Here is a 230686-nt window from a genome sequence, read left to right as displayed (position 1 = left end):
TTCTTAAACCTTTGCTGCATACTTTGAGAATTTACTGTTGTTTGAACAATAATTTTAAACTGATATGGTTTTCCTTCACCACCAGCAATTAAGGAAAAATTAATATTTTTAAAATATTTACTAAATTGACTATTATTTTGAATTTCTTTACTAATAAAATCTTTTGCTAATTCTGCTTCTTTAATAATATTGTAACTAGGATCACTTGGATATTGAGTAATTGTACCAATTCCAACAAAATCAGTTCGTTGATCAAAACCAGAACCAAAATTTGAACCAATTACACCATAAGTAATACCTGAAGCAAGAACAATAACAGCAGAGCCTGAAAGAATTCATTTTGTTAATTTATGAAAATAATTTCAGTTAATTATTTTAAGTTTTGAAAAAACATTTTTAAAATTAATAACTAATATTTTTTTGTCTTTTGCTTTAACTATTTGAATTTTTAACGGTTTTAATGCATTAATTAATTCTTGTTTCAGTTTATTAATTTCTTGTGAAAGATTTAATTTTAAATCTTTTACTTTTGACTTATAAACTGATCTTGATTTACTATGTTCTTTTTTTAATTGCTGTTTATCAACTTTAAATTTTTTAATTAATTCTTTAACTTTATTTTTATAACTAATTTGAATCTGACATTTTTCTGAAATTAATTGTTTTTTTATTTTTTTATCACTACTTTTAATATTATTGGTATCTATTGAATTATTTAAAACTATAGTGCTTTTTCTACTAATATTATTAGTTCCTAAAAGTTGAGATTTATTTTCTAACCAGTTATTCCGTAATAATGTTCATAACATTAATCTTAATAAGATAATTCCAAAAATAATTACACCAAAAGTAGCAATAGAAGTCATAATAATAAAACCTTTGATAGCACGAGTTCCAAATCAGAAAATAGTTAAATTAACAATTAAAATAATAGCGCTACAATCTAATGAAGAAGATAATGTTTTCTTATTTGCTGATTTAAAAGCACTAATCAAAGTTTTACCTTGCATATATTCATTTTTAAAACGTTCCAACAAATTAATAATCGTATCTAATAATAGTGCAAAACCAATAATTAAAGCAATTACGCTTTCAGGAGCAATTATGCCATTAATGAAAACAGAACTAACAATAGTAAATAATAAAAATAATGATATTATAATTAGAACAATAACTCCTAACATACGATAATAAAACAGAACAATAGTCATAAGAACAAAGGTAACTAATATAATAATAACAACTGCAATTTTTAAAGATGTTGCACCTAGCGTTGGACTAACATTAGCATAAGATAACATAGTAAAATTATTTTTTGACAATCCTGATATTAAAACACTTTTCATTTGTTCAACTGTTTCAAGATTAAAAGTATCTGAATTAATTGAAATACTATTGTTAGTTACTTTAACTTCACCAACTCAATATGGAATATAACGATAATCAATAACATCTTCATGTAAAATATCTGAAACATCTGGTAAACGTAATAAATCTTTAATATAAGGCAATCATGCATTCATAGGTGAACCAACAATAGGAGAAGCAAAAGGATCAAAGCGATTAGCAGGATCATATGTATTTTTTTCATCATTAGTATCAACAGAAAGACTATGAACTGAACCTAAATTATCAGAATAAATTCAATTAATACCAAATTGACCATTTTGATTAGGATTTAATAGTCGTGCTAAAGTAGGGTCTTGTGCTTTAGCTCTAGCTAAAATATCAGTACCTTTACCAAGACCTGGTGTATTATTATCTAATAATGATGTTAATGATGCTTTAATCTTACCATCAGTATCATTTTTAAGATTATCAATTATAAAAGCAAGGGAGCGAATACCCTCCATACTACTTCGAATATAATCTAATAACTGACCAATATCTGAATAAATATAAAATGTATTTTCTTTGGCAGAAGTAATTTCTTTTAAACCTGAATCATTTTTAACATCAAAAACAAGTTCTGGGCGATGAGTAACAGAATTATTAACAGCTTTAATAGCAGAAAAAACATCACTAGTTAATAATCTTTTATCTCTTTTTGTTCAAGTAGTAGCTTTGTCATCTTTCTTTTCGGTTGCTAATAAGTCATTACCATCTTTATCAACAATATAAGAATAACCACGTCGTGATACACTGTGAACAAAAGTAGAAATATCAACTCCCGCATCTTTACTCAACGCTAAATTATACTTATGATTATTGCTAGTAATGCTTTCAATATAAACGTTACTAGTACCTAAAGGGTCAACTCTGTCTTTTAATAAATTAATAACATCTTTTTGTTTACCTTTACCCTCATATTGAACTTGTGTTTGATAACCACCAGCAAACTCAATACTTAATTTACTATTATTTTCAACATATTTAGCACTAAACACTACTGAAATTATTATTGCAGAAACAATAATTATTAAACTAAAAATCCTTAAAAAAAATCCAAGATTTTTAGTTTTTCTTGTCCTAGAAGAAGTGTTCATATTTCTTCACTCCTAAATCATTTTATTTGTATAAACATAGATTGTATATTATTTAAGCACTATATAAGAATACCAACATTCGTTATAAATAACAATTGTTTTACAGTAATATCAAAAATAATTATTTTCTAAATAAAATTATATTATTATTAATATACTCTTTACCAATAATTGTTATTTTACGACCCTTAGTTGTCTTAGTAATTAAACCACAATGAATAAGTCAAGATTCATAATGAATTTCAAGATTTTTTCTTTCTTCATTCAAAAGTTGACAAATAGTTTCAATACTCAAACTTTTATCTAAATTTACATTATTAAAAAATGTTAAATATGCCAATTGTAAACTATTTAAACCTAAAGGATAAATTTGCAAAAAAAATAAAATTTGCAAAATATTAGTTTCATTTAAATCTACATTCATAACAACACAATAATTATACAATTGTTTAATGATGTTAATAATGAGTCGCGGAATATTACGACAATGATTAGCAATAATATTTATTATATTATTTTCTAATTTTCAATTTAAACTTAAAGAAACTTGTGAAATAATACTTTTAATATCCTGATAATTATAATCAGATAATTGTAAAATATTAGGAATACGACTTATCAACGCTTTAGTTAAGATTCCTACTTTATTAGTAGCACCAATAAATGCTGAATTATACTTGTAAATGCAAGTAAATAAAATTGCAAAAAATTCTCATATAAAAATTTCATAATGCTAAATTTAGTTTAGAAAAAAGTAAGGAGTTTTTATATGAGTTATAAACATCTTGGCATAGATGAAAGGATTTATATTGAGAATCAATTGAAATTTAAATTTAAAATTAGTGAAATAGCTAAAAATCTTAATCGAAGTATTAGTACTATTATTCGAGAAATTAATAGAAATAAAGATAATAATCATTATTTTTCATTAATTGCACAAAATAAAGCTGAAAATCGAAAACAATCACATATTAGTTTTCATAAGTTTAAAAATAAGAATTTAGTAAAATATGTACAACAAAAATTACTATTAGGTTGATCACCTGAACAAATTTATGGCAGAATTAAAAATTTTCATAAAGAGTGAGTTATTAGTTTTAAAACAATTTATACTTGAATTTATTTTGGAATGCTTGATAAAGTTACTAGTAAAAATTTAAGAAGAAAAGGTAAAAAACGAAAATCTAAAGAAAATCGTGGCAAGTTTAATGGTAAATCAATTAAAGAACGAGATATAAATGTTAATGATCGTATAACACTTGGTCATTGAGAAGGAGATACTATAGTATCATCACGAGGTAAAAGCAAATCATGTTTAATAACTTTAGTTGAAAGAGTATCACGATTTACTTTAGCAATATTAGTTAAAAACAGAACTACTAAAGTTATTAATAAAAATGTCAGTTATTATTTATCAATTCTTCCTAAAAACATTGTTAAAACTATTACTTTTGATCGTGGCAAAGAATTTTCAAATTGACAACAACTTGAAAAAAATTTAGATGTAAAAATTTATTTTGCCAATCCATATTCACCTTGACAAAGAGGTACTAATGAAAATACTAATGGTTTAATTAGAGAAAAATTTCCTAAAAAATTTATTTTTTCAAAAACTAATAAAAATGAAGTTCATAAATTTATATTGTCTTTAAATCAAAGACCGAGAAAAATATTAAATTATCTTTCACCAATCGAATATTTGGATAGAAAAATAATTTAGTTGCACTTACCTTTACAATTTAGCAATACCTAAAATATTCATCCATGACTTATTCCTCCTTTTCTATTCTTACTATTAATTAGATGAAAAAGAAAAATAAACCTTTTTATTTTTTAAAATTATGTTCAATTGAAAGCACATCATCATCATTTTCAATTGTTTCTAACAATATATCAATTAATTTAATTTGTTGTTGATCAGTAATGGTAATCAATTCATGGGGAATATTAACAATTTCATTAGTAATAAAATCATTAATATTATTTTTTTCTAATAAATTAGTTACAGCATTTAACTGTTTAGGATTAACTTCAATATCAATGATATCTTCATTTTTTTCAATATTAAAAATTTCAAAATCAATTATTAACTCCAAAATTTCTTCAACTGATAATAAACTTGAAAATTGAATTACCCCCGTTGTTTGAAATAAATATTGAACAGAATTAGTAGCAGCTAAATGACCACCCAATTTATTAAAATAACTTCGAATATTACTTGCAGTTCGATTTTTATTATCAGTTAAACAATGAATAATTATGACAATATTACTTGGTCCATATCCTTCATAAGTGACTGCTTCATAATTAGTTGTTTCATTTTTATTACTAGCTTTATTAATAGCACGATTAATATTATCCTTTGGCATATTTATACGTAGTGCTTTTTCTAACATTAATTTCAATCGCGGATTATTTTCAACATTTGCACCACCTAATTTAACAGCAACATAAATTTCTCTTGATAATTTTTGAAAAATTTTACCACGTTTGTTATCTTGGGCATCTTTAAGATGTTTAATATTTGCATATTGTGAATGTCCAGCCATATTCTCATTCCTTTATTTTTTTCTTGTTCATTTCGGAGCTTGCGGTACAGGTATTCTTTTGTGTGCACTATTCTGATGCATAAATTCAATTTTATTAATTACTGATGATGGTATTAATGATTTATTTCCTAGTAAATATTGATCTAATTGTTCATACTTAAATTGCATTTCCATTTCATCAGTTTGTCCATCTCATAAACCAGCAGTTGGCTTACGAATAATGATCTCTTCACTAACTTTTAATATCTTTGCTGCAGCAAAAACATCTTTTTTTAACAAATGAATAATTGGTAATAAATCAACACCACCATCACCATATTTAGTAAAATAACCAATGTGTCATTCATCACTATTATCTGTTCCTACAACTAAATAATTATGATTTTGTGCATATGCATAAAGAGTATTCATTCTTAATCTAGCTTTTAAATTGCCTAAAATTAATTTTGATTTTTCTATATTAATTTCAGTTTCTAATGTTTTTTTAAAACTTAAAAAAACATTATTTAAATTAACTACTTTGGCATTTAATTTATGAATATTAACTAAATTATTTGCATATTCTAAATCAATATCTGGTGAAAAACAAGGCATAATTAATGCTAAATGATCATTAGGAAAAGCTTTTTTAATCAATAATGCTACTACTGCTGAGTCAACACCACCACTTAAACCAACAATTAAACCTTTGGCATTTGCTTTTTTTACTTCACTTTGTAAAAATTTAATAATTTCATCTAAATATTGTTCTAAATTCATAATTATTCACTCTCTTTTATTTCTTCAGACATTTCAAAAATATTGTTATAATGTCCAGCAATTTTATTATGGGTTTTATCTAAAGTTTCAATGGCTTTATTAGTTGTATCAAAACCAGCCTTAACTTTTTCTCATCTATCAACCCAACGATCAAAATCATCTTTGAATAAACGTAATTTTTTTGCCATTTTTTCTAAATTTTTATTAAAATCAATGTCTTTACGATTTTTATCAACTGTAAATAAAACAGCAGATAAAGTAGTAGGAGAGGTAATTCAAACACGTTTCTTAAAAGCATATTCAACAATATCATCAGAAAATTGTGCGTAAATAAAAGCAAATATTTCTTCAGAAGGAATAAACATTACTGCGCTAGAAATCTTATTTTTAATATTAATATATTTTCCAACTTCATCAATTCGTTTACGAATATCATTACGAAAATCTTTTAAATAATTTTCTTTAATTTTAATATCTTCACTTACTAAATACCTTTGATAGTTATCAATTGAAAACTTTGAATCAATAGCAATTCCTTCTTTTTCAGAATCTGTTTTTACATAGGCATCAACAACTTTGCCATCAATTGTTTTATATTGTCGTTCTCATAATTTTTGATTTGAACCCAACATATTAGTCAAAATTTTTTCTAAAACAAATTCACCAACATTACCACGTTTTTTAGTATTAATAAAAACTTCTTGTAAACTTTGAATATTATCATTAATTTTTCCTAAAAAAGTTGATGATTCTTGTAACTTTGCTAAATCTTTAATAACATCTACTACTTGTCTTTGAATGACATCAGCATTGCGTTTATAATCATCTTCTTTTTTATCTAAATTTTTTTGAAAATTATCAATATTACTCATTAAATTAATTAATTTTTCGGTTTTATCACGATCCGAACCATTTCATGATGTTTTAAAATCATTTAATTGTTCTTTTAAAGTTTCTACTTGCATTTTCAAAAAGTCTTGTGCAATTGGGTCACTAGTAACATTCTGACTTTTTTTAATTTGCATATAAATTATTAAGCCACCAATACTACTAATAATTAAAATAACTACCAATAAACTAATTACTATTTCCATTTCCTATTTTCCTTTGCCCTTTTTTTTATTCTTCTTCTCAAATCATATCATAATTAAAAATCTTAACATGATCACCTTTTTTTATTCCTTGCTTTCTTAATTCATCATAAATTCCTAAATCTTGTAATTTAATTTTAAATAATAAAATATTATGATAATTATTTAAAGGATTTTTTTGATATATTACTTCAACGGTTTTACCAGAAATAGTTCATTGATTATTTGCAAATTTAGTAATAATAACTTGTGGAACTTCTTCTTTATTAGTATATTCATAAAGAATATGTTCTTCATTATTTTCATTATTATTAACTTGATGCAGTTGTTCTTTTTCAACAGCTTTAGCAATATCTTTAATTAATATATCCAAACTAATATGTTTCATAGCAGAAATTGCAATTATTGGTAATTTAATTTGTTCTTTTAATTTCTCTAAATTAGTTTGTGCATCTGGTAAATCAATTTTATTTGCAACAATTAAATGCGGTTTTTTTGTCAAATCTTTATTATAACTTTCTAATTCACTCATAATTAATTGATAATTTAAAAAATGATCTTGAGTCTTATCACTAATATCAATCATATGTACTAAAACTTGACAACGTTCAATATGACGCAAAAACTGTAAACCTAGTCCTTTTCCTAAACTAGCTCCTGCTATTAATCCAGGCAAATCCGCCATAACAAAATTATTATTTTTATCAACTCTAACAACACCTAAATGTGGATTAAGAGTAGTAAAAGGATAATCAGCAACTGTTGGAGTTGAAGCAGAAATAGCTCTTAATAATGTTGATTTACCGGCGTTAGGCAACCCAACTAATCCGGCATTGGCCAATAATTTCAACTCACAAATTATTTCAAAATGTTGTCCAGGCATTCCTTTTTCACATATTTTAGGTACTCGATTTATTGCCGAAGCAAAACGAGCATTTCCTCGTCCACCAAGACCACCGGCAGCAATTATTATTTCTTGTTTATCTTTAATAATATCACCAAGAATATTTTGAGTTTTGTTATCTCTAATAATAGTACCTAATGGAACTTTTACATAAGTATTGGTTCCTTTACGTCCATGCATATTTTTGTGTGCACCATTTTTACCATCTTCAGCAGTTATCTCTTTATTTTTACGTAAGTCTAATAGAGTATTCATACCTGAATCACCAATAAAGATAATATTACCGCCTCTTCCTCCATCTCCACCAGATGGACCACCTTTGGCTACATAAAGTTCACGACGAAAAGCAACAACACCATCACCGCCTTTGCCGGCAGTAACTTTTAATTTTGTTACATCTATAAAACGCATTTCTTACTCCTTTTTTTTATATTAAAAATAACTCTTATTATATAGTGTTAACATTTTTGTGTAAAATACTATTTTATTTTTCATATAATTTTAGTATACAGATATTATTGTTAAAAAAATAATAATTTACTATATCTAGTTAATATTTTTTGTAAACTATTTTTGCTTTATGAAAATGCTGAATTATACTTGTAAGTGCAAGTAAATAAAATTGCAAAAAATTCTCATATAAAAATTTCATAATTCTAAATTTAGTTTAGAAAAAAGTAAGGAGTTTTTATATGAGTTATAAACATCTTGGCATAGATGAAAGGATTTATATTGATAATCAATTGAAATTTAAATTTAAAATTAGTGAAATAGCTAAAAATCTTAATCGAAGTATTAGTACTATTATTCGAGAAATTAATAGAAATAAAGATAATAATCATTATTTTTCATTAATTGCACAAAATAAAGCTGAAAATCGAAAACAATCACATATTAGTTTTCATAAGTTTAAAAATAAGAATTTAGTAAAATATGTACAACAAAAATTACTATTAGGTTGATCACCTGAACAAATTTATGGCAGAATTAAAAATTTTCATAAAGAGTGAGTTATTAGTTTTAAAACAATTTATACTTGAATTTATTTTGGAATGCTTGATAAAGTTACTAGTAAAAATTTAAGAAGAAAAGGTAAAAAACGAAAATCTCAAGAGAATCGTGGCAAGTTTAATGGTAAATCAATTAAAGAACGAGATATAAATGTTAATGATCGTATAACACTTGGTCATTGAGAAGGAGATACTATAGTATCATCACGAGGTAAAAGCAAATCATGTTTAATAACTTTAGTTGAAAGAGTATCACGATTTACTTTAGCAATATTAGTTAAAAACAGAACTACTAAAGTTATTAATAAAAATGTCAGTTATTATTTATCAATTATTCCTAAAAACATTGTTAAAACTATTACTTTTGATCGTGGCAAAGAATTTTCAAATTGACAACAACTTGAAAAAAATTTAGATGTAAAAATTTATTTTGCCAATCCATATTCACCTTGACAAAGAGGTACTAATGAAAATACTAATGGTTTAATTAGAGAAAAATTTCCTAAAAAATTTATTTTTTCAAAAACTAATAAAAATGAAGTTCATAAATTTATATTGTCTTTAAATCAAAGACCGAGAAAAATATTAAATTATCTTTCACCAATCGAATATTTGGATAGAAAAATAATTTAGTTGCACTTACCTTTACAATTTAGCATTTATAAGAAAAAATAAATGAAAATTTAATTAAAAATATTTTAATAAATCTCAATTATTAAAAATAAATATTTATATTTAAAAAGGGGTGCTTTAAAAATGATAAATGATAAAGATAAAAATATAGTAAAAAAATCTGATGTTGATAGTTGATGAGGTATTACCACTAGCAATAAATGTGATAAAAAAATTGAGAAATTAAATAAAAAATTACAAGAAACATGTAATAAATTAGACGAAATAAGCAATCTTTATACAAAATCAGTAAAAGAAAACAAAAATTTTGAATATAAAGTTAAAGAACTAAAAGAAGAATTAAAAAAAATCAAGATAATAATACAAAATTAGAAACAAACTTAAAAGAAGCAACAGAAAGTATTGAACATTTACAAGAAATAATCCAAGATTACATGGATAATAAAGAAAAACTAGAAGAAGAACTAAAAGAAATTCAAGATAATAATATAAAACTGGAAACAAAATTAAAAGAAGTAGAAAATGATAAAGAAAAACTAGAAACAGAACTTAAAGATTATAAAAATAATAATGAAAATTTAGAAGAAGAATTAAGAAAATCTAGATATACTATAGCAAAACAAGCAGCAGAATTAAGAGAATCTAAAGGTATTAAAGAAAAATTAGAACAACAATTAAAAGAAGCAGAAAAAAATATTAGATATTTACAAAAAATAATACAAGAAAATACAGAAAGTAAAACACAATTAGAAAAAGAATTAAAAGATTATATAAATAAAAACCAAAAATTAGAAAAAGAACTAAAACAATCTCAATATGATAAAGAAAAATTAGAAAAACAATTAAAACATTCAAAAGAAAACATTGAAGAACTAAAAAAAATAATACAAGATTGTAAAAACACTGTAGAAAAACTAGAAAAAGAATTAAAAAATACTAAGGATATTAATAAAAAAATTAGAGACTTTGTACTTGAATGTGTACCTTTAAATTAAAAAAACACTTAAATATATAACCTTTTCTTATATATTTATTGATACAAATTAATTACATATTCAAATTTTATTATAAAAAATGAACAATATATATTTAACATTAAAATATCATATTGTTCATTTTTTATAATAAAGTTAGCTATATAAATATTTTTTTAAAATAATCTATTGTTAGGAAAAAATATTAAAGCAATAAATTCTATTTTTATTATATTAATAATATAAAATATTCTTACTTATAATATCAACTATCTGCTTAGCAACTTCCACTTTTGAACCAATTAAATTATAATTATTATTTTTAAAATAAAAATTAATTTCTGTTTCATTTTTACCCATAACACTAATATTATTAATACAAATACCATCACAATTTTTAATTTTCATTTTTTCGATACCAAGATTTTTATCATTAAATTCTTGAGCAGCAAAACCAATTAAAACTTGTTTTGTTTTCTGCTTACCTAAAAATGCCAATACATCAATATTAGCAATCAGTGATAAAGATAAATTTTCGTTTTTATTTTTAATTATTTTATTAGGAATATATTTACTTACTTTATAATCATTTAAAGCAGCAGCACATATTACAATATCAGCATTATCAAAGTTTTCTTTCATTGCTAAGAACATTTTTTCATTAGTATTTGCTTCAATAATAGTTAGGTTTTTTTGCGATTTAATTTCAAAATCACAATCACCTGCAACTAATACTACTTTAGCGTTAGTTTTAAGAAAAGCATCTACTAATGCTTTACCCATTTTTCCTGAAGAATTATTAGTAATATAACGAATTGGATCAATATAAGTTCTAGTACGACCAATATTAATTAAAATTTTTTTATTAGATAAATCAATACTTTTTTTAAAAAAATCTTTAATTATTGTTAATGCATTATCTGGACTTTTAACCCGTCCATCACCAATCATCTTACAGGCTAACATTCCTGAATCTGGAGGAATAATAGTAATATTTTCAAAATTAGATAATTCTAATAAATTTTTTTGAAAACTTTGATTGTGATACATATTATGATTCATTGCTGGAAATAATATCTTTTCTGCTTTGGAAGCTAAAAATACTGATAATGCTAAACTATCAGCAATTGCTAAATTTGCTTTACTAATAAAACTCATAGTAGCAGGATAAACAACAATTAAATTTGTTTTAATTGCTAAATTAGTGTGAGTAATTAAATCTCCTTTAACATATGATTCTTGTTCAAACATTTCAGAATAATAAGAAAATGTTTTATCTTCTAGAAAATGTAAAGAACTTTTAGTACAAATAATATCAACCAAAAATTCTTTTTTTAATTGCTTTAATAAAATTAAAGCTTTGTTTGCTGCAATACTACCAGTAATTATTAAAGTAATATGTTTCATTATTTTCTCCTATCATATCATTAAACATAAAATAAACAAACAAAACCTATCTTCAAAATATGATAGCATTGAAAATAGGTTTTTATTATTAAAAATTTATTTTTACTTTTTATCAAGTATAACTGAAACTCGTGTTTTATTTTTTTTAAAAATAGTATACTTAACAATTCCTGATTTTAAAGCAAATAAGGTATCATCATCACCACGTCCTACATTTTCACCAGGGTGAATTTTAGTTCCACGTTGACGATAAATAATTGTTCCCTCTTTTAAACTTTGTCCATCACCAATTTTAGCACCTAAACGTTTAGAATGTGAATCACGACCATTACGAGTTGAACCCACTCCTTTTTTTGAAGCAAATAATTGTAAATTTAATTTATAAAACATAATTACACCTCCTTTATGTTAATATATTTTGGATATTGTTCTTTAATAGTTTTTAATTGTCAAAGCATTGTTTTTAAAATGATTTGACTATTATTAGTGAAACTAGCAACTTTAAGTTTAACTAATCCAGCAGTATTATTAATTACTTGAACTTGATAATAATCAAGTTCATGAAGTGCATTTAATGTACCAATAACAATGGCTGAAATCCCTGCACAAACAATATCATTTCCAATTTTTGAAAAATTAGCATGACCAGTAATTATAACTTCTACAATGTTACTATTTTGGTAATTATAAGTAACTTTAACCATAATTTGATATTACCTTAAATTATTTTTTATTATTTTCATCATCTTCTTTAACAACTTTAACAGTCATATTTTTATGATCAAAAATAGTTTTTAAATTACCTTCACTAACAACAGTTTTAGTGTTATCTGGTTCTGTAATATTATCCTTAACAACTGATTTAGTTTTAACAACTTTTTCTTTTGTAAGTTCTTTTTTTACTTTACTAACTACTGATTTTGGCTCTTTAATAATAGGAGTTACTACTTCAGAAATTACTTCTTTTTTTGCTTCATCTTTAATTACTGGTTTTGATTGTTCTGCCTTCTTATCAACAAGACTTTTACCAGCAAGTAAAATATCAGTAATTAATACCTTTGTATATGGCTGACGGTGTCCAGACATTGTTTTTGAATTTTTCTTAGGTTTATATTTAAACACTCGAATCTTTTTTGATTTATCTTGTTTAATAATCTCACCATGAACTTCAGCACCTTTTAGGAAAGGTTTACCGAATTGTTGATCAATCATCAATATTTTGTCAAAAATAATTTTATCTTTAGCTTTGCCAACAAGTTTTTCAACAAAAATTTCTTGACCATAGGAAACATTAATTTGTTTTCCTCCTGTTTGAATAACTACAAACATTTTTCTTATTACCTCCAGTTTAGACTCGCCTTATAGGTGGAATAAATCACTTGTTAACCTAAAGTAGAGCGGTTGAAACTGCATAAACAGTCTTAAATATTATAAAGTATTTTTTATTAAAAGCAATACAAAATTTAGAATATGTCATTATTTAGTGATAATTTCCTATTAGTTATCGAGCAAAAATTTCCCAAAAGTAAAGTTAAATATACTTGGTGATAAATATGGAAAGAAGCATGACTATGAAAGAAAAATATAAGTTTAATATTATAAATGACATTATTATTAATAAATTATCTAAACATCAAGCTAAGAATAAACTTAACCTAACTATTAGAAGAATTAACCAATTAATTCAAATTTTCAATAGAGAAGGTAAAGTTGGTTTTATTCATAAATCCCGAAATAAAATTTCTAATAAAACAACAAATTTTGAAATCAAAATTAAGATTATGAATTTATATAAAACCAAATATTATAATTTTAATTTTCAACATTTCCATGAGAAATTAAACAATGAAGAAAAAATTAAAATTTCATATAGTACACTTTATACTATATTAATTAAAGAAAAAATTACTTCACCAAAAAGACATAAAAATAAGAAAAATAACTTGCATCCTACAAGAAACCGAAGAACAAATTTTGGTGAATTAATTCAAATGGATGTAAGTAATCATCATTGATTTGGTAAGGATAAATCAAAAGCTTTTTTACATGCTGCAATTGATGATGCTACAGGCAATATTGTCGGACTATGATTTGATCATCAAGAAACATTAGATGGTTATTATAATGTTTTTTATCAAATTTTAACTAAATATGGCATACCAAAAACATTTTATACTGATAACAGAACAGTTTTTGGATATAAAAAACAAATCGATGCTGGCAAAATAAACACGGAAAATGATACTTATACTCAATTCCAAAAGTCTTGTAATGATTTAGGTGTTGAAATTATTAGAACTTCCATTCCACAAGCTAAGGGTAGAATCGAACGCTTATTTGGAACACTTCAAAGTCGCTTAATTAGTGAACTTAGACTTAATAAAATTAAAAATTTAGAAGAAGCTAATCAATTTCTTAAAATATATATAAGTATTTTTAATAAGCAATTTGCCTTACCTATTGATAATAATAAATCTGCTATGATTAAAGCTCCAAACCAAGAAGAAATAAATATTTATCTTTCAAGATTTTCTAAAAGAAAAACGGATAGTGGTTCAACTATAACATATTATGGTAAAAAGTATTTTCCTTATAAAAATAGCAAAGTTCAATACATACAACCTAGAACTGATGTAATTGTACTTAAATCGTTTATTAATGAGTTATATCTTAGTTATAATCATCAAATATATGAATTAAAAGAAATAGCACCAAAACCAATTATCAAAGAAGAGTTGATAAAAACTAAAAAGGTTTATATACCAAATAAAAACCATCCTTGAAGATATGGATACTAATAATACCAAATTAAAATTAGATAAAATTCTTTTTATAAAAGATTATTTTTGTGAATAATTAACTATATAAAATTTTAAATCGTTTGTCGAGCAGCAAATTTGATGCCTTAAAATTGATTTTAAAGATATAAAAAAATAAAATTATACACCACCAATAGCACAAGCACCAGAAGCCATTGTTGTAATACCACCAACAACATTACCAATTATGGGAATAGTATTTAAAGCACCATTAACAATAGTTAATGTGTTTTCACAATTTAAATTTGATTTATTTTCTAGATTTAGAAGTCTGTTGTCAAGTTCATTAACTTGTTTTTTTAAAGTTTCAAAATCTGCTTTGATTCCTTGAATATTTTTGTTTAATTCATCTAACTTTAATTCATGTTCAATTAAAGTTGAAATATAACTTCAATCTCTTATATAACCTTTTATTATTTCTTTTTCTTGTCTTTTTCAATTATATAATGCTTGAGGATTAAATGTTTTAGAATTATTGATTGCTTGTGGTAAAGTAGAATTTCATTCATTTATATGTGCAAATCATTGTTTAACTTTTGAATCATTTGCTATAATATTTGAAATTTCATTAAATTTATCTTGTTTTACATAGGTAAAAGTTGGTTTTGTCAAACCATAAGAATAGGGACTAAAAGTACCAACAATTATTTTTTTTCAAAATAGCCAATAAAGTGTGAGTAATTAGATTTATCCAATAAATAAACTTCTGATAATTTAAAATTATGATATTTTTTCTTTATGGCACTTTTAATTTCGTTATCAACGTTATGATTAATTTTTCCTAAATTAATTTTTATATCTTTATTTCAATCTGGAAAATCATTTTCTAAATTATCAAGACGATTATTTGGATAATATTTCTCATCTTCTGTTATTATTCTTACTGATTCAAAATCAAATCAATTAAATGGTTTTTCATAAAGTACAATTTCTATACGTTCTTTTCTAGAACTATCTGTATATACTTTTTCAATTTTTGAAAAATTATCTCAAATTGTTTTACCTACTTGTTGTATTTCTTTTCATGTTCATGGAAAAATTGCAGTAATTGAAATATCATTAGAATTATATCGTTGCATCATATCCTCTTTAAATTTTTCGCCAAGTTCTCATGCAGGATTATCTTTTCAATAATGATAATCAGCTATTATTCCTTCAAAAGTTTTTGGTGTAAATGAACAAGTTACTTTACCTCAACTACCCCTTATTTCGTTTTTACCATTTAATGTTCTTTTTAATCGATTTCTGTGTTTTTCATGACGATGTTTATTCATATTTATTTTGCTATTTGTTGTTGGGTTTTTAATGCTAAATTGTAAAGGTAAGTGCAACTAAATTATTTTTCTATCCAAATATTCGATTGGTGAAAGATAATTTAATATTTTTCTCGGTCTTTGATTTAAAGACAATATAAATTTATGAACTTCATTTTTATTAGTTTTTGAAAAAATAAATTTTTTAGGAAATTTTTCTCTAATTAAACCATTAGTATTTTCATTAGTATCTCTTTGTCAAGGTGAATATGGATTGGCAAAATAAATTTTTACATCTAAATTTTTTTCAAGTTGTTGTCAATTTGAAAATTCTTTGCCACGATCAAAAGTAATAGTTTTAACAATGTTTTTAGGAAGAATTGATAAATAATAACTGACATTTTTATTAATAACTTTAGTAGTTCTGTTTTTAACTAATATTGCTAAAGTAAATCGTGATACTCTTTCAACTAAAGTTATTAAACATGATTTGCTTTTACCTCGTGATGATACTATAGTATCTCCTTCTCAATGACCAAGTGTTATACGATCATTAACATTTATATCTCGTTCTTTAATTGATTTACCATTAAACTTGCCACGATTTTCTTTAGATTTTCGTTTTTTACCTTTTCTTCTTAAATTTTTACTAGTAACTTTATCAAGCATTCCAAAATAAATTCAAGTATAAATTGTTTTAAAACTAATAACTCACTCTTTATGAAAGTTTTTAATTCTGCCATAAATTTGTTCAGGTGATCAACCTAATAGTAATTTTTGTTGTACATATTTTACTAAATTCTTATTTTTAAACTTATGAAAACTAATATGTGATTGTTTTCGATTTTCAGCTTTATTTTGTGCAGTTAATGAAAAATAATGATTATTATCTTTATTTCTATTCATTTCTCGAATAATAGTACTAATACTTCGATTAAGATTTTTAGCTATTTCACTAATTTTAAATTTAAATTTCAATTGATTCTCAATATAAATCCTTTCATCTATGCCAAGATGTTTATAACTCATATAAAAACTCCTTACTTTTTTCTAAACTAAATTTAGCATTATGAAATTTTTATATGAGAATTTTTTGCAATTTTATTTACTTACACTTACAAGTATAATTCAGCAATTAAATGCTTCAGTATGTTCATCATTAATAGTTGATAAAAAACTATTTGCTGGAACAATTACAAATGTATGAGAATTAGATATTGAATAATTTTTATACAGTAAATAAAAAACATATATTTAAAAAGGTGTGTAACATATATTACGCGCCTTTTTTTCGTTTTATTTTTTTAGATTTATATCACTTATTATAACTTAATATATGATTTTTTTTTGTTTTTTTCTTAATACTAATAATAAAATAATACTCGTTAAAAAAATACCAATAACAGCACCAGCGATTGAAATAATAAAACTTATTAAAATTTGTTGAGGAGTTAAAAAGTATCCTGACAAATAAAATAATGATAAAACAAAAGCAAATGGAATACTATATGTAAATTGATCTAATTGATGTAATTTTAACTTATATGTAATAAAGGTTATAATAAAAGTAAATATGATTAAACTTAAACTAGAAAGTACCATTATTCAAAAAGGTAATTTAAAAGTAAAAGTAAAATCAGTACTAGTAGTAAAAAAAAGAATAATTCCTGGAATTAATACTTGTATTATTAAATAGCCAACACTTATCAAAAACTTAGTTCTTGGAAATGTATTTTCACTATTATTTTCAAAATTAACTTCTTGGTTTTTATTTTCCATACTTATCCTCTTCTATAATATAATTCTTTACAATTTTAACATGCTTTTATCAATAGCTGAATTATACTTGTAAGTGCAAGTAAATAAAATTGCAAAAAATTCTCATATAAAAATTTCATAATGCTAAATTTAGTTTAGAAAAAAGTCAGGAGTTTTTATATGAATTATAAACATCTTGGCATAGATGAAAGGATTTATATTGAGAATCAATTGAAATTTAAATTTAAAATTAGTGAAATAGCTAAAAATCTTAATCGAAGTATTAGTACTATTATTCGAGAAATTAATAGAAATAAAGATAATAATCATTATTTTTCATTAATTGCACAAAATAAAGCTGAAAATCGAAAACAATCACATATTAGTTTTCATAAGTTTAAAAATAAGAATTTAGTAAAATATGTACAACAAAAATTACTATTAGGTTGATCACCTGAAAAAATTTATGGCAGAATTAAAAATTTTCATAAAGAGTGAGTTATTAGTTTTAAAACAATTTATACTTGAATTTATTTTGGAATGCTTGATAAAGTTACTAGTAAAAATTTAAGAAGAAAAGGTAAAAACGAAAATCTAAAGAAAATCGTGGCAAGTTTAATGGTAAATCAATTAAAGAACGAGATATAAATGTTAATGATCGTATAACACTTGGTCATTGAGAAGAAGATACTATAGTATCATCACGAGGTAAAAGCAAATCATGTTTAATAACTTTAGTTGAAAGAGTATCACGATTTACTTTAGCGATATTAGTTAAAAACAGAACTACTAAAGTTATTAATAAAAATGTCAGTTATTATTTATCAATTCTTCCTAAAAACATTGTTAAAACTATTACTTTTGATCGTGGCAAAGAATTTTCAAATTGACAACAACTTGAAAAAAATTTAGATGTAAAAATTTATTTTGCCAATCCATATTCACCTTGACAAAGAGGTACTAATGAAAATACTAATGGTTTAATTAGAGAAAAATTTCCTAAAAAATTTATTTTTTCAAAAACTAATAAAAATGAAGTTCATAAATTTATATTGTCTTTAAATCAAAGACCGAGAAAAATATTAAATTATCTTTCACCAATCGAATATTTGGATAGAAAAATAATTTAGTTGCACTTACCTTTACAATTGAGCATTATAAATATTTAAATATTGTCTTGAATAACTATCAACTTTATCATTTACTATTCTTTGTAATAAATAAATAGTATGATCTTCATATTGATATGTTTTTAATGGTTGATTTGAAATAGGTGTTACCTTTTCTTCTTGTGGAACAAGATTATCATCAACACGCTGATATATTCATTTATCTTCACTAACATTAGCAGTAATAACAGCTTCTGATTTAATTTGACTAAAAGCAATCATTTGTAAATTACTATTTTTTTCATCATTAATAAAATATTGATGAATTAATGAAGAATTAACTTCTTTTTCATTAATAACTTGAATGTCTGGCATAGAACTATTAATAGTAAGTTTTTCTTGTCTTAAAACAGTACTACCATCACTATCGTTTCATTTAACATTATATATAGTGGTCTTATTTTTACTATAATCTTGGTTTAAAATAGCATAGTCAAAAGTTTTATTACTATTAGTTTTAACATTTTTTTTCATTTCTCTGTTTTCATTATTAATAGAAATTTCTAATCCTGATTTTTTAAAAGGAGGATGCACATAAAAAACAAATATTTCATTACTAAAACTATCCTTAGTATTTGCAAATGGTCCAATTGGAAATATTTTAGCACGCGTTTCAAAATTAGATTTTTGAAAATTAGTACTTGGTTGTAAATTATATGGAACTTCCATTAAAGTATTAATGTCACTTGCTTCATATATTGTTGCAAAAAGTCCTGCATCAATACTTTCTTTAATTGTTTGATGATATTGTAAAATTAAATTATTACTTTTTTCATTAAAAGTATGACCAAAAGCACCCGCAGTAAGAAAACCTTGTGCATTTTTAAAATAACTACTATTATCATTAATAATACTTTTTAATTGACTATAACCTTGATCATTAATAATATCATTGGTTTCAATATTACTATGTGTTCAATCATTATTAATAATTTGATCATAACTATCAAAATTAACATTTAATGGTGTACTTTTAACATTATTATATAAATATTGTGAATCATTATTTCAAGATTTAATACTATTAACTAAGTTACGATTTGATGACTTAACAGTAATATGAAAGCCGCTAACTTTACTATTACTAGTTTGATGATTTTTATTATTAAAACTAATACTTAATACTGAGGTTACTAATAAACTGCTAGCACTAAGTAATAAAATTAATTTTTGTTTAAATTGTTTCATAATATTTCCTTATAAATTTAATATTTAAAATTTATTAAATTACTATTATTTATTTTTATCTAGCAATTATGTAATTAGTATATCAATTCTTTTAAAAATATGATATATATTATTTACACGAGAAATATATATTTAAGATCTAAAATACCTACAAGATCTATCACAAATATTAATATTATATTAAGTTTCTTTAATTGAAAATACTTATCCCTAATTCAATTAAATATAAAATTAGCAGTTACTACTTGAAACTGCTAATTTTATTTGTTAGTATATTAATATGATTAGCAATCAAGTAATTATAGTGCTAAAAAGAGGAGTGACATTATGCAATTAAATGAAATCCCTAACTATAGTAATGATCCTAAAATTCTTGATAAATTTGCTCGTAATCTAATTGTACAAGCTAAAACAGGAAAAATGGATCCTATTATTGGACGTGATGAAGATATTCGTAAAGTAGAAGAAATACTCTCACGAAAAACTAAAAACAACCCCGTCTTAATCGGTTTACCTGGTATTGGTAAGACTGCTATTATTGAAGGTTTAGCCCAACGTATTGTTCGTGGTGATGTTCCTAGTAACTTAAAAGATAAAATTATTTATGAACTAGATATGGGAGCACTAATTGCTGGCGCTAAATTCCAAGGTGAGTTTGAAGAACGATTAAAAGCGGTTATTAACCAAATTAAAAATTCTAATGGAAAAATTATTTTATTTATTGATGAACTACATTTAATTGTTGGTGCTGGTAGAACACAAGGTTCAATGGATGCTTCTAATTTACTAAAACCAATGTTAGCACGTGGTGAACTACGTTGTATTGGTGCCACAACACTTGACGAATATCGTCAATACATTGAAAAAGATGCAGCCCTTGAACGAAGATTTCGTAAGATGATTATTAAAGAACCAACAACAGAAGATACAACTGCTATCTTACGTGGTTTAAAAGAACGTTTTGAAGCTTATCATGGTGTAAAAATTCATGATAGTGCATTAAGAGAAGCTGTGTATCTATCTAATAAATATATTAATGATCGTTACTTACCTGATAAAGCAATTGACTTAATTGATGAAGCTTGTGCTAGTATTAAAACTGAAATTGCTTCTGTTCCTAGTGATTTAGATGATATAAGAAGAAAAGTCTTACAATTAAAAATTGAACAAGCAGCCTTAAGCAAAGAAAAAGATGAAAACTCGCAAACAAGACTAATTGAAGTCGATAAACAATTAAAAACTAAAAAAAATACTTTACAACAATTAGAAGATAAATGAATCAAAGAAAAGTCAGCATTAGACCATATTACTAGTTTAAAAAATAAATTAGAAAATGCTAAATCAGAATTAGAATTGTATCAATTATCAGGTAATTTTACAAAAGCTGGTGAACTACAATATAGTATTATTCCCAACTTAGAAAAAGAACTTAAAGATAGTGAAAATATAAAAAAAGATAATCCTTTACTACGCGAAGATGTTACTAGTGAAGATATTGCAAAAGTTGTTGCAAAATGAACTGGCATTCCTGTTACTCGTTTATTAGCAACTGAAAAAGAAAAATTATTAAAATTACCCTTAACTTTAAATACGAGAATTAAAGGTCAAAGTAATGCCCTACAGTTGGTAAGCGATGCTTTAATTAGAGCTCGTGCTGGCATTAAAGATCCCAATCGCCCAATTGGTTCATTTATTTTCTTGGGTCCAACCGGTGTTGGAAAAACTGAAGTTGCTAGAACCTTAGCTGATATTTTATTTGATAGCGAAAAAAATATGGTTCGTATTGATATGTCAGAATTTATGGAAAAACACGCAGTTAGCAAATTACTAGGTTCACCTCCTGGCTATGTTGGTTATGAAAACGGTGGACAATTAACCGAAAAAGTAAGAAGAAATCCTTATAGTATCATTCTTTTTGATGAAATCGAAAAAGCCCATCCTGAAGTATTAAATATTTTATTACAAATTCTTGATGAAGGTAGAATTACAGACAGTCATGGTCTCTTAATTGACTTTAAAAACACAATAATTATTATGACTTCAAATCTTGGTTCACAAGAACTATTAAGTGGTAAAGATAACAGCAAAGAGCAAGCATTAAATATCTTAAAAAAATCATTTCGACCAGAATTTATTAATCGAATTGATGAAATTGTTATCTTCAATCCATTAAGTAAAAAAGTAATAACAGAAATTATTATTAAAGAATTAGATACTTTATTATTGCGATTAAGACAAGAAAAAAATTTACAATTATCTTATGAATCAGAAGTAGTTAATAAAATACTAAAAGATGCTTATGATGAAGAATATGGCGCACGACCGATTAAACGCTATATTCAACACTATATTGAAACTATTATCGCACAAGCTATTATTAAAGAAGAACTAATACCCCACAAACGAATGGTAATTACTATCAATAAAGACAATATGTTTATTCTCAGTAAAAAAATAAAATTCAATTAAGTCTTGATATTATTACACTCTCAGTTATAATTATATAAGTATTGGCATTCAATGTTAATGAATGCTAAAAAAGGTGGTGAACAATGTTAAGTAACAGACAATCACAAATTTTAAAAATCATTGTTGAAAAATATATTAAAACAGGATTACCAATTGGTAGCAAAACTATTTTAGAAAATAATAACAATATTAATTTTTCTAGTGCTACTATTCGTAATGAATGTGTTGAATTAGAAACATTAGGATTATTAGAAAAAGCACATAGCTCTAGTGGTCGTATTCCTTCAACAAAAGGTTATCGCTATTATGTTGATAATTTAATGAATATGGGTGAACATCAAGAACTAGAAATCTTGAAGAAAAAAATAGCAGAAGTATTTAATAACCGTAACTTAGTAATTACCGAAGTATTAAATAAAACTAGTAGTATTTTAAGTGAAATGACTAATTTGATTAGTATTGTTACTGGTCCTAATATTAATGAAGATACTTTAAAAAAAATTGAATTAATACCGATTAGTAATGATAATGCTTTAACAATTTGTATTACTAGTAATGGTCATGTTCAAAACAAAATGTTTAATATTCAAGAAACATCATTAACCGATTTATCAATTGCCATTGATATTTTTAACACCAGATTAATTGGTACTAAAATTAGTGAAATTAGTGAGAAAGTAAATTTATTAAAACCAATCCTTGAACAACAAGTACAAAAATCAGAATATATTATTCAAGGATTTGTTAACACTTTAATTAATTTCTCACGACCACTATCAACAACACACGGTGTTCAATATATGTTAGAAAATCCTGAATTTAATGATATTAATAAGGTTAAAACAATTATTAAATTCATTGAATCACAATCACCATGAATGTATTTTGATGAATTAAATAATAATCAACTACAAATTAAAATTGGTGAAGAACTGGGTAATGAAAATAACGATATGGCAATGATTACTACTACTTTTAAAGTTCATGATGGTGAACAAGGACAAATTGCAATTGTTGGACCTAAACGTTTAGAATATGAAAAACTAACTGAAATTCTAAATTGGATTAATCAAACATTGATTAAAAACTTTAAATAGAAATGAGATGATAAAATGACAAAAGCTAAAAAAGATAACATTGATAAAGTATCAGCAACAGAAACTAAAGATACAACTATTTCAACTCCTGTTACTGAAACACCAGTAAGTGTCGAAGAAGAAAAAATATCATTAAATAAAGAAATCGAATTAGAAACAAAAATTAAAGAATTAACAACAGAACTTAATAAAATTAATTCACAACAAAAGCAATTAATGCTAGCTACTAGATTAAATACCATTAAAGAATTAGAAATTCAAAATAAAGAACACATTAAATATGCTAACCAAAAAATTATTAAAGATTTAGTTCATACTTTATTAAATTTCCAACGAGCACTAAACTTTAAAACTGATAATGCAGCTGTTCAAAATTTCCTAGTTGGTTTTAAATTTATCTACGAAGAATTAATTAAAGCACTTGGTAAAGAAGGTTTAAAAGAAATTACTGCTAAAGTTGGAGATCAATTTAATTCTCACCAACATGAGGCAGTAGAAATTATTAATGATAATACAAACAATGCTTATCAAAATGTAAAAAATAATACTATTGTTGAAGTTATAGCTAATGGTTATGAATTGCATAATCGTGTCATTAGCACTACTAAAGTTAAAGTTTTTCAAACTAAAGAAGAAAAAACAGAAACAAAGAAAAATTAAGGAGTGAAAATATTATGTCTACAAATAAAACAACAAATAAAGAAATCATTTTAGGAATCGATCTAGGAACAACTAATTCATGTGTTGCCGTAATGGAAGGTGATAAGCCAAAAGTTATTGAAAATGCCGAAGGCGGAAGAACAACACCATCAGTTGTTGCTTACAAAGATGGTCAAATTATGGTTGGTGAAGTTGCTAAACGTCAAGCTATTACTGATCCAGATAATACTGTTAGTTCAATTAAAAGAATTATGGGAACTAAAGAAACAGTTAAAGCCGCTACTAAAACACGTAAACCAGAAGAAGTATCTGCAGAAATTTTACGCACTATTAAAACTTTTGCTGAATCAAAATTAGGTAAAAAAATATCAAAAGCAGTTATTACTGTTCCTGCTTACTTTAACAATGAACAACGTGAAGCTACTAAAAATGCAGGAATTATTGCAGGATTAAAAGTAGAAAGAATTATTAACGAACCAACTGCTGCTGCCATCGCTTATGGTTTAGACAAACAAGATAAAGATCACAAAATTTTAGTATTTGACTTAGGTGGTGGAACATTTGACGTTTCAGTTCTAGAATTAGCAGGTGGAACATTTGAAGTATTATCAACTAGTGGTGATAACAAACTTGGTGGTGACGACTTTGATGCCTTAATTGTTCAACATTTAGTTAGTGAATTCAAAAAAAGTAATGGTGTTGACTTATCAAAAGATAAAATGGCAATGCAACGTTTAAAAGATGCTGCTGAAAAAGCAAAAAAAGACTTATCAGGAGTAGTACAAGCTGATATTTCATTACCATTTATTTCAATGAATGCCTCAGGTCCATTACATTTAAATGAAAAATTAACACGTGCCAAATTTAATGAACTAACAAAATCACTAGTTGAAAGAACTATTGCTCCTGTTCGTGATGCCTTAAAAGAAGCTAAATTAAGCAAAAATGAAATTGATGAAGTTATTTTAGTTGGTGGTTCAACAAGAATCCCAGCTGTGCAAGAAGTTATTAAAAACGAAATTGGTAAAGAACCACATCGTGGTGTTAACCCTGATGAAGTAGTAGCTTTAGGTGCTGCTATTCAAGGAGGAGTATTATCGGGTGATGTTACTGACGTTTTACTATTAGATGTAACTCCTTTATCATTAGGTATTGAAACTTTAGGAGGAGTAATGACGCCATTAATCTCTCGTAATACTACTGTTCCTACTAAAAAGTCACAAGTTTTTTCAACTGCTGAAGATAATCAACCCGCTGTTGATATTAGTGTTTTACAAGGAGAACGTCCACTAGCCAAAGATAATCATTCACTGGGTCGTTTCCAATTAAGTGGTATCGAACCAGCACCAAGAGGTGTTCCACAAATTGAAGTTACTTTTGATATCGATGTTAATGGTATTGTATCTGTTAGTGCTAAAGATCTAAAAACTAATAAAGAACAAAAAATTACTATTAGCAATAGTGGTACTTTAAGTAAAGACGAAATTGAAAAAATGGTACAAGATGCTGAAAAGAATCGTGAAAACGATGAAAAACATAAAGAAGAAATTGAATTATCTAATCAAGCACAAGCCTATATTTATGATATTGATAAAATGACTGCTGAAGTTACTAAATCAGCAAAAGAAGGCGAAGCAGAAAATCCACAAATTGCTGAAATGAAAAAACTACGTGATGACTTACAAAAATCACTAGATGAAAAAAAATATGATGATTTAAAAGAAAAACTAGAACAATTAAAACAAGCATTTGCTGCTGCACAACAATTTATGAACCAACAAAAACAAGAACCAACAGATCATATTAAAAAAGATGATAATAAAAGTGATGATGTTATTGATGTTGACGCAACAACTAAATAAAATAATTAGAGGTGGACAAAATGGCAAGTAAAAAACGTGATTATTATGAAATTCTAGGAGTTTCACGTAATGCTACTTCAGATGAAATTAAGAAAGCGTTTCGTACGCTTGCAAAAAAATATCATCCCGATTCACCAAGTGGTGGTGATGAAGCTCGATTTAAAGAAATAAGCGAAGCTTATCAAGTTTTATCTGATACTAATGAAAGAGCAAAATATGATCAATTTGGTCATGATATGCCCGGAGTTGATAGTTCTTCTGGTTTCGGTGGCTTTGGTGGTTTCGGTGACTTTAGTTCGGCATTTGGTGACTTATTTGGTGGTAATAGAAGACAACAACAACGCTATAATGGTAAAACACCAGGTGATAATATCCTAACAAAAGTTGAAATTAGTTATCGTGATGTATTCTTTGGCAAAAAAATGACCATTAGTATTAACATTGATGTTGCTTGTAAGGATTGTAAAGAAACTGGTGCTAGAACTCCTAATGATATTAGTACATGTGATAAATGTAAAGGTAAAGGAGTTCTTGAATATGTTCAACAATCACCATTAGGTATGTTTAGACATCAAGGTGTTTGCAACCAATGTCAAGGACTTGGTAAAATTATTCGTCAAAAATGTTTAAAATGCAAAGGACATCGCTATTATATTGAAAATCAAAAATTAGAATTTGATATTCCTCGCAGTATTTTTGATGGTCAACAAATTAGAATTAAAGGTAAAGGTAAAATTGGTCATAATGGTGGTACTCAAGGCGATTTATTTGTTGGTATTAATATTAAGCGACACGCTTTCTTAGATCGTCAAGGTAGTGATATGTATATTAAATTACCAGTATCTTACTTAGATATTATTTTGGGAAATATTATTATGATTCCTACCTTTGAAGGAATCATTAAACATAAATTACCATTAGGACTACAATACGGTGACAAAATTACTTTAAAAAATCAGGGATTCTATTACCCTAATAGTAGTAAACGTGGTGACTTACATGTTATTCTTGATATACAAATGCCTAATAAAGTTACTAAAACAGAGCAAGAAAAATTATGAAATATTAATAACGAAACTAAATTTGATCCAAATGAAGATTTTGTTAATAGTGCAATAAAAAGAATTTAATAAATTAATATATAAAAAATAAGAACATATGTTCTTATTTTTTATATATTAATTTTTTCACTTTATTAATTGGAACTTTTTTACCGATATAACACATTACAAAACTAGTTTCATTGCTGAATTATACTTGTAAGTGCAAGTAAATGCTAAATTGTAAAGGTAAGTGCAACTAAATTATTTTTCTATCCAAATATTCGATTGGTGAAAGATAATTTAATATTTTTCTCGGTCTTTGATTTAAAGACAATATAAATTTATGAACTTCATTTTTATTAGTTTTTGAAAAAATAAATTTTTTAGGAAATTTTTCTATAATTAAACCATTAGTATTTTCATTAGTACCTCTTTGTCAAGGTGAATATGGATTGGCAAAATAAATTTTTACATCTAAATTTTTTTCAAGTTGTTGTCAATTTGAAAATTCTTTGCCACGATCAAAAGTACTAGTTTTAACAATGTTTTTAGGAAGAATTGATAAATAATAACTGACATTTTTATTAATAACTTTAGTAGTTCTGTTTTTAACTAATATTGCTAAAGTAAATCGTGATACTCTTTCAACTAAAGTTATTAAACATGATTTGCTTTTACCTCGTGATGATACTATAGTATCTCCTTCCCAATGACCAAGTGTTATACGATCATTAACATTTATATCTCGTTCTTTAATTGATTTACCATTAAACTTGCCACGATTCTCTTGAGATTTTCGTTTTTTACATTTTCTTCTTAAATTTTTACTAGTAACTTTATCAAGCATTCCAAAATAAATTCAAGTATAAATTGTTTTAAAACTAATAACTCACTCTTTATGAAAATTTTTAATTCTGCCATAAATTTGTTCAGGTGATCAACCTAATAGTAATTTTTGTTGTACATATTTTACTAAATTCTTATTTTTAAACTTATGAAAACTAATATGTGATTGTTTTCGATTTTCAGCTTTATTTTGTGCAATTAATGAAAAATAATGATTATTATCTTTATTTCTATTAATTTCTCGAATAATAGTACTAATACTTCGATTAAGATTTTTAGCTATTTCACTAATTTTAAATTTAAATTTCAATTGATTCTCAATATAAATCCTTTCATTTATGCCAAGATGTTTATAACTCATATAAAAACTCCTTACTTTTTTCTAAACTAAATTTAGCATTATGAAATTTTTATATGAGAATTTTTTGCAATTTTATTTACTTGCACTTACAAGTATAATTCAGCATTAATATATTACTAATTTTTCTTGCCTTGTATATTAATACTTAAAGTGTTAAAATTAAGATGGATAGAAAATATTTCCAAGTTTTGGATTAATATTATCATTCCTAAAATTTATAGAAACTATTATTAATCCAAAATATCCTTTTAATTTATCACGTATATATAAAGAAGGTGTTTAAAATGAAAAATTTAATTACTGCCCTAAGTGTTTTAACACTTGGTACAACTGTAGGAAATTTAAGTAGTAACTTAAAGACTAATCAAAAAACAGAAGCTGTTAATACTATTTTAAACCAAGATATAAAAAAAGTAAGTAATGTTGATTTATCTAATATTACTGCTGAAAATAACGTTTGAAAATATTTAACAAAAAATAACGTAGCAACATATGCAGGCGGCGAAAAATATTATCAATATTATTTTGCTTACCATGTTATTGGATTAAATCATGATACATTACATAAAAATTAAATAATGCGATTGGTTCGGGAATAGGAGCAGTCTCTGCTGTCCTAGGTGTTGCCTTACCAGCATTAGCTCCAATAATTGGTGCAGTTGCAGCAATATTAATTGCACAATGATACATATGACAAATTTCTGACTATGATAATGGTAATGGAGTTGTTATTGATATGGTTGGTTTAACACCAACATGAATCGTTAATGTTTCATCACAATAAAAAAATAATAATACTTAAATTTATTAAAAACAGACCTATTTCATAGGTCTGTTTTTAATAAATTTATTTTTAATATAACATAAAGTTTAAACGACATAATTAACATTTTTCACTGATTTATCGCTTTCAATAATTTTTTTAGCATCTGCTAATTTAATGGCTACCATTTTCGTAATTCCTTGATTTTGCATAGTTGTCCCATATAATACATCACAATTTTCCATTGTGCCTGGACGATGCGTAACAATAATAAATTGTGTATATTGTGAAAAACTACGAACATATCTAGCAAAACGCTCTAAATTTGCTGGATCCAATGGTGCTTCAACCTCATCTAATATTGTCAATGGCAACGGCTTGACTTTTAAAATAGCAAATAATACTGCTAATGCAACTAATGATTTTTCACCACCTGATAATAAGTTTAAATTACTAATTCTTTTACCAGGAGGATTAGCAAGCACTTCCACACCTGTATTTAAAATATCATCAGGTGATGTATATCGTAAACTACAAGTTCCTCCACCAAATAAAGTTTGAAATGTTTCGGGCAATACCATATTAATAGCTTTGATTGTTTCATCAAATTGCGTTACCATAACATTATCCATTTCATCAATGGCTGTTAACAACGATTGTGATGCTAATTTTAATTCATCATGTTTAGTTTTTAAACGTAAATAACGTTCATTTTCATTTTCAAATTCTTCAATAGCATTAATATTTACAAATCCTAAATCTTCAATTTCACTACGTAATTGTTGTACCAAATTACGTGCTTGTTGTTCATCTGCTAATGGTTCACTATAATGTTCTCTAGCGTATTCATAAGTTAAATTATAAGTTTCAACTAAACGTCTTAAATGTTGTTCTACTTTTGACTCCATTTTTACTTGTTCAAGCTTTTGATTATTTAATTTATCACTAGTCATAAAATGTTCTTGATTTAAACTATATAATTCATTTTCTAAATTTTGCATTTGTTCTAATAATTGATGTTTCTGTTTACGAATTAATTGTAGTTGACTTTTTATTGTTGCTTGATCATATTTAGAATTTTCATATTGAATAAAAATATCATTTAATTGGTTTGTAGTATCAATATCTAATTTTTTACCAGTTAATGTTTGATATTGAGTAGTTAATAATTGTGATTGATTAGTGATTTCACTAATTTCACTAATCAGTTTATTTATTGTTAAAGTAATTGTCAACTTTTGACCTTGATAATTATTTAATTCGCTTTCAATACTTGTTCTTTGGACATTTATATTAACTAATTGTTGTTCTAATGATTTAATTTCTTCTTTTAATTCAGAAACTATTAACTTTTCTTTAAAAACATTAATACTATTTTGATGTTGATAACCTCCAACAATAGCACCACCAGCTTTAATTAATTGACCATCTAAAGTTACACATTGGTATTTAGCAGCAATTAATTGTGAAATAACTCTTGCGCTTTCTAAGTCTTCACAAATAATAGTACGACCTAAAAGAAAATTAATAATCGGCTGAATTCTATTATCAACTGCTGTAACTAAATGATGAGCAAAACTTAAATAACCTGATTTACTATTAACAATAATTTCATCTTCTTTAGTAGCTGTTCGAACTTGAATTGAATTTAAAGGTAAAAAAGTGGCAATTCCCGCTTTATTTTGTTTTAAAAATTCAACAGCCTTGGTTGCATCTTTGTTAGTCGCCGTAACAATGTTTTTTAAAGTATTGCCCAATACTTTAACAATCGCTTCACTATAAAGATCGGGCACCGAAATTAAATCACTCACTACTCCAATGATGCCATATAGTTTATCTTTATTATTTAAAATTGTTTGAACACCCAAATATTTTTGATTTTGTCGTTGTTGATAATTAATTACCGATTCTAATTGTGCTTTTTTTTCACCTAAACCACGATGAATATTATTTTGTCCTAAAATTAAATCTTGATGTTGAACATTTAGTTCTTCAAATAAATTATTAATTTTATCAAAATTTTCTTGTTCTTTTTTTTGTAAAAAAGTTTTTTGTTCAATAATAGTAAGCAAAGTTTCAATTTCATTTTTTAATTTTTCAACTTCTGTTTGATCTTTTATTTCACTTTGTTTTGTTTTCATTAACGATTTTTGTTGTTCTAAAACTTGCAATAAACTATTAACATTAGATAAATTCATTTCTAAACTATTAATGTTTTTATCTAAATCATAACTTTTATTTTTTAAAAATTTTAATTGTTGTTCATTCTTACTAATATTTAAATTAAGTTGTTGTTGTAAAATTTCATTATCATTTATACTGAATGTTGTAAGTTTTAATTGATTATGATATGTCTCCAAATCTTTAACAATAATAGTAATTTCATATTTTTTTAAATTATCACGTAATTCAACATAAGTTTTAGCTTTCTGTGCTTGTTTTGCTAATGGTTCAATTTTTCTACTTATTTCACTAATAATATCATTAACTCGAACTAAATTTTCATTAGTACGCTCTAATTTACGTAATGACTCTTCTTTCCTCTTTTTGTATTTTGAAACACCCGCAGCCTCTTCAAATAAAGTTCTTCTTTCTTCTGGCTTAGAATCAGCAAATCGTGAAACATTACCTTGACTAATAATTGCAAGTGAACCTTTAGCTAAACCTGTACCCATAATAATTTCTTGTACATCTTTTAAACGAACACGAGCTTTATTAATGTAATATTCATTTTCTGAACTATTACGAAAAGTTTTTCTAGTAATTTGTACTTCATTAAAATCAACTTTAAATATTTTATTAGTATTATCAAAAACTAAAGTAACTTGAGCACTATTTAATGGCTGTTTTCCTTTAGCACCATTAAAAATTATATCTTCACTATTTTCACCACGTAATGATTTAACTGATTGTTCACCTAAAACTCAACGAATAGCATCATTAATATTAGACTTCCCAGAACCATTAGGGCCAACAATACCTATAATATTAGTATCAAATTCTATTGTTAAAGGTTCTGCAAATGACTTAAAACCATATGCTTCGATTCTTTTTAAGAATGCCATCTTACCTCACCTATTTTAAAATATATATTTATATTTTACCATGAATCAGCTTAATATTTATTGTTAAGATTTAGCAGAAATATTACTTTATTTGCATTATTATTTGTTCTTTAATTGTTTTATAATAAAATTTATTAATTCACAAATAAAATAATGTAGTACTAATAATAGTACTAATAATAGTACTAATAATTAACATTATAACTAAGATACTATTAATTCATAATGGAATTCCAATAATGGAATAATTAAAGTTGAGAATATTATAAGGATAAATAAAATTTTTAACATCATTTGCTTGTAAAATACCGGCTCTAATATAAATATAAGTTAGATAAATAATTGGATAAATAACTACTAATATAAATTGTTTTTTAATATTGATATTAAATTTATTTTTTCTAAACGTTAAAATTAAAAAAATAATCATCAATATTAGTGATACTAAATGATCTAAAAAGGAACAAAATAAAGATAAATTATTCAATTTTCAAAATCAATTAAGTTCTAAATCTAACTTTGAAACACTATCAATAAATATCCCCGCTCAAAAAATAAGGGCAGTAATAGTTATGTATATTGTTAAATTAATTTGACTATAAATATTAGTGAATCTATTTGTCTGCTCTTTTTGATGATAAATTAAAGAAAATAAAAATCAAATATTAACAATAAATATTGTTTGAGAAGACCAAAATGATAACATTACATCAAAGTTTTGCAATACTATAGAATTATAAAAATTATCTTTATTAGTATTACTAACATATCAAAATTCAGTAAATACAGAAAAGATGATAGTCAATATTGATAAAATAAAAATTAATATACAACTTAATAATTTATATAAAAATCTTCAATCTTTAAATTTTTGCTTATATAATAAAAACACAAATTATTCCTCTTCGAAAAACAAAATCATATTTAACAAGTATATAGGGACTACGTCCCTCGCCACTACGTGGCTCACCCAAATTATAGTCCCAGTAGGTTCACTGGTACTATAACTATTTTTATTTATCTTTATTTTTAGGTTTATCTTTTTTCTTTAAAATATTATCTAATTTATCTAAACCAGCAGACTTAATATCAGTATAAGTCATATCAATACTACTTGCTTCTTTAAGGTATTTTCTAGGTGACAATTCACTTTTAAGTTCATGCACATAATGTAAAGTACGTGAATTATACCTTTTTAACCAGTGTCTAGGAAAAAATAAAGTCATAGCCATTGCTTCACCACTATAACTTGGAGGCATAATGCCTTTTTTAATCATTTTCTTTGTTCTACGTCGTGAAAACACTACTTTATTATAATCATCAATATTAGTATATAAATTAAGATTAAATATAACAACAAAGCCCAAAAAACGCATTCTTTTAACTTGCACAACATACTCTACTTTTTCTATTGCTTGTACTGGTATTCTATTAGGATGTTGTTCAATCAAATACATAGTACCATTAAACATATGACCTATTAACTTACAAAATTGTCCTAAACTTTCTTGTTGATTTTTAAACTGTACTCCTAAATCATTAGAATTTATCTTTAATGCTAATTCATCTAAAATTATTAAATCTTCTTCTTCAAAAGCATAATTACTTGCTAACTGATTAAAATTAAAAACATCATTATAATTAACCAAATAAGAATAACCATTTTTTAAATAGAAATATCATGTTTTGCTTTATTAATATCTTGCATATTATCAGCATAAGTCAAAGTAACAAAACTTAAAACCTTTGAATTATAAAAATTATGATACGCTTTATGTATTAATTTTGTTTTAGTCCGAATTGCATTATTACGTAATTTTTTATCATTAATCCCTAAATTTTTAATACCAACTTCATTACGTTTATTATTTAAAATAGCACTCATAGGCAAAACTATATTTTTAACATAAGCACCATAATAAACTTTTTTAATGCTGAATTATACTTGTAAGTGCAAGTAAATAAAATTGCAAAAAAATTCTCATATAAAAGTTTCATAATTCTAAATTTAATTTAGAAAAAAAGTAAGGATTTTTTATATGAGTTATAAACATCTTGGCATAGATGAGAGAATTTATATTGAGAATCAATTGAAATTTAAATTTAAAATTAGTGAAATAGCTAAAAATCTTAATCGAAGTATTAGTACTATTATTCGAGAAATTAATAGAAATAAAGATAATAATCATTATTTTTCATTAATTGCACAAAATAAAGCTGAAAATCGAAAACAATCACATATTAGTTTTCATAAGTTTAAAAATAAGAATTTAGTAAAATATGTACAACAAAAATTACTATTAGGTTGATCACCTGAACAAATTTATGGCAGAATTAAAAATTTTCATAAAGAGTGAGTTATTAGTTTTAAAACAATTTATACTTGAATTTATTTTGGAATGCTTGATAAAGTTACTAGTAAAAATTTAAGAAGAAAAGGTAAAAAACGAAAATCTAAAGAAAATCGTGGCAAGTTTAATGGTAAATCAATTAAAGAACGAGATATAAATGTTAATGATCGTATAACACTTGGTCATTGGGAAGGAGATACTATAGTATCATCACGAGGTAAAAGCAAATCATGTTTAATAACTTTAGTTGAAAGAGTATCACGATTTACTTTAGCAATATTAGTTAAAAACAGAACTACTAAAGTTATTAATAAAAATGTCAGTTATTATTTATCAATTCTTCCTAAAAACATTGTTAAAACTATTACTTTTGATCGTGGCAAAGAATTTTCAAATTGACAACAACTTGAAAAAAATTTAGATGTAAAAATTTATTTTGCCAATCCATATTCACCTTGACAAAGAGGTACTAATGAAAATACTAATGGTTTAATTAGAGAAAAATTTCCTAAAAAATTTATTTTTTCAAAAACTAATAAAAATGAAGTTCATAAATTTATATTGTCTTTAAATCAAAGACCGAGAAAAATATTAAATTATCTTTCACCAATCGAATATTTGGATAGAAAAATAATTTAGTTGCACTTACCTTTACAATTTAGCATTAATTTTTTTAATATTTTTGAACCAAATCCTTGATTTAAATAATTTATATCTAAAAATAAAGCTTCTAATTTTTGTTCTAAAATAATCGAAAATCCAATAACTTGGTTATAATCATTTTTATATCATAATTGAACATTTAAATTATTTAAATTTTCTTTTAGTGTTTTATTAAATAACAAAAAATGTTCATGTTTTAAAAACACATGTGTTTTTAAAACATTTTTTTCCAAATTTTATGAACCAAATTAAAATCTTTATTTTCTTTTACTATTATATATTTAAGATTTTCCACAAATTTTTCTTCCTTTATGTACTGTTTTTAAATTTTATCACATAAAGTGTTGCCTTTTCAACTAAAATGGCATTGGTTAGATAAGTGGAATGGCAACCCTTTTTAGGACTATTTTTTGGTAGACATTTGTTTTTGATAATTAATTGGAGTTAAGTAGTTTAGAGTGCTATGAATTCTTATGTTGTTATATAAATTGATATAATCAAATAATTGTAGTTTTAATTGGATAAATGATGTAAAAATTTGTTATTAATAAATTCGGTTTTGAAAGTTTTAAAATTTGCCTTAGCAACAGCATTGTCATAAGGACAGCCTTTTTTGCTTAAAGAGCGGGTAATGTTGAATGCTAGTAAAAGTTTATTAATAGTTTTATTATTAAACTCATTACCGCGATCAGTATGAAATATTTGGATATCTTTTAAACAGCGATTTGATTGCTTAAATGCTTTATGTACCAATGATGCATCTTTTTAGTACCTACACTATATCTCCAATAATTTCACGGTTAAATAGGAAAGGGTCGCCCCTAAGTTGCAAAAAACAATGTTTTAATTTAGTAAGGAGACTTTTTTTATGACAAGATATAGTAAGGAACTAAAATTAAAACTTAGATAAAAAAATATTTTTTGTTAAAATATAATTGATTTAATTTGATTTAATTTGATTTATGAAAGAGGTAATGATTATGAAACAATATTTAGATTTATGTCAATATGTTTTAGAAAAAGGATATAAAAAAGCTGATAGAACAGGCACTGGTACTGTTTCTACTTTTGGTTATCAAATGCGTTTTGATTTACAAAAAGGTTTTCCCATATTAACTACAAAAAAAGTTCATTTTGCTTCTATTGTTCATGAGTTATTATGATTTATTGCTGGTGATACTAATATTGAATATTTAGTTAAAAATAATGTTAGAATTTGAAATGAGTGACCTTATAAGAAATTTATGGAAAGTAAAAAATATCAAAATGAAACTTTAGAAGAATTTGTTGAAAAAATTAAAACTGATCATCAATTTGCTCTTGAATTTGGTGATTTAGGACCTGTTTATGGTAGACAATGACGTAATTTTAATGGTGTTGATCAATTGCAGGAGTTAATAGAAAATTTAAAAAACAATCCTTTTTCACGAAGACACATTTTATCAGCATGAAATCCTGCAGAAATTAAGAATATGGCACTACCACCATGTCATACTTTAATTCAATTTTACGTTTCTGATGATAAAAAATTATCTTGTCAATTATATCAACGTAGTGCAGATATTTTTTTAGGAGTTCCTTTTAATATTGCTTCTTATGCATTATTAACAATAATGTTAGCACAAATATGTGGCTATCAGTTAGGAGAATTTATTCATACTTTAGGTGATGCTCATATTTATAGTAATCATTTTTCACAAATTAATGAACAATTAAGTAGAAAACCAAAATCATTGCCAATTTTAGTTATTAATAAAAATATTACTAATTTATTTAATTTTAAATTTGAAGATTTTAAATTAGAACAATATGATCCATATCCGTTGATTAGAGGTCAGGTTGCAGTATAATGGTAATTTTAGTTTGAGCAATGACCAAAGAAAAGGTAATTGGTTTTAATAATAAATTGCCCTGAAAAATTAAAGAAGAAATGCAATATTTTCAGAGCATTACTTTAAATAAAAATGTATTAATGGGTTCAAAAACTTTTGAAAGTATTGGCAAACAACTAAAAAATCGTTACAATATAGTTGTTACTAATCATCAAGAACGTTATCAACAATTTCTAAATGATAATAATATTACTTTCACAAATGATATTATTTCATATTTAAAACAATATCAAGGTAATAAAAAAAGAGATATTTGTATTATTGGTGGTGCTGAAATTTATAAGCAGGCATGAGATTATGCTGATTATTTATATGTTTCAGTCATTAAAAATTTATATAATGGTGATCTTTTATTTCCTGTTAGTAATTTTTCTGATTTTAAATTAATCAAAACAACAGAATTTGCAGAATTTGTAGCGAATGTGTATCAAAGAAAGGAAAAATAATAATAATGAACATTTGAAAAGCAATTTTAACTTGACCTTATTTATTACAAACTTATAGTAAATCAGGTTCAATGACAAGAAAGGTATTAAAAGACCCAAGTTTAGTTTCTGAAGCAAAACGATATATTTGATTGAAAAAACGTGTGCGTTATATTAAATGATTATATAATATTAAATTAACCGTTCATAACATTGAAAATTGACCAAAAAGAAAAGGTTGTGTAATGGTTGCCAATCATCAATCAAATTTTGATCCATTATTAGTATTATCGGTAAATGATTATAGTTTATATGCACCTTTAGGTTTTATTGCAAAAGAAGAATTAAAAAAAAGCCATTTGGCACGAAGATTTATTTTTTTAATTGATGTTTTATTTATTGATCGTAATAATCCACGCACAGCCATTACGACTTTTCAAGAAGCAAAGGAATTAATTAGAATTCCGCGTACAATGATGATTTTTCCAGAAGGAACAAGAAGTCATCAACAAGAAATGCAAGAATTTAAAACAGGTGCTTTTAATATGGCATATCAATCTTATGTACCAATTATTCCTGTTACTATTATTAATTCTTATCAAATTTTTGATCGAAAATATAAAGGCAAAAAAGATATTAATCTTATTTTTCATAAGGCAATTGAACCAAGTGAATTTATTAAATTATCTACTGATGTATTATCAAAGCAAGTATTTAATATTATTAAAAAAGGAATTGATGATTTTAGCAATAATAAAATTTAAGTAGTAATAATAAAATGTTGTTAGTTAACAACCTTTTATTATGTTTAAGAGTCAATAATTAATTTCTGATGTGATTTTTGTTTTTTATAATTACGTAAATTTTTTACTGATGTAATTATTAGTGAAGAAGATGTATATCAAATTATTACGATAATTAATCATAGTAGGATATTAATAAATTGTTCTTTATTTAAGCCAAGACCATTTTGTAATAATAATAATAATACACTTAAGTAAGCACAAATAACACCAATTGATCCACCTAGTGTGAAAGCAATTGCTGGTTTAATTTCATAGTTTTTATCTTTAATAAAACGTGTACCAGCAACTAGCATTAAAAAAGCTGCAGATCCCATCATAATTGGAAAAGCACATTCAGCGTTAAGACCTAATAAATAAGTAGTTGCCATTGCTGGAGCATAAATACCAATGCCTAATGCCATGAAAGCACCAAGGATAAAGAATATACTAATACCAACCAAATATTTTCATCAAATATCAAGACTATTATTATTACCCGCTGTTGGCATAATTCCAATTTGTTTTTGACCTAAAAGCATGATAATTGAAACAATAAATAATAGAACGCCAATAAATAGTTGTGATCAACTAAGTTTAATTTTATTTGCGATAATGGCGCCTAAATAGGCACCTAATGTTGCAGAAGAAATTAATGAAACTAGTGTTGGTCATGCTACTTGAATTAAAGCAATAAAAATAATTGCTTCTAAACAAGTAGGAATACTATGACCAACATTCATAATTCCTAAAATTTTTTTATCATTACGTACCTGTTTTGTTAATTTTAATAAAATAATACTTACTGCAAATGAACCAATACCAATTGTGTCACAAAAATCAGCAATAAAACCAATTATTCCTAGTTTTCAAAATCGTTGTTTAAAATTATCTTCAAAATTATGGATATGTTCTTTATCAAATTGTGAATAACTATTTTTTATAAGATATCATGTAAAAATTGCTACTATTATTAACAAAATAGTAATAAAAATAATAGCAACAATTGAGGGTTTTCAAATATTTGTTAAAAATAAAGTAAGTAATAATACAAATAAAGAAATAGGAATTATTAATAAATTATAGTATATTGTTTTTTTATTCATAGTTTTGTTCCTTTTTCTTTTAATTTTATTTTTGTGTTATTTAGAATTTTATCATGAAAAAATACAAAAAAATATTATTATTTTTTAATTTTTATATTTCTATTTTTTACTAAAATTATATTTTTAATGATTGGAAATAGTTTAAAATTATTTATTATTTTTTAACACTTTATTTATTAAAAAAATATAATAAAATTAACTTTAATTAAGTATCACAATTCAATTAAGTATCACAATTCACCGCAAGATAATTCATTAATTATTTTTTTTGTGTTATGATTATTTTGTTAGTAAAAAAATATATAAAATTAATAATGCTGTCGAGGATTTTTATATATGGAAGAAAATTTTTATATTAAAAAAGTTTATTATGGTGCTTATGTTAAAAATATAGTTTTGCCTATGAGTGCTATTTTAAATAATAAACGTAATGAAGTTGGTATTAAAAATTTAGGGATTAATGATAAAAAATTACGTAATAATGCAATTCGGACTAAAACAAAATTAATACATAAAGCGTATCATAATTTTTATAATTCAAAGGTTTTAAGTTTTGTTACTTTGACTTATGCTGATAATATGCAAGATATTAATAAAGCAAAACATGATATTTCTATTTAAAAAATGGTTATTCTTATTTGGTTAATTATAATGATGTTTTTAATTTTAATCAGTTAGCAAGTAATTATGCTTTTGAAGAAGAAGATTTAATAATTTTAGATGAATTAGCATTAAAGATAAATTCTAATGATTTAGGAGTACAGTTTAAAAATCAACAAGAAAGTTTAGGACAATTTTGTAAGTTAATAGGTCATATGTTTAATGGTACTATGTATTTGATTGAACAACATCCTAATAGAATACCAGTACAAGCAATAGAAAAAGTAGAGTATGTTGTGCAAGTTAAAAGAATGCGTTTTTTGGGCTTTGTTGTTATATTTAATCTTAATTTATATACTAATATTGATGATTATAATAAAGTAGTGTTTTCACGACGTAGAACAAAGAAAATGATTAAAAAAGGCATTATGCCTCCAAGTTATAGTGGTGAAGCAATGGCTATGACTTTATTTTTTCCTAGACACTGGTTAAAAAGGTATAATTCACGTACTTTACATTATGTGCATGAACTTAAAAGTGAATTGTCACCTAGAAAATACCTTAAAGAAGCAAGTAGTATTGATATGACTTATACTGATATTAAGTCTGCTGGTTTAGATAAATTAGATAATATTTTAAAGAAAAAAGATAAACCTAAAAATAAAGATAAATAAAAATAGTTATAGTCCCGGTGAACCTACTGGGACTATAATTTGGGTGAGCCACGTAGTGGCGAGGGACGTATTCCCTATATACTTGATTATTTAATTATTTAAAAAAATTAATAAATTAAATAATTAAAGTTAATCTAAACTTAGGGGGTTTATATGAAAAAATATTTATCTATATTAACAGCACTAACTTTGACTACTGGAACAAGTCTAGTAACTAGTTCAATGGTTAACTCAAATGTAATTAAAACAAATCAATTATCTGAGATAAAAGAATCAGTTTCTTGAACTACTAAAATTGCTCATGTTGCTGGTTTTAATTTTAAAGATAGTCAAACTAGTAGTATATCTAAAACAGTAAGCAATATTGATACTAGTATTAGGAGTTATAAATTACTTTTAAAAGATAGTAAAGTAGGATATTGTTGATCTGATGGTAGTAATGCAGGATGACAAGATCAAGTTGTATATAGTCAGAAAGAGTTTAAAATTAATTTTGGTGAACAAAATAAAAAATTTAAACTATCAAGTGGTATTTTTGTAAATAAAAATAAAACTGCAGCAATAGGTTATACTGACTTATATTTATATATTAGTTATAATCATGAAGGATTAACTTATAAATTTGAACAAATTAATCAAGCTTTTCAATCAGCATTGTTTGGGTGAGCTAAAACGGGTGCAGAATATAATTTTGAATTTGATATTATACCTAGTTAATTGTTAATATTAAAAATTATTAATAATAAAAGTGATAATAATATTATCACTTTTTAAATTATTTTCTTAAAGAAAATTTTATTTATTGCATTTATTTGGTAAAAGATGATTTTGTAAATCTGTAGAATTTATTTGTTCTTTTCAAGAATTTGATTCATTAATTATTTTTTGTATTTCTAAATGTCCATTTCTAGTAGATCATATTAAAGCACTATCACCATTAGCATCTAAATGACTAATATCTACACCATTTTTTATTAAAGTGTTAACTACATCTAGGTGTCCTTCTTTGGCAGCTCATATTAAAGCACTATTTTTGTTTTTATCTACATTATTAATGTTAGCACCATATGCTAGTAAAATTTTAACTATTTCCAAATAACCTTTTCTGGCGGCTATTATTAAAGCAGAGTCACCAAGGTTGTTTACATGATTATTAATGTCATTATCTTTTGTTATTAAAACTTTAACTGTTTCTGTGTGTCCGTTTTCAGTAGCTCATATTAGAGCAGTATCACCAAATATATTTGTATCATTAATATAAGCACCATTTTTTAATAAAGTTTTAATTGTATTTACATGCCCATTTTGTGCTGCTGATATTAGAGCAGTATTACTAATTCAATTTTTGTGATTAATAATCTTACTATTTGTTGCTAATAAAGTGTTAACTACTTCTGTGTGTCCATTTTTAGCATCCATTCTTAAAGCATCATCACCAAAATCATTTATATGGTTAATATTAGCGTTATTTTTTAATAAAGTTTGAAAAATTTTTAAATTACCATGTTCAGCAGCTATTGTTAATGAACTATTACGATGTTCATCTACATAATTAACATCAGCGTTATTTTTTAATAAAGTTTGGGTCAATTCCAAATCATCATGTTTAGCGGCTTTAATTAATTTTTCATTTTTATTAATATTTATAGTTGTATTTAATTTAGATATTTCTTTTAAATTAGACATTTTTTTCTCCTATCAAATTAAAAAACCTATTTATTTTAAAACTAAAATAAATAGGTTAAAAACTTATATTAAGTTTGAAAAAATTATAGCATAAGATTTATTTCTATAGTAAATATAGATAATTGCTATTTAAAATTGCAAACTTTAAGATTAATTAGCTGTTATAATCATTTTTTAAATACTTTAATATATCCCATTTTTATTAATTGACTTAGCACACAATAAGTCATGATTATTCCTAAAACAATTGGAATATAGACTGGCGGTGGTCCTACCATATTCATTTGATGACCAATGTAAGTATAAGGTAAACTTAATCCAATGGTACAAATAACAATTGCCATTATATTTACTGGTCAAGTACCACGACTTTGAATAAAAGGAATTTTTTCAGTTCTAAACATTTGTACTATTAATGTTTGCGTTAATAAACCTTCAATAAATCATCCTGAGTTGAACATATTAATATTTTCTGCAGAAGTATTAGCAAAGACATCAAATCCAAATCCTAAAATTGCAAAAGTAGAGATATCAAAAATGCTACTTATAGGTCCATTAATAAAAGCAAATGGTAACATTCCTTTTGGATTTCAGCGTTGTGGTTTTAATAAAAATGATGGATCAACACGATCAAAGGCAATAGTAAATTGTGAAATATCGTATAATAAATTTTGAAATAATAATTGTACTGGTGACATTGGTGCAAAAGCAAATCATGCTGATGCTACTAGCACACTAAAGACATTACCAAAGTTAGAAGCAATCGTAATTTTAATATATTTTAAAATATTTCCAAAAATGCGACGACCTTCAATAATCCCTTTTTCTAAAACTAATAATGATTTTTCTAATAAAATGATATCTGATGCTTCTTTTGCAATATCAGTAGCATTATCAACAGAAATTCCAACATCAGCATTTCTTAATACTAAAGCATCATTAATACCATCACCCATGAAACCAACAACGTGATCATTACTTTTTAAAGTTTGAATAATCTTTGCTTTTTGTAATGGGTTTAGTTTAACAAAAATATTATTATTTTCAACAATTCTTTTTAATTCATATTCAGTTAGGCCAGTTAATTGTTCACCAGAAATTAATCCTTTAATTTCTAGATTAACACGATTACAAATTGCTCTTGTTACTAATTCATTATCACCAGTTAATATTTTAAGATCAACACCATGTGTTTTTAGCAATTTGATCATTTTTGTTGCTGTAGGTTTTGGTGTATCAAGAAAAGTTACAAAACCAAGAAAAATTAAATTTTTTTCGTTTGTTTCATTATATTTATTATTAGTAAGATTTGTATCTTCATATGAGACACCTAAGACACGTAATCCTTGTTCATTTAATTTTGTTATTTTTTTATTAATCATTTTCATTAAATCAGAATTTAATGGTATTACTTTATCTTGATAAACTATACGATTACATGTATTAATAACTTCTTCAATTGCACCTTTACAAATTAATTTTTTATTATTTAATTTATCTTCTAAAACAACTGTTAATTTACGACGATTAAAATCAAAAGGAATTTCATCAATTTTTTGATAATAATTACTTATATTTTTTAATTTATTTTTTTCTCCAAATTCAAGTATTGAATTATCCATTGGATTTTTTATTCCTGTTTGAAAATAACTATTTAAATAAATAAACTTAATTAAATCATTATTTGTTTTATTGTCCAATGTTATATGGTTGACTACTTCAATATTATCATTAGTTAAAGTTCCTGTTTTATCAGTACATAAAATATCAATTGTACCTAAATTTTGAATAGCAGCTAGTTGTTTAACAACTACTTTTTGTTTACTCATTTTACTAGCACCTCGTGCTAGATTAGAGGTAACAATCATTGGTAGCATTTCAGGAGTCAAACCAACAGCAACCGAAATTGAAAAAATAAATGCTGCAGGTCAATCATTTTTTAAAAGGCCATTGATAATTAACACAATGGGTACCATTACTAGCATAAAGCAAATTAACATTAAAGTAACGCGTTTAATTCCTTTAGAAAAACTGCTTAATGGACGTTGTTTATTTATTGTATCAGCAATAGTAGCTAAGTAAGTGTTAGTAGCTGTTGCTATAACAATAGCAATTGCACTTCCAGAAACAACACTTGTTCCCATAAAACAAATATTTTGTAAATCAAATAAGTTTTGATATGCAGGATCGTTAATAGCGTGTTTTTCAGTAGGTAGTGATTCTCCTGTTAATGATGATTGATTAATAAATAAATCGTTACTTAATAAAATTTTTAAATCAGCAGGAATTAAATCACCAGCTGATAAATAAATTAAATCACTGGGTAACAATTCATTAACATTTATTTCTTGTGCTTGTTTAATTATTTTAATTGAGTTTTCTTTAGTAATTTGATTAATATTTATATTACGAATAACAGTAGTTGTATTTTTGACCAAAATTGTTAAATGTTTAGTAATAAAAAAAGCTCGTATTGATTGAATGTAAATTAAGGTTCCACTTAATAAAATCATAGTTCCAACAATAATAGCGGCAACCAATGAATAAATTGAAGTATCATTTGTTGTAAAATATGAGAATAAATTATAGATAGTAATAATTGCTAAAATTATATTGAATGGTCCAAAATATGCTTTTAAAAATTCTAAAATTCAATTAAATTTTGTATTTTTTAAAGTATTAATACCATATTTTTTTCTTCTTATTTCAATTTGGTCTGTTTTAAGACCAAAATTATGTAAATCTAAATTTTTTAGTAATTGTTTTTGGTTAAATTGTGCAATTTGTTTAATATAATCACCATTTGTGTAAACTAATGGTTTTTTAAAACTAAATTGTAATTTAAAATAAATTTTGTTTAAAAAAATCTTCATAATTTCTTTACCTCCTTATTTTTCTTATTTTAAGACTTTTAAATAAGGATTTAGAAATTTATTAACACGGTAAAAAAATATTTTTTTAGTAAAAATACTAGGAGAATATTTGACTGAATCTTTATTTAAAAGTAAACTTTTAAAATTACTAATTTTTAAATTAGTATTGTTTTTATTATTATAAATGGAATCGCTGTCAGTCATGATATCACTCTCCTTTATCCTTTGACATTTTAACATGTTTCTCTTTAAAAAGATAACTTTTTTTAATTTATATAATTTTAGGAAAAAGATGATTACTATAAAATATTCAAATTTATTTTATGTTATTATTAATTAATGTTACGTGTTACTTTAATAATTAAAATAATAGGAGGTAAACATGAATACATTTGTAATAGTTGCTATTATTATAATAGCTATTGCTATTATTAGTTTTATGTTATTATTTAAAATTATAAAATGACTTGCTATTTGTATTATTGTTGGTGGTATCATTTTGGCTGCATTATTTTTTGGTTTTGGTATATGACCATTAGATAATATTCATTTTACTAATTTTATTAATATTAATAAAAATTAAAATAATAAATAATAATTAGTTTAGATTTTAACTATTGACTATAATATATTTTTGAATAAGAGGTAAAAAATGGAACGAATTAAGCAAGCACAATTTTTAACTAGTGCTATTAAAGAAGAACAATGGCCGCAGGATGAAATTCCTGAATTTTGTTTTGTTGGTCGCAGTAATGTTGGTAAATCAACATTTTTAAATACAATTTGTAATAATGGTAAGTTAGCTAGAGTTTCACAAACACCTGGTAAAACACAAATGCTAAATTTTTTTACAATTAATAATAATATTTGTCGCTTTGTTGATGTTCCTGGCTATGGTTTTGCTAAAGTATCAAATGAAAAAAAAATCCAATTTGCGACAATGATGGATGAATATTTTCAGTCACGAAAAAATTTAAAAGCAGTTTTTTTATTATTAGATTTAAGAAATGCACCCAGTAAAGATGATATTGATATGTTGGAATATTTACAACATTATCATTTAAAAATTCATTTAATTGCTACTAAAGTTGATAAAGTGAAAAATAGTCAATTAGTAAAAAATAAAAAATTAATATTATCAACTTTAAAACTTAGTACTAATACTCCTATTATTTTATTTTCTAGTATTAGTAAACAAGGAATTGATTTAGTAATTAGTAAATTAACAGATGATGTTAATACTGATGAAGTTGAAGTAGAAACTTAATAGTATAATATTTGTTGCTATAAAAAAGATAAAAGTTGTTTAATATGTATATATTCTTATCTATTTTTTATTTATATTGATTATAAACCAGTATATATATAAATTGTATATGATAGTTTGCAATTATTAAAAATATCAATATTCAGTATAGAAAAGAATATAATAATAATTAAACTTAATATAAGTTTTTAACTCATTATTTTGATAAAAATAAATGAGTTTTTATTTGAAAGGAAGATTAAAAGAAATGCCTATAAAAAATGAAATTTTACAAAATCTTGAAGCAAAATCAGAAGAAAATGTAGAACAAAAACCTACAAAATGAAAAAAATTTAAAACAAAACATCGAACAACCGCAAAAATTATAAAAGTGACTAAAGGTGCTGCTGTTGGTGCTTTGTATATTAATCCTATTGCTCAAATAAGCGCTTTAGTTACTGCTACTGTTGCGGGTGGTGTTAGTGTTGTTAGTGACCGTTCTGAAGAACAATTAAAAACTGATATAATAACTGCTGCTGCTAGTGCTTGTGCTGTTGGTGGGATTGCCAATGCTGTAATATTACCTGTTTGTATTCCTGTTGGTGCTATTACTTTTGGCATAGATGCAGCAAAAAAATTTGATGAAAAACAAAGAAGACAAATTGAAGTTGACAATGATAAGTTTGCAGATAAAAAAACCGCTATAAATAATATAGATTCACAAATTGAAGTAAAAATAGAATCAAAGAAAATGGCCAGTTTATAATTAATTTTTAGATTTAAGATAGTCTATGTTATAATATAAGTATATTACTTTTTAAGGTAATAAATCCCCAATCATGTTATTGGGGATTTAATGTTTTTAATATTTTTTAACATTAAAATGTGTATAATTTATTTTTGTATATATTGTGTGTTAAAAAATAATAAAAAAGATTAAAATATTAAAATTTGAGGAGATGAAGTTAATATGAATAATACAAGTGATATAAATGATAATTTTGTTATTAGTAGAGCAGTACTGTCAGATGTTTCATGTACCTCTTGTGCTAGTGTCATCGAAAGACATTTTACCAAAGAAGATGGTATTACTGTTAGTATCAATTTTGCTACTAAAAAAGCACAATTTAGTTATGATCCTAAGTTTTGAAATGAAAAAAAAATTAAAAAAGCAATGCATCATTTAGGATATGAAATTTGTAAGTTTGAAACTGAGATTAAAGATATAAAAACGAGTCACCAAGTTGATATGAAAGATATTACAGATGATCATAGTAGTCATAGTCATAGTAGTGAACAACATCAATCTCATATGTCAGAACAACATCATAATCATCAACATAATGTTAAATTACGTGATTTAATTGAACTTATTATTGGTTGAATATTGTTACTACCATTATTATTAATTATGATACCTAATACTTCATTTTTTGATAGTTTACGTAATCCTTATGTCCAACTTGCACTAGCACTTCCAATTCAATTTTATTTTGGTCGTAAATTTTATATTGGTATTTATCGAGAATTAATTAAACAAAAATGACCCGGTATGCATACTTTAGTAGCACTAGGAACAACAACGGCATTTATTTTTTCTATTTATTTAATGATAATTAATAAAACCGAACACTTATATTTTGAAGTTAGTGCTTCAATTATTATGATTGTTTTACTTGGTGATTTAATTAGTGCTGTTGCACAGAAAAGATCTACTAGTGGCTTAGAAAGTTTAATGTCATTAAAGCCAAAATCAATATTAAAATATGATTATAATACCAAAACAGAAACTTTTATTAATATTGAAGATGTACAATTAAATGATATTTTAATTATTCGAAAAGGTGAAAATATTCCTACTGATGGTCAATTAATTAGTGAAGAAGCATTTATTAATGAATCAATGTTAACTGGTGAATCGCAAGTTATTACGAAACAAGTTAACCAAAATTTAATTGGTGGAACTAATAATGTTGGTGATAGTTTTAGAATGAAAGCAACTAAAATTGGTAAAGACACAGTATTAGCAAGTATTATTAAGGCAGTTGAAGATGCACAATCTCAGAAACCAAAATTACAAAAATTGGCTGATAAAATTTCTGGGTGATTTACACCAACTGTTATTTTAATTGCCATTTTAGTTTTTCTTATTCGTTATTTTGCAGTAGGTAATGGTGTGCAAGAATCATTAGAAATTGCAATTGCAACTTTAATAATTGCTTGTCCTTGTGCATTAGGGATTGCAACACCATTAGCAGTTGCTGTTGGAATTAATAAAGCAGCAAAAACAGGAATTATTTATAATAAGGCTAGTGCTTTTGAAAAAATTACTAAGATTGATACCATTTGTTTTGATAAAACAGGAACATTAACTACTGGTAATTTGGTTATTACTAAAATTTATGGTCAAGAAAAACATGTTAATAAGGCAATTGCTATGGAAAAACATTCAACACATCCTTTGGCTTTAGCTTTTTCTTTATATGCTAATACTAATAATGTTGGACAATCATTGACAATTACCGAAGTTAAAGAACAAATTGGTTTTGGTATTAAAGCAAAATATCAAACTGAAGAATTACAAATTTCATCACTTGAAAATTTACAAAAAGCAAAAATGCCATTTAGTCCATTTCTAAAAACATTTGATTTTGAAACAGTTACTCCTAGCCAGAAAGTATTGGCATTGGCAATTAATAAAGTTGTTACTAATATTTTTATTTTAGAAGATGAATTACAAACAAATGCATTATTAACAATTGAAAAAGTTAAAAAACAGGGAATTGAGGTTATTTTAATTAGTGGTGATAATGAATCACAAACACTTGCTATTGCTAATCGCGTTGGGATAGAAACATACTTTGCTAATGTTACACCACAAGGTAAATCACAAATTGTTGCTGATTTACAAGCAAAAGGGAAAAAAGTAGCGTTTGTTGGTGATGGTATTAATGATGTTATTGCCTTAGAACAATCTGATTTAGCAATTGCAATGGGCTCTGGTAGTGATATTGCTAAAAAAATTGGTGATATTACTATTCTTGATAATGATATTAGTATTATTTATAAGGCTATTGTTTTAACTAAAAAAACTAAAAATAATATTTGAATGAATTTTATTTGAGCATTTAGTTATAATATTATCATTATTCCATTAGCTGCTGCCGGATTTATTATTCCACCGTTGGCTGCAATTGCGATGGCTCTTTCTGATATAACTGTTGTTGGAAATTCATTAATTTTTAAATGAAGAAAATATAAATATTAGATAATATATAAATTAATAATAAATAAAAAAGTACTTTATTTTTTTGAAAGGGGAAATTTAAATGGCTAGACAAAATGAAGAAAAAAGAGCAGATCTTGATCAAAAGATATCTATTTTACAGGAAATGATACGTATTATAGAAGAAAAAAATAATGTTGAACCAAACCCTGATGAAAAGTTGATTAGAATTAATCAACTGATAATTGATGATTATAAGAATAAACTTTCTCTATTAGTAAAAGAAAGAGAAAATAATGATTGAGAAACAATTAATTTAGAAGATATTGATAAACCATCCACAAGTCAAAATAAATGAAGTTTATCAAAAATATAAAAAAAGTTACCTTTCTCTATAACCCTACTAGGTAAGTATTTTGATTATACTTTATCATTGTTGATTTGTATAGAAATTTTAGTGTTTTTTTAAAATTTCAATATTTTTTTATATGCTGAATTATACTTGGACTTACAAGTATAATTAAGCTATTATTATAATATATTTTAATTATTAGTGTGTTAATAAACTATAAGAGTATATTTTTAAAAATATTAAGTTTTTATTTTTTAAAAACATAATTATTAATAATATATCCAACTCCATGTTCATCATTATTTGGAGCAATAGTTTTACCATATGGTTTTAAAGCAATATTAGCATTTTCCATTACTATTGGATGACCAGATACTTCAAACATTGGTAAATCATTAAATCCATCACCAATCGTTAATGCATCTTTAGTGTCAATATTTAAATGATTACATAATCATTGTAGTGCTGAACCTTTATTAATGTTTTTATTACCAATTGAAAAAACATTTGTATGATATTGAACAATTGTTAAATCCGGAAAGTTAGTTTCAAAATTATTAATGAATTTTGTAATTTCATTAGCCTTTCAATATTTTTCTAAAATAACCATTACTTTTGAAATTGGCATTTTAATATCAGTACTATTAGTTAACTTAATAATTTTAATTTGCAGATTTTCAACTCATGTACTTCAACTATTAGCCGCATGGTTAACATACAAAGTATCAATACTATTAAAATGTAAAATCATTTGTTTATTATATTTGGTTAATCATTCATAAAGTTTAATTGTTGTTTCTGAATTTAATTGTTGTAAATAAATTCATTTTTGTTTAGTATATGATCAAATTTCAGCGCCATCATTACCAATAATATAACCATCATATTTTTCAGCATTAATCATTTTACCAACACGAATAGCATTTTCACCATATCTACCTGTATTAATCACAACTTTAATATTATTTTTTTGAGCTTTTAAACAAGCATTAAGATTAATTTCACTTAAGGCACTGCCACTATCAAATAAAGTACCATCTACATCAGTAAAAATTATTTTTACCATCAATCATTTCCTGCTTTCTTTTTTCTATTATTTTATTAATATTATAAAGATAAAATAATAAAATACTATATATTTCCATAGAATAAAATTTCTTAAATTAAAATAAAATATTATGTTTAAAATATAATATTTTATTTTAATTTTTATATAAGCTAAATTGTAAAGGTAAGTGCAACTAAATTATTTTTCTATCCAAATATTCGATTGGTGAAAGATAATTTAATATTTTTCTCGGTCTTTGATTTAAAGACAATATAAATTTATGAACTTCATTTTTATTAGTTTTTGAAAAAATAAATTTTTTAGGAAATTTTTCTCTAATTAAAACATTAGTATTTTCATTAGTACCTCTTTGTCAAGGTGAATATGGATTGGCAAAATAAATTTTTACATCTAAATTTTTTTCAAGTTGTTGTCAATTTGAAAATTATTTGCCACGATCAAAATTAATAGTTTTAACAATGTTTTTAGGAAGAATTGATAAATAATAACTGACATTTTTATTAATAACTTTAGTAGTTCTGTTTTTAACTAATATTGCTAAAGTAAATCGTGATACTCTTTCAATTAAAGTTATTAAACATGATTTGCTTTTACCTAGTGATGATACTATAGTATCTCCTTCTCAATGACCAAGTGTTATACGATCATTAACATTTATATCTCGTTCTTTAATTGATTTACCATTAAACTTGCCACGATTTTCTTGAGATTTTCGTTTTTTACCTTTTCTTCTTAAATTTTTACTAGTAACTTTATCAAGCATTCTAAAATAAATTCAAGTATAAATTGTTTTAAAACTAATAACTCACTCTTTATGAAAATTTTTAATTCTGCCATAAATTTGTTCAGGTGATCAACCTAATAGTAATTTTTGTTGTACATATTTTACTAAATTCTTATTTTTAAACTTATGAAAACTAATATGTGATTGTTTTCGATTTTCAGCTTTATTTTGTGCAATTAATGAAAAATAATGATTATTATCTTTATTTCTATTAATTTCTCGAATAATAGTACTAATACTTCGATTAAGATTTTTAGCTATTTCACTAATTTTAAATTTAACTTTCAATTGATTCTCAATATAAATCCTTTCATCTATGCCAAGATGTTTATAACTCATATAAAAACTCCTTACTTTTTTCTAAACTAAATTTAGCATTATGAAATTTTTATATGAGAATTTTTTGCAATTTTATTTACTTGCACTTACAAGTATAATTCAGCATAATAAAAATTTCAAAAAAGAAAAAAACCTTTAATGAAAAACATAAAGGTTAATAAAATAATGTATGGTGCGGAACAAGGGACTTGAACCCTCATGCCTTTCGGCGCCAGAGCCTAAATCTGGTGCGTCTGCCAGTTTCGCCAATTCCGCATTTTGGTGTCCCGTATAGGCCTCGAACCTACAATCCTCAGATTAAGAGTCTGATGCTCTGCCAATTGAGCTAACGAGACATCTAGGGGAATAAAAAACAAGTAATTATAATACTTGCAGTCTAAATATTAATTAATGGTGACTCGTACGGGGATCGAACCCGTAATGTAGGAATGAAAATCCTATGTGTTTACCAATTCACCAACGAGCCGTAGAAAACAAGAGTTTAGAATAATGGCGCCCAGTATAGGATTTGAACCTATGACACTTCGATTAACAGTCGAATGCTCTGCCGCTGAGCTAACCGGGCATTTACTAAACCTTAATTATTATATTGAAGAAAAGTATAATTTGCAATAACTAATAAAGTTTTTTTGATTTTTTTCTTGATTACGGCAATGTATATGCTTTATTAATCATTTTTTTAAATTGCTGAATTATACTTGTAAGTGCAAGTAAATAAAATTGCAAAAAATTCTCATATAAAAATTTCATAATGCTAAATTTAGTTTAGAAAAAAGTAAGGAGTTTTTATATGAGTTATAAACATCTTGGCATAGATGAAAGGATTTATATTGAGAATCAATTGAAATTTAAATTTAAAATTAGTGAAATAGCTAAAAATCTTAATCGAAGTATTAGTACTATTATTCGAGAAATTAATAGAAATAAAGATAATAATCATTATTTTTCATTAATTGCACAAAATAAAGCTGAAAATCGAAAACAATCACATATTAGTTTTCATAAGTTTAAAAATAAGAATTTAGTAAAATATGTACAACAAAAATTACTATTAGGTTGATCACCTGAACAAATTTATGGCAGAATTAAAAATTTTCATAAAGAGTGAGTTATTAGTTTTAAAACAATTTATACTTGAATTTATTTTGGAATGCTTGATAAAGTTACTAGTAAAAATTTAAGAAGAAAAGGTAAAAAACGAAAATCTAAAGAAAATCGTGGCAAGTTTAATGGTAAATCAATTAAAGAACTAGATATAAATGTTAATGATCGTATAACACTTGGTCATTGAGAAGGAGATACTATAGTATCATCAAGAGGCAAAAGCAAATCATGTTTAATAACTTTAGTTGAAAGAGTATCACGATTTACTTTAGCAATATTAGTTAAAAACAGAACTACTAAAGTTATTAATAAAAATGTCAGTTATTATTTATCAATTCTTCCTAAAAACATTGTTAAAACTATTAATTTTGATCGTGGCAAATAATTTTCAAATTGACAACAACTTGAAAAAAATTTAGATGTAAAAATTTATTTTGCCAATCCATATTCACCTTGACAAAGAGGTACTAATGAAAATACTAATGTTTTAATTAGAGAAAAATTTCCTAAAAAATTTATTTTTTCAAAAACTAATAAAAATGAAGTTCATAAATTTATATTGTCTTTAAATCAAAGACCGAGAAAAATATTAAATTATCTTTCACCAATCGAATATTTGGATAGAAAAATAATTTAGTTGCACTTACCTTTACAATTTAGCAATTAAATATAATAATAACTTAAGTATTATTTGTAATAATGAATACTATTAATGGTAAAAGTAATTAGAAAGAAGTAAACATAGAAATCATGTAGAATTACATTATTAATATAAAGGGGTTTTAATTTATGAAGTTATTATTAGCAACATTAAGTTTTTTAACATTTGGAACAAATGTAGGAACTTTTGGAAATGTATTAAGTACGAATCTAAGCAAAATAAATAATAGTATTAAAGAAACTTATAATATAATTCCTAATTCATTTAGTTTGAAAAGTGAATTAAGAAAAGAAAAAATGAATACTGATAATATTGATGTTGATATGTTAGATGGAATGACAAAGGCTATTATTCGTTATATGCCAGATACAACAGATTTACCTTTTTTAGTTAAAGAGGTTAATTTGCTTTGACTAAGTAATGATATTAGTCAAATAATAACTAAAAAAGCATTGCCTTATAGTAAAAGTTTTGAAAAAAACGGAATAGTTGATAAAGATTTAATTTTAGAAGCAATTAATATTATGAATGGTACTAAGTTTTCTAATAATGATTTAGATGTACTAATTAATCAAGATAATAAAAATATTTCTTTAATAGCAAAAAGTAATAGTCACTTTCAAGGGAAAATAGATATTTTAAATAAGCCAGTAGAATTTTCGGATATTTTTTATGAACAAAATCTTGGAAAAATTTATTTTAATACTGATATGTATGAAAAAAGCACATTCTTACATCCAACAAGTCAATTTGGGAGATTTGCAACAGTTATGGAATATTTAGGAAATCGTAATAAATTAATAAAATTTTATGAAAATGAGATTACATCTGCTTTAACTAGTTCAGCATTAAAAATATATGAGTTAAGTTTTCCCAATTTTAATAATGAAGGAAAGATTGAATTTAGTTTTGCAATTGAAAATATTATGAATTATTCATCATTTAAAGCAAACTTTTTACCATTACCAACAGAAAATAATCGAGTTTTTATTAACTACCAAGGTAAACAACCAAAAAATGATGAAGAAATTGACATTAAGTTAGAAGGATTATATACAGAAAATAATAAAAATAAATTATTTTATGATGTTGTAGTAAAGACACTTGGTAAAAAAATTGCTGATAAGTATAAAGATATTTTATATAATGAATTTCTTATTGAGAGTTTTAATAAAAAATTAAAAACTGCAAAAATAACTCCTAAAACAGGATCAAAAATATTTGCTTTTTCAACAAAAGTATCAGAAAGTTATACAGAAATACCTTATTATAAGTTAAATATTTCATGATAGCATAATTAAATTAATATAAATCCCTAATTATTTAAATATAGATTCAGGAGATAAAGTTATGAGAAAAATAATTAGATTTTTTTTAAATTATATTTTGGTTAGTGCAACAACAATAAATGTTATTGCTTGTAGGTGAGGTTGTACTAATAATGATTATGATTTAGCTGATGAAAATGAGCAAGATATTTCTGGTAATTATATTGTTCCTGATATCAATAAGAGAATTAATAAAGTAGTAAGTGATCGCATAAATTTTATTGAAGGTGAAGATGCTGCTAGTTTAAAACAATGATATTTAAAAAATCCGCAAAATTGATTTAATAAAACTAGTAAAAAACTAAACTTTGTTACTAATTTAGAAGAAAAAATTCAATATCAGGCAAAAAAAGAATCGATTAATGAATTTAACTTGTTAGCAAATAATAAGAGTAATTTTACAGATTTTTCTGATTTACAAAATCAAATTAATATTACTAATCTTGGCAAAACTTATACAAATATTAATTGGGATACATTAATTAATTCATCTACAATAAATGCTAATGAAAAAGCAGAGATAAAAGATAAATTAGTTCGATTTTATAATATATTTGCACAAATTTATGGTAAAAAAAATGTTCTTAAACTTTTATATCGAGTGGCTAAAATTAATAAAAATGGCTTATTTGGTTTTGTTAAATCTGGTTATGTTTATGATTCACAATTTCAAAATTATTCATTAGTTCAAGTTATGGCAATAAATCCAAATTCTCTTAGTAAAAGAACTCAATATTGGCAATATGTTAGTGGTTATAAAGCTTCCAAAAGTATTATTAGAACAATTGTTCATGAATATGGTCATGCTTTAGGTTCTTTTATTCGTTTAAATTTTCAAGGAAAACAAAGAATAAATTCACTTTCAGATAATGATCCTAAAAAATGATGAAATAATTATTTTAATTCATCTTATTTATTAAAAGATAATCTAGAAAAAGGAGAAATAACTGATGAAACTAATTATATGATTTCATCATTAGCAAATGGTACAAAAATTAACGATCCAATTTATCAAAAACTTTTAGCATATGGTATTGTGAGAAGTGAATATGGCCGAGAATCACATCTTGATTTATTTGCCGAAGCCTTTGATCAGTGAATAGATACTGAAGAAAGTCAACGTAATATTGCATGAGAAAAATTAGATAATTTTTTTAGAATTGATTTGCCTAGAATATTATAAAAAATATGAATCTAAAATTTAAGTTCAAATTAATAAAAGAAAAAATAAAATATCTTATTAGAAACAATAAGAATTTATATGCTGAATTATACTTGTAAGTGCAAGTAAATAAAATTGCAAAAAATTCTCATATAAAAATTTCATAATTCTAAATTTAGTTTAGAAAAAAGTAAGGAGTTTTTATATGAGTTATAAACATCTTGGCATAGATGAAAGGATTTATATTGAGAATCAATTGAAATTTAAATTTAAAATTAGTGAAATAGCTAAAAATCTTAATCGAAGTATTAGTACTATTATTCGAGAAATTAATAGAAATAAAGATAATAATCATTATTTTTCATTAATTGCACAAAATAAAGCTGAAAATCGAAAACAATCACATATTAGTTTTCATAAGTTTAAAAATAAGAATTTAGTAAAATATGTAGAACAGAAATTACTATTAGGTTGATCACCTGAACAAATTTATGGCAGAATTAAAAATTTTCATAAAGAGTGAGTTATTAGTTTTAAAACAATTTATACTTGAATTTATTTTGGAATGCTTGATAAAGTTACTAGTAAAAATTTAAGAAGAAAAGGTAAAAAACGAAAATCTAAAGAAAATCGTGGCAAGTTTAATGGTAAATCAATTAAAGAACGAGATATAAATGTTAATGATCTTATAACACTTGGTCATTGAGAAGGAGATACTATAGTATCATCACGAGGTAAAAGCAAATCATGTTTAATAACTTTAATTGAAAGAGTATCACGATTTACTTTAGCAATATTAGTTAAAAACAGAACTACTAAAGTTATTAATAAAAATGTCAGTTATTATTTATCAATTCTTCCTAAAAACATTGTTAAAACTATTACTTTTGATCGTGGCAAAGAATTTTCAAATTGACAACAACTTGAAAAAAATTTAGATGTAAAAATTTATTTTGCCAATCCATATTCACCTTGACAAAGAGGTACTAATGAAAATACTAATGGTTTAATTAGAGAAAAATTTCCTAAAAAATTTATTTTTTCAAAAACTAATAAAAATGAAGTTCATAAATTTATATTGTCTTTAAATCAAAGACCGAGAAAAATATTAAATTATCTTTCACCAATCGAATATTTGGATAGAAAAATAATTTAGTTGCACTTACCTTTACAATTTAGCAAGAACTTTTTTTGATGTTCTTTTGCTATTTTTATTTTTTGTTCTATTAATTCTTTTTTGTCTTTTTCTTCCATTTTTACTTTCTTTTCTAATATATTCTATTGCTTTTAGCAGCATAAAGAATATATATTTTTATTTTTAGATTATTAATACTATTAATTATATTTTTTAAGAAAAATGGGCTCAAAAATAAATTATGAAATTTTAAAAAACATTAAGGCATTCGATTCAATATTTATTTAATTTGTGTTTAACAAATTAATATTTTAATTGAACCGGCACCGCTTAATTTTTTTTACAAGTTTGAAATTTATTTTTTCGCCCAAAAAAATTTTTCAAAAAAAAATAAAAAATAAAACCAACACTTGCTCACTGGGGAGTGGCAAGGTTGGTTAAATAAAGAATAGAATTAATACAATAGGTCCCTACAACAGGTCTATATATACTAGTTTCCAATTCGCTCCCACCCCAAGAATTACCATTTAATGGTTAGTATAATTTATTAGGTATCACTCCACTTTTTATTTATCCATGCAAGTCCACATGCTAGCTACTATTTTTAACAACTGTGTTGTAGTTCACTTTTTTAGTTCCCTAACACGTGTTGATAATAGTGTTAAAGAAGATTATTAATTATTAACTTTCTCCTACTTGGTCACTGCGTGTAGTAGATATTTAAAGGGTGCTAATAATAAAAAATATTAAAATTTTACAATTACAAAAAAAGACAAGATTATTTCTTGTCTTTTTCCTTGTTGATAATTTTAATTTAACTTATAAAATGTATATTTTATTTTTTTTAAATACGTCGAATATAAAATATAAATTTAATGTTTTAAGAAAAGAGAGTAATTTTGTCTAATTTTAATGATTTTTAAAATAATTCATCTGGAAATAAGTTAATTATGTAGTAATTTAATTTCCTACTTTTTTGGGAACCTCCCAAATAAATTTTATAATTTTCTTGAATTATTCTTAATTTCACTACTTAAAGTTTCATTATTTAAATTATATTTATTTATTTCTTTTGAATTAAAACTTTTAATTTCTTCTTTTCTTAATAAAAGTTGTGTTGAATTTTTAATTTGTTCTTCTGTAAATGACTCAATTTGTGTGGGTGTAAATGCTTGTATTTGTTTTTCATTAAAATATGGAATTTGTCAATCTGTAAATCAGGGTATTTGTTTTTCATTAAAATAAGTAATTTGTGCGGGTGTAAACTCTTGAATTTGTTCTTTTGTAAATGCTTGTATTTGTGTTTTTGTAAATGTTTGAATTTGTTTTTCATTAAAATAAGTAATTTGTGTGGGTGTAAACTCTTTAATTTGTTGTTCTATAAATACAGATATTTGTTTTGTTGTAAATGTTAAAATTTGTGTGGGTGTAAATGCTTGTATTTGTTTTTCATTAAAATATGGAATTTGTCAATCTGTAAATCAGGGTATTTGTTTTTCATTAAAATAAGTAATTTGTGTGGGTGTAAACTCTTTAATTTGTTCTTTTGTAAATGCTTGTATTTGTGTTTTTGTAAATGTTTGAATTTGTTTTTCATTAAAATAAGTAATTTGTGTGGGTGTAAACTCTTTAATTTGTTGTTCTATAAATGCAGATATTTGTTTTGTTGTAAATGTTAAAATTTGTGTGGGTGTAAATGCTTTGATTTGTTTTTTATTAAAATATGGTATTTGTTCTTCTGCTATTGCTAAAACTTGTTTTGATGTAAAAACCGAAATTTGAGTTGGTGTGAGTGCTTGAATTTGGAGATAAATAAGTCAATGAATTTGTTCTTTTGTAAAAGTTTGTATTTGTTGTATTGTTAGTGTTTGTATTTGTACTTTTGTGAGTGCTTGAATTTGTTCAGTTGTAAATCGGGGTATTTGTTTTTCATTAAAATAAGTAATTTGTTGTGGTGTTAATGCTTGAATTTGTTCTTTTGTGAATGCTGAGATTTGCTCCTTTGTAAAAGTTTGTGTTTGTTTTTTGGTGAATCAAGAAATTTGTTCTTTTGTTAGCCAAGTAATTTGTTCTATTGTAAGTGACAAAATTTGTGTCTCTGTTAATGTTTGAATTTGTTTTTCATTAAAAAATGGTATTTGTTCTTTTGCAAAATATGAGATTTGTTTTTCTGTAAAAACTGAAATTTGTTGTGGTGTTAATGTTTGAATTTGGATATAAATAAGTCAATAAATTTGTTCGTTTGTGAGCGCTCATATTTGTTGATTTGTGAATGATTGTATTTGCAATGGCAAAAATGAAGTAATCTGAATAGGTATAAATCACCCAATTTGGATAGGCATAAATGAACAAATTTGTTCCTTTGTAAACACTTGGATTTGTTCTTTGGTAAAGCTTGTATTTGCATTTTTGTGAAGTGTGGTATTTATTCTGGTACAAATGATTGTATTTGTTCTGTTGTAAATGCTTGAATTTGATTTGTAGTAAATCATTGAATTTGTTCGTTTGTGAACTGTGGAATTTTTTTACTTGTAAATCAATTAACTTGTCAATCTGTGAGTGATTGTATTTGTTCGTTTGTGAGTGTTTGAATTTTAATTTGAGTGAATCATGAAATTTGTTCTTTTGTAAAGTTTTGATTTTCAATGAATCAATAAATTTGTTCTTCTGTAAATGCTAAAATTTGTTCTTTTGTCAATGCCAAAATTTGTTCTTTTATAAATCACTTTATTTGTTCGATTGTGAGTGCTTGTATTTGTTTTTTAGTTAAGTTTTGTATTTGTTCTAATGTTAGTGCTTGTATTTGTTCAATTGTAAATAATGGAATAGGTATTTCTTTATGTTTCAAAATATAATCTGCGTGTTCTTTATTAACGTAGTTTATTAGACAACATGTTTTAAGAATTTTTTCAAATTCTGGTTTATTATTTATTATTTTTCTTGTTTAATTTAATTGTTTACCTATAAAATTTAAAGGTTCTTCATTGTAGAGTTTTAATTTTCTATTTTCAAATTCTTCTTGATAAATATTATGATAGTCTTGTAAGTCACTTTAATCCATAATTCTTGCTTGTCAAATAATATATTTTAAAGGGTTACTATCAAAAAAGATAGATTCAGCAGCAAATCCACCTAAATCAATTTGTAATAAAGTGTATAAAAGTCATTATCACTTATATTTTTAATTTGATTTAAAGGTATAAACTGATCAGATATTGTTCTTCCAAGGTATTGGGAATCTGAAGTGATAGATTCTAATTTTTGAAATTTGTTTTTAAATTTAGAATCTAAAATAATTGTTGTATGTCCTGCTTCATGAATACAAGTAATGTCTTGATCATTAGATTGTGTACAATCTGCAATAGATATATTTTTCGGTTTTCAATCTTTAATAGTTTCTTTATTATAAATTGTTTTAGCATTAGTATTTTGTAGTTGATTATTAAAAACTGGTGTGATTAATAATCATAGTTTAAATCAATAGTTTTGATTAAAATATTTGGGAGCGTACCGAAGATGTCGATAAATAAAAAGTTTTAAAAATAACTCCTTTCTTTTTTAAACCCTTAAATTAAAAATAAATGACAAAAGACGAGAATAAAATTCTTGTCTTTTTTTGTAATTGTAAAATTTTAAAATTTTTAATAACCGTCTTTAGCACTATTATCAACACGTGTTAGGGAACTAAAAAAGTGAACTACAACATAGTTGTTAAAAATAGTAGCTAGCATGTGGACTTGCATGAATAAATAAAAAGTGGAGTGATACCTAATAAAATATACTAACCAGAAATGGTAATTCTTGGGGTGGGAGCGAATTGGAAACTAGTATATATAGACCCGGAGTGGGGACCAACTATTATTATTTATTTAACCAACCTTGCCACTACCAAGTGAGCAAGTGTTGGTTTTATTTTTTATTTTTTTTAAAAAATTTTTGGGCGAGAAAATAAATTTCAAACTTGTAAAAAAAATTGAGCGGGACCGGTTCAATTAAAATATTAATTTGCTAAACGCAAATTAAATAAATATTGAATCGAATGCCTCAATGTTTTTTAAAATTTCACAATTTATTTTTGAGCCCAGAATTGCTGGAATGAATAAAACGAATAGTGGGATTATTAATAATCTAAAAATCAAAATATATGTTCTTTATGCTAGAAGCAACAGAACATATTAGGAAAGGATTATTATGCAAATAGAATTTAAAAAAGAACAAATTGTAAAAGATAAACCACAATCTATTCTTATTGATTATGGTGAATATAAATTACAATGTCCAAAATGAATGGTTAAAAATAATACTTTTATTGCTGATGATAAATATACATATTGAGTTTTAATTTAGAAAATATTAAAAGAGAATTAAGTGGTAATGAATTAATAAAATTATTAGAACCATATATTAAAGACCAAAAAATAACTGTTAATAAAGCAACTGCTCCAAAAGAATATTAACTTAATGATGTAAAACTTGAACAACTAACATTTTATGAACAGCATAATAGTTGATTTATGGGTGAAATAACAGATAACAAAACTAAAATTACTAATCCTTGTTTTAAATATAACATTACGTGAGAAGAAAACAGAAAAGGTTTTAAAATAAATAATCCATATAAACATGATGATTTACCAATTAATTATATAGTTACTTCTTATAAGGAAATTTCAACTCATAATGAAAAAGTATTTTTGTTGAACATGTAAACAAAATAAATTAGATTATTTATTCTTTAATACTAATGATATAAAAACAAGAAAATATTTTTTAAGAGATAAAAATAGTAAAGCAATTTGTTATGACTGTATTTTAAATATTAGGTTAAGTAGGAGGTATAAATATGAATAAAGAAAAAATACTTGAATATCTTAAAGATGAATGAGAATGAAATAAAGAAATGAGAGACGATGAAAAAGTAACTAAACTTTGAAAAAGTTGTTTTAATGGAAGATTAAATCTTATATCTCAATTAAATCAAAAAATTAAAAATGGTGAATTTGATTAATAATGCAATATGACTTAATTATTGGGATTGACCCCGCTGGTATTGGTAATAATGGAATTGTTATATATTCAAATGAAACAAATAGGATTATTTATACAGAAACATTCAACACAACACATGTTTTTGAAAGTAAAAATCGTTATAAAAGAATATTATCAATAATCAAAGAACAATTTTTTGAAAACAAAATATTAGTTATTGTAGAAAATTTCTTTTTAAGTTCAAAACAATTATTAACTAATCCATTAGCAACTCCTAAAATTATTGGTTCATTAATGGTATTAGTACAAGATGTTTTCAACTGAGATTATCTAGAAAACCAACCAAAAAATAAAAATAAAATAACAAATTATAAAGGAAATATAAAATTAACAAAACATGAACAAGATGCATATAAACACATTCAATACTATTTAAGGAATTATAAAAATGAAAGATAAAGCCAATTATGTCAAATTAACAGTAAAACTAAGTAACACTATTGAAGCAAAATATTACGAAAAAGGTAATAAAGAATTATATTATAGTGTTCGTGGTCAATGAAATGGTTTAAACTATGTTACTTTAATTTTTAATAATCCAAAATTTTATAACCGATGTATTTTATTAAACAAAAACGATGAAATTATTGTAACTGGTCAAATTTTTAATACTTTAAACATTCCTAAAAATCGTGTATTTTGTTCAATTAATGTTAAATGATTTAAAAAATGAAAAGAGTAAAAAATGATATGATGAGAAATTTTATTAATAGCACCAATATTAATAACAAGTATAACACTAATAATATTTTTAATATTTATTATTAAAGAATTAAAAAATGAATATAAAGTATTAAAAATATTAAGTGAAATTGCTAATCAAATTGAAAATAAGGAGAATAAATAATGAAATGTTTTCTTTGCATGCACGGAGAAATATATTCTCCAAAAACCTTGTATAAAATAAAAAAATTGAAAAAAATAATTTACCAAGATAGAGATATTGATAGTGAAGATTTTAAGAAAAGATATGAATATCTTTTAAAAAAATTAGGTGATGGTGATAATCAAATTATTTGAATAAATTTATTAATAAAGCAAGAAAGAAATAATAGAAAGGAGAATAAATAATGAATAAAGAAGTATGTTGTGAAGATTGTTGTGTATGTGATAAAAAACATGATTTATTTACTTGTGAAAAAAACTGCTGAGAAAATGTATGTGAACATTTTTATCAAGGTGATAAAGAACATAGAAATAAAGTTGATGAAATTAATAAATCAAGACATAAAAATTGTATTAATAAAGAAAGATTTATGCAATATCTTAAAAACACATATCGCTTAAACGGATATTATGAAGAAGTTTATAAACCAATTAAAACCAGAATTAAAGACCGGTGATTTGATAATGACTAATTATTTACTTTCAATTGACCCAAGTATTAAAAATACTGGATTTACTTTATGAAAAAAAGTTTATTTACATGATAAATATGATTTTTGAAATTGAAAACCAATATTTGTTAAAAGTTATAATTTAAAAGAATATGATGGACAAAGAAAATTTTATTGAGATATAAAAGTTAATGATAATGAATTGGATTTAATTATTGAACGTGGTACTTTTAATTCAAAAAATGGTATTGGTTATGAAACTCAAGAACATTTACGTGGTTTTATTGCAGGACAATTTAATAAATTATTAACAAAAGATATGTTAATAAGTCCAAGTGAATGAAAGAAATGATATGAACGTTATGACCCACCTATTTTTTGATTAAGACCTTGAGATAAAGAACTAAGTATATATGTTGCTGAAGAAATTATTAAAGAAAATAATCGAAATATAAAAATATCAAATCATGATGAAGCAGATAGTTTATTAATTGGTTGATATTATTTAAATAAGGAGAATAAATAATGAATAAAGAAAAATTACTTAAATATATGAAAGATATAATTAAATGAACTAAAAAAATTAATTATACAAACTCTGATTTGGACAAAAATATTTTAAATTTATTAATTGAAAAAATAGAAAAAGGTGAATTTGATAATGACTAAATTAACAGATTTATTTGGTCAAGATAAAATAGAAATATTTTCACCAAATCCCAAAGATTTAACAGATAGTAATGATATAAAAGCAATTATTTTATGAAAATATCCTAATGTTATTGCTGAATATTTAGTTGTTTCTCAACCACATGCAAATACTGCTATTTTAGTTGGTGATAACGTTCACTATACAGGTTGAGTTGAAGTGTTTATTAAACCAAAAAATGAAGGAGTAAATGAAAATGCCAAATGACACGAATGTACAATCAAATAACTATACTTTATAAAAATAATAAGAATTGGAATAAGTCCATTATCAGCAATGATTGGTACAAGTGCTTATTATGGTCAAATTATTGGTAATCCAGTATTAGGAAGTATTAATGCTTTATTATTTAGTAAAAAGTTAGGAATTGATATATGAAACTTAAATCAAATGCCAAGTACTAAAAAGAAAATATTAAATTCAAGTAAAAAAAATATTATTAGGTTTAGGAACTATTGGTTTAATTAATTATGCAAAATTTACAAAAATCAATCCTAATCCTGAACCACCACCTTGATTAACAACTACTACCACAGAAACACCACCATGACCATTATTATTAACTAATGATAATAAACAACAAATGGATTGAGATACATATATTAGTTTAAGTATTTATGGTATATCAAATCTAATTGGTGGGTTAAGTGAACTAATACCTAATAGATTTGAAGTAATAAGAAAAATATGTAATATGGCAACTAGTGGATGTCTAATTTCAAGTGGTGTAGCTATGGGTATAAATAATGATTTTAATAATGCTTATGCAGTACCAACAATAGTTGCTGGTGCAAGTGAAATTATACATAATTTATTACCTATGGAAACTACAAATTATAATCAAGAAATGCAAGAAACATCATTTACAAATGAAACAAGAAGATTAATTAATATTGATGCTATTAGTAATAATAGTGGAAGTAGTGATGTTTTATATGAAAGACCAACTACATATGATAGTTTATAAAGGAGATGATAACTAATGAATAAAGAAAAATTGATTGAATATTATAACAATGAAATTCAGACATATAAAGAAAGAATGGAACAATTAAATAAAGAAATATCTTTATTGGTAACTATTATAAGTAATTCAAAATCAATGATTGAAAGAATTAATAATGGTCAATTTGACGAATAATTAAAAATAAATAATTGAAAGGAAATAATTTAAAATGAAAGAATTTTTACATGAATTAATTATTATTGGAACAAGTGTAGGAACATTAATTTGTAGAGAATTAATTGTTTGATTTAAAAGATTTATTACAACTCCAAAACATATTAGAAGAAATAATAAAGTGATGAAACATCAAAAAAAATTAGCAAAACTTAATGAAAAAATTAATGGAAAAGAAAATAAATAATAAAGGTGTGATTTAAATGTTAGAAAATGAAACTAATGTTGAACAAAATACTGAACCTTTAATTGAAAATAATAATTTACAACAAGAGCAAGAAATTAAGATTGTTGAATTAGAAAATAAGTTAAATAAACTTAATCAAGAAATTAAAGAAAAAGAAATAATTAATATATTTAAAAAATATCAAGTTAAAAAAGAATTTTATGAATTTTTAAAATTTAAAACAAGTAATATAGAAAATTCAAAAATTGAAGAAACTATTAAAAAAATGATTAAAGAACAACCACTATTTAAAGAACCAATTAATACAGGTGGTAAACAAGAAACAATATTAACAAATCAAGAAACTTCAATAAAAAGTAGTTTATTAGATTATAAAAAGAAAAATAATTTATAAAAGAAAGGAAAATTTAAAATGCCAAATCCAGTGCCATTTAAACAAAATTTAGATAATACTACAAAATTAGTAGAAACACCTGAATTTATAGAATTTTATAAACAATCAAATAGTCCATGAGCAATTTTTTTTCCAATTGAAATGGTTAATTCTACAAAAATTGAATTTATAGTTAAAAAACCAAAAGACCCAACATTCAAAATACTTCATTGAAATGATAAAAGTAAAGGATTAGAAGTTGGTTATGTTGATACTGATAAAATTATTAAAGAAATTACAAAAGAAGCTAGTACAGGAGAAATGATTGGTGAAGTTGATTTATTTGCAGATAATGGGCAAAATTTACTAGAAAGTATGCAATATGAAGTTGCTAATGATTTAGCAGATTATTTAGCAAATAATGATACAAATACAATTGCTAAATCTGCCAAAAAAGTAATCATTACTGATACAACACCAGTAGGATATTTAAAATCAATGTTATCAGCATGAAATACTTTATTTCAATTAAGAAATAGTAATAATTGTAAATTTTTTATAACAAATAGTCTTTATGATACTTTAGTTTATTTAGCAGATAATAAAGGTTTAATTACTGATAATCAACTAGCACAACAATTAAGATTAAATGGAACAAATTTATATATTAAAGGTGTATTATGTCAAATTGTTATGGATGATTATATGACATTTAAAAATACTGAAAATAAAAATCAAATTATGAATTTTGTTTTAGCAACACCAAAAGCAATGAAAAGATATATGTTACAACAAACTAGTATATATGTTGAAGATATTAAAGATGGTAAAGTTCCAAAAAGATATTTAGTTGGTGGACAAGTAACAGGAGAATCTATTCCTTATATGTCAAACTCAGAAACAGAATCAAGATGAATGTTATGTGGTATTGTTAATAAAAAATATTTAAGTGAAGAAATTACAACATTAACAACTAATATTACTGCTGATACTACTAAAAAGAATAAATTATTAGATACAACAATTAAAAATACAACTGAAATAAATAATTTAAATCCAAATTTAACAACTCCAATTATTAATTATTTTAGTGATGCCCAAGGTCAAGTTGATGTAAGTAATCAAAACCAAAAAGCAGGAGATTTATATGTAGTAATCACTACTAATGACACTGATAAAAATTATCAAGGTTCAACAAATCCTATAAAAATAACTCTTAAATAAGGATAATTATTATGCCAATTGGTACAACTAGTACAGCAATACTTTTAAACATAAATAAACCAAAACATACTAGAACAAGTCAACAACAAGAACATAAAAGTTGATGATGAGAAATTTTAGAAATGATTGGTGTACAAGTAATAGCAGTAGCACTTGCTCCTTTTACTGGTGGATTAAGTGAAAGTTTAGCACTTGGTTTAGGTGCAAGTGATTTATTTGCTAGTATTAGTGCTGTTTGTGTAGAGTTTTTAACTGATTTTACTATTAATCAAGTTTATGATTATTTAAAAGGAAATGTTACACCATTAAATACTTTTTTTAATATATTACCTGCATTTGCTGGACTTAATAGAATTAGTCGTGGTTATCGTACAACTAAATTTATTAGTTTAGCAGAAAAAACTAAAACATTAGAAAAAATTGGTATTAAAAAAGCAAAAAATTTACAAGAAATCATTAGTCAAGTAAGTGGAAAAGAAATTTTAACAGATAAAATTATTGGAAATAAACGTTATTTATTTAATTATAACCATGCTCCAAATCGCGAAACAATAATACAAAATTTAGGTTTTGTTGCTGAAAGACAATATAAAAATAATTTTGCAAAATTAGAAGTACAAGAATTAAAAAATTATTTATTATTACAAAATGAATTAATAAAGTTAAGTCCACAGTTAACTCCTAAATTTAAAATTAAAGATATTGATAAAGCAAACAATTTTTTACAAAAATATAATACTGATTTAAAAGAAGTATTAAAACTGAACCAACATGACTGATTAAATTTAGTTCATACAATACATGCAGAAAATAGATATGGAAAATCTTTAATTTTAGATTTACAAAAAATTCGTGCTAATGCAATTAAATTTAATTTTAAAAATAGTTCAATTCATAAATTAGTATTAAAAGCAAATCAAACTTTTAAATATTTTGATATTAAATTTTATTTTAAAAAAGGTTTAAATAAATTTTGAAAAGATACTTCATATTTTGACAAAATAAGAATAAATATTTATAAATTACAAGAGAAATTCGAAAAATTAGAAAAACAAGCATTTGAAAAAATTAATAAATTAAAAGAAAAAACAATTGATGTATTTACAAGTGCTGAAAAGAAAGCAATTAAACATGCACAATTAATTCCATTAAATTCACCAGTATTTATGGCTTGTAAAATTCAACCTTTATCATTAGATAAATGTGGAATTACTATTTATCATCGTAATCCTAAATATAAACCAATTGTAGTTATTGATAGTATTATCAAAGCAGAAACTTTTGTTATTCAAATACATCCATTTCATTGATATAGATGATATAGCGGTTGATATATTGGATATGGAGTTAGTCAAAATAAATGATTAAAAAGTATTGCTTTTTCTCCACCAGTTGTACAACAAATGATTAAAGATAGTTTTAAAATTTATAGGCAAATATTAAGGACAATTAGAACTTATCATAAAGTAGTTAATGTTATTAATAATCCTATTGATAATGTCAATAAATCATTTAAAAGGGTGGGTTTAAAATTCTCAGTTAATACTGTATTTGGTACTGGATTGTTAAGACATTTAGAAAAATTTGCATATAATCAAGTTGTAAAAAAAGGAAAGAAAAAATTACAAAAAGAAATTATACATATATCACATAGAAAAACTAAATCAAAAACCAAACGTTATAAAAAAGCATTTTTTAAGGAATGATAAAATATGATTAACAAACTTTGAACTGGTGTCAGTTTAGAAAATTATAATAACTGATATCCATTAACTGGAACAATTACAGAAACACCACGACAATATATAAATACATGACCAAATGTTGATGATTGATTTAAAACATTTGCTATTCGTGCTCAAAATGATATTAATGCTTATCTTGATTTTATTTTATCTAAATTTCCTTTTGATAGTTTTAAAGATGAATTAATTAAAGAAACTTTAAGAGATATGGTTTATGTTATGGTTGAACATTGAGTATTTAATCGTACACCAATTGAATTTAATGTTGATGCTACTATTCAATTTAATAATGGTAATCAATTTAGTGCAAGTAGTACTCCTACGATTAATATTTGAGATTTAACACCTAGTAGAATGAAAATATGAGCAAGATTAACAGAATTAAAACAAATATTTTCAAATTATAATAATGATGAAATAGATGTTGAAAAAATTGACTTAAAAGCATTTTATACTAGAAACCAAGTTAATGAATTAATTCAAGAACAAAAAGAATTTACATTATCAAAGCAAATAAAATTATATGATGATACCATTAATGGTAATAAAAATGAAACATATAGGGGACCAGTTACAAATTTAATAAATAAAGGTTATGTTGCAACAGAATATGACTCAAAAACTGAAACTATGATTTTAGATTGACCTAATGAAATTGGAACATTACCACCTGATGTTTTACAAAACAATCCACAAATTGGTGATTATACACATGCACCAACTTGTGATTTTTCTGCTAAACAACAAAAACGAATTACTACAAATGAAAATGAAATTACCAAATTAAATAGTGAATTAATTAAAACAAACGAAAATATTAATGATGTTAAAAATAATTGATTTAATATTGAAACTAGTCCCTTATGAAAAAAAGTTGAAAATAATAATATAGAAATATTTAAATGATATTTTATTAAAATCAGTTATCAATATTCAACAGAAAATAACTTTATGAAATTTTATAAAGTAATTAAAATTTATTTAAATAATGTTTTTAACGAATTTGAATTGTTAAATGTTGATTCCATGACTTATGGAGAACAAATACAAAATAAAAATATTTTAAATATTGGAACTATTTACTATAACAATAAAAAGAAACAATTTAGTGGTGGTGGTAATTCTTATCCTGAACTTGGAAAAATTAATTTAATTGGTGATATAGAAGAAATATATCAATATCAAGGAATAGATACACCAACTGAATTTATAGCAGAAGAAAATACTGAACATGATTATTATACAAAACTAGAAACAAATCAATTATTAGATAAAAAACAAGATAAGTTAATTGCTGGTGAAAATATTAAAATTGATGAAAATAATAAAATTAGTGCTACTTGCGGGAAAACTGATTTAACTGATTATTATAAAAAAGAAGAAGTAGATAAAAAATTAGACAATAAAATGGATAAAGACCAATTCAAATATGCTTTTTCTATAAATACTATTGGTACTGAAATTCCTAATTTAGAAACTACTGATAAAACTGTTGCTGGTGCTATTAATGAAATTATCAAAAAACAACCACAACCAATTCCAATTCCTCCAAGTAGTTCAATTTGAAAAGAAGTAGGAATAAGAGAAAAAAATAAATGAGATAATTGACAAATTACTTATGATTTTATAGTTAATAAAAGATATAAAGTTTATTATTCTTGAAATATATATAATAATGTTTTTGCAATTAAAGAATTTATTATAACTAATACAAAAATAGCAGGTGTACCAATAGAAGTTTTTAACAATAATACTAATGTCTTAGTTTTATCAGTACAACACTCAAAATTTATTAATATTTATTCTTTAAAAGGTAGCGATAAAGGTAATACATGAAAATTAGAAGAATTACAGGAATAAAATTATGATTTGAAAAATTATAAAAATTATTTTAAGTTTAATTGGAGTTTTATTATCTTCTGCTGTTGTTGGTTTAATTATATTTATTATAGTAAAAATTGTCTTAAAAATTAATCAAATATTTTAGAAAGGAGAAAAAAATGAAACCTTTTTGACCAAGAAAAGATAAAACAAATATTAATAATAATGAAGAAAAATCTAAATTAATTTTTTTAGAAAATAAAAGTACACACACTTCTATTTTAAGTTATTTTGGTTTTAATGATTTTAATCATGAGACTTATTTTACTGATTTTGTTGCTGAAAATAATGCTAATTTATATAATGCTCCATTGGATATTAATAATGAAACTATTAAACAATATTTAATTAAACAAGAATTTTATAGAAAGAATTGAAATTCTATTTTTAAATTAAGCAAATTAGGAATTAGTGGTTATTTAATTTATATTGCTAATGATGATTTATATTTTCAAGTAGTAGATATACAGCAAAGAATTTATGATATTACTGGTAAATTAATTCAATGTACTATTTTTTATGATAGTTATCAACAAAATGCACAAACAGTAAGATTATTTGAAGTTTATAAATTAAATAATGAACAAGTAACTATTAATCGTGCAATTTATAGTATTAGTGATAATAAAAAACAATTTCCTTTACCTTTTAAAGAATATAATAATAATCCTAATTTAGAACAAGAACAAACATTAAATATTAATTATATTCCAATAGCAATTATGAGAAATAAAGCAAATGAGTTAGCAGATTGTAATAAAGTAATGGATAAAATTAAAGCATTAGATGTTATTTATGAACAAATTGTTTTAGATACTATTTTAAATTCACCAAAGTTTATTTTTGACCAAACTTATGGTAATGCTAAATCTACAATGGATGAAGCCGTAAGAACATTAGTTACTAACAACTATATTTGAAAAACTACTGGTGATAATAATGAAAAAAGTGAAAATATTAATATGACAAGTAGTAATTTTAAAGGTAAAAATTTAACTGATATATATGATTGAAATATTAATGAAATATTTAAACGTTGTGGTATTCATATACCAAGTCAAAAGAAATCAGCACAACAATCGGTTCCCGAAAGTACAGCGGTAAATATTTCAACTATTAATTATATTGAACAAAAATTATGACAATTTAATATTGATATTCTTAAATTTATTCAAATATTAGTACGTTTAGATAAAGATTTATTAAATAGTAAAACATTTAATATTAATGATGAACAAGAAATTAATAACTTAACAGTTAAATTAAAATTATTTAATCCAGAAAATAACCAATTAATAGGAGAAAACAATGGAAAAAAACAACAAACCACAAACGAAGTTTCCACAGAAACAAACTAAACTTAATCAAGCAGAAATAGAAAATGATTATTTAATTGATAATATTCCTTATGATTTTACTAATATGATGAGTGCTACTAGTGACCCTGATATTAATAGAGCATACGATGAATTTAAAAAAAGAAAAATTTATATTTATGAAATTGAACGTTTATTTAAAAATAATGAAAATAATAGTTTAAGATTTTCAGCAAATACTATTAAAATAGGTTTTATTGATATTGATAAAGTATTAAAAACTACTGCTGTTGAAACATCTGATTTTACTATGCAATTAAATCAAAGAGCAAGTACTAATATTAATGACAATACAATTGAATATAGTATGACTGATATTAAAAATTTAATATTTCAAGAAATAAATTTATTAAATCAATTTAAGTTATATGCAGTTAGTATAAATGAACCATTAACTGAAAATAATATTGATAATTTATATATTATTAATAATTATTCAGAACCTTATCAAAATCCAAAAACTAGAAGTACTAAAAGTATTACTATTATTAAAATTAAAGACTTTAAAACAAGAGATGGTTATCCAATTATTATTAAATTACAAAAACCACTAGATAAAGACACCAAAGTTATTGGTTTAAAAATTAAAGCACCTAGAAGCATGATTTTTGGCAATATAAAGGTACTTGGTGAAGTCGACAATATGGAGGTATACCCAAAGTTATTTGTCAAAGATAAGATAGCATTTCCGCTATTATCAATGCCTATTGAAACTCAACCAAAAGTTAGAATATTACAACAATGATTTAGTGAACAAATATTACCTTGAAATTTAGCAAAACAATTTATAGGACAAGAAAAATCAGTTTTAGATTTAATTGCTATTGGTGGTGGTAGAGAAACAAGAAAAGAAATTATTAATAATGCAAGAGTAACTAATGCTAAAATTGGTTATGATGTTTCTAAAAATTCAAAAGTATGACCATTATCTGATGAACTAGAATTAAAAGATAAAAAATTAGAGTCATGATTTTTAGTAAGTGACTATAATTTATTTATTTCTACAACAAATAAATTTCATGATGTTGAACTAGAAATAAAAGATAGACCACCAATTGATAGTTTACAAAAAGTATTATTAGATATGTTAACTTATACATATACTTATAATAGAAACTTTGATGGTGCATCATTAAGTAATGTTTTAAAAGAAATGAATGATTTAGATAAAATTCGTGCTAAGTTTGAAGGACAAAAACCAAATGAAGTTATTACTAATTTATTTAAACAATGAGAATTAGATTATCCTAACTATACAAATTTACCACAAGTTAAAATATTAAAACAAATAGTTATAATGCTATCAAAAAATATTTATTCAACCATGTCTATTAATAACGGTTTAAATGATGACTATAAATTATTATTACCTTATTATTTTGAATTAAAATCAAATCCTATACATTCTACACCTGATAAGATTTGAGAATTTAAAGATATAAAAGTAGTATTAAAATCTGCATATTTTGATTTTACAGATATCAATAACATTAAACTAAAAAACAATGACATTAGTCAAAATGAATTATTGAAATTAGATGATAATCAATTTAACTGACTATCCATAACTAATGAATTAGAAAGCAATAATATACCATCATTAATTCCGGCAGATTGAACATTAGGTAATGGTGAATATGGAAAATATTTTACAAGATTAATTATTAATAAAAATAAAACCGAAAATGCTTTAAATTTATATGGTTCAAATAAATCACAATTATTTTCTAAATTAGAATTTTATAAAGAAGTTTTACAAATTGACAATAATAGTGAATTTGAATTACAAATTGAAAATCCAATTAATAACTTAAATCGAATTGAAGTTAGCGGACTATTTGGTGCTGGTAATTATGATTTAATTTTAGTAACAAATAAACAAGAAATAAATTTAAATAATATTAATTTATTTGATAAATATAATGAAAATATTTCTTATATAAATTTAGAAATTTAATTATCAAAATATCCATCTGGATAAATACCATCTCATTTTACTGCATCATCAGTTAATTTATTTGATGCTCAGTAAAGAGTAATTTTATGTTTATTACTTACTGGTCTTGCTCAAATAGTTGCCCCCCAGTGTGCTTCATGGTCGTAATCATAAAAATATGTTAATTGATTATTTTTATTATATGAAACTATTCCTAAGATTAAACCGGTAACACCAGTTATTACAGCAAATGATAATGATATTTTTTGAAAATTTGTTTTTATTCATGTTTTCATAATAAATATCTCCTTTTTTTCCTTGATTTTACTTTTAAATTGTACTATTTTTGATTATTTTTACAAGTATGCTTTTAAAAGCAAAATAACGCCTAAATTAAAGGTGTTTATTTTTTTGATACCTATACTATTAATTGTATTGCGCTTATTTATTATATTGCAAATGTGAAGATACTTTTTTTTACAGTAGCATTATTTTTACCCTTAATTACATTTTTATATGGATATAATGCATAAAATAATGCATCATAAGGGTCTTGATACATATTTTTGTCAGGAATGTTAGTTTTGGTTTGGTCATAACGTAATTCTTCTAAACATTGAGTTGTTTTTGGTAAATCATCTTTATTTGCATAAAAGTTTCCATAACTCATAATATTTCTCATTCAAACTACTCTATTAGTTAATCCGGCTTCTTGATTTAAATTTGAAGCATGTTTAATAGCGGTTTGTGTTATTAAAATAGTATTGTGTTCATCAATTAATTTTTGATTTAATCAATCCATTGCTGTTCTTGCTTTATCATCATAAAAATAAATTGCTTGTTCAAAATTTTCAAAATTATCAATTAATCCTAAAATTTCATTAACATAAGCATTAATTTTTTCATTTTCATTTATAAAATCATTTGGAGTAACTACTAATTCACAAATAATATAAGCATCATAATAACCAGTATTATTATATTCTTTAAAACCAACTACCATAAATACAGTATGGTCTTTTGGTCCCGTAGCTCAATCAATACCAACACTATAAAAATCAAATTTATACATTTCTTTTTTTTGATTATAAAATTGTTTTAAATCATATGATTGTCAATATTTTACTGTTTTTTGAAATGGGAAAATTGTTGCATCGCTATCTAAAAATTCAAAACCATAATAAACAGTATTATATTCATCTGGATTACTTTTTTCCATTTCTAATAATGTTCTTTGTTGAATGTCAGGTAATTTATTTCAAAATGGTTGAATAGTAAATCTTAAAACAAATAAACCTAAACCACTAAACATATCTTTATTTTCATAATAAACTTTACCAACTTTTTTAAGATTTTTCATGACTTCATCATTTAATGGTAAAAATGGTGTACAGTATTTTAAATAAAATGGATGATATTTATCATAAGGATTACATGTAAAAGTAATGAAAAAACTTTTATAAAAATAACGAGTAATCTTTTGTCCAAAGGTAGAACTATATATATTTTTATCAATAAATGTTCAACTTCACTCTTTAATAGGTTTATTTGATACTTTAATACGATTACTTCTAAACATAGAGTTTTGTAAACGTTCATATCGATATATTAATTGTTTTTCAGTTAATGTTTCTTTTTCTTCTGCCATAATAATTTCATCTGTTCTTGAACCTAAAAAACTTGACCCACCTGCTTCTTTTCCAAAAATCTTATTACCATTAGCATAACCAATAAAGTCAATTTGTTGATTACTTGGAAAGATAATACATCCCCCATCCTTAGTAATTTTTCATTTAATGCCATGTGGATTATTAGGTAATAAATTAATATTATATGTATCTAATAAAACTTGACAAACATTCATTAAAGCACCAATTGTAGTTTCACTATGAGTATTTTCATATCTTCTTACTTCTTGAACACTACTATCTCTAAAATTACAACATATAAATAAATCAAATGCTAAACAGTTTCAAGTTTTTCTTGTTCCACGTGCTGTTGGAACAAAACGATAAAAACAATTAGTAGTAAAATATTCTGCTCATTCATCACCAACAAATTCTTTAAAAATATCTCAACTAAAACCATAATTATTATCACTAAAATTAAGATTATATTTTTTATTTAATTGTCCATAACTACTAATAAAAGCCATATTTACTCCTTATTTTTTAAAAAAAATTAAACTTAAATTATTAACAAACAAAAATTAGAAAGGAGCATTAAAAATGTTTATATTACCATTCGCAAATCATTTTGATTGAGACAAACATGATTTTAATCAAGATGAATTAAGTTTAAAACAAACAGAAGAATTATTTGCAAAAATAGATGATTATTTATGAAGTATATGTGATAAATCTGAATATAAATCATATAGATTTAGACAACGAAAATTAAAAGCAAAAAAAGGTTTATTAACTTATAAACGACGTATTTGTACACATTATAACACAAAAACACAAAAAATGGAGTACGTATCATTATTAGATAATTATCTTGGTGTTAAAAAGCTGAATTATACTTGTAAGTGCAAGTAAATAAAATTGCAAAAAATTCTCATATAAAAATTTCATAATGCTAAATTTAGTTTAGAAAAAAGTAAGGAGTTTTTATATGAGTTATAAACATCTTGGCATAGATGAAAGGATTTATATTGAGAATCAATTGAAATTTAAATTTAAAATTAGTGAAATAGCTAAAAATCTTAATCGAAGTATTAGTACTATTATTCGAGAAATTAATAGAAATAAAGATAATAATCATTATTTTTCATTAATTACACAAAATAAAGCTGAAAATCGAAAACAATCACATATTAGTTTTCATAAGTTTAAAAATAAGAATTTAGTAAAATATATAGAACAGAAATTACTATTAGGTTGATCACCTGAACAAATTTATGGCAGAATTAAAAATTTTCATAAAGAGTGAGTTATTAGTTTTAAAACAATTTATACTTGAATTTATTTTGGAATGCTTGATAAAGTTACTAGTAAAAATTTAAGAAGAAAAGGTAAAAAACGAAAATCTAAAGAAAATCGTGGCAAGTTTAATGGTAAATCAATTAAAGAATGAGATATAAATGTTAATGATCGTATAACACTTGGTCATTGGGAAGGAGATACTATAGTATCATCACGAGGTAAAAGCAAATCATGTTTAATAACTTTAGTTGAAAGAGTATCACGATTTACTTTAGCAATATTAGTTAAAAACAGAACTACTAAAGTTATTAATAAAAATGTCAGTTATTATTTATCAATTCTTCCTAAAAACATTGTTAAAACTATTACTTTTGATCGTGGCAAAGAATTTTCAAATTGACAACAACTTGAAAAAAATTTAGATGTAAAAATTTATTTTGCCAATCCATATTCACCTTGACAAAGAGGTACTAATGAAAATACTAATGGTTTAATTAGAGAAAAATTTCCTAAAAAATTTATTTTTTCAAAAACTAATAAAAATGAAGTTCATAAATTTATATTGTCTTTAAATCAAAGACCGAGAAAAATACTGAATTATCTTTCACCAATCGAATATTTGGATAGAAAAATAATTTAGTTGCACTTACCTTTACAATTTAGCAAATAAATAAAAATAAAATAAAACTTATTAAAGAAAACTTTAATAAGAATTTTTGAGTTATAAAAGTAAGTATTATTGTTGACTAATATTTTTGAAGTGTTAAGATTAACTTACAATTGCATATTGAAGTCTAAATTATTCTCGTCTAAACTTATAATTTAAAGACAAATTTGAATATTATTGACAACATCGGTATGCTCCCAAATAGTGCTTGGATTTGTACTTTAGTAAATGATGGAATTTGAATTGGAATTAATGATCGTATTTGTTTAATTGTGAGTGCTTGAATTTGTTTACTTGTAAAAGATGTTATTTGTTTTATTGAGAAATATGGAATTTGTTCTTGTGTAAATGCTTGTATTTGTTTTTCTGTAAATGAAATTATCTGTTTTTCAGTAAATACTTTTATTTGTTCTATTGTAAAACTTTGCATTTGTTCTTGTGTAAATGCTTGCATTTGTTTTTCTGTAAATACTTTTATTTGTTCTTTTGTAAACGCTTGTATTTGTTCTGTTGTAAATGCTTGAATTTGATTTTCTGTGAAATATGGTATTTGTTCAGTAGTGAATGTGGTTATTTGTTTTTCAGTAAAAGTTACTATTTGTTCTTTTGTAAAACTTTTAATTTCATCTTTTTTAAATAGTGGAATAGGTATTTATTTATGATTTAAAATATAATCAGTGTGTTCTTTATTAACGTAGTTTATTAGACAACATGTTTTAAGAATTTTTTCAAATTCTGGTTTATTATTTATTATTTTTCTTGTTTCATTTAATTGTTTACCTATAAAATTTAAAGGTTCTTCATTGTAGGGTTTTAATTTTCTAACTTCAAACTCTTCTTGATAAATATTGTGATAGTCTTGTAAGTCACTTGAATCCATAATTCTTGCTTGTCCGATAATATATTTTAAAGGGTTACTATCAAAAAACATAGATTCAGCGGCAAATCCAGCTAAATCAATTCGTAATAAGGTATATAAGTCATTATCACTTATATTTTTAATTTGATTTAAAGGTATAAACTGATCAGATATTGTTCTTCCAAAGTATTGGAAATCTGAAGTGATAGATTCTAACTTTTGAAATTTGTTTTTAAATTTAGAATCTAAAATAATTGTTGTATGTCCTGCTTCATGAATACAAGTAATGTCTTGATCATTAGATTGTGTAAAATCTGCAATAGATATATTTTTAGGTTTTCAATCTTTAATAGTTTCTTTATTATAAATTGTTTTAGCATTAGTATTTTGTAGTTGATTATTAAAAACTGGTGTGATTAATAATCATAGTTTAAATCAATAGTTTGGATTAAAATATTTCATAATTTTTGTACTCTTTCTTTTAAAAAAATAAAAAACCCACATACTTTAAAAATAAAGTAATGAGTTAAAACTATAAGTTTAGTTTATGATTATTTTTATAACAAATTTTATAATTTTTGCATACAATATGATTTATTTTTTGATTTAGAACTTTAATGTTTTATATTAATTTAAAAAGTTAAATATGATTGTAAATAAAAGGGCTAAAATTGAAATAAATATTGAAATAAATCATGATCAATTTCTTTTTCATCAATTAGAATTTTTATATTTATAACCTTTAGTAGTAATTTCAGTTTCAGTTTCAACATATTTTATTGTAATTTCATGATTTCCTTTAAATAATAGTTCTTTTATTAAAGAATCTGATGAATTTCTAAAAGTAAAACGTAATTTTTCATTTAAAGAAACTTCTTTATTTAAAGTATCTTTATCTATTCATCAATATCCAACATCGTTAAATTATTCTCAATCTTTTTCAAAGGAAGAAATATTGAAATTATTTTTTACTATTTTTGAGATTCAAAATTTTACAACGTAAATATTATTTTTTAAAAGAAATAAGTTTTGATTAATTTTATTAATAAACTCATTAGTTTTTAAATTATATTCATTGTTAATATTTATATATTTTTTACTTAAAATATAATCTCAAGCAAAATTATTCATTCCTTTTATTCAATCATCATATAATTTTTGTATATTAACTTCTATTTTAAAAATAATAGTATTATTTTCATTATGTATTTGATAATCTGAATAATTTTCTGGTTTTAAAAAATGTAAAGGACTATCAAAATAAACACTATTTGTTGAAATAGTTTCTTTTAAAAACTTAAATTTTAATAATTCTAAATTATTTTTTTCAATATTATTTAATCTTTTTTTAATCCAATTTTTCTTTAACATTTAATTTTCTAATTTAATTATATTTATTATTTAATTGATAGCAAATCATTAAATTTTCTAATAACATGGCAATAGTCATTGGTCCAACACCACCAGGCACAGGAGTAATTGCTGAAGCGGTATTTTTCATTATTTCAAAATTAATATCACCAACAACTTTTTTTTCTTTACCTTGATAATTAATTGCTACATCAATAATAACAACATCACGTTTAACTTGACTACTATTAATAATATTATAGACACCAGTAGCACTACAAATGATATCAGCTTCTTTAGTATAAAGAGTTAAGTCTTTAGTTAATTTATGAACAATGCTAACAGTTGCTCCTATATTAGTTAATGATAAAGCCAATGGTTTACCAACAATATTACTATCGTTAATGATAGTAATATTTTGTTTAGAAATGGGAATTTGATAGTGATTTAGTAATTTTAAAATACCTTTTACTGTACAAGGCAACATTGCTTTTTTATCACCTTGTAATAATCTTCCGGCATTAATATTTGTTAAACCATCAACATCTTTATTAATAGTAATGCTATTAATAATTGCTAATGTATCTAAATGTTTTGGTAGTGGTAATTGTACTAAAATTCCATCAATATTATTATCACTATTTAATTGTTCAATTTTATTAATTATTTCTTTTTGTGTTACTGTTGTTGTTAGTGAAAATACTTGTCCATCAATACCACATTCTTGACATGCTTTAATTTTAGTTCGTACGTACATTTGTGATGCTAAATCTTCACCAATAATTATTACTGCTAGTTTAGGTTTACGATTAGTAATAGTTGTTACTTGTGCTTTAATTTTTGCTTTAATTTGCTGGGCAATTATTTTACCATCTAAAATTTTTATCATATGTGTTCACCGTTTCTTAATTTATCCAATTAATACGTTTTCTTCAACTCTACTTATCGTTGGTTTTGATTTACGATCACTTCAAGCAAGAAAAGTAGTTGATACTCCTAATTGTCCCACAAACATGACAAAAATTAAACTAAGTTGACTAAAAATACCTAATTTGGAATTATCAAATAATGAAAGTCCTGTTGTTCCAAAAGCACTTGAAACATCAAAAATTACTTGTGCAAAGGTCATATCAGAATTATCTATTATAAAAACATTTTCAATTGTGATAATCATTACTGATACAAAAACTAAAATAAAACCAAGTGTGCCGACTATAAATGACATACGAACAGTTTGATTAGGAATTTTACGCTTGAATACAAAAACATCATTACGGCCACGGGCAATATTAAAAATTGTTAAAAGAATGATTGCTAAAGTTGTCGTTCTAATTCCTCCGACAGTACTTGCTGGTGAAGAACCAATTCACATCATTAATGATTGGATCATTTGTGAGGCAAGGTGAAATTTATTTAAGTCAACTGTATAGTATCCAGCATTTCTTGTTGACATTGTATTAAAAAAAACAGCCATAATTGCATCAGATGTCGATAAATTTTTAAAAATGGGCTCTTGCCTTGATGGAGTTATGACATTACGTGAAAAATATTCAATAAACATAAAACTACTAACACCCAATATCGCAACTAAAAAATATGTTATTAATGTTAGTTTAGTAAATAAACTAAATCTAAATTTTTTACCATGAGTTTTATTTTTAATTCAATGATATAAATCATAATAAACAGGAAAACCAATACCACTAATTACAAATTCAATAATAAAAATTAACTGCACAAAATAATCACTCTGAAAATGTTCTAATGAAGTTATACCAACTATATCAAAACCAGCATTATTAACAGCAGAAATCGAGTGGAAAATTCCCGATCATAATGCTAATAGTATGTGATTATAGTAACCTGTATTATTGTTTAGACCATATTCTATTCCTGAGATAGGCACAAAATAAAAATGCTAAATTGTAAAGGTAAGTGCAACTAAATTATTTTTCTATCCAAATATTCGATTGGTGAAAGATAATTTAATATTTTTCTCGGTCTTTGATTTAAAGACAATATAAATTTATGAACTTCATTTTTATTAGTTTTTGAAAAAATAAATTTTTTAGGAAATTTTTCTCTAATTAAACCATTAGTATTTTCATTAGTACCTCTTTGTCAAGGTGAATATGGATTGGCAAAATAAATTTTTACATCTAAATTTTTTTCAAGTTGTTGTCAATTTGAAAATTCTTTGCCACGATCAAAAGTAATAGTTTTAACAATGTTTTTAGGAAGAATTGATAAATAATAACTGACATTTTTATTAATAACTTTAGTAGTTATGTTTTTAACTAATATTGCTAAAGTAAATCGTGATACTCTTTCAACTAAAGTTATTAAACATGATTTGCTTTTACCTCGTGATGATACTATAGTATCTCCTTCTCAATGACCAAGTGTTATACGATCATTAACATTTATATCTCGTTCTTTAATTGATTTACCATTAAACTTGCCACGATTTTCTTTAGATTTTCGTTTTTTACCTTTTCTTCTTAAATTTTTACTAGTAACTTTATCAAGCATTCCAAAATAAATTCAAGTATAAATTGTTTTAAAACTAATAACTCATTGTTTATGAAAATTTTTAATTCTGCCATAAATTTGTTCAGGTGATCAACCTAATAGTAATTTTTGTTGTACATATTTTACTAAATTCTTATTTTTAAACTTATGAAAACTAATATGTGATTGTTTTCGATTTTCAGCTTTATTTTGTGCAATTAATGAAAAATAATGATTATTATCTTTATTTCTATTAATTTCTCGAATAATAGTACTAATACTTCGATTAAGATTTTTAGCTATTTCACTAATTTTAAATTTAAATTTAAATTGATTCTCAATATAAATCCTTTCATCTATGCCAAGATGTTTATAACTCATATAAAAACTCCTTACTTTTTTCTAAACTAAATTTAGCATTATGAAATTTTTATATGAGAATTTTTTGCAATTTTATTTACTTGCACTTACAAGTATAATTCAGCTATAATCCCAATAATTAAAATATGTAATATTTTGATATGAAGTGAAAGAATTTAAAATAACTGATATTATTTTTTCACCATTAATATCTTTATCATTCATTATTTTGTTCCTCCTTTTTGAAATCAAAAACCCATTTATTTTAGTAAAAAATAAATGGGTTAGAAACATATAATAATTAATAACTATATTATAACACTTTTAGTATTAATTTTATTATTGTTTAAATCATTTGTAAATCTATTTCTATGTTTAATATTATTTAGATGTATATAAAAAAATCAGTATTAATAAGTAAATACTGATTTAATATTAGTTATCTTTTAGTGATAGTGCTGTTAATAATTTATTGTATGTAGCAACATCTTGTTTTTTAAAGTATTTTAAGAAACGTTTTCTGCTTGCTACCATTTTTAACAAACTTCGTTTTGCAGTAATATCTTTTTTTTGTACTTGTAGATGGGCTGTTAATTCTAAAATTCTTTTTGTTAAGTTAATAATTTGAACTGCAGAAGAACCAGTATCCTTGGCATTTAAGCGAAATTTTTTAATCAATTCATCTTGTTTAATTTGTTCCATATTTGACAACTCTCCTTTAAATATAATTCGGCTTAAGCAAAGCTAATATCGGAGAGAATATTAACAATGTTAAGTCAACATGGTTATAATAGTACATTAATTTTAAACATAAAACAAGTATTTTTTTAAAAAATATTTTTATTGAATTTGTATAAAGAGATGATTTTTTATTTTTTTTCTTCATTTGCTTTTTTATTTTTTTTATCAAAAATAGTCACTTTACGTTCAGTATGATTAAGAATTCTTTTACAATTATCTCAATGACGAATAATAATTAATATTCAAATTAGAGCCATAGTTATATTAACAATATAGTATTGAGTGTCTTGTTGGGAAAGAAAAGAATGCAGTGGTATATTCGGTATTCATGATAAGATAAAAGCAAGTATCATCATTAACATTGAAGATAAAGATGACATTCTACTTAAATATAAAATAAATCATCAACTAGCAATTGTGATAACGCAATAAATAGGATTAATCATTAATAGTACTCCTAATGAAGATGCAGCTCCTTTACCACCACGAAAACCATAAAATAGTGGTCAACAGTGACCAATAATTGCAGCAAGACCAGTTGGATAAATATATGCTTGTTTAAACATTGTTTCATAATTAGGATTAGTAATATCAATAAAGGTTAAACCGTATGCAATTAAAATAGGAATAGCGGGCTTAAAACCATCAATAATTAAAATAATAGCTCCTCATTTACCACCCATAACTCGTGTTGAATTAGTAGCACCAGCATTTTTAGAGTAATAATCTCTAACATCGGTTTTAAATTTTAATTTACTAATAATAATTGAAGGTGAGATTGAGCCGATTAAATAACCAATGATAATAAAAATAAAAGTTCCTAATAGATTAATATGTGCCATTTTTTTCTCCATTCTTGTGCAAGTATTATGTTAATAAAAATTTTATTTTTTGGAAGTTAAATTGTTCTTTTTATCTTTATTATTATAATATAAATTATAAATTATTAATGTTAATAATATGATATTAATAACTGTACCAAAGGCATTTGCTGCTAGTAAGGGAATGTTTTTAATTAAACTAGCATAAATTATGAATGAAGTTAAGCCTATTTGATATATGCTATAAGAAATTAACGATAAACCTTTTGTGTTTTTAGTTTTAATTAGTTTAATAGTTTGTGGTAAAAAGGCAACTGAAATAAAAAAGGCACCTATATATCCAATAATATCAATTGCAATATTAGACATTTTTTTCCTCCTTATTTTTTTGTTTAATTAAATTGTTAACAATAATCCCAATTATTATGAAATTTAGTGTAGCAGTAATAGTTTGACAAGTAATCATGGGAATATCATTACGAAGTATGCCAAATATTAAAAAAGTAAGACCCCCCAGTTGATAGATACTATATGAAAAAATAGAAAGACCTGAAGTATTTCTTGTTTTAATTAGTTTAATAGTTTGTGGTAAGAATGCCAAAGGAATACAAACGGCTGCAAGATACCCCAATATTTCTATAAAAATGTTCATTTTTTCTCCTTTTAATTAATTTAATTTATCATAATAATTATAATAAAATATTGTGAAAATAATTATTTATTTTATTTTAAATAATAAAAAATGTGTTTTGCTAAACACATCATTAATTTATTTTTCTTCTTCTTTAATGAAACATTTTTTACATAAAGATTTTCCTTCTTTTATATCAAGAATGTCAAAAGGTTCAAACATCATTCCGCAATCAAAACATTTTACAGTTTTTGTTAAAGATTCATCATCAGTTTTTTTGTTTTTTTTATTGAATAATTTCATTATATCCTTCCTTTCTAAATATATTAAATAAGTGTGTCATTAACACACTTATTTAATATATTTATTTAGCACAATCTTTACACAAACATTTACCATCTGCTGCTTTAGTACATTCAGATGAATTTTTCATTTTCCCACAACCATCACATTTTTTTTGATCTTTTGCTTTTCCAGTTTTATCCTTTTTTTTAAATGGTCACATGTATATAACTTCCTTTCCTCATATCATAATTACTCTATTCAATTATAACAAATTTTATTATTTTCTATGGTATTAACTATTTTTAAAACTTTTTTTGTTAAATTTTGATTAATTATTTTTTTCTATTGCTAAATTGTAAAGGTAAGTGCAACTAAATTATTTTTCTATCCAAATATTCGATTGGTGAAAGATAATTTAATATTTTTCTCGGTCTTTGATTTAAAGACAATATAAATTTATGAACTTCATTTTTATTAGTTTTTGAAAAAATAAATTTTTTAGGAAATTTTTCTCTAATTAAACCATTAGTATTTTCATTAGTACCTCTTTGTCAAGGTGAATATGGATTGGCAAAATAAATTTTTACATCTAAATTTTTTTCAAGTTGTTGTCAATTTGAAAATTCTTTGCCACGATCAAAAGTAATAGTTTTAACAATGTTTTTAGGAAGAATTGATAAATAATAACTGACATTTTTATTAATAACTTTAGTAGTTCTGTTTTTAACTAATATTGCTAAAGTAAATCGTGATACTCTTTCAACTAAAGTTATTAAACATGATTTGCTTTTACCTCGTGATGATACTATAGTATCTCCTTCTCAATGACCAAGTGTTATACGATCATTAACATTTATATCTCGTTCTTTAATTGATTTACCATTAAACTTGCCACGATTCTCTTGAGATTTTCGTTTTTTACCTTTTCTTCTTAAATTTTTACTAGTAACTTTATCAAGCATTCCAAAATAAATTCAAGTATAAATTGTTTTAAAACTAATAACTCACTCTTTATGAAAATTTTTAATTCTGCCATAAATTTGTTCAGGTGATCAACCTAATAGTAATTTTTGTTGTACATATTTTACTAAATTCTTATTTTTAAACTTATGAAAACTAATATGTGATTGTTTTCGATTTTCAGCTTTATTTTGTGCAATTAATGAAAAATAATGATTATTATCTTTATTTCTATTAATTTCTCGAATAATAGTACTAATACTTCGATTAAGATTTTTAGCTATTTCACTAATTTTAAATTTAAATTTCAATTGATTCTCAATATAAATCCTTTCATCTATGCCAAGATGTTTATAACTCATATAAAAACTCCTTACTTTTTTCTAAATTAAATTTAGCATTATGAAATTTTTATATGATAATTTTTTGCAATTTTATTTACTTGCACTTACAAGTATAATTCAGCATTAAAATTTTGAAAACTTATTAAATTAAAAGTTAATAAGAATTTTTGTTGTGTATAAATATTAATTTTATTTTTCATTTTTTTAATATTTGTATTTTAATTGCAATTCATTTAATTTATTAGTAAGATAAATTTACAATTGCATATAATTACAATTATTTCTTGTCTATAATTTTAAAGAAATGTTTAAAAAGTAATTATATCCTCCGTTTTTGTTACCGTCCCTTTTATTTAATAATGTTTAAAAGAAAACTAAGTAAAAACAATTATTTTTTAAAATATTATCAATATTATCAATAGTTAAATTTGTATATTATAATGATTTTATATATTTATGTTATAATCAAGAAAATTATCATTACTATTAAAAATAAATCAATATTGGAATTTTTTAAATATTAATTTGTGGGTGCTTTAATGACAAGAATGGAAAAATATAAAAGTTTACGTGAACAAATTGCTAAAGAAATTAAAGAAAATAGTAAGCTTTGAGAACAAGAACAAAAAATAGAAAATTATTATCAGCAACTAATAAAAATTGATAAATCATATTTTGAGCCAATTTTTCAAAAATTAAATTCTGATTTAAATTTAGTTAATTTTGAAAATTATTTTATTAAAAATAATGAACAACATTTAGATGATAATGATAAACTAATATTGGAAAATATGTTAGAAAATATTAATAATATTTTAAAAAAATATAGCGAAAATATTGATTTTGAAATAGTTGATGTGCCATTAATAAGTACTAACTTGGAATATCAAACGTTAATTAATAGTATGCATAATAAAATAAATGAATTTCAAAAAGACTTAGAAAGTAAAATTCATGATGTCAAAAATTTTGTTAAAAATTTAGAATTTAAATATAAAAAGTATAAAATAAATAATAGTGATCTTAATAAAGAACTAAAAGAAATTAATCAAGAACATAATAATTTTCAAGATGAATTACAAAAAGTTAAAATTAAGAATAACTATAAGTGAAGTTTAACAGTATTTAGTATTATCATTATTTGTTTAATTTTAATAGTCGTGTTAGTATTATCATTAATATTATTTATTAAGTAGAGAATGGAGAAAAACAATGTACCCAAAGATTAATATTGCAATAGATGGTCCAGCAGCTAGTGGTAAATCAGCAGCAGCATATTTACTTTCTAAAAAAATTGATTATCAATTTATGGATACAGGAATTATGTATCGTAGCTTTACTAATTATTGTTTAAAAAACAAAATTGCTTTTGAAAGTGAAGATTTAATACTTGCAGCATTACAACTTTTTGATATAAGATGAGTTAATGGTCATTTTTTATTTAATGATCAACCACCAACAGAAGAAATTTATGATAAAAATGTTACTAGTAAAGTACCAATAATTGCTTCGTTATCTGAAGTTAGAAAAGTTATGTTTGCTAGAATTCAAGAAATGGTTAGAAGTCAAGGCTTTATTGTCGTTGGCAGAGATATTAGTAGTGTTGTTTTACCTGATGCTCAATTAAAGATTTTTTTAACTTCTAGTTTACACGCTCGTAGTGAAAGAAGATATAAACAGTATATTAAAGAGGGTATTAATATTACACAAGAACAAGTATATAACGATATGGTAATTCGTGATAATGTTGATAAAACTCGTAGCATTGGTCAACTAGTAATTGTTGAAGATGCAGTTATTTTAGATAATAGTGATTATAATTTACAAACGACCGTTGATAAATTAAAAGTTTTATATGATAATTACTTTAGTCATAAAAAATAATATTTTAAATATAAGGATTTGAATAAAATGAATAAGTTACCAAAAGTAGTAATTGTAGGACGCCCTAATGTTGGTAAATCTTCAATTTTTAATCGTATATTACAAAAAAAAGTAGCAATAATTGAAGATATGCCTGGAGCAACTAGAGATCGAATTTATGGCATTGGTGAATGATTAACACAAAATTTTGTGATTATTGATACGGGTGGTATTACTAAAACGATTACTAATTTTACTCAACAAATCAATCAACAAGTTAATATTGCTTTAGCTGAGGCTGATATTGTTTTATTTGTTTGTTCTTATCAAGAAGGTCTAACTCACGAAGATGAAGATATTTCTAAATTATTATACAGAACTAAGAAACCGGTTATTATTATTGCAAATAAATATGATAATGTTCAAAACGATAATGATAAAATTTATGATTATTTAAAAGTTGGCTTTGGCGAACCAATTTTAGTATCTGCTAGTCATGGTGTTGGTTTTGGTGATTTATTAGATATGATAATTACTAAATTACCAAAAGAGGTTCATACAGAAAAAAAAGAACATATTAATTTAGCAATTATTGGTCGTCCCAATGTTGGTAAATCAAGTTTAGTTAATACTATTCTTCAAGAGAATAGAGTTATTGTTTCACCAATAGCAGGAACAACAACTGATGCTATTGATAGTAATTTTGTTTATAATAAAAAACAATATTGTGTTATTGATACTGCTGGAATTCGTAGAAAAGGAAAAATTACTGAAGATTTAGAAAAATATAGTTTAATTAGAACTACTAATGCTATTGAACGTAGTGATATTGTTTTGTTTTTATTAGATGGTAGTGTTGAAATTCAAGAACAAGATTTAACAATAGCAGGAATGGCAAAAAATTTAGATAAGCCAGTTATTATTATTGTTAATAAATGAGATTTAGTTAAAAAAAATGAAAAAACAATGCAAGAGTTTACTAAAAAAATAAAAGAAAAATTTAAATACCTTGAGTATTCTTTTGTTGTATATTTATCTGCTTTAGAAAATACTAGAATTCATACTTTATTTGCTACTATTAATGAAGTATTAGTTAATATGAATTTAAGAATTAAAACAAGTATTCTTAATGAAATAATTAATAAAGCTCAATTAATTAATGAGCCGCCCTACTTTAAAGGTGGTAGATTAAAGATATATTACACAACACAGGTTGAAAAAAATCCGCCTACTTTTATTTTAATGGTAAATGATCCACAACGATGTCATTTTTCTTATGAACGTTTTTTAATTAATCAAATTCGTGAACGATTTGGTTTTCAGGGTGTACCAATTAAATTAAGATTTAGAATGCGTAAGTCATTGTATAATAAACAATAAAAAAGTGTAAAATTTTGTGATTATATTTATTTAAGAAAAATTTATTGTATAATAATATTTATTAAGATAAAAAACTAATGATTAGAAAGTGTAAATGATTATGCTAAATTTTTTAACATTAGAGTCGCACAATAAAAGTTTATCAACATCGGCAATGTGAATAATGTTTATCATTGGTTTGATTTGTATTGGTATTATTTTTCTTGTGTTTTTTTTATTTAAAAGAAAATTACGTAAAGAAAGGAGCCTGATTAACGAGCAATTTTTATTTAAACCAAAAAAAGTTACATATCAAGTTTTTCATTTTTGAAATAAAGCTCTTTATATATTTTTAATGTTTTGTGCAACAGTTGGTGCCATTGTGCTATTATCAGTTTCAATAAGTTCAATGTTTTAATTTTGAAAAATTAAGAAAAAGTTTTAGGAAGGGGTTAAAATATGGGTTTAGTTTTCTGAAAAAAACATAAAGAAAAAAACGATAGTATAACAATTTATCAAAAAAAAAAAAAAAAACTAGAGCAAGAATTAAAAACCTCAAAAGAAAAAAGTCCTTGAAATAATGTTTTAAAATTTTTACAAGACTTAGGTAAAGCATTACAATTTCCAATTGCAGTATTACCATTCGCTGCTATTTTAAACAGATTTGGAGCATTAGGGCTTACATTTACTACTACAACTGATGCTGGTGTTATGCATGTTACTAATGAAGTTGGTTATTGAATTTCATATATTATTCAACAACCAGGAAAAATAGTATTTGATAATTTACCATTATTATTTGCTTTAGGTTTAGCTAAAGATCATCGTGGTGAAGCTGCATTAGTTGGAGCAGTATTTTATTTGGCAATATCTGCAATGACGTCAATTTAACATTCATTACCAGAAATGTTATATAAAAATGTTTTAACTTTTACATCAAGTAAAGGTGAAAAATTTTCGTCATTATTTTATGTAGAAGAATTTGGAACAGATGGTAAAACTATTATCGGTGGTATTTATGTATTAAACATTGGTGTTTTTGGTGGAATTGTAGCGGGGTGTTTATCTGCATTTTTATATAATAAATATAAAGAAATTAAACTTCCTCAAGCATTATCATTCTTTGGTGGTAGAAGATTTGCACCAATGGTGGCTTTAGCAATAACTATTCCCACTGCTTTGGCATTTGCTATTGTTTGACCATGAATTCAATTAGTATTAATGAAATTTGGTCAATTAGTTGCTAATCCAAATAATCCAGCAGTTGCTATTCCAGGAACAGCAGTTTATGGAATATTAAATCGTTTATTATTACCTTTTGGATTACATCAAATCTTAAATACTTTTTTTGATTTCAATTACCAATTAATGGTCAGATAATATCTCCAATTACAGGTGCCGCATCTGGAACAACGGAATGAGTAAATGGAGACATTAATGCTTTTACTAGAGGTATTGAAGGATCTGGATTTTTTCAATCAGGTTTCTTTCCTATTATGATGGGTGGTATTCCTGCTGCTGCCTTAGCTATGATTATGGCAGCTAAAAAAGAAAATAGAAAAATGGTATCAGGATTTTAGGAGGAGTTGCTTTAGTTTCTTTTATTAGTGGAATCAATGAACCAATTGAATTTTCATTTGTATTTATTGCTCCATTATTATTAGTAATTCATGCCTTATTAACAGGGATATTTATTGCAATAACGACAGCATTGCATATCCAAGTTGGTTTTGGTTTTAGTTCTGGAATTATTGACTATTGCATTTCTTTTGCTCAATCATGAGGATTTGCTAATCATGCTACAGGTGCTTATCATATTACTTCAAATCCACTATGAGTATTATTAATTGTGGCTGCTGGTGGAGTTTATTTTATTGTATTTTATACATTAATTACTAAAATGAATATTGAAACGCCAGGAAGAGAAGAAGATTTTGGTGTTGAAGAAAATAAAGTAACAACAAAATCAGAGTTAAGCAATAAAAATCTTAAAAGTGATAAATATACATTAATGGCAACAAAATTATCTGCACCAATTGGTGCAGATAATTTTGTTGAAATTGATAATTGTGCTACTAGGTTACGTTTGATTGTTAAAGATACATCACGTGTTAATTTGGCAAAAGTTAAGGCCCCAGGAGCATTTGGTACTAAAATTTTGAATAAAGAAGCTTTGCAAATTGTTATTGGTACCGATGTTGAACATGTAGCCAATGCAATAAAGACACAGTTACGCTAAATTGTAAAGGTAAGTGCAACTAAATTATTTTTCTATCCAAATATTCGATTGGTGAAAGATAATTTAATATTTTTCTCGGTCTTTGATTTAAAGACAATATAAATTTATGAACTTCATTTTTATTAGTTTTTGAAAAAATAAATTTTTTAGGAAATTTTTCTCTAATTAAACCATTATTATTTTCATTAGTACCTCTTTGTCAAGGTGAATATGGATTGGCAAAATAAATTTTTACATCTAAATTTTTTTCAAGTTGTTGTCAATTTGAAAATTCTTTGCCACGATCAAAAGTAATAGTTTTAACAATGTTTTTAGGAAGAATTGATAAATAATAACTGACATTTTTATTAATAACTTTAGTAGTTCTGTTTTTAACTAATATTGCTAAAGTAAATCGTGATACTCTTTCAACTAAAGTTATTAAACATGATTTGCTTTTGCCTCTTGATGATACTATAGTATCTCCTTCCCAATGACCAAGTGTTATACGATCATTAACATTTATATCTCGTTCTTTAATTGATTTACCATTAAACTTGCCACGATTTTCTTTAGATTTTCGTTTTTTACCTTTTCTTCTTAAATTTTTACTAGTAACTTTATCAAGAAAACCTAAATAAATTCAATTATAAATTGTTTTAAAACTAATAACTCATTGTTTATGAAAATTTTTAATTCTGCCATAAATTGGTTCAGGTGATCAACCTAATAGTAATTTTTGTTGTACATATTTTACTAAATTCTTATTTTTAAACTTATGAAAACTAATATGTGATTGTTTTCGATTTTCAGCTTTATTTTGTGCAATTAATGAAAAATAATGATTATTATCTTTATTTCTATTAATTTCTCGAATAATAGTACTAATACTTCGATTAAGATTTTTAGCTATTTCACTAATTTTAAATTTAAATTTCAATTGATTCTCAATATAAATCCTTTCATCTATGCCAAGATGTTTATAACTCATATAAAAACTCCTTACTTTTTTCTAAACTAAATTTAGCATTATGAAATTTTTATATGAGAATTTTTTGCAATTTTATTTACTTGCACTTACAAGTATAATTCAGCTACAGCAGTTTCATAACATTTTCTTTTTTCCTTTTCTTTTTAAATATTTGAACACTATCTAAAACTAAATAATTGCATTATTTAATTTTAATAGTTTATAATTATAATAATAGCAAAGTTTATTTAAAGGTGAATATAATGTTACGTAGTAGTAATATTTTAAAAATTAATAGTATTAATAATTTTGAACAATTATTTATTTTTTTTGGTTTACCAGTTCTTTTTTTACTTTTAAATATGAAATTAACTTTTTTAATTACTATTAATTTTCATAAAAATAGTATTAATAATAAAAAAATATTTAATAAAACAAAAATCATTATTCTTCAATTTAGTTTATGATTTTTAGCACAATTTTGTTTATTTTTATTACCAGTTCAAGAAATGGTAATTAATATTAATTTTTTAGATTTAGAAAGTTTACCAATGCTATCATTGATTTCGATTTTACATTTATTTATTTGTTTTAGTTTTTTAAGCCGTAATAATAATCAAATTATGAAAGTGATGCGTTTTACTATTTTGTCAATTATTATAATTGCTATTATTTTACAATTTAATTTTACTATGATTAAAATATCATTACCATCAATAAATAACTTTATTTCAGTACTAATTTTAGTGTTCTTTTACTATTGATTAGGTTTCTTTTCATGAAAAATGTTTAGTGATAATTTATTTACAATTTTTAATTTAATTAAAAAAACTTGAGTAACATTATTTAGTAATTTTTCATTACCCAATATTATTAATAAACAATTTCCAGTAAAAGCATATACTAAAACTAAAATTATCATTTTAACATGGCAATTTAAAAAACAAATGTTTACTAATTTTGACCACAAAGTTTCTATTACTGATAATAATAAAAAACTTTTAATTGCTATTTTTAAGAAGAATTTAACTTATTTTTTAAGTGCCCAATTAACACTACTTATTACTAAAACTATTCAAGATTTAAAAACTTTAATTAATGGTTGAAAAATGTCTTTAATTCAATAACTTTTTTTGTTTTAAAATGCTGAATTATACTTGTAAGTGCAAGTAAATAAAATTGCAAAAAATTCTCATATAAAAATTTCATAATGCTAAATTTAGTTTAGAAAAAAGTAAGGAGTTTTTATATGAGTTATAAACATCTTGGCATAGATGAAAGGATTTATATTGAGAATCAATTGAAATTTAAATTTAAAATTAGTGAAATAGCTAAAAATCTTAATCGAAGTATTAGTACTATTATTCGAGAAATTAATAGAAATAAAGATAATAATCATTATTTTTCATTAATTGCACAAAATAAAGCTGAAAATCGAAAACAATCACATATTAGTTTTCATAAGTTTAAAAATAAGAATTTAGTAAAATATGTACAACAAAAATTACTATTAGGTTGATCACCTGAACAAATTTATGGCATAATTAAAAATTTTCATAAAGAGTGAGTTATTAGTTTTAAAACAATTTATACTTGAATTTATTTTGGAATGCTTGATAAAGTTACTAGTAAAAATTTAAGAAGAAAATGTAAAAAACGAAAATCTAAAGAAAATCGTGGCAAGTTTAATGGTAAATCAATTAAAGAACGAGATATAAATGTTAATGATCGTATAACACTTGGTCATTGAGAAGGAGATACTATAGTATCATCACGAGGTAAAAGCAAATCATGTTTAATAACTTTAGTTGAAAGAGTATCACGATTTACTTTAGCAATATTAGTTAAAAACAGAACTACTAAAGTTATTAATAAAAATGTCATTTATTATTTATCAATTCTTCCTAAAAACATTGTTAAAACTAGTACTTTTGATCGTGGCAAAGAATTTTCAAATTGACAACAACTTGAAAAAAATTTAGATGTAAAAATTTATTTTGCCAATCCATATTCACCTTGACAAAGAGGTACTAATGAAAATACTAATGGTTTAATCAGAAAAAAATTTCCTAAAAAATTTATTTTTTCAAAAACTAATAAAAATGAAGTTCATAAATTTATATTGTCTTTAAATAAAAGACCGAGAAAAATACTAAATTATCTTTCACCAATCGAATATTTGGATAGAAAAATAATTTAGTTGCACTTACCTTTACAATTTAGCAAATTTAAAAGAAAGGAAGAAGGAATATGAAAAAACAATCATTTTTGCTTTTTAAAAATGCGTTTAAACAAGCATTTCGTAATAAAATTCAATTAGTTGGTTTAATTGTTTTAGTATTATTATCATCAACTATTTTTTCATTAATGCAAACAAGTTTAGCAAGAATTTCTGATGAATATTCAACATTAGTTGCAAAATCTAATTTACATGATTTTGTTATTGATTTATCTAATACTACTCCAAAAACTATTTCTAATAAAATCTCAACATCAACAACTGCTGTTGATGAAAAGAATGATTTTGATATTAACAATATTGCGAATTATGCTGGTAATGAATTTATATGAGATCGTGTTGAAGGCAGAACTATGCAATTAGATAATAATAGTAATCCTAGAATTTTAAAAATATTAACTTATAATCAAGATGCTCGTATTGATAAATTAATCATTAGTGATGGTTATCAAATAGGAGATAGTAATAATCCAGATAAAACTCCAAGTTGAAAACAGGTAGTTATTAATAAAGAATTTGCTCAAAAAAATAATTTGCATATTAATGATACAATTCGTGTGCAATCAGATCAATTAGGAAGTAGTTTAAAAGTTTCAGGATATGATTTAAATGATGCTGTTTATAGTAGTTATAATTGATTAAAAATTGTTGGATATGGTGTATCTGCTGATTTCACAACCCCAATTATTGATCAAACTACACCAATTCCAAATAAAAATCGTGAAGGTTTATTATACGTTGATCAAATGCAATTTGGTTTAAGTAAAAGGTTAGAAAAAAATAATTATATTTGATCATATGATAAAGCTAATGAAAAAATCACAATTTCTTCTGATAATGATCGCGAAATTTATTTTGTTGGAAAATCAACAATAGGTAAAATTAATGATATTAAATTAATTTCACAAAGTTTAAGAAGTAAATATATTAATACTATTGATTCTGATGCTGCTTTAGTATATAAGTTAGGAAATAATAAGTATACGTTTAATAATCGTACTGCTACTTTGAATGCAACTATTATTGGATTTAAAAGTTTATTAATTGGTTTATTGTTAATTGTTTTAATTATTACAGGAATTACAGTAATATTAATTACTTATAAAAATATTGATAATTCACGAACACAAATTGGAATTTTAAAATCATTAGGTTATAGTAATATTAAAATTTTAATTACATCTTTAGCTTATCCAATGGTAGCAGCACTTATTGGTACTATTTTAGTGTTTTTACCAGCAAGTGGTTTACAAGTAATTATAGTTCAAACATTTGCCAACTATTTTAATCTAGATTTTGGTCATTTTATTTTTAATGGTTTAGGATTTATATATTGTTTAATTTTAATATTTGGTTTTTTATCAATTATTGCATGAGTTATTAGTGCTTTAACAGTTATTAAAAAACCAATAGATTTAATTAAAAACGAATCAGCTACTGTTAATTCTCGCTTTAGTCGAATTATTAAAACAAAAAGTATTAATCGTGGATTTTTAACAAGATTCCGTTTATCACTATTTACATCATCAATTGGAAAAATGGCAGCAGCAGCATTAACTATGTTTTTAGGAACAACTTTAATGACAACATCTATTATTGGTCCAAAAATTATGGCTGATAATAAATTACTTTCTTTTACTGGTATGAATTATCACTCCTTAGTTGAATATGACATTCCGACTTATAATTCTCCATATAGTTTTTATAAAACTTATAATCCAAATAATAAAGATGATTGAACTTATACTTCTACTGTTGATAGTACTACTGGTGATACATATTGACATCCACCACGTTTTGATAATTCTGGACCATTAAATGATACTTTTGTTAAAGAATTATTAGAAAATAATATTAATGCTGAAGCATATGCTCCAATGTCAGATGAATCTAATCCCGGTGCTGCTATTAGTGATTTAGGATATACTGGTTTAACGTATTTAAATGGTAAAATGCTTACTAAAAACTTTTTAAATGGATTAGATTCTAGTGATATTAAAGATGCTTCTGTGATTGTTGGAATTATGGTACAAATGGCTTGACCAAATGCATTACCAATGTATGACACAGTTTTAAAAAATACTAATATTAACAGTTTTTATAGTGAGAATACTTATAATATTATTAGAAAATTTTATCAAAACTATCGAACAACAGTGGCAATGAATATTAGTGGTACGATTTCGAAGACTGGTAAGATTAGTACTAATCCTAATGATTTAGATATTACAAAATTCAAAGATTGAGCAAATACTAATATTCCTGCTTACAAAAATGCCTCAAGTAAGGGTCCTACTTTTATTAATGATATTGATAATTTAAGTTTTGATACTAGCGATAAATTATATCCGTGACATTTAACTAATGAAACACAATTATTGAATAATAATGCATCTGAAATTAGTTACAAAGAGCGTGATAGTTGAATTAATAAAGTTGGAATTTGATTTGGTGCTTTATTTTATAATATAATGGGACAAACTGTAGTGCAAGGTGCTTATACTAAAAGCCCATATTTTATTCGTCAAAATATTGCCAAAGCTTATAGTGATCCCAATGCTCCTTTTAATGTTGCTTTTAATGTTGTGCCTTTTGATAAAGAAACTGATGAATTAGGAACTTACTTTATTGGTACTCCTGAAAAATTATTTAAACAGAACAAATATTTAATGAAAGTTTATGGTTTACAAAATCAACAACAGTTAGGCAAACCTTCAATGATGCAATTATATGATGCTGGAGGTTCTTCATTAAATCCACTTTTAGAACAAGAAAATAGTGATGATAGTATTAGTCTTGTTATTAATCAAACAATTGCTAAACAATTAAATTTAAAAATAAATGATGAATTTAAAATGAGTAGTAATGGTAATACTATGAAATTTAAAGATAATAATAAATTGAAACCTTTTGATTTGGATAAAATTAATATTGATAACATTGTTGGTGATAGTAAAAATGTTAATAATGTAACATTATTAAAACAACAAACTGGTTATACACAAGTTGATGAGTTAAAGGATGGGGCTTATGATAATATGGGTATTAATGCTACAAATATGTTAAAAGAAGTTACTGCTGGTAAGGTTGTTAATTCTTATAATGATAAGATAAGTTCTAAAACACCAACGTATAAAGTAGTTGGTATATATAATGGTTATGGTCAACCTAATACTTATATTAGTAAAACTAATTCTGATAAAGTTTTATCATTTAATAAAACAAAAGAATTTTTATTTTTATTATTTAAAAAAGAATGAGAAGACAAAAAAACAACTTGTGATGTTGATTTTGGTAAATTAAAATCATTTAATGAATATCAAAATTTTCTTAATCAATTAAATGATCCCGTTATTTATAAACTTAATCAAATATTTGAAAATGAAAATCCAATCTTTAATTTTAAATTTTCAAATTCGCAATCATTACCAGATATAACTAATTCATTTTCAACTTCGCAAATGTATGGAGATTACAGTGCTTTTGGTTTAAATGGTGGTACTGATGGTTCTGGTACTTATCAAGGTTATGGTGCAGGTAGTGCTGTTAATATTACGCCACAAGATATCCATCATCAGTTGTTAAATCAAATTACTGCTTTAGTTGATACAGTATTGGTTGCATTTATTATATTTTCATTAATCATTTCGTTCTTTATTATTTTATTAACAAGTAATTTAGTAATTTATGAAAATCGTAAAACAATAGCAACAATGAAAACACTTGGTTATAGTGATGCAAAAATAACTAATATTGTTATTGGTATGTATTTACCAGTGATTGCTGTTATGTTTGTTATTGGTTTTCCTGTAGGATGAATAATTGTTAAGTTTATTCTTAACTATTTAGCTGCTAATACAACATGGGTTTTACCATTATTCTTTGTTTGATGATTACCGCTTGTGGTTGGTTTAATTGTCTTTGGCATTTATGCAACAACCTTTATTATTGATTGATATGCCATGAAGAAGATTAATCCAATTAAAACTTTAAATGAAATTGATTAAAAGCAGAAAGGAATAAAAACATGAAAAATGATAAAAAAAACACTAAAAATTCAAGTGAACAAGTAACTAAAAATAAGTTAGAATCTAGTTTTACAAAGAAGTCAGTATCTAAAACCGAAGGTACAATACCACCAGTAACTCATAAATCTCATGATAAACCAGAATCAAAGGAAGAAATAGAAGCTAATAAAGCTAAATTACAAGCTTTTAAAGATAATCAAAAAGCAATTAAAAAATTAACAAAAACTCATTCAAAAGAAATTTTAGCAGGTAAAATTATATCAATGACTAATAATACTCCTGATACTCAAACTAATGTTATTGAATTATTTGATGTTAAAAAATCTTACTTAACTGGAGACTTAGAATATGAAGTATTAAAAGGAGTTAATTTAAAAATTAAATTAGGTGATTTTGTTGTTATCTTAGGACCATCGGGAAGTGGTAAGACAACATTATTAAATATTATTTCGGGATTGGATAAACCTAATACTGGTGATGTTTTTGTGGCCGGATACAATTTATCTTTATTAAAAGATAGTCATTTAACTAAATTTAGACGAGATAATGTTGGTTTTATTTTTCAACAATACAATTTATTAACTAACTTAACTGCTCGTGAAAATGCTGAAGTTGGTGAAAATCTTGCTAAAAATAAAAATATGAGTATTGATGATATTTTTCAAGTTATTGAAATGGATGAACATATGAATAAGTTTCCAAGTCAATTATCAGGCGGACAACAACAAAGAGTATCGATTGGTAGAGCACTAGCAAAAAATCCGACAATTTTATTTTGTGATGAGCCAACAGGAGCACTTGATGAGGAAATGGGGCGTAAGGTGTTAGAAATTTTATTGGATGTTAATCGAGAATATAAAACATCAATTATTATGGTTACTCATAATCCTAACTTCCAATATGTTGCAAATACTGTTATTAACGTTAAAAATGGTAAAATTATTAGTGTAAAGAATAATGAAAAACCAATGAAACCAAATGAAATAAATTGATCATAAGAAAAGGGTATAGATGGGGGTTGATTTAATAAATATAAGAAAAATGCATATTTTTATGCATTTTTCTTATATTTATATAGAGTAAATACTTGTATAAAGAAAAAAATATTAAATTATAAGAATCTAATAGAAAATACTATATTTTATTTAGTTTAATTATTTTTTAGAAAGAAAAAGGTGCAAGGTAATGAGTATTGGTTTAATTACATTTATTATATGAATATTTTTAGTAATTTGAATAGTGTTTTTAATTTGAGGTATAAGTTTATGTAATAGTAATAATGCATTAGGCATCATATTATTATTTTTAACATTAAATTTAATTGGTTTAATAATAGGAATTTCTTTATTATATAATAAAAATAAGCAAAATATATATAACAAAAAAAATATTAATAGTAATATTAAAATAGAAGAATTAAGTTAAACATTCCTTTTTAGAAATTTTAATATTAAATTAAAAAATCATACCTTAATTTAATACAATTAAAAATAAAATAATAATAAGTATTATCATATTAAAGTATGACTTAAAAATGCTAAATTGTAAAGGTAAGTGCAACTAAATTATTTTTCTATCCAAATATTCGATTGGTGAAAGATAATTTAATATTTTTCTCGGTCTTTGATTTAAAGACAATATAAATTTATGAACTTCATTTTTATTAGTTTTTGAAAAAATAAATTTTTTAGGAAATTTTTCTCTAATTAAACCATTAGTATTTTCATTAGTACCTCTTTGTCAAGGTGAATATGGATTGGCAAAATAAATTTTTACATCTAAATTTTTTTCAAGTTGTTGTCAATTTGAAAATTCTTTGCCACGATCAAAAGTAATAGTTTTAACAATGTTTTTAGGAAGAATTGATAAATAATAACTGACATTTTTATTAATAACTTTAGTAGTTCTGTTTTTAACTAATATTGCTAAAGTAAATCGTGATACTCTTTCAACTAAAGTTATTAAACATGATTTGCTTTTGCCTCTTGATGATACTATAGTATCTCCTTCTCAATGACCAAGTGTTATACGATCATTAACATTTATATCTCGTTCTTTAATTGATTTACCATTAAACTTGCCACGATTCTCTTGAGATTTTCGTTTTTTACCTTTTCTTCTTAAATTTTTACTAGTAACTTTATCAAGCATTCCAAAATAAATTCAAGTATAAATTGTTTTAAAAATAATAACTCATTGTTTATGAAAATTTTTAATTCTGCCATAAATTTGTTCAGGTGATCAACCTAATAGTAATTTTTGTTGTACATATTTTACTAAATTCTTATTTTTAAACTTATGAAAACTAATATGTGATTGTTTTCGATTTTCAGCTTTATTTTGTGCAATTAATGAAAAATAATGATTATTATCTTTATTTCTATTAATTTCTCGAATAATAGTACTAATACTTCGATTAAGATTTTTAGCTATTTCACTAATTTTAAATTTAAATTTCAATTGATTCTCAATATAAATCCTTTCATCTATGCCAAGATGTTTATAACTCATATAAAAACTCCTTACTTTTTTCTAAACTAAATTTAGCATTATGAAATTTTTATATGAGAATTTTTTGCAATTTTATTTACTTGCACTTACAAGTATAATTCAGCAAATATTTAAATGAAACTTGCAAAAAAGTAATTATTTTAACACTGATTGATAAATTATTCAGATATTTTTGTTGAAGATAAATCATAAAATTTACCTTTAATAATATATACTATTGTTTCACAAATGTTAACTAAGTGATCACCTAGTCTTTCAATATATTTCAACTGTTGCATTGTTGATGTATATTGAGAGAGTTGATCATTATTTTTGTTTACTTTTAACATATTGACAATGTTTTTCATTGATTCACGAAAACGATTATCAATATCAATATCATATTCTGCTGCTTGATAAGCTTTGTTAATATCATTTTCATTTATAGATTCACCAATTAAATCCATCATTTTAAATACTTTTTTCATTAATCCTGATAATTGAGATGTTAATTTAATTTCTGGTTTATATTTGACATTAAATTTGGATAAATTTTTAGCATAATTTGAAATACGTTCTAAATCACGAATAATATTCATATAGCCAATAATAGTACGTAAGTCAGTAGCAAAAGGATTTTGTTGAGCAATACTTCAAATTGCAGTAATTGTTAAACTTTCAGCGACTGTTCTAATTTCTTTATCGGTTTCAACAATTCTTTTTGACATGTCAAAATCTTGTGTTTCCATTGCTATTAAAGCGTCTTTATGTTCTTTTTTTACTTCTTTTAATAAAGTTAATAAGTTTTGTTTTAAATTTATGATATCTAAATCAAATCTACGGTTAATTATTTTCATTTTTTCCTCCTTTCTCTATAATTAATTATATATATTTTTAACCAAATCTGCCGGTAATATAATCTTCTGTTCTTTTATCTTTTGGTCGTGAAAATATTTTTTTAGTATTATTATATTCAATGACTTCTCCATTTAAGAAAAAAGCAGTTTTATCAGAAATTAGTGCTGCTTGTTGCATTGAATGAGTAACAACAATAATTGTAAAGTCTGATTTTAAATCATTCATTAAGTCTTCAATTTTAGATGCGGCAATCGGATCTAGAGCTGAAGTTGGTTCATCCATTAATAGTACTTCTGGTTTTAGGGCAATAGCACGAGCAATACATAAACGTTGTTGTTGGCCGCCTGATAATGATAATGCTGAATCAAATAAGTGTTGAGCAACTTCATCTCATAAAGCCGCTTTTTTTAAAGCATCTTCGACAATTTGATTTAGAATCTTTTTGTTTTTAATGCCTTGATTTTTTGGACCATATGCAACATTATCATAAATTGACATTGGAAAGGGATTAGGTTTTTGAAATACCATTCCAACTTTAGTTCGTAATGAAATAATATTTTTTTTATTTTCATAAATATCTTCATTATTGAATAATATTTGTCCATTAATTTTAACACCATCAATTAAATCATTCATTCTATTTAAAGTTCGTAGTAATGTTGATTTGCCACAACCACTTGGTCCAATAAAAGCGGTTACTTGATTACGACTTATTTCTAAATTTATATTAAATAAAGCCTGTTTTTTACCATGATTATAGAAGAAATTTAAATTTTTAATAGTAAAAACATAATTACTTTTTGGAATATTTTCTATATTTGATAAATTATTTGATTTGTTATTTGATTTTTTCTTAAATTTATCTTTCACTTTTAAAAAGTAAGGTTTAATCACATTTACTTTTCTTTTTTTATTGCTATTCGCTGATTCTTTCTTGCTTTCATTTTTTCTTTTAATAATTCAATTGAGCATTTTGTTTTCACCCCGATTCCTGTTGTTAAACTTTTTTCAAAATGTTTTGCTATAAAATTTAAAATAAATATTAGTATAACTGTTATTAGTGCTGTTTGGTACATCATTCCTAATTTATTAGGGTCATTTGATTCTTTATTAGCTAATAAAATATGGGTTGTTAAAGTTTGTCCTGAACTTAAGAAACCTTTATTGGGAAAAGCAACAGTGCTTCCTAATGTTAGATAAACTGGTGCTGATTCACCAATAATTCTACCCATTGATAAAATCATACTAGTAATAATGCCACCAATGGCAGCTGGAATAACTACTTTTCTTATTGTTTCAAATTTACTAGCACCTAGTGCTAATGATGCTTCACGGTATTCAATAGGTACTGATTTTAATGTATCTTCTACTGCTCTAATAATAAGTGGTAAAATAACAATTGTTAATGTTAAACTAGCAGCAATTGCTGAGAAACTTATTTGTAAGAAAGTAATAAAAAAAGTAAATCCAAACATACCAAAGATAATTGATGGCGTAGAAGATAAGGTATTTAGCACAAAACGTAATATTGAAGCAAATCAACCATTTTTGGCATATTCGTGAAGATAAATTGCGCCAATAATACCTAATGGCATAGCAATAGTAATTGTTGTTAATACCAATAAACATGTCATTGTGATAATTGATAAGTAACCTTCATCACCGGTTGTTCAAATTAAAGCTGCAAAATTAAAATTGAAAACGCTACTACCAGCATTACCACTAATGTTGAAGATACCATTAATAATAATATCACCAATAATTCAAATAATTAATCCCATAGTAATAAAACAAGCTAGCCCCATAAAGAATAATCAAAAATAGTCTTTAAAGTGTTTTCAGCATTGATTTTTAATAGTTTTTTCACTAATAGTTAACATTAGTTGATTATCAGATAGATTTATTTTTTTTAAATTATAATTTCGTGGTTTTTTATGACCTTTTGCTTTTTTATCACTACGTTTATAAATTATTAAAACAATAAAGTTAATGATTGAAACTATAATAAATAAAAATAAACCAATTCCATATAATGCTGATATTTGTTGAGAACTAACTGCTTCTCCAATTTCTAGTCCAATTACTCCCGCTAAAGTAGAAATTGAACTAAATAAAAATGCAAGTGGACCGTGTGCAAAATTGGGGGTTAGAGTACTATTACCAGCAATCATGACAACGGCCATTGTTTCACCAATGACTCTTCCAAATCCAAAAATTATTGCACCAATGATTTTGGTTTTTGCCGCTTTAAAAATGACTTTAAAACTAGTGTCAGTCCTGCTAATACCTAGTGCTAATGATGCATATAGATAAGATTTTGGTACTCTAGTAATAGCATTAACAGATAATGAAATAATTGTTGGTAATGCCATCATTGATAAAATAAAACTTGCTGTCATCATATTTTCTTTGGTTGGTGCTCCCATTTTTACAAAAATAGGACCAATGGTCATTAAACCAAAAGCACCAAAAACAACTGAAGGAATACCAGATAATAATTCTACTAAAGTTAATGTTGTTTTTTTTAATTTTGGTGGTAAAAATTCACATATAAATAATGATGTTAGTAAACTTAAAGGAACAGCAAGTATCATTGAAAATAGCGCAACTCAAAAAGTGGCAACGATAAAGGCAATAATACCAAAACTATTAGCACTAGGTAATCATTTACTATTTCCTAACATTTTAAATCAATTTAGAAAACTCATATTACTAAATGTTTGACCGATAATAAAACCAATTAATAATGAAGCGGCAATTAGTGCTAATGAAGATATAGACAATACACAAATTTTAGCAATCAAATCATAAGTATGTTTTTTTTGTTCACTAATAAAAACATTTTTTGGATCATGATTTTTATTAAAATGATTAAAAGTTATTTTATGTCAAAACTTTTTAAAAGATTTGGATTTCATTTATTAATACTCCTTTATGGAAATTTCCTTAATCACTGATTTAAATCATTATTCAATTCTTCAGTTAATGGTACTGCTGATTGTGCGTACTGAGCTTCTGAAAAAGCAGGAACTACGTATTCGTTATGACCTGGATAGTCAGGAATAAACAAGAATTTTAGAAATTTAACTAAAGTATTAATTTGTTTAAAATTTTTATTTATTAAACCTGTAAATGGTCGTGATAACTGATAAGTACCATTTTTAATGGTATCTAAACTTGGAACAATTTTTTCTCAATTAGCAATATGAATAGTAGCGAATTGTTTATTCGAATCTAATTGTTTTTTATCTGAATATGAACTATAGCCAACACCACCACTAGACATATTAAACATTTGTGTACTTGAATTAACGGTTATTACTTGTGGATAATATGCTTTTGAATCACCCAGAACTTTTTCATTAAAAACATCTCGTGTTCCTGAACCATTTTCTCTAGTATAAGGTAAAATTTTGAGGTCACAAGTTGGTTTGATTCAACCTTGATTTGGTTCTGAAGTATTTTGTGGAAATAAATCTCTTCAGAAAATAGGTGATTTCGATAAATACATTTTTTTTACTTTATCTTGTGTAAAATTTAGAGGTTTATCATTACCTAAGAATTTTTGTGGTAGATTATAAACTAGAATCATGCCATCTTTTGATAAAACAAAAGAAATTAAATTATTATCAGGAGTTGTATATTCTTTTGAAAGTCAGCCAATACCAAACATATTTTTATTAACGGGAATTACTGCTGCATCTGAACCTAAACTGTTATAAGTAAAATCTGCTTCTTTATGATTATCAGGATAGTCTTCCATTAATGTATGCATTAAAGGTGCTACTGAAGTTGAACCGCCCATAATAAAATAGGGTTTATGACTAACTAAAGTTACAATAAAAATACTAATCATTGTGATTAATCAAAATAATGACAAAATTCTTTTTTTTAGCATATAAATCCACCCAACTGAGAGTTTTCTTTATCATACACGTATTATAACAATATAATTGATAAAAACTAGAAAAATTATTTCATTTTTATAAAAAATGTAGGTTTTAGACTATATTATTAATATTTTTTAGTAATTAAAAAATGGTATTAAGTTAACTTAATACCATTTTATTAAATATTTTTAATTTAATATAAAAAATAAAAGAAAAGTATTTCTTTCTTTTATTAGTATTCTTTATTTATATAATTCAAAAGATAAAATAACTTTATTTTTTATTATCTAAAGCATTATTTTTCTTTAAAGTTTTTAAAGTACGAGCACTAATCATTAAAGTTTTTCCACCAATTTTTACTGGTTGTAAGTTTGGATTTCATTTTCTTCTAGAAGAGTTCATCGCATGCGAACGGTTGTTACCAGATAGTGGACCAATACCACTTAAAGCACATTTTCTTGCCATAGTTATTTTCTCCTTATTAATGTTTTAACTAATAAATAATACCATATTTATTTATTTATTTATTTATTTTAAAAAAAAATTAAAATTTATTTGTAAAAAATTGAATATTTACTAGGACATTATTTTAATAAGAAAAATTTAAATTATATATTTTTTTTAAAAAAATAAAAAATATGTTATAAATAAACTATATTATACAAATTTTTAAGAAATCTTGGAGGAAAAAAATGAATTGTATTATTTATGCTGTGCAAATTGATGATGAAAAAAAGATTGGTTTACATGCACGACCAATAGCCAAAATTGCTGCTTCTATTAGTAAGTATAAAAATATTGAGGTAGAAGTCATTAAATTACCTGATAATGCAGATATTACGAAGCCAGTAAAACTTACTGGTAATGAAACTAAAGTTAAAGCTAAGTCAGTTCTTAATTTTCTAGGTTTACAAGCAAAAAATTTTAGTAAAATTGCTTTTATTATTACAAAAATGGATGAAAAAGAAGAAGATAAAAAACTTGAAGAAGTTAAAACAGAAATTATTTCTTTATTAAAAGAAGAAAAATTAATAAAGTAAATGGTTTTAAAAAAAGTATTCAAAAGAATACTTTTTTTAAAACCATTTATCCTTATGATATAATTATTTTTGTTCTTAAAATATTAAATTATATAAATGGAGGCATTTAATGAGCGAAATTAACAAAAATAAAGAAATAATAATTTCAGAACAAGGTTTAGAAAAGTTAAAAACTGAATTATATAAACGAATTAATGTTGAACGTGAATCGATAAAAGAACGATTAAAAGCAGCTAGGGCTGATGGTGATTTATCAGAAAATGCTGATTATACTAGTGCGCGTGAAGAGCAAGGTAAAAATGAAGCACGCATTCAAGAACTTGAAACGATTATTACTAGTGCTGTTATTCTTGAAGAACAAAAACAACGTAAAAATAGTAATATCAAAGCAGTTCGTGTTGGTAGTTGAGTAACAATTGTAAAAATTAAAGATGGTAAAATTGTTTCTGATTCAGAAGAAAAATTTAAAATTGTTGGAAGTATTGAAAGTAATCCATTTGAAGGATTAATTTCTAATGAGTGCCCATTAGCAGTATCAATTATGAATTGTGTTGTTGGTGATATTGTTGATATTAAAGGTATTAAAGAAACATATAGGGTAAAAATTATAGAAGTAAAAAATCAATTATAAATAATTTAATTAAAAATGATCACTAATAAATAGTGATCATTGGGAGATTGTCAAAAATCCGGAACAAATTAAAACATATATAGTCTTATTATGCTTAGACAAGAAATAATTTGGATTTTTATGAAATTGTATTTAAATAATATAATTTTTTTCAATAAATTGCAACTAAAATACTTATAATTAAGTTATCTAGGTGTTAAACTTATTGTAAAAGTTAAGGAGAATTTAAAGATGAAACTTAAAGCAATTAAAAAATTACAGTTAATAACTGTATTACTATTTGTTTTAACTATTTTAATAACTATTATTGCTTTAATATTAATTGGTATTTCAAATTTTAGTTATAATAATTATGAACAGATTAAAATTACAAATGGATTTAATATTTTAAAAATTTATAGTACATATTTTATTTTATGTCATTGTGCAAATCATATATGTTTATTTCATATTTTTCAAAATAATGATAATTATTATAATTGAATTCAATTGCAAATTGGAGTTATTTTATTAATAATAGTGATGCCGATTTTTATATTTATAATTATAGCATTAGCTTTTTTCATTATTGGCTTAAAAAGAAAAATAAAAAATAATAATTTTTGAGATGCTATTGCAAATTGTGAAATAATAAGTAATTATTACATTCATTAAATTATGTTTCTAAATTTATCTTATTACATTTAAAAATAACCATTTTAATGTAAATCAAAATATTATATGTTCTATTACCAAGCATTTCTTTTAAAACATGTCAAATATTAGTTTCTGTAAAACAACCAATATTTCATTTTGCACCTTGATTTTCAATACCTTGTTTATTATTTTTAAAATATTTTTTCTTTATTTTTGGTAGCATACCGATGTTGTCAATAATATTCAAATTTGTCTTTAAATTATAAGTTTAGACGAGAATAATTTAGACTTCAATATGCAATTGTAAGTTAATCTTAACACTTCAAAAATATTAGTCAACAATAATACTTACTTTTATAACTCAAAAATTCTTATTAAAGTTTTCTTTAATAAGTTTTATTTTATTTTTATTTATTTGCTAAATTGTAAAGGTAAGTGCAACTAAATTATTTTTCTATCCAAATATTCGATTGGTGAAAGATAATTTAATATTTTTCTCGGTCTTTGATTTAAAGACAATATAAATTTATGAACTTCATTTTTATTAGTTTTTGAAAAAATAAATTTTTTAGGAAATTTTTCTCTAATTAAACCATTAGTATTTTCATTAGTACCTCTTTGTCAAGGTGAATATGGATTGGCAAAATAAATTTTTACATCTAAATTTTTTTCAAGTTGTTGTCAATTTGAAAATTCTTTGCCACGATCAAAAGTAATAGTTTTAACAATTTTTTTAGGAAGAATTGATAAATAATAACTGACATTTTTATTAATAACTTTAGTAGTTCTGTTTTTAACTAATATTGCTAAAGTAAATCGTGATACTCTTTCAACTAAAGTTATTAAACATGATTTGCTTTTACCTCGTGATGATACTATAGTATCTCCTTCTCAATGACCAAGTGTTATACGATCATTAACATTTATATCTCGTTCTTTAATTGATTTACCATTAAACTTGCCACGATTCTCTTGAGATTTTCGTTTTTTACCTTTTCTTCTTAAATTTTTACTAATAACTTTATCAAGCATTCCAAAATAAATTCAAGTATAAATTGTTTTAAAACTAATAACTCACTCTTTATGAAAATTTTTAATTCTGCCATAAATTTGTTCAGGTGATCAACCTAATAGTAATTTTTGTTGTACATATTTTACTAAATTCTTATTTTTAAACTTATGAAAACTAATATGTGATTGTTTTCGATTTTCAGCTTTATTTTGTGCAATTAATGAAAAATAATGATTATTATCTTTATTTCTATTAATTTCTCGAATAATAGTACTAATACTTCGATTAATATTTTTAGCTATTTCACTAATTTTAAATTTAAATTTCAATTGATTCTCAATATAAATCCTTTCATCTATGCCAAGATGTTTATAACTCATATAAAAACTCCTTACTTTTTTCTAAACTAAATTTAGCATTATGAAATTTTTATATGAGAATTTTTTGCAATTTTATTTACTTGCACTTACAAGTATAACTCAGCAAGTTCCATTTGGTTTTAAAATTCTTTTGCATTCTTTAATTCATTTTTGATGAAATTTATAATTTTCAAGAAAACCTTTACTTTTATCTCATTCACCTTTATTAACAGATGTTCTTTTGCCAGCGTTAACACTATAACCATTATTTGATAAAAAATAAGGTGGATCGATAAATATAAAATCAACTAATTCATTTTTCATTTTTTTCATTTCAACAAAACTATCTCCAAAAATAAGATTTATTTTTTTAACTTGATTTGAATTTGAATTATCTATTTTAAGTTTAATTGTTTTTCCATTTTTGGTTTCTAATTCTTTACTCACTAAACTCATTATTAGTACTCCTTAGTTACAATTATTTGTTTATATTATTACAATACTATTTAGTTTATTATACTTCCCTTTTCTTTAATATTATATATTAAATAATTAATAAATAAGTATTTTACTGTAGATACTATTTGTTAATTTTTATTACTTCACGTTTCATATATTGTTAAAAACTTATTATTTAATGGTTTTTTTTGTTCTAGTAAATGCTTTTTTAAAATTTCTAGATAGTATTTAAAAGCAACAGTTAAATCTTGGAAGGCAAGTTTTCTTAATTCTTCAACATAATAATGGTTACGTTCAATTGATATTTTATCTGCTAATAATACTATTAATTCTAAAGGTTTCATTTCAGTTGCACCAGTAGTATGTTTAGCAATTGCATGAAGAACTAAATCATCATGGTACTGATAATGATTTTTTAAATACAATGCTGCTACATAACCATGTCAAATTGGAAATGGTTCTTGTAAAATTTCTTTATTATATTTTGTTAAAAATTTAGTCATTTTATTTTTACTTCATTGTTTGCAAAGGTCATGATAAGTTCCTGCAATTAGAGCTTTATTAGCATCTTCGTTATAATGGATTGCTAATTTAACAGCCATTTTACCAACATTAATACAATGTTCAGTTCTATTGTTATCCAAATTTGCTTTTAAACGCTCATAACTATATATTAAATTATTGTTAATATAATTATTAATTTTTATATCAATTTGATTAATAATTTCACCATTTCTAATTTTGGCAGAGCTAATATCACTACTTGGTCGAACTACTAAATTTTGACACTTGTATTTTGACATTAGTTCTAATGTTTTACGATAATGAGGGCGATTAACAACAATAATTTTAACTAAATTAATTAACTGTTCAATTCCTTGTCATTTATTTAAGGTATATAAATTATCAGAACCGATAATAAAAAAGAATTTGTGATTTGGATAGTTTTCAATAAAGTAGTTAATAGTATTAATAGTATAACTAGGTTGTTTACTTGTTAGTTCATAATCATTTAATTTTATTCAAGAATAGTTTTTAATAACTAAATTAATCATATCGACTCTTTGTTGATCGCTGGCACTGACACTGTCTTTTAACGGATTTTGTTTTGTTGGTAAAATTCAAACTTCATCAAGTGAAAGTTTATGATAAGCTGTATTTGCAATGTTTAAATGTTGATTATGAAATGGATCAAAAGTTCCACCAAAAATGCCAATTCTTTTCATTATTTGCTAGTTCCTAATGATTCTAAAATTTCTTTATTATATTTTTTTGTTCTTATCATTTTAATTTCATGTAAATAAGGTGGATGTCCATTAATTCATGGCGTTTCTAAAATTTTTATTTTAGTAAGCAACAATGGATGATAAATAATGTTAATTAAAGTTTGAAAACCAAGGTAACCCATTCCTAAGTTAGCATGACGATCTTTATGAGCATTGATTGGGTTTTTAGAATCATTAACATGAATAACTAATAATTTATCTAATCCAATAAGTTGATCAAATTGTTGTATTACTTGTTCTAAATTATTATTAAGATCATAACCAGCATCAGATAAGTGACAAGTATCTCAACAAACACCAATTAGTTCGGGTCTTTTTACATTATTAATAATATATTGAAGTTGTTCAAAAGTAGTTCCTACTTCACTACCTTTTCCTGACATTGTTTCCAAAGCAATTTTTACAGTTTGTTTTTCTAAACATGCTGCATTTAGTCCTTTAACAATTTGATCTAAAGCAGTTTGTGGTAAAGCACCAACAGCGCTACCTGGATGTAAAACCAAAGTTTTAATGCCAATATCTTGACAGCGAATTATTTCTTGTCGTAAGAAATCTACTGCTAATTGATAAGTACTTTTATTAATACTATTAGCCAGATTAATAATATAAGGAGCATGAACAATAAGATTATTAATATTAATATTTTTTTCAATTAGTTTTTCTGTAAATTCTTTAATAAATAATGCTTTGGTTGGTTTACGAATTGTATTTTGTGGAGCACCTGTATAAAACATAAACGTATTTGCATTATAACTTAGAGCTTCTTCAAGAGCACCTAATAAATATTTTGGTGCTTTCATTGAAACATGAGATCCAAAAATTAATTTGTCATTTTCCATCTTGCTTCCTCTTCCATTATTAATTTTCATCAAAAAGTTTTTTTCTTCTTGCAATTGCTTGTGTTTTTTTAATTTTCTTAATTGATGCTTTAATGTGTTGTTTTCTTGTTTCTTTTTTTATTGCTTCTAAATCTTTATTAAATTTTTTCTTATAACCAGGAGTTACATTTTTATTTTTTTTAAAGCGATTAATAACATATTGCTCTTCTTTATTTCTTTCTATTTTTCGTTTATGAGCAATGATGTTGTCATTAGTAATTTCTGGTAGTAACTTATTATCTTTAATTTTATAGTATTCTATTGGAACGTTTAAATTTTTTAACTTATGAATAGTAGAATTATCACTCTTATCATAAAATACATAAGAAATACCTGAATAGTTAGCTCGTCCTGTTCGTCCTGCTCGATGAAAATAATATTCTAGATTATTTGTCGGTAATTGTAAAGAGATAACATGAGATACCCCTTCAATATCAATACCACGTGCTGCGATATCTGAACAAACAACATATTGATATTCAAAATTTTTAATACGTTTAAAAGTTTGAGAACGTTCTCGTGCTGGTAATCCACCATGTAAGATTGCTACTTTTTTATTTTCTTCAATTAAGACGTTTGCAATTTCTTCAATATTTTCTTTGTTATTAACAAAAATTAAACATAAATAAGGATCAAACATTGTTAATAATGATTGTAGTTGTTTTTTACTATCTTGATGATGACGATTAATAAAAATATGTTGAATTTTTTGAGATTTGTTATCAATACTAATTGTAGTAGCATTAGTAATATATTTTTTTAATCAAGTAACTAGTTGGGGTAATATTGTTGCTGAAAAAGTCATAATTTGAGTATTTTTATTCATTTTAGTAATTAAAAAATCTAAATCTTCCATGAATCCCATATCAAATAACATATCACATTCATCAATAACTAAAGTGTTAGTAGTAGTAATTGCTAACATATTAAGTTCATATAAACGTTTTAATCTAGTTGGAGTGCCAATTACAATTTGTGGTTGATTATTACTTAAATTATTACTTTGACGAATAATATCTTTGCCACCCACTAAACAAGCAATGCTAATATTTTGATCTTTGATTAAAGCTTTTAAAAAATTGAACGTTTGTTGAGCAAGTTCACGAGTAGGTGTAATAATAACTGCTTGTGTTACTTTTAAAGTAACATTACAATTATTTAAAATTGGAATTAAATAAGTATGAGTTTTACCACTACCAGTAGCACTTTTAATAATTAAGTTTTTATTAGTTAATGCTAAAGGAATGATTTTGGTTTGGACTGGTGTTGGATTAATTAGTTTTTCTTTTTTTAAATTTTCAATTAGTCATGGTTGTAAATTAAATTGTTGAAATGACATACGTTCACCTTTTTCTTTAATGCAATATTAATATTTTATCTTATTTTTACTAAGTTCTTTAAAAAATAAGATAAAAAACTTTATTAAAAGTAATAATAATTACTATTTTAATGTTTAAGATTATTAATTTTCAAAAAATAAAAAAATACATCAGTAATTTATACAACTAATTGTTTATCTAAATTTCTAATCTAATAAAAGTAAAATGTCAATAGATTATTTTTAATCATGTAAAATTAACTTAGAAAAAATTTAAGGGCTTAGAAAAGAGGTTTGTAATTTATGTCAGAAGAAGATGAAGAAGAAAAGAAAAAGAAGAAGAAATCAACAAAAATTATTGCTGGTCTTATCGGCTCTGTAGCTTTAATTGGAGCCACCATTGCTGGTGGTATGACAGCTATTGCTGAAACAGAAGGAGAAAAAGAAGAAGAAGAGGAAGAAAAAAATAAAAAAAATCAAATGGTTCGATCTCTAAACAATCATCAATTAGTGATAATAAACGAATTTTAGCAGTAATTTTAAAAAGCAAAACAAATTTGCAATTAAAAACTGAAGACAAATTGAAAATGACAAGTCCAGAAACTGTAAAGGAGGTTATTAAAGAGAGACTAATTGAAAGTAATCCACAATCAAATTTAATAAAAGAAAAAATTATTTTAGGTAATTTAAAATATAATAATATGAACATTAAACCAACTACTTTAACAGTTGAAATGACTTATGATGACCCTTTAGTTATTGGAAGTGTAATTTTAAATGTAATTTATCCAAAATAAAAGATAAGAAGAACTTGTTTATAAAATGACGCAAATTTATATATTAAGAAAATTTAGGGGGTTATTTATATGCAAAATAATTTAAATATAATGTTTTTAGTTAATTGATCAGATTTTTCAATAAAGGACTGAATAATCATAGGATTATCAATATTATTATTAATAATAACTTTTATTTTTATTTTAGTTATTTTTCTTTTTAAAAGAAAAAGATTTAAGTTTAAAATAAACAATATTATAAGTGATAATTTAGTAAAAATAGGTAAAAATAATTATAAATTTTCAAGTAGAAATGCTTTTATACTCTTTAATGAAATTAAATCAATAATTTTAGATAAGCGTTATAAGTATTTTTATAAATTTAAAAAGAGATATAAAGATGGTAGTTTAAATAATGAACTTTTTGATATAGTTCAAAAATATTATTTAAAAAATGAAAAAGAATTAAAGAAAAAACCAAAACCTTTATTTGAAAATAAAAAAAATGATAAACCCAGTGATGCTGTTAATAAAAAAGATGATAAAAAAGTTAAATTTGTTTTTGATGATCAAGAAATGACAGTAAAAATTGAAGAAGATAAATAAAACTACTCAGTTGAGTAGTTTTATTTATTTATAACTATTTTTTATCTTTTAAAAATATGTATAAAAATTTAACACCAAATATTCTAGATATTATGATATAATTCTTTAAACTTAATTTAAGTTTTCAACTCATTATTTTATTTTTTAAAGTATATGGGTTTTTTATTTTTTTGAAAGGAAGATTAAAAGATATGTATAGTAAAGTTAAAAAAATAAAAAGTATATATAAATTAATTGCTGAAATTAAAGAAGAAATAAAACTTCCAGAAGGATTTGAAGAAAGAAAAATGTACCATGCTTGAGTATAAGAACCACTTTGCAATGTTTTAGATACCACTTGATATCATGAAATTGATATAAAAATTCAAAATATTGAAAAGAGATTAAAAAATAATATTAATAAAACTAGTTTAAAAGAAATCAAAATAGAATTGGAAAAAATAACAAAAGAAATTGATCAAAAAAATGGTTGAGATATAGAAAAAGATAATAATTTTATTGATGAAATAAATAAAATAAGTTTATCAATCCAACATAAAACTAAAATTAATAATAAATTTATAGCAAAATAAAAATAGTTACCATTTTGGTAACTATTTTTCTAAATTAAAAAAGATGATAAAATCAAGAACATAAACTTAATATAAGTTTATAAATACACTATTTATTTTAAAAAGGAAATATAAAATATGGATATAATTTTAGAGAATAACAATAACGAAAAAACAAAAAATGAATCTATTTTTGTACCTTCTCCCACTATTTTTGTAGAAATTTCATTTGAAAACATTAAAACTAAAAAACAAAAACATGCAGAAAGACAAAAAAATATTTAGAAAAAAATAAATCAAATCCTGAATTTATTAGAAAAAAAAGAGAAGGAGAAAAAAATATATTGAAAAGAAAAAAATAAAGAACTTATTGATAAGCAAATTCAATTAATGATTAATGAAGTTAATAACTTTGCTAATTATGAAACAATACAGATAGAAGATATATTGCAAGAAAATCAAAAAATTCTGTCTTTAAATGATATTATTGATATTGAATCAGAATATTGAGTATCTACAGTTAACTGTGTAAATTATAATCCTTTTAATCTTTAAAAAAATCGTAAGTATTACTTACTATTTCTATTTTGTTTACGTTCATTTTCAGTCAAGAATTTTTTACGCATACGAATATTTTGTGGTGTTACTTCAACTAATTCATCGCTAGCAATAAATTCTAAAGATTTTTCTAAACTAAAAATAGTTGGTGGTGTTAATCTAACAGCTTCATCATTACCTGAACTTCTAGTATTTGTTAATTGTTTTGCTTTGCAAGGATTAACATCTAAATCTTTATCACGATTACTTAAACCAATAATCATTCCTTCATAAACTTTAGTTTGTGGTTTAACAAATAAAGTACCACGTTCTTCTAAAGAATTTAAAGCATAAGGTAATGTTGTCCCTGTAATCATACTTACTAGAACGCCATTTCTATTATTATTAATTTCGCCTTTTAATGGTTCATATGTAAGGAAACTACGAACCATAAAACCAGTTCCGCGAGTAATATTAACGTATTGACGACCAAATCCAATTAATCCTCTTGTTGGAATATGAAAAATAATTTTATCACGAACATTATCAGAATCCATATTAGTCATAATACCTTTTCTTAGATTTAAATTATTAATAACAGTACTACTATATTCAGTAGGATGATTTAAAATAATTTCTTCGACTGGTTCAGTGGTGTGTCCTTTTTCATCTTTTTTAAATACTACTTCCGGTTTAGAAATACCTAATTCAAAACCTTCGCGACGCATATTTTCAATTAAAACAGATAAATGTAATTCACCACGACCAAAAACTTTAAAACCATCAGCATTACTTCCAGATAATTGTTCTATTTTTAAACCAACATTAGTTTCTAATTCTCTTGTTAAACGTTCTTTAATTTTATTACTAGTTACTAGTTTACCTTCAGTTCCAGAAAATGGTGAATTATTAACAAGGAAATTCATTGACATTGTTGGAGCCTGTATTGTAATTGGTTCCATTGGCACAACATTATCTTTATCACAAATAGTATTACCAATTGTTATATTTTCAATACCCGCTATGCAAACAATATCACCAGCAACAGCGTTTTTAACAGCTACTCGTTTTAATCCTTGATAAACAAATAAATATTTTACTTTAGCTTTTCTTTTTAAATCATAATCATCAACAACAATTATTTCTTGTCCTTCAGAAATAGTACCTTGAAATAATCTACCAATTCCAATTCTGCCAATAAAACTATCATAATCTAATGAACTAATTTGCATTTGTAAACGCTCATTATATTTTACTAATTTAGAAATTTTAGCATGTTTAATAATTGTTTCAAATAATGGTTCTAAATTTTCACTTGGTTGATTTAATTCATATTGGGCAATACCTTGTTTAGTAATTCCATAAAGTGTTGGAAAGTCTAACTGTTCATCATTAGCATTTAATTCCATAAAAAGTTCTAATACTTCATCTTTTACTTCTTCAATTCTTTGGTCTTTTTTATCAATTTTGTTAATCATTAAAATTGGATTTAAGTTATGTTCTAGTGCTTTTTGCAATACAAAACGAGTTTGTGGCATTGGTCCCTCAACACTATCAACTAGTAAAATAACACAGTCTACTGTTTTCATAATTCTTTCAACTTCAGAGGAAAAGTCAGCATGACCAGGTGTATCAATAATATTAATTTTTGTATTACCATGCATGATTGAACAATTTTTAGAATAAATAGTAATTCCTCGTTGACGTTCTTGATCATTACTATCCATTATTTGTTCAACAATAACTTGGTTTTGATGAAAAATATTTGATTGCTTTAATAAAGCATCAACTAATGTTGACTTTCCAACATCGACGTGTGCTATCACTGCAATATTAATAATTTTTTGTTCAGCAGAAACTTTTTCTTGTTCAGACATTTTTCATTCTCCGTTATTCTTAAATTTTGACATTATATAAATTATACGCAATATTTTTAAATTTAGTAAAATAATTAAAAAAATAATTTATTTAAAATGATTTTTTTGACATATAATAATTATTTAAATCTTATGATTTGTGATTTTTTTTCATTTTCATGAGTTTTATTTCTATATTTACTTTTTTCAATTATTATTTAAAAAATTATTTTGTTGTATTTGTTCGGTTAATAAATATGTTTGTATATCATTAAAATTATTTGTATATGCTGAATTATACTTGTAAGTGCAAGTAAATAAAATTGCAAAAAATTATCATATAAAAATTTCATAATGCTAAATTTAGTTTAGAAAAAAGTAAGGAGTTTTTATATGAGTTATAAACATCTTGGCATAGATGAAAGGATTTATATTGAGAATCAATTGAAATTTAAATTTAAAATTAGTGAAATAGCTAAAAATCTTAATCGAAGTATTAGTACTATTATTCGAGAAATTAATAGAAATAAAGATAATAATCATTATTTTTCATTAATTGCACAAAATAAAGCTGAAAATAGAAAACAATCACATATTAGTTTTCATAAGTTTAAAAATAAGAATTTAGTAAAATATGTACAACAAAAATTACTATTAGGTTGATCACCTGAACAAATTTATGGCATAATTAAAAATTTTCATAAAGAGTGAGTTATTAGTTTTAAAACAATTTATACTTGAATTTATTTTGGAATGCTTGATAAAGTTACTAGTAAAAATTTAAGAAGAAAAGGTAAAAAACGAAAATCTAAAGAAAATCGTGGCAAGTTTAATGGTAAATCAATTAAAGAATGAGATATAAATGTTAATGATCGTATAACACTTGGTCATTGAGAAGGAGATACTATAGTATCATCACGAGGTAAAAGCAAATCATGTTTAATAGCTTTAGTTGAAAGAGTATCACGATTTACTTTAGCAATATTAGTTAAAAACAGAACTACTAAAGTTATTAATAAAAATGTCATTTATTATTTATCAATTCTTCCTAAAAACATTGTTAAAACTATTACTTTTGATCGTGGCAAAGAATTTTCAAATTGACAACAACTTGAAAAAAATTTAGATGTAAAAATTTATTTTGCCAATCCATATTCACCTTGACAAAGAGGTACTAATGAAAATACTAATGGTTTAATTAGATAAAAATTTCCTAAAAAATTTATTTTTTCAAAAACTAATAAAAATGAAGTTCATAAATTTATATTGTCTTTAAACCAAAGACCAAGAAAAATACTAAATTATCTTTCACCAATCGAATATTTGGATAGAAAAATAATTTAGTTGCACTTACCTTTACAATTTAGCAAATTTATTAATTTTTATAATTTTTCTTTTAAACAAGAGTTTTTTATTATGAAAATGAAATTAATATACCAATTAATTCTAAAAACAATTCATAAATTTTTTTAGAATTCCTTATGAATTAAAAAGCAAATCTACCAAAATAAAAACTTTACCATCCTTTAAAATTCATTGTAGAATTTCACTAAAAGTACTATAATATAAATAACGATAGTTTAATATCGTTATAATTTTAATGATGATATAAACTTTATATCTTTATTAAAATTATACATTAACTTTAAAGGTATAAAATATGAGAAAAACAATAAATATTTTAACAGTTGGTATTTTTTCACTAGCAACAAGTACCACTATTTTAACTAGTGTGAATCACTTTAATACTAGCAAAAATGATTTACAAAAAGCAAAAGCCACAGCTAATCAAACATCATTATTTAATAATCAATATCAATATTTAAATAATAGTGACTGAATTACTAACCAATCAAAAACCGATCATAAATTTTATAGTTATGATACTTCAGCATTAAAAAGTTATACTTTTACCAATGCTAGAAACGTCTTCTTAGTAGATACAACTGGAAATCTAGTTTATAATACCAAATTTACTATTCCTAATAAAGATAAATCAGATATTGAAAATACAAAACAAGAAATGATTACCAAGAAGAAAGTAACATCACTTAAAAGCAATCCTAATTATTCTGATGCTTACAATTTTAGCGAATATCAACAAAATAATTTTATTGGTGACAATAATTGAACATATTTACAATTTGGTGGTCTTGAACAAAATATTGATATTTCTAACATTGCTGGTGCTTCTAAAATTGAAAATAATAACAATCTTAGTGAGAACTTAGGATTATATTACATTGCTGATGCTGCTATTAATAATAAAATTTCTTTAGCAATAGCTTATAATATCAGCCAACAATTCATTAATAAAAGCAGTTTAAACAAACTAATTAGTAACCAATTAACAAATAATATTATTAACTTAATTGTTGAAAATACTAATATCTTTAACTTTATTAAAAATTCACCTCTTTTCCTAAATATAAAAGATTACTCATTAAATTTTATTTTTGATAATGATAATAACTTATTAGCAATTTACTATACAAAATGAAATGTCCAAAATATAAATCAAAATATTAACTATCATTATAAAGAAGACTTTAGCAATATTAATAAAAATGATTGATTAAAAAATAGTGATCAACAAATCGTTTTAAATTGAACTAAATATGCAAAAAATTGAGAACAATTTTCACAACTTTATCCTAAATTTAATTTTAATGATTCTAAACTTTCAATTAATAATATGGGTACATATAAAGAAAATAATAATCTTACTGGTGATACTAATAATATTACTACTAATAAAAATATTAAATATGAACTACAAAATCCTTATAATGTTGTAGCAATTTATGATCTTATTATTCAACTTCCAATTATTGATCTTTATGTATACCATGATGATAATAATATTTATTATCAATGAAATGCACGTGTTATTTCATCACCAAATTTAATTGCTGGTTGTAGTTTAGCAATTGATTTAGATAATATTAGTTTTCAATTTAAAAAATAATTAAAATTAATATATAAAAAATAGTGCCTTAATTAAGGCACTATTTTTACAATGAATGTTGTCTTACAGTACTTTGATTAGATGCTGATGATTGGTTTTCTGCCATTTGATTAGAATTATTAATTAAATATTCTTCGTGAATTTCTAAACACTCAACTTTAAGCTTTTCAATTCTTTTTAAAAATTCAGGATTATTAGATATTTGATATTTTCTAGCATTACGTCAATTATACTCTTTACCTGTGACATCTATTTTTTCTTTTACTTCATTAAGTTCTGACATAATTGACATTAATTGTTTAATATTAGGATTTGTTTTTTACTTCTCCTCGTTTAATTGTTGTTTAATATATTTTACTAGTCCAGCTGTTTGCATATAGGCAGGAGTACCTACGGAATCTGAAATATCACCTAATATTTCTTTTTTAGTTTTATCAATTCTTCTTTCTACTTCAATTTTATTTTCAATTTCTTCTAATAAACCTTCAATTCTATTCATTAATTCTTTTTGATCTGCAATAATATTCATAATTTTTATCTTCCTTTTCACATATAATTTTAATTTAATAAAACCTAGTATAGTTAAATTACTATACTCGGTATGAACAATTATTAAATTATAAATACTATTATAACTATAAAGTAAAAATTACTCAATCAACTATTATTTACTATTTTTAAATTTTCTAATTATTTTTTTGATCTAATAACATAAATAATCATTATATATATGTTCTTTTTCTATTCAAGTTAAAACATCTTCTAAAATAATATTAATATTGGGTTCATTTAAAATCGCATGATTACCTTCTTCATAAAAAATATAAGTTATCCCCTGTCTTCAACGTTTATTATTTTTTTCAATTTTATCAAAATCGGCAAATATATCTTTTGCAGATTGAACAATCAAAACCGGACATTTAGCATTATTAAGATTTTTTGGTACTTGTTTACTTAATTTTTGTGCTTGTAAAGAAAATAATAATGTAAATTTCATATTAGTCATTGCTCTAATTTTCCCTTTTTTAATATAATTAGAGTTAATAGAAATTGTTTCCATATCAAAAGTAATAGGTAATGGATGATGTTTATAAAATAGAAATACTCAAATTGCATGACAAACTAATGAAGGTTTTATTTTAAATATTTGTTTCTTAGTAACAAAATTAGTTAAAATTGCACCATCAATCATTTTTGGTAATCTTTTAATTGCTAATGCTGTTAATGCTGAACCTAATGATTCACCCATTAATAAAATTTTTTTATTAGGATAACGTTCATTCAAAACCGTTATAATATCTTAATATCATTAATAGTTGTTCCTAAAGTATGATATTTTCATTTTTCATTTTCTCCTCAACCTCGTTGATCAAAACTTAAAATGAAATACCATGTTTAGTAAAAAACTTAGCAGCTGTTTTAAAGTCTGTTAAAGAGGCACCCATACCATGAATACCAATAATAATATATTTACTATTATCAACAAATTTAAATTCAGTATGTAAAAAATAGTTATCCCTAGTAATGATTCCCTCATTACTTCATTGTGGAAAATGACGATTCAGTTCTCAGTGATAATCAATATGGAAAATTTGATAAATTCTATATAAAATATAAAGTATTATTAACATAGCTAAAACTACAATAAGTACTGCTCATCAATAATGTTGCCAAAAATTATCCATAATAAATGATACCCTCCAATAATATATAAATACTTACTAATATTTTATCAAATTAATTTTGTTTTAATAAAAATATTTATTTCTTAGTGACTTCAGCAATTACTTGACCAACCGTTACTTGTTCATCATCTTTTACTACTTGCTTTACAACATAACCTTCCATTGTTTCATTAGTGAAAACAATTGGTGTTGTTACTTTTTTACCTTTATTCTTAACTTCTTGTAAATTAGCAACTACCATTACTTCTGATTTTTTAATTGGTTTACCTTGTTCAACTTTAATATCAAAGCCCTTACCAGCTAATTCAACAGTATCAATACCAATATGAACTAAACATTCAATACCTGTATTTACATCTTTAATACCATAAGCATGTCCTGTATTAAATACTGTTGCTAATTTTCCATCAAATGGTGATACAAATTCAACTCCATCTTTATCTTTATATTCAGGAATAATAGCAAAACCAGTCCCTAACATTTCCTGAGCAAATACTGGATCTTCAACTTTACTAAGGTTAATAACTTTACCAGTAACTGGCGCATAAATTAATAAAGGTAATTGTTTTTTTTTCTTGAAAAACATATGTCGATTCTCCTCAAAATTATGTAAATTAGATGTTTATAAATTTAACATTAAATAATGTAACTTTAAAAATAAATAATATTTTTATTTTTTTGATAAAAATTTTTCTACTAATGATTTAACTTCTTCATTGGTTTCACATTGTAATGCTTTTGATGCTAATATTTCTGTATCCTTTTTATTTAAAGTACTAATAATTTTTCTAGTTTCTAAAACACTAGATGCAGACATTGAAAATTCATCTAGCCCTAGACCAACTAGTAGTGGAACAGCAATTTTATCACCAGCCATTTCACCACACATGGCAACAGGATGATTATATTTATGCCCACCATCAATTGTCATCTTAATCAAACGTAAAATTGATGGATGATATGGTTGATATAAATAAGACACTTTTTCTGACATACGATCAGCGGCTAAACTATATTGAATTAAATCATTAGTTCCAATTGAAAAGAAATCTGCATATTTAGCAAATATTTCGGCATTAACTGCTGCTGCTGGAATTTCAATCATCATTCCAACTTGAATATCATCACTAACTTTAACTTTTTCTTTAATTAATTCTTTTTTGCAAGTTTCATATAATGCTTTAGCTGCTTTAAATTCTTCAACAGTGGCAATCATTGGAAACATAATAGCTAATTTACCAAAAGCTGAAGCACGAATTAAAGCACGTAATTGAGTTTTAAAAATATCTTTACGATCTAAACACAAACGAATGGCACGATAACCAAGGAAAGGATTCATTTCTTTTGATAAATCTAAATATGATAATTCTTTATCACCACCAATATCTAAAGTTCTAATAACAACTTTATGTTTAGTAGCAGACAATACTTTTTTATATTCTTCAAATTGAATATCTTCACTTGGAAAATCACTACTTTCCATATAAAGAAATTCACTTCTAAAAAGTCCTACTCCTTGTGCATCATATTCAATTGCTTTAATCATATCTTTGGGTGAACCAATATTTGCTTCTAACTTTACTTCATGATTATCACTGGTTTTAGTTAATTTACCTTTAAATACTAATAATTCTTTTTGTTCTTCAATTCATGCGCTTTGTTTAGCAACTCATTTATTTTTTTCACTACTATTTAAATCAATTTCAATTTCACCAGTATTACCATCTAATACACAAAATTGATTATTTTTTACTTTTGTAGTAACATTTTTTAACCCAAGAACTGCTGGAATACCAAGACTACGAGCCATAATTGCTGCATGAGAAGTTCTACCACCAATATCACATAAAAATCCTTTAACAAATTTAGGATTCAATTGACTTGTTTCTGAAGGTGTTAGATCATGACTAACAATAATTGTTTCTTCTTTAATTGCACTTAAATCAATAGTTTTAATATTTAAAATTTTACGTAAAATTCGATCACGAACATCAATAACATCAGCAGCACGTTCACGAAAATAATCATCATCCATTGCTTGCAATGTTGCAATTGCTTTATTAGCAGTACTTTCTAAAGCATTAGCAGCATTATATTTTTCTTCTTTAATTAACTTTTCAGTATCTTCAATTAATACTGGATCAGTTGTTACTAAAAAATGAGCTTCAAAAACAGCGGCTTTTTCTTCACCTAAAGTTTTTGTTGTATTTTGGATGAGTTGTTTAATTTCATCACCTGATATTTTTAAGGCATCATGTAACTTTTTAACTTCTCCTTCTATTTCTTTTTCATTAATTTTTTTAGGATTAGTTTTGATAGTTTCATGTTTTAAGATTAATGCTTTGGCTAGAGCAATGCCATTACTAGCACCAATACCTTTCATTTTTAACATTATATATATTTCACTCCTTATAAAATATGTTTATTAATAGTCTACTAAATTATAATAAAAAAAATGAAATATTGTATAAAATATTTATTATAATTTAAACTTTTGGTAAATAAAAATGATTTTAATATTTGCTGAATTATACTTGTAAGTGCAAGTAAATAAAATTGCAAAAAATTCTCATATAAAAATTTCATAATGCTAAATTTAGTTTAGAAAAAAGTAAGGAGTTTTTATATGAGTTATAAACATCTTGGCATATATGAAAGGATTTATATTGAGAATCAATTGAAATTTAAATTTAAAATTAGTGAAATAGCTAAAAATCTTAATCGAAGTATTAGTACTATTATTCGAGAAATTAATAGAAATAAAGATAATAATCATTATTTTTCATTAATTGCACAAAATAAAGCTGAAAATCGAAAACAATCACATATTAGTTTTCATAAGTTTAAAAATAAGAATTTAGTAAAATATGTACAACAAAAATTACTATTAGGTTGATCACCTGAACAAATTTATGGCAGAATTAAAAATTTTCATAAAGAGTGAGTTATTAGTTTTAAAACAATTTATACTTGAATTTATTTTGGAATGCTTGATAAAGTTATTAGTAAAAATTTAAGAAGAAAAGGTAAAAAACGAAAATCTCAAGAGAATCGTGGCAAGTTTAATGGTAAATCAATTAAAGAACGAGATATAAATGTTAATGATCGTATAACACTTAGTCATTGGGAAGGAGATACTATAGTATCATCACGAGGTAAAAGCAAATCATGTTTAATAACTTTAGTTGAAAGAGTATCACGATTTACTTTAGCAATATTAGTTAAAAACAGAACTACTAAAGTTATTAATAAAAATGTCAGTTATTATTTATCAATTCTTCCTAAAAACATTGTTAAAACTATTACTTTTGATCGTGGCAAAGAATTTTCAAATTGACAACAACTTGAAAAAAATTTAGATGTAAAAATTTATTTTGCCAATCCATATTCACCTTGACAAAGAGGTACTAATGAAAATACTAATGGTTTAATTAGAGAAAAATTTCCTAAAAAATTTATTTTTTCAAAAACTAATAAAAATGAAGTTCATAAATTTATATTGTCTTTAAATCAAAGACCGAGAAAAATATTAAATTATCTTTCACCAATCGAATATTTGGATAGAAAAATAATTTAGTTGCACTTACCTTTACAATTTAGCTTTCAAAAACTAATAAAAATGAAGTTAATAAATTTATATTGTCTTTAAATCAAAGACCGATAAAAATATTAAATTATCTTTCACCAATCGAATATTTGGATAGAAAAATAATTTAGTTGCACTTACCTTTACAATTTAGCATATAAGAAATTATTGTTTTACTTACAAAGAATAATTGAATCAACTAAATTTCATTTTTTCTATCAATATGTAAAAGAAAAATCCGATAAATAATATATTGTAATTTCATTAAATAAAAAATAAGAATATATAACTAGATTTATTTAAAAATAACAATATATTTTTCCTTTTTATAAGACATTACAAAAAAACATAAAAAAACTACTTAGTAAAAATAAAAAATAATACTAGTAGGCTAATAACCAATAATTTTGTGTGTCTTAAATTTATTATAACACCGTAACTTTGAAAATCAATAAAATTTTATTAATTTTATTATTAAAATATCATTTTAAATAAAAAAAATTAGCACCCTTATTATGGTGCTAATCTAATAATATTTTTATAATATTTTATTATCTTGATTTTTTGTTCATAGTAAAGCTAATGAAATAATAGCAGCAGCAATGCAACCATAAAAGTAATAAAATACATAATCTCAGTTTTCATTACCAATACCAGCAATTACTACTTTTGAAAAAAGAGCATCACCAAGAAAATAACCAGATAATCCTGTAAATCCTGAAGCAGTAGCAGCTGCTTTCTTATTTGTTAGTTCAATAGCAGTAGCACCAATCATCGCTTGTGGCATATAAATACCAAAACCAGCAATCATTAAAGTAGTAATAAGCATAGGCATATTACCACGAGGAGCAACTTGCAATAACACTAGTCCACAAAGTGCAATTAATAATCCAAATATCATTAATGGTGCTTTACGATTATTAAAAAATCACTTAGCAAAATATGCTGCAGAAATACCACCAAATAAACCAGATAATTCAAAACAGGCAGCAAATCATTTACTGTGTTTTAAATCTAAGCCATGAATATCTTTCATTAAAATTAATGTTCATCCTGCCAGTCCTTGTCGTACAACATATACTCAAATATTAGCAAATGCTAATATTCATAAAAATTTATTTTTTAAAATATATTTTACAAAAATTTCTTTTCAATTAAGTTCTACTCTTTCTTCTTTATGTTCTAGAACACCTTTTCATTTTTCAACAGTAGGTAACCCTTCTGCTTCGGGGCGATCACGCAATCCTCATAAACATAATGGAATCATAGCTAAAGCAAAAATACTAGGAATTCAAAAATATAAACCATAAATTGTTCCACCCGGATCAAGTAATGTTACTAAAGAAATAACAACAACCGGTAATAAAGCAGCACCAATATTTTGTCCTGAGTTTCAAATTCCAATACGTCCCGAACGTTCTTTATCAGTAAATCAATGAGAAAATAGTCTAGCTGTAGCTGGTCAGCCCATACTTTGGAAAACAGCTAACATCGCAATCAAACTCAACATCATTACAAATGGGCCAACACTAATTTTAGTTCCAGCAAAAGCAACTACACCACCCATAATAATATTTAAAATAGAAGAAACAAATAATCCAAAAATCATGATTACTCTTCCTGAACTACGGTCAGCAACATTTCCAACAATAAATTTAGCACCACCATAAACAACGGCAAAAATTGTTCCCATTAAAGCATACTCCATTTTAGTTATGCTACCATTGCTTTCTAAAGCAGAACCCGCTACTGTATACGCTTGACGAGTAAAGTAGTAAAGAATATATGATAAAATGCTAAAACCAAAAACTTGATTACGTAAAATAATAAATTTTTTATTAACTTGCTTTAAGTCTTCACTAAAAATTTCTTTTTTTGCAGGTGGCTTAAAAACACATGCAAGTCTATTAAAAACAGACATTTTTTTTACTCTCCTTCTAAAAGGATGCATAAATTATAGTAACCCAAATAACCTGCTCTTAAAAACTTAATATAAACATACTTTAACACATAGGTTTTTACAATTTTTGTTTTTGTGGAAAAATAAATAATATTAAAAATTAAAAAATAACTCTCTACCAAACTATTTTTTTGAAATACCATAAACAAATATTAACTCTACACCTTTTAAAATTCATTTACATTTATTTATTAAACAGTTTTGTAAAATGTACTAATAATTTATTTTTCCCCTTCTCAAATTGTTTAGTCCTAACCTATATATTTCAGATTATAACAGATATATTCTAAAATTGAAAAGATATTTCTTTAATTTTAAAAAAAATAATTTACAATTTTCTTATGAATTTATTCTAAAAAAATTATAAATTTTTATATAGTAATAACTAAAATTAAAAAAATTATTTTATCGTTTAATGTTTTAAAAATTAAAACTAATGATAGAATTAAACCATAAAATAAATTAAAAGAAAAGGTAGTGAACACATGCATAATGAAAGCAAAATACAACATATTAATTCTATAAAAGAAGTTGAGCAACTTTTACAATCAAAAAAAATAACAGTAATTGATTTTTCAGCAGAATGATGTGGTCCTTGTAAAATGTTAGGGCCAAGATTTGAAAATGTTGCTAATGACGAAAAACACAAAAATATTAATTTTATTAAAGTTGATGTTGACAAAGCTAAAGAACTAGCAAAAGATTATGAAATCCAATCAATTCCAACATTAATTTATTTTAATAAAGAAGGAAAAGAAGTTAAAAAAACTTTTGGTTTAGTTTCTGAAAAAGATATGACTAATATTATCGAAGAAATAGGAAAATAAGGTATTTATAATGGCTATTAAATTAATTGTTCTTGATCTAGATGGAACTTTATTGAAAAGTAGATGAAAAATTCATCCTAAAAATCTAATTGCAATTCAAAAAGCATATCAAAAAAATATTAAAGTTATTATTGCAACAGGAAGAGCACCAAGTTCAACCATTGATATTACAAAATCATGTTTAATGCATGAAAAAACCGGTCATATTATTTGTTATAATGGTGGTAACATCCTTGATATTACTAATGATAATAGATTAGATATATTGTATGAAAAATCATTAACAAAAGAACAAATACAAACAATAGTTAAATTTGCTAATAAAAATAATTTAACAATGTGAGGATATAGTACCGATAATAAAACAGGCTTAATTAATCGCAGATCACTAAAAGTTAAAATTATGGAAAATTTTAATAACCTACCAACTAAACAAATTGATGAGAATACCGATGAGGGTATGTATAAAATTTTATTATTTTGTAAAAAGAAAAAACAAGTTAATACAATTTTAGAACAATTAAATACTATAAAAGATTTAGAACTTGCTACTTCTTCTCATAGTGTTATCGAAATTAATCCAATTGGTGTTAATAAAGCTGCTGCTGTACAATTTTTATGCAAAAAATGAAATATTACTCCTGATCAAGTACTAGCTTGTGGTGATGGTATGAATGATTATAAATTAATAAAATGGGCTAAATATGGTATTGCAATGCAAAATGCTCATCCTAATTTAAAAGAAATAGCATATGATGTTACTAGTAAAAATACTTGTGGTGGTGTTGCAAAAGCTATCGATAAATATGTATTTCCTAAATCAGAGTTTGAATAAATAATAGTTTAATTTTCTAATATAGTTTATTATCAAATATAACTTTAAAAATGCTGGTAATTGTCCAGCATTTTTAATTCAATATCTTTTATACTTAAATAAATATTTTTCAAATTTGCATTATTTTAATGCTGAATTATACTTGTAAGTGCAAGTAAATAAAATTGCAAAAAATTCTCATATAAAAATTTCATAATGCTAAATTTAGTTTAGAAAAAAGTAAGGAGTTTTTATATGAGTTATAAACATCTTGGCATAGATGAAAGGATTTATATTGAGAATCAATTGAAATTTAAATTTAAAATTAGTGAAATAGCTAAAAATCTTAATCGAAGTATTAGTACTATTATTCGAGAAATTAATAGAAATAAAGATAATAATCATTATTTTTCATTAATTGCACAAAATAAAGCTGAAAATCGAAAACAATCACATATTAGTTTTCATAAGTTTAAAAATAAGAATTTAGTAAAATATGTACAACAAAAATTACTATTAAATTGATCACCTGAACAAATTTATGGCAGAATTAAAAATTTTCATAAAGAGTGAGTTATTAGTTTTAAAACAATTTATACTTGAATTTATTTTGGAATGCTTGATAAAGTTACTAGTAAAAATTTAAGAAGAAAAGGTAAAAAACGAAAATCTAAAGAAAATCGTGACAAGTTTAATGGTAAATCAATTAAAGAACGAGATATAAATGTTAATGATCGTATAACACTTGGTCATTGAGAAGGAGATACTATAGTATCATCACGAGGTAAAAGCAAATCATGTTTAATAACTTTAGTTGAAAGAGTATCACGATTTACTTTAACAATATTAGTTAAAAACAGAACTACTAAAGTTATTAATAAAAATGTCAGTTATTATTTATCAATTCTTCCTAAAAACATTGTTAAAACTATTACTTTTAATCGTGGCAAAGAATTTTCAAATTGACAACAACTTGAAAAAAATTTAGATGTAAAAATTTATTTTGCCAATCCATATTAACCTTGACAAAGAGGTACTAATGAAAATACTAATGGTTTAATTAGAGAAAAATTTCCTAAAAAATTTATTTTTTCAAAAACTAATAAAAATGAAGTTCATAAATTTATATTGTCTTTAAATCAAAGACCGAGAAAAATATTAAATTATCTTTCACCAATCGAATATTTGGATAGAAAAATAATTTAGTTGCACTTACCTTTACAATTTAGCAATATATATTTTTATTTTTAGATTATTAATACTATTAATTATATTTTTTAAGAAAAATGGGCTCAAAAATAAATTATGAAATTTTAAAAAACATTAAGGCATTCGATTCAATATTTATTTAATTTGTGTTTAACAAATTAATATTTTAATTGAACCGGCACCGCTTAATTTTTTTTACAAGTTTGAAATTTATTTTTTCGCCCAAAAAAATTTTTCAAAAAACAATAAAAAATAAAACCAACACTTGCTCACTGGGGAGTGGCAAGGTTGGTTAAATAAAGAATAGAATTAATACAATAGGTCCCTACAACAGGTCTATATATACTAGTTTCCAATTCGCTCCCACCCCAAGAATTACCATTTAATGGTTAGTATAATTTATTAGGTATCACTCCACTTTTTATTTATCCATGCAAGTCCACATGTTCTAGCTACTATTTTTAACAACTGTGTTGCAGTTCACTTTTTTAGTTCCCTAACACGTGTTGATAATAGTGTTAAAGAAGATTATTAATTATTAAATTTCTCCTACTTGGTCACTGCGTGTAGTAGATATTTAAAGGGTGCTAATAATAAAAAATTTTAAAATTTTACAATTACAAAAAAAGACAAGATTATTTCTTGTCTTTTTCCTTGTTGATAATTTTAATTTAACTTATAAAATGTATATTTTATTTTTTTTAAATACGTCGAATATAAAATATAAATTTAATGTTTTAAGAAAAGAGAGTAATTTTGTCTAATTTTAATGATTTTTAAAATAATTCATCTGGAAATAAGTTAATTATGTAGTAATTTAATTTCCTACTTTTTTGGGAACCTCCCACTTTGACTAATAAAATAATTAGACAACTTCTCAGCAATTGTTCTATCAATTTTATTAGATAATGTTGCTTTAGCAATATAATATAGACCCAATGTTTCACTTAAATTATCACTATGCTCAACTTTATGACCACCTGTTTGTTGTGAAATATCAATGTGTTTTTCAATTCCACATTGCTGAATTAACTTTCAATCTTGATTATCACCACTAAAGTAAGAAGTACTATATTCACTTTTACTATATGGATTATATGTATCTTTAATAGTAGTTACTTTTTTAGTATTATTCATTTCTTGTTTTGTATTTTCAATATCTGATTTATCTTTATCAGGAACAATTACTTTGGTATTATAAACTAGATTACCTGTTGTATCTACTAAAAAAGTATTTTGAGCATTGGCAAAAGTATAACTTTTTAATGCTGAAGTATCATAACTGTAAAATTTATAATCGGTTATTGATTGATTAGTAATTCAATCACTAGTACCTAAAATATTTCATTGATTATTAAATAATGAATTTGTAGAATTCTTTATTGATGATTTATTTGTTAAGCTACTGTTATTAACAATATTATCATTAATACTATTAATAATAGTATTACTTGTTAAAGTTAATGTTGTTAATGTACTTAAAGTAATTAATAATTGTTTCATTCATATACCTACCTTTTAAATAATACAATTTTAATAATTAGATATCTTTTTATATATAATCATTAAAATTATAACGATATTGAATTTATATCGTTATTTATAATATAACACAAATTTTTCTTATTTTTTTTAATAAAATCTCATTTAAAAATGTTTAAAAATTAATATAATATTTTGAATTAAGTTAATAATAAAAAATATATTATAATTAAACTATACACAGATAGAACTTTTGTTCTTAATGATGTTTAGAGAGAGGTGAAAGTAATGGAATTTGATTTTGATGTGATTACTATTGGTGCTGGTGTTATTGGTGCTGCTATTAGTGATGAATTATCAAAAAGAAACTTAAAAGTAGTTATTTTAGAAAAAAATTTAAGAATTGCCCAAGAAACATCAGAAGGAAATTCTGGAGTCATTCATGGTGGATTTGATCCAACACCAGGAAAACTAAATGCTAAATTAAATCTAGAGGGCAGAAAATTATATGAAAATGATTGATTTAAAAATTTAGATTTTCCATGAAAAAAAATTGATTCTTTAATACTTGCTTTTAGCAAAGAAGAAAACTCAGAAATACAAAAATTATATGCACGTGGTATTACTAATGGTATTGCTAAAAAAGAATTATCAATATTAACAAGAGAAGAAGTAATTTCATTAGAACCTAATGTTAACCCAAAAGTTACTAGTGCACTACTTTGTTCTGCTTCATATGCTGTTGATCCAGTATTATTAACACAATCTTTAATTAATCGCATGATTAAAAATAAAGGACAACTAAAAGTTGATCATCAAGTAATTAATATTGAAACATTAAATTCAGGTTTTCGAGTTACTTGTTTAAATAATCAAAAAAAAGTAACTTTTACTTCAAAATATATTATTAATGCTGCTGGTCATTATGCTGATGATATTGCAAAGTTAATAAATTGTCAAGATTTCACTTTAAAAACTAGAAGAGGACAGTATTGTATTCTTGAAAAAACCGAAAATCATATTATAAATAATCACATTCTATTTATGATACCTACTATTCATGGTAAAGGAGTAATAGTTGCTCCAATGCTTGATGGTCATATCTTGGTGGGTCCTACTTCTCATGAAAATGTACCGAAAAGTGATACTAGATTAATTACAATTGAAGATATTGAACTTATTAATAAAATTGGTCTAAAAATTATTCCAACTTTAAATATTAATAAAACTTGTAAAGTAATTAGTGGTTCACGAGCAATTTGTGTTGAAACTGATGATTTTTTCATAAAATTTGCTAGTAATAATCCTAACTTTATTAATGTTGCTGGTATTAAATCACCAGGTCTAAGTTCAGCACCAGCAATTGCTTTACTAGTAGCAAATATGATAAAAAATATTTAATTTAAGGAGGAAAATATTATGCCAGAAGTCACACAAGTAATTATTGGTGAACTATTTGGCACATTTATCCTAATTTTACTAGGAAATTGTGTTGTTGCCAACGTTTTATTAAAAAAAACAAAGGGAGAAAATAGCGGTTGGCTTGTTATTTGTACTGGATGAGGATTTGCTGTTGCTATTGCTGCAATGTTAAGTGGAATTTCAGGAGCACATTTAAATCCAGCTGTTACTATTGGATTATGAGTTGCTAATAAAAAAACAGCTTTTATTGGGGAAAACTTCTTTTATATTCCATTTTATATTTTATTTCAATTTTTAGGTGCAATGTTAGGACAATTAGTTGTTTACTTAGCATATTTTAAACAATATAACATTACTGAAGATAATAATAAAATTTTAGCAACTTTTGCAACAGCTCCAGCCGAACGTAGTTATATTTGAAATACTATAACAGAAATTATTGGAACATTTATGCTAGTTATGATTGTTTGTGCTACTATTGGTATTAAAAATTTAGTTATTAATTCACAAATATTTAATAGTGGTTCTGCGTTTATTACTGGACCTGCGACTGTTGGTATTGGTGTTATGGTTATTGGACTTGCTATTGGTGGACCAACAGGTTTTGCTATTAATCCAGCTCGAGATTTAGGACCACGAATTATTCATGCTATTTTACCAATAGCAAATAAAGGAAGTTCTGATTGAAAATATGCTCCAGTTCCTGTTATTGGACCAATTTTAGGAGCAATTATTGCTGGTGGTTTAATTAAAGTAATTGAAATACTTTAATAAAAGTACAGAAAGGATAAATAATATGTCAGAAGAAAAAAAATATATTATGGCATTAGATGAAGGTACATCTAGTTGTCGTACTTTAATTATTGATAAAGAAGGAAAAATTACTGATATCCATCAAATTGATATACCTCAGCATTATCCCCCTCAATCAGGTTGAGTTGAACATGATGCACTTGGAATTTGAAATAATCAATTAACAACAATGCAACAAGCTTTAAATAAAAGTAATATTAAATCTAATCAAATTGAAGCAATTGGTATTACTAATCAACGTGAAACAACAGTAGTATGAAATCGTGATACAGGTTTACCAATTTATAACGCTATTGTTTGACAAGATCGCAGAACAGCAGATTACTGTGAAGAATTAGCAAAAAAAGGATGAAAAGAAAAAATTCATAAAAAAACCGGCTTACTAATTGATTCTTATTTTTCTGCTACTAAAATAAAATGAATTTTAGATAATGTTAAAAATGCACGTGAATTAGCAAAAAAAGGAAAACTAGCTTTTGGTACTATTGATAGTTGATTAATTTATAAAATGACAAATGGTATTGAAAATAATGTTGAAAAAACTAAACATGTTATTGACATTACAAATGCTTCACGAACAATGTTATTCAACATTAATACTAAAAAATGAGATGAAGAATTACTAGAATTATTTAATATCCCTAAAAATATGTTACCAGAAGTAGTTCCCAGTTCAGGTAAAATTGGAACTACTTATAAAGGAATGTTATTCCAAAATGATGAGCAAGAAATTCCTATTACTGCTGCAATTGGTGATCAACAAGCTGCATTATTTGGTCAATTATGTTTAACACCTGGTGAAATCAAAAATACTTATGGTACTGGTTGTTTTATTTTAATGAACATTGGAAATACTCCTCTTTTTTCAAAACAAGGTTTACTAACGACTATTGCTTATCAAATATCAGGCGAAGAACCAGTTTTTGCTTTAGAAGGTTCAGTTTTTATTGCAGGGGCTGCTGTTCAATTTTTACGTGATCAATTACGAATGTTATATCGTTCCGATGAAAGTCTATGATATTCACAAATTGTTGATACCAAAGAAGAACAACGTATTTATGTAGTACCTGCTTTTGTTGGTTTGGGTGCCCCTTATTGAGATTCAACAGCACGTGGCGCTATATTTGGTTTAGAACGTGGTACGAAGCGTGAACATATTGTTAAAGGTACCATTGAATCATTAGCTTACCAGTCACAAGATGTTATTCTGGCAATGCAAGCAGATGTTAAATTAAATAAAGATTTAAAAGATTTAAAAATTAAGATTAAAGTTGATGGTGGAGCAAGTAATAATTCATATATTATGCAATTCCAAAGTGACATTAGTCGTACTAATTTAATTAAACCTAAAAATACTGAAACTACAGCAATGGGTACTGCTTACTTAGCAGGACTTGCAATTGGATTTTGAAATATTAATGATATTAAAAAAATAAATAAAATTGAAAAAGAATATAAACCAATTATGACAGAAAAAAAAGCAGAAACTTTTTATAAGGGTTGACAAGAAGCAGTTAAAAGAACACGTGGTTGAACTACTTCTATTAAATAAAAATAACTGAATTGACAGTATAAAATAATTAAGTAAATTTACTTAATTATTTTATTTTGTTTTTTTAGTTGTTAAGAATATAAATCTAATTCATCACTTAAAGTAAATACTACGCCAGCAAACTCTTGTGAAATATCTGAAGAAGAATCATTATTATCAAAGAATAAAACATCAAAATTAACTTGAATATAATATTGTCGTTTTTTGCCATTATCATAATCGTCATATTGATTATTAAATTGAATATTTCCAACTCCATATAAATATAAACTAGAATATCAATCTTTTACTGCTTTTTTAGAAATACGACATTTAATATCTGAATCATTTAAATATTTTTCAATAACAAAGAATAATTTATTAAAATAAGTATTATTTAATTCAGAAAGAATTTTAACATTTTTTATCTTATTAGTATCATTTGAACTAGGTATAGTAGTATATTAAGGTCAATAACCATTATCAGCATTTACTCATAATCCTCAAAATTGTGTATGATAATTAGTTCAATAACTAGCTGCAAATGTTTCAACTATAATTTTACTTGCAAAATGAGGTTCGCTTAATAATATAGGTAATGGTCTAACATTTTGAATCATTGATGCTACTGCTGCATATCGACCTTCAGCACGTCAAATTGCAAGATATTTATTATTTTTTCTATCATTTCAAAATTCTGTGGGTATTGCTTTTCTTAAAATACCAGTTGCTGCTCTTTTTTGTTCTTCGGCATCATATTTATAATTAATTTTAACTATAAAATTTAATTCTTCTTTTACTTTACTATTTTTTGTTGGTTTAATTTTTATTTTTGATTCTTTTCCTTGTACAATATCATTAGTATTTAAATTTTCAAATTCAATTTTGTAATCTTCATTAATAACAGCGCTAGGATAAAGATTTTTTATTTTATTAGCAATCATTTCTCTAATACTATTAGTACTATTAAATTCTTCAATTGTGGTTACCTTTGTAATAGTAAATTCACCAATAACTTCTTCTTTAGAACAAATATTATTGTTATTATTATTATTTATCTTTTCTTCTAAATCTATTTTTTCTTTTTTTATTTGTTCAAGTTCTGATTGAATTTTAATTATTTTTTCTTGAAGTTCTTTTTTTTCAAGTTCTTTTTTATTATTTTCTAAAAGTTCTTTTTCTAAATCTTTTTGTTTTTGTTCTAAATCTTTAATTTCTTTATCAATTTTAGTTGCTTTATCATAATCAGCATCTTTTACAAATTGTTCTTTTTCTTTAATTAAATTATTTTTATTATTTTCTAATTCACTTAACTTATCTTTAATTTCTTGACTATTAGTATTATTATTTATTTTTGCTTCTAATTCTTTAATTTGTTTATTCTTTTCTTCAATATTTTTGTTTAATTTTTCAATTTCTTTCATAGATTTATCATTATTATAGTTTAGAAGTTGATCCATTTTTTTATTAATTGTTTCACAACATTGACTATTATCATTTTTTTCATTAGATTGACAATTATCAAGTTTTTCATTTATTTCTTTTAATTGTTCTTGTAAAATTTGACAATTAATTAAATGAATCTTATTTTTTTCTTCTTCTTTTATTAAAATTTCCAATTGTTTTTTAACACTATTGATTTGTTTTTCAATAGCTTCTTTTTCTTCTATATTAGCTTCTAAGTCCTCTAATGACTCTGGATCATTTTTAATATTTTGAATTTCTTTTTCCTTTTCTTTTAATTTCTTTTCAAGTCTTTCTAATTTCTCTTTTAATAATTCAATTTTATGATTAGGCTTTATTTCATTATTATCTTTTTCATTTAATTTTTTTTTAATTTTTCAATTTCTTTATTAGCTTCTTCTAACTTATTTTTTAGTTCTTGTAATTTTTCATTATCACTACAGTTTTTAATTTCTTCTTTTAATTTAGATACTTCTTTATTAGCTTCTTCTAATTTAATTTCTAATTCTTTTATTTTTTCATTATCATTAGCATTATCAATTTCTTCTTTTAATTTTTCAATTTCTTTATTAGCTTCTTCTAACTTAGATTCTACTTCTTCTTTAGCCTTACTAGTTTCATCTAATTTAGATTGAACTTACTCTTTTTCTTTATTAGCTTCTTCTAACTTAGATTCTACTTCTTTTTTAGCCTTACTAGTTTCATCTAATTTAGATTGAACTTCCTCTTTTTCTTGAGTAATCTTTTCTAGTTGCTTTTGTAAATCTTCTACAGAAATATTTTCTTCATCACTAGTATCCATTAATTTTTTTTCCTTCTATATATGTTAAAAATAACATTTTTTATAATCTGATTTTTAATTAAATTTAAAAATAAAAATATCAGAATAGTTCTGATTTATATTAGTGGTTTCCTTGTACCAATATTAAGATTCATCAAAAATATAATTTTTCTAACTTTATTTAATATAAACAATTGTAAATTGCTGAATTATACTTGTAAGTGCAAGTAAATAAAATTGCAAAAAATTCTCATATAAAAATTTCATAATGCTAAATTTAGTTTAGAAAAAAGTAAGGAGTTTTTATATGATTTATAAACATCTTGGCATAGATGAAAGGATTTATATTGAGAATCAATTGAAATTTAAATTTAAAATTAGTGAAATAGCTAAAAATCTTAATCGAAGTATTAGTACTATTATTCGAGAAATTAATAGAAATAAAGATAATAATCATTATTTTTCATTAATTGCACAAAATAAAGCTGAAAATCGAAAACAATCACATATTAGTTTTCATAAGTTTAAAAATAAGAATTTAGTAAAATATGTACAACAAAAATTACTATTAAATTGATCACCTGAACAAATTTATGGCAGAATTAAAAATTTTCATAAAGAGTGAGTTATTAGTTTTAAAACAATTTATACTTGAATTTATTTTGGAATGCTTGATAAAGTTACTAGTAAAAATTTAAGAAGAAAAGGTAAAAAACGAAAATCTAAAGAAAATCGTGGCAAGTTTAATGGTAAATCAATTAAAGAACGAGATATAAATGTTAATGATCGTATAACACTTGGTCATTGGGAAGGAGATACTATAGTATCATCACGAGGTAAAAGCAAATCATGTTTAATAACTTTAGTTGAAAGAGTATCACGATTTACTTTAGCAATATTAGTTAAAAACAGAACTACTAAAGTTATTAATAAAAATGTCAGTTATTATTTATCAATTCTTCCTAAAAACATTGTTAAAACTATTACTTTTGATCGTGGCAAAGAATTTTCAAATTGACAACAACTTGAAAAAAATTTAGATGTAAAAATTTATTTTGCCAATCCATATTCACCTTGACAAAGAGGTACTAATGAAAATACTAATGGTTTAATTAGAGAAAAATTTCCTAAAAAATTTATTTTTTCAAAAACTAATAAAAATGAAGTTCATAAATTTATATTGTCTTTAAATCAAAGACCGAGAAAAATATTAAATTATCTTTCACCAATCGAATATTTGGATAGAAAAATAATTTAGTTGCACTTACCTTTACAATTTAGCAATATATATTTTTATTTTTAGATTATTAATACTATTAATTATATTTTTTAAGAAAAATGGGCTCAAAAATAAATTATGAAATTTTAAAAAACATTAAGGCATTCGATTCAATATTTATTTAATTTGTGTTTAACAAATTAATATTTTAATTGAACCGGCACCGCTTAATTTTTTTTACAAGTTTGAAATTTATTTTTTCGCCCAAAAAAATTTTTCAAAAAACAATAAAAAATAAAACCAACACTTGCTCACTGGGGAGTGGCAAGGTTGGTTAAATAAAGAATAGAATTAATACAATAGGTCCCTACAACAGGTCTATATATACTAGTTTCCAATTCGCTCCCACCCCAAGAATTACCATTTAATGGTTAGTATAATTTATTAGGTATCACTCCACTTTTTATTTATCCATGCAAGTCCACATGTTCTAGCTACTATTTTTAACAACTGTGTTGCAGTTCACTTTTTTAGTTCCCTAACACGTGTTGATAATAGTGTTAAAGAAGATTATTAATTATTAACTTTCTCCTACTTGGTCACTGCGTGTAGTAGATATTTAAAGGGTGCTAATAATAAAAAATATTAAAATTTTACAATTACAAAAAAAGACAAGATTATTTCTTGTCTTTTTCCTTGTTGATAATTTTAATTTAACTTATAAAATGTATATTTTATTTTTTTTAAATACGTCGAATATAAAATATAAATTTAATGTTTTAAGAAAAGAGAGTAATTTTGTCTAATTTTAATGATTTTTAAAATAATTCATCTGGAAATAAGTTAATTATGTAGTAATTTAATTTCCTACTTTTTTGGGAACCTCCCACTTTGACTAATAAAATAATTAGACAACTTCTCAGCAATTGTTCTATCAATTTTATTAGATAATGTTGCTTTAGCAATATAATATAGACCCAATGTTTCACTTAAATTATCACTATGCTCAACTTTATGACCACCTGTTTGTTGTGAAATATCAATGTGTTTTTCAATTCCACCTTGCTGAATTAACTTTCAATCTTGATTATCACCACTAAAGTAAGAAGTACTATATTCACTTTTAATATATGGATTATATGTATCTTTAATAGTAGTTACTTTTTTAGTATTATTCATTTCTTGTTTTGTATTTTCAATATCTGATTTATCTTTATCAGGAACAATTACTTTGGTATTATAAACTAGATTACCTGTTGTATCTACTAAAAAAGTATTTTGAGCATTGGCAAAAGTATAACTTTTTAATGCTGAAGTATCATAACTGTAAAATTTATAATCGGTTATTGATTGGTTAGTAATTCAACCACTAGTACCTAAAATATTTCATTGATTATTAAATAATGAATTTGTAGAATTCTTTATTGATGATTTATTTGTTAAGCTACTGTTATTAACAATATTATCATTAATACTATTAATAATAGTATTACTTGTTAAAGTTAATGTTGTTAATGTACTTAAAGTAATTAATAATTGTTTCATTCATATACCTACCTTTTAAATAATACAATTTTAATAATTAGATATCTTTTTATATATAATCATTAAAATTATAACGATATTGAATTTATATCGTTATTTATAATATAACACAAATTTTTCTTATTTTTTTTAATAAAATCTCATTTAAAAATGTTTAAAAATTAATATAATATTTTGAATTAAGTTAATAATAAAAAATATATTATAATTAAACTATACACAGATAGAACTTTTGTTCTTAATGATGTTTAGAGAGAGGTGAAAGTAATGGAATTTGATTTTGATGTGATTACTATTGGTGCTGCTATTAGTGATGAATTATCAAAAAGAAACTTAAAAGTAGTTATTTTAGAAAAAAATTTAAGAATTGCCCAAGAAACATCAGAAGGAAATTCTGGAGTCATTCATGGTGGATTTGATCCAACACCAGGAAAACTAAATGCTAAATTAAATCTAGAGGGCAGAAAATTATATGAAAATGATTGATTTAAAAATTTAGATTTTCCATGAAAAAAAATTGATTCTTTAATACTTGCTTTTAGCAAAGAAGAAAACTCAGAAATACAAAAATTATATGCACGTGGTATTACTAATGGTATTGCTAAAAAAGAATTATCAATATTAACAAGAGAAGAAGTAATTTCATTAGAACCTAATGTTAACCCAAAAGTTACTAGTGCACTACTTTGTTCTGCTTCATATGCTGTTGATCCAGTATTATTAACACAATCTTTAATTAATCGCATGATTAAAAATAAAGGACAACTAAAAGTTGATCATCAAGTAATTAATATTGAAACATTAAATTCAGGTTTTCGAGTTAATTGTTTAAATAATCAAAAAAAAGTAACTTTTACTTCAAAATATATTATTAATGCTGCTGGTCATTATGCTGATGATATTGCAAAGTTAATAAATTGTCAAGATTTCACTTTAAAAACTAGAAGAGGACAGTATTGTATTCTTGAAAAAACCGAAAATCATATTATAAATAATCACATTCTATTTATGATACCTACTATTCATGGTAAAGGAGTAATAGTTGCTCCAATGCTTGATGGTCATATCTTGGTGGGTCCTACTTCTCATGAAAATGTACCGAAAAGTGATACTAGATTAATTACAATTGAAGATATTGAACTTATTAATAAAATTGGTCTAAAAATTATTCCAACTTTAAATATTAATAAAACTTGTAAAGTAATTAGTGGTTCACGAGCAATTTGTGTTGAAACTGATGATTTTTTCATAAAATTTGCTAGTAATAATCCTAACTTTATTAATGTTGCTGGTATTAAATCACCAGGTCTAAGTTCAGCACCAGCAATTGCTTTACTAGTAGCAAATATGATAAAAAATATTTAATTTAAGGAGGAAAATATTATGCCAGAAGTCACACAAGTAATTATTGGTGAACTATTTGGCACATTTATCCTAATTTTACTAGGAAATTGTGTTGTTGCCAACGTTTTATTAAAAAAAACAAAGGGAGAAAATAGCGGTTGGCTTGTTATTTGTACTGGATGAGGATTTGCTGTTGCTATTGCTGCAATGTTAAGTGGAATTTCAGGAGCACATTTAAATCCAGCTGTTACTATTGGATTATGAGTTGCTAATAAAAAAACAGCTTTTATTGGGGAAAACTTCTTTTATATTCCATTTTATATTTTATTTCAATTTTTAGGTGCAATGTTAGGACAATTAGTTGTTTACTTAGCATATTTTAAACAATATAACATTACTGAAGATAATAATAAAATTTTAGCAACTTTTGCAACAGCTCCAGCCGAACGTAGTTATATTTGAAATACTATAACAGAAATTATTGGAACATTTATGCTAGTTATGATTGTTTGTGCTACTATTGGTATTAAAAATTTAGTTATTAATTCACAAATATTTAATAGTGGTTCTGCGTTTATTACTGGACCTGCGACTGTTGGTATTGGTGTTATGGTTATTGGACTTGCTATTGGTGGACCAACAGGTTTTGCTATTAATCCAGCTCGAGATTTAGGACCACGAATTATTCATGCTATTTTACCAATAGCAAATAAAGGAAGTTCTGATTGAAAATATGCTCCAGTTCCTGTTATTGGACCAATTTTAGGAGCAATTATTGCTGGTGGTTTAATTAAAGTAATTGAAATACTTTAATAAAAGTACAGAAAGGATAAATAATATGTCAGAAGAAAAAAAATATATTATGGCATTAGATGAAGGTACATCTAGTTGTCGTACTTTAATTATTGATAAAGAAGGAAAAATTACTGATATCCATCAAATTGATATACCTCAGCATTATCCCCCTCAATCAGGTTGAGTTGAACATGATGCACTTGGAATTTGAAATAATCAATTAACAACAATGCAACAAGCTTTAAATAAAAGTAATATTAAATCTAATCAAATTGAAGCAATTGGTATTACTAATCAACGTGAAACAACAGTAGTATGAAATCGTGATACAGGTTTACCAATTTATAACGCTATTGTTTGACAAGATCGCAGAACAGCAGATTACTGTGAAGAATTAGCAAAAAAAGGATGAAAAGAAAAAATTCATAAAAAAACCGGCTTACTAATTGATTCTTATTTTTCTGCTACTAAAATAAAATGAATTTTAGATAATGTTAAAAATGCACGTGAATTAGCAAAAAAAGGAAAACTAGCTTTTGGTACTATTGATAGTTGATTAATTTATAAAATGACAAATGGTATTGAAAATAATGTTGAAAAAACTAAACATGTTATTGACATTACAAATGCTTCACGAACAATGTTATTCAACATTAATACTAAAAAATGAGATGAAGAATTACTAGAATTATTTAATATCCCTAAAAATATGTTACCAGAAGTAGTTCCCAGTTCAGGTAAAATTGGAACTACTTATAAAGGAATGTTATTCCAAAATGATGAGCAAGAAATTCCTATTACTGCTGCAATTGGTGATCAACAAGCTGCATTATTTGGTCAATTATGTTTAACACCTGGTGAAATCAAAAATACTTATGGTACTGGTTGTTTTATTTTAATGAACATTGGAAATACTCCTCTTTTTTCAAAACAAGGTTTACTAACGACTATTGCTTATCAAATATCAGGCGAAGAACCAGTTTTTGCTTTAGAAGGTTCAGTTTTTATTGCAGGGGCTGCTGTTCAATTTTTACGTGATCAATTACGAATGTTATATCGTTCCGATGAAAGTCTATGATATTCACAAATTGTTGATACCAAAGAAGAACAACGTATTTATGTAGTACCTGCTTTTGTTGGTTTGGGTGCCCCTTATTGAGATTCAACAGCACGTGGCGCTATATTTGGTTTAGAACGTGGTACGAAGCGCGAACATATTGTTAAAGGTACCATTGAATCATTAGCTTACCAGTCACAAGATGTTATTCTGGCAATGCAAGCAGATGTTAAATTAAATAAAGATTTAAAAGATTTAAAAATTAAGATTAAAGTTGATGGTGGAGCAAGTAATAATTCATATATTATGCAATTCCAAAGTGACATTAGTCGTACTAATTTAATTAAACCTAAAAATACTGAAACTACAGCAATGGGTACTGCTTACTTAGCAGGACTTGCAATTGGATTTTGAAATATTAATGATATTAAAAAAATAAATAAAATTGAAAAAGAATATAAACCAATTATGACAGAAAAAAAAGCAGAAACTTTTTATAAGGGTTGACAAGAAGCAGTTAAAAGAACACGTGGTTGAACTACTTCTATTAAATAAAAATAACTGAATTGACAGTATAAAATAATTAAGTAAATTTACTTAATTATTTTATTTTGTTTTTTTAGTTGTTAAGAATATAAATCTAATTCATCACTTAAAGTAAATACTACGCCAGCAAACTCTTGTGAAATATCTGAAGAAGAATCATTATTATCAAAGAATAAAACATCAAAATTAACTTGAATATAATATTGTCGTTTTTTGCCATTATCATAATCGTCATATTGATTATTAAATTGAATATTTCCAACTCCATATAAATATAAACTAGAATATCAATCTTTTACTGCTTTTTTAGAAATACGACATTTAATACCTGAATCATTTAAATATTTTTCAATAACAAAGAATAATTTATTAAAATAAGTATTATTTAATTCAGAAAGAATTTTAACATTTTTTATCTTATTAGTATCATTTGAACTAGGTATAGTAGTATATTAAGGTCAATAACCATTATCAGCATTTACTCATAATCCTTAAAATTGTGTATGATAATTAGTTCAATAACTAGCTGCAAATGTTTCAACTATAATTTTACTTGCAAAATGAGGTTCGCTTAATAATATAGGTAATGGTCTAACATTTTGAATCATTGATGCTACTGCTGCATATCGACCTTCAGCACGTCAAATTGCAAGATATTTATTATTTTTTCTATCATTTCAAAATTATGTGGGTATTGCTTTTCTTAAAATACCAGTTGCTGCTCTTTTTTGTTCTTCGGCATCATATTTATAATTAATTTTAACTATAAAATTTAATTCTTCTTTTACTTTACTATTTTTTGTTGGTTTAATTTTTATTTTTGATTCTTTTCCTTGTACAATATCATTAGTATTTAAATTTTCAAATTCAATTTTGTAATCTTCATTAATAACAGCGCTAGGATAAAGATTTTTTATTTTATTAGCAATCATTTCTCTAATACTATTAGTACTATTAAATTCTTCAATTGTGGTTACCTTTGTAATAGTAAATTCACCAATAACTTCTTCTTTAGAACAAATATTATTGTTATTATTATTATTTATCTTTTCTTCTAAATCTATTTTTTCTTTTTTTATTTGTTCAAGTTCTGATTGAATTTTAATTATTTTTTCTTGAAGTTCTTTTTTTTCAAGTTCTTTTTTATTATTTTCTAAAAGTTCTTTTTCTAAATCTTTTTGTTTTTGTTCTAAATCTTTAATTTCTTTATCAATTTTAGTTGCTTTATCATAATCAGCATCTTTTACAAATTGTTCTTTTTCTTTAATTAAATTATTTTTATTATTTTCTAATTCACTTAACTTATCTTTAATTTCTTGACTATTAGTATTATTATTTATTTTTGCTTCTAATTCTTTAATTTGTTTATTCTTTTCTTCAATATTTTTGTTTAATTTTTCAATTTCTTTCATAGATTTATCATTATTATAGTTTAGAAGTTGATCCATTTTTTTATTAATTGTTTCACAACATTGACTATTATCATTTTTTTCATTAGATTGACAATTATCAAGTTTTTCATTTATTTCTTTTAATTGTTCTTGTAAAATTTGACAATTAATTAAATGAATCTTATTTTTTTCTTCTTCTTTTATTAAAATTTCCAATTGTTTTTTAACACTATTGATTTGTTTTTCAATAGCTTCTTTTTCTTCTATATTAGCTTCTAAGTCCTCTAATGACTCTGGATCATTTTTAATATTTTGAATTTCTTTTTCCTTTTCTTTTAATTTCTTTTCAAGTCTTTCTAATTTCTCTTTTAATAATTCAATTTTATGATTAGGCTTTATTTCATTATTATCTTTTTCATTTAATTTTTTTTTAATTTTTCAATTTCTTTATTAGCTTCTTCTAACTTATTTTTTAGTTCTTGTAATTTTTCATTATCACTACAGTTTTTAATTTCTTCTTTTAATTTAGATACTTCTTTATTAGCTTCTTCTAATTTAATTTCTAATTCTTTTATTTTTTCATTATCATTAGCATTATCAATTTCTTCTTTTAATTTTTCAATTTCTTTATTAGCTTCTTCTAACTTAGATTCTACTTCTTCTTTAGCCTTACTAGTTTCATCTAATTTAGATTGAACTTCCTCTTTTTCTTTATTAGCTTCTTCTAACTTAGATTCTACTTCTTCTTTATCCTTACTAGTTTCATCTAATTTAGATTGAACTTCCTCTTTTTCTTTATTAGCTTCTTCTAACTTAGATTCTACTTCTTCTTTATCCTTACTAGTTTCATCTAATTTAGATTGAACTTCCTCTTTTTCTTTATTAGCTTCTTCTAACTTAGATTCTACTTCTTCTTTAGCCTTACTAGTTTCATCTAATTTAGATTGAACTTCCTCTTTTTCTTTATTAGCTTCTTCTAACTTAGATTCTACTTCTTCTTTAGCCTTACTAGTTTCATCTAATTTAGATTGAACTTCCTCTTTTTCTTGAGTAATCTTTTCTAGTTGCTTTTGTAAATCTTCTACAGAAATATTTTCTTCATCACTAGTATCCATTAATTTTTTTCCTTCTATATATGTTAAAAATAACATTTTTTATAATCTGATTTTTAATTAAATTTAAAAATAAAAATATCAGAATAGTTCTAATTTATATTAGTGGTTTCCTTGTACCAATATTAAGATTCATCAAAAATATAATTTTTCTAACTTTATTTAATATAAACAATTGTAAATTTAAAAAAGTATAAAATAATATTGAATTATATGGTATTTTGATTAAATCCCAATTTAAATTTATAATTGAAAAAATAAATATACAATAAAAAAAGTACTTTAATTTACTAAAATACTTTTTTCTGATTTATTAAATTTCAAAATCATATAATTATATAATATAGAAATATTATTATACATTTATTATATACTGTTTTTATATAGTAAATGAGCGTGGCTTTGAAAGAAGTGATTGTTCATCAAACTCTGTTTTAAGAATTGAACTACTAATTCCATTATCCAAAGAATTTGTAGGCTCACAATAGTTATTGAATGTTCCGTAGTTATTTCTTGGTTTAGTAGTAGATCCAAAATTACTATCTACTTTTTTCTGCTCTTCAACAGCATCAAAAAAGATTTCTTTTTCTTCATCATTTTTAAAATTTCATTCTTCTTCATTACATAATTGTCCAATAATACTAGAAAATTCTTCAATACTTTCTAATTCACTAAAAACATCTACTAAACAAGAATCATTAATATAAGATTGACATGATGTTACTGATTGTTCAATATTACAATTATTTTGTTGATAACCAGTTCATCTTTTAATAGTATCTATAACAGTACTCAGTTTTGGAAGAAATGGTATTCCTTCTTTATTAACCATACAATTAAGTAAAGATGAAACTAGAGAAAGAGTTATACCACCCATAACTTTTGGAGCATCTGTTGACAGTTTTTTTCAAGTAAATTCTTGATTAGATATATAATTCTCAGTACCTCATGTTATAGCCATTGATATTGGTGTTATAAAAAATAATGGTAAAATATTTTTATAAAAAAAATTACTATTTTCATCACTATTTTGTTCACTATTAAGAAGTTGATTTTCTATATCATTAATATTGTTATTAAATAATCTTTTAACTTTTTCTCAACCTAATTTTATTACTTTTTCTATCCTAGAAATGATTGCACCATGAAAAGTCATATTTAACACATAACTAGTAAATTCAATAGTTGTCTGTCCAAGAATTTCCATTGAAATTCAATTATCTAAAATATTATTAGAAGCTCTATCCAAAATTACACCAGAATAACTTAAAAATAATAAGAAAGGAATAACTTTTATTATTTCTTTTCCTACATTAATATTATTTTCATTGTTTTTTCATTTATCTATAACTCAATTTTCAATATTTTCGATTAAACCAAAAATAAAAGGTTCAATAGCTGTATCAAAACCAATAAGTATACCACTAAATATCAAACTATCCTTAATAGTTTGTCAATTTCATGGTGTTTTAGCAACAGTAGTACTAATTATCATTTGAGCAGTGATATTACCAGAAAGAGCAACAATAAAAGTAATATTTTTACCTAAAAGTTTAGTTATTTTTGATAAATATTTGTTTTCTCTAATAGCAGTTTCTTCAAAAATAGATATTGTACTACTATTAGATATGCTAGAAAAATCACCACTTGAAGCCAATAAACTTATTGCACTATCGTCAGACATTCTACGAATATTAAGATTTTGATTACCTGTAAATAAAGGAGACATTTTAAACACTTCTTTCATATATAATAATAATTTTCTTAAGTTGCTACTTTTTTAAAATAAAAAGTAGCATCCAGTAATATAATTATTACATGAAACTACTTCTTTTAGTCGCATATATTATTTAACCTAAAAAGGTATGAAAAAATAATAGCATGTGTTTTATAACTTGTCTATATTTTTTTAATTTTTTTAATACAAAATTAGTTATAAAAGTAATTTTTATTATTAATTTTTATCTTTTCAAAAAGGAACTAAAAATTTATTAATTAACTATTAGTAGTAAAAATAAAAGTTAAACCTTCATATTTATTACCAAAAGCAATATCCTTTGAATTTTTACCCTCTAATCGAATTTTTATATAATCATAATATTTATCACCAAATTTTTTATTGCCATTAATAGCAATAACATTATTATAGCAGCCAGCATTTAACAAATATGGTTTAAAATTATCAAAAGTTAACCAAGTAAAGGGTTTTTTTGGAATAAAATTTAATAATGGAACTAAAATATTACCAAGTAAAGGGTTTTTCACTTCTTCAGAAGGAATTCACTCTTGAAATAATTTTCAAAAATTTTTAGCTTTATATGAATTATTTCTTAAATATTGTTCTTTTTGATTTTTTTCTTCCCTTTTAAAAGTAGCACCAGCAGTAACTAAGTCATTATAAAATCCACCACTGTCTTTTTTGTTAATTGATAAATATTGTGTTCCATTAACTAATGGTTCTAATTTTTCATTTATATAATCTTGTAATGGACTAAAATTAGCATCAAAACTACAATCTTTTACCGTAGAATTATTATAAACAGCTAAATGAATTTTAATATTAGTAGTACTAATTTTTTTTATTTCATCTTGATCATTAGTAATTTCATAAGTAATATTACTAAAATCTTCTGGAGCAGTATTAAACAAGTTACTAATATTGTCTTCAATTAATTTTTTAAAATCAAAAACATGATTTTTATTTTCGGGTTTTAAAAAATTATTAAAATTGGGATAAGTATTATTAGCAATTAAATTTGCAGCATCTTCTAATAATTGCTGATAATCAACTGATGAATTGTGAAAAACATCACATGCACTAATATTAATACTAGTAATACTAGTAAATGCAAAAACACTTATAATTTTTAATATTTTTTTCATAATAAACTTCCTTAAATAATCACTACTTTTTTAGTATTATCTTCAAATTTTTCTTTTTTGTATTAATAATTCTATTTTTAATTTGTGAAATTTCATCACGGTTTGTTATTTCATAAAATAAATGATAATAAATATATTTCAACTCACTAACTTTAATATTTTGTTTTTCAACAAATATTAGAAATTGATAAATTTCATGTAAAAGTTCAAATATTTTATTTTTTTCTTCATTAGTTAATACTTTTTGTTTTAATTCATTTCGAATAATTAATGGTGCTTCTTTAACAAATAGAAAATCACTAATGATATTTTTATAATCTCAATTATAAAATATTTTAAAATCATCAATTTTGGTTTTAACATTTTTAATATTATTTAAAATAGTTTTAACATCATTTTTAACTAAACTTTGAATAAAGACTGCTAATATTAATGCTAAAGAACTAGCGGGAATAAAGTACTTTAAAACTTGATCAATTTTAATAGTACCCTTAGTAAAATTTAAAATTGAATTTTTTACAATTAAATATAAAACTTCAAAACCTAAAATAATAAATAATGATCGTTTTTCTATATCTTTTCATCAAGGATTACCAAGAATCTGATTTTTTTCTTCTAATATTTTTTCTAAAATAATATAAATAATAAAATAACAAAATCAATAAGTTAAAACAAATAATGTGGTAAAAACATTAGTAAAACAAAAAATATAAGTAATGTTTCTAGCAACATTTAATACTAATAAAGCTTTAAAAATAAAAAAATTATTTTCAAAATTTGAAATTACCTTATATTTATTTTCAATATATTTTTTCATTCAACATCTGATTTGAATAAATATTAAAGTATTACTTGCAATACAACTACTAAAAATAGCAATATATAAATAAGTTTTTAAAGTAATAATAGTTTCATCAGTAATACTAGCATTATTAAAAAAATCAAATGTTAAAATTTTATTAAAAATACTACTTTTAACTTCTCATAAAATTGCACAAATAATCAAACAAATTGTTAATAACATTCATAAAATTGTTTGCATCAAATATTTATTGTTAAATCATTTTCAGCTTGATTTTAATAATTGATAGTTATTCATAATTTTATCTACCTTATTTTTAAATTATTGTAAAGTAATTTATATAAATTATTATTATAATAATTGTAAGTTATTAACTCACATTTGTGCTTGCATTAAATTTAAAATATCTTTACTAATCATTGCTAATAATTTATTAATAAACTTTTCAAGATTAGTAGTGGTGGGTAAAACCATCAATTTGCCTTTTCCATCATTATAAGGATTTTTTCCTAATTCATATTTTCAACTTAATGTTAATTGTTCATTTTCTATGTGAATAACTGGTAAATCCTTATTTCCTAAACTATAAGCAAATTCATTAAGTAAATTCATTACTTTTGGTTCTAAAATTAATCTTAATTTAATTTGATTATCACATTTTACTTCAAATAAATCTTCAAATAAATGTGATTCTAATTGAACTTTCTTTTTACTACGAAATTTTTTTGAAAATATATTACGTGGTGTTAATGTCATTGTAAAATTATTATTACTAATAATAGTTGTATAATAAACAAAACGTGCATAATAACAAGTAATTTTTTCTGTTTGAATAACTTGAGCAGCACTATTATATCCAGAACTTGTCTCATACATAACTTTTTGGTTAATGATACTTCCATAGTTAAAATTTTGACCATTAATACTTCCTATAATTATTTGTTCGCAATAATTATAATAATTAGGTTGTTCATCTAAAGGTAAATTACCTTGTGGTTCAATTGTTCAATAATCACTAATAGTTGTTAAATTCATTTGTGAATTATTATCTTTAATAACTCATTGATAATAGTTAATAATTGGTAATTCTTCTATTAATTTTTCATGAATTTTAGTTTTTAATACAAAACTCTGCACTAATAAAAAGCATCCAACAATGAATCCAATAATACTAATAATGGTAAATGGTTTTTTAATAAATGATGATTTGTTAATACCAATACTAGCACCAATAGCAATTAGAGCAATAATGGTAGTAATAATTCATAAACTAATTCATAAACGATTATTTATTAATTTAATTCATCAATGATTACTACTATTATTATAGTCAGTATGAATATTATTAACAATCTCATTTACAACCTTTGGCGATAAATTATGTTTCATAATTATTCCATTCTTTTTTAATTCTTAATATAGCTTATAATTAATTTTGTTTTATAAAAAAATAGAAAAAGACTAACTATAGATGTAATAATCTATTTAGAAGTCTAAAAACCTACTATTATAAAACTAATTACATTATAACATATATATTATTAGTTTTTTTCTAAAAAATCATTAATTTCAGTAATATTAACAGGTGCATTTTGTGGAGGTTTACCTGCATTACCACCATGCATATATTTTGCAGGAACTGCTACCATAAAAACTTTAGGATCGATTCGAACTATTTTTGTTTTAAAAAAATTATATTCTAATAATGACATTGTTGTCATCATCATTTTATATTCATTACCTGAATACAAACCTTTCACATTTCAAACATTACCACCACGTAAATAATTATTTCGATAAATATCATTACGGATTTGCTCTAATTCATTAGAAATAATAAATACACTCATCAACATATATTTTGGATAAACTCTATTCATAACAAAAGCTGCTACATAAATATAAACAAGCGTTGACATAAAATAAGGCCTAACTAAAAAATTATCAACAAGACTAGTTTTCTGTAAAAAAGTTCCATCAAGAATTAAAACAATAACAACAATAATAATATTAGTATTTCTAATAATAGTAGCAATTGAATATTTACGTTTCATAGAAATATAAGTACTAATAAAATCCATACCACCACTAGATCCACCAGTTTTAAATAAAATACCAATACCAGCACCATAAATTAATCCACCTAAAGCAGCAAAAATAAAAGTACGTGGTAAAACTAAGTGCCAATAATCTGTAGTACCTTTTAATGGCTCATTACCTAAAACTTGAAAATTTTTAAGAGCATCAATTGCTGTTAACAAAAAGTTAATTCCATTTTGAAATAACAAATAAATGATAGTATAAAGAGTAAAACGAAATCCAACCTTGAATAATCCTCAAATAATGATAGGACCATTAATAAGAAAATATACTGGATAAAATCAAAATGCTTGCGTTGTTTCTTGTTCAGTAATACTGCCATTATAAGATAAGGCAATAAATTTAGCTATTAATTGTGCAAAAGCTGATAAACCATTAGTATATAAACCAGCACGATTAATAAAATAAAAAAAGGAAACAGTTGTTAAAAAAGCACCAATAAAAATTAATAATAAATTTTTGGAAGTTATTTTTCAATTAAAATTTTTTCATGAAGAATGGATCTCTTGTTTAACACCAATATTTTTAAAAGTAAAGGCATCAACAATTAGCGGTGGCTCTTTATCTTTATTTTTTGCTTCTGAATTATTGGACATATTAAACTCCTTTTTAACTATTAAATTGAAGTATTGTTGGAACATAATTACTATCATCATAAGGCGAAGGTAAAGACATGTCAATTAATGAATCTTGAAAACTAATCACAAAATTAACTTTAAGTTCTAATTTATTAGGACCAGAGCTTGTAACTTTTTGACCATCAATTTCTTTGATATTAATATTAACAGAATTAACATAATGATTATTATTTAATGCTAAACTTATTCCTTCTTGAACTAAAGTTTTAGTTTTTTGAGAAAAATCAGCATATTTTTTATCAATATCAGGTTTAGTTTCATCATCAACACTAATTGGTACTATTTGTTCTGATAATTTAGTAACATCACTAACACAACTATAAACTATGTAATCGCTTTGTGTATAAGAACATTTTATATTAAAAGTTTTTTTATGTATTGTTCAACTTTAAAACTTTTATCATTATTTACTACTCCAACTTGATAAGTAATATTAATACTAATTCTACCGGTTGAAGTATCAACATTTCAAGTTCTTGCTTTTGTTGATTCATCTATTTTACCATTATCAATCGTAAAATAATAACATTTAGTACCTACTTCTAATTGACTATCAAATCAAGTTGGTTCTTTAATATTTGCTTTATCTAAAATTAATTTGGCAAGTGATTGTGCAAGACTGCTTTCTAATGCTTTATTTTCAATAACTTGTTCTTTTTCAGGTCTTTGACCATCAATAGGAACACCCACTGGTTTTTTAATACCAACTTTTGATAAAGTTGATTCTCAACCATTATAATTACCATTACCATTAGTAATTGCTTTTAAAATACTATCTTGTTGTTGATCAGAACAAGCTAAAACTGGCGTTACTATTCCACTACCAAAAGCAATAGTACCCATTAATGTTAAAATTTTTTTCATAATTATAATCATTCCTTAATTTAAAAAATATCATATATAAATTGTAACTTATTTTTATTATTTTGCTATACACTATCTTCAAAATCTTTATAATTAATATTAGTTTATATTAAAGGAATTGATAATATGTTTAAAATTTTATATACACTAGTTACTATTTCACTAGCCGCTTTTACTAATTTAAGCCAAGTGAAAATAAATAATTATCATCATAAAAAAATAAAATCAGAAAATACTATCCTAAATGAACAAAGTTTAACCTTAGCTTTTGAAAATGGAAATTTTTATAATTGAAATGAAAATGATTCAACTAATTCTATTGCTGGTATTTTTACAAATTCACAAGCACAATCTTATTTATTAAATAAGGATGGCACATATAATAATTTAGACTTACAAATTAATAATTTTATTAGATTTGATGATAACTTAGGAATTGCTACTTTAAATAATTTTCATAAAAGTGATGATACTAATTTTATTAATAATTCATTTTTAATGACTAAAAATGGTATTAGTGATGATGCTACTGCCATTGAAACTCCAAATCATACTTTTACTAACTTTGGTAATAATATCGTTAGTACCGATATTGGTGCTGACTTAATTAATACAGACGGAAAAGTAACTAACTTAGTTAATCCCTATCACTATGGAAAAGGTAAAACTAGTTTTACTACTATAAATGATACTTTTGGTGTTTTTGTTGGTGGTGATCAAAATTCTTATATTCTAAAAGTTGATGGTAATATCAAGCCAATTAATATGAATGTTCCTAATCCAATACTATTAAATTCTTTTGTTGCCATTAATAATAATGGTGGCATTATTCGTGATGTTAATGGTCAATTATTTTATTTAACAATAGAAGATAATGGTAATGCTACAACAAAACCATTAATTATTAATAAGGAGCCACTGTTTAGTACTACTACTGTTTTTTTTAGCAAGACTGGTAACAATCAAGGAATTTTAAATGTAAATCTCAAAAATAGCTCCAAATTTTTTGGACAACCTTATCATTTAAGCATTACTGATAGTAATGATATTAAACTTACAAAAATTAATGAACATTATATGAATAATTTCATTTTACTTCATGATGGTTTAGGTATTTTTATTGATGAACAAGAAATTGGCTATTTTGTAAATGAATTAGGTGCTTTTACTAAAATTGGTTATTGTGCCAATTTCCAAAGAATAAATGATAATCTTGGTTTTATTAATAATAATACAAGTAAATTATTACTAAGTGATAGTAAAAATAACAATTGAAGTCGAATTAATACTATTAAATTTACTAAAACTAAAAATGAACAATTGACTAATTTTATTAATTCATATATTGATAAAGATAAACTTACTGCAGTTAATCGTACTAATAATTGAATTAGTAATAATAATCTAATTTTAAATGTAACTAATGATGAACTAAAAGATATTACTATTAATGATAATCAACCATTATTACCAAATATTAATAATAGTATTACAACTATTATTAATATTAATTCTGAAATTAATATTAAATTTAAAGATGAAATAATAACTTACCATGTATTAATATATAATCAAAATATTTTGCCAACACTAGATAATAGTACTAATACTAATATTAAATATGTTGGAATAGTAAATAATAATTTATATGACATTAATAGCACTAATACTAATGACGGTTTTACAATTAATTTTAACTATGATAATACTATCCAATTTGTAAATATTATTACTATTGATAGTACTACTATGAATAAAATGAATTTATGAACATTAAAACCAAAAACTACTTTTAAATTAAATGCCAAAAGCAATAATAATGTATATTTACTACAAACTGTTAATTGAAATAATATTAGCAACTGAAAATATTTTACTATTTATCATGGTAATAATTTACCTATTATTGAATTTTGAACTACTGATACTGGTATAAAATTATGAAATGCTGCTTTAAAACTTAATTATACTTCTAAGGAACTAGAAAATATGAATTCAACAGAAATTAATAATCTAAGAAATTTATCAGTTAATTGAACAATTAATGAAGCGCGTGGTAATACTTTAGGTTATATTATTTCTGGTTTTCTTAGTATTGGTTTCATTTTAACTATTATTGCTATTATTTATGATTGATACTTAAAACAACAATTTAAAAAAAAGAAATCTAACACAAAGACAAATGTTAATTAATACAAAATAACTGTTCTTTTATTTTTTTGGAATTAGGTTTATCATTTTCTAAGCTATTTACTGCTTCAACATTAACTGATAAACTTAGTTCATTAGATTTCCGTCTTTCACTTTGTTCTTCTCTTATTTTTCTAACTCAAGGATTAAATGAATTAGCAAAACCTAAAAAATCAGTTTGTTTTACAAAACAATTATTTGGAACATAATATCCTTTTATTTTTATATAAAACAAAAAAGGTTCTAGAAATTTTTTTCATGCTGAATTATAATTGTAAGTGCAAGTAAATAAAATTGCAAAAAATTCTCATATAAAAATTTCATAATGCTAAATTTAGTTTAGAAAAAAGTAAGGAGTTTTTATATGAGTTATAAACATCTTGGCATAGATGAAAGGATTTATATTGAGAATCAATTGAAATTTAAATTTAAAATTAGTGAAATAGCTAAAAATCTTAATCGAAGTATTAGTACTATTATTCGAGAAATTAATAGAAATAAAGATAATAATCATTATTTTTAATTAATTGCACAAAATAAAGCTGAAAATCGAAAACAATCACATATTAGTTTTCATAAGTTTAAAAATAAGAATTTAGTAAAATATGTACAACAAAAATTACTATTAGGTTGATCACCTGAACAAATTTATGGCAGAATTAAAAATTTTCATAAACAATGAGTTATTAGTTTTAAAACAATTTATACTTGAATTTATTTTGGAATGCTTGATAAAGTTACTAGTAAAAATTTAAGAAGAAAAGGTAAAAAACGAAAATCTAAAGAAAATCGTGGCAAGTTTAATGGTAAATCAATTAAAGAACGAGATATAAATGTTAATGATCGTATAACACTTGGTCATTGAGAAGGAGATACTATAGTATCATCACGAGGTAAAAGCAAATCATGTTTAATAACTTTAGTTGAAAGAGTATCACGATTTACTTTAGCAATATTAGTTAAAAACAGAACTACTAAAGTTATTAATAAAAATGTCAGTTATTATTTATCAATTCTTCCTAAAAACATTGTTAAAAATATTACTTTTGATCGTGGCAAAGAATTTTCAAATTGACAACAACTTGAAAAAAATTTAGATGTAAAAATTTATTTTGCCAATCCATATTCACCTTGACAAAGAGGTACTAATGAAAATACTAATGGTTTAATTAGAGAAAAATTTCCTAAAAAATTTATTTTTTCAAAAACTAATAAAAATGAAGTTCATAAATTTATATTTTCTTTAAATCAAAGACCGAGAAAAATATTAAATTATCTTTCACCAATCGAATATTTGGATAGAAAAATAATTTAGTTGCACTTACCTTTACAATTTAGCAAAATTACTCTAAGCAAATCTTAACTAAAGTTTATATCTGAAAAAATGAATATACAATAAAAAAAATACCAGTTAAATTATATTTTTGATTAAATAGAAAAAATCTTTCTTGTAATTTTTATTCTATAAAGTTAATAATTAATATTTTTTTCTTTTTAATTTATAAAAATATTTCATAATTTTATCTTTTTGCTTGTAATAACTAATATTTATGGTTAATATTAAAATTGAAATTAATATTTATATTAATCTAAATTAGATAAGTATAATTAATAATAATTAGTTTTCAGCGAGAGTGAATAGTGTAAGCACTTAACCATTATTAATTAGAAGCTCCTAATTTAACAATTTTAATCATTAATTAAGTGCATTTACTTTGTAAGTGAATTAGGATGGTACCGCGTTAAAAAACGTTCCTATTTTGATAGGAATTTTTATTATTTTGAGGAGAAATTATTATGTCAATAAAATGAACAACAGATAAAGTTAGAACAACTTGATTAAATTTTTTTAAAAGTTATGATCATCACATTTTAGAAAGTGCATCACTTGTTCCAAATGATGATCCTTCACTATTGTGGATTAATTCTGGAGTTGCTACATTAAAACCATATTTTGATGGACGACAAACCCCAATTGCTAAAAGATTAGCAAATTCACAAAAAGCAATTAGAACTAATGATATTGAAAATATTGGTATTACAGCAAGACATCAAACTTTTTTTGAAATGTTAGGTAATTTTTCAATTGGTGATTATTTTAAAAAAGAAGCTATTGTTTGAGGATGAGAATTTTTAACTAGTAAAAAGTGATTAAATTTAGATGCTAATTTATTATATGTAACAGTTTTTAATGAAGATGAAGAAACATATAATTTATGATTAAATATTATTAAATTACCAAAAGAACGTATTATTAAAGGTACAAGATCTACTAACTTTTGAGATATGGGTCAAGGTTCTTGTGGTCCTAATACTGAAATTTATTATGATCGTGGTATTAAATATGATCCTAAAAATATTGGTATTAAATTATTAAAAGATGATATTGAAAATGATCGTTATATTGAAATTTGAAATATTGTTTTTTCACAATTTAATAATGATGGCAAAAATAATTATACTGATTTACCAAGAAAAAATATTGATACTGGTGCAGGATTAGAAAGACTAGTAGCAATTTTACAAGATGTGCCAACTAACTTTGATACTGATTTATTTCAAAATATTATTCATGAATGTGAAAAATTGACAAATTTTCGTTATGATATTAATAATTATTTTACACAAGAGATTAAACAAAAAACTATTAATACTGCATTTAAAATTATTGCTGATCATATTCGTTGCTTAGTTTTTGCAATTAGTGATGGTGTTTTTCCTAGTAATAAAGATCGTGGTTATGTATTACGAAGATTGATTAGAAGAGCTGTTGTATATGGACAAAAACTTAATATTAATGAACCATTTTTGTTTAAGTTAGTTTCAATTATTATCAAAGTTATGGGTCAACATTATCAAGAATTACATAAAAAAGTCGATTTAGTAACTAATATTATTAAAATCGAAGAATTAAAATTTTGAACAACATTGATAACAGGAAAACAATTATTATTACAAGTTATTAAAGATAATAAAAAAGTAGATGCAACTGCGGCTTTTAAATTATTTGATACCTATGGTTATCCTATTGAATTAACATTAGAGATTGCAAATGAAGAAAATGCGACTGTTGATTTAAAAGGTTTTCAAAAGTTATTGGATAACAGTAAAGATAATACAAGAAAGGTAAGAATTAATCATCAAGCATTAACAATTCAATCTTCATTACTAACTAATTTAAAAGTTCCTTCAACCTTTGTTGGTTATGATAAAGAACAAATAAATACAAATATTGTTTTTATGTTTAAATCAGAGCATGAGGTAAAATTTTTAAAAAATGAAAAAGGTTATTTAATTTTAAATGAAACACCTTTTTATGCAGAAAAAGGGGGGCAAGCATCTGATGATGGTATTATCAAAGGAGAAAATGGAACGGCCTCTGTTATTGATGTACAACAATGACCACAAAAACAGCATATTCATCAAGTGGAAGTAAAAGGTGAATTAACACAAACAGAAATTGTTGAAGCACAAATTAATAGTTCACATCGTTTTTATACAAGAAAAAATCATTCAGGAACTCATTTATTACATGCTGCTTTAAGAAAATTATTAGGTTTACATGTTATGCAATCTGGAAGTTTTAATAATTATCAATATTTACGATTAGATTTTAGTCATTATGAAATGTTAACTTTAGAACAAATTATAAGTATAGAACAACAAGTAAGTAAATGAATTAAAGGTAAATATCCTTGTGAAATTATTTATTGTACATATGAAGAAGCAATCAAAATTGGAGCTTTAGCTTTTTTTGGTGAAAAATATGAAGAAAAAGTTCGAGTAATTAAGTTTGGTGATTTTTCAATTGAACTTTGTGGGGGTACTCATTGTTATAATTCACAAGAAGTAGAACAATTATTAATAACTAATGTTGAGTCAAAAGGATCTGGTTCTTATCGAATTCATGCTTTAACATCATTAAAAACTATTAATGAATACTTAACACAACAAATAATGATGATTAAAGAACAAAGCAATAGTTTATTTATTCAATATCAAAAAAATAAAGATAATTGTATGCAAGAAGAAGAAATTGAAAAAATATATGATGCTATTAATAATTTAAAAGTGGTAGCTGCTGATTGAAGAAAAGGAAAAATGTTATTACTAGAATTACATGGTTTATTTAAAAAATGACAAATTAATTTTGAAGAATTAAATCGTCAGAAGATAGTGAAAAAATATTTAACTTTAGTTCCAAAAAATGAAAATATTTATAAACTATTAATTGCAAATTTTGAAAATTTAGATATTAAAACATTAAGAGAAATAATTGAACATTATCGTAATCAATATCAAAATATTATTATTATTTTTATTAATAAAATTAATAATCAAGAATATTTAGTATTAGTTGCTTCAAGTAAAGAATTGCATAATAATAAACAGTATCAAAGTAATAATATTTTACAAAAAATATTAAAAACATATAATGGTAAGGGTGGCGGTAGCCCAATCTTAGCGCAAGGGAAGATTGATAAGTTTATTACAGAAAAAGAAATTAATAAAATTATATATTAAACTTAATGCTTATATGTATTAATTTATATAAATATTATATGATGCTGAATTATACTTGTAAGTGCAAGTAAATGAAATTGCAAAAAATTCTCATATAAAAATTTCATAATGCTAAATTTAGTTTAGAAAAAAGTAAGGAGTTTTTATATGAGTTATAAACATCTTGGCATAGATGAAAGGATTTATATTGAGAATCAATTGAAATTTAAATTTAAAATTAGTGAAATAGCTAAAAATCTTAATCGAAGTATTAGTACTATTATTCGAGAAATTAATAGAAATAAAGATAATAATCATTATTTTTCATTAATTGCACAAAATAAAGCTGAAAATCGAAAACAATCACATATTAGTTTTCATAAGTTTAAAAATAAGAATTTAGTAAAATATGTACAACAAAAATTACTATTAGGTTGATCACCTGAACAAATTTATGGCAGAATTAAAAATTTTCATAAAGAGTGAGTTATTAGTTTTAAAACAATTTATACTTGAATTTATTTTGGAATGCTTGATAAAGTTACTAGTAAAAATTTAAGAAGAAAAGGTAAAAAACGAAAATCTAAAGAAAATCGTGGCAAGTTTAATGGTAAATCAATTAAAGAACGAGATATAAAGGTTAATGATCGTATAACACTTGGTCATTGAGAAGGAGATACTATAGTATCATCACGAGGTAAAAGCAAATCATGTTTAATAACTTTAGTTGAAAGAGTATCACGATTTACTTTAGCAATATTAGTTAAAAACAGAACTACTAAAGTTATTAATAAAAATGTCATTTATTATTTATCAATTCTTCCTAAAAACATTGTTAAAACTATTACTTTTGATCGTGGCAAAGAATTTTCAAATTGACAACAACTTGAAAAAAATTTAGATGTAAAAATTTATTTTGCCAATCCATATTCACCTTGACAAAGAGGTACTAATGAAAATACTAATGGTTTAATTAGAGAAAAATTTCCTAAAAAATTTATTTTTTCAAAAACTAATAAAAATGAAGTTCATAAATTTATATTGTCTTTAAATCAAAGACCGAGAAAAATATTAAATTATCTTTCACCAATCGAATATTTGGATAGAAAAATAATTTAGTTGCACTTACCTTTACAATTTAGCATAATGTCATTTATAATATTAAACTTATATTTTTCTTTCATAGTCATGCTTCTTTCCATATTTATCACCAAGTATATTTAACTTTACTTTTGGGAAATTTTTGCTCGATAACTAATAGGAAATTATCACTAAATAATGACATTTTTTAATTAATAACTTGTATTTTTTCTAAAATTTAATAAAATAACTAAGTGTAAACTAAATATTGGTTTTTTAACTCATTATTTTAATTTAAAAATAAATGATTTTTTATTGTATTTAATAAATAAAAAACATAAAAAATACAATAGGTGTATTAGAAATACTCTATTGCTTAAACCAATAAAATAGATTTCAAATGTCCATCTTAAGTATAGAGGAGATAAATATTATGGCATATAACAAACAATCTGATTTATCACATATTAATGGTGGTTTTCCTTCAACTTCATCAAATAATTCAAAAGATGAAGAAAGATTAAAAAAAAAGATTTATGGTCAATTGTTTAGAAGTGAAATTTTACATCAAATTTATGAACTATGCGAATCCTCTCAACAAGAAGATTATGAATCTGCTTTAAAAATATTATCTAAAAAATGCAAGATGAGTCAAGAAAATGCAAAAGATTTATTAGAAAAGATTACTAAAATATTACAATCATCAAGGTTAACAATTAATTTTGATTTTTCAAAAATATACGATATTAATAATAAATGACCAGAGGTTTTAAACTGTTTTGCTTATAAGGAAAAACCAAATGAAATTTCTAACTATAATGTAGGTCGAGCAAGTATAGAGGAAGTTGCATTTTATCTAAATCAATTATTTGATAATAGTAAGTATGAAAAATTTGGACATTTTTCAACCCCTACTGGCGATCAAACAAAAAGAAGTGCTAATTTTCAGTGAACAAGTAGACCTTGCTATGCAGCATTAGATTTTTTGGAAAATCCTATGGGTGGAGCTCCTATGTATGGAAAATCTTTTATTATACTAAAAGATTATGTAAAACATAATTGTACATATAGTCCTTATGATACGTATTCACCACCTACGTTCAGTGGTGGGAAATTAAAAGATAAAATATCTACTTTTTTACACTTCCCAAGATTGATAAGATATTGTCAAAATGATTTATTTGGATATAATTGTTTAGAAAGTTTAATTAATAAAGCTAATGGAAAAAATTTTGTTCCTCATCGTAATTATGGTAAAAGTGAAGGAAATTATATAGAGGTTCATGTTTATTCTAGAATCTTATTTGCACGTGATATAAAACAAATTTGCTTATCAAAAGCGGAATTTGATACTCATCCACCTAATAAACAAAAACAAATATTAGAAAAAATAAATGAAATAAACTCATGTTTAGGATCTTCATTTATTATATTCATAACTGAAAAAGAATATAAAATAAAACAAGAAGAAAGACATTTAGAAGATAAATTATCATTAAAACAAGAAAAAATAACAAAATTAAAAAGTGATATTGTCAAGTTAGAGAAAAAAAAGATAAATCCAATTTTAAATTTTGTTATTAAAGTTTTTAGTTTTGGATGTATTAATAAAAATAAAGAAATTAAAGAAATAATAAATGCTAAAAATATTGAAATTAAAAATTTGTTGTTAGAGATAAAAAATAATGAAACACCACATTCACCATTAATTTCAACGGAAACTATGCCATTATTACAAGATCAAAAAGTAACTGATGAAAAAAAATTTGATAAACAATCAGTAAATGATGAAGAATTAAATAATCCCTTTTTAAACAGTTGTTCAAATTCACAACAAAATATTCTTTAATAAAATATATATTGAACCATTTTAATAACCATACTGATATTATTATTTTTCTATTTTTTTTAATTAAATATGGTAAAGTTAAATCATAAAAATTATATATCATAGTTAGTATTAGTTACTATTAAAATTTTTTAAAATTTCTAATTTTTATTTACACTATTTTATTTTAAAAAAATAAAAATAATTTAGTAACAATCTAGTTTATTAATTATAATTTTTATTTATAAGTATTAAAAGAGAATGTCATTCAATTGAAATGTATGTTTAAGTAGTCCTATTTTACTTATTAAAAGTAAAGCAGGACTTTTATAATTAAAAGGGGGAAAAATGAAAACAAAAAAGAATTCAGAACAAACAACTTTATTAAATAAAAATAACAATAATTACAATGCAATCAAAAATCAAGATCAACCTTCAACAAGTCAAGAACATGTTAATGGATATCATCAAGAAAATTTAGAAGTTAGAAATAAAGACAATATTAATTACACAAGAACAGAAAGTCAAGATCAATTTTCAACAAGCGATGAAGAAGAGTGAATAGATGATACTAATAGTTGTTATGGTGGAATAACACAAAAAAGATTGGATATTAATGAACGTTGAAAATATCGTACGAGATTTGAACCTGGTGTAGTATATTCTGGTATAATGATTCATGAAAATGTTATTGATATTTCTAATGATTTAAAATGACAGAAAACTATTCGTTTGAAAAACGGTAGAGTGATTTTAGAATTATCAAATTTAGATGAAAATAATCAATTTGAACAAAAATTTAAAATATATGAAAATGAAAATTCATACCTTAGTGATTTAAAATCATTAGATTTAAGTACTTTTACAGAAATTAAACTAAAAACACCTATTAATTGATATTTTATTATCGCTGCATTAGGAATTATTCCTATTGTTGTGTTTGCATGAACTACACAAAGAGTATTTTCAGTTAATATTACAGATAATAAACCTCATCCATCTAATGATTGAATAACTAATATTCTTGACGTTACTAATGAAAAAACACAACATAATCTTATGATGGCAAGTGCTGATATTATTTTTAGTCTTCTTACTGTTGAAATTTTTAAATGATCGCGTAAGGTTATTAATCCTTGTTGTCAAACTATAAGTGTTGCTAATTCACCTGTTAATAATTCATACTTTATTACATCATTAATTCATCTTTGATCAACATTTAGTAATCATGTAGTTGTTACTGCTGCTGCAATGTATACTCTTGATAGTTTTACTTGACCAAATTATGGTTGAAAATTAATTGATAAATTTAATATCTTATCTACTATTGCTAGACTTTATGCTATGACAACTATTAATAATGGTTTTAAATGATCATTAAGTACATTAAATAATGAGTTTCAATTATCTGATAAGTTTAATTGTTGTTTAAATATTTTTAGTAAAATGGTTAATTTTATTAATGAATTATGTTACCCTTTAAAAGGTTTTATTGCACTTGTTAGTTTTGGTGCAATTACATTTAGTAGTAATGCACTTAAAACTTTAGCATCACTTGTTGCTGAAAATGGGTTTACAGATGGTTGTTTGATATTCCCTAATAATTTTTTTACTTTAGGAATGTTGGGAACAGCTACAGCAATGTCAATAACAGATGGTTTAAATTTACAGTTAGATAATTATAAAAAACCACTATTACAACCAATTCTAAATGGAGCAAAATGAATTTGAACTAAAACAAAATCATGTTGTATAAATAATGAAAATGATAATGGATATGGTTCTATAAATAATGATAATGTTGAAGATGGAGTTGTTATTAATAATCCTAAAAATGATATAAAATATTTATTAGAACAACAAGCAATAACTGAAGCAAAAAAAACAAATTTAAATGGTTTATTTAAAAAATTTAATTCATTTAATATAAATGAAATCAACGAAACACAACCATCAGTAAGTGAGCATTTTTCAGATTCACGATATACTGTGATATAGTTTAGTTTAAATTAATATTAATCACTCTTTTTATAAGAGTGATTTTTTATGATTATATATTTTATTTTTTTGCTAAATTGTAAAGGTAAGTGCAACTAAATTATTTTTCTATCCAAATATTCGATTGGTGAAAGATAATTTAATATTTTTCTCGGTCTTTGATTTAAAGACAATATAAATTTATGAACTTCATTTTTATTAGTTTTTGAAAAAATAAATTTTTTAGGAAATTTTTCTCTAATTAAACCATTAGTATTTTCATTAGTACCTCTTTGTCAAGGTGAATATGGATTGGCAAAATAAATTTTTACATCTAAATTTTTTTCAAGTTGTTGTCAATTTGAAAATTCTTTGCCACGATCAAAAGTAATATTTTTAACAATGTTTTTAGGAAGAATTGATAAATAATAAATGACATTTTTATTAATAACTTTAGTAGTTCTGTTTTTAACTAATATTGCTAAAGTAAATCGTGATACTCTTTCAATTAAAGTTATTAAACATGATTTGCTTTTACCTAGTGATGATACTATAGTATCTCCTTCTCAATGACCAAGTGTTATACGATCATTAACATTTATATCTCGTTCTTTAATTGATTTACCATTAAACTTGCCACGATTTTCTTGAGATTTTCGTTTTTTACCTTTTCTTCTTAAATTTTTACTAGTAACTTTATCAAGCATTCCAAAATAAATTCAAGTATAAATTGTTTTAAAACTAATAACTCACTCTTTATGAAAATTTTTAATTCTGCCATAAATTTGTTCAGGTGATCAACCTAATAGTAATTTTTGTTGTACATATTTTACTAAATTCTTATTTTTAAACTTATGAAAACTAATATGTGATTGTTTTCGATTTTCAGCTTTATTTTGTGCAATTAATTAAAAATAATGATTATTATCTTTATTTCTATTAATTTCTCGAATAATAGTACTAATACTTCGATTAAGATTTTTAGCTATTTCACTAATTTTAAATTTAAATTTCAATTGATTCTCAATATAAATCCTTTCATCTATGCCAAGATGTTTATAACTCATATAAAAAATCCTTACTTTTTTCTAAACTAAATTTAGCATTATGAAATTTTTATATGAGAATTTTTTGCAATTTTATTTACTTGCACTTACAAGTATAATTCAGCATTAGCAAGTTTACTTATTTTTTCTTGTGCTGGTTTAGCGCCTAATCTTCAATTATCAGTTCTTTCTGGTCATACCATTCAACATTGTTGATGTTCTAAAAATTCAGGAATAACATAAAAATCATCACTATTTGGTGTTGAATAAATTTTTTGTGCCATTAATAGTAGCTTTCCTTTCTTACTTAGTAGCTACTGAATAATTCCCTTATTTTATTGATGATTCATTTTTTATTATACTAATAATTTTATTTTTTTAAATAGTGTTTTATAGTAATTATTAAATAATTACTATAAAAAAATTTTAAATTTAAATAATTAAAATGAGATTTATAATCTCATTTTAATTATTTTTATTCATTTGAAGAATTATTATTTTTGATATTTTTTAATATTTCTTCAATGTTTTTAACTCTAGTGTTGGTATTATCATATTTAAAGCGTAATTCTGGAACTTTATATTTATTACTTGTTTTGGCAAGTGCGCTTCGACAAAAACCTTTCGCTTTTTCTAAAGCATTACTAATAGTTTTAATATCTAAATTATCTAAGTAAACTGTTCAATAAATGGTAGCATAACTGTTATCTTTTGTTATTTTTACATTAGTAATAGTGATATCTTTGAAAAGAATATTTTTTGATTCTTTTTTTAATATATTAGTAATTTCTTTTTTTAAGAAACTTTCTTGTTGTTCAAATTTAATGATAGACATCCTATTTTGTCTCCACTTCTTCTAATAAATATGATTCAATAATATCATTTTCTTTTAAGTCATTAAAATTTTTAATAGTAATACCGCATTGAGTTTCTTTTTTAGCAATTTTTAAATCATTTTTTTCATGTTTTAAACCACTGATTTCACCGTTATAAATAACAACATCATCACGAATGATATGAACTTTGCTATTACGTTGAATGAAACCATTAATGACAACACAACCAGCAATTGTTCCTACTTTTGAAAAATGAAAAGTTTTAATAACTCGTGCTTGACCAAGAATTTTATCTTCATAAGTTGGTTCTAATAAACCTTTAGCAGCCAATTCTAATTCTTCAGTTATTTTATAAATGATATTATGTAATCTAATTTCAACACCGGCATTGTTAGCAGCTTCACGAATAACATGATTGGGACGAACATTGAAACCATAAATAATACTTCCTGAAGTTTGAGCAAGTTTAATATCTGATTCACTAATACCACCAATAGTTGCTCTAATAAACTTAACAGTAATATCATTAACATTAATTTTATTTACTGCTTGAACGATTGCTTGCACTGAACCTTGAGTATCTGCCCGTAAAATAACATTAATTTGTTTTAATTCACCTGTAGCAACATCTTGTGTTAAATTACCTAAACTAATTTGTCGATTATTTCTAATTTTATTTGTTTCTTCTGTTTGTCGTACTAGTGCTACTTTTCTTGCTAATTTATCATCATTAAAAACAATAAAAGATTCACCAGGAGTAGGGGCTGTTTCAAATCCTAAAACTTGAACAGGCATTGAAGGTCCAGCTTTAGTAATTATTTTACCAGTATCATTAATAAGGCGTTTAATTTTTCCTTTAACACTACCAGCAACTACAATATCAGTAACTTTTAGTGTTCCACCTTGTATTAATAAAGTACAAATTGAACCAACATTTTTATCATGATGAGATTCGATAACAGTTCCATTAGCAAATCGATTTGGATTAGCATTTAGTTCTTTTAATTCAGCAATTACTAATATGGCTTCTAATAATTCATCAATTCCTTGATTTTTTAAAGCACTACCATAAACAAAAATAGTATCGCCACCTCATTCTTCACTAGTTAAATCACAATTAGCTAGTTCATTCATAATGCGATCAGTATTAACATTTCGTTTATCCATTTTATTAACAAAAACAATAATTGAAACACCAGCTACTTTTGCATGGTCAATTGCTTCACGAGTTTGTGGCATCACACCATCATCACCAGCAACTACTAGAACAACAATATCAGTAATTTTAGAACCACGTGAACGCATTTCAGTAAATGCTTCATGACCTGGGGTATCAATAAAAGTAATTAATTTATTATTAGTTTTAATTTGATAAGCACCAATATGTTGAGTAATACCACCGTGTTCTTGATTAGTAACTTTAGAATTACGGATAGTATCTAATAGTGTTGTTTTTCCATGATCAACATGGCCCATAATTGTAACAACAGGTGGTCGAGTTACTAAATTTTTTTTATCATCTTCTAGATTAATATTTTCTAATAAGTTTTCATATGTTACCACTTTAGCTTTTTCAAAATCAATACTTCATTCCAAACAAAGTTCAAGCATTAATTTTTGAGTTAATATTTGATTTTGATTAAATAGTTTGCCTTGTTTCATGAAGTATTTAATAATGTCAGTTACTGGATGATGCAATGCTTTAGCAAATTCTGAAATAGTTAAAGATTCGTTATATAAAAATACTCCTTTTTCATTAATTTGAGATGTTTTTTGTTTTAGTTGTTGATTAATATTTTGTGTTTGTTGAGATATTCCTTTTTTTGCCATTTGCATCCCGCCTTTCGCTTGGGAAAATTAATCTCAATTTTTTTTAATTTCATTAATTAATTGTTCATAAAATTCATTTGGAATTTTTGTTTTTAATGCTCGTTCTAATGCCTTATTTTTAATAAGCAAAGGTATTAATTCAAGTTTAGGTTGGATGTAGGCACCTCGACCATTTTGTTTGCTAGTTTTATCAATGAATAATTGTCCTTCTTTATTAATAACAATTCTAATTAATTCACGTTTAGGTAAAATAGTATTTGTAACTATACATTTACGCATTGGTATTTTTTTACGTTGAATTAAAGGTATTTTATTCATAACGACCTACTTTATTGTTTATTGATTTTTATTTTTTCATTGTGTTTTTTTTAATAATTCAGATATAAACTTTTCATATTCACTTTCTTTAATATTACCATTTCAAGTAAATTTAATATTATTTTCATTTGCTTGTTCTAATGAAGTAATATTAATATTTCAGTGAGTTACACCGGCAACTAATTTAGCAGCCATACCATTTTTACCAATAGCTAATGATAATTGTTCAGTAGGAACAATAATATTTGCTTGTTTTTCTTCTTCATTAATATCAATTGAAATAACTTTAGCTGGTGTTAAAGCGTTAATTATATATTCTTTTATATTAGGATTTCAGGCAATAATGTCAATTTTTTCGCCACTTAATTCTTGCGTAATTAATTTTGTTCTTTCGCCTTTTGGACCAATACATGCACCAATACCATCAATGCTTGGATCATGACTAACAATTGCAACCTTAGCTCTAATTCCAGGAATACGAGCAATATCTTTAACTTCGATTACACCTTGTGCTATTTCAGGAACTTCTAATTCTAGTAAACAACGTAAAAAATTAACGTGAGTTCTTGATGCTAAAATTTGACCATAGTTTTTATTTTTAATAATATCTTCAACATAAAATTTGATGTAAGTATTATTAGCGATTGGTTTATTTTTTGGTAAGATCTCACTAGGGATTTGATTTTGTTTTGGTAAGAAAGCATAGGCTCTACCAATTTTAATTAACATATAAGTTTCTTCAACGCTTTCAATAGTACCAATTAATATGTGATCTTTTTTATCAATAAATTCATCATAAATTGATGTTTTTTCTGCTTCACGAATTGATTGTTTCACTACTTGAATAGCTTTAAAAATTGATAAACGAGAGAATTGATCACTAGGAATTATTTGCTTATATGTATCACCAATTGTTAAGCCGGGATTCTTTGTTTTAATAGTCGAAAGTGCAATTTCTAATTCAGGATCTTCAACTTTTGGAACAACAATTAAATCCTTTAAAATTTTAATAGTACCTTTATTTTGATCAATTTCAATTCTGATATTTGTACTATCATCACGATGACTTTGATATTCATATGCTTTTTTTAGTCCTTCTTTTAAAGCTTCAATGATATCTTCTTTTGCTATTTGTTTTTCTTCAGCAATTTCATTTATGGCATTTAAAATGATTTGACTAATTTCTTTGTCCACTTTTTCTCCTCCTTGTTTTTTATAAACATTGTTGTTTATTATTTAATAGTATTTGAAATAGATTTATTTCAAAATGAAAATATACTTAAATAAAAAAATAAAATATATTACACTAGAAATAATAAAGACAGCTGGTAGCTGTCTTGCTATAATTCTAATTCATTGTTCATTATACAATATTATTAATTTGAAAACAATAGAAATTTATTAAATGATAGAGTTTTATTATCGTAGATTATATTGTATAAATATCTTTCATTATATTAATGGTAATTTTCAAGTTTTAAACTGATTAAATATAATTATTTATATAGTAGTAATTGTTTTTGTTCTATTATCATTGAAAGATATAAAATTCATTTTAAAGTTTCTATTTTTTAAAATAAATGGGAACTAAATTGCTTTTCAATACTAATTTGTTCTTATATTGATATTAATCTCCTATATATTCTGCTTATCAAAGATTAGACATTTTTTTAAAATATTTTCAAACATTAGTAAAAATGTTAAGATTTATTTATTAAATTTGCTAAATTGTAAAGGTAAGTGCAACTAAATTATTTTTCTATCCAAATATTCGATTGGTGAAAGATAATTTAATATTTTTCTCAGTCTTTGATTTAAAGACAATATAAATTTATGAACTTCATTTTTATTAGTTTTTGAAAAAATAAATTTTTTAGGAAATTTTTCTCTAATTAAACCATTAGTATTTTCATTAGTACCTCTTTGTCAAGGTGAATATGGATTGGCAAAATAAATTTTTACATCTAAATTTTTTTCAAGTTGTTGTCAATTTGAAAATTCTTTGCCACGATCAAAAGTAATAGTTTTAACAATGTTTTTAGGAAGAATTGATAAATAATAACTGACATTTTTATTAATAACTTTAGTAGTTCTGTTTTTAACTAATATTGCTAAAGTAAATCGTGATACTCTTTCAACTAAAGTTATTAAACATGATTTGCTTTTACCTCGTGATGATACTATAGTATCTCCTTCTCAATGACCAAGTGTTATACGATCATTAACATTTATATCTCGTTCTTTAATTGATTTACCATTAAACTTGCCACGATTTTCTTTAGATTTTCGTTTTTTACCTTTTCTTCTTAAATTTTTACTAGTAACTTTATCAAGCATTCCAAAATAAATTCAAGTATAAATTGTTTTAAAACTAATAACTCACTCTTTATGAAAATTTTTAATTCTGCCATAAATTTGTTCAGGTGATCAACCTAATAGTAATTTTTGTTGTACATATTTTACTAAATTCTTATTTTTAAACTTATGAAAACTAATATGTGATTGTTTTCTATTTTCAGCTTTATTTTGTGCAATTAATGAAAAATAATGATTATTATCTTTATTTCTATTAATTTCTCGAATAATAGTACTAATACTTCGATTAAGATTTTTAGCTATTTCACTAATTTTAAATTTAAATTTAAATTGATTCTCAATATAAATCCTTTCATCTATGCCAAGATGTTTATAACTCATATAAAAACTCCTTACTTTTTTCTAAACTAAATTTAGCATTATGAAATTTTTATATGAGAATTTTTTGCAATTTTATTTACTTGCACTTACAAGTATAATTCAGCAATATAAAAAGACCTGAAAATTTTTCAGGTCTTTTTATATTATATTACTCAATAATCTTGGAAGTACTGTAGAGTATATATAAAAAATAATAAGAATGTTCAGTTAATGAACAATTTAATCATAACATTTTTGAAATTATTTTCTTAAAAAAAGCAAAATAACACTTAATAATTAAAAATATTATAAAAAGAGCACCAAATAAAAAAGAATGTATAATTAAGAGCAGAAAATAGTTTATATTTTTCAGAAAAATTATCTAAGGGGGAAAAACAATATGAGAAACATGAAAACATTACTACGACTAATGGGTGCTGCTGCTTTAACAACAGTTGCAGCAAGTTCAGTTGTTGCATGTGGAACTCAAACAAAAGCGCCAGCATTGAATGGCAAATATGCAACATTACTAGGATGATATAGTGATGAAAATACAAGTACAATTAATCAAGAATTAAAAAAGGATGATACTGCTGGTAAAGAAAGTTATTCAATTGCTGTTAGTGCTGCTGATAATACAAAAATTACAGCAACTAAATTTAACGAAAAATTATTAAAAGCAGGTACTGGTACTGATTCTGATAAAAGTCAAGCAGTAAGTGATGATGCTGCAGCCTTTTTAAAAGATTTAGGATTTACACCTGATAGCAAGAAGTTTTATTCAGCTGATGATGTTAAAAAGATTACTGCTTTATCTGCAAAAGTTGAAAGTACTGAAGCAGGTAAAATTGAAGCTGCTGGTACAACTGATTTTAAAGTTGAAGCTGGTACTTGTCAAATTAATATTATGTATAAGGCAACTGGAGATGATGCCAAATCTGTAAAAAAATATACTATTAACACTCTTAAGAAAGATGCATTAAATATTTCAACTGAAGTTATTGGTACTGATAAACTTATAACAGATAAAGATAGTTTAGAATTAACTGATGCGCAAGGATTTAAACGAACAAAACCTGTTTCTAGTTTTAAATTAAAAATAAAAAATGCAGTTAAACAAAAGCAATTTGATTCTTTAGTTAAATTATTAAAAATAAATGTTACTACAAAGTTTTTTGATAATGCTTCTGCAGGAACAGAAGTAACAGGAAATTTTCCAAATTCAAAAGTTTATTTACAAATAAGTTTTGGTAGTGTAGTACTTTCAAGTAGAATTGATTGCGATATTGCTCCTGCTTAATCATTAAATATTTTAAAAGATTGCAATTGCAATCTTTTTTAATTTATATTATTTTTTATCACTTAAAAAATTTTATTAATTTATTAAAATTATAAAAATAGTTTCAATTTAAGAATAATAATAAATAGCAGAAAATAATTTATATTTTTTAGAAAATTATCTAAAAAGGGAGAAAACATTATATGAAAAATATAAAAACATTATTACGATTAATGGCTGCTACTGCTTTAACTACAACTGCAGCAAGTTCAATTGTTGCCTGTGACTTTGAAACAAAAGCACCAATATTAAATGGTAAATATGCAAAATTATTAGGATGATATAGTGATGAAAATACAAGTTTAATTAATCAAGAATTAAAGAAGGATGATACTACTGGTAAAGAGAAGTATTCAATTGAGGCTGATGACACAAAAATTATAATGACTAATTTTAAAAACAGTTTATTAAACGCAAACGAAATTAGAAATCCAAATCAAGCAAAAGATGCTGATGCTGAAGCATTTTTGAAAGAATTAGGAATTACAAGTGGTAGTGAAAATGAAGAATATTCACCTGATGATGTTAAAAAAATTACTACCTTATCTGCAAAAGTTACAAGTACTGAAGCAGGTAAAACTGAAGAAAATAATACAGGAACTGATTTTAAAGTTCTTGTTGGTACTTGTAAAATTGATATTATAAGTAAAGATGATGATAGTGTATTAAAATCTTATACTATCAATACTGCTAAAAATGATGGGTTATACATTTCAAAAATAGTTATTACTGAACTTATTAGTGATAAAAATGGTTTAAAATTAACTGCTGCGCAAGGATTTAAACAAGGTTAATCTGTTACTGATTTTAAATTAGTAATAAAATCAGAAATTAAACAAAAACAATTTGATTCTCTAGTTCAACTATTAAATACAAATGTTAGTACCCAGTTTCATGCTATAGTTGCTGATGGTCCATTAGTAACAGGAAATTTTAGAAATTTAAAAGTTTATTTAGCAATATATTTTGGTGATGTTCATCTTTTACCTAGAATAGACTGTGGTATACCATCAACTGTTTAAATCATTAAATATTTTAAAAAATATAATGACAGTTGTTGTTAATTATCATATTTTTTTGTTACTATTAATATAAATGAAAATTATTAATAATTAGACATTTGAAATCGATAGTAATTAAAGTGATAACATTGATAAGTTAAAAAACTAAACTTTAAATGAGGACACAATTGTATATTTCAATTTTATTAAGTGATATTATTAATTATAAAAATTAAAGAAGGAGAAAAAAATGTTAAAAGCAGGAAGTATATTAATATTTATTGTTTTTATTTTAGAATCAATATTTATAATTCCTTTATTATGAACAATACCCGGTTTTATTTTATACAAAAAAATAAGTAAAGGTGAAGCGACTACTGATCAAAAAATTGCTTTAGCAATATTAGGAATTATCTTTGGTGCTGCATTAGGTATTATTGGTGGTATTTTTATATTAGTTGATTTAAACAATGATGAAAATAAAATCCAAAGATATTAATAAAAAACATCATTAATTAATGATGTTTTTTATTTTTTTAAATAGTTTTCCATTGGTTTTAATAAAAATTATTATATAATTTTTATAGTTTGATTTAAAAACAACTTAAAATTATTAACTAGGAGGAAAACAAATATGGAAGTTATTATTTTAGAAGCCACAAATCTGATGAATGAAATAATTTTACGTTATAAAAATGAAATTAACAAAATTCGCACCGGAAGAGCTAATCCTAATATCTTAGAAGGAATTAATGTTAGATGTTATGGTGGTGTTGATAGTTTAAGTAATATTGCCCAAGTTAAAGTAGCAGAAGCACATCAATTATTAATTAAACCATATGATCGTAGTTTAATTAAAGACATTACAGAAGCTGTTACAAAAGCTGATTTGAAATTACAAATTAAAAGCGAAGCAGAGAATATACGTTTAATTTTCCCACAATTAACAGAAGACGTTCGTAAAACTTTAGTTAAAGATTTGAGTAAAAAAACTGAAGAATATAAAGTTAAAATCCGTAATTGTCGACGTGATGCTGTTCAAAATATGAAAAAAATAAAATTACCAGAAGATCAAGAAAAGCATGCAGAAACTACAATTCAAGATTTAACTGATAGTAAAATCAAAGAACTTGTATTAATAGAAAACAATAAAAAAGCCGATTTAATGAAAATTTAGCAATAAAGCAATAAATAGTTAGGGGTTAAATATTGTGAAAAAAAAGATAATAAATAAAGAAAATATAAAATCTAAAGTTTCTTTTTTTGCAAAACTTATTAATTTTTTTATAACCTATCGAAATCGTATTCTTACAAGCTTTATGTTAATTGCTTGTGGTGTATTATGAATGTTTATTGGGGCAGTTTATTTAGAACCAATTTTTGGTAATAAACCACAGTGATCAGCGTATACATTTATGATAATTAATACTTTAATTTTTATTGGTTGTTTATGAGAAATTATTAATTTAAAAAAAGAATCAAATTGATCAATTGTACTTAAAATTTCTATAATTTTAACAGGAATCATACTTTTATGAGTTCCGCTTGGTAAAGAAACTTTTGGTCCATATATTTATAATCATTATTGATTTGAAACTTGAATGACTTTATTAATTTTATTACTTTTCATTTGTATGTTTATTTTAATTGCTTGACGAAGTAAAAATTTTCAATTAAGTGATGTTATTTTTATTTTTACTTGAATTATTTATTTAGTGTTTGTTGTTAAAGCTGTTAATTTTTTAATGTTATCAGAAATTAAACTTTCAAAACTAGGATGACCAACATTATTGTTTTTATTCATTATTGTTATGTCTAATGATGTTGGTGCTTTTATTGGTGGTATAATTTATGGTAAAACAAAAATGGCACCAAGTGTATCACCAAATAAAACTTGAGAAGGTGCTATTACTGGTTTAATAACAGCAATTATTTTAAGTATGATAACAGTAACTGTTTTTTTAGAAACAAGTAATTATAATCCCTTACCTTTTTTAGAAGTTAATAGTAAAGCACCAATCTATATTGCTTATTTTGCTACTATTTTTATTCTTTCAATTGCTAATCAAATGGGTGATTTATTATTTTCTTATTTGAAACGTAATTATCATGTTAAGGATTTTTCAAATATTCTACCTGGACATGGAGGATTATTAGATCGTTTAGATTCATTTTCAACAGTAGTTATTTTTGGTTTTCTAATTACTCTAGCAGCTATTGCTTAATATATAAAATTTAAGGATGAAGTTATGTATATATTTTTAGCCATTTTAATTGGTTTATTTACAATATTATTTTTAATTACCTTGCATGAATTTGCTCATTTTGTAATTGCTAAATTATCAGGAGCATATGTATATGAATTTGCTATTGGTATGGGACCAAAACTTTTGCAGTGAGGTAAAAAAGAAACACGTTATACTTTAAGACTATTACCATTGGGTGGTTATGTTTCTATTGCTTCAGAAATTGCTGATGCTCCTAAAGGACGAGAAGATGAAGTAATTGATAGTAAACGAATGATGGAAAACTTGCAACGTGGTAAAAAAGCAGCTTTCATTAGTGCAGGTGCACTAATGAATTTATTATTAGCTTTTATTTTATTAATGATTGGATATGGAATTTATCCACATAAATATGATCCTAACTTGCCACCAACCTATGCAACAACAGGACCATTATATGAAGCTGTTCAAAAATATAATAAAGATAATCCAAGTTTACCAATTTTAGATACTGATGCTATTACTGGTATTTATAATACTGGTGATATTGAATCTAAACAATCAATTAAATCATATTATGATTTACAAACATGATTAAGTAAATATAATAAAAAGACTACTAATGGTACAGTTATTGCTGACTACAAAATTACTTTTGATAGTAAAGATGATAAAACTGTTACTTTTAAACCTGTAGAACAAAAAGGAGTATTATTCATTGGTGTTAGTCAAGGTAGTTATTATTTAAATGCAGGGCAAGTTATTAGTAATGGTATCATTGATACTTTTAAAGATAGTTACAGTCTTTTACAAGCATTAGGACAATTAGTTACTTTTCATTGACAAAATTTATCAGGACCTGTTGGTATTGTTAAATCAACTAATAGTTTTTTAAATCCTGATTTATCATCAACACAAGCAGCAAGTACATATTTTCGTTGAGCAGCATTATTATCATCTAATTTATTTTTATTAAATATGTTACCAATTCCGCCATTGGATGGTTATAAATTTGTTGAAAATGCAGTTGAAGCGGTAACAAGAAAAAAATTAAATGAAAAATATAAAATTATTGTCAGTATTGCTGGAGCTATATTATTTTTAGTTATCTTTATTGCTATTACTATTAAAGATATATTTTTTTAATCTTTACTTTATAATAAAATCCTATTATAAATAGGATAATAAATTTGAATGAAAAAGTTTTGAGCAATTTTCTTAATTATTTATATTTTAAAAAAATAAAATAGTAACTATTTTAAGTGAACAATATTGTTCACTTTTTATTTTGAAATAAAATCTATAAGTATAAAAACTAAAATTTATATCGATTATTTGCTCCTAAGAGAATTATTTTTTCTTCAACAAATTTCTGAATAGCTATCATTGCATTTTCTATTAAGGTATTAATATTAGATAAATTAGAGTTAGTTTGCAAACTTTTTTTTAGACTTTCAACATAAATCTTTCTTAAATCACTGCTAATATTAACTTTAGTAATACCAGCTTTAATTGATAGAGTTAATTGTTCATTATTAATAGTAATATTATCATGTAATACTAAAAAAATTTCAGGCATTTTAATAGCAATTTCTTTAATTAGAGAAATTTTTAAATCTTGTCTATTATCTTGATGATGATTATTGATAGCAGTAAATACAAGACCATTAATATTAGTTTTATTTCTAAATAATATTGCTTGTTCAATTAAATTAATATCATTAGTAATATCTCCTTTTGTATTATTGTAAAAAATCTCTGATTCAACAATAATACCCAAAGGAGCAGCAAAATGAACAATATCTTTAGTTTTTTCAATATTTTCTTTAATTGGATAGTTACTGTAATTTAACATAACTGAACTAAAATCAGATGTAATTTTAGTTTTAATAAAGTGTGGATCAAGATAGTGGTCTAGTTGTAAAAAAATTGGTACTTTTGCACGATTAATAACATTGTTAGTAATAGCAAGTACATATTTTAAATCAATACAATTAATAGTGTTAGGTGTTATCATTAAACATATTGGTGCTTTTTGTTTTTCAGCTGCATTAGTAATTGCAATTAACATTTCTAAATTATCAAAGTTAAAACTTGGGATTGCGTATTTGTTAATTTGTGCATGTTTTAACATTGTTTTCAAGTTAATTTTCAATTACAATCACCTAACTTTTCTTTTTTATTTAATTATATCAATAATATTTATCATGTAAGGAATATAAGATATATTTTAAATTTTTACTTTTTTCTTTTTTTTATTAAGTTGACGTAATATTTTTTGATAAAAATCATATAAACGATGTTCAGAAGTTTGATAACGTTTGAACATTAAGTTATTAATTCAAATATAAAAATATTGTAAACTGAAAACTAAACCAAAAACAAAAACAACAGCACTAGCAGCGATTAATCATCCATATTCACCATTTGAATAATCAAAGAAAAAATATGGATATCATGTATCTCTTGGTGGATGACCAGTTTCTATAAAATCTAAATAACGTAAATGACCTCTAATTAGAATAACAATACAATAAATTGCTGGATAAATAACAATTAATCATAAATATATTTTATGTTGTTGTTTCATATTAATATATTGATGACCTGATGTAACAATAAAGCTAGTAATCATAATTATTGGCATTAATAAGTGTAAAATTAATGTTGCAATTCAATTATAAGCACTGTATTGTTTTGGATCTTGCTCAGCAGTGAAAATACCTATTCAAAATACTAACATCGTAATAGTAATATAAACAGTTGCTGCTAATCGAGTTTGAAAACTTGGTTTAGTACCACGAAAATAAGAATCAAATAAATAAATACAAAAATAAATAACAACCATATAATTACTCTCAGTAGTAAAAAAAGCATAGTAGTTACTTACTCGTTCACCATATCCTAAATCTTCAAATTTTTCCATTGGATAATATATTGCACTAATTAAATCAATAATTAAAAATAAAATTATCATTATTAATGCAGATAAACGTATATAAAAGTTGGCTTTGTTACTTAATTTATACATAATAATCCCACATCTTTTCTTTTTTCTTTGTATTATAATTCTAACATTAATTGTGTATTTTCTTCTAAATGTTCTAATACTCCTAAGTCATTTAATAGTTGATAATTAGTTTTAGTAATATTAGTTCGTAGTTGTAAATCATTTTTTGAAGTAATTGCTTGTTCACTCCTTGCTTTAACAATTGAATTAGCCACAATTTCACCCAATCCATCTAAAGTAATAAAAGGTGGTAAAATTTGTTTTTCACCATTTATTACTTTAACTTGAAAAAGTTTAGCATCAGAATGTTCTAAACTAATATTGCTAAATTTAATATTTCTAGCATTCATTTCTAATGCTACTTCTAATAATGGGATTAAATCTTTTTCTTTAGTAGTAACTGTATTTTTTTGACCATCATTTTTTCTTAATCTGTTATTAATATCTTTTAATTTATTAGTAATAGCACCAATGCCTTGTAACATAGTTTTAATATCAAAAATTTCACATCTTGTTGTAAAATAAGTAGCATAATATTCATGCGGATAATAAACTTTAAATCAAGCTACTCTTCATGCCATTAATACATAAGCAGTAGCGTGTGCTTTAGGAAACATATATTTAATTTTTTTGCAAGATTTAATGTATCAATTAGGAACTTTCTTTTCTTGCATTAACTTTTCATATTCTTGTTTAATGCCTTTTCCTTTACGGACATCTTCCATAATGTTAAAGGCAATTTTTGCTGGTAACCCTTGATATACTAAATAAGTCATAATATCATCACGACAACCAATTACATCTTTTAGTTTTAAACCTTGTTGTGAAATTAATTCATCAGCATTATTTAATCAAACATCAGTACCATGTGATAAACCAGATATTTGTACTAATTCAGAAAATGAAGTAGGTAATGTATCACTTAACATTTTACGAACAAAACCAGTACCAAATTCAGGGATACCAATTGCTCCTGTTTTTTCGCCAAGTAAATCATCACTAGTAATATTTAAGGCACTTAAATTAGAAAATAATGATAAAACTTTTTCATCTTGATTAGGAATAGTTTTTGGATCAATACCAGTTAAATTTTCTAACATTTTTAATGCTGTTGGATCAACGTGACCTAGAATATCTAATTTTAATAAATTATCATGAATAGCATTAAAATCAAAGTGGGTAGTTTTTCATGTAGAACTAGTATCATCAGCTGGAAAATTAATTGGTGTAAAATCGTTAATATTATATTCTTTTGGTACAACAATAATACCACCAGGATGTTGACCAGTTGTTCTTTTAATACCAACACATCCTTGACTTAGTAACTCTAGTTTTGCTGCACGCATATCTGATTGACCAATTTTTTCTGCATAAGCTTTAACATAACCATAAGCTGTTTTATTGGCAATTGTTGAAATTGTTCCAGCACGAAAAACATTTTCTTCACCAAACATTTCTTTAGTAAAATCATGAGCTTTATTTTGATATTCACCAGAAAAGTTTAAATCAATATCAGGTGTTTTATCACCATCAAATCCTAAGAATGTTTCAAAAGGAATATCATGACCATCAGTAATTAAATCAATATTGCATTGTGAACATATTTTTTTTGGTAAATCATAACCACACTTATAAGAACCATTACTAATAAATTCACTAGTTTTACATTGTGGACATAAATAGTGTGGTTGTAGTGGGTTAACCTCAGTAATGTTAGCAAAAGTAGCTACTAAAGATGAACCAACTGAGCCACGACTACCAACAAGATAACCATCTTGTAAAGATTTTTCTACTAATTTGTGTGCAATTCAATAAACAACAGCAAAACCATGAGTAATAATTGCATCTAATTCGCGAGTTAAACGTTTTTCTGCATATGTTGGTAATGGATTACCGTAACGATTTCATGCTTGTTCATAACAAAGATTACGTAATTTAGTATCAACATTAACAATACTTGGTGTAAATAAGCCATCTTTAATTGGTTTAACCATTTCAAATTGTTTTGCTAATTGCAAAGGATTATTAATAACAATATCATTAATTAAATTAGGGTCATCTAAAAAGTTAAATTCTGTTAACATTTGATTAGTAGTTCTTAAATGTTGATCGGGATATGATGTAACTTTACCTTTACGATCAAATAATGGGTGTAACAAACCACCAATTGCTTTACTATTAATAATAACATCACGATACATTTTTTCATGGGGATGTAAATAGTGGGCATCGCTAGTAGCAATTACTAATTTATTTAATTTAAGAGCATTATTAATAATTTTTTTAATAGTATCATGTAATTGTTCTTTAGTAATATTTCCTAACTGTATTAAGTGTTTATAAACGGCAGGTGGTTGGATTTCAATAAAATCAAATCATTTCATTATTTTAATTAGTTCTTCTTCACTTTTATTTAATGCTGTTTCAAAAACAGCACCATTTATACAACTACTACCAATTAATAATTCTTTTCTATTTTCATTAATTGCTTCTGATATGATTTTTGGTGTTTTATAAAAATACTTTGTATGAGATAGTGAAACTAATTGATATAAATCTTTTAATCCTAATTGATTTTTTGCAAAAATAGTAATATGTTCACCACGAAGTTTAAAATTAATTTGTTCATTAATTAAGTTATTAATTTCTTGTAAATTAATACAATTAAATTCTGTTTTTAATTGTTGTAACGTTTTTAAAAATACTTGTGCTAATACATTAGCATCATAATCAGCACGGTGGGCAATTTCATCATCATATTTAATGCCATAAGTACGACAAATAGTACCTAATCGATAATATTTTAGTTGTGGTAGAATTGCCCTAGATAATTGCAAAGTATCAATGACAGGATTATTTAAAGGCATGAAACCCAATTGTTTCATTGCTGCTTGTAAAAAACCAAAGTCAAAGTTAGCATTATGAGCAACTATTGTTTTATTGCCAATTATTTCAATAATTGTTGGCAATATTTGTTGTAATGTTTGTTTATCTTTTAACATAACATTGGTAATACCAGTAAGTTCAGTAATATGTTCAGGTACGGGATTATTTGGTTTAATTAAAATTGTATCTTGTTTTAAAATCATATTGTCTTTAACAATTGTATAACCAAATTCAATAATTTCGTGGTAATTGGTTGATAAACCAGTTGTTTCTAAGTCAAGAACAATGTATTCTAAATCTAATAATGATGTATTAATATTATTTTTAGTAATACTAATATTATTGGGGATTAAATCCATTTCAACACCATACATTACTTTTAAGTTTGGATGTTTTTTAGCGGCATTAGCAATATCTGGGTATGCTTGTACATTTAAGTGATCAGTAAAACCAATTGCTTGGTGTCCTCATTTAGCTACTTGATTAATATAATCACTTGCTGAAGTAATACCATCCATAGCACTCATTTTAGTATGAGTATGAAATTCAATTCTTTTAGTTTTAGCATCATCATTATTGTTAGTATTTTTATTATTTAAATCAATAATTAAATCATCAATTCATAGTACTTGTTCTTTACTATAATTATCATAACGACTATTAGCATTAATTTTTATTCAATCATCAACTTTAATATTATCAAATTTCTCATCTGGTTGATCGCTATTAATAAATGCTTTGCAAGTAATTGCATCACTATAATCAGTAATTAAAAATGAATAAAATCATTTTTGAGTTTTAGTTAAAAATTTATTAATTTTAAAAACTTTACCACTAATAATAATATTGGGTTCATCGCCAATGATATCTTTAATGATATGAGTTGGGTCTGTTATTTCTAAATTAACTTTTGCTTTTTTGCGATAAGTAGTTGTATTAAAATTTTTACTTATATTATTGTTAGGAATTTTAGTTTTTAAATTGTTAGTAATTTTGCTAATTTCTGCTTTAGATTCATTTTCATAACTAATAAATGGTTGCTCTGCTTTATTTATTTTAGTTTTTAATTGAATTTTTTTAAAACCATATTGTTGAAAGTAGTTAATAAATTGTAAAAATTCATTAGTTATTAATTTTTCTTCAATACTATTATGAATGGTAATGGTAATAATATTATTTTTATAATTAATTGCTGAGTCGGGTAAAGAATAATAAATGCCAGCTAATAGTTGCAATTTATGAGTTTTAATATAATGAAAATATGTTAATACAGTTGATTCATCAGCAGTAAGGGAAACATTAAAATCGACACTAATATTCGAAACAGGTAATTTTTCAAAATGTTGTTCAAAACTTTTTAAAGTAGTAGTTGTTAGAAAATTAGGTAAGTTGATGGTAATTATTACTTGTTGATTATGATGAAAATATTGTACTTTTTTAATAGTAGCATGATTAAATTCATTATTAACATCATTAAAATCCATTTCATGGAAAAGTTTTTGTAAATCTTGATTCATATATTTTTCCCTCTCTTAATACTAAATAATTGACAATAATAACTATATTTTAATTAAAATATATTAAATCATTATTCTAATGTTTAATCAAATTTCATATTTTAATTATAACTTAATTAAAATTCTTATTCTTATTCTTATATAAAAAAAGTATGAAATTTTAGTGCTGAATTATACTTGTAAGTGCAAGTAAATAAAATTGCAAAAAATTCTCATATAAAAATTTCATAATGCTAAATTTAGTTTAGAAAAAAGTAAGGAGTTTTTATATGAGTTATAAACATCTTGGCATAGATGAAAGGATTTATATTGAGAATCAATTGAAATTTAAATTTAAAATTAGTGAAATAGCTAAAAATCTTAATCGAAGTATTAGTACTATTATTCGAGAAATTAATAGAAATAAAGATAATAATCATTATTTTTCATTAATTGCACAAAATAAAGCTGAAAATCGAAAACAATCACATATTAGTTTTCATAAGTTTAAAAATAAGAATTTAGTAAAATATGTACAACAAAAATTACTATTAGGTTGATCACCTGAACCAATTTATGGCAGAATTAAAAATTTTCATAAACAATGAGTTATTAGTTTTAAAACAATTTATAATTGAATTTATTTGGGTTTTCTTGATAAAGTTACTAGTAAAAATTTAAGAAGAAAAGGTAAAAAACGAAAATCTAAAGAAAATCGTGGCAAGTTTAATGGTAAATCAATTAAAGAACGAGATATAAATGTTAATGATCGTATAACACTTGGTCATTGAGAAGGAGATACTATAGTATCATCACGAGGTAAAAGCAAATCATGTTTAATAACTTTAGTTGAAAGAGTATCACGATTTACTTTAGCAATATTAGTTAAAAACAGAACTACTAAAGTTATTAATAAAAATGTCAGTTATTATTTATCAATTCTTCCTAAAAACATTGTTAAAACTATTACTTTTGATCGTGGCAAAGAATTTTCAAATTGACAACAACTTGAAAAAAATTTAGATGTAAAAATTTATTTTGCCAATCCATATTCACCTTGACAAAGAGGTACTAATGAAAATACTAATGGTTTAATTAGATAAAAATTTCCTAAAAAATTTATTTTTTCAAAAACTAATAAAAATGAAGTTCATAAATTTATATTGTCTTTAAATCAAAGACCGAGAAAAATATTAAATTATCTTTCACCAATCGAATATTTGGATAGAAAAATAATTTAGTTGCACTTACCTTTACAATTTAGCATTGAAAAGTAACCAATTAATAATTGCATTTTTTAATCAAACAAGTTAAGATTACTTATGGTAAATGTTATGCCCACGTAGCTCAGTGGATAGAGCACCGCCCTTCTAAGGCGGGGGTCAGAAGTTCGAATCTTCTCGTGGGCGCCATTAAATTTTAAAATACTAAGAAGGTTTAACTAAATAATGATAAATCATGACAATTATTATCAAGACATTATTGGTAAAATTAACCACCTCATTAGTGAAAATAAATGAGATCAAGCAATGAAGTTGGTCAAACATGAATTAGAGATGCCTTATATTCCTATTCATCATGAAATTACATTACAAGAGTTACATCATAATATTACTACTCATATTAGATTAAATAGTAAAAATGAAAGTCATGAGTGAAATTTAGAGAGAATAAGTCGTGTATTAATGAATCCATTTGATGAAGATCTTCATCCGGTGGCATTTTATTATTTACAAAGTCATAATGCTAGGTTAATTTTGCCGACAATTAAGATTTATCTTACAAATAAAAATATAAATAATATAAATAAAACACAACTATTATTTATATTAAATAATCAAGGTATTGATGAAGAAATAGAAGTAATAAAAGGTCATGATACATTTAAAATTAATCCAAAAAAAATAACACAATGACAAGAATCACTCGTTTATTTAAAAATTACAAAAATATTTGAAGATGAAGTTCATATTGATAATCCAGGTATTTATGGTATTTGCTTATTTTTATTGGATAGTTATTTTGAGAATTTGTTTCCAACATTACCTAATAAAAATCAAACAGCAGCATTAGCAGCTGCTTTGTATATTCGTGCTTGTAGTTTCCAGTTTATTAGTGTAAAATTGGTAGAAAGTGCTAAAAAATTTAAAACTACTACTACTTTAATAAAAAAATACTTAAGTATTATGATTCAACAACAAATTACATAAGGAGAGATTTGAAAAATGACATTAAATATTATAAAAGATGAAAAAAATGGTCTTGGAAAATGACATGTTACCATTGATGCTAAAACTTGAAAAGATCAATTGGCAAAAGCTGAAAATAAATTGATTGCACAAGTAGAAATTCCTGGATTTCGTAAAGGAAAAGTTCCTACTAAAATGGCTAAAAAACATGTAACTGAAGAACAAACTTTACAAACAGCAACTAAAGCAGTTATTACTATTGCTTATGATTTTGCCTTAAAACAAAAACCTAACTTAATGCCTACTAATCAACCCGAAGTTAATGTGGAAAAATATACTATTAAAGAGTGTGAAATAATGTTTGTATTTGATTTACCAGCAGAAATTACTATTGGTAAATATCGTGGTATTGATATAGTAAAACCTGTAGCAACTGTTAATCAAGAAGAAATTGATACTCAAATTAAACTATTACAAGATCGTTTTGCTATTTTTAATCCAAAAGAAAAAGGAAAATTAGAAAAAGATGATACTGCAGTTTTTAATTTCACTGGTTTTTTAGACGGTAAAAAATTCCCTGGCGGTGAAGCTAAAAACATGGAATTAGAAATTGGTTCTGGTAAATTTATTCCTGGTTTTGAAGAAGGAATGATCGGTATGGAACCTAAATCTAAAAAAACTATTGAAGTAACTTTCCCAGAAGATTATCATGTTCCAAATTTAAAAGGTCGATTAGTACAATTTGAAATTGAATTAAACGAAATAAAAACAAAAGTTATTAATGAAGATTTAGAAGAATTAGTAAAAGATGTTAACATTCCAGATCTTACTACTACTGAACAATTATTAGAAAATATTAAAAAACAAATTGAAGTACAAAAAACAATGACAATTAAGGAACAATTTATGGAAGAACTTATTGCTAAAATTGTTAAAGATTCAAAAATAATAATTCCAAATTTTGCTGTTAAAAATGAAACTGAACGTTTAGAAAATGAATTTAAAAAACAATTAGCTAATCAAAACTTTACAATTGAAAACTATATGGCAGCAACTGGTTTATCTCATGAAGAAATTATTAATGAAATAAAAAAGGATGCAATTATGCAACTTCAGAATTTTTTAGTTATTGAAGAAATTATTAAACAAGAAAAAATAGAAATTACCGAAGAAGAAGTTCAAAAACAATTAACAACATTTGCCGACCAATTTAAAATAAGTATTGAAGAAGTTAAAGCAAATATTAAAGATTTAAGTTTAGTTACTACTACCCTAAAACGTAATAAAGCCTTTGATTTATTATGAGAAAGTAACGGTAAAAACCAAAAGCAAACAACAAGTGCTTAATTTAATTTGATAATTATTATATAACCTAATTACCAATTTAATAATTAGGTTATTTTATCGTTTATTTTTTTCAAAAAGTAAAAATTATCAAAAAAAAATAATTGTAATAAAATACTACTAGTATAAATTAAATATGAATTAATAAGTGCTGCTGTAATAGTATAGTATAAATCAAAAATTGGATATTTTAGCAATTAACTATTGCAAGTGCTAATGTTTTATATTATAATCCAGTTAATACATTATTTGAGGTGAGACAATGAAGATAAAAAATATTACTAATATTCCAGTACTAGTAACAAGAGGAAGTTTTGTTTTCCCAACAGTTGAAATAGAACTAGAAGTTGGCAGACATAAATCAGTAGCGGCAATTAATGAATCGGTAGCTAAGTTTAATTCAGAAATTATTTTAGTTTCGCAAAAGGATCCGAAAGTAGATAATCCGCAATTAAGTGAAGTCTACAATCATGGTACTTTGTGTAAAGTGCAAATTCAAAAAAGTCATAATGATGGTACACTTACCGTATCTTTTTATGGACAACAAAGAGTTAAAGTTTCTAAGTTTTATGATGATAAATTTTATACAGGAGATGCTGAAACTTTAGTTAGTCCTAATGTTTCAAAATCATTAGAAGAAGAGTTGATTCAAAGAATTGTAAATAATTTACAACAGATTTTAGATGTTCATGGTTCAATTCCACAAGGTGTAATTAGTCAAATCACCGATGGAATGAAAGCTAGTGAAATTATTGATAAAATGGCTCAATTTTTACCATTTTTAACTATCAATAAACGCCAAGAAATTTTACAAGAAACTGATATTAATAAACGTTTAGATTTATTATTGAAAGATGTTGGTGGTCAAAAACAAGTTGGTGCTATTGAAAAGGATTTAACAGCTAAAATTAAAGATCGTATTGATGAACAACAACGTGAATATTATTTACGAGAAAGATTGCGTGCTATTAAAGAAGAATTAGGCGAAATTGATGGTAAGTCTAATGAAATGAAATGTTATTTAGAACGCTTAGAAACAGAAGAGTTTCCTGAAGCAATCAAAACGCGTGTTAAAGAAGAAATTAGTCGTTATGAAGATATGCCGCAAGCTTCAAGTGAATCAAATATAATTCGTACATACATTGATTGAATTATGACTTTACCTTGATTTCAAAAAAGTGAAGAAAAATTTGATTTAATTAATGCAAAAAAAATTCTTGATAAATATCACTATGGTTTAGAAAAAGTTAAAGAAAGAATTATTGAATATCTTGCTGTTAAAAAAATGGCTAAGGCAATGCCAGGACAAATTATTTGTTTAGTTGGCCCTCCTGGTGTTGGTAAGACTTCTTTAGCTAAATCAATTGCTGAAGCGATGGGGCGTACTTTCGTTAAAGTTTCACTTGGTGGAGTTAAAGATGAATCTGAAATTCGTGGTCATCGTAAAACTTATATTGGTGCGATGCCAGGAAGAATTATCCAAGGTATGAAACGTGCTAAAGTTATTAATCCATTATTTTTATTAGATGAAATTGATAAAATGTCATCTGATTATCGTGGTGATCCAGCTAGTGCTATGTTAGAAGTATTAGATCCTGAACAAAATGCTAATTTTTCAGATCATTATATTGAAGAAAATTATGATTTATCACAAGTTATGTTTCTTGCAACAGCTAATTATATGGAAGGTATCCCTGAACCATTAAAAGATCGAATGGAAATTATTGAACTTTCTTCATATACAGAATTAGAAAAACTTGAAATTGCAAAAAAATATTTAATTCCTCGTGTTATTGAAATTACTGGTTTAAATAATAAAATGTTAAAATTTAAACCAAATTCAATTGAAGAAATAATTAAATATTATACAAGAGAATCAGGTGTTCGACAGTTAGAAAGATTATTAAATAAAATTGCTCGTAAATTTATTGTTAAACTTTTAAATAAAAAAATTAGTACTGAAGAAATTGTTGCTGATAATGTTAAAGATTATTTAGGAAAACAAATTTTCGATTATACTAAAAAAGAAAATGAATCACAAATTGGAGTGGTAACTGGTCTTGCTTATACTCAATATGGTGGTGATATCTTACCAATTGAAGTAAACTACTTTAAAGGAAAAGGTAATTTAGTATTAACTGGTAAATTAGGTGAGGTCATGAAAGAATCTGCTACTATTGCTTTAGATTATATTAAAGCAAATGCTATTACTTTCAATATTCCTGATACTTTCTTTGCAGAACATGGTATTCATATTCATGTTCCTGAAGGAGCAGTGCCAAAGGATGGTCCAAGTGCTGGTATTACTTTAACAACTGCAATTATTTCTGCTCTGACAAGTAGACCTGTATCAAAAGATATTGGTATGACAGGTGAAATTACACTTCGTGGTCATGTATTACCAATTGGTGGATTAAAAGAAAAATCAATTTCTGCTCATCGTAGTGGACTAAAAACAATTTTAATTCCAAAAGCTAATATAAAAGACTTAGAAGATATTCCAGAAGAAGTAAAGAAAAAATTAAATATTGTTTCAGTTGAATTTTATTCTGAAGTATATGATTTTATTTTTAATAAACATAAATCAAAAATTCACTCACCTATTAATAATATTAAACCAACTTCAAGTATTATTGATGAAGGTTAAAATCTAATTAAATTATTAATAACTATAACTTTAAAAAAAGTAAATACTAAAAACAAGTATTTACTTTTTTTATATAAAATTTTTTTATATTTGTGATAAATTTGATTTGCTTTTATTTGTTACAGAAAAATTAATTTCTGAATTTACATTATTAATTATATTTTTTTTGTTAATTCGTAATATTAGTTCATTTATTTTTACTAAATTTTGTTGTTTAATTTCTTTGATTTTTGTTAAAATAGTTATTTTTGTTTTTATTTTTTTATTTCTTTTTTTTGTACATTTTTTTTCATAATTTTCTCCTTTTTTAAAAATAAAAACTCATTTACTTTTTATGAAAATAATGAGTAAAAACCTAATGAAGTTTACATTATATTATATAATATTTTAATTTTTATATCTTAAAAAACAAGTAATATTTATGTAGTAATTATGATAAAATTATAAAGTTATAGGAAGGAAGTAATTATGATTAAAGATAAAAAAAATAATGTTGAAATCATTAATGTCAGTAAAAACTATGATAGTAATGAAGTCATTAAAAAGTTAGTCTGAATATTGCTATTGGTGCCAAAATTGGTATTGTTGGCCCCAATGGTACTGGAAAAACAACATTATGTGAAATGATTTCCCAACTTCGTAAACCAACAACAGGTACTATTAATATTAAATCTGATTTAAAAATAGGCATGCAATTACAAGAAACTAAATTTCCTCGTGGTTTAACTGGTTGAGATATGGCCCAATATTATATGAGAGCTTATCGTTTAAATAAGTCTGTTGAAGACATTCAAAAGTTATTGTACTATTTGGACGCCGAAGCATTTATTAATAAACCTATTATTACTTTATCGAGTGGTCAACAACAAAAAATAAATATTTTATTAGCATTAATTGTTGAACCAGATTTATTAATTTTAGATGAATTAGCTACGGGATTAGATTTAGAGGTACGTGAGCGAATTTATGAATTACTAGAAAAAGAAGTTTTTATTAAACCTAATCTTTCAGTATTAATTGTTTCACATAATATGCAAGAAATTGAACGTTTTTGTCAACAAATTATCTTCATGTTTGAAGGCTCAATTATTAGTATAAATGATGTTAAAACTGTTGTTAAAGAATATGGAAGTATTGAAGAATATGTTAAAACTAAATTTAAAGAATATAAAATAGGTATGTATGATAGCGAAGCGTTATTAAAAAGATTAGGAGGGGAAAATAATGAAAAATGAGCTAAGTCTTGAAAAAACACCTTAAAAAACAAAAATAACGATTGATCTCTTCTTAATTTATTTTGAAGTTATTTCAAACGTAATCGTTCAATTATTATTTTTTCAGTTTTCGTTTCACCATTGATTTTTATTGGTGCATCAATTGGTGGAAATAATCAAATATTATCATCACCTGCTGGTAAAAACATTGGACGATTTATTTTGATGATTATTTGATTGACACAAACTGCTTCCTTTTCAATTCAAACTTTTTTAGCTATTTTATTAGATTTAAAACAAAGCGTAGTTTATCGACGCATTGGTTTAACAAGAATTAGCAAAACCAACTTTATTATTATAACATCAATATTTAATTTAGCTTTAGTTTTAATTTCTGATATTATTATTTTTATTGGTGTTATTATTATTGGTTATGTTGTTCCTTTATCTGGAATGATTAGTTCCATTTTTAATTGACAATTATTAATTATTATTTTATTTACATTATTTTTTTCTATTACTATTACTAGTATTGCTTTGCTAATGTCAGTTATTATTAAAAGTCGTACTGGACAAGCAATTGTTAGTTTATTTACTAGTTTATTAATTGTTGCACCATTAATTATTTTAACTTACTTTTTAGCTAGTCTTATTGGTGAAGGATTAGTTTCAAGTATTGGTGTTGGTGCTGTTGTTGGTATTTTAGTAGGTATATTTATTGCTTTAAATCTTATTAATTGTGGCATTTATTATTTAACTTAAAAACTATTTAAATGATTTGATTAATTTTTATAAAAGTATGTAATGAATTATAAAATAACAAAGGAGTGAAAATATACAATGCCTAAAAATATAAGAAATTATGTTATTGATGAACAACCAATTAATTATTTTGATAAAGTTAAAGCATGATTAGATAATCAAAATAAATTTGAAAATTTAGAACTATTGTCAGAAGTTGCATCTCAACAAAACTATTTAAAACAAAGTGATAAGTTAAATACTAAAGTAATAAATCAATTAGAAAATAAATATTTGGCAAATGTTTCAAATTTAAATCAAAAATTGAAAATGTTTTAATATAATAACTTACTTATTTTTATTAATTTATAATCTAATTATTTTTTATAAATAATTAGATTTTTTATATATTAACAATATTTTGAAACAATAGGTTTATTAAAAATACTCCTTTAAATTTATTTTTAAAGGAGTATGAATATTTAAAAAAATAAATTATGAGTATAATCGAAAACCGTTTCCTAAAATTGTTTTAATTTGTCCTCCACTTTCAGATCCTCATGTTTCACCATAATGAGCAATGATAATTTGAAAAAATCATTTTCCATTTTCTTCATAAAAAGTTAACCCTAATTTAATAGTTATTAATAAACTGGCAAGTAGGAAATTTTCTTTATTATTAAATATGATAATATTACAAAAATTTGCTGGGTTAATAGGTCCATTTTTTGTTACTTTTGCATTTATTAAAACAACTTGATTAATGTTAATAGTTGGATATCCTGTATCACCTCAACTATAAGATGAATCTACATAATCTTCTGTACCATTTTCATTAAAAAAAGTAATATATCGATAATCAATTGGTAAACCATATTCTGTATTTCATTCAAATGTATGGATAAATGAATTATTTCTAGTCTGTTTTCAATAACTTATATCAGTTAGTTTTCCGTTATTAAAATAAAATTCTGTTGTTTTTCATCATATTTTTGTCATTTTTTTAAATTCTGTTTGTTCTACTGGACATTTATAAATGCCATTAATAGTTAAAACATAAATATTTTTATTACTATCAAAAGTAATATTACTAACATCATATGTATCATTATCAATTACTTTCATTTCAATAAAATTTGATTGTAAAAAATCAAATTTATAAACTTTATTTATTACAGAGTTATTATTAGTTATTATATAAATATTTTTATTATTTATTATTATTTTTTTGATTATTCCATCTATTGATGAATTATTTATTTTCTTAAAGTCTTTTTGTTTTACTGAATACTTATAAATATTATTATTATCTGCAATATAGATAGTTCCATTTTCATCTGTTACTAAAATAGCATTAACAGGTAGTCCTCAATGTTCACTTATTATTATAAATTCTGTTTGTTCTGCTGGACATTTATAAATACTATTATTTGCAATTACATAAATGTGTCCGTCTTTACCAGTTGTTAAAAGAGAAATTTGTAGTGTTTCTTTATTTGTATCTATATTTAATTGTTTAAATTCGTTGTCATTTTCTAAACACTTATAAATACTATTCGCAAAAGGAACATGAAGAGTATTATTAGCAGTGATATAAATATTTCCATATTTATCAATACTTATGTGACTCAGAAAATTAATATTGGTTGGTAATGTCATTTTTTTAAATTCTCATTCTCCCGCTAAACATTTATAAATATTATTATTAGCTATTATAAAAACATTTCCGTCTCTCTCATTAATTTTTAAAAATCTAATATTTTCTAATTCTTTAGGTATTATCATTTGTTGAAAATATGTTTGTGTTGCAAGACATTTATAAATATTATTATTAGTTGCGACATAAGTATTTTTATCTTTATCAGTTTTTATAAATTTACCATTAGCAAATTCTTTAGGTACTATCATTTGTTTGAACTCTGTTTGTTCTGCTAAACATTTATAAACAGTATTATTAGCAAGTGCATAAATATTTCTATTTCTATCAGTTGTTAAAAAATTAATTTCATTTATTTTTCAATTATTATTTTCATTTTTAATACTTGTTTTAATTTTATTATTTGTGTTATTGATAAATAAGGTATTTAAACTGTTTGTACTTGCTATTGCTAAAATTGTTGTTGTAATTAGTGTTGATATCTTTTTCATATTTTAAAAAATCCTTTTTATTTTTTCCCAATAACTTCTTATTTTTAAGAAGTGAATATATTTTATTTTTTTTCAAATAAATTTCAAATAAAAATAGAGCAATGTCATTATTTAGTGATAATTTCCTATTAGTTATCGAGCAAAAATTTCCCAAAAGTAAAGTTAAATATACTTGGTGATAAATATGGAAAGAAGCATGACTATGAAAGAAAAATATAAATTTAATATTATAAATGACATTATTATTAATAAATTATCTAAACATCAAGCTAAGAATAAACTTAACCTAACTATTAGAAGAATTAACCAATTAATTCAAATTTTCAATAGAGAAGGTAAAGTTGGTTTTATTCATAAATCCCGAAATAAAATTTTTAATAAAACAACAAATTTTGAAATCAAAATTAAGATTATAAATTTATATAAAACCAAATATTATAATTTTAATTTTCAACATTTCCATGAGAAATTAAACAATGAAGAAAAAATTAAAATTTCATATAGTACACTTTATACTATATTAATTAAAGAAAAAATTACTTCACCAAAAAGACATAAAAATAAGAAAAATAACTTGCATCCTACAAGAAACCGAAGAACAAATTTTGGTGAATTAATTCAAATGGATGCAAGTAATCATCATTGATTTGGTAAGGATAAACCAAAAGCTTTTTTACATGCTGCAATTGATGATGCTACAGGCAATATTGTCGGACTATGATTTGATCATCAAGAAACATTAGATGGTTATTATAATGTTTTTGATCAAATTTTAACTAAATATGGCATACCAAAAACATTTTATACTGATAATAGAACATTTTTTGGATATAAAAAACAAATCGATGCTGGCAAAATAAACACGGAAAATGATACTTATACTCAATTCCAAAAGTCTTGTAATGATTTAGGTGTTGAAATTATTAGAACTTCCATTCCACAAGCTAAGGGTAGAATCGAACGCTTATTTGGAACACTTCAAAGTCGCTTAATTAGTGAACTTAGACTTAATAAAATTAAAAATTTAGAAAAAGCTAATCAATTTCTTAAAATATATATAAGTATTTTTAATAAGCAATTTGCCTTACCTATTGATAATAATAAATCTGCTATGATTAAAGCTCCAAACCAAGAAGAAATAAATATTTATCTTTTAAGATTTTCTAAAAGAAAAACGGATAGTGGTTCAACTATAACATATTATGGTAAAAAGTATTTTCCTTATAAAAATAGCAAAGTTCAATACATACAACCTAGAACTGATGTAATTGTACTTAAATCGTTTATTAATGAGTTATATCTTAGTTATAATCATCAAATATATGAATTAAAAGAAATAGCACCAAAACCAATTATCAAAGAAGAGTTGATAAAAACTAAAAAGGTTTATATACCAAATAAAAACCATCCTTGAAGATATGGATACTAATAATACCAAATTAAAATTAGATAAAATTCTTTTTATAAAAGATTATTTTTGTGAATACTTAACTATATAAAATTTTAAATCGTTTGTCGAGCAGCAAATTTGATGCCTTAAAATTGATTTTAAAGATATAAAAAAATAAAATTATACACCACCAATAGCACAAGCACCAGAAGCCATTGTTGTAATACCACCAACAACATTACCAATTATGGGAATAGTATTTAAAGCACCATTAACAATAGTTAATGTGTTTTCACAATTTAAATTTGATTTATTTTCTAGATTTAGAAGTCTGTTGTCAAGTTCATTAACTTGTTTTTTTAAAGTTTCAAAATCTGCTTTGATTCCTTGAATATTTTTGTTTAATTCATCTAACTTTAATTCATGTTCAATTAAAGTTGAAATATAACTTCAATCTCTTATATAACCTTTTATTATTTCTTTTTCTTGTCTTTTTCAATTATATAATGCTTGAGGATTAAATGTTTTAGAATTATTGATTGCTTGTGGTAAAGTAGAATTTCATTCATTTATATGTGCAAATCATTGTTTAACTTTTGAATCATTTGCTATAATATTTGAAATTTCATTAAATTTATCTTGTGTTACATAGGTAAAAGTTGGTTTTGTCAAACCATAAGAATAAGGACTAAAAGTACCAACAATTATTTTTTTTCAAAATAGCCAATAAAGTGTGAGTAATTAGATTTATCCAATAAATAAACTTCTGATAATTTAAAATTATGATATTTTTTCTTTATGGCACTTTTAATTTTGTTATCAACGTTATGATTAATTTTTCCTAAATTAATTTTTATATCTTTATTTCAATCTGGAAAATCATTTTCTAAATTATCAAGACGATTATTTGAATAATATTTCTCATCTTCTGTTATTATTCTTACTAATTCAAAATCAAATCAATTAAATGGTTTTTCATAAAGTACAATTTCTATACGTTCTTTTCTAGAACTATCTGTATATACTTTTTCAATTTTTGAAAAATTATCTCAAATTGTTTTACCTACTTGTTGTATTTCTTTTCATGTTCATGGAAAAATTGCAGTAATTGAAATATCATTAGAATTATATCGTTGCATCATATCCTCTTTAAATTTTTCGCCAAGTTCTCATGCAGGATTATCTTTTCAATAATGATAATCAGCTATTATTCCTTCAAAAGTTTTTGGTGTAAATGAACAAGTTAATTTACCTCAACTACCCCTTATTTCGTTTTTAACATTTAATGTTCTTTTTAATCGATTTCTGTGTTTTTCATGACGATGTTTATTCATATTTATTTTGCTATTTGTTGTTGGGTTGTTAATAATAAAATCTGTTTGATTATTACTTGCAAAATTTAATTGTTGATTTACTAAATCTAAACTAGTCGTATTTTTTCTAACTCAATTTTTAATATTTGAATTATCAATTGACTTACCATTAATACCTTGTATTTTATTATTTAAAAGTGGAGCAGTTAATACTCACAATTTAAATCAATAACTTGAACTAAAATATTTCATAATTTTGTTCTCCTTTGAAAGTAAATATAAAAATATTTACTTTCAAAACAAAGCAACTTTTATTTGTTAAATTTTACTTATTTTTTATTTTTTTTTGATAAATATTTTTGGGAAATTTTCACTCGATATTGACAATAAAAATGGAGCAAATTTTAATTTAAACTAAAAATCATAAAAAAAATATATTTTATATTTAAAAAAATATTTTGAATGTTATAATAGTAGTAAATATGGATTAATTTGCATATATTATATAAAGCAGAGGTGGCATTGCCTGAGAAATACCCTATAACCTGATCTAGTTAGTACTAGCGGAGGGAGACTTTATTTTTTATATTTTAAAAAATGATAACTCCTTTTTTGTTATTTAAGATAAATTAAAGGAGTTATCATTTTATTATGTTTAAAGAACAACTATTAACAACTATCAATTATAATAAAGTTAAAAGCAAACTGGAGGTAGGAATGTTAATTAAAGCATCAGCCATTTTTAGTTTAATTACTCTTCTAACATTAACAGTTATTATTAGTATTTTACCTGCTAGTAGTATTAATCACTTTTTTAAAGTTACTACTATTACTGGTTGACAATTTTATAGCAGTAAAATTTATTTAATATTAATTCTTTGTTTATTATTAATTTCATCAATTTTATTATCTGTTATTACATGAACAGTTAAAATAGAAGATATTCATAAAAACATTGTTATTGTTACATTAATATCAATTTTTAGTATAAATCCCATTGCATTAATTTTTAATTTAATTAAACATTATCAATGACAAAAAGAAGAAACTTTTGCCATTTTAAAAACAAGATGATGAACTAATTTTAAATTTGCATTTGGTATTAAACGATGATTAGTTATTGATTATACAATTATTGGTTTATTTACTGGTGTAACTATTGCTTGTGCTTTTATTGAACAAAATTTATTACCAAAAATGCCATACGGCGGCGGTATTGCTATTAAATATATACCTTTAATGGTTATTAGTTATATTATTGGCTTTGCAGGTGGATGATTAACGGGTATGATTAGTGCTTTAATGTCATTATTATTTATTAGTGGTGGTTATGTTATTAGTGCTTGAAGTTATTTATTAGATTATTTTTTGCCAATGACAACACCCGCTATTATTTCATTATTACGTTTTAATTTAAAATCTGATAAATCAATTTTTACTTATATTAATTATTTTTTACATTGTTTTTTAGTTTGTTTAATTATTTATTTTTGACAAACAATAGTAGGATATTTTATTTGATCACAAATTACTAATGCTGATGGAAGTAAAAATATTTGATCAGGATTTAATCCTCTTTTTTACTCATTAGTTTACAATTTTATTCATATTTTTTTGTTTACTTATCCAATTATGCAATTAACAATACCTTTTATTTATCGTGGTTTAGTTAGTCACTATGTAGAAAGATATCGTTAGAATAGTAATTCCGATTACTATTTCTTTTTTTAAATAGCGTTATAATATTAATTGATAGAAAGGGTGATTATAATGAAAAATGATGAAATAATCAAAGAAGATATTATTATTATGGATGGTAATATTAAATTAATGAATAAAGCATTAAATGAGAAAAAGGTTGTATTAGCAGCAATTGAATTAGGAAAAAATGCTCAACATACAATTGATATTGGTTGATCTGAACATTTTCAAGCATATGCTAAATTAAAAAGTACAACTACTACTGGTACTTGTTTTTGTAAAAAACCAGCAACTCATTTAGTTTATTTTTGACGATAATAAGATGCTCAATTGTAAAGGTAAGTGCAACTAAATTATTTTTCTATCCAAATATTCGATTGGTGAAAGATAATTTAATATTTTTCTCGGTCTTTGATTTAAAGACAATATAAATTTATGAACTTCATTTTTATTAGTTTTTGAAAAAATAAATTTTTTAGGAAATTTTTCTCTAATTAAACCATTAGTATTTTCATTAGTACCTCTTTGTCAAGGTGAATATGGATTGGCAAAATAAATTTTTACATCTAAATTTTTTTCAAGTTGTTGTCAATTTGAAAATTCTTTGCCACGATCAAAAGTAATATTTTTAACAATGTTTTTAGGAAGAATTGATAAATAATAACTGACATTTTTATTAATAACTTTAGTAGTTCTGTTTTTAACTAATATTGCTAAAGTAAATCGTGATACTCTTTCAACTAAAGTTATTAAACATGATTTGCTTTTGCCTCTTGATGATACTATAGTATCTCCTTCCCAATGACCAAGTGTTATACGATCATTAACATTTATATCTCGTTCTTTAATTGATTTACCATTAAACTTGCTACGATTCTCTTGAGATTTTCGTTTTTTACATTTTCTTCTTAAATTTTTACTAGTAACTTTATCAAGCATTCCAAAATAAATTCAAGTATAAATTGTTTTAAAACTAATAACTCACTCTTTATGAAAATTTTTAATTCTGCCATAAATTTGTTCAGGTGATCAACCTAATAGTAATTTTTGTTGTACATATTTTACTAAATTCTTATTTTTAAACTTATGAAAACTAATATGTGATTGTTTGCGATTTTCAGCTTTATTTTGTGCAATTAATGAAAAATAATGATTATTATCTTTATTTCTATTAATTTCTCGAATAATAGTACTAATACTTCGATTAAGATTTTTAGCTATTTCACTAATTTTAAATTTAAATTTCAATTGATTCTCAATATAAATCCTTTCATCTATGCCAAGATGTTTATAACTCATATAAAAACTCCTTACTTTTTTCTAAACTAAATTTAGCATTATGAAATTTTTATATGAGAATTTTTTGCAATTTTATTTACTTGCACTTACAAGTATAATTCAGCATTAACGATAATTATATAGTATATTTTATTTGAAATACAATAAAAACTATTTCATTTTTGTAGAAAATAAATATTAGTAAATAGTTTAATAACATTGATTGATAATTAACAAAATATTTAAAATATAATTTAATCAATAAGTAAACATTGCAACTTGTTAAATGATTATGATATTATGGTTTTATGATTACTTTACCTGAACATATTAAAGGAGAAAAACATGAGTTATAATCACCAACAAATAGAAAAAAAATGACAGCAGTATTGATTAAAAAATGAAACTTTTAAAACAAACATTGATGATAATAAAAAACCAAAATCATATATTCTTGATATGTTCCCTTATCCTTCAGGATCAGGTTTACATGTTGGCCATCCTAAAGGTTATTGTGCTACTGATGTTATTTCACGAGTTAAAATAATGAATGGTTTTAATGTTTTGCATCCAATTGGTTGAGATGCTTTTGGTTTACCAGCTGAACAATATGCCTTAAATACAGGTAATAATCCAGAGACATTTACTAAACAAAACATTAATAATTTTCGTAAACAATTACAAAGTATTGGTCTAAGTTTTGATTATAATAAAGAAGTTAATACTACAGATCCTCAATATTATAAGTGAACACAATGAATTTTCATTAAACTTTATGAACAAGGGTTAGCTGAAATTAAAGATGTTGAAGTTAATTTTTGTGAACAGTTAGGAACTGTTTTAGCTAATGAAGAAATAATTAACATTAATGGTCATATGGTTTCTGAACGTGGTAATTTCCCAGTTATTAAAAAACCAATGCGTCAGTGGGTTTTAAAAATTACTAAGTATGCTGAAAAATTATTAAAAGGATTAGATGATTTAGACTGACCAAATAGTGTTAAGGAATTACAACGTAATTGAATTGGTAAAAGTGTTGGAACACTAGTTGATTTTATAGTTGAAAATAATAAATGTAAGGTTTCTATTTTTACTTCAAGGGTTGATACTATTTTTGGTGTTTCATTTTTAGTACTTGCCCCTGAACATCCATTAATTCATGATTTAACAACTAGTGAATATTCGCAAGCAGTTACTCAATACTGTTTAGCTGCTAAAACTAAAACAGATTTAATGCGTCAAGGAGATGATACTTTAAAATCTGGTGTTTTTACTGGAAGTTATGCTATTCATCCTTTTACTAAAAGTAAATTACCAATTTGAGTTGGTGATTATGTTTTAAATCATTATGGGACAGGAGCCATTATGGGTGTTCCTGCACATGATAGTCGTGATTTTATTTTTGCTAAAAATAAAAAGTTACCAATCAATTTTATTATGAAAACTAATAATAAAAATGAACCATTTTTGGATACTAGTGAATATATTAACTCTGATTTTATTAATGGTAAGGATTTAGAAACAGCTACTAATTTAATTGTTAAAAAATTACTAACTTTAAAACAAGGAAAAGTACATACTGCATATAAGTTACGAGATTGACTTTTTTCTCGTCAACGTTATTGAGGTGAACCTTTTCCGATAATTTATTGAGAAGATGGTACAATCTCAACAGTAGATGAACAACAATTACCAGTATTATTACCAAAAATGACTAATATTAAGCCATCTAATTCGGGGAATGCACCTTTAACTAATGCACCAAATTCCTGATTACATGTAACTAGAAAAGATGGTGTAAAAGGAAAAAGAGAAATTAATACAATGCCACAATGAGCAGGTAGTTGTTGATATTATTTAGCATATATTTTAAAAAATGATGATGGTACTTATTGTGATTTTAATAGTGCTATTGCGCAAAAACGTTTTAACTATTGATTACCGGTTGATTTATATATTGGTGGTCAAGAACATGCTGTTTTACATTTATTGTATGCTCGTTTCTGACATTTAGTGCTATATGATTTAAAGTTAGTTAATGTTAAAGAGCCATTTTTAAAATTGGTAAATCAGGGTATGATTCTTGGTGAAAATAATGAAAAAATGTCTAAATCACGCGGTAATGTTGTTAATCCAGATGATATTATTAATGAATATGGTGCTGATACTTTGCGAATATATGAAATGTTTATGGGGCCATTAACAGCATCTTTACCGTGATTAAATAGTGGTTTAGTTGGTTGTTATAAGTTTTTAATGCGTATTTATCGTCTTGTTAATAAAGATGAGTATAAAATAAAAATTACTACTAAGAATGATAAATCATTAGATACAATTTATCATCAAACTGTAAAAAAAGTAACTAATGATATTAATGATTTAAATTTTAATACTGCTATTGCACAACTTATGATTTTTATCAATGCTTGTTATAAAGCACCAACTATTTATCAACAATATTTAGTTAATTTTTTAAAATTATTAAATCCATTTGCTCCACATATTGCTGAAGAATTATGATTTCAATTTGGTAATAAAGAAAGTATTAATAAAAGTCAGTTTCCAAGTTATGATGAAAAATTTTTGATTACTAGTGAAGTTACTATTGCTATTCAGATTAATTGTAAAACAAAAATAACTTTAGTAGTAAAAGAAAATTTAAATAATCAAGAACTTTTAAAAGCAGTTAATAATGAAGAAAAAGTAAAACATTGATTGCAAGATAAAACAATTATTAAGACAATTTGTATACCAAATAAGATTGTTAATTTTGTTGTTAAGTAAAGGAGGAATAATGAAAGTTGCTATTATTTTTGCAGCAGGAATTGGCAGTAGATTACAACCTGTCTCAAATAATGTTCATAAATCGTTAATTAAATTTAAAGGTTTAACTTTAATTGAACATATAATTAATCATTTAATTGAAATACATGATTTAAAAAAAATTATTGTCATTACTGGTCATTTAAAAGATGAATTTAATTTTCTTACTCATAAATATTCAAAATTAATCTTAATAAATAATCAACATTTCCTTGATTATAATAGTGGTTATGCTTTGACATTAGTATCATCATATTTTAATGGTCAAGATGATATTTTTATTATTTCTGGTGATATGATTAGTACAAAAAATATTTTTTTAAATAATTTTTCAACTAATATGATGGCCGCTATTAAGCGTGATCATGATAATATCAAAGAAGATTGAAGTTATAAATTAAACAAGAATGGTAATATTATTGATATTATTAAAAGTAAAAAAAAGGATAGTTTCTTGGCGGGAGAATGAAGTTATATTACTAAAAAATGAGCAAAAGTTCTTGGTGAAGATTTAATAAATCCACAACAAGAACTTGTATTGCAAACAACAATGGTTGGTAAATATTTAATTAGTAATAGTATTAAACATAATTTTGAATTAAAACCTTATGTTTTATCATTTGATTGTCATTGGGATGTTGATAATATTATTGATTTAGAACGAACTAATAAATATTTTAAATAATTTAAGTAGTTAATTTTTTTCCAGAAGTTGTTGTTGAAACTACTGGAATTTCTTCACGATTACAACTATGTGCAACATTTTGGAATGGATTAGTAGTATTACCATTTAATTTTAGTGCTTCTGCTGTTGTTTCTGCTACTGATTCATTTTCTGGATCTAGTGCATCTACTTCTTTAAAACTAACTTGTCCATTACTATTTGTAGAAACATTATTTTTTTGATTAACATTATCTTTATTTTTAATAATATTAACTGATTGATTTAGTTTAGGCTTTTTAGTTAGATTATTAAATAGTGAAACTAAAAGTTTTTTTAATCATATGTATGGAAAAAAAGAAATATAAGCGACATCTTTTGTAAATTTTACAATTCAATTTCTACTACCACCACCAGAAGAAGTTGCTTTTTCTTTTTTATCTTTTTCACCTTGTAATTTATCAAAAATTTCTTTACTTGGTTGTTGCTGTTGTTGTGCTGACATAATTTTCACATCCTTTTTTATTTAAAAATAATTAGGTTCCACTTATCTAATAAAAAAGAATAACTCGAACCTAATGGTCTTTAATAATTTAGTTTATTATGATGTTAGTATAACATATTTTCAATTTTTAAGCACAAAAATTAAAAAAAATAACATCCTTACTTTTGAGTTAATAAATCATAATTTTATTTAAAAATATTTATGTTATCTTGCTGAATTATACTTGTAAGTGCAAGTAAATAAAATTGCAAAAAAATTCTCATATAAAAGTTTCATAATTCTAAATTTAATTTAGAAAAAAAGTAAGGATTTTTTATATGAGTTATAAACATCTTGGCATAGATGAGAGAATTTATATTGAGAATCAATTGAAATTTAAAATAAAAATTAGTAAAATAGTTAAAAGTCTTAACAGAAGTATTAGTACTATTATTCGAGAAATTAATAGAAATAAAGATAATAATCATTATTTTTCATTAATTGCACAAAATAAAGCTGAAAATCGAAAACAATCACATATTAGTTTTCATAAGTTTAAAAATAAGAATTTAGTAAAATATGTACAACAAAAATTACTATTAGGTTGATCACCTGAACAAATTTATGGCAGAATTAAAAATTTTCATAAAGAGTGAGTTATTAGTTTTAAAACAATTTATACTTGAATTTATTTTGGAATGCTTGATAAAGTTACTAGTAAAAATTTAAGAAGAAAAGGTAAAAAACGAAAATCTCAAGAGAATCGTGGCAAGTTTAATGGTAAATCAATTAAAGAACGAGATATAAATGTTAATGATCGTATAACACTTGGTCATTGAGAAGGAGATACTATAGTATCATCACGAGGTAAAAGCAAATCATGTTTAATAACTTTAGTTGAAAGAGTATCACGATTTACTTTAGCAATATTAGTTAAAAACAGAACTACTAAAGTTATTAATAAAAATGTCATTTATTATTTATCAATTCTTCCTAAAAACATTGTTAAAACTATTACTTTTGATCGTGGCAAAGAATTTTCAAATTGACAACAACTTGAAAAAAATTTAGATGTAAAAATTTATTTTGCCAATCCATATTCACCTTGACAAAGAGGTACTAATGAAAATACTAATGGTTTAATCAGAAAAAAATTTCCTAAAAAATTTATTTTTTCAAAAACTAATAAAAATGAAGTTCATAAATTTATATTGTCTTTAAATCAAAGACCGAGAAAAATATTAAATTATCTTTCACCAATCTAATATTTGGATAGAAAAATAATTTAGTTGCACTTACCTTTACAATTTAGCACAATTTTAAATTTATTATTTTTTTTATTTTAAAAATAAATATATTGAAATTAAAGGTTATTCAGAAAAATTAAATAACATTTATAAATTCAAAAAATATCCATAAATTAAAATAATTAAAAGCTTAGTTACTATGTTAATATACTTACTGACAATAGATATTTTTCATAAATTAAATAAATATTAATTTAAATAAAATATTGTAAATTATATAATATTTGATAAGATGTAAATATTAAACATATAAGTTTTTTACCCATTGCTTTATTTTAAAGTAAATGGGTTTTTTAATTAAAAGGAGATACCAAAATGGCTTTACCAATAAAAACAATTCTTGCAGAACAATTCAAAACTGCAGAAAGTGAGTTCACTAATAAATTCAAGAAAAATAATGAAAATTGACATAATGGTGAAACGTTTATGTTTGAAAATCAATCAGGTGAAGATAATGAACTAAAATATCTTCAATTTGAAACTTCTATAGTAGAGGGAGGTAAAGAGTATTTTGTTTATGATGAAATAATAGAAATTAATAATAAACCAGTTTTATTATTAGAAATTCATGATGATGAAAAAAAAGAAATTTGACAACAACTAATTTATCTTGAAGCAGATCAAGTAATTAAACAAATTAGACATTTAAGTTATGAACAATTTTCTAATGAAGTAAAAAATGATGAAAGTTTTATTAAATTAGAAGAAAATAAGGATACAACTATTATTAGAATACCATTTTTTGATTTCATTAATAACCTTAATGAGAAACAAAAAGAAGAACAAGTAGATATAAAAAATAAAAAAGTAAGAAAAGTTTTATGACAAGTATTAAAAATAACAATATTTGTAGTTGCTTGGGCTGGTATTGGTATTTTAAGTAGTTTAGTGGTTACTCCATTAGTAGCTCCTGTTGTAGCAACTTTTTATGCACCGTCAATATGTGCTTTAATTTCTGGAGTTATTGTTGGTGGAGTTGTTATAGGATGAGAAAAGTATAAAGAAAAAATAAAAAAATTCTTTTTGCCTAATTGAAAATCAAAAAGTGAAATAAATCTAGAAAATAAACTACAAGAACAAAGATTATTATTAAAAAGAGAACAACAAGAAGAATTATTTTTAAGCTTACCTCCAGAAGCAAAACAACAAAGAATTTTGAATAGTTTTCAACAAATTTGAAATAATAATAAAAATAAAAATTTTATGGATATGCAAAATGAATTAAGTCAAAGATTTGAAGAAAATAAAAGAGAATTAAAACAGCAAAATTTGGAAAATATTTATAAAAGAAAAGATGAATTACAAGAACAAGTAGAAGCAGCAAAAAAAGATTTAAGTGCAGAGCAAAATGGAGCAATACAAAATAAATTAGAAATGATTACTTTTGTGGCAAGTGTAATTGAAAAAGAAAATCAAAAACCTCAATCTGATGAACACGATTTAAGAATTTTTGAGAAAGAAGTTGTTGCTTTTACCAATGAAATAGAAGAAATTTTGAAAAATAATAAAAAAAGTGATAATCTTGTGAAAGAAGATGTTATAGAAAAGTCATCAAGTAGAAAGATGAGACAAATATCTTTATAATCTAAAAAGGAGATAAAGTTATGAATAAAGAAGAAAAAGAAAAAGTAGAAAAAGAACTTAATAAATCAGCTAAACGAAGAGTTGCAAATATGGAAAAAAGATTAACACGCGAAGATATAGAAAAAGCTAATAAAGAAAAAGTAGAAAAAGAAAAATCTGAAAAACAAAATAAGACTTCAAAAAGTCGTAGTTGATTTTCAAAATAAATAGTTTTTTAAAAGTATACTGATAAATAAAAAAAAATTAGGTAATACTTATTTTAAAAATATTACCTAATTTTTTTTATGTTAAAGTTTTAATAAATTTTAGAACTTCATCATAGTTTGGTTCTAATTTTACTTCTTTAACAATTTGTAAATATATAACTTTGTTATTTTTATCAACAATGATAATAGTACGTGCTAATAATTGGATTTCATCAATTAATAAATTAGTAGTATTACTAAAATTATTTTCATTATTACGATAATCACTTCAAATATGAAAATTATTATTCATTTTTAGTTTTTCACAAAAGCGACTTTGAGCAAATGGTAAATCTTTGGAAATAGTAATGATAACTAAATCTTTTAATTTAGTAGCCTCTTTATTAAAGTGTATAGTTTGTAAAGCACAAGTTTTAGTATCAATGCTTGGTACACTAGAAATAATTTTAAATTTATTAGTGAATTGTTCTAAATTCATATTATCCATTGTTTTATTAACTGCAGAAAATGATAAAGTATCTCCAACTTTGATTATTTCATTTTTAATATGAACGGGTTTACCTTTAATTGTTAATTGCAACATAATATTTTTTTCTCCCTTTTTATCAAATGTATTTATAATATTATTATAACTAAATTTATTAAAGATAATCTATTAAGGAGTAACAAAGTGTTAAAAATTTTAAATTTATTTAAAATTGCTATTCAAGAATTTAAAATGGTTTTTAAAGCAGTGGGGACTAAACACATTTATAAAAATAAAAGAACAATTATTAAAAGTATTGCACTATGTTTTATTCCATTTTTATATGCTTTTATTGCTTTATGAGCTTTTTTTAATCCATTGGGAAATATTAATCGTTTACCAATTGCTTTAGTTAATAACGATAGTTCTGCAGTAGGAATTAATCGTGTTATTAATCGACATAATTTAAATTTGGATAATGAAAATCCTAATAGTAGTGGTGCTTATGAATTTAAAATTAATGATTTACAAATTAACAATGAGAAAAAAACATTTACTGTTTATTATTATGATGATTGAAAAAGTTATTATCAACATCAAAATGACAAAACTTTTTTAACTGAAATTATTATTGATAGTTGTTTTACTAAGGATTTTAATGATTTTTTTAAACAAGCTTTTAAAGTAGTTATTGATAATATTAAAACTCCAGAAAGAATTTGGAATCTTATTAATCAAATTACTATTAGACCAAAAATTAGTTTACAAGCTTCATATAAAGTTAGTCCGATTTTAGGTGAAATTAATGATTTTGCTTTAAATGCATTAAAAGATAATATTTTTAGTAAGTTTTTACCTGTTGTTATTAGTGATCAAGTATTTGATTATTGAGATAAAGATGCTTCTGATTCAGGTTATCACCATTTACAACCAATTTTAAAAGAAATTTATGGTATTCTTTCAATTGCTGTTCCTGGTTTAGGTCCTCATGCTGAACAATTTAATGATAATATTGATAGTGTAACAAGAAACGAAGAGATTAAACATATTAAAGTTTTAGAACATGATTATTGAATGAATCATACTTTATTGGCACCTATTAACTTTATTAATTTTAATATTAATATTGAAGGTCAAGATAAATCTCCTTATGGATTTGGTTTGGGTCCATATTTCATGTGTATTGGAATGTGAGTAGGTACTTTATTATTAACTTTTATTTTTATTAGAAATAAAGATATTCCAAAAACTAAATTTTGATCAAACTATTTAGCTAAATCAGCATGAATGATTATTTTTGGTTTAATTCAGTCAACAATTTTAGTAACTTCATTATTACTATTATTTAATAATATTGATTTATGACAACGATTTTGACAAATGTTTTTATACATGTGATTAATAGCAATTATTTTTGATTTGGTTGTTCAATCAATTGCTCACATGTTTCGTAATCATGATTTGGGTAGATTTTTAATTGTTATTCTTTTAATACTACAACTTTCTTCATCAAGTGGTACTTTTCCTGTTGAATTAGAACCCAAGTTTTTTCAAGTAATGTATAATTTTTTACCATTTAGTTATGCAATAAAAGGATTAAGAGAAATTCTTATTAATCCTAATCCAATGACTATTTTATGAAGTATTGGTTGTTTATTAATATTTATTATTATTTTAGTACCATTATCGTTGTTACTTAATTGATGACATGATCATAAAGATGCAAAAAATGAAGTTGGAAATAAAAAAAATAAATTAGTTGTTAATGATTCTTCATCATTAAAAAATAAAACTACTACTGATGAGAACTAAACATTATATTTTTAGGTGTCCTTTTTATTAATACTTTCTAATAAAAATAGAGTATTTAAAAGAATGTTGTATATTATTTTTTTCAATTATAAACTTAAATTAATATCTACAAAAGATATATCTTTTGTAGATATTAATTTATAAAATAAAAAACATAAATATTTGCTGAATTATACTTGTAAGTGCAAGTAAATAAAATTGCAAAAAATTCTCATATAAAAATTTCATAATGCTAAATTTAGTTTAGAAAAAAGTAAGGAGTTTTTATATGAGTTATAAACATCTTGGCATAGATGAAAGGATTTATATTGAGAATCAATTGAAATTTAAATTTAAAATTAGTGAAATAGCTAAAAATCTTAATCGAAGTATTAGTACTATTATTCGAGAAATTAATAGAAATAAAGATAATAATCATTATTTTTCATTAATTGCACAAAATAAAGCTGAAAATAGAAAACAATCACATATTAGTTTTCATAAGTTTAAAAATAAGAATTTAGTAAAATATGTACAACAAAAATTACTATTAGGTTGATCACCTGAACAAATTTATGGCAGAATTAAAAATTTTCATAAAGAGTGAGTTATTAGTTTTAAAACAATTTATACTTGAATTTATTTTGGAATGATTGATAAAGTTACTAGTAAAAATTTAAGAAGAAAAGGTAAAAAACGAAAATCTAAAGAAAATCGTGGCAAGTTTAATGGTAAATCAATTAAAGAACGAGATATAAATGTTAATGATCGTATAACACTTGGTCATTGAGAAGGAGATACTATAGTATCATCACGAGGTAAAAGCAAATCATGTTTAATAGCTTTAGTTGAAAGAGTATCACGATTTACTTTAGCAATATTAGTTAAAAACAGAACTACTAAAGTTATTAATAAAAATGTCATTTATTATTTATCAATTCTTCCTAAAAACATTGTTAAAACTATTACTTTTGATCGTGGCAAAGAATTTTCAAATTGACAACAACTTGAAAAAAATTTAGATGTAAAAATTTATTTTGCCAATCCATATTCACCTTGACAAAGAGGTACTAATGAAAATACTAATGGTTTAATTAGAGAAAAATTTCCTAAAAAATTTATTTTTTCAAAAACTAATAAAAATGAAGTTCATAAATTTATATTGTCTTTAAATCAAAGACCGAGAAAAATATTAAATTATCTTTCACCAATCGAATATTTGGATATAAAAATAATTTAGTTGCACTTACCTTTACAATTTAGCAAGTAAAAAAAATAATAAAAAAGTAAAAGAGGAAAAAAACTTATGCATTTTAAAAAATTATTAACAATGTTTACTATAACATTTTTTGCTAGTTCAGGGACTATGCTTTCAATTAATACTCATGTTTCTAATAACAAATTAATTAAAAATTGTTTGGTTAATAACCATGAAACATTTTCAAAATTGGAAGGAACTAGTGGTGTAATTCAATCAATAACTAGTGATCAAAAAGGCAATGTTTATGCTGCTAATGATGAAGGTATTATTTATTATATTAGTGAAAATAATAAAGATATTAAACCAATATTTAAAAGTGAAGGTATTATTCAAGCAATAGCAACTTCTAATAATAGTAATGTTTATGTAGCTATAAAAGAAACAAAAAATGGAACAAAAATTTATATAAAAAATAATGATAGTAATAATTTTAAACTACTTTAAAAATTTGATTTTAACTTATTATCAATGATAGTCTATACTTCTAATGATGGTGAAGAATATCTTTATATGGGTACAGATAATGATTTTAAAGCATATTATCAATCATTTGGACAAGAATGATTGCAAACTATTCCTGGAACTAAAGGAAAAATTTCTGCAATAATTAAAGATAATAATAATGATAAATGTATTTACGCTGCTACTACTGATGGTCAAATTTATAAAACTATTAGTGGTGATCAAAAATTTGCGGAACTTCTTACTACTGGTAGTAAAATTACTGATTTAACATTTGATAATTTAGGTAATGTTTATGCTACTGAGATGTCAGGGCAAGTTTGAAAAAAAGATAATAATAAGAATTCTTTTTTTAGATTTCAATTACATCCATTATCAAATTGTTTAACATCTATTGTCATTAATAATGATAACTGTATATATGTTGGTGATAATACTGGTAATCTTTGAAAAAGTTATGGATCATCAACCTTTGATAAACTTCAATTTAAAGTTAATATTAGTATTAAAAAATTAATATTCAATTGTGCAACTAAAAAAATATATATTGGAAGTAGTAATGGTGTTTATTTTTCAGATTAAGTAAATTAGATATTTTTATTATTTCTTTTATTTTTTTGCAAAAAAATAAAAGAAATAAGTTATAGATGAAGAAAAATTATTAATTAAAAAAGAATACTAATATTAATGTTAGTATTCTTTTTTAATTAATATATAGTTTTCTAGTATTTTATTTATTTATTAATAATATATTCATCATTTCTATATTATTTTAGAAAAAGTAATAAATAAAGTTTAATATAATTTTTGCTAAAAGTTTTTAAAAAAGAATAACTTTAATATGTGTAGAAATATATGATATATTCATATAGTTTAAAGATAATTTTATGATGTATTGTTAGTTGTTTAATAGTAAAAATAAAAGTACTTTAATTATTAATCAAAGTGAAAAATTTTCTTAGACCACACTTTATATATAATTTGATAAAATAGACTTAGAAAATATTAGAGTTAGGAGTAGAAAATGAAGAAAATTATTTTAAATCCAAATATTTGTGCTGATGAGATTGAACTTACTATTAAAAAACAAGGATGAGAAATTATTGATAAAAAATATGATTTTTATCAACCATACGTTAGTATTTTTGATAATTTAAATTATGAAGCAAAAGTAGATTTATATATTGCTTTTAAAACTGCAGGTAACTTTGTTCATAAGGTATATTGCTATTTTTTAGAATTTGATACAAATAATATTTTTAAAATATCAGAAATTAAATCACCAGAGCATCCTAAGGGACAAATGACAACACGAGTTGCTGATTTTAAGTATTATAAAACTACTGGTAATCTAGGTTTTACTCCTTATAAAAGCCCAATATCTGGTCAACCATATAACTTAAGTCATAATTATCACAGTTTTTTTAATTCATTAATTGAATCAGAAGCAAGAAATGAATTAAACTATGTTTGTATTTTATTAAAATATGATAATCATGCTCGAAGCAAGAAAAGACTTCGATATTTTGTTAATTCATATAAAAAGTTTATTAAATCATTTCTTTTTAAATTTGAAAAATTTGAAATTAGAAAAACACGTGCTTTATTAAGAGCAGAAATATTAAAAGGACAAAAAAAGAAAAAAGTTAGCAAGCCCGCAAAACGAAACGTTATTAAACCTAATAATACTGAAACTGTTATTATTAAAGGTAATTTAAAAACTATTTTTGATCATAAAAATATGACTGTTAAAGTTATTAAAGAAACAGATAATATAGAAAAATCTACTTTAGTATCTAAAAATAAACTTAAAAATAGTAATCAAAAAAATAAAAAATAAATGTTGATAAACCTTCACTTAAAATCGTTAAAGAAGTGTTATAATTATTTATAAAAGAGAGGAAATATTTATTATGCTACTAAGTTTTATTTTATATACAACTTCATTTGAATCCGAGCACTTAGATTTTTTTTTAGCAAAGATTTTTGTAAATAAAAAAACTAATTTTGAAGTTGTTGTTGTTGATGATGGCATTAACAATGAAAATTTGGAGATATTTAGTAAATATTTTAAATTATATCCACAAAATTTAAAAATGATTACTAATTATCAAGTATCAGGTATTGCCATTAGTCGTAATCTTGGCCTTAAATATATTTCCGGACAATATGTAGTTATTTTAAATCCAACTGAAATTCTTAGCGTTAATTTTGTTGAAACAGTTAATAAAATTTTAGATAATAATAAGGATTTAGATTGTATTGAATATTGTGTTCGTTATGAATTTGATATAAATAATGTTTTTCATTCAACAATTAGAACTGAAGTTAATAAAATATATAATTTAAATACAACACAAGGAAAAATAGTCTTTGCTTTAACAACACCAGTTTTAACAACAAAAATCATGAAAGTTAGTATTATTAATGAATATAATTTACAATTTCGTAAAGAAATCCAATTTGATAGTTTATTTTTATACTCATTTTTAGCACATTGTAAAACATATTATGCAATTAATGAAACATTATTAACGTCTAAAAATAACACATTGGAAAATGATAATATTTTTGAACTAATGCATCAATGAATACATATTTTAAACTATTATAATAATTATAAAATTAAAAAAGTTTTATATGAAGAGTTGGAATATGCTTTTGTTAGATACTATCTATATACTCTTTTAAGATTTATTAGTATTTCTAAAAAACCTGCATTAATTGAAAAAATATATAATCGTGTCAAAGAAATTATTGAATTTAAATTTAAAAATTTTAAAAAAAATTCTTATTTTAATACTATTAATCCAAATGATAAATTTACCACTTATGCTCCTGATCTAAGTACTTATTTTAAGAAATATTTTAAAGATAATAATATTAGAGATGATTCAAAATATTGAGAGTAAAAAAATGAATATTAAAAAATTAGATACAACCGAAACATATATAATAGCTAAAACATGAAAACGTATTATTGCACGTATTTTTGACGTGATTTTTGTTAGTTTAATCCCATTAATAATTGGATTAGCAATCCATTATTTAGATAATAAAGGTAATCAAGAATCATGACAATTAATAATTATTTTTATTATTAATATAACTGTTGTCATTATATATTTTGTTATTATCCCATGAAAATGTAAGGGTCAAACTTTGGGAAAATTAATTTTTCAAATAAGATTAGTAAATGAAAAAAATCAAGATTTAAAGTTAAAACATTTTTTTTATCGTGAACTATTTTTAGTTTTTATTCCTCTATTATTAACCACTTCAATAATTCTTTTTATGAAATTGACTTTTAATGAAAACATTGCTACTATTAATAGTAATAGTACTTTAAATTCTTGATTAAATATTCTTATTCGTTCTGTAGTTAGTTTTGATTTTGCTTGGTATTGTGGGATTATGATCGTCACTAAAATTGATAAATATCATCAGCTATTCTTTGATCGTTATCATAAAACTTTTGTCATTAACAAGAAACCACTTGCAACTAATAAAAGGAAGATATCAACTAACGTTAATGATCCACATATTCATTTAGTTTATTCTCAACCAGGAAATATTAATGATGACGAATTAGAAAATATAAATAGTCTTTAATAGTATATACTCTTACTAACTTAAGGATAAATAACATGGATAAAACAAAACTTTTAGAAAATCTAAATGAACAACAACTACAAGCAATTATTAATGTTGATGGCCCATGTCGTATTATTGCGGGGGCTGGAGTTGGAAAGACACGGGTTATAACATATAAGATTGCTTACTTAATTAATGTAATTAAAATTGCTAGTGAAAAAATATTGGCATTAACTTTTACTAATAAAGCAGCACGTGAAATGAAAGAACGAATAATGCAACTTTTAAATGATACTAACATTAATGTTAATATTGTTACTTATCATGCATTATGTGCCAAAATATTAAGAAGAGATATTCATCATTTAAATATTAATAATAATTTTAATATTATTGATCAAGAAGATCAACGAAAAATATTAAAAGATATTTTTCAAAAAGAATTTTCACATAAAGCTGAATTGCAGGAGTTAAGATTATTAAGTTCTAATATTTCTAACTGAAAAAATAATTATCTTTCTCAAGATCAATTATTAGCTGATTATCAAAATCAAGATGAGTGAATTTTACGTATCAAAGTTTTTGAATCGTATAAAAAATATCAATTTATTAATTCATGTTTAGATTTTGATGATTTATTATTATTAGTTGAACGTCTATTTAAAGAATTTCCACATATTTTAACAAAATGAGAAAAGAAATTTGATTTTATTTTAGTTGATGAATTTCAAGACACTAATGATATTCAATATAATATTTTATTATCACTTGCTAAAAATCATACAAATATTACTGTAGTTGGTGATCCTGATCAAACTATTTATAGTTGAAGAGGAGCAAATATTAATTTAATATTGAATTTTACTAAACAATTTCCTAATACACAAACATTTATTTTAAATCAAAATTATCGTTCAACAACTAAGATTTTAAATACAGCTAATAGTTTAATTAAAAATAATGTTCAACGTATTGAAAAAGAACTGTTTACTAAAAATGATCTTGGTAATGATATTGTTATGTATCATGCTAGTAGTAGTGATCAAGAAGCACATTGAGTTGCAACAACTGTTAAAAAAATTCATTTAAAATATCATTTAGATTTGAATAAAATTGCTATTCTTTATCGTAATAATTATTTATCAAAAGATTTAGAACAAGCTTTGATTAATAATAATATAAATTATAAAATTTTTGGTGGTTATAAATTTTTTGAACGTAAAGAGATTAAAGACATTTTGGCATATTTAAAAATTATTGTTTGAAATGATAATATATCAATGATTAGAATTTTAAATGCAACACCTAAAATTGGACCAAAAACTATTGATAACTTATTATTACTTGCTAATGAACAATTACTAACTTTAAATGAATACTTATTTAAATTTCAGTATGGATTACCAAAAAATTATCGTCAACATTTACAACCTTTAATTAATTTAATTAATGAGATGCAAACTAATATCAAAGATGTTACCTCTTTACATAACATGGTTGAAAATTTATTAAATAAAACTAATTATTTAAAAAAACTAGAAGATAATCTTGAAAAAGAAAGAATTGAAAATGTTCAACAATTATTAGAACAATTGCTTGAATATGATAGTAGTAATAATGAATTACAAGGCGAAGAATTATTAACGTCATTTTTACAAGAAGTAAGTTTATATACTGATTTAGATGAAAATAGTACTAATAAAGCCGTTAACTTAATGACAATTCACAGTGCTAAAGGTCTAGAATTTGATGTTGTTTTTATAGTTGGCATTAATGAAGGTATTTTACCTGGAATAGGTAAATTTAGTATAGAAAACTTAGATAAAATTGAAGAAGAACGACGACTTTTTTATGTTTCAATTACTAGGGCAAAAAAATGATTATTTTTATCTAGTGCCAGTGGATATTCATATATCTTGGATCGTATGAAACAACCATCTCGTTTCTTAAAAGATTTAGATCTTAAATATTTAAAAATCATTAATAACGAACACCAAGAAATGGCAGCAACTTATCAAAATCGTAATCATTCTAAATTTAATTACTATAAAGCTGATAATAAAGATAAGGTTGAAATAACTAATAATTGAAATGTTGGAGATATAATTATTCATGAAATTTTTGGAAAAGGTATTATTACTAAATTAATTGGCGATAAAATTCAAGTTGCTTTTCATAAAAATAATGGTGGTATTAGAATTATTAGTTCTAATCATATTGCTATTAAAAAATTTGTATAAATTTATTTTTATTAAAAATGTCTATTTTTTGGACATTTTTAAGTATTGTTAAAAATTTCTTATGCTGAATTATACTTGTAAGTGCAAGTAAATAAAATTGCAAAAAATTCTCATATAAAAATTTCATAATGCTAAATTTAGTTTAGAAAAAAGTAAGGAGTTTTTATATGAGTTATAAACATCTTGGCATAGATGAAAGGATTTATATTGAGAATCAATTGAAATTTAAATTTAAAATTAGTGAAATAGCTAAAAATCTTAATCGAAGTATTAGTACTATTATTCGAGAAATTAATAGAAATAAAGATAATAATCATTATTTTTCATTAATTGCACAAAATAAAGCTGAAAATCGAAAACCATCACATATTAGTTTTCATAAGTTTAAAAATAAGAATTTAGTAAAATATGTACAACAAAAATTACTATTAGGTTGATCACCTGAACAAATTTATGGCAGAATTAAAAATTTTCATAAAGAGTGAGTTATTAGTTTTAAAACAATTTATACTTGAATTTATTTTGGAATGCTTGATAAAGTTACTAGTAAAAATTTAAGAAGAAAAGGTAAAAAACGAAAATCTCAAGAAAATCGTGGCAAGTTTAATGGTAAATCAATTAAAGAACGAGATATAAATGTTAATGATCGTATAACACTTGGTCATTGAGAAGGAGATACTATAGTATCATCACGAGGTAAAAGCAAATCATGTTTAATAACTTTAGTTGAAAGAGTATCACGATTTACTTTAGCAATATTAGTTAAAAACAGAACTACTAAAGTTATTAATAAAAATGTCAGTTATTATTTATCAATTCTTCCTAAAAACATTGTTAAAACTATTACTTTTGATCGTGGCAAAGAATTTTCAAATTGACAACAACTTGAAAAAAATTTAGATGTAAAAATTTATTTTGCCAATCCATATTCACCTTGACAAAGAGGTACTAATGAAAATACTAATGGTTTAATTAGAGAAAAATTTCCTAAAAAATTTATTTTTTCAAAAACTAATAAAAATGAAGTTCATAAATTTATATTGTCTTTAAACCAAAGACCGAGAAAAATATTAAATTATCTTTCACCAATCGAATATTTGGATAGAAAAATAATTTAGTTGCACTTACCTTTACAATTTAGCATTTTAAATAATGCTAATTATTTTCGCATTATTTAAAACTAAAATTTTAGACAATAATACCCTTCTTTCTAGAATTATTAATTGTTTAAAATTGCTAATGACACTATTATACCTAAAATTTTAACTTAAACCTAAATCTAAGAAAAATAATTAAAAAAAGGCTTAATTGCCTATATTTTAAATAATGGTGGCTCGAAGCGGATTCGAACCACTGACACTTCGCTCTTCAGGCGAATGCTCTACCAACTGAGCTACCGAGCCGTTACCTATACAATAATAGCATATAAAAGTAAAAAATAACAAGGGGTTAAAACTTATTTTTTAATTTATTTAAATATATATTTATTTTTTTACTAATTATCTTCTAATTACATATCTTCTTCAACAAGGTTTTTCAGTTTTTGGCATTAAGTGATTTGAGTCTCTTCTAATTTCTTCTTTTCAATTATTATTTGATAAATCAGTAGACCCATTTTCTTTAGCAATATTTGCTTGTAAAAATATATTATTACCAATAATATTTAATGATTCACTTCTTTGAAATTCATGATCACTACACACATCATTTACTAAACTTTTGACAATCTCACATAATTTTTTACAAGTATCTAATATCAATTTATATTTTTCTTTACCTTTTCATTTTTCAATTAATGATTCACAATTTTCGATAAATTTATCCTGTCATTCTTTAAACTCTTCGGAATTAATTGTCTTAGTTAAATCACCATCACAATAATAAGTTAATATTTCTTTTCAAACATTACGTCATACTTTTCTCATATTATTATGAGGAGTTTTAACTTTCAATTTTTTAATCAAAAAATCAAAATCTTGAATTTTATTTCTTCTTCAACAATTTGCTGAATTATACTTGTAAGTGCAAGTAAATAAAATTGCAAAAAATTCTCATATAAAAATTTCATAATGCTAAATTTAGTTTAGAAAAAAGTAAGGAGTTTTTATATGAGTTATAAAAATCTTGGCATAGATGAAAGGATTTATATTGAGAATCAATTGAAATTTAAAATTAGTGAAATAGCTAAAAATCTTAATCGAAGTATTAGTACTATTATTCGAGAAATTAATAGAAATAAAGATAATAATCATTATTTTTCATTAATTGCACAAAATAAAGCTGAAAATCGAAAGGACGTATGAGTTTAACCCTTAGAATTATGACTAACATTAACAATATAACTGCAAATTCTATGATTTGTTAATTAAATTATATCATAAAATTTAAAAAGTTTAAAAAATATAATTACAAAATTACATTTAAATAACACAAAAATACTAATCTTAAAATTAGAATTAAAAAATATGAAATTTTAACTTATTAAGTACTATTAATATAACTTTTACTATTTAAATAATTTGCTTTTGCTATTAACATATTATTTAATGTTTGATAATTATATATTTTTGCTCCATTAGTTAAAGATTTTAAAAAATGATATACATCACTTTCTGCAGAACATCCAATATTTCAATCAGCATTTTGATTAATAATTCCTTGTTCATTATTTTTAAAATAATTATAAGTTTTTTTAGTAACTTTATTATGATTATTTTCTAAAATAGTAATTAATCCATTATAATTACCATTTGAAAAAGTAGTTGCTACATCTAAATACTTTGTTCAATCAAGTGCTTTTTTTTGATGTTTACCACGAACATTAACAAAAGATTTTCATAAATAACTAAAAGCATGATATTTATCTAAAATATAATAACAACCCAATCAACTAGCCATTGCTCTAATTCATAATGCACCATCCCAGCAACTACTAAATTATAATTATTATATTCTCAATTAATAGCAAATATATTTAATTTAATATCATAATGATTATTAATAGTTTGCATTGTAAAATTATGTAATTATTCTTGTTTTGGTGCATTATTAGTTTTAAATAACATAAATGAAGTTATTTTCTTATCTAATTTATTTCTATATGAATAAATTTCTTTTCTTCCTAAATTATAAGTTAAAAGTCTACAACAATATTGTTGTTTTAAACCATTTTCATCTCAACAAGTTATATAAGCATCATCTGCACATATATTTAATTTTTCATTATCTAATACTTTAAATTTTTCTTCTGGTATTAATTTTTCAATTTTTGCATTTTTAAAAATTCTTGAAATAAGATTTTTAGAAAAAGAAGTATATTTAAATTCTGATTGAATATTAAAATAACCTTTTTTTGATATTAAATTTTCAATTAAATTATCTAATATATCAAAATATAAATCATTAGTAATTCTTGCTCTTTTTTTAATACCAAATTCTTCATAAATTGGATAATAATGTTTTTTATTAATTGTATCTCAATAAACTCTTTGTCTAAAAGTATCCATTCCAATTGGAGTATTTACTGTTCTATTACATGTTCAAGCAACTTTATATTGATTTTTATCTCTATTTAGAAAAAAATATTCATCATAATCATAGATTTTTTGAAAATATTTTGCTAAAATATTAGTGATTTCAGATTTTAGAAATCCTTTAAAACTAAACATTTTTTAACACCTTTCTATTTATTTTTTAACTCCAAAATTGTATCAAATTTATTAAAATATTGTTGAAAAATGTTTGGTTTTAGAGTATAATATTAAAGAACGATAAAATAAACTGCAAATTCTATTTACGTTTAAAAGATAACTTTTATTAGTTATCTTTTCTTTTTTAATAAAATAATGTACAATAAAGAAAAATATAAATAGAAAAGGAAAATAAAAAATGATAGAAAGAACATTATGAATATTATTATTAATAATAGTAGAGATGACATGAATTTTATTAATACATTATGGAATTAAATATTGTAATAATGATAAAATTTTTGGTATTTTTTTAATAACAATTCCATTGCCTATAGTAGGTACTTTTATTGGTTGTATGATTATGTATAAATTACAACATCCAGAATATAAATTTTGAAAAAGTTTCGGAAATAAAATTAAGAAATTGTTTAAATTTAAAATTAAATTTAAAAAAAGAAATAAAAAAATAGCAGTATAATGCTATTTTTTGTTATAATTATATTATAAAAATTAAATAAAAGAATATATATAAAAGAATATATGAACTAATTAATAAAGTTAATAAGTAATTTTGCCCAAAGTTAACTTAAAGATTATATTAATTATAGCATAAATTTTTGTGTTTTTAAAGCATATGAAAGGAGATTTTTATGTGCAATAAGAAAAAATAAAAATAAGAACAATTTTTAATGATGCTACAAAATTAAAAGAATCATTAGAAAATTATTTTATTCATTGTAAAGATTTTGATGAAATACCTACTAAATTAGGAATGTTAATTTATTTAGATATAACTGAAAATACTTTAAAAAAATGAAAAGAAAAAAAGAGAAATACTTTTTTACAACAAATTAATTGAGCGCATTCTCAAATTGAACACTTAAATTTACAAAGATATTTAAAGTCACATGCTGGTAATTATTCATGATATTTAGAAAGAGCATATGTTAATAAATATCATTTATCAACAAAAATTGATATAAAAAACAGTGATAATACCACCCCTATAGTAATTCAACTTGAAAATAAGAGTAAGAATAAATGTTAAGTAATTTTGGTTATTTATTAGATATTGCTAAAAGAATGTATTTAAAACAAACTTTAAATATTACTAAAATTAAACAATTAGGTAGTCGTAAATCTGGTAAAACATTTAGTGATATTGAATTTCTTGGTATTTTATTAATGTTAGATAATATTAATATTCATGCTTATTTAATTCGTAATATGTCAAAACAATTAAATGATAGTTGACAATAATTAAAACAAATTATTAGAGCAACATATCCTAATATTAATTTTATTATTAGTGAAACTAAAAAAACTATTGAATTTAATGGTAGTAAAATAACTTGTAAATATTTACATTCACAAAATAATAGTAATGTTAAATTAACTGGATTAGCAAGTAATTATTTATATGATTATGTAATTATATGAAGTGATGAAAGATATGAAATTACTGAAAATGATTATCAAGATTTAAAAGATGCTATTCGTGGTGCAAATCAATTATTAGAAATTGAAAGTTGTAATCCTTGAAGTATTTTAAATGAATTTATTAAAAAAACTATAAATTCATGCCCACAAAATGAAAAACAAATTATTAATGAATATGAACAATTTACTATTATTGATAATACTATTTATCATTATCAAAATTGAAAATTAAATAATCATTTAAAAGATAGTGATAAACAACAATTATTAGAAATAGAAGTTCTAGACCCAATATCTGCAAGAGTAAGAAGTCATGGTTTAGTAGGTTATGAATCTGGTGGAATATATTCACATTTAATTCATAAGATTAGTAGATTATTACAACCAAGTTATAGATTTAGTGCTGGATTAGATTATGGTTTTAAAGATGATGCTTTAGCATGTTTATTAATAGGTTTTGATTATAATTTTAAATTTGTTAATGTTATTGATTGTTTAAAAATAGAAAATAAATTAATTCGATATGATAATAAACAATTAGCAAAATTAGTAGTTGAATTTTATATTAAATTAGCAAAAGAAAATAATTTGTTATATGAATATGGTTTAAATGTATATTGTGATTTTAGTAATTATACATTTATTGAAATGCTTAATGATACAGCAATTAAATATCAAGTTAATTCATGATTATATTTTAAAGATTGTGTGAAATTAAGACTTGAGTTTAGAATAGGTAAAAATGTGGCTTTAATGGCATCAGAACGCTTAAATATTAGTATGAATGCACAAGCATTATTAGATGAATTTAGATTGGCTGTATGAGACCCTAAAAGTATTAAACAAATACCATTAGCTGGTAATGACCATTTACGTGATGCATTTGATTATGCAATTGAGCCATATATTAGAAATTTAAATGCAAATATAAATCCTTATTTTGAAAGGAAGTAACATATGAATAATCATAATACTGAAATATTAATTCCTAAGTGATGTATGATTAATCTTCAAGAAATAATAGCAAATCATGCAAGTAAATTATTATGGGGTAATGGTTATACTTTAACAAGTGAACATGAAGAATATAAAAGAGCAATTGAAAAAATAAAAGAATGAAATAATTTTGATAGTTTGTTTTATCAAGATTGTCATATTAAATCTGGTTATGGTTATAGTATTGTTCAAATTGATAAAAGTAAAACTGGTAGAATATCATTAAATTTTGCTCAGCCATATGCTCAATCAAGAGTTGCAAGAGTATTAGAAACTGAATATAGTGCATCAACATGGTCAAGAGTACAGTATGATGACCAAATTATTTATGTTAAAACAACATATACTCAAAATCAAATAATTAGATATTTTACAAGTGATTATGTTACTTTAGATGGTTTACAAGAAAAGATAAGTAAAGATTTACAATTACCATTAATAGAAAATCATAATTTAGGTATTATTCCAGTTAAATTTATGCAAAATTTACCTAAAAATAATTTTTTTGGTGGAGTTATTGGTGATTATTATCCAGATATGACTCCAATTAAAAAATTACAAGAATTATTAAATAAAACATTTGAATCAATTGACCATGAACTTGAATTTAATGTTACTCGTGTATTTTTAGATATTACTGAACAAGAGATAAATCAATCTAAAACTGCTTTTGATTTAAAAAAATTAATAGGTAAATTTATTTTACAAGCAAATTTAAGAAGTTTAGGAAGTACTAGTGGAACACCACCAATTGCTATTTTACAAGGTAATCCAATATTAGATAAATATGCAGAATTTATTCAATTGATTATTGATAAAGCATTTGAAGGTAGTGGATATAGTACAGTAAATGATACTACAAGTCAAAAAACTGAAGCAGAAGTATTAATTACTAATTCTCGTGATATGGAAACTACAAGAATTAAAAGAACTTTAAATCAAAGTGATTGAAATGAAATATTTCAAAGATGTTTTATATTAATGGGCTTAGATGGTGATAAATCTAAATGAACCTTTGAAATTAAAGAAAATACTATTACAGATAGATTAAAATCATTAGAAATTGATGAAGCAGAATTAAGATTAGGAATTACTAATATTAAACGTATTATTGTTAAAAGATATGGTGTAAGTGAAGAAGAAGCCCAACAAATTATTAATGAAAATAGAAAATATCAAAAAGAAGAAATTGAATTTAATAATACTTTTTTAGGAGAAACTAAAAATGATACCGAAAATAAATCATCAATTAATTAAAACAGTTTGAAAATCAACTGGTGAAATTGAAAAAGATTTTACACAAAATAAAGATTTACAATTTCGTGTATGTCCTTTTACTATTATTTTAGGTGCTATAAATTCAACAGAAACTGGTTATAAACCGCCAACTAGTATTCCTAATGATTATACTTCATTTAGTAAAATCTTTACAGGATGTGAAGCAATACAAGCAGTTTGAGACAATTCTTATTATCCTATTCAAAATAAAGATAATCAAGATGAAGCATATAAACAATTACAAATTGGTGATGTATTTTATGGAAATATTTTAAGTGACCAATTGGGTATTACTTATAGTGCTACACCAGCAAATAATGCTTTTATTCAAGAACAAGCAATTAAAAATGTAGTAATTAATATTCCAAATGAACCAAAGAATTTTAATTTTATTAATAATATTGTTTCAAATTTATATAAGTTATATATGATTCCAGAAATTAATAAAGTTATAAATACTGATAAATCAATTAAAGTTGATAGACAATGATATATTCTTGAAGTTGCTAGTAAAACTTATAATAATGAAAATAAATAATTGGCTTATATTCAATGTACTTTTAGTTCATTAAATGATAAATTAGCACATAGTGGATTAGCAATTAATCAATATGTGCAATTAGGTGCGCCTGCTGACCCAGTAGCATTACCAGCATTAGATGAAAATAATAATATTGTTTTAGATGATAATTATTTAACACCATTACCAGTTACTCATTGTCAAATATCTTTTTATGGTTCAGTAAAACCTATTTCAATAGCATTATGAGGAAGAGATATTGATAATAATCCTATTAATACTAAACAACATAAATATAGACAATATCCAAGTAAATTATTATTTCCATGACAATATCAATGTTCAACTTATGACCCAGTAAGTTTTCAAGCATTACCAGAAACTAATTATGTATTAACTGTTCAAGGACAGAGTGTTATGGATAGTTATTCAGATTGACAAAAAGTAATTGCACCAAATTATGATGATGGTGCAACTAAACATTATGAAGGTCATTTAAGAACTAATGTTGAAAAAACTAAAAATACTAATAAAGTTGATGTATCAAATAGATTAGTAAATTATTGAGATAATAATTTTTTAAATGGTGCTGAAATAGAAGATTATAATTATGCAACTGCTGGTAATCCATATTTTCAATATTATAATAAAAATAATAAAAAATTTATTGGTAATACTCATTATAATATGAATAATAATAAATTTAAGCAATTAAATACTATTAATGCATTACATTATTTTATTTATAATCCTATTAGTGAAATACCTTTAACAGTTAGAGAAACTATTAAAATTAATCTTAATACAATACCTATATTTGGCTCATTTATGAATGCTTTTGTTGGTGGTTTAGATATTGGAGCAAAGTTAAGTAGTAACTTGCTAATTCCACAATTTAATTACATAAATGGTTTAATATCTGCTGAATTATATAATTTTTATACAACATTATTATATAGTTCGCAAATTACTAATCCAGCATTAATTCCATTAGATGTATTTAGAAATGAAACACCAGATACTATTCAATCTGTATTAGGTACAGCAAGTCATATGACATCATTTACATTTAATTTAACTGATATGATTAATTTACAAAATTTTGATATTAATGATGGAAGTATTTCTTCACAAGGAGTTTATGATACTGTAAATTTAAGCCAATTAAATGGTAGTGGTGGTAAAGATACAATTTCGTTATTACCAAAAGAAGATAGTTCAACTCCATTATTAAATGAACCTAAATTTACTAATACAAATATTATTAAATGAGCAATTGATATGATTGATATTAAAGTTGTAGGTAAAAGTAATTTTAAAATAACATTTTATAGTATGCCAGATAATAGAAATGGTGCTGTTAATGATAATTTTAGTATTTGAAGTGGTACTTATCAAACAGTTGGTAAAGCAAGTAATAATAGTAGATTAATTCAAAATACATTTATTTTAGCAAATAATACTTTTAAATTTGACCAACCATTTAATTATCCACAAGCAATACAACCACCACCATTAATAGAAAGAGCACATCCTATATTTATTGATTTAAGTAATCAAAATTTATATGGGATTAATAATGATATTAATAGAACATTAGAAGCATCATTAAGTGATATTTTTCAAATGAGACCACATACTTTAGAAGATGTTAAAGGTAAATTTCATAATAGTATTAATATTTATGTAAATCAATATGGTTATGATAATGTTGATAAATTTAAAGAAGATTATGAAAGTATAACATTTAATTCTACATTAAATATGAAGGATAATTGAAATTTTTCTCCAGATAATCCGAGTTATACTAATTCAAAAAGTTGATTTATACCTATTAAAATAAATTTAAGTGATATTGGTAATTTACCAGATAACCAAAATGATACTGCTCTTTTTCAAGATAATGATAGTACTTATAATAATAATTCTGTAAATCATAATGATAGTAATAATAATTGAATATTTAATATAAATAATCGTACTAGTTTACCAATTAGTCAAATTGCTTCTTTAACAAATGCAGAAAGATTAAATAAAATATATATTAATGACTTATTATGAACAAATGACAGTCCAAGTAGTGGTCACACAATACCAAGTTCTACTTGATTTAAAATAATGTCTTTTAAAACAAAAGCATATGAAAGTAAAGATGATAATTTAATTATCATTGAATATCAATTTATAACTACATTTGATGCACCTACAAAAATTCTTAAACCTGGATTTGCTAATGCCAATTGAAACTTACAAACTACGTCATTGGTAATAAATCCAAAAAGTTCAACTTAGAAAGGTGGTGGTAATTATGTTAAATGAAAATGAAATGAAAGAAGGTAATACTATGGAAGAAAAAGAAAAAAATGAAAAACAAGAAACCGAATCAAATTCAACAGAAAATGAATCAAAAGAGGCAAAAAGTGAATCAAAACCCGAAGAAAATAAATCAAAATCAGTAGAAAGTGAATCAGAAGAATCAGAAACTGAAGAAGTTAAAGAACCAACTTTAGAAGAAAAATATAAATAATTAGAAGAAAAATATAATGCCTTATATAAAGAAAAAACTGATAAAGATAGAGAAATTAGACATTCAGAAAGTTATAAAAAATATGATTTATCAAAAGAAAATATTAATTTATTAGCTAAATTGTAAAGGTAAGTGCAACTAAATTATTTTTCTATCCAAATATTCGATTGGTGAAAGATAATTTAATATTTTTCTCGGTCTTTGGTTTAAAGACAATATAAATTTATGAACTTCATTTTTATTAGTTTTTGAAAAAATAAATTTTTTAGGAAATTTTTCTCTAATTAAACCATTAGTATTTTCATTAGTACCTCTTTGTCAAGGTGAATATGGATTGGCAAAATAAATTTTTACATCTAAATTTTTTTCAAGTGGTTGTCAATTTGAAAATTATTTGCCACGATCAAAAGTAATATTTTTAACAATGTTTTTAGGAAGAATTGATAAATAATAACTGACATTTTTATTAATAACTTTAGTAGTTCTGTTTTTAACTAATATTGCTAAAGTAAATCGTGATACTCTTTCAACTAAAGTTATTAAACATGATTTGCTTTTGCCTCTTGATGATACTATAGTATCTCCTTCTCAATGACCAAGTGTTATACGATCATTAACATTTATATCTCGTTCTTTAATTGATTTACCATTAAACTTGCCACGATTTTCTTTAGATTTTCGTTTTTTACCTTTTCTTCTTAAATTTTTACTAGTAACTTTATCAAGCATTCCAAAATAAATTCAAGTATAAATTGTTTTAAAACGCTAAATTGTAAAGGTAAGTGCAACTAAATTATTTTTCTATCCAAATATTCGATTGGTGAAAGATAATTTAATATTTTTCTCGGTCTTTGATTTAAAGACAATATAAATTTATGAACTTCATTTTTATTAGTTTTTGAAAAAATAAATTTTTTAGGAAATTTTTCTCTAATTAAACCATTAGTATTTTCATTAGTACCTCTTTGTCAAGGTGAATATGGATTGGCAAAATAAATTTTTACATCTAAATTTTTTTCAAGTTGTTGTCAATTTGAAAATTCTTTGCCACGATCAAAAGTAATAGTTTTAACAATGTTTTTAGGAAGAATTGATAAATAATAACTGACATTTTTATTAATAACTTTAGTAGTTCTGTTTTTAACTAATATTGCTAAAGTAAATCGTGATACTCTTTCAACTAAAGTTATTAAACATGATTTGCTTTTACCTCGTGATGATACTATAGTATCTCCTTCTCAATGACCAAGTGTTATACGATCATTAACATTTATATCTCGTTCTTTAATTGATTTACCATTAAACTTGCCACGATTCTCTTGAGATTTTCGTTTTTTACATTTTCTTCTTAAATTTTTACTAGTAACTTTATC

The 230686-nt window shown here is 23.8% G+C and carries 237 protein-coding genes, 6 tRNA genes, 3 pseudogenes, 1 riboswitch and 1 other annotated feature (2 of these 248 only partly in view); of the genes and pseudogenes, 136 read left to right on the top strand and 110 right to left on the bottom strand.

The features are described from left to right. Positions 1-2486 carry the 5' portion of a protein translocase subunit SecDF gene (secDF, locus tag ACICQF_RS03780; protein WP_395472816.1) on the bottom strand. It extends 679 nt beyond the left edge of the window, so only the first 2486 of its 3165 coding nucleotides appear in the window; its start codon is at positions 2484-2486; the stop codon falls past the left edge of the window. Positions 2487-2607: 121 nt separating this feature from the next. Next, positions 2608-3108 carry a Holliday junction DNA helicase RuvB C-terminal domain-containing protein gene (locus ACICQF_RS03775; RefSeq protein ID WP_395472815.1) on the bottom strand — a complete coding sequence of 167 codons (501 nt, stop codon included), beginning with the start codon at positions 3106-3108 and terminating at the stop codon, positions 2608-2610. A 147-nt stretch (positions 3109-3255) separates the two neighbouring features. On the opposite strand from ACICQF_RS03775, the gene ACICQF_RS03770 reads away from it, so the two are divergent. Further along, positions 3256-4206 (top strand): IS30 family transposase, encoded by a 951-nt coding sequence (locus tag ACICQF_RS03770; RefSeq protein ID WP_338979395.1) that lies wholly within the window; start codon positions 3256-3258, stop codon positions 4204-4206. Positions 4207-4312: 106 nt separating this feature from the next. Here the strand turns inward: ACICQF_RS03770 and ACICQF_RS03765 are convergent, their stop codons facing one another. From ACICQF_RS03765 to obgE, 4 genes are read right to left on the bottom strand one after another with little or no spacing between them, the layout of a single operon-like run. After that, positions 4313-5035, bottom strand: coding sequence for a YebC/PmpR family DNA-binding transcriptional regulator (locus ACICQF_RS03765; RefSeq protein ID WP_395472814.1), 723 nt, complete (start codon positions 5033-5035; stop codon positions 4313-4315). Between the two features lie 12 nt (positions 5036-5047). Further along, positions 5048-5794, bottom strand: coding sequence for an NAD(+) synthase (gene nadE, locus ACICQF_RS03760; RefSeq protein ID WP_338957464.1), 747 nt, complete (start codon positions 5792-5794; stop codon positions 5048-5050). Between the two features lie 2 nt (positions 5795-5796). Beyond that, complete coding sequence (locus tag ACICQF_RS03755) at positions 5797-6888, bottom strand: DNA recombination protein RmuC (RefSeq protein ID WP_395472813.1); 1092 nt, start codon at positions 6886-6888, stop codon at positions 5797-5799. 25 nt (positions 6889-6913) lie between these two features. Beyond that, on the bottom strand, positions 6914-8200 hold the full coding sequence (gene obgE / locus ACICQF_RS03750; protein ID WP_395472812.1) for a GTPase ObgE: 1287 nt from the start codon (positions 8198-8200) through the stop codon (positions 6914-6916). 281 nt (positions 8201-8481) lie between these two features. Between obgE and ACICQF_RS03745 the strand changes: the two genes are divergently transcribed. The 3 genes from ACICQF_RS03745 (at position 8482) to ACICQF_RS03735 (ending at position 10427) form a co-directional block, all read left to right on the top strand. Then, positions 8482-9432: an IS30 family transposase gene (locus tag ACICQF_RS03745; protein WP_395472811.1), complete on the top strand. Its 951-nt coding sequence runs from the start codon at positions 8482-8484 to the stop codon at positions 9430-9432. 123 nt (positions 9433-9555) lie between these two features. Beyond that, the gene (locus ACICQF_RS03740) at positions 9556-9804 is read left to right on the top strand and encodes a hypothetical protein (RefSeq protein ID WP_395472810.1); all 249 of its coding nucleotides are present in this window, start codon (positions 9556-9558) and stop codon (positions 9802-9804) included. Positions 9805-9866: 62 nt separating this feature from the next. Then, the gene (locus ACICQF_RS03735) at positions 9867-10427 is read left to right on the top strand and encodes a hypothetical protein (protein WP_395472809.1); all 561 of its coding nucleotides are present in this window, start codon (positions 9867-9869) and stop codon (positions 10425-10427) included. A gap of 213 nt (positions 10428-10640) precedes the next feature. On the opposite strand, the gene coaBC is transcribed toward ACICQF_RS03735, so the two are convergent. The 4 genes and pseudogenes from coaBC to rplU form a co-directional block, all read right to left on the bottom strand. Beyond that, entirely contained in the window at positions 10641-11813 is a 1173-nt protein-coding gene (coaBC, locus tag ACICQF_RS03730; protein ID WP_395472808.1) for a bifunctional phosphopantothenoylcysteine decarboxylase/phosphopantothenate--cysteine ligase CoaBC, read from the bottom strand. 102 nt (positions 11814-11915) lie between these two features. Then, on the bottom strand, positions 11916-12203 hold the full coding sequence (gene rpmA, locus ACICQF_RS03725; protein ID WP_338976131.1) for a 50S ribosomal protein L27: 288 nt from the start codon (positions 12201-12203) through the stop codon (positions 11916-11918). A 2-nt stretch (positions 12204-12205) separates the two neighbouring features. Continuing rightward, entirely contained in the window at positions 12206-12517 is a 312-nt protein-coding gene (locus ACICQF_RS03720) for a ribosomal-processing cysteine protease Prp (RefSeq protein WP_395472807.1), read from the bottom strand. Between the two features lie 334 nt (positions 12518-12851). Continuing rightward, positions 12852-13142: pseudogene (gene rplU / locus ACICQF_RS03715) on the bottom strand (50S ribosomal protein L21); the annotation flags it as partial. Between the two features lie 11 nt (positions 13143-13153). Further along, positions 13154-13226: a sequence feature (ribosomal protein L21 leader region), on the bottom strand. A 140-nt stretch (positions 13227-13366) separates the two neighbouring features. Here rplU and ACICQF_RS03710 point away from each other — a divergent pair. Further along, positions 13367-14611 (top strand): ISNCY family transposase, encoded by a 1245-nt coding sequence (locus tag ACICQF_RS03710; RefSeq protein ID WP_395472806.1) that lies wholly within the window; start codon positions 13367-13369, stop codon positions 14609-14611. 141 nt (positions 14612-14752) lie between these two features. Here the strand turns inward: ACICQF_RS03710 and ACICQF_RS03705 are convergent, their stop codons facing one another. Genes ACICQF_RS03705 through ACICQF_RS03695 form a run of 3 tightly spaced genes read right to left on the bottom strand, consistent with a single transcriptional unit; the run spans position 14753 to position 16914 of the window. Beyond that, complete coding sequence (locus ACICQF_RS03705) at positions 14753-15244, bottom strand: hypothetical protein (RefSeq protein ID WP_342257727.1); 492 nt, start codon at positions 15242-15244, stop codon at positions 14753-14755. Positions 15245-15276: 32 nt separating this feature from the next. Beyond that, entirely contained in the window at positions 15277-15906 is a 630-nt protein-coding gene (locus ACICQF_RS03700) for a hypothetical protein (protein ID WP_395472805.1), read from the bottom strand. 57 nt (positions 15907-15963) lie between these two features. Beyond that, the gene (locus ACICQF_RS03695) at positions 15964-16914 is read right to left on the bottom strand and encodes an IS30 family transposase (protein ID WP_395472804.1); all 951 of its coding nucleotides are present in this window, start codon (positions 16912-16914) and stop codon (positions 15964-15966) included. A 40-nt stretch (positions 16915-16954) separates the two neighbouring features. Here ACICQF_RS03695 and ACICQF_RS03690 point away from each other — a divergent pair, with 40 nt between their 5' ends. Next, entirely contained in the window at positions 16955-17110 is a 156-nt protein-coding gene (locus ACICQF_RS03690) for a hypothetical protein (RefSeq protein WP_395472803.1), read from the top strand. Between the two features lie 104 nt (positions 17111-17214). Here the strand turns inward: ACICQF_RS03690 and ACICQF_RS03685 are convergent, their stop codons facing one another. Then, entirely contained in the window at positions 17215-17664 is a 450-nt protein-coding gene (locus tag ACICQF_RS03685; protein ID WP_395472802.1) for a DxFTY motif-containing membrane protein, read from the bottom strand. Between the two features lie 159 nt (positions 17665-17823). On the opposite strand from ACICQF_RS03685, the gene ACICQF_RS03680 reads away from it, so the two are divergent. Next, positions 17824-18291, top strand: a complete 468-nt coding sequence (locus ACICQF_RS03680) for a transposase (protein ID WP_395472801.1) — start codon at positions 17824-17826, stop codon at positions 18289-18291. Beyond that, positions 18273-18773: an IS30 family transposase gene (locus ACICQF_RS03675; RefSeq protein ID WP_395473702.1), complete on the top strand. Its 501-nt coding sequence runs from the start codon at positions 18273-18275 to the stop codon at positions 18771-18773. The genes ACICQF_RS03680 and ACICQF_RS03675 overlap by 19 nt, the downstream gene beginning before the upstream one ends. A gap of 12 nt (positions 18774-18785) precedes the next feature. Here the strand turns inward: ACICQF_RS03675 and ACICQF_RS03670 are convergent, their stop codons facing one another. Further along, entirely contained in the window at positions 18786-20000 is a 1215-nt protein-coding gene (locus ACICQF_RS03670; RefSeq protein ID WP_395472800.1) for a hypothetical protein, read from the bottom strand. Between the two features lie 327 nt (positions 20001-20327). Here ACICQF_RS03670 and ACICQF_RS03665 point away from each other — a divergent pair, with 327 nt between their 5' ends. The 5 genes from ACICQF_RS03665 to ACICQF_RS03645 all read left to right on the top strand — a co-directional run bounded on the left by ACICQF_RS03665 (position 20328) and on the right by ACICQF_RS03645 (position 27218). Next, positions 20328-22469, top strand: coding sequence for an ATP-dependent Clp protease ATP-binding subunit (locus ACICQF_RS03665; RefSeq protein WP_252320599.1), 2142 nt, complete (start codon positions 20328-20330; stop codon positions 22467-22469). Positions 22470-22552: 83 nt separating this feature from the next. Further along, complete coding sequence (gene hrcA, locus ACICQF_RS03660) at positions 22553-23566, top strand: heat-inducible transcriptional repressor HrcA (protein WP_252320996.1); 1014 nt, start codon at positions 22553-22555, stop codon at positions 23564-23566. A gap of 15 nt (positions 23567-23581) precedes the next feature. Continuing rightward, positions 23582-24226: a nucleotide exchange factor GrpE gene (locus ACICQF_RS03655; RefSeq protein WP_338957498.1), complete on the top strand. Its 645-nt coding sequence runs from the start codon at positions 23582-23584 to the stop codon at positions 24224-24226. A 14-nt stretch (positions 24227-24240) separates the two neighbouring features. After that, entirely contained in the window at positions 24241-26088 is a 1848-nt protein-coding gene (dnaK, locus tag ACICQF_RS03650) for a molecular chaperone DnaK (protein WP_174481222.1), read from the top strand. A gap of 20 nt (positions 26089-26108) precedes the next feature. Further along, positions 26109-27218, top strand: a complete 1110-nt coding sequence (locus ACICQF_RS03645; protein ID WP_395472799.1) for a DnaJ C-terminal domain-containing protein — start codon at positions 26109-26111, stop codon at positions 27216-27218. A 169-nt stretch (positions 27219-27387) separates the two neighbouring features. Here the strand turns inward: ACICQF_RS03645 and ACICQF_RS03640 are convergent, their stop codons facing one another. Next, entirely contained in the window at positions 27388-28338 is a 951-nt protein-coding gene (locus ACICQF_RS03640) for an IS30 family transposase (protein WP_395472798.1), read from the bottom strand. Between the two features lie 284 nt (positions 28339-28622). Between ACICQF_RS03640 and ACICQF_RS03635 the strand changes: the two genes are divergently transcribed. After that, a complete protein-coding gene (locus ACICQF_RS03635; RefSeq protein ID WP_395472797.1) occupies positions 28623-28913 on the top strand; it encodes a hypothetical protein in 291 nt (96 codons plus the stop codon). Between the two features lie 295 nt (positions 28914-29208). Here the strand turns inward: ACICQF_RS03635 and ACICQF_RS03630 are convergent, their stop codons facing one another. The 4 genes from ACICQF_RS03630 to ACICQF_RS03615 form a co-directional block, all read right to left on the bottom strand. After that, complete coding sequence (locus ACICQF_RS03630) at positions 29209-32166, bottom strand: AAA family ATPase (protein WP_395472796.1); 2958 nt, start codon at positions 32164-32166, stop codon at positions 29209-29211. An 82-nt stretch (positions 32167-32248) separates the two neighbouring features. Beyond that, positions 32249-32872: a hypothetical protein gene (locus ACICQF_RS03625; protein WP_395472795.1), complete on the bottom strand. Its 624-nt coding sequence runs from the start codon at positions 32870-32872 to the stop codon at positions 32249-32251. Between the two features lie 307 nt (positions 32873-33179). Beyond that, complete coding sequence (locus ACICQF_RS03620) at positions 33180-33815, bottom strand: hypothetical protein (RefSeq protein ID WP_395472787.1); 636 nt, start codon at positions 33813-33815, stop codon at positions 33180-33182. 17 nt (positions 33816-33832) lie between these two features. Beyond that, complete coding sequence (locus ACICQF_RS03615) at positions 33833-34051, bottom strand: hypothetical protein (RefSeq protein ID WP_395472794.1); 219 nt, start codon at positions 34049-34051, stop codon at positions 33833-33835. A gap of 154 nt (positions 34052-34205) precedes the next feature. Here ACICQF_RS03615 and ACICQF_RS03610 point away from each other — a divergent pair, with 154 nt between their 5' ends. Next, positions 34206-35156 carry an IS30 family transposase gene (locus ACICQF_RS03610; RefSeq protein WP_338979395.1) on the top strand — a complete coding sequence of 317 codons (951 nt, stop codon included), beginning with the start codon at positions 34206-34208 and terminating at the stop codon, positions 35154-35156. Here ACICQF_RS03610 and ACICQF_RS03605 read toward each other — a convergent pair. The 3 genes from ACICQF_RS03605 to ACICQF_RS03595 all read right to left on the bottom strand — a co-directional run bounded on the left by ACICQF_RS03605 (position 35153) and on the right by ACICQF_RS03595 (position 35933). Beyond that, entirely contained in the window at positions 35153-35386 is a 234-nt protein-coding gene (locus ACICQF_RS03605; protein ID WP_395472793.1) for a hypothetical protein, read from the bottom strand. The two genes, ACICQF_RS03610 and ACICQF_RS03605, sit on opposite strands and share 4 nt — an antisense overlap. Positions 35387-35583: 197 nt before the next feature. Beyond that, entirely contained in the window at positions 35584-35667 is an 84-nt protein-coding gene (locus tag ACICQF_RS03600; RefSeq protein WP_395473701.1) for an IS3 family transposase, read from the bottom strand. Positions 35668-35693: 26 nt separating this feature from the next. Then, on the bottom strand, positions 35694-35933 hold the full coding sequence (locus ACICQF_RS03595; protein ID WP_395472792.1) for a hypothetical protein: 240 nt from the start codon (positions 35931-35933) through the stop codon (positions 35694-35696). 227 nt (positions 35934-36160) lie between these two features. On the opposite strand from ACICQF_RS03595, the gene thyA reads away from it, so the two are divergent. The 3 genes from thyA to ACICQF_RS03580 are packed head-to-tail and all read left to right on the top strand — an operon-like array spanning position 36161 to position 38261. Then, positions 36161-37030: a thymidylate synthase gene (gene thyA / locus ACICQF_RS03590; protein WP_252320867.1), complete on the top strand. Its 870-nt coding sequence runs from the start codon at positions 36161-36163 to the stop codon at positions 37028-37030. Then, the gene (locus ACICQF_RS03585) at positions 37030-37518 is read left to right on the top strand and encodes a dihydrofolate reductase (RefSeq protein ID WP_395472791.1); all 489 of its coding nucleotides are present in this window, start codon (positions 37030-37032) and stop codon (positions 37516-37518) included. Before thyA ends, ACICQF_RS03585 begins: the two co-directional genes overlap by 1 nt. Positions 37519-37523: 5 nt before the next feature. Next, positions 37524-38261, top strand: coding sequence for a lysophospholipid acyltransferase family protein (locus ACICQF_RS03580; RefSeq protein WP_395472790.1), 738 nt, complete (start codon positions 37524-37526; stop codon positions 38259-38261). Positions 38262-38305: 44 nt separating this feature from the next. Here the strand turns inward: ACICQF_RS03580 and ACICQF_RS03575 are convergent, their stop codons facing one another. Beyond that, on the bottom strand, positions 38306-39385 hold the full coding sequence (locus ACICQF_RS03575; protein WP_395472789.1) for a TSUP family transporter: 1080 nt from the start codon (positions 39383-39385) through the stop codon (positions 38306-38308). Between the two features lie 336 nt (positions 39386-39721). Here ACICQF_RS03575 and ACICQF_RS03570 point away from each other — a divergent pair, with 336 nt between their 5' ends. The 3 genes from ACICQF_RS03570 to ACICQF_RS03560 all read left to right on the top strand — a co-directional run bounded on the left by ACICQF_RS03570 (position 39722) and on the right by ACICQF_RS03560 (position 41376). Continuing rightward, the gene (locus tag ACICQF_RS03570) at positions 39722-40006 is read left to right on the top strand and encodes a hypothetical protein (protein ID WP_395472788.1); all 285 of its coding nucleotides are present in this window, start codon (positions 39722-39724) and stop codon (positions 40004-40006) included. Positions 40007-40023: 17 nt separating this feature from the next. Continuing rightward, entirely contained in the window at positions 40024-40659 is a 636-nt protein-coding gene (locus ACICQF_RS03565) for a hypothetical protein (RefSeq protein WP_395472787.1), read from the top strand. Positions 40660-40812: 153 nt separating this feature from the next. Further along, the gene (locus tag ACICQF_RS03560) at positions 40813-41376 is read left to right on the top strand and encodes a hypothetical protein (RefSeq protein WP_395472786.1); all 564 of its coding nucleotides are present in this window, start codon (positions 40813-40815) and stop codon (positions 41374-41376) included. Between the two features lie 78 nt (positions 41377-41454). Here ACICQF_RS03560 and ACICQF_RS03555 read toward each other — a convergent pair whose 3' ends face one another. Then, positions 41455-42345 (bottom strand): ankyrin repeat domain-containing protein, encoded by an 891-nt coding sequence (locus ACICQF_RS03555; RefSeq protein WP_395472785.1) that lies wholly within the window; start codon positions 42343-42345, stop codon positions 41455-41457. A 161-nt stretch (positions 42346-42506) separates the two neighbouring features. Continuing rightward, positions 42507-45218, bottom strand: a complete 2712-nt coding sequence (gene mgtA, locus ACICQF_RS03550; RefSeq protein WP_395472784.1) for a magnesium-translocating P-type ATPase — start codon at positions 45216-45218, stop codon at positions 42507-42509. A 382-nt stretch (positions 45219-45600) separates the two neighbouring features. Between mgtA and ACICQF_RS03545 the strand changes: the two genes are divergently transcribed. The 5 genes from ACICQF_RS03545 to ACICQF_RS03525 all read left to right on the top strand — a co-directional run bounded on the left by ACICQF_RS03545 (position 45601) and on the right by ACICQF_RS03525 (position 50066). Further along, complete coding sequence (locus tag ACICQF_RS03545; RefSeq protein ID WP_395472783.1) at positions 45601-45801, top strand: hypothetical protein; 201 nt, start codon at positions 45601-45603, stop codon at positions 45799-45801. Between the two features lie 69 nt (positions 45802-45870). After that, positions 45871-46485, top strand: coding sequence for a ribosome biogenesis GTP-binding protein YihA/YsxC (gene yihA / locus ACICQF_RS03540; protein ID WP_395472782.1), 615 nt, complete (start codon positions 45871-45873; stop codon positions 46483-46485). A gap of 247 nt (positions 46486-46732) precedes the next feature. After that, positions 46733-47230 carry a hypothetical protein gene (locus ACICQF_RS03535; RefSeq protein ID WP_395472781.1) on the top strand — a complete coding sequence of 166 codons (498 nt, stop codon included), beginning with the start codon at positions 46733-46735 and terminating at the stop codon, positions 47228-47230. A gap of 204 nt (positions 47231-47434) precedes the next feature. After that, positions 47435-49732: a heavy metal translocating P-type ATPase gene (locus ACICQF_RS03530; RefSeq protein ID WP_395472780.1), complete on the top strand. Its 2298-nt coding sequence runs from the start codon at positions 47435-47437 to the stop codon at positions 49730-49732. 61 nt (positions 49733-49793) lie between these two features. Beyond that, positions 49794-50066 (top strand): hypothetical protein, encoded by a 273-nt coding sequence (locus ACICQF_RS03525; RefSeq protein ID WP_395472779.1) that lies wholly within the window; start codon positions 49794-49796, stop codon positions 50064-50066. A gap of 223 nt (positions 50067-50289) precedes the next feature. Here the strand turns inward: ACICQF_RS03525 and ACICQF_RS03520 are convergent, their stop codons facing one another. The 6 genes from ACICQF_RS03520 to ACICQF_RS03495 form a co-directional block, all read right to left on the bottom strand. Further along, on the bottom strand, positions 50290-51108 hold the full coding sequence (locus tag ACICQF_RS03520) for a Cof-type HAD-IIB family hydrolase (protein WP_252320908.1): 819 nt from the start codon (positions 51106-51108) through the stop codon (positions 50290-50292). 427 nt (positions 51109-51535) lie between these two features. Continuing rightward, on the bottom strand, positions 51536-52234 hold the full coding sequence (locus tag ACICQF_RS03515; protein WP_395472778.1) for an IS30 family transposase: 699 nt from the start codon (positions 52232-52234) through the stop codon (positions 51536-51538). A 170-nt stretch (positions 52235-52404) separates the two neighbouring features. Continuing rightward, a tRNA-Leu gene (locus ACICQF_RS03510) sits at positions 52405-52489 on the bottom strand. 4 nt (positions 52490-52493) lie between these two features. Next, positions 52494-52569: transfer RNA gene (locus tag ACICQF_RS03505), tRNA-Lys, on the bottom strand. Positions 52570-52625: 56 nt separating this feature from the next. Then, positions 52626-52700, bottom strand: a tRNA-Glu gene (locus tag ACICQF_RS03500). A 24-nt stretch (positions 52701-52724) separates the two neighbouring features. Beyond that, positions 52725-52799: transfer RNA gene (locus ACICQF_RS03495), tRNA-Asn, on the bottom strand. A 225-nt stretch (positions 52800-53024) separates the two neighbouring features. On the opposite strand from ACICQF_RS03495, the gene ACICQF_RS03490 reads away from it, so the two are divergent. The 4 genes from ACICQF_RS03490 to ACICQF_RS03475 all read left to right on the top strand — a co-directional run bounded on the left by ACICQF_RS03490 (position 53025) and on the right by ACICQF_RS03475 (position 57645). Next, positions 53025-53723: an IS30 family transposase gene (locus tag ACICQF_RS03490; protein ID WP_395472777.1), complete on the top strand. Its 699-nt coding sequence runs from the start codon at positions 53025-53027 to the stop codon at positions 53721-53723. Positions 53724-54127: 404 nt separating this feature from the next. After that, positions 54128-55291: a hypothetical protein gene (locus tag ACICQF_RS03485; protein ID WP_395472776.1), complete on the top strand. Its 1164-nt coding sequence runs from the start codon at positions 54128-54130 to the stop codon at positions 55289-55291. Positions 55292-55349: 58 nt separating this feature from the next. Further along, on the top strand, positions 55350-56510 hold the full coding sequence (locus ACICQF_RS03480) for a hypothetical protein (protein WP_395472775.1): 1161 nt from the start codon (positions 55350-55352) through the stop codon (positions 56508-56510). 184 nt (positions 56511-56694) lie between these two features. Continuing rightward, positions 56695-57645 (top strand): IS30 family transposase, encoded by a 951-nt coding sequence (locus tag ACICQF_RS03475; protein WP_395472774.1) that lies wholly within the window; start codon positions 56695-56697, stop codon positions 57643-57645. A 977-nt stretch (positions 57646-58622) separates the two neighbouring features. Here ACICQF_RS03475 and ACICQF_RS03470 read toward each other — a convergent pair. Together ACICQF_RS03470 and ACICQF_RS03465 are read right to left on the bottom strand one after the other, a co-directional pair. Further along, positions 58623-59966: a hypothetical protein gene (locus tag ACICQF_RS03470; RefSeq protein WP_395472773.1), complete on the bottom strand. Its 1344-nt coding sequence runs from the start codon at positions 59964-59966 to the stop codon at positions 58623-58625. A gap of 83 nt (positions 59967-60049) precedes the next feature. Continuing rightward, positions 60050-60472 (bottom strand): hypothetical protein, encoded by a 423-nt coding sequence (locus ACICQF_RS03465; RefSeq protein WP_395472772.1) that lies wholly within the window; start codon positions 60470-60472, stop codon positions 60050-60052. A gap of 1343 nt (positions 60473-61815) precedes the next feature. On the opposite strand from ACICQF_RS03465, the gene ACICQF_RS03460 reads away from it, so the two are divergent. The 23 genes from ACICQF_RS03460 to ACICQF_RS03350 all read left to right on the top strand — a co-directional run bounded on the left by ACICQF_RS03460 (position 61816) and on the right by ACICQF_RS03350 (position 74642). Continuing rightward, positions 61816-61971, top strand: coding sequence for a hypothetical protein (locus ACICQF_RS03460; protein WP_395472771.1), 156 nt, complete (start codon positions 61816-61818; stop codon positions 61969-61971). Continuing rightward, positions 61956-62081 carry a hypothetical protein gene (locus ACICQF_RS03455; RefSeq protein ID WP_395472770.1) on the top strand — a complete coding sequence of 42 codons (126 nt, stop codon included), beginning with the start codon at positions 61956-61958 and terminating at the stop codon, positions 62079-62081. The genes ACICQF_RS03460 and ACICQF_RS03455 overlap by 16 nt, the downstream gene beginning before the upstream one ends. A gap of 57 nt (positions 62082-62138) precedes the next feature. Next, positions 62139-62333 (top strand): hypothetical protein, encoded by a 195-nt coding sequence (locus ACICQF_RS03450; RefSeq protein ID WP_342257314.1) that lies wholly within the window; start codon positions 62139-62141, stop codon positions 62331-62333. A gap of 134 nt (positions 62334-62467) precedes the next feature. Continuing rightward, the gene (locus ACICQF_RS03445) at positions 62468-62632 is read left to right on the top strand and encodes a hypothetical protein (protein WP_338957566.1); all 165 of its coding nucleotides are present in this window, start codon (positions 62468-62470) and stop codon (positions 62630-62632) included. 2 nt (positions 62633-62634) lie between these two features. Continuing rightward, positions 62635-63072 (top strand): hypothetical protein, encoded by a 438-nt coding sequence (locus tag ACICQF_RS03440; protein WP_338957565.1) that lies wholly within the window; start codon positions 62635-62637, stop codon positions 63070-63072. Continuing rightward, entirely contained in the window at positions 63062-63355 is a 294-nt protein-coding gene (locus tag ACICQF_RS03435) for a hypothetical protein (protein WP_338957564.1), read from the top strand. The genes ACICQF_RS03440 and ACICQF_RS03435 overlap by 11 nt, the downstream gene beginning before the upstream one ends. Positions 63356-63358: 3 nt before the next feature. Then, entirely contained in the window at positions 63359-63520 is a 162-nt protein-coding gene (locus tag ACICQF_RS03430) for a hypothetical protein (protein ID WP_338957563.1), read from the top strand. A gap of 65 nt (positions 63521-63585) precedes the next feature. After that, positions 63586-63744 carry a hypothetical protein gene (locus ACICQF_RS03425; protein ID WP_395472769.1) on the top strand — a complete coding sequence of 53 codons (159 nt, stop codon included), beginning with the start codon at positions 63586-63588 and terminating at the stop codon, positions 63742-63744. Beyond that, positions 63744-64031 (top strand): hypothetical protein, encoded by a 288-nt coding sequence (locus tag ACICQF_RS03420; protein ID WP_395472768.1) that lies wholly within the window; start codon positions 63744-63746, stop codon positions 64029-64031. Before ACICQF_RS03425 ends, ACICQF_RS03420 begins: the two co-directional genes overlap by 1 nt. Further along, a complete protein-coding gene (locus ACICQF_RS03415; RefSeq protein WP_395472767.1) occupies positions 64024-64536 on the top strand; it encodes a hypothetical protein in 513 nt (170 codons plus the stop codon). Before ACICQF_RS03420 ends, ACICQF_RS03415 begins: the two co-directional genes overlap by 8 nt. Beyond that, positions 64536-64679: a hypothetical protein gene (locus ACICQF_RS03410; protein ID WP_338957559.1), complete on the top strand. Its 144-nt coding sequence runs from the start codon at positions 64536-64538 to the stop codon at positions 64677-64679. Before ACICQF_RS03415 ends, ACICQF_RS03410 begins: the two co-directional genes overlap by 1 nt. Then, complete coding sequence (locus ACICQF_RS03405; RefSeq protein WP_338957557.1) at positions 64672-64947, top strand: hypothetical protein; 276 nt, start codon at positions 64672-64674, stop codon at positions 64945-64947. Before ACICQF_RS03410 ends, ACICQF_RS03405 begins: the two co-directional genes overlap by 8 nt. 48 nt (positions 64948-64995) lie before the next feature. Then, on the top strand, positions 64996-65187 hold the full coding sequence (locus ACICQF_RS03400; protein WP_395472766.1) for a hypothetical protein: 192 nt from the start codon (positions 64996-64998) through the stop codon (positions 65185-65187). A 115-nt stretch (positions 65188-65302) separates the two neighbouring features. Beyond that, positions 65303-65686, top strand: coding sequence for a hypothetical protein (locus ACICQF_RS03395; protein ID WP_395472765.1), 384 nt, complete (start codon positions 65303-65305; stop codon positions 65684-65686). A 15-nt stretch (positions 65687-65701) separates the two neighbouring features. After that, entirely contained in the window at positions 65702-65860 is a 159-nt protein-coding gene (locus tag ACICQF_RS03390; RefSeq protein WP_338957552.1) for a hypothetical protein, read from the top strand. Between the two features lie 34 nt (positions 65861-65894). Next, positions 65895-66086: a hypothetical protein gene (locus tag ACICQF_RS03385; protein WP_338957816.1), complete on the top strand. Its 192-nt coding sequence runs from the start codon at positions 65895-65897 to the stop codon at positions 66084-66086. A gap of 16 nt (positions 66087-66102) precedes the next feature. Further along, complete coding sequence (locus tag ACICQF_RS03380) at positions 66103-66480, top strand: hypothetical protein (protein ID WP_342257219.1); 378 nt, start codon at positions 66103-66105, stop codon at positions 66478-66480. An 18-nt stretch (positions 66481-66498) separates the two neighbouring features. Continuing rightward, positions 66499-67683 (top strand): hypothetical protein, encoded by a 1185-nt coding sequence (locus ACICQF_RS03375; RefSeq protein WP_395472764.1) that lies wholly within the window; start codon positions 66499-66501, stop codon positions 67681-67683. A gap of 11 nt (positions 67684-67694) precedes the next feature. After that, positions 67695-69392, top strand: coding sequence for a hypothetical protein (locus ACICQF_RS03370; protein WP_395472763.1), 1698 nt, complete (start codon positions 67695-67697; stop codon positions 69390-69392). A 3-nt stretch (positions 69393-69395) separates the two neighbouring features. Then, on the top strand, positions 69396-71288 hold the full coding sequence (locus tag ACICQF_RS03365) for a hypothetical protein (RefSeq protein WP_395472762.1): 1893 nt from the start codon (positions 69396-69398) through the stop codon (positions 71286-71288). Between the two features lie 4 nt (positions 71289-71292). Beyond that, positions 71293-71415 (top strand): hypothetical protein, encoded by a 123-nt coding sequence (locus ACICQF_RS03360; RefSeq protein WP_395472761.1) that lies wholly within the window; start codon positions 71293-71295, stop codon positions 71413-71415. Positions 71416-71428: 13 nt separating this feature from the next. Continuing rightward, positions 71429-72667, top strand: coding sequence for a hypothetical protein (locus ACICQF_RS03355; protein ID WP_395472760.1), 1239 nt, complete (start codon positions 71429-71431; stop codon positions 72665-72667). Further along, entirely contained in the window at positions 72618-74642 is a 2025-nt protein-coding gene (locus ACICQF_RS03350) for a hypothetical protein (RefSeq protein WP_395472759.1), read from the top strand. The genes ACICQF_RS03355 and ACICQF_RS03350 overlap by 50 nt, the downstream gene beginning before the upstream one ends. Here the strand turns inward: ACICQF_RS03350 and ACICQF_RS03345 are convergent. Together ACICQF_RS03345 and ACICQF_RS03340 are read right to left on the bottom strand one after the other, a co-directional pair. Further along, positions 74639-74917, bottom strand: coding sequence for a hypothetical protein (locus tag ACICQF_RS03345; RefSeq protein ID WP_338959597.1), 279 nt, complete (start codon positions 74915-74917; stop codon positions 74639-74641). The two genes, ACICQF_RS03350 and ACICQF_RS03345, sit on opposite strands and share 4 nt — an antisense overlap. A 152-nt stretch (positions 74918-75069) precedes the next feature. Beyond that, on the bottom strand, positions 75070-76776 hold the full coding sequence (locus ACICQF_RS03340; RefSeq protein WP_395472758.1) for a hypothetical protein: 1707 nt from the start codon (positions 76774-76776) through the stop codon (positions 75070-75072). A 73-nt stretch (positions 76777-76849) separates the two neighbouring features. Here ACICQF_RS03340 and ACICQF_RS03335 point away from each other — a divergent pair, with 73 nt between their 5' ends. Continuing rightward, a complete protein-coding gene (locus ACICQF_RS03335; RefSeq protein WP_395472757.1) occupies positions 76850-77161 on the top strand; it encodes a hypothetical protein in 312 nt (103 codons plus the stop codon). Positions 77162-77237: 76 nt separating this feature from the next. Next, positions 77238-78188, top strand: a complete 951-nt coding sequence (locus tag ACICQF_RS03330) for an IS30 family transposase (RefSeq protein WP_395472756.1) — start codon at positions 77238-77240, stop codon at positions 78186-78188. A gap of 175 nt (positions 78189-78363) precedes the next feature. On the opposite strand, the gene ACICQF_RS03325 is transcribed toward ACICQF_RS03330, so the two are convergent. From ACICQF_RS03325 to ACICQF_RS03260, 14 genes are all read right to left on the bottom strand, one after another. Beyond that, positions 78364-78669, bottom strand: a complete 306-nt coding sequence (locus ACICQF_RS03325) for a hypothetical protein (protein ID WP_395472755.1) — start codon at positions 78667-78669, stop codon at positions 78364-78366. A gap of 198 nt (positions 78670-78867) precedes the next feature. Continuing rightward, on the bottom strand, positions 78868-79536 hold the full coding sequence (locus ACICQF_RS03320) for a hypothetical protein (RefSeq protein ID WP_395472754.1): 669 nt from the start codon (positions 79534-79536) through the stop codon (positions 78868-78870). A 462-nt stretch (positions 79537-79998) separates the two neighbouring features. After that, positions 79999-80445, bottom strand: a complete 447-nt coding sequence (locus ACICQF_RS03315) for a hypothetical protein (RefSeq protein WP_395472753.1) — start codon at positions 80443-80445, stop codon at positions 79999-80001. Positions 80446-80458: 13 nt separating this feature from the next. Continuing rightward, positions 80459-81313 carry a bifunctional 5,10-methylenetetrahydrofolate dehydrogenase/5,10-methenyltetrahydrofolate cyclohydrolase gene (locus ACICQF_RS03310; protein ID WP_395472752.1) on the bottom strand — a complete coding sequence of 285 codons (855 nt, stop codon included), beginning with the start codon at positions 81311-81313 and terminating at the stop codon, positions 80459-80461. A gap of 21 nt (positions 81314-81334) precedes the next feature. Beyond that, a complete protein-coding gene (locus tag ACICQF_RS03305) occupies positions 81335-82330 on the bottom strand; it encodes a potassium transporter TrkG (RefSeq protein ID WP_395472751.1) in 996 nt (331 codons plus the stop codon). 35 nt (positions 82331-82365) lie between these two features. Continuing rightward, positions 82366-83316 (bottom strand): IS30 family transposase, encoded by a 951-nt coding sequence (locus ACICQF_RS03300; protein WP_395472750.1) that lies wholly within the window; start codon positions 83314-83316, stop codon positions 82366-82368. 72 nt (positions 83317-83388) lie between these two features. Further along, positions 83389-83520, bottom strand: a complete 132-nt coding sequence (locus ACICQF_RS03295) for a hypothetical protein (RefSeq protein ID WP_395472749.1) — start codon at positions 83518-83520, stop codon at positions 83389-83391. A gap of 210 nt (positions 83521-83730) precedes the next feature. Then, positions 83731-83997, bottom strand: a complete 267-nt coding sequence (rpsO, locus tag ACICQF_RS03290; RefSeq protein ID WP_252319942.1) for a 30S ribosomal protein S15 — start codon at positions 83995-83997, stop codon at positions 83731-83733. A gap of 167 nt (positions 83998-84164) precedes the next feature. Next, entirely contained in the window at positions 84165-84878 is a 714-nt protein-coding gene (gene plsY, locus ACICQF_RS03285) for a glycerol-3-phosphate 1-O-acyltransferase PlsY (protein ID WP_252319945.1), read from the bottom strand. 42 nt (positions 84879-84920) lie between these two features. Then, the gene (locus ACICQF_RS03280; RefSeq protein ID WP_281748102.1) at positions 84921-85226 is read right to left on the bottom strand and encodes a SemiSWEET family sugar transporter; all 306 of its coding nucleotides are present in this window, start codon (positions 85224-85226) and stop codon (positions 84921-84923) included. Then, positions 85219-85509, bottom strand: a complete 291-nt coding sequence (locus ACICQF_RS03275; protein WP_342218051.1) for a SemiSWEET family sugar transporter — start codon at positions 85507-85509, stop codon at positions 85219-85221. The genes ACICQF_RS03280 and ACICQF_RS03275 overlap by 8 nt, the downstream gene beginning before the upstream one ends. A gap of 117 nt (positions 85510-85626) precedes the next feature. Continuing rightward, on the bottom strand, positions 85627-85791 hold the full coding sequence (locus ACICQF_RS03270; protein WP_395472748.1) for a hypothetical protein: 165 nt from the start codon (positions 85789-85791) through the stop codon (positions 85627-85629). A gap of 61 nt (positions 85792-85852) precedes the next feature. Beyond that, positions 85853-86020 (bottom strand): hypothetical protein, encoded by a 168-nt coding sequence (locus tag ACICQF_RS03265; protein ID WP_395472747.1) that lies wholly within the window; start codon positions 86018-86020, stop codon positions 85853-85855. 124 nt (positions 86021-86144) lie between these two features. Then, complete coding sequence (locus tag ACICQF_RS03260; RefSeq protein ID WP_395472746.1) at positions 86145-87095, bottom strand: IS30 family transposase; 951 nt, start codon at positions 87093-87095, stop codon at positions 86145-86147. Between the two features lie 521 nt (positions 87096-87616). Between ACICQF_RS03260 and ACICQF_RS03255 the strand changes: the two genes are divergently transcribed. From ACICQF_RS03255 to ACICQF_RS03230, 6 genes and pseudogenes are all read left to right on the top strand, one after another. Continuing rightward, on the top strand, positions 87617-88273 hold the full coding sequence (locus ACICQF_RS03255; RefSeq protein WP_252320708.1) for a hypothetical protein: 657 nt from the start codon (positions 87617-87619) through the stop codon (positions 88271-88273). A gap of 16 nt (positions 88274-88289) precedes the next feature. Next, positions 88290-88961 carry a (d)CMP kinase gene (gene cmk / locus ACICQF_RS03250; protein WP_395472745.1) on the top strand — a complete coding sequence of 224 codons (672 nt, stop codon included), beginning with the start codon at positions 88290-88292 and terminating at the stop codon, positions 88959-88961. Positions 88962-88988: 27 nt separating this feature from the next. Next, complete coding sequence (der, locus tag ACICQF_RS03245) at positions 88989-90320, top strand: ribosome biogenesis GTPase Der (protein WP_395472744.1); 1332 nt, start codon at positions 88989-88991, stop codon at positions 90318-90320. Between the two features lie 438 nt (positions 90321-90758). Beyond that, positions 90759-91679, top strand: a pseudogene (locus ACICQF_RS03240) (PTS transporter subunit EIIC). Positions 91680-91866: 187 nt separating this feature from the next. Continuing rightward, a pseudogene (locus ACICQF_RS03235) lies at positions 91867-91932 on the top strand (hypothetical protein); the annotation flags it as partial. A 78-nt stretch (positions 91933-92010) separates the two neighbouring features. Further along, the gene (locus ACICQF_RS03230) at positions 92011-92538 is read left to right on the top strand and encodes a PTS transporter subunit EIIB (RefSeq protein WP_395472743.1); all 528 of its coding nucleotides are present in this window, start codon (positions 92011-92013) and stop codon (positions 92536-92538) included. 19 nt (positions 92539-92557) lie between these two features. Here the strand turns inward: ACICQF_RS03230 and ACICQF_RS03225 are convergent, their stop codons facing one another. Further along, on the bottom strand, positions 92558-93508 hold the full coding sequence (locus ACICQF_RS03225) for an IS30 family transposase (protein ID WP_395472742.1): 951 nt from the start codon (positions 93506-93508) through the stop codon (positions 92558-92560). Between the two features lie 40 nt (positions 93509-93548). On the opposite strand from ACICQF_RS03225, the gene ACICQF_RS03220 reads away from it, so the two are divergent. The 5 genes from ACICQF_RS03220 (at position 93549) to ACICQF_RS03200 (ending at position 100752) form a co-directional block, all read left to right on the top strand. Beyond that, positions 93549-93674 (top strand): hypothetical protein, encoded by a 126-nt coding sequence (locus ACICQF_RS03220; protein WP_395472741.1) that lies wholly within the window; start codon positions 93549-93551, stop codon positions 93672-93674. A gap of 76 nt (positions 93675-93750) precedes the next feature. Beyond that, the gene (locus tag ACICQF_RS03215; RefSeq protein WP_395472740.1) at positions 93751-94614 is read left to right on the top strand and encodes a hypothetical protein; all 864 of its coding nucleotides are present in this window, start codon (positions 93751-93753) and stop codon (positions 94612-94614) included. A gap of 122 nt (positions 94615-94736) precedes the next feature. Then, entirely contained in the window at positions 94737-95687 is a 951-nt protein-coding gene (locus tag ACICQF_RS03210; RefSeq protein ID WP_395472739.1) for an IS30 family transposase, read from the top strand. A gap of 50 nt (positions 95688-95737) precedes the next feature. Beyond that, the gene (locus ACICQF_RS03205) at positions 95738-99733 is read left to right on the top strand and encodes an ABC transporter permease (protein ID WP_395472738.1); all 3996 of its coding nucleotides are present in this window, start codon (positions 95738-95740) and stop codon (positions 99731-99733) included. A 20-nt stretch (positions 99734-99753) separates the two neighbouring features. Further along, positions 99754-100752: an ABC transporter ATP-binding protein gene (locus tag ACICQF_RS03200; RefSeq protein WP_338959714.1), complete on the top strand. Its 999-nt coding sequence runs from the start codon at positions 99754-99756 to the stop codon at positions 100750-100752. A 562-nt stretch (positions 100753-101314) separates the two neighbouring features. Here ACICQF_RS03200 and ACICQF_RS03195 read toward each other — a convergent pair. The 6 genes from ACICQF_RS03195 to rpmB form a co-directional block, all read right to left on the bottom strand. Beyond that, positions 101315-102265: an IS30 family transposase gene (locus ACICQF_RS03195; protein ID WP_395472737.1), complete on the bottom strand. Its 951-nt coding sequence runs from the start codon at positions 102263-102265 to the stop codon at positions 101315-101317. 158 nt (positions 102266-102423) lie between these two features. Continuing rightward, entirely contained in the window at positions 102424-103101 is a 678-nt protein-coding gene (gene phoU, locus ACICQF_RS03190) for a phosphate signaling complex protein PhoU (protein WP_174480791.1), read from the bottom strand. A 37-nt stretch (positions 103102-103138) separates the two neighbouring features. Continuing rightward, positions 103139-103918 carry a phosphate ABC transporter ATP-binding protein PstB gene (gene pstB, locus ACICQF_RS03185; RefSeq protein ID WP_395473700.1) on the bottom strand — a complete coding sequence of 260 codons (780 nt, stop codon included), beginning with the start codon at positions 103916-103918 and terminating at the stop codon, positions 103139-103141. 80 nt (positions 103919-103998) lie between these two features. Further along, a complete protein-coding gene (gene pstA / locus ACICQF_RS03180) occupies positions 103999-106020 on the bottom strand; it encodes a phosphate ABC transporter permease PstA (RefSeq protein ID WP_395472736.1) in 2022 nt (673 codons plus the stop codon). A 14-nt stretch (positions 106021-106034) separates the two neighbouring features. Next, positions 106035-107000 carry a PstS family phosphate ABC transporter substrate-binding protein gene (locus tag ACICQF_RS03175; RefSeq protein ID WP_395472735.1) on the bottom strand — a complete coding sequence of 322 codons (966 nt, stop codon included), beginning with the start codon at positions 106998-107000 and terminating at the stop codon, positions 106035-106037. Positions 107001-107265: 265 nt separating this feature from the next. After that, positions 107266-107457: a 50S ribosomal protein L28 gene (gene rpmB / locus ACICQF_RS03170; RefSeq protein WP_395472734.1), complete on the bottom strand. Its 192-nt coding sequence runs from the start codon at positions 107455-107457 to the stop codon at positions 107266-107268. Between the two features lie 227 nt (positions 107458-107684). On the opposite strand from rpmB, the gene ACICQF_RS03165 reads away from it, so the two are divergent. The 3 genes from ACICQF_RS03165 (at position 107685) to ACICQF_RS03155 (ending at position 109317) form a co-directional block, all read left to right on the top strand. Further along, complete coding sequence (locus tag ACICQF_RS03165) at positions 107685-108032, top strand: HPr family phosphocarrier protein (protein ID WP_342257257.1); 348 nt, start codon at positions 107685-107687, stop codon at positions 108030-108032. A gap of 109 nt (positions 108033-108141) precedes the next feature. Then, positions 108142-108663: a transcription elongation factor GreA gene (gene greA, locus ACICQF_RS03160; RefSeq protein ID WP_252320669.1), complete on the top strand. Its 522-nt coding sequence runs from the start codon at positions 108142-108144 to the stop codon at positions 108661-108663. Positions 108664-108894: 231 nt separating this feature from the next. Then, positions 108895-109317 carry a hypothetical protein gene (locus ACICQF_RS03155; RefSeq protein WP_338979630.1) on the top strand — a complete coding sequence of 141 codons (423 nt, stop codon included), beginning with the start codon at positions 108895-108897 and terminating at the stop codon, positions 109315-109317. Position 109318: 1 nt separating this feature from the next. Here the strand turns inward: ACICQF_RS03155 and ACICQF_RS03150 are convergent, their stop codons facing one another. The 6 genes from ACICQF_RS03150 to ACICQF_RS03125 form a co-directional block, all read right to left on the bottom strand. After that, the gene (locus tag ACICQF_RS03150) at positions 109319-109546 is read right to left on the bottom strand and encodes a hypothetical protein (RefSeq protein ID WP_395472733.1); all 228 of its coding nucleotides are present in this window, start codon (positions 109544-109546) and stop codon (positions 109319-109321) included. A gap of 194 nt (positions 109547-109740) precedes the next feature. Then, positions 109741-110691 (bottom strand): IS30 family transposase, encoded by a 951-nt coding sequence (locus tag ACICQF_RS03145; RefSeq protein WP_395472732.1) that lies wholly within the window; start codon positions 110689-110691, stop codon positions 109741-109743. Between the two features lie 72 nt (positions 110692-110763). After that, positions 110764-111126: a DNA methyltransferase gene (locus tag ACICQF_RS03140; protein WP_395472731.1), complete on the bottom strand. Its 363-nt coding sequence runs from the start codon at positions 111124-111126 to the stop codon at positions 110764-110766. A 131-nt stretch (positions 111127-111257) separates the two neighbouring features. Next, positions 111258-112355, bottom strand: coding sequence for a nicotinate-nucleotide adenylyltransferase (locus ACICQF_RS03135; RefSeq protein ID WP_338956847.1), 1098 nt, complete (start codon positions 112353-112355; stop codon positions 111258-111260). Then, complete coding sequence (locus ACICQF_RS03130) at positions 112355-113254, bottom strand: deoxyribonuclease IV (RefSeq protein WP_342257359.1); 900 nt, start codon at positions 113252-113254, stop codon at positions 112355-112357. The genes ACICQF_RS03135 and ACICQF_RS03130 overlap by 1 nt, the downstream gene beginning before the upstream one ends. A 19-nt stretch (positions 113255-113273) precedes the next feature. Beyond that, entirely contained in the window at positions 113274-114632 is a 1359-nt protein-coding gene (locus ACICQF_RS03125; RefSeq protein ID WP_339040114.1) for a DEAD/DEAH box helicase, read from the bottom strand. A 282-nt stretch (positions 114633-114914) separates the two neighbouring features. On the opposite strand from ACICQF_RS03125, the gene ACICQF_RS03120 reads away from it, so the two are divergent. From ACICQF_RS03120 to ACICQF_RS03095, 6 genes are all read left to right on the top strand, one after another. Next, entirely contained in the window at positions 114915-115142 is a 228-nt protein-coding gene (locus ACICQF_RS03120) for a hypothetical protein (protein ID WP_342257357.1), read from the top strand. Positions 115143-115198: 56 nt separating this feature from the next. Beyond that, a complete protein-coding gene (locus tag ACICQF_RS03115) occupies positions 115199-115408 on the top strand; it encodes a hypothetical protein (RefSeq protein ID WP_342257356.1) in 210 nt (69 codons plus the stop codon). Between the two features lie 69 nt (positions 115409-115477). Continuing rightward, positions 115478-115993 (top strand): hypothetical protein, encoded by a 516-nt coding sequence (locus ACICQF_RS03110; RefSeq protein WP_338956858.1) that lies wholly within the window; start codon positions 115478-115480, stop codon positions 115991-115993. A 431-nt stretch (positions 115994-116424) separates the two neighbouring features. Next, positions 116425-116565, top strand: coding sequence for a hypothetical protein (locus tag ACICQF_RS03105; RefSeq protein ID WP_342274382.1), 141 nt, complete (start codon positions 116425-116427; stop codon positions 116563-116565). Between the two features lie 117 nt (positions 116566-116682). Beyond that, a complete protein-coding gene (locus tag ACICQF_RS03100; protein WP_342257353.1) occupies positions 116683-116829 on the top strand; it encodes a hypothetical protein in 147 nt (48 codons plus the stop codon). Positions 116830-116934: 105 nt separating this feature from the next. Further along, entirely contained in the window at positions 116935-117099 is a 165-nt protein-coding gene (locus ACICQF_RS03095; RefSeq protein ID WP_338956862.1) for a hypothetical protein, read from the top strand. A 14-nt stretch (positions 117100-117113) separates the two neighbouring features. On the opposite strand, the gene typA is transcribed toward ACICQF_RS03095, so the two are convergent. After that, the gene (gene typA / locus ACICQF_RS03090) at positions 117114-118958 is read right to left on the bottom strand and encodes a translational GTPase TypA (RefSeq protein ID WP_395473674.1); all 1845 of its coding nucleotides are present in this window, start codon (positions 118956-118958) and stop codon (positions 117114-117116) included. A gap of 372 nt (positions 118959-119330) precedes the next feature. Here typA and ACICQF_RS03085 point away from each other — a divergent pair, with 372 nt between their 5' ends. Beyond that, on the top strand, positions 119331-120143 hold the full coding sequence (locus ACICQF_RS03085) for an IS30 family transposase (protein WP_395473673.1): 813 nt from the start codon (positions 119331-119333) through the stop codon (positions 120141-120143). Between the two features lie 454 nt (positions 120144-120597). After that, positions 120598-121905 carry a hypothetical protein gene (locus tag ACICQF_RS03080; protein ID WP_395473672.1) on the top strand — a complete coding sequence of 436 codons (1308 nt, stop codon included), beginning with the start codon at positions 120598-120600 and terminating at the stop codon, positions 121903-121905. A gap of 46 nt (positions 121906-121951) precedes the next feature. Here the strand turns inward: ACICQF_RS03080 and ACICQF_RS03075 are convergent, their stop codons facing one another. From ACICQF_RS03075 to ACICQF_RS03045, 7 genes are all read right to left on the bottom strand, one after another. Next, the gene (locus ACICQF_RS03075) at positions 121952-122188 is read right to left on the bottom strand and encodes a hypothetical protein (RefSeq protein WP_395473671.1); all 237 of its coding nucleotides are present in this window, start codon (positions 122186-122188) and stop codon (positions 121952-121954) included. Between the two features lie 36 nt (positions 122189-122224). Further along, positions 122225-122434, bottom strand: a complete 210-nt coding sequence (locus ACICQF_RS03070) for a hypothetical protein (RefSeq protein ID WP_395473670.1) — start codon at positions 122432-122434, stop codon at positions 122225-122227. A gap of 174 nt (positions 122435-122608) precedes the next feature. Then, positions 122609-123190, bottom strand: a complete 582-nt coding sequence (locus ACICQF_RS03065) for an alpha/beta hydrolase (protein WP_395473669.1) — start codon at positions 123188-123190, stop codon at positions 122609-122611. Between the two features lie 91 nt (positions 123191-123281). After that, positions 123282-123590, bottom strand: a complete 309-nt coding sequence (locus ACICQF_RS03060; protein WP_395473668.1) for a hypothetical protein — start codon at positions 123588-123590, stop codon at positions 123282-123284. A 76-nt stretch (positions 123591-123666) separates the two neighbouring features. Next, complete coding sequence (locus ACICQF_RS03055; protein WP_395473667.1) at positions 123667-124176, bottom strand: PTS sugar transporter subunit IIA; 510 nt, start codon at positions 124174-124176, stop codon at positions 123667-123669. 84 nt (positions 124177-124260) lie between these two features. Then, the gene (gene ptsP / locus ACICQF_RS03050; protein ID WP_395473699.1) at positions 124261-125985 is read right to left on the bottom strand and encodes a phosphoenolpyruvate--protein phosphotransferase; all 1725 of its coding nucleotides are present in this window, start codon (positions 125983-125985) and stop codon (positions 124261-124263) included. A gap of 41 nt (positions 125986-126026) precedes the next feature. Then, the gene (locus ACICQF_RS03045; protein WP_395473666.1) at positions 126027-126176 is read right to left on the bottom strand and encodes a hypothetical protein; all 150 of its coding nucleotides are present in this window, start codon (positions 126174-126176) and stop codon (positions 126027-126029) included. Between the two features lie 40 nt (positions 126177-126216). Between ACICQF_RS03045 and ACICQF_RS03040 the strand changes: the two genes are divergently transcribed. Then, positions 126217-127167, top strand: a complete 951-nt coding sequence (locus tag ACICQF_RS03040) for an IS30 family transposase (protein ID WP_395473665.1) — start codon at positions 126217-126219, stop codon at positions 127165-127167. A 547-nt stretch (positions 127168-127714) separates the two neighbouring features. Here ACICQF_RS03040 and ACICQF_RS03035 read toward each other — a convergent pair. Next, on the bottom strand, positions 127715-129097 hold the full coding sequence (locus ACICQF_RS03035) for an MFS transporter (protein ID WP_395473664.1): 1383 nt from the start codon (positions 129095-129097) through the stop codon (positions 127715-127717). 524 nt (positions 129098-129621) lie between these two features. Here ACICQF_RS03035 and trxA point away from each other — a divergent pair. The 3 genes from trxA (at position 129622) to ACICQF_RS03020 (ending at position 131797) form a co-directional block, all read left to right on the top strand. Continuing rightward, positions 129622-129963: a thioredoxin gene (gene trxA, locus ACICQF_RS03030; protein ID WP_199188855.1), complete on the top strand. Its 342-nt coding sequence runs from the start codon at positions 129622-129624 to the stop codon at positions 129961-129963. 10 nt (positions 129964-129973) lie between these two features. Then, complete coding sequence (locus ACICQF_RS03025; protein ID WP_395473663.1) at positions 129974-130798, top strand: HAD family hydrolase; 825 nt, start codon at positions 129974-129976, stop codon at positions 130796-130798. A 234-nt stretch (positions 130799-131032) separates the two neighbouring features. Beyond that, positions 131033-131797: an IS30 family transposase gene (locus ACICQF_RS03020; protein WP_395473662.1), complete on the top strand. Its 765-nt coding sequence runs from the start codon at positions 131033-131035 to the stop codon at positions 131795-131797. 1014 nt (positions 131798-132811) lie between these two features. Here the strand turns inward: ACICQF_RS03020 and ACICQF_RS03015 are convergent. Next, a complete protein-coding gene (locus ACICQF_RS03015; protein WP_395473661.1) occupies positions 132812-133489 on the bottom strand; it encodes a hypothetical protein in 678 nt (225 codons plus the stop codon). Positions 133490-133756: 267 nt separating this feature from the next. Here ACICQF_RS03015 and glpO (ACICQF_RS03010) point away from each other — a divergent pair, with 267 nt between their 5' ends. The 3 genes from glpO (ACICQF_RS03010) to glpK (ACICQF_RS03000) are packed head-to-tail and all read left to right on the top strand — an operon-like array spanning position 133757 to position 137255. Continuing rightward, positions 133757-134869, top strand: a complete 1113-nt coding sequence (gene glpO / locus ACICQF_RS03010) for a type 2 glycerol-3-phosphate oxidase (RefSeq protein ID WP_342257376.1) — start codon at positions 133757-133759, stop codon at positions 134867-134869. 18 nt (positions 134870-134887) lie between these two features. Next, the gene (locus ACICQF_RS03005; RefSeq protein WP_395473655.1) at positions 134888-135661 is read left to right on the top strand and encodes an MIP/aquaporin family protein; all 774 of its coding nucleotides are present in this window, start codon (positions 134888-134890) and stop codon (positions 135659-135661) included. 25 nt (positions 135662-135686) lie between these two features. Then, complete coding sequence (glpK, locus tag ACICQF_RS03000) at positions 135687-137255, top strand: glycerol kinase GlpK (RefSeq protein ID WP_395473654.1); 1569 nt, start codon at positions 135687-135689, stop codon at positions 137253-137255. Between the two features lie 443 nt (positions 137256-137698). Here the strand turns inward: glpK (ACICQF_RS03000) and ACICQF_RS02995 are convergent, their stop codons facing one another. Both ACICQF_RS02995 and ACICQF_RS02990 read right to left on the bottom strand, forming a co-directional pair. Then, entirely contained in the window at positions 137699-138853 is a 1155-nt protein-coding gene (locus tag ACICQF_RS02995) for a coiled-coil domain-containing protein (protein ID WP_395473660.1), read from the bottom strand. 482 nt (positions 138854-139335) lie between these two features. Continuing rightward, positions 139336-139500, bottom strand: coding sequence for a hypothetical protein (locus ACICQF_RS02990; protein WP_395473659.1), 165 nt, complete (start codon positions 139498-139500; stop codon positions 139336-139338). Positions 139501-139786: 286 nt separating this feature from the next. Between ACICQF_RS02990 and ACICQF_RS02985 the strand changes: the two genes are divergently transcribed. Beyond that, positions 139787-140737: an IS30 family transposase gene (locus tag ACICQF_RS02985; protein ID WP_395473658.1), complete on the top strand. Its 951-nt coding sequence runs from the start codon at positions 139787-139789 to the stop codon at positions 140735-140737. Positions 140738-141565: 828 nt separating this feature from the next. On the opposite strand, the gene ACICQF_RS02980 is transcribed toward ACICQF_RS02985, so the two are convergent. After that, entirely contained in the window at positions 141566-142243 is a 678-nt protein-coding gene (locus ACICQF_RS02980) for a hypothetical protein (RefSeq protein ID WP_395473657.1), read from the bottom strand. A 267-nt stretch (positions 142244-142510) separates the two neighbouring features. Between ACICQF_RS02980 and glpO (ACICQF_RS02975) the strand changes: the two genes are divergently transcribed. From glpO (ACICQF_RS02975) to glpK (ACICQF_RS02965), 3 genes are read left to right on the top strand one after another with little or no spacing between them, the layout of a single operon-like run. Then, on the top strand, positions 142511-143608 hold the full coding sequence (gene glpO / locus ACICQF_RS02975) for a type 2 glycerol-3-phosphate oxidase (protein ID WP_395473656.1): 1098 nt from the start codon (positions 142511-142513) through the stop codon (positions 143606-143608). 18 nt (positions 143609-143626) lie between these two features. Then, a complete protein-coding gene (locus ACICQF_RS02970; protein WP_395473655.1) occupies positions 143627-144400 on the top strand; it encodes an MIP/aquaporin family protein in 774 nt (257 codons plus the stop codon). A 25-nt stretch (positions 144401-144425) separates the two neighbouring features. Then, positions 144426-145994 (top strand): glycerol kinase GlpK, encoded by a 1569-nt coding sequence (gene glpK, locus ACICQF_RS02965; protein ID WP_395473654.1) that lies wholly within the window; start codon positions 144426-144428, stop codon positions 145992-145994. 674 nt (positions 145995-146668) lie between these two features. On the opposite strand, the gene ACICQF_RS02960 is transcribed toward glpK (ACICQF_RS02965), so the two are convergent. The 7 genes from ACICQF_RS02960 to ACICQF_RS02930 all read right to left on the bottom strand — a co-directional run bounded on the left by ACICQF_RS02960 (position 146669) and on the right by ACICQF_RS02930 (position 154869). Further along, positions 146669-147592 (bottom strand): coiled-coil domain-containing protein, encoded by a 924-nt coding sequence (locus ACICQF_RS02960; RefSeq protein WP_395473653.1) that lies wholly within the window; start codon positions 147590-147592, stop codon positions 146669-146671. Positions 147593-147795: 203 nt separating this feature from the next. Beyond that, on the bottom strand, positions 147796-148491 hold the full coding sequence (locus tag ACICQF_RS02955) for a hypothetical protein (protein WP_395473652.1): 696 nt from the start codon (positions 148489-148491) through the stop codon (positions 147796-147798). A 376-nt stretch (positions 148492-148867) separates the two neighbouring features. Continuing rightward, complete coding sequence (locus ACICQF_RS02950; RefSeq protein ID WP_395473651.1) at positions 148868-150217, bottom strand: hypothetical protein; 1350 nt, start codon at positions 150215-150217, stop codon at positions 148868-148870. 266 nt (positions 150218-150483) lie between these two features. Then, positions 150484-151371 carry a hypothetical protein gene (locus tag ACICQF_RS02945; RefSeq protein WP_395473650.1) on the bottom strand — a complete coding sequence of 296 codons (888 nt, stop codon included), beginning with the start codon at positions 151369-151371 and terminating at the stop codon, positions 150484-150486. A gap of 22 nt (positions 151372-151393) precedes the next feature. Beyond that, positions 151394-152470 (bottom strand): hypothetical protein, encoded by a 1077-nt coding sequence (locus ACICQF_RS02940; protein ID WP_395473649.1) that lies wholly within the window; start codon positions 152468-152470, stop codon positions 151394-151396. 54 nt (positions 152471-152524) lie between these two features. Next, positions 152525-153562, bottom strand: coding sequence for a DUF3137 domain-containing protein (locus ACICQF_RS02935; RefSeq protein ID WP_395473648.1), 1038 nt, complete (start codon positions 153560-153562; stop codon positions 152525-152527). 152 nt (positions 153563-153714) lie between these two features. Next, positions 153715-154869 carry a YitT family protein gene (locus ACICQF_RS02930; RefSeq protein WP_338956719.1) on the bottom strand — a complete coding sequence of 385 codons (1155 nt, stop codon included), beginning with the start codon at positions 154867-154869 and terminating at the stop codon, positions 153715-153717. Between the two features lie 77 nt (positions 154870-154946). Here ACICQF_RS02930 and ACICQF_RS02925 point away from each other — a divergent pair, with 77 nt between their 5' ends. Further along, the gene (locus ACICQF_RS02925; RefSeq protein WP_395473647.1) at positions 154947-155072 is read left to right on the top strand and encodes a hypothetical protein; all 126 of its coding nucleotides are present in this window, start codon (positions 154947-154949) and stop codon (positions 155070-155072) included. Positions 155073-155265: 193 nt separating this feature from the next. On the opposite strand, the gene ACICQF_RS02920 is transcribed toward ACICQF_RS02925, so the two are convergent. Beyond that, on the bottom strand, positions 155266-155775 hold the full coding sequence (locus tag ACICQF_RS02920) for a hypothetical protein (protein ID WP_342257385.1): 510 nt from the start codon (positions 155773-155775) through the stop codon (positions 155266-155268). Between the two features lie 126 nt (positions 155776-155901). Between ACICQF_RS02920 and ACICQF_RS02915 the strand changes: the two genes are divergently transcribed. Beyond that, a complete protein-coding gene (locus ACICQF_RS02915) occupies positions 155902-157968 on the top strand; it encodes a hypothetical protein (protein ID WP_395473646.1) in 2067 nt (688 codons plus the stop codon). Here the strand turns inward: ACICQF_RS02915 and ACICQF_RS02910 are convergent. Beyond that, positions 157961-158200 (bottom strand): hypothetical protein, encoded by a 240-nt coding sequence (locus tag ACICQF_RS02910; protein ID WP_395473645.1) that lies wholly within the window; start codon positions 158198-158200, stop codon positions 157961-157963. The two genes, ACICQF_RS02915 and ACICQF_RS02910, sit on opposite strands and share 8 nt — an antisense overlap. Positions 158201-158329: 129 nt before the next feature. Between ACICQF_RS02910 and ACICQF_RS02905 the strand changes: the two genes are divergently transcribed. The 6 genes from ACICQF_RS02905 (at position 158330) to ACICQF_RS02880 (ending at position 167374) form a co-directional block, all read left to right on the top strand. Further along, positions 158330-158488, top strand: coding sequence for a helix-turn-helix domain-containing protein (locus ACICQF_RS02905; RefSeq protein WP_395473343.1), 159 nt, complete (start codon positions 158330-158332; stop codon positions 158486-158488). Then, positions 158489-159280: an IS30 family transposase gene (locus ACICQF_RS02900; protein ID WP_395473698.1), complete on the top strand. Its 792-nt coding sequence runs from the start codon at positions 158489-158491 to the stop codon at positions 159278-159280. 482 nt (positions 159281-159762) lie between these two features. After that, positions 159763-162489: an alanine--tRNA ligase gene (gene alaS, locus ACICQF_RS02895; RefSeq protein WP_395473644.1), complete on the top strand. Its 2727-nt coding sequence runs from the start codon at positions 159763-159765 to the stop codon at positions 162487-162489. Between the two features lie 147 nt (positions 162490-162636). Beyond that, the gene (locus tag ACICQF_RS02890; RefSeq protein ID WP_395473643.1) at positions 162637-163587 is read left to right on the top strand and encodes an IS30 family transposase; all 951 of its coding nucleotides are present in this window, start codon (positions 162637-162639) and stop codon (positions 163585-163587) included. A 394-nt stretch (positions 163588-163981) separates the two neighbouring features. After that, positions 163982-165397: a DUF3626 domain-containing protein gene (locus tag ACICQF_RS02885; RefSeq protein WP_395473642.1), complete on the top strand. Its 1416-nt coding sequence runs from the start codon at positions 163982-163984 to the stop codon at positions 165395-165397. A 327-nt stretch (positions 165398-165724) separates the two neighbouring features. Continuing rightward, positions 165725-167374: a hypothetical protein gene (locus ACICQF_RS02880; RefSeq protein WP_395473641.1), complete on the top strand. Its 1650-nt coding sequence runs from the start codon at positions 165725-165727 to the stop codon at positions 167372-167374. Positions 167375-167469: 95 nt separating this feature from the next. On the opposite strand, the gene ACICQF_RS02875 is transcribed toward ACICQF_RS02880, so the two are convergent. From ACICQF_RS02875 to ACICQF_RS02840, 8 genes are all read right to left on the bottom strand, one after another. Further along, entirely contained in the window at positions 167470-168258 is a 789-nt protein-coding gene (locus ACICQF_RS02875) for an IS30 family transposase (protein WP_395473697.1), read from the bottom strand. Positions 168259-168261: 3 nt separating this feature from the next. Next, the gene (locus ACICQF_RS02870) at positions 168262-168420 is read right to left on the bottom strand and encodes a helix-turn-helix domain-containing protein (protein ID WP_395473343.1); all 159 of its coding nucleotides are present in this window, start codon (positions 168418-168420) and stop codon (positions 168262-168264) included. 86 nt (positions 168421-168506) lie between these two features. Then, entirely contained in the window at positions 168507-168683 is a 177-nt protein-coding gene (locus ACICQF_RS02865) for an agmatine deiminase family protein (RefSeq protein ID WP_395473640.1), read from the bottom strand. Between the two features lie 191 nt (positions 168684-168874). Then, on the bottom strand, positions 168875-169234 hold the full coding sequence (gene rbfA / locus ACICQF_RS02860; protein ID WP_252320089.1) for a 30S ribosome-binding factor RbfA: 360 nt from the start codon (positions 169232-169234) through the stop codon (positions 168875-168877). 1 nt (position 169235) lies between these two features. Beyond that, the gene (gene infB, locus ACICQF_RS02855) at positions 169236-171065 is read right to left on the bottom strand and encodes a translation initiation factor IF-2 (RefSeq protein ID WP_395473639.1); all 1830 of its coding nucleotides are present in this window, start codon (positions 171063-171065) and stop codon (positions 169236-169238) included. A 27-nt stretch (positions 171066-171092) separates the two neighbouring features. Next, on the bottom strand, positions 171093-171383 hold the full coding sequence (gene rnpM, locus ACICQF_RS02850) for an RNase P modulator RnpM (RefSeq protein WP_395473638.1): 291 nt from the start codon (positions 171381-171383) through the stop codon (positions 171093-171095). 18 nt (positions 171384-171401) lie between these two features. Further along, positions 171402-172577 (bottom strand): transcription termination factor NusA, encoded by a 1176-nt coding sequence (nusA, locus tag ACICQF_RS02845; protein WP_395473637.1) that lies wholly within the window; start codon positions 172575-172577, stop codon positions 171402-171404. A gap of 552 nt (positions 172578-173129) precedes the next feature. Beyond that, positions 173130-174080, bottom strand: a complete 951-nt coding sequence (locus ACICQF_RS02840) for an IS30 family transposase (protein ID WP_395473636.1) — start codon at positions 174078-174080, stop codon at positions 173130-173132. Positions 174081-174120: 40 nt separating this feature from the next. Between ACICQF_RS02840 and ACICQF_RS02835 the strand changes: the two genes are divergently transcribed. The 7 genes from ACICQF_RS02835 to ACICQF_RS02805 all read left to right on the top strand — a co-directional run bounded on the left by ACICQF_RS02835 (position 174121) and on the right by ACICQF_RS02805 (position 179770). Beyond that, positions 174121-174267 (top strand): hypothetical protein, encoded by a 147-nt coding sequence (locus ACICQF_RS02835; RefSeq protein ID WP_395473635.1) that lies wholly within the window; start codon positions 174121-174123, stop codon positions 174265-174267. 192 nt (positions 174268-174459) lie between these two features. Continuing rightward, a complete protein-coding gene (locus tag ACICQF_RS02830; protein WP_395473633.1) occupies positions 174460-175359 on the top strand; it encodes a hypothetical protein in 900 nt (299 codons plus the stop codon). 182 nt (positions 175360-175541) lie between these two features. Continuing rightward, a complete protein-coding gene (locus ACICQF_RS02825; protein ID WP_395473632.1) occupies positions 175542-176192 on the top strand; it encodes a hypothetical protein in 651 nt (216 codons plus the stop codon). Between the two features lie 457 nt (positions 176193-176649). Next, entirely contained in the window at positions 176650-176898 is a 249-nt protein-coding gene (locus ACICQF_RS02820; RefSeq protein WP_395473630.1) for a hypothetical protein, read from the top strand. Positions 176899-177033: 135 nt separating this feature from the next. Next, positions 177034-177576, top strand: coding sequence for a ribosome-recycling factor (locus tag ACICQF_RS02815; RefSeq protein WP_395473629.1), 543 nt, complete (start codon positions 177034-177036; stop codon positions 177574-177576). Positions 177577-177610: 34 nt separating this feature from the next. Next, entirely contained in the window at positions 177611-178624 is a 1014-nt protein-coding gene (locus ACICQF_RS02810) for a phosphatidate cytidylyltransferase (RefSeq protein WP_395473627.1), read from the top strand. A gap of 24 nt (positions 178625-178648) precedes the next feature. Continuing rightward, positions 178649-179770 (top strand): site-2 protease family protein, encoded by a 1122-nt coding sequence (locus ACICQF_RS02805; RefSeq protein ID WP_338957078.1) that lies wholly within the window; start codon positions 178649-178651, stop codon positions 179768-179770. Positions 179771-179939: 169 nt separating this feature from the next. Here the strand turns inward: ACICQF_RS02805 and ACICQF_RS02800 are convergent, their stop codons facing one another. From ACICQF_RS02800 to ACICQF_RS02790, 3 genes are all read right to left on the bottom strand, one after another. After that, complete coding sequence (locus tag ACICQF_RS02800; RefSeq protein WP_395473626.1) at positions 179940-180779, bottom strand: class II fructose-bisphosphate aldolase; 840 nt, start codon at positions 180777-180779, stop codon at positions 179940-179942. A 75-nt stretch (positions 180780-180854) separates the two neighbouring features. Continuing rightward, complete coding sequence (locus ACICQF_RS02795; RefSeq protein WP_395473624.1) at positions 180855-181601, bottom strand: Pr6Pr family membrane protein; 747 nt, start codon at positions 181599-181601, stop codon at positions 180855-180857. 86 nt (positions 181602-181687) lie between these two features. Continuing rightward, on the bottom strand, positions 181688-186037 hold the full coding sequence (locus tag ACICQF_RS02790) for a PolC-type DNA polymerase III (protein WP_395473623.1): 4350 nt from the start codon (positions 186035-186037) through the stop codon (positions 181688-181690). Between the two features lie 269 nt (positions 186038-186306). On the opposite strand from ACICQF_RS02790, the gene ACICQF_RS02785 reads away from it, so the two are divergent. The 7 genes from ACICQF_RS02785 to ACICQF_RS02755 all read left to right on the top strand — a co-directional run bounded on the left by ACICQF_RS02785 (position 186307) and on the right by ACICQF_RS02755 (position 194490). Further along, positions 186307-187119: an IS30 family transposase gene (locus tag ACICQF_RS02785; protein WP_395473621.1), complete on the top strand. Its 813-nt coding sequence runs from the start codon at positions 186307-186309 to the stop codon at positions 187117-187119. 233 nt (positions 187120-187352) lie between these two features. Next, positions 187353-187428: transfer RNA gene (locus ACICQF_RS02780), tRNA-Arg, on the top strand. A 36-nt stretch (positions 187429-187464) separates the two neighbouring features. Beyond that, entirely contained in the window at positions 187465-188226 is a 762-nt protein-coding gene (locus ACICQF_RS02775) for a DUF3196 family protein (protein WP_395473620.1), read from the top strand. A 15-nt stretch (positions 188227-188241) separates the two neighbouring features. Beyond that, positions 188242-189552 (top strand): trigger factor, encoded by a 1311-nt coding sequence (gene tig, locus ACICQF_RS02770; RefSeq protein ID WP_395473619.1) that lies wholly within the window; start codon positions 188242-188244, stop codon positions 189550-189552. A 259-nt stretch (positions 189553-189811) separates the two neighbouring features. Further along, complete coding sequence (gene lon / locus ACICQF_RS02765; RefSeq protein WP_395473618.1) at positions 189812-192196, top strand: endopeptidase La; 2385 nt, start codon at positions 189812-189814, stop codon at positions 192194-192196. A gap of 551 nt (positions 192197-192747) precedes the next feature. Next, complete coding sequence (locus ACICQF_RS02760) at positions 192748-194172, top strand: ATP-binding cassette domain-containing protein (RefSeq protein ID WP_395473696.1); 1425 nt, start codon at positions 192748-192750, stop codon at positions 194170-194172. 78 nt (positions 194173-194250) lie between these two features. Further along, complete coding sequence (locus ACICQF_RS02755) at positions 194251-194490, top strand: hypothetical protein (protein ID WP_338957050.1); 240 nt, start codon at positions 194251-194253, stop codon at positions 194488-194490. Positions 194491-194646: 156 nt separating this feature from the next. Here ACICQF_RS02755 and ACICQF_RS02750 read toward each other — a convergent pair whose 3' ends face one another. Beyond that, positions 194647-196299 (bottom strand): hypothetical protein, encoded by a 1653-nt coding sequence (locus tag ACICQF_RS02750; RefSeq protein WP_395473617.1) that lies wholly within the window; start codon positions 196297-196299, stop codon positions 194647-194649. A gap of 184 nt (positions 196300-196483) precedes the next feature. Here ACICQF_RS02750 and ACICQF_RS02745 point away from each other — a divergent pair, with 184 nt between their 5' ends. After that, the gene (locus ACICQF_RS02745; RefSeq protein WP_395473615.1) at positions 196484-197728 is read left to right on the top strand and encodes an ISNCY family transposase; all 1245 of its coding nucleotides are present in this window, start codon (positions 196484-196486) and stop codon (positions 197726-197728) included. A 141-nt stretch (positions 197729-197869) separates the two neighbouring features. Here ACICQF_RS02745 and ACICQF_RS02740 read toward each other — a convergent pair whose 3' ends face one another. Continuing rightward, positions 197870-198361: a hypothetical protein gene (locus tag ACICQF_RS02740; protein ID WP_338980346.1), complete on the bottom strand. Its 492-nt coding sequence runs from the start codon at positions 198359-198361 to the stop codon at positions 197870-197872. Positions 198362-198393: 32 nt separating this feature from the next. Then, a complete protein-coding gene (locus tag ACICQF_RS02735) occupies positions 198394-199254 on the bottom strand; it encodes a hypothetical protein (protein WP_395473614.1) in 861 nt (286 codons plus the stop codon). A 250-nt stretch (positions 199255-199504) separates the two neighbouring features. After that, positions 199505-199592, top strand: a riboswitch (TPP riboswitch). A 61-nt stretch (positions 199593-199653) separates the two neighbouring features. Here ACICQF_RS02735 and ACICQF_RS02730 point away from each other — a divergent pair. Both ACICQF_RS02730 and ACICQF_RS02725 read left to right on the top strand, forming a co-directional pair. Next, positions 199654-200700, top strand: a complete 1047-nt coding sequence (locus ACICQF_RS02730; RefSeq protein ID WP_395473613.1) for an energy-coupled thiamine transporter ThiT — start codon at positions 199654-199656, stop codon at positions 200698-200700. Between the two features lie 72 nt (positions 200701-200772). Continuing rightward, a complete protein-coding gene (locus tag ACICQF_RS02725) occupies positions 200773-201021 on the top strand; it encodes a hypothetical protein (protein WP_395473612.1) in 249 nt (82 codons plus the stop codon). A 30-nt stretch (positions 201022-201051) separates the two neighbouring features. On the opposite strand, the gene ACICQF_RS02720 is transcribed toward ACICQF_RS02725, so the two are convergent. Then, on the bottom strand, positions 201052-202002 hold the full coding sequence (locus ACICQF_RS02720) for an IS30 family transposase (RefSeq protein ID WP_395473610.1): 951 nt from the start codon (positions 202000-202002) through the stop codon (positions 201052-201054). A 324-nt stretch (positions 202003-202326) separates the two neighbouring features. Between ACICQF_RS02720 and leuS the strand changes: the two genes are divergently transcribed. Both leuS and ACICQF_RS02710 read left to right on the top strand, forming a co-directional pair. Next, positions 202327-204765, top strand: a complete 2439-nt coding sequence (leuS, locus tag ACICQF_RS02715) for a leucine--tRNA ligase (RefSeq protein WP_395473609.1) — start codon at positions 202327-202329, stop codon at positions 204763-204765. Between the two features lie 10 nt (positions 204766-204775). Beyond that, positions 204776-205489: a sugar phosphate nucleotidyltransferase gene (locus tag ACICQF_RS02710; RefSeq protein ID WP_338956976.1), complete on the top strand. Its 714-nt coding sequence runs from the start codon at positions 204776-204778 to the stop codon at positions 205487-205489. Between the two features lies 1 nt (position 205490). Here ACICQF_RS02710 and ACICQF_RS02705 read toward each other — a convergent pair whose 3' ends face one another. Continuing rightward, entirely contained in the window at positions 205491-205970 is a 480-nt protein-coding gene (locus tag ACICQF_RS02705; RefSeq protein ID WP_395473607.1) for a hypothetical protein, read from the bottom strand. 317 nt (positions 205971-206287) lie between these two features. Here ACICQF_RS02705 and ACICQF_RS02700 point away from each other — a divergent pair, with 317 nt between their 5' ends. The 3 genes from ACICQF_RS02700 (at position 206288) to ACICQF_RS02690 (ending at position 209046) form a co-directional block, all read left to right on the top strand. Beyond that, a complete protein-coding gene (locus ACICQF_RS02700; protein WP_395473606.1) occupies positions 206288-207214 on the top strand; it encodes an IS30 family transposase in 927 nt (308 codons plus the stop codon). A 357-nt stretch (positions 207215-207571) separates the two neighbouring features. Continuing rightward, positions 207572-208840 (top strand): DUF1360 domain-containing protein, encoded by a 1269-nt coding sequence (locus tag ACICQF_RS02695; protein WP_395473605.1) that lies wholly within the window; start codon positions 207572-207574, stop codon positions 208838-208840. A gap of 20 nt (positions 208841-208860) precedes the next feature. After that, on the top strand, positions 208861-209046 hold the full coding sequence (locus tag ACICQF_RS02690; RefSeq protein ID WP_342258168.1) for a hypothetical protein: 186 nt from the start codon (positions 208861-208863) through the stop codon (positions 209044-209046). 76 nt (positions 209047-209122) lie between these two features. Here the strand turns inward: ACICQF_RS02690 and tpx are convergent, their stop codons facing one another. Beyond that, positions 209123-209629, bottom strand: a complete 507-nt coding sequence (tpx, locus tag ACICQF_RS02685; protein ID WP_395473604.1) for a thiol peroxidase — start codon at positions 209627-209629, stop codon at positions 209123-209125. Between the two features lie 87 nt (positions 209630-209716). Here tpx and ACICQF_RS02680 point away from each other — a divergent pair, with 87 nt between their 5' ends. The 8 genes from ACICQF_RS02680 to ACICQF_RS02645 all read left to right on the top strand — a co-directional run bounded on the left by ACICQF_RS02680 (position 209717) and on the right by ACICQF_RS02645 (position 218860). After that, positions 209717-211324 carry a YhgE/Pip domain-containing protein gene (locus ACICQF_RS02680; RefSeq protein WP_395473602.1) on the top strand — a complete coding sequence of 536 codons (1608 nt, stop codon included), beginning with the start codon at positions 209717-209719 and terminating at the stop codon, positions 211322-211324. A 268-nt stretch (positions 211325-211592) separates the two neighbouring features. Next, positions 211593-212543 (top strand): IS30 family transposase, encoded by a 951-nt coding sequence (locus ACICQF_RS02675; RefSeq protein ID WP_395473601.1) that lies wholly within the window; start codon positions 211593-211595, stop codon positions 212541-212543. A gap of 66 nt (positions 212544-212609) precedes the next feature. After that, the gene (locus ACICQF_RS02670) at positions 212610-213008 is read left to right on the top strand and encodes a hypothetical protein (RefSeq protein WP_395473600.1); all 399 of its coding nucleotides are present in this window, start codon (positions 212610-212612) and stop codon (positions 213006-213008) included. Between the two features lie 24 nt (positions 213009-213032). Further along, complete coding sequence (locus ACICQF_RS02665; RefSeq protein ID WP_395473598.1) at positions 213033-213608, top strand: WD40/YVTN/BNR-like repeat-containing protein; 576 nt, start codon at positions 213033-213035, stop codon at positions 213606-213608. A gap of 442 nt (positions 213609-214050) precedes the next feature. Beyond that, positions 214051-214866: a hypothetical protein gene (locus ACICQF_RS02660; protein ID WP_342258165.1), complete on the top strand. Its 816-nt coding sequence runs from the start codon at positions 214051-214053 to the stop codon at positions 214864-214866. A gap of 73 nt (positions 214867-214939) precedes the next feature. After that, entirely contained in the window at positions 214940-215938 is a 999-nt protein-coding gene (locus ACICQF_RS02655) for a glycosyltransferase family 2 protein (RefSeq protein WP_395473597.1), read from the top strand. Between the two features lie 4 nt (positions 215939-215942). Next, positions 215943-216638, top strand: coding sequence for an RDD family protein (locus ACICQF_RS02650; protein ID WP_395473595.1), 696 nt, complete (start codon positions 215943-215945; stop codon positions 216636-216638). 35 nt (positions 216639-216673) lie between these two features. Then, the gene (locus tag ACICQF_RS02645; protein WP_395473593.1) at positions 216674-218860 is read left to right on the top strand and encodes an ATP-dependent helicase; all 2187 of its coding nucleotides are present in this window, start codon (positions 216674-216676) and stop codon (positions 218858-218860) included. Here the strand turns inward: ACICQF_RS02645 and ACICQF_RS02640 are convergent. Further along, on the bottom strand, positions 218844-218987 hold the full coding sequence (locus tag ACICQF_RS02640) for a hypothetical protein (protein ID WP_395473592.1): 144 nt from the start codon (positions 218985-218987) through the stop codon (positions 218844-218846). The genes ACICQF_RS02645 and ACICQF_RS02640 overlap by 17 nt on opposite strands. 40 nt (positions 218988-219027) lie before the next feature. Between ACICQF_RS02640 and ACICQF_RS02635 the strand changes: the two genes are divergently transcribed. After that, positions 219028-219978 carry an IS30 family transposase gene (locus ACICQF_RS02635; protein ID WP_395473590.1) on the top strand — a complete coding sequence of 317 codons (951 nt, stop codon included), beginning with the start codon at positions 219028-219030 and terminating at the stop codon, positions 219976-219978. Between the two features lie 209 nt (positions 219979-220187). Here the strand turns inward: ACICQF_RS02635 and ACICQF_RS02630 are convergent. The 3 genes from ACICQF_RS02630 to ACICQF_RS02620 all read right to left on the bottom strand — a co-directional run bounded on the left by ACICQF_RS02630 (position 220188) and on the right by ACICQF_RS02620 (position 220928). Continuing rightward, positions 220188-220263: transfer RNA gene (locus tag ACICQF_RS02630), tRNA-Phe, on the bottom strand. Between the two features lie 96 nt (positions 220264-220359). Further along, positions 220360-220785, bottom strand: coding sequence for a hypothetical protein (locus ACICQF_RS02625; protein WP_395473589.1), 426 nt, complete (start codon positions 220783-220785; stop codon positions 220360-220362). After that, complete coding sequence (locus ACICQF_RS02620; protein WP_395473588.1) at positions 220746-220928, bottom strand: hypothetical protein; 183 nt, start codon at positions 220926-220928, stop codon at positions 220746-220748. Before ACICQF_RS02620 ends, ACICQF_RS02625 begins: the two co-directional genes overlap by 40 nt. 40 nt (positions 220929-220968) lie before the next feature. Between ACICQF_RS02620 and ACICQF_RS02615 the strand changes: the two genes are divergently transcribed. Beyond that, positions 220969-221169 (top strand): helix-turn-helix domain-containing protein, encoded by a 201-nt coding sequence (locus ACICQF_RS02615; RefSeq protein ID WP_395473586.1) that lies wholly within the window; start codon positions 220969-220971, stop codon positions 221167-221169. A 172-nt stretch (positions 221170-221341) separates the two neighbouring features. Here the strand turns inward: ACICQF_RS02615 and ACICQF_RS02610 are convergent, their stop codons facing one another. Beyond that, positions 221342-221758 (bottom strand): hypothetical protein, encoded by a 417-nt coding sequence (locus ACICQF_RS02610; protein WP_395473584.1) that lies wholly within the window; start codon positions 221756-221758, stop codon positions 221342-221344. A 128-nt stretch (positions 221759-221886) separates the two neighbouring features. After that, positions 221887-222528, bottom strand: a complete 642-nt coding sequence (locus tag ACICQF_RS02605) for a UPF0236 family transposase-like protein (protein WP_395473583.1) — start codon at positions 222526-222528, stop codon at positions 221887-221889. 220 nt (positions 222529-222748) lie between these two features. Between ACICQF_RS02605 and ACICQF_RS02600 the strand changes: the two genes are divergently transcribed. From ACICQF_RS02600 to ACICQF_RS02565, 8 genes are all read left to right on the top strand, one after another. Beyond that, positions 222749-223030, top strand: coding sequence for a hypothetical protein (locus ACICQF_RS02600; RefSeq protein WP_395473582.1), 282 nt, complete (start codon positions 222749-222751; stop codon positions 223028-223030). Between the two features lie 294 nt (positions 223031-223324). Further along, complete coding sequence (locus ACICQF_RS02595) at positions 223325-223600, top strand: hypothetical protein (RefSeq protein ID WP_395473580.1); 276 nt, start codon at positions 223325-223327, stop codon at positions 223598-223600. After that, entirely contained in the window at positions 223594-223812 is a 219-nt protein-coding gene (locus ACICQF_RS02590) for a hypothetical protein (protein ID WP_395473579.1), read from the top strand. The genes ACICQF_RS02595 and ACICQF_RS02590 overlap by 7 nt, the downstream gene beginning before the upstream one ends. A 768-nt stretch (positions 223813-224580) precedes the next feature. Further along, positions 224581-224946: a hypothetical protein gene (locus ACICQF_RS02585; protein WP_395473577.1), complete on the top strand. Its 366-nt coding sequence runs from the start codon at positions 224581-224583 to the stop codon at positions 224944-224946. Positions 224947-224949: 3 nt separating this feature from the next. Next, on the top strand, positions 224950-226245 hold the full coding sequence (locus ACICQF_RS02580; protein ID WP_395473575.1) for a hypothetical protein: 1296 nt from the start codon (positions 224950-224952) through the stop codon (positions 226243-226245). Then, a complete protein-coding gene (locus ACICQF_RS02575; RefSeq protein ID WP_395473574.1) occupies positions 226214-226804 on the top strand; it encodes a hypothetical protein in 591 nt (196 codons plus the stop codon). The genes ACICQF_RS02580 and ACICQF_RS02575 overlap by 32 nt, the downstream gene beginning before the upstream one ends. Then, entirely contained in the window at positions 226805-229078 is a 2274-nt protein-coding gene (locus ACICQF_RS02570; RefSeq protein ID WP_395473573.1) for a hypothetical protein, read from the top strand. 16 nt (positions 229079-229094) lie between these two features. After that, entirely contained in the window at positions 229095-229313 is a 219-nt protein-coding gene (locus ACICQF_RS02565) for a hypothetical protein (RefSeq protein ID WP_395473572.1), read from the top strand. Between the two features lie 390 nt (positions 229314-229703). Here ACICQF_RS02565 and ACICQF_RS02560 read toward each other — a convergent pair whose 3' ends face one another. After that, positions 229704-230042: an IS30 family transposase gene (locus ACICQF_RS02560; RefSeq protein ID WP_395473571.1), complete on the bottom strand. Its 339-nt coding sequence runs from the start codon at positions 230040-230042 to the stop codon at positions 229704-229706. Positions 230043-230101: 59 nt separating this feature from the next. Then, positions 230102-230686 carry the 3' portion of an IS30 family transposase gene (locus ACICQF_RS02555; RefSeq protein ID WP_395473164.1) on the bottom strand. 366 nt of this gene lie beyond the right edge of the window, so 585 of the gene's 951 nt are visible here — the last part of the coding sequence; its start codon lies off the right edge, out of view; it ends in the stop codon at positions 230102-230104.

Origin of the sequence: Spiroplasma endosymbiont of Nomada rufipes, from assembly GCF_964277355.1 — a bacterium.
Classification (GTDB): domain Bacteria; phylum Bacillota_I; class Bacilli_A; order Mycoplasmatales; family VBWQ01; genus Spiroplasma_E.
This window is presented reverse-complemented; position numbering and strand designations above follow the sequence as displayed.